Origin of the sequence: Xanthomonas nasturtii (genome assembly GCF_001660815.1) — a bacterium.
Classification (GTDB): domain Bacteria; phylum Pseudomonadota; class Gammaproteobacteria; order Xanthomonadales; family Xanthomonadaceae; genus Xanthomonas; species Xanthomonas nasturtii.
The window spans coordinates 1-188,665 of the sequence record NZ_LYMI01000034.1 but is presented as its reverse complement, the minus strand read 5'-3'; the positions used below and the strand labels follow the sequence as shown (position 1 = coordinate 188,665).

The window sequence follows — 188,665 nt, the reverse complement described above, 5'->3', positions numbered from 1 at the left end:
GGGGAGGACGCGCCTGCGTGCGGCAAGTGCTGTACATGGCGGCGCTGGTGGCGGTGCGCTTCAACCCGGCCCTGCGCGAGTTTTACCAGCGGCTACGCACGCAGGGCAAAGCGGGCAAGGTCGCCCTCGTGGCGGCGATGCGCAAATTATTGGTCATCCTCAACGCCAAGATGCGAGATCAACTGGCGGCTAGCGCCGCCAGTTGATCAAGACAGTTGCTCTCCCGACGGGAGAGGGGCTTGGAAGCGCATGACGTTTTGTTGAGTCTCGCTGGGTGCGTTGCTCAAGACTCCAACGCAGCGTTCGATGGCGTTGCCTTCGGCACATCACGCGCACGTCGCACCAGCGCTGCTGCGCCGTTGCTCATGTCATCAAGAATGGCGTAGATCGTCGGCAGGAACAGCAGGCTCACCACGGTCGAAAACGCCAGGCCGCCGGCGATGGCGCGCGCCATCGGGAAGTACGGTGGGCCGTCGCTGAACATGGTGGTACTGGTCAGCGAGATAGGCACCATCGCCAGGATCGCGGTGCCCATGGTCATCATGATCGGCCGCAAGCGCTCGCGTGAGCCTTCCACCAGCGCCTGCGTGCGCCCCATGCCGCGGCGGCGCAGGTTGTTGATGTGCTCGATCATCACGATGCCGTTGTTCACCACCACGCCCATCAACACCAGGATGCCGATGAAGGACATGATCCCGAACGAGGTACCGGTGATCCAGAACAGCCAGAACACACCGAAGATCGAAAACAGCACCCCGCTCATGATCGCCGCCGGGAACAGCAACGACTCGAACACCGCCGCCATCACCACGTAGATCATCACCAGCGCGATCACCAGGTTGAACACCATCTGGCCCATCGCCTCGCCATCGTTCTGGTAATCGCCGCCGTCGAAGGTGTAGCTGTAGCCGGCCGGGAAACTCATCGCCTTGAGCGGTTTTTCCATCGCGGCGCGCGCCTCGGGCACGGTGACTTTTTCGGCGAGATTGGCCTTGATGCTCAACGTGGTCTGCCGATTGGTGCGCCCGATCTGGGTAGCGGCCGGACGGATCTGCACCTCCACCAGGCTCAGCAACGGCACGCTGCGGCCATCCTTGGTGCGCACCGTGAAGCTGGCCAGGTCTTCGGGTTTGCTCTGCTCGGCGCCGGCAAAACGCACCCACACCGGCACCTCGTTGTCGCCGCGTCGGAACTCGCGCAGCGGCGTCCCGCGCAACGCCAACCCGACGAAACTGGCCACTTGCTCGGCACTGAAACCGAAGGCGGCTGCGCGTTCGCGGTCGACGCGAATTGCCAGCTCGCTGGTCCGGTCGCCGGTATCCACATGCACGTCGCGCAGCTCCTTGCGCTGTGCCAGCAGTGGAATCACATCGTCGGCGAGTGCCTTCAACGCATCGGTCGAATCGCCGACCAACTGCACCTGCACGCCTTGATTGCCATTGCCACCATCGCCCTGGTTGCCGATGCTGTAATCGGCACGCGCAGACCGCGGCAGTTCCTTGCGGATTTTTTCCAGCAACGGCGGCAGATCCTTGACCTTGCTCGCATCGAAGGTCACCACCGTATTGCTGCCTTCCACCTCGCTGAACCACGAGTAGATCTGCGTGATGTGGTATTTGGCGCGGTTGGCTTCGAGATAATTTTCGACCCGGCCGATCTCTTCGCCCAACTGCTCGCGCGTGTACGAGCCCTTCCACTGGTGCTGAATGAAGGCCTCGTTGCCACCGTCGCCACCGAACATGTCGATCTTGGTCAGCTTCATCGGCACCAGGCTGATCGCGCTCACCAGAATGATGCCGGCCACGCTCCAGCCGCGATGCGCCAACGTCCACGCCAGTATCTTCGCGTAACGGCGCTGCAGCCGCGCGATCACGCCGCGCTCGGAGGTCACCATCGGTGGTGTCTTCATGCGCGCCGACAACATCGGAATCAGGCTGATCGCCACCAACCACGATGCCAGCAACGACACCGAAATGGTGATCGCAATCTGCGCCATGAAGATGGAGATGTTGTTGGTTTCGCCGAACAGGTTCGGCACGAACACGATGCAGTGGCACAACGTGCCGGCACTGAGCGCGATGGCCACACTACGTGTGCCCAGCAGCGCTGCCAGCTGCGGTTGGCCGGGCATGCGCTCGCGTTCCTGGTAGATGCTTTCCACCACCACCACCGCGTTGTCCACCAGCATGCCCACTGCCAGCAGCAAGCCCATCATGGTCAGGATGTTGAGCGTGACGCCGACGAAATACATGAAACCCAGGGTGATGGCGAAGCAGATCGGGATCGCCAGCGTCACCATCAACGTCGATGGCCAATGCCGCAGGAAGAAAAACAACACCGTGATCGACAACAGCAGACCTACCGCCCCGGCCTCAGCCAGTTCGGCCAGCGACGAGGTCACCGCCTTGCCCTGGTTGTCGATCACCTTGACCTGCACATCGCGCATCGCCGGCTGGGCGCGGATGTCTTCGACCTCTTTCAACGCCGCTTTCGATACCTCCACCAGGTTGGCGCTGCGCTCCTTGTAGACGTCCAGACCGATCGCCGGGCGCCCATCCAGGCGCCGCCCGTAGTTCATGCGTGTCGGCTTGAGCCGCACCTCGGCGATGTCGCCCAGGCGCACGCCTTTGGCATTGAGCACCAGCTCGCGCAGTTCCTGCAGATCGCGCAGTTCGCCGATCGGCTGCACACGGATGCGCTGGCCGTTGTCGTCGATCTGGCCCGCAGACACCGAGAAATTGAGCTTGCTCAACCGCTCGCTCAGGTCGTTGAGGCTGAGGTCGTGCGCGGTGAGCCGGTCCGGGGCGATTGCGATCTCGACCTCGTTCGGCGGCGCGCCGGAAATCTCCACCTTGGCCACGCCGGGGATGCGCTCGATGCGCCGCTTGAACTCGCGGTCGAGCATGTCATACGCGCCAGTCAGATCGGTCTGGCTGGCCAGGCGCACCTTGAGCACCGGCTCGTCGCTGCTGGACCATTTGAAAACATGGAAACGCTGCAGATCCTCCGGAAAATCGTCGCGCACCGCATCCAGCCGCTCGCGCGCATCGGATGCAGCAATGGCGATGTCGCGGTCCCAGTCGGAGAATTCGATGAAGATGTTCGCACCGTCGGCAGTAGCGGTGGAGCGCATGCGCTTGATGCCGGTCATCGTCGCCAACGCTTCTTCGGCCGGACGCACCAGGTTGCGTTCCACCTCATCCGGCGTGGAGCCGGTGTACGGCAATTGCACGAACAGGAATGGCGCAGAAATATCCGGCAGCGCCTCCAACGGCAGCCGGAACGCGGCGATCAAGCCCACCACCACCAGCGACACGAAACACATGATGGTGGTGACCGGCCGGCGGATGCTGAAGGCGGCAACGCTCATAGCGCCTCCAGTCCGTCGGCAGTGCCCGCCGCCTGCGCGCGTTGCCCGGCCATGCGCCGGCCGCGTTCCAGGTAGTACGCATCGGCGCGGCGATCCAGCAGGTCGTACACCACCGGGATCACCAGCAAGGTCAGCAACGTCGAGACCAGCAATCCGCCGATCACGGTGATCGCCATCGGCGCGCGCACTTCAGCGCCTTCGCCCATCGCCACCGCCAGCGGCAGGAACCCGAACAAGGTGCACAAGGTGGTCATGATGATCGGCCGCAAGCGCGAGCGTGCGCCTTCGATCAAGGCCTCGCGCTTGGGCACGCCGTCTTCGCGCAGCTGGTTGACCTTGTCGATCAGGATGATCGCGTTCTTGGTCACCAGCCCCACCAGCAAGATCAAACCGATGAACACCACCACCGAGACCGGCTTGCCGGTCATCAGCAAGGCCAGCACTGCACCCACCATCGCCAGCGGAATGGTGAACAGGATGACGAACGGATGCAGCAGCGATTCGAACTGCGAGGCCATCACCAGATAGACCAGAAAGATCGCCAGCCCGAACGCGAACAGCAGCGACTTGACCGACTGCGCCAGCTCCTCGCCCTGCCCACCGATATGCATGCCCACGCCTGCAGCGAGCGGATCCTTGCGCACCATCGTCTCCACTTCGCGCACCGCACCGCCCAGGTCGATGTCCTTCAGGCTGGCCGACACGATCGCCACACGGGTCTGATCGGCGCGATGGATCTCGCTCGGTCCGGTGGTCGCCAGCACCTCGGCCACTGCCGCCAGGCGCACCGGCCGGCTGCTGCCCGGGTTGACGATCAGCTGGCGGATCGCATCCACGCTGGCGCGGTCGCTGTGCTGCGCACGCACCAGCACGTCGATCTTGCGATCGCGGAAGCTGTAGCGCGTGGCCACATCGCCGCGCACCTTCTTGACGATGACATCGGCGATCTGCCGCGTGGTGAGTCCCAGGGCACCGGCGCGCTCCTGGTCGAAGCGGATCTGGATTTCCGGAAAGCCCTCTTCCACCGTCGATTTGACGTCGGCGTAGTGGCCGTTTGCGCGCAGCATCGCCGCCAACTTTTGCCCGGCGCGTTCCAGCTCGCCCAGATCCTGACCGCGCAGTTCCACTTCCAGCGGCGTGGAAAAACTGAACAACGCCGGGCGTGCGAAATCCACCTGCGCACCCGGGTGGCCGACCATGCTGCTGCGCAGCCGCTGCGTCGCCGCCGCCTCCACCGCCGGGCTACCGCCACCGACCATCACCACGGTGAGCTTGCCGATGTTCTCGCCGCTCTCGGTGGGGTTGGCGTCCAGACGCGTGCCGCTGCCGCTGACGCCATACAGCGAGGCGATGCCCGGGTCCTTGTCGTGCGCCAGCTGCAGCTCGCGCACCAGCGTATCGGTCTGCGCCAGCGGCGTGCCCGAGGGCAGCTTGACCGTCATTTCGAAGCGATCCTGCGCCAGCTGCGGAATCAGATCCGCACCCAGCATCGGCACCAGAAACAGCGTGCCGATAAACGCGGCCGCTGCCAGACCCAGCACCAGGCCAGGACGCCTCAAGGCCGCCGGCAACATCGCCAGATAACCACGCTCGGCACGCCCATACGGCGCCATCGCCAGGTCGCTGGCCTTGCGCATCACCGGCCCCACCACCCGCGCAATGCCACGCCACAGTTTGACCACCGCCCACGCCGCGCCGAAGAACGCGTAACGCACGCTTGCCCCCGCGCCGCGCCGCCCGGCGGCCACCGGCTTGAGCCAGCGTTGCTCCGGCTGCCACTGCGGGTGGCTCGGCTCCTCCGGGAACGCCATCGGTGGCGCGCCCTTGAGCGAACTCAGCATCGGGATCAACGTCATCGACACCACCAGCGAGATCGCGATCGCAATCGCCACCGTCAACGCCTGGTCACGGAACAACTGCCCGGCAATGCCTTCCACGAACACCAGCGGCAGGAACACCGCAATGGTGGTCAGCGTGGAGGCCATCACCGCCATGCTGACTTCGCGGGTACCGGCGATGGCCGCGTCCAGCACGCTCAAGCCGCGTTCGCGCGCCTTGGCAATGCTCTCCAGCACCACGATCGAGTCGTCCACCACCAGGCCGGTAGCCAACGCCAGCCCGCCCAGCGACATCACGTTGAGGCTCAGTCCCAACTGGCCCATGAAGAAAAACGTGGTGATGATCGACACCGGCAACGACAGGCTGATCACGAAGGTGCTCCAGCCATCGCGCAGGAACAGGAAGATGATCAGGATCGCCAGCACGCCGCCGATCACCGCATCTTTTTTGACATCGCTGATCGCGTGTTCGATGAAGTGCGACTGGTCTTCGATGGTGGTGATCTCCACATCGCCCGGCACCGTCGCCTTGAGTTGCTCCAGGCGCTTGCGCAGCGCGGCGGCGGTGGACACGGTATTGGCGTCGCCTTCCTTGTAGATCGCCAGCTCCACCGCTTCCTTGCCGCCCAGGCGGATGATCGCCTCGCGCTCCTTGTAGCCCTGTCGCACCTGCGCCACGTCCTTGAGCCGCACCGGCATGCCGCCGGCAATGCTGCTGCTGGACGCCGACGAGGTGCTCTGCACTTCGGCTGCAGCTGCAAGCGCGGCCTGCGAGCCGGTGGACGCTGCAATGGCATACATTTGCTGCATCGCCGCTTCGGCTGCGCTGCCGCTGCTGCTCTGCGTGGTCACCAGCATGTTGCGGATCTCGTCCAGATCCACGAACTGGTTGACCGTGCGCACCAGATAACGTTGCGAGCCTTCTTCCAGCCGGCCGCCGGAGATATTGACGTTCTCCTCCTTGAGCCGGGTGATCACGTTGTCGATCGGCAGGTTGAGCTGTGCGAGTTTTTGCTGATCGATATCGACCTGGATCTCGTCTTCCAGCCCGCCACCGACCTTGACCGCGGCCACGCCCGCCACGGGTTCAAGTTTCTTCTTCAGATCTTCATCGGCGTAACGACGCAGCCCGGTGAGCTGGCGGATCGCATCGGCGTCCGAGGCCGGCGCCTGTTTGGGCGACAACGCCAGCCGCATGATCGGCTCGGTGGAAGGATTGAAGCGCAGCAACACCGGCGGCTTGGTTTCCAGCGGCAGCGACAAGGCTTCCATCTTGTCGCGCACTTCCAGGCTGGCCTGGTCCATGTTGGTGCCCCAGGCGAATTCCAGCACCACGTCGCTCTGCCCGGTGCGCGAGATCGACTTGAGCTTGCGCAGGTTCTTGACCACACCGACGGCTTCTTCCACCGGCTCGGTCACCAGCGTTTCGATTTCCGCCGGCGCCGCACCGGTATATTCGCTGCGCACGGTGAGCGTTGGATAGCTCAGGTCCGGCAGCAGATTGACCTTGAGGCTGCGCAGTGCGATCAGGCCGAACAACAGCATGGTCACGGTGATCATCGCGATGGTCACCCGCCGTCGTGTGGCGAAGACCACCAGCCCGCCACCGCCGGGCAATGGCGCATGCGGGTCGTGCACGGGTCCGTGCGGGTTGCCGTGATCGCTCATGAGCGCTTCCCGTCGCTGCCGGTTGCCGGCGCCGCAGCCGCCACCGGCTTGCGGTCGGGCTGGCCGATGACCTGCACCGCAGTGCCATCGCGCAGCGCCACCTTGCCGGCGGTCACCACCTGGTCGCCTTCCTTCAGCCCTTGCCGCACTTCCAGCCACGGGCCTTCGGCATAGCCGAGTTTCACCGGCACCCGGCTGGCCTTGCCGTTACGCACCACGAACACTGCCGGCTCGCCATCGTCCAGCAGCGCCAGGCGCGGGATCACCAACGCGTCCTTGCGCTGGTCGTAGTCGATACGGATGCGCCCGAACATGCCCGGCTGCAGCGCTTCGGCGCCCTGGCCGAACGCACAGATCACCCGGAAGGTACCGCTGCCCGAATCCACCACCGGCGCAATGCGGTCGACCTTGCCGATGAACTGCTGACCGGGCAAGGCATCGGCCAGCAAGGTCACCGGCTGACCGGATTTGAGTGTGGCCAGTTCGCGCTCGGGCACATTGAGCGTGGCTTCCAGCTGCGCATCGTCGACGATGCGAAAGATCGGCGTGTTGATCTGCACGAAGTTGCCGGTCTTGATCGAACGCGATGCGATCACGCCGGAAATCGGCGCCTGCACCGTGGTGTACGAAAGTTCCAGCGACGCAAGCCGATGCTGCGCACGGCTGTTCTCGACATCGAACTTGAGCTGGTCCACATCCGCTGCGCTCACCAGTTGCTGGCCGACCAATTGCGTGGCGCGGCGATAGCTGTTTTCCAGCTTGCGCAGTTGCGCCTCGCTCTGTGCCACCGCCAGATGCGCGCGATCGGGATCCAGCCGCACCAGTGCCTGGCCTGCCGAGACTTTTTGACCTTCTTCCACCATCACCGACAGCGCAACGCCCGAGGTCTTGGCCACCACCTGCGCTTCGGCGCGCGGCTCCAGCGCTGCGGTGCCGGTGTAACTGGCGGCCACCGCGCGGCGCGCCGCCTTGGCGATTTCCACCGGCACCGCATCCACCGCCTTCTTTTCTTCGGCGGCCGTGGCCTCGCCATCTCCTGCCTTGCAACCGCCCAGCAGCAGGCTCGTGGTGATCAACAATGCGGCGGCGCAGGTTCCGCTGCAGCCCGGCAAAAAGGAGAGTGGCGACATCGTTGTGTCCTAGTGGATGCGTGAACAGGTGTTGTAGGCAAGTAGACCACCTAGAAAGGCATGGGGCCAATGCGCCAAAGGTCATGGTCCGTTCAAGTTCGCCTATTCACCCCGTTTGCGCCGCGCCAAATCGCAGGCATACTCGTTCCGGTCCCGTCACGCCCCCACGTGCGGACGCTCAATCAGTCTCCCGGATACGAAACCATGCGCCCGCAGCCGCTCGCCGCTTGTCTCGCTCTGGTCGTCTTCCTGCCGTTTGGGGGCGCATCAGCAACACCGTCAGTCACGCCAGCAGTCCCGGCCACTCCTACGCCTGCGGGCGCCGCACCTGCTGCCACAGCACCGGCAGCACCGACTGGTAATCCCTCCAATGGCCGCTTGCTGGCGTATACCTGCCAGGGCTGCCACGGCGTGACCGGCTACAAGAACGCCTATCCCAGTTACCGCGTGCCCAAGATCGGCGGCCAGTCCAGTCAGTACCTGACCCAGGCGCTGACCGAATACCGCCAGGGCAAGCGTAAACACCCCACCATGCAGGCGCAGGCGCAGAGTTTCTCCGAGCAGGACATCGCCGACATCTCCGCCTTCCTGTCCACCCTCAAGTAAGCGCCCACATGCCGAACGCCCTGCACGCTCCGCGTCTAGCCATCGCCCTGGTCGCTGCCCTGATGATGGCGGCCTGTTCCCAATCCCAGGTCGAGTCCACCGATCACTCCGCTGGCGATGCCGGGCATGCGAGCGGCGAACACGGCTCCGGCTCTTCTGCCGGGCTGCCCACCGGTCGCGCCGACGCCGGCGACAAGCTCGCGCACGCCAAAGGCAAGGCCACCGGCCAGAGCTGCGTGGATTGCCATGGCGCCGACGGCAATGCGCCGATCGATCCCAGCTACCCGAAACTGGGCGGCCAGTACGGCGACTACCTGGCGCATGCACTGCAGGCGTACCGCAGCGGCGATCGTCAGCACCCGCTGATGACCGCGCAGGCCACTGCGCTAAGCGACCAGGACATTGCCGACCTGGCGGCATACTTCGGTGCACGGCAGACGCAGTTGCGCGATCTGCATGGTGTCAATTGAGCCGCCGGCACACACCGCGCCGGTCTAATTCGGAATGAAAAAGCGCTTGCGCGAACATTAATAGGCCGCTATGATTTCGTTCTCAGTTTCGTGGGGCCATAGCTCAGCTGGGAGAGCGCCTGCATGGCATGCAGGAGGTCGGCGGTTCGATCCCGCCTGGCTCCACCACTTCAGACACTAGGCCGTCTGAATTGACAACTCGGGTTTTGATCTGCGTCCCCATCGTCTAGAGGCCTAGGACACCACCCTTTCACGGTGGACACCGGGGTTCGAATCCCCGTGGGGACGCCAATCATCTGAAAGCCCTGGCGTCGCCGGGGCTTTTTTTTGCCTGTTTTCAGGCCGAAATCGACTGTGTCGAATGTACGGGGGTCAGACTTCCTGGCCGCCTGGCGTGACGCGTTTTGCAACCACCTCAACATCTCTTTGCGAATCCCTGAGCTGACATTGGCTCGCGTACGCAGACGCGGCGCCGGAGTTGCTGGTGCCAGCCACGCGCCATGAGCGCGATGCGCTTTGCAGGGTCATGCACGCTCGCGGCCTACCAAGCTTTTCGACGCGAGAAGCCTCATTGGTAATGCCATCGCGGCTACTGGCGTGCGGCCGCCGATCACACATCGGTTGCACTCTGTAAGCACGACGCGTGCGACGACCGTGCTGCACGAACACGCCGATTGGAGAGCTCGCAAAACGCGACGCACTCACGGACCAACGTGCCGCAAACGTAGCGGCAACCTGATGGACCGATGCAGGCGCTCGACATCGAGCAGACATCGATGCACGCAGGCAATCGACGGTGAAGCATTCGATGCATCTAGCCGGTCGCCGCCGGATGCAAGTTGTAGCCGGCGCGCATAGGCCTACGGTTGACCGATGCGCTCCAGACGCGCCGCATGACGGTTTGCCCACGGATAAATCGCCGCGCACAACTTTTTCGCGCAGACCACTTCCCATGACCGGAAGATGTCGCTATGATTACCGGCTCGCAGCAACGCGGGGCCATAGCTCAGCTGGGAGAGCGCCTGCATGGCATGCAGGAGGTCGGCGGTTCGATCCCGCCTGGCTCCACCACTTCAGACATTAGGCCGTCTGAAATGGTCAACGAGGTTTTGAGACGCGTCCCCATCGTCTAGAGGCCTAGGACACCACCCTTTCACGGTGGACACCGGGGTTCGAATCCCCGTGGGGACGCCAATCATCTGAAAGCCCCGGCACTGCCGGGGCTTTTTTTTTGCCTGCGCTTCAGCCTTGGATGCGTTATGTGGCGATTGCATGCTGGAGTCGCACGCGTGCAACAAGCGCTGTATCGAAGGCACCGTTGGCTCGCATTGCACTGCCAACCAGGCAGCACTCTGGCGTCGCCCGCGCGCAGGCAGTAAGCGACATGACGCACAAGCGGCGGCGCAGTCAATGCCCTCCGCTCACAGCCAAGACCTACCCGATTCGCGCAGCCGCGCCTTGGCGCGCGCCGCGCGCAATCTCAGGCTTGTCCGCTATCCAGCGCCTTGCGGCCTTCATGCGTCAGGTCGATGTCGCCATCTTCGGCCTGCGTTGCGTAGCCGGCACGGACAGCCCAATTGCCTTCTTCGTCCGCCACCGGCTTGGTGTCGTGGATGTCGCGCAGGATGCGCAGCTGCTGCGAAGAATCGAAATCCATGGTGGCCACCTGCTGAAAAGAGAACTCCAAGGTACGCACGCGACGTGATGGTTGCGTGCCTGCAACGTCATCCGTTGCCTGCGCACTGCGTGGCGTCCGCGTAAAGAGCCATCCGCGTAACTGCATGTCGATAGAGAAAGCTGAGCACGCATGCATTCGCTCCATGCAGACGGGTTTCGCGGAGCGATCCAATCTTGACGCAAGCGCGCAAGGCACTCACCGCAGACCAGCGCCCTGCCCTGACCACTGCCAAACGGCAACCGCTCACGGATGTACTGCGACCGTGCATCGCGACGGTGCCAACCGAGACCCAGCTTCTTCCTGCCAAAGCGATACACAGCAAAAAGCCCCACCGGATGTCTCCAGAAGGGCTTTCGCTGGTACTGCAACAACTTGGTGCCGAAGGTGGGACTCGAACCCACACGCTTTTAAGGGCGGCGGATTTTGAGTCCGCTGCGTCTACCGATTCCGCCACTTCGGCGTGGCCGCGCAGTATAGCGACTTGTTGTTGAAACGAACAGTGTCAGTAAGCGCCTGACGAATTCAGGTACAAGCGGGGTCGGCAGCGCTGCGTCCGGACAGTCCCGATATACTGGCCGACTTGGTGAAGGAGTAAGCAATGTCGGTGTTGCGTGGAGTTCGGGTACTCGTGGTCGAAAACGATGACATGAATGCCATGCTGCTCGACTTGCAGCTTGTCCAGGCGGGTGCGGCCGTCGTGGGCCCGGTCGGCGAAGTGCAGGACGCCCTGCAGTTGATCAACGCCGACGCACCGGATATTGCAGTACTGGACTACCGCCTGGGCAATGGCGAAACCAGCGAACCGGTTGCGCGCCTGTTGTCGGAACGCGGCATTCCGTTTGTGCTGGCCACCGGCGTCGCCAGTGGCAGCATCCCCAGCGGTTTCGAACGCGGTGTGATCCTGACCAAGCCCTACCTGTCCGAAGAACTGGTCGGTGCATTGTCCAGGGCGCGACAGTTGAGCGGCGCCGCCAGCTAGGCACACGTCACCTGTTCAGTGGCCGCCCACTGATGCGGCGGCTCGCCGAGCCGACATGTCCGTTCTCTCGTCGCGACTCTGTCGCCGGCTCTCGACCCACAGCGATCGCCTGCGCGGGCAGCCTGTTGGCTGAATCGCCAGTCACTCGAGGCCGCCGTTGCCTGCACGGTGCTACTAGAATCGACTATCGAACAATGACGGTCGGGGCGCTGGATGGATATCGCCGTGTCGCCGCTGGCCGGTTTGTTACCGGAGACGAGCGAAACTGCAGCTTTACTGCTCGCGTGCGCGCATGCGGACGCACTGCTGCGCCAGAGCACCGCACTGCGCACCACACTGTCGGTTTGCCTGCATGCGCAGGCCCCCATGCTGCTGGTGTGGGGTAGCGAGGCTCGCTGCGTTTACAACGACGCCTGCATTGCGCTGCTGGGGCAGCGTCACCCGGCCGCCTTCGGGCAGCCGCTGGCAGCCTTGACCGATGCGTCCACGGGCAATGGAACGCCTGCCGACAGCGCGGCGCTGGACCTGACGACCTGGTCGTCCAGCCCGGTGCTGCAGGATGGCGAACGGTTGGGCGCGTTGTATGTGGCCACTGCGGCGTCAATCTGCGATGTCAGTGAGCAACGCCGTCACGCAGGTCGCGACAGTTTCCTGTTGATGCTGGAAGACGAACTGCAGCATGTTTCCGATCCGCGGCAAATCATCGACGCCAGCGTGCGACTGCTCGGCGAGCACCTGCGCGCCAACCGCTGCGCGTTCGGCCTGGTCGCTGCCGATGGCAGCACCATGCATGTGATCAGCGACCATGTACAGGACATGCCGAGCCTGCAAGGCGATTTCCCGCTGGAAGCGGCGCAGGGCCTGCGCGACGCGCTGCTGGAAAACCGGCCCTGGTTCACTTCCGACGCGATGGCGCCGGGTGCGCCGGACTATGTGGCCGAGCAGTATCGCCGCTCCGGCTTGCGTGCCTCGCTGGCCATTCCGTTGCACAAGCACGGCCGCCTGGTGGCAGCGATCGGCGTGCATCAGCGTGCACCACGGCGTTGGCTGTCTACCGAGATCGAACTGGTGCGGTTGGTGGCGGCGCGTTGCTGGGAGTCGATGCAACGCGCCAAGGCACAGCAGCAACTGGCAGCCAACGAAGCGCGCCTGCGTCGCCTTGCCAATACGCTGCCGCAGATCATCTTCATTGCCGATCCGGACGGACGGCCGCACTACTTCAACCAGCGCTGGTACGAGTACACCGGTCTGGATCCTTCCAACAACGAAGACGCCGCCTGGCACCGGGCGCACACCGCCGATGGGCTGCGCCTGTCCGCGCAGGCGTGGGCACTGGCATTGAATGGCGAGCGTGCGTTCGAAGTGGAATGCGAGCTGCTGCGTCACGACAGCCAGTCGCGCTGGCACCTGGCGCGCGCGCTGCCGGTGCGTGGTGACGACGGCAGCATCAGCGAGTGGATCGGCACCTACACCGATATCCACGACCGGCGCACGTTCGAGCAGCAGTTGCGCGAGAGTGAGGCGCGCTTCCGTGCGCTCTGCGAAACGGTGCCGGCGATGATCTGGATGGCCGATGCGCAGGGCGATTGCGTGTACTGGAATCCGCGTTGGTACCACTTCACCGGCCAGGGCGAAGACCAGGCCCTGGATCAGGGCTGGTGGGATGTGATGCATCCCGACGATGCAGCACGCGTCCGGCAGGCCTTCGAACAGGCGCTCAATCAACGCGGCGAATTTCTTGCCGAATACCGTGTGCGCCGGCACGACGGGCAGTATCGCTGGTGCATCGACACCGCGTCGCCACACTTCGCCAGCGACGGCCGTTTTCTGGGACACATCGGCTCGCTCACCGACATCTCCGAACGCAAGCACATCGAAGATGCCACTGCCTCCGACCGCGCGATCCTGAGCCTGATCACCACCGGTGCGCCGCTGCCGGTGGTGCTGGATGCGATTGCATTGAGCGTGGAGGCGCGCGGGGAAATCCCGTTGTGCTGCTCGGTGATGGTGCGCGATGAGGTCCGTCATACCTTGAGCTTCGGCTCGGCCCCGCACTTTCCGAACGGATACCGCGGGCATTTCGAGCCATCGCCGATCGGACTCGACGGCCCGCCGTGCGCGCGCTCGGCGCATCTTGGCCGCCAGGTGATCTGTGCGGATATCCAGGCCGATGCGAGTTTCAGCAGCCACCACGCGATTTCGGCGGCGATGGGCATTGCGGCGTGCTGCGTCACCCCGATCCTGGCCAGCAATGGGCAGGTGCTTGGCACGCTCAACATCTACTACGACCGCCCTCACCTGCCATCGTTACGCGAACAGGCAATGGCGCGCTCGGCCTCGCATCTGGCCGGCATCGTGATCGAGCGCACCCGCGTGGATGCCAAGCTCAAGTTGTCGTTACAGGCAGAAACTGCCGCCCGCGCGCAAGCCGAGCATGCCAGCCGGGTCAAGGACGAATTCCTGGCAACGCTGAGCCACGAATTGCGCACGCCGCTCAACGCGATTCTGGGTTGGTCGCGGTTGATGCAATCGGACGTGGCCGAACCGGCCAATCTGGGCCGAGGCCTGGTGATCATCGAACGCAGTGCGCGCGCGCAAACGCAGATCATCGACGACCTGCTGGACATGAGCGCGATCCTGTCGGGCAAGATCCGGCTGCAAGCCGAGCATTTCGACATCGCCGGCTTGGTGCGCAGCACGCTGGAACTGATGCAACCGACCGCGTTGGCGCGCGAGATTGCGCTGGAGCTGGACGCGCCGTGCGACGGCGAGTTGTGGTTCTTCGGCGATGCCGGGCGACTGCAACAGGTGCTGACCAACCTGCTCAGCAATGCGCTCAAGTTCACTGCCGCCGGCGGGACGGTGCGCGTTGCGATGGATATCGAAGACGAGCGTTTGCGCCTGTGCGTCCAGGACACCGGCATCGGCATCGCGGCCGATTTCCTGCCGCATGTCTTCGACCGTTTCCGGCAGGCCGATGCCGGCACCACCCGCCGTGTCGGCGGCCTGGGGTTGGGCTTGTCGATCTCGCGTCAGTTGGTGGACCTGCATGGCGGCAGCCTGGGTGCGTCCAGCGCAGGCGAAGGCCAGGGTGCGACGTTCACCATCGTGTTGCCGTTCCAGCACGGGGTCAGCGAGCTGCGTCCTTCATCGGCAGACACCGCGCACGTGGGGCTGTTGCCGGACAATTGCCATGGCCGCCTGGATGGCGTGCGCCTGTTGCTGGTCGACGACGATCAGGATTCACGCGAAGCGGTGATGCATTTCCTGACGCTCGCCGGGGCAAAGGTGCAGGCTGCCGGGTCGGTGGACGCGGCCGAGCAGTGTCTGGCGGATGCGCACTTCGATGTATTGGTTAGTGACATCGCCATGCCATCGCGCGATGGCTATGACTTGATTCGCACCGTACGTTCGGGCCGCGCCGATCTGCCGCGGCATATTCCCGCCATCGCACTCACCGCCTATGTCCGCGAAGAAGACCGCGACCGCGCGGTGGTGGCCGGGTTCGATGCGCACATGGGCAAACCGGTGGAACCACCCGGCCTGGTCGATCTGATCGAACGCTTGATCCTGCCGACGCGCACGCCACGGACTACGGTGGAATAGCGCTGGCGCGTGGCTTGGCGGATAACTTCGCCACTGATCTGCGCACCGACGATGTCTGGCTGCATCGGGAGCGTGTCTCGGCTTGCCGGTTGCTCGTTGAAAACCATGCACGCCGACCACCTCGATTGGTGCTTGCGCGCCCACCGTCGCGGGACCTTGAGCGGCATGGATGCCACGCCAGAGCTACAAGGACGTACTTGCAGCGTGTCCCGCGATGGTGGGCGCGCAAGGGCCCTGCAGCAAACGCAAAGACGTCGAGTGCGCGGTGCCCTCACCGCTCGCGGGACACGCCGTTAACCCGTCCATGGGGGCTCGATGGCGGCATCCATGCCGCCAACGGTCCCGCAATCGGCAAGGACACCGCACCTGACAGTTTGCCGGTGGTTTTATTGATGAACTGAGGACGCCGCGCTACTAGGTTGCCGGTTGCCTGTCGCTTGTTGAAAACCTTGCGCACCGACCATCACAACTGGTCCTTGCCCGCTCACCGTCGCGGGACCTTGAGCGGCATGGATGCCGCGCCAGAGCCTCCAGGGACGGATTCACGGCGTGTCCCGCGATGGTGGGCGGGCAAGGGCCCTGCGGAAACTCGCAGATCATCCCAGGACGCTGGCCGACATGCGCAATCAAACAATCCGGCCAGAGTTACTCGCCAGGCGCGCCGTCACAAGCGGCCGTCAACGACATCGCACTCAAGCCACAGACACTCCCAGCGCGAAGATCTATCCAACCGACCCAGCCACACCGACCAATCCAACAACGTCACTCAACTACGCTTGGCACGCGCGAACGCTGCGGCCAATGCGTTGTCGGCCGGCGGTGCGGCGATCCGCGGCTTGGCGTTTGCTTGCGCCGGAGCACGCCCGCCACCGTCGCGCCGGCCCTGGCCCATACCGCCGTTGCCGCGGGCCTCGCGCGGCTGCGCTGAGCCATCGGCCGGTGGCGGCGTGTCGGACAGGCGGCAGGTCAGCGCGATGCGTTTGCGCGCCACGTCCACTTCCAGCACCTTGACCTTGACGATGTCGCCGGCCTTGACCACATCGCGCGGATCCTTGACGAAGGTCTCCGACAACGCCGAGATGTGCACCAGGCCATCCTGATGCACGCCGATATCGACGAACGCACCGAACGCGGCCACATTACTGACCACACCCTCGAGCACCATGCCTGGCTTGAGGTGCTTGATGTCTTCGATGCCTTCGGCGAACTGCGCTGCCTTGAACTCGGGACGCGGATCGCGGCCGGGTTTTTCCAGTTCCTTGAGGATGTCGCGCACGGTCGGCACGCCAAATTGGTCGTCGGTGAACAACTCCGGTTTCAGGCCACGCAGAAAACTGCCGTCGCCCAGCAATGCCTTGATCGGCTTGCCAGTGCTACCGACAATGCGCTCGACCACCGGATACGCTTCCGGATGCACCGCCGACACGTCCAGCGGCTCGTCGCCATCGGCGATACGCAGAAAGCCGGCGCATTGTTCGAAGGTTTTGTCGCCCAGCCGCGGCACCTTGAGCAAGTCCTTGCGACGCTTGAACGGACCATTGTCGTCGCGGTGACGCACGATGTTTTCCGCAACCGTGCTCGACAGCCCGGACACGCGCGACAGCAACGCCGCCGATGCGGTATTGACGTACACACCCACTGCATTAACGCAGTCCTCAACGCGCGCTTCCAGCGCTTTGGCCAGGCGGTATTGATCCACATCGTGCTGGTACTGGCCCACGCCGATCGCCTTGGGCTCGATCTTCACCAACTCGGCCAGCGGATCTTGCAGGCGCCGCGCGATCGACACTGCACCGCGTAGCGACACGTCCAGATTCGGGAATTCCTTGGCCGCAAATTCGGATGCCGAATACACCGACGCGCCCGCCTCGCTCACCACCACCTTCTGCAGCTTGGTCGCGCCGCACAGCGCAATCGCCTCGCCGGCCAGTTTGTCGGTCTCGCGGCTGGCAGTGCCATTGCCGATCGCGATCAGCTCCACGTTGTGCTGCATGCACAATTTCTTGATCGTCTGCAGCGACTGCTCCCACTGCCGCTTGGGCTCGTGCGGATAGATCGTCTCGGTGGCCACCAGCTTGCCGGTGGCATCGACCACGGCGATCTTGCAACCGGTACGGATGCCAGGATCCAGCCCGAGCACCACACGCGGGCCGGCCGGCGCGGCCAGCATCAGGTCCTTGAGGTTGTCGCCGAATACCGCAATCGCCTCGGCCTCTGCCTTTTCGCGCGCCTGGTTGAACAGGTCCAGCAACAGATGCATGTGCAGTTTGGCGCGCCAGGTCAGCCGGCAGGCATCGAGCAACCAGCGGTCGGCCGGGCGGCCTTCGTTGGAAATGCCGGCATTGCGCGCGACGCGACCTTCGGCGTACTGATGCCCGGCTTCGGCATCGCTGCCCGGGTCCAGGTCCAGGTACAGAATTTCCTCGCGGCGTGCGCGAAACAGCGCCAGCAGACGGTGCGACGGAATCTTCGCCAGCGTTTCGGCGTGATCGAAGTAGTCGCGGTACTTGGCACCGGCCTCTTCCTTGCCCTCGGCAACGCGCGCGCGAATCACCCCGGTGTCGTTCAACCAGCCGCGCAGCTCGCCGACCAGCGCCGCATCTTCGCCCCAGCGCTCCATCAGGATGGCGCGCGCGCCTTCCAGCGCTGCCTTGATGTCGGCAACGCCCTTCTCTGCATCGATAAACGCCGCAGCAGCGATCTCCGGGGCCTGGCTAGGGTCGGCCAGCAAACCGTCGGCGAGCGGCTCCAACCCGGCCTCGCGCGCGATCTGCGCGCGGGTGCGCCGCTTGGGCTTGTACGGCAGGTACAGATCTTCCAGCCGCGACTTGGTGTCGGCCGCCACGATTTCGTCGCGCAGTTCGTCGCTGAGCTTGCCCTGCTCGCCAATGCTGGACAGGATCGCCGCGCGGCGTTCTTCCAGCTCGCGCAGGTAAGTCAGGCGCGTTTCCAGGTTACGCAGCTGTGTGTCGTCCAGGCCGCCGGTGACTTCCTTGCGGTAGCGCGCAATGAACGGGACGCTGGCGCCTTCGTCGAGAAGGGCAATGGCGGCGCGCGCCTGGGCGGGTTGGGCACCGATCTCGTCGGCGATGGTGCGAGCAATCTGCTGGGCAAGCTGGCTATCGTGCATGACGGCGCGGGGTGAACCGCTTCACTGAAAAAAGCATTTTCGCAGTGCGGGCCCGCTACGGAAACCCGTTGACAGCGCCGTCGTAAACCTATTCCGGCGTGCTCAGCTGACGCGGCGTGCGTAATGGGTCGCGGCGCTTTCGACCAGAATGCTCTCCTGCAGCGATTCCAGTGCCATGACACGGATCTTGCCGACGTCCTTCAGCTGCACCATGCGCTCGACATACACCTCCGGGCCGGCGTCGGTCATTGCACGCGACTTGCTGAACCCGTAAGGCACGACGCCCGTGTCGCCATCTTTGCTGCCACCGACGTACAGAACGATCGACATACCCACACCCTCGTTAACAACTGTTACGACGTTAGTGGCGCGAGCATAACGACCGTGCCGTGAGGAGCTTTCGACGTACGTTAACCCCGCCTGTTTGCGGTTTGGTGACGGCGGCAAGGCCGGGCCCGCCTCACGGCCGCTTCACCCCGCTTGGCCGTCAATCGCGATCCGCCCACTCTCTGACGTCACCGCATGGACCTGAAAAGCGGCTACCCGTTCTGGTCGATCCGCAATGGATTGATGCGCGCCTACCCGCGCCTGGAGCAAGACACCCGGTGTGAGGTCGCCATCGTCGGTGGCGGCGTCACCGCCGCGCTGATTGCGCACGAACTGTTGCGCCACGGCCACGACGTGGTGGTGATCGAGCAGCGCGACATCGGCTGGGGCAGCACCTCGGCCAGCACCGCGCTGCTGCAATACGAAATCGATACGCCGATGATCGACCTGGCCAGACACTACGGCATGCCGGCGGCAGCGCTGGCCTATGGCGCGTGTGCGCAGGCCATCCTCGACCTGCAGGGCCTGTGCAACACCCTCGGCGGCACCGACTTCACACGCCAGGACAGCCTCTATTACGCCAGCCGCGCACGCGACCTGAAGGATCTACGTAGCGAGCTAGATACCCGCAAGACGCACAAGCTGCCGGTGGAATGGGTGGAGCGCGAGGCGCTGTGGCACAACTACGGCGTGCATTCGGAAGGCGCGATCCTCAGCCGCCTGGCCGCCAGCGTGGACCCCTACCGGCTGTGCTACCGCCTGTTTGCCGAGTGCGAGCAATACGGCGCACGCATCTACGACCGCACCACCATTGCCACAATCGCCCCCCACGACCAGCATGTCCAATTGCGCACCGAAGACGGCGTCAACGTGCGCGCGCAGCACGTGATCCTGGCGGCCGGCTATGGCAACCAGCGCTGGTTGTCGCAGCGGGTGGCACGCAACCGCAGCAGCTATGCCTTCGTCACCGACCCCTTGCACGACAGCGAGATGGGGGCGCTCAAGCACACCATGATGTGGGAGACCGCGCGCCCGTATCTGTACGTGCGCAGCACGCCGGACGGCCGCGTGGTGGCCGGTGGCGAAGACGACGCCATCGACATCCCTGCGCGCCGCGATGCGCGGGTGGAGAACAAGCTCAAGATATTGCTGAAGAAAATCGCCAAGAGCATGCCCGATGTTCGCCTGCGCCCGGCGTTTGCGTGGGCCGGCACCTTCGCCGAGACCGCAGATGGGCTGCCGTTCTTCGGGCCGCACGACGAACTCGGGCCACGCGTGTCGCTTGCGATGGCCTACGGCGGCAATGGCATCACCTACAGCGCCATCGGCGCAGGGTTATTACGCGCGCAGCTGGAAGGCACCCCTCACCCGCTGTCCGAGTTGTTCGGCTTCTCGCGTCTGGGTTGAAACCGCCACGGCCACCAGCCGTGGCCGTGCATCGCATAGGCGTCGGCAGCCCGCTCCAGCGGGTTGCGCACGTGGATACCGCCGCACAGCAGGTATACCGGCAAAAACAGCGGCCCCAGCACCATGTATTGATACACATGCGCGCGCTCGTGGTCGCCCAGGCGCACCGGCGGATGCGCACAACGGCCAGCAGCGTGCGCGTAGGTACTGCACTGCAGATCCAGCGAGGCACCTTTCAACAGGATGACGTTGCCCAAGGTCATCGCCCCGCCCGGCCCCCATGGCCAGGCATGGAAGACCACCGCGAGCTCCTGGCCAGACCAGCGTGGGCGTGCACCGAAACAGCATCCGACCAGGCCGATCGCAACCCCGATCATGCTGTTGGGCAAGGTCCACAACGCGCCAAGCGCCTGCATGGCAAACCGCCCGCGCATTGCCGGGCTCAGTCGGGCTGGTTTGGGATCAGCAGCCACAGGATCAGGTAGACCAGGATGCCGGGAAACGCGGCCGAGGCGATCGACACGATCACGAACAACACGCGCAGCAACGTGGAGCTCCAGCCAAGACGACGCGCGATGCCGCCGACGACACCGGCGATCATGCGGTCGTTGAGGGAGCGGGACAGTGTGGTGGTGGACATGGCAAGACTCCTGCAAACGTAGCCAACAGTCTAAAAAGCGCCACGGCTGCATCCCGTGACGACATCACGGCCTGCTCGGCGCGGCGTACCCCGCGCATCTGCCGGCAGCCCGGTCAGGCGTTGCCGCCGCGCTCCTGCAGCCAGCGATGGATGGCCACCGGCACTTCGCGCTGCGCGCGGCCGGAGACATAGATGCCGATATGCCCGCCGCGGAAGTTCAGCTCGCTGTAATCGTCGCTGCCCACCAGCCCACGCAAGGCACGCGACGCATCCGGCGGCACCAGATGGTCGTGTTCGGCGTAGATGTTCAGCACCGGCATATCGAGGGCCTGCAGATCCACCACCTGCCCGCCGATGCTCACCTGCCCGGTAACCAGCCCGTTGCGTTGATAGAACAAGGTGACGAATTCGCGGAAGGCTTCGCCGGCCAGGTCCGGCGAATCGAAGATCCACTTTTCCATGCGCAAAAAATCTTCCAGCGCCTGCTTGTCGTCGAGGATGTCGAGCAGGCCCACGTATTTCTGCAGATTCAGCCGGAACGGCTTGAGCATCAGGTAACTGGCGTTCATCAGATCTGCCGGCACGTTGCCCATGGTGTCCACGAACAGATCCACATCGACCATGCGTGCCCAGTTGGAGAGCATGTTGTCGGGCGTGTGGAAATCCACCGGCGTCACCATGGTGATCAGGTTACGCACCTTGTCGCGCTGCAGCGCGGCGTAGCACAGCGAAAACGTACCGCCCTGACAAATGCCCAGCACATCGACCGCCTCCAGCCCGGACTGTGCACGCAGGTGATCCACCGCGCCATCGATGTAGCGCAGCAGATAATCTTCCAGCGTGAGGTAGCGCTCGGAGCGGTCCGGGTAGCCCCAATCCAGCACGTAGACGTCCCGGCCGTGACTCAGCAGCCCTTTGACCAGCGAGCGATCGGCCTGCAGATCGACCATGTACGGGCGATTGACCAGCGCATACACAATCAATAGCGGTGTTTTGGCCACCGGCGCCTGCTCGCCGACGAAGCGATACAGCACCACCTTGCCGTCGCGCCAGATCTCTTCGCGCTCGGTAACGCCGTAATCCACGTCTTCCACGCCCGGCAGCAGCTTGAGCCCTTCGCGCAACTTGCGTTGCATCGACAGGGTTTCCTGCATCAGGTCTTCGGCACTGAATCCCAATGGCCCTTTCATGCCTGCGCTCCACGGCTTTTACGCGCTGCGGGTTTGCCCGCCGCAGGCGTGGCCGAGGTTTTCGAGCCACCACTCCTGCGGGCTGAGGGCTTTTTGGCCGCTGTACGGGTGGCTGTTGCGGTGTCGGCCGCTGCCTTATTTGCGGTGGTCTTTTTGACAGACGCGCGTGTCGATGCGCCCGTCTTGTCCGCACGCGCGGCAGCTGTGGGCCGGGACGCGTCGCCTGCCTTGCTGGCCGCCGCACGCATGCCTGCAACCGGCGCGACCGGATCAGGCTGGGGCGCCGCGGGCTTGCTCGCCGGTGACGTTGCAGTGCGCAGCATCCGCCTGACCAGGCGTTCCAGTTCGGCGATGCGGCGGTGCGCAGCGTCCATCTCCGAGCGCGTCGGCATACCGAAACGTTCGCTGAGCTGCTCGACTTCTTCCTGCAGCGCAGCGCGCAGGCGCATGTGCGCGTTGGCGAAACCGCCGTACACCTCGCGGAACTGGTCCGACAAGGCGACGTCGGCATAGGATTCTTCGGCCGCTTCGATCCACAGATCGAACAAGGCGCGTGCGCTGGTCAACTGGCTGCCGCTGCTCTCGTGCTCGCCCAGCTTGGCCGCAAAGCTCGTAAATGCCTGCTCGATCGCGGCCTTGAGTTGCTCGCCATACGCTTGCGATTGGGCCTGGAAGTCCTGCTGCGCACGGGCCAGTTTCTGCAGGCGCGCCTGGTGATTGCGGTTCAATCCGAATGCCGGCATGTCCAGCCATGGGGCATTCTCTTCGCGCCACTTTTGCAGCGCCTGCGCCGCGTCCTGCAGCCAGGGGTCGAACCCGCCCGGGCTGCCGCCCCGCAACGACCCCAGCGTCCACTGCATCAGTTGTTCGCCCTGCCCTTGCACCGCCCGGCGCCAGGCGTCGGATACTTCATTGGCCGAGGTGTCGCGCCCGGCAAATTGGCCGGCCACCTGTTGCATGGTGCCGAACCAGCCACCGGCTTGTGTGCGGAAGCGGTCGATCGCCTCCTGCGCCTGCGGGGCGGCCTGGGTGGGCAGCAACTGCGACCACCAGTCCACGGCCTTGCGCCAATCCTGCGGGGCGTCGCCACCGGACGCGGGCGGCGGTTGCTGCGCAGCGGCGCCGGCCTGGCCGTGGCGCATGGCATCTCCCCAGGCAGCCCAGTACTGGCGCGCCTTGTCGTCGAAGTTGCCGTTGTCCGAACCGCTGCTTGCCATCATCCCCTCCCGTGACCGTTCACCCAGCCATCCTACCGCGTGCGTGCCGGCATGCTGCTCAGGGCTTGGGGATGCGCAGCGTCTTGCTGATCATCAGCGAGCCGGAGACCGCAAACAGCAGCACCAGCGGGTGGAACTGCCACGGCCCCAGCTGCCACTGGCCCCACCACAGGGTGTCGCCGATATGGCCGCTGCTGGCAGCGACCGCAAGCAGGATCACCAGCAGCAGGCTGGTCGGAATGGGGGTACCTTCGAAGTACGGTACCTTGTCGGCCTCGCCGGCGATCTCTTCGGCGGTGACGTTGTAGCGGGCCAGCCGGCTGACCCCGCAGCAGACGAAGTAGCTCAGCACCAGCCAGTCCCAGCCGCCGCGCATGCCGCAGGCGTAACCCAGCGCCGCCGGTGCCACGCCGAACGAAATGACATCCGCCAGCGAATCCAGTTCGCGGCCCAGTGTGGAAGAGGCCTTGCGCCAGCGCGCCACGTGTCCGTCCAGCGCATCGAACACGAACGCCAGCGGGATCAGCGCCATGCCCAGCAACAGATCGCCGCGATGGCCCTCCTGCAGGAAGCGCATTGCCGCAAACACCGCGCCGGTGCCGCAGAAGGCGTTGGCCAAGGTGAACCAATCCGCGAGTTGAAAATCGCGCAGCATCGAGAAATGGCGTTTCATGCGGAGCCTGAGGTGAGCAAGGCGCAAAGGGTAACGCGCGCGCGCCATGCAGGCGACCGTTTCGCCGCACTCGGCTAGGCTGGCGACCCGCGCAACCGCTCCAGGCTGCGCACCACTGTGTGAGGACACCCAATGCGCAGCATCCTGATCACCGGCGCAGGCAGCGGCATCGGCGCCGGTATCGCCGCCCAACTGGCGGCCGACGGCCATCACCTGATCGTCAGCGACATGCAACTGGCGGCAGCCGAGCGCACGGCGCACGCCCTGCGCCAGGCCGGCGGCTCGGCCGAGGCGTTGGCGCTGGACGTGACCGACGACCACAGCATTGCGCAGGCACTGGCCAGTGCGTCACGCGCACCGCAGGTGCTGGTCAACAATGCCGGCCTGCAGCATGTGGCCGCACTGGAAGACTTCCCGATGCAGCAATGGGCGCTGTTGGTGGATGTGATGCTCACCGGCGCCGCGCGCCTCAGTCGCGCCGTGCTGCCCGGCATGCGCGCGGCCGGCTATGGCCGCATCGTCAACATCGGCAGCATCCACTCGCTGGTGGCCAGCCCCTACAAGAGCGCGTACGTCGCCGCCAAGCATGGCCTGGTCGGCCTGGCCAAGGTGATCGCACTGGAAACGGCCGATTGCGACATCACCATCAACACCCTGTGCCCGAGCTATGTGCGCACGCCGCTGGTGGAACGGCAGATTGCGGACCAGGCACGCACCCGCGGGATTGCCGAGGACGCGGTGATCCGCGATGTGATGCTCAAGCCGATGCCCAAGGGCGCCTTCATCGCCTACGACGAACTGGCCGGCACCGTGGCGTTTCTGATGTCGCACGCTGCGCGCAACATCACCGGGCAATCCATCGCGATCGACGGCGGCTGGACGGCGCAATAACCGTACTGGCGAAATTTTGATCAGCCATCGCACGCGCCAGGTGGCGCAAGGGCCGCGCGGACTTGTCCACAGACTTGCGCAGCGTCCATCCACAGGGGATGTGGAAAACTGCGCAGCGTCCACTGGCCGCGCCGACGGCCGGCATCCTGTGCCGATGGCCGAGGCCGGCAGCGCAATGGTGGAGCCTGCTAGCGGCGCACGCCCGCGCCCAAGACCGGGATCCTGCCGAGGGCTTGATTGACAACGCGAGGTTCGAATCCGACGACCGCCGGCGCTATGTCAGCGCCCGGATCGCGGTGCCGCGCAAGGCGCTCGGCAGCCGAGCCGATCAGATCCGTGAATACGTCCACGACTGCATGTGCCCGTCGCGATACGGCATGACGCCGTGGAATGGGCGCGGGTCGCCGTCGAACACCAGCGGCAGGAAGTTGCGGTCGCCTTCCCACATCGGCACCTGGTCCATCCGATCGATCGCGATCCATTCCAGTGTGCCCTCCGGGTTGGAGGTCTGCGGCGTACCTTCGAAGCTGCGGATCAGGAACACGAAGCCCAGCCAGTCTTCGCCCTGCTTGCCGAAGCCCGGCCAGCTGATGGTGCCGCGCAGTTGCATCTGGCCGCAGTCCACGCCGGCTTCCTCACGAATCTCGCGGCGCATGCAGGCCAGCACGTCTTCGTCCGGTTCCAGCTTGCCGCCCAGGCCGTTGTATTTGCCCAGATGCTGGTCGCCGGGACGGGCATTGCGGTGGATCATCAGCACCTGGGTGCCGTCCGGCGACAACAGGTAGCCAAGCGTGGCGACAATCGGGGTATAGGGCATGGCACGCGATCTGACACGAAGCGCATCAGTATGACCGAAGCGGTAAGGCCGAAGCGACGCACCGCGCGTGGCGGCAACGCTGGGTCAGCCGACCGCGGCCTGCGGGTTCGGACGCGGCGGTGCGACGTCATCGGTATCCAGGCGCAAGGTCGCCACACCGTGGCCACGTTCGGCCAGGTACTCCAGCCACTTGCCCAGGAACGTGTTCATGCGCATGCGGTGGCTGATCAGCTCGGCCGGCGGCGGGAACATGCCCATCACGTCCTGCCAGCGACGGCCGACATAGCAATGCGTGGTCTCGGCCTGGCGCGCATCGCGGTACAGGCGCACATACGCCGACGGGTCCGGCTCGCCGGTGACCGGGTCGCACAGGTCGTAGGTCAAGCGCAATTCCACCGTGTAGCGATGGCATTCGATCACGTCCAACCGCAAGTTCAGGCCGTCGCCGATCGAAGACACATAGGAGCCGGGTGCCAGGTCGGCCGGGGCAAACAGCCGGGTCAGATGCTGGAAGTTTTCTGCGTACAACCCCATCAGCCAGCCGAAGCGGCTCAGTTTGGGGATGCGTTCGAGTTTGCTCAGTGCTTGCGCCATGGACCGATCCTACACGCTGCGCCGCCGCACGGGCAGCATTGACGAGGGCCCAACCGCAGGCCTACCTTGGCGGAGCACTGCCCCGCCCGCTTCGTATCCCCGAGCTGCCTGCACAACTGCCGCAGGCAACGTTCCAGCGCTGACAAGCGCATGCGCCCAGACGCGCGCGGCGCTCACCAATCCCGAATGGCCAATCCCCACTCCCCGCTCAAAACATCTCGCGCTGCAGCCCCAACGTGGACAACACCTTGCTCGAGATTTCTTCGATCGATGTGTTGGTGGTGCTGAGCGAGGGAATGCGCTCCATCTGGAACATGCGCTCGGCAATGGCCACCTCGCGCCGGCACGTTTCGGCCGCGCTGTAGCGCGAATTGGCGCGACGTTCCTGACGGATCTGCTGCAGCCGCTCCGGGTCGATGGTCAGACCGAACAACTTGCTGCGGTAGTTGCGTAAGCGCGGCGGCAGCTGTTCGTTTTCCAGGTCTTCGTCGGTGAGCGGATAGTTGGCGGCGCGGATGCCGTAATGCAAGGCCAGGTAGATGCAGGTCGGCGTTTTGCCAGCGCGCGACACCGCTACCAGGATCACATCGGCCTCGTCGTAATTCAGCGCGATGCCATCGTCGTGACTCAGCGCGAAGTTCATCGCGTTGATGCGGCGGTGATAGGTTTCGAAGTCCACCATGCCGTGCGCGCGGCCCACACGCGAATGACGCGGCGCGTTGAGCTCGCGCTCCAGCGGCTCGATGAAAGGCGCGAACACATCCAGCATCAGCGCGCCGCTTTCGGCCAGGATCATGCTCAATTGTGGATCGACGCATGAATTGACCACCACCGGGCGCACTTGGTACCGCTCGCCTGCGGCGCGCACCCGCATCGCGGCGTCGCGCGCTTTATCTGCATCATCAATGAACGACATGCGGTCGGTGACGAAGTTGAATCCGCTGAACTGGGTGAGCAGGCTATGCCCAATCGTTTCAGCGGTGATACCGGTTCCATCGGAGACGTAAAACACCGGCCGAATTGTTGACATCAAGACCACCTCTTTGAACTGGTGTCCAAAACTTACGGGTTCATGCTTGTGCAGATTCCGCTGTGCACTGCATCATAGCGGCTTCTTCCTACGGTCGCGGCCATTCAGCCCGCTCGGGCGATGGCCTTACGGAGCATCGCGCTTGAACGAGAATATCCTGTGGTTGCATGAGCTACGCCTGGCCGACCTGGCCCGCGTAGGTGGTAAAAATTCCTCACTTGGCGAGATGATCGGCAACCTGGCCGGGTTGGGCGTCTCGGTTCCCGGTGGATATGCGACCACCTCGGAAGCTTTCAAGGACTTCATCGCCCACAACGATCTGTCCAAGCGCATCTTCGACAAGCTGGCAACGCTGGATGTCGAAGACGTCAACGCACTCACCGTGGCCGGCAAGGAGATCCGCGGCTGGGTGATTGATGCACCGCTGCAGCCGGAACTGGACCGCGACATCCGCACCGCCTACGCGCAGTTGTGCGCCGAAAACGGCGGCGGCGACGTTGCCGTGGCGGTGCGCTCCTCGGCAACCGCCGAGGATCTGCCGGACGCATCGTTCGCCGGCCAGCAGGAAACCTTCCTCAACGTGACCGGCGCCGACGATGTGGTGCACAAGGTCAAAGAAGTGTTCGCCAGCCTCTACAACGATCGCGCGATCGCCTACCGTGTGCACCACGGCTTCAAACACGAAGACGTATTCCTGTCGGCCGGCGTGCAGTTGATGGTGCGTTCGGGCGTGGGCGCGGCCGGCGTGTTGTTCACGCTGGACACCGAATCGGGTTTTCGCGATGTGGTGTTCGTCACCTCCAGCTTCGGTCTGGGCGAAATGGTCGTGCAGGGTGCGGTCAACCCGGACGAGTTCTACGTCTACAAGCCCACCCTCACTGCCGGCAAGCCGGCCATCCTGCGCCGCTCGCTGGGCAGCAAGGCCATTCGCATGGTGTATTCGGACGTGCCCGGCGAGCGCGTGCGCACCGAAGACACGCCGGTGGAACTGCGCAGCACCTTCTCGATCAGCGACGAAGACGTGCAGGAGCTTTCCAAGCAGGCACTGGTGATCGAAAAGCATTACGGCCGCCCGATGGATATCGAGTGGGCCAAGGACGGTGTCAGCGGCAAGCTGTTCATCGTGCAGGCGCGCCCGGAGACCGTGAAGTCGCGCAGCCACGCCACCCAGATCGAGCGTTTCTCGCTGGAAGCCAAGGACGCCAGGATCCTGGTCGAAGGCCGCGCGGTGGGTGCCAAAATCGGCAGCGGCGTCGCACGTGTGGTGCGCTCGCTGGACGACATGAGCCGCGTGCAGGCCGGCGACGTATTGATCGCCGACATGACCGACCCCGATTGGGAGCCGGTGATGAAGCGTGCGTCGGCAATCGTTACCAACCGTGGCGGCCGCACCTGCCACGCCGCGATCATCGCGCGCGAGCTCGGCGTGCCGGCAGTGGTCGGTTCGGGCAATGCCACCGACGTGCTCAGCGACGGCCAGGAAGTCACCGTGAGCTGCGCCGAAGGCGATACCGGCTTCATCTACGACGGCCTGCTGCCGTTCGAGCGCACCACCACCGATCTGGGCAACATGCCGCCTGCCCCGCTGAAGATCATGATGAACGTGGCCAACCCGGAGCGTGCATTCGACTTCGGTCAGTTGCCCAACGCAGGCATCGGTCTGGCGCGTCTTGAAATGATCATTGCCGCGCATATCGGCATTCATCCCAACGCGCTGCTGGAATACGACAAGCAGGACGCCGATGTCCGCAAGAAGATCGACGCCAAGATTGCCGGTTACGGCGACCCGGTGAGCTTCTACGTCAACCGCCTGGCCGAAGGCATCGCCACGTTGACTGCCTCGGTGGCACCGAACACGGTGATCGTGCGCCTGTCGGACTTCAAGTCCAACGAGTACGCCAACCTGATAGGCGGTTCGCGTTACGAACCGCATGAAGAAAACCCGATGATCGGCTTCCGTGGCGCCAGCCGCTACGTCGATCCGTCCTTCACCAAGGCGTTCGCGCTGGAGTGCAAGGCGGTGCTGAAGGTGCGCAACGAGATGGGCCTGGACAACCTCTGGGTGATGATCCCGTTCGTGCGTACGCTGGAAGAAGGCCGCAAGGTGATCGAGGTGCTGGAGCAGAACGGGCTCAAGCAGGGCGCCGGTGCCGATGGAAAGCCGGGCCTCAAGATCATCATGATGTGCGAGTTGCCCTCCAACGCGCTGCTGGCCGACGAGTTCCTGGAGATCTTCGACGGCTTCTCGATCGGCTCCAACGACCTGACCCAGCTGACCCTGGGCCTGGATCGCGACTCGTCGATCGTGGCGCACCTGTTCGACGAGCGGAACCCGGCGGTGAAGAAGCTGCTGTCGATGGCGATCAAGTCGGCGCGCGCCAAGGGCAAGTACGTCGGCATCTGCGGCCAGGGGCCGTCGGATCACCCGGAACTGGCCGAGTGGCTGATGCAGGAAGGCATCGAGTCGGTGTCGCTGAACCCTGACACCGTGGTCGATACCTGGCTGCGTCTGGCCAAGCTCAAGAGCGAGAGCTGATGGGACTGTTGGGTGCGGTGTGGGCGGCAGCTGCGGGAGCAGCTGCTGCGAAGCCAGCGGCGTCAGGAGCCGCAGCAGCTGCCAAGCCGGCGGCCGGCAGCGAGCCTGCGTTCAATTGGGCAACCATTCCATGGGCGCAGTACGCGGTCAATTGGGGCGTCGCGTTGCTGATTGTCGTGGTCGGCATGTGGCTGGCCAGGCAGCTTAGCCAATGGCTGCATCGCGCCCTCACCCGCGCGCGCGTCGAGATCACACTGACCAACTTTCTGCGTAACGTGATGTATGCGTTGTTGCTGGTGCTGGTGTTCGTCAGTGCGCTGAGTCAGATCGGGGTCCCACCGACCTCGCTGATCGCAGTGCTCGGCGCGGCAGGCCTGGCAGTCGGTCTTGCGTTGAAGGATTCCTTGTCCAACATCGCCGCTGGCGTGATGTTGATCGTGCTGCGACCGATGCGCGATGGCGACCATGTGCTGATTGCAGGCCAGGAAGGCATCGTGGACGAGATCCGGATCTTCCAGACCCGGATCCGCTCGTTCGACGAACGCATGATCACGCTGCCCAACAGCACGATTACCACCGCACCGATCATCAACTACAGCACCCTGCCCAACCGCCGCCTGGAAGTGACCGTGGGCGTGGGCTACGAAGACGATCTGAAGAAGGCCCAGCAGCTGTTGCTGCAGATTGCCAAGGACAACCCGAACATCCTGGAGTCGCCGGCACCGTTCGTGCAGGTCACCAACCTGGGCGAAAGTACGGTGGATCTGATGTTGTTCGCGTATGCGACCAACGGCAACTTCGGCGCGGCCAAGAGCACCACGCTGGAGCAGATCCGCAACCAGTTGCTGGAAAACGGGCTCAACATCCCCTACCCGCAACGCGACCTGCACGTGTATCACCACGATGCCGACGGCAAGCCGATCTCCGATCTATTGCTGAAAGGCATCACCGACGATGGCGACCTGAGCAAAGGGCCTTCGTTGGCGCGTTGATAGGTCGACACCCGCACTAGTGCAGCGGAAAAACGAAAAGGCCGCATCTCACGATGCGGCCTTTTTTGTCAGCGATTACGGCTCGGAGTCGCGTTGACCGGATAGGCGCAGAAGCGCTGTTGAGAAGCGCTTCAACTGCGCGCTGCATCGCTCTTCTGCCTGCCCGCCTTGCACCGCTACCGCTGCACGCCACAGCGCGCCCACGGATGCTCAGCCTTCCACACCCGCCGCGGTGTCGCCACCGAGCGCGCCCATGAACTGCCGGTAGTGACGCAGCTCGTCGATCGAATCGCGTACATCGCTCAGCGCGGTGTGCGCCGAGCTCTTGGCAAACCCATTGGCCACCGTCGGCGCCCAACGCCGCGCCAGTTCCTTGATGGTGGATACGTCCAGGTTGCGGTAGTGGAAATAGCGCTCCAGGCGCGACATCTGCCGGTGCAGGAAGCGGCGGTCCTGGCAGATCGAGTTTCCGCACATCGGCGAGGCGCCGGCGCGGATCCATTCGCCCAAAAATGCCACGGTCTGCGCTTCGGCCTGGGCGTGGGTGACCTGGCTGTCGAGCACGCGCTGCCAAAGACCCGAGCGGCGATGCTGATTGCGGTTCCACTCGTCCATTGCTTCCAGGGTTGCCAGCGGATGCGCGATGGCCAGTTCCGGCCCCTCGGCAAGCACGTTCAACTGCGCATCGGTCACGATGGTGGCGATCTCGATGATGGAATCGCGATCGGTATCCAGGCCGGTCATTTCCAGATCGATCCAGATCAGTCGGTCGTTGCCTGCAAGGTTCTCTGCCATATCACCGTCCTGTAGAGCCGTTGCCGGCCGGATGCTGGAAAGGGCGCGCATCATACCGCGGCCGCGTCGCTCAGGGCGCAAGTGGCGGCTTGCCGCGCTTGGCCCTGAAGTAATTGGTCAGCCGCACGCTCGCCTCGGCCGCGAGCACGCCGCCGCAGACCTGCACGCGATGATTGTGGCGCGGGTCGGCCAGCAGGTCGAACACGCTGCCGCAGGCACCGGTCTTGGGGTCGCTGGCGGCGAACACCACCCGCGCGATTCGCGCGTGGATCATCGCCATGGCGCACATCGCGCACGGCTCCAGCGTGACGTACAGCGTGCAGCCGATCAGGCGGTGATTGGCCAGCCGGCGCCCGGCTTCGCGCATGGCCATGATTTCGGCATGCGCGCTGGGGTCGTGGCTGGCGATGTTGAAGTTCCAGCCCTCCCCCAACACCTTGCCATCGGCATCGACCAGCAATGCGCCGACCGGGATTTCGTCGTAGTCGCGCTCGGCACGCTCGGCCAGGTGCAAGGCCTGCTGCATCCAATGCGTGTCGATTGCCGTGTGCGGTGCATCGTCCGTTGCTTTGATCGGCGCATTGGTCGGCACGTCGGCAGGCACGCTCACGTGGCCGAGCCGCCCTGGCGGTCCAGAAACGCGGCGAACGCGGCAACCGTGGCCTCGCTGACATGGTGCTCGATGCCCTCTGCGTCGCGGCGCGCCGTGGCCTCGTCGATACCAAGCGCAAGCAGGAAGCGCTCCACGATCTGATGCCGCTGCCGGCTGGAGGCAGCCAACGCTTCGCCGGCCGGCGTCAGGAACACGCCACGGTACGGCCGCTGCACCACCCAGCCATCGCGCACCAGCCGCTTGAGCATCTTGGCCACGGTGGGCTGCGCTACGCCCAGGCGCGCGGCGATATCGACCTGCCGCGCCTCGCCGCCGTCGACCAGCAGATCGGAGATCAGCTCCACGTAGTCCTCGACCAGCTCGGCACGGCGCGCTTCGCGCACCTGACGGAAGCTTTCCATGTGCACCTGCGCATCGATCAGGACCGGCGCGGCCGCTTCCACCTTTTCGCTCTTGCCCACCCTCATCCTCGTCATGGTCGCCGGCGTCGGTGCCGGGATGCGTAGTTTGAAGCACGCGGCCGATCAATACGATTGAGTTTGCCAATGCTCAATAGCATAGCACTTGCTATATCATCCCTGTCGTCCCGTTTCGATCCACTCGTATGTCCGCCGACAACGTCATCTCAACGCCGTCGTCAGCCACCGCCGCTGGCGGGCTGGGCGACCACCACGCCAGTGTTGCCGTGCCCAAGGGCGGCCATTGGTGGTTTCGCTTGCTGGCATTTCTGGGGCCGGGCTACATGGTGTCGGTGGGCTACATGGACCCGGGCAACTGGGCCACCGATCTGGCCGGCGGTTCGCAGTTCGGCTACCTGTTGTTGTCGGTGATCCTGTTGTCGAACCTGATGGCGATCGTGCTGCAGGGCCTGTCGGCGCGGTTGGGCATCGCAACCGGGATGGATCTGGCGCAGGCCTGCCGTGCGCGCTACCCGCGCGCAGTCAATCTGGCGCTGTGGGGCATTTGCGAACTGGCGATCATCGCCTGCGACCTGGCCGAAGTGATCGGTACCGCGATTGCGTTGAAGCTGTTGTTCGGCATCCCGCTGACCGTCGGCGCGATCATCACCGCGGTGGACGTAGTGCTGGTGTTGTTGCTGATGAACCGCGGTTTCCGCGCGTTGGAAGCCTTTGTGATCGCGTTGCTGCTGATCATCTTCGTGTGCTTCGGCATCCAGATCGCACTGGCCGCGCCACCGATTGCGGCAGTGCTGGGCGGTTTCATTCCACGTGCGCAGGTGGTCACCGACCCGCAGGCGCTGTATCTGGCGATCGGCATCATCGGTGCGACGGTGATGCCGCATAACCTGTATCTGCATTCGTCGATCGTGCAGACGCGCGCATATCCGCGCACCGATGTCGGCCGCAAATCGGCGCTGCGCTGGGCGGTCACCGACAGCACCGTGGCACTGATGTTCGCGTTGTTCATCAATGCCTCGATCCTGATCCTGGCGGCGGCGGTGTTCCATGCGCAGGGCCGCACCGACGTGCAGGAGATCGAACAGGCGCATGCGTTGCTGGCGCCGATGCTCGGCGTCGGCCTGGCCTCGACCCTGTTTGCGGTGGCGCTGCTTGCCTCCGGCATCAACTCCACCGTGACCGCTACGCTGGCCGGTCAGATCGTGATGGAAGGCTTCCTGCAATTGCGCCTGCCGCCGTGGATGCGGCGCCTGCTGACCCGCGGCATCGCCATCGTGCCGGTGGTCATCGTGATCTGGCTGTATGGCGAAGCCGGTACTGCGCGCCTATTGGTGCTCAGCCAGGTGGTGTTGTCGATGCAGCTGCCGTTTGCGGTGATTCCGCTGGTGCGCTTCGTGTCGGACCGCAAGTTGATGGGCGCGCTGGTGGCGCCGGCATGGTTGGTGCGCATCGCCTGGGTGATTGCTGCCGTCATCGTGGGCTTGAACCTGAAGCTGCTCTGGGACACCGCGCTGCACTGAACGGCGGCATCCGCCAAGAACGCTGCGCTTGCGTTCGATTGCATGCGTTGCGCTGGCAGAGGGGCACGAAGAGAACAAGCCGCGCGCCCTTCGCTTGCAGACCGAGCCGCGTCTTGTGGATTTGCGCGCGGATGCACCGTCGTCACCGCACGCCTGCGGCCAACGCGTTGACTGCGGCTTGCCATCACGCTCAGCGAAGCGCGCAGTGCACTGCGCACGCGCATGCAATCTGCCTGCATGCCTCACACGCTCTACTTGCCGCATGCACCGGTTTGTCCGTTGCCTGCGGTGGCCTTGCGCTGCGTGGGCACGCCCGCACCACGCGCTGACGCGTCTGAGACCGCCGGGCTGCATGCCCTCGCCCACAGGAGTGTTTATGGATCCGTTCGAGGCGCATCCGGCCGATGCCGGACGCCGCAACTTTCTCATTTCCGGCACTGTCGCCGTGGCAGCGTTGTCGCTGCCAGGCCTTGCCGGTGCCGCAGCCAACCGCGCACATCCCACCTCACCACCCCACTCGTCCACCCACGGAGTCACCCCGATGTCCAATTTCATCAAACGTCCCGACGGCGCCAACATTTTTTACAAGGACTGGGGCAAGGGCCAGCCAGTCGTGTTCGCACACGGTTGGCCGCTCAGCGGCGATGCCTGGGACCCGCAGATGCTGTTCATGGGGCAACACGGTTATCGCGTGATTGCGCATGACCGTCGCAGCCACGGCCGTTCGTCGCAGACCTGGGACGGCAACGACATGGACACCTACGCCGACGACCTGGCCGGCGTGATCGAAGCGCTGGATCTGAAAGACGCGATCCTGGTCGGCCATTCCACCGGCGGTGGCGAAGTGGCGCATTACGTTGGCCGCCACGGCAGCAAGCGCGTGGCCAAGGTCGTGCTGGTGGGTGCGGTGCCGCCGCAGATGGTCAAGAGCCCGACCAATCCGGGCGGCTTGCCGCTGAGCGTGTTCGACGGCATCCGCGATGGCGTTGCCAAGGACCGTTCGCAGTTCTACCAGGACCTGACCACTCCGTTCTTCGGCGCCAACCGCGACGGCAACAAGGTCACGCAAGGCATGCGCGATTCGTTCTGGCTGCAGGGCATGCTGGGTGGACACAAGGGCCAGTACGACTGCATCAAGGAATTCTCCGAAGTCGATTACACCCCCGACCTGAAGAAGATCGATGTGCCGGCGCTGGTCGTGCACGGCGACGACGACCAGATCGTGCCCATCGATGCGTCCGGCAAGCTGTCGGCCAAGATCATCAAGAACGCCGAGCTGAAGATTTACGCCGGCGCGCCGCATGGCTTGACCATTACCCATGCCGATCAGTTCAACAAGGATCTGCTGGCGTTTGCCAAAGCCTGATCCGGTTTGACTGGATTGGAAAAGGCCGACTCGTGAGGGTCGGCCTTTTTTATGATTTCGGCGGTAGTGATGTTTGATAGCAGACGCCGAAAACATAGCGAGCAGTCATCCGGCGGGTGTGGACGGCGCGCTTGGCATTGCAGTCTATGCGTGGTGCATGCGCCTCGAACGCTGGCCGAAAACATCGCCGCCCACGTGCTCGACGATGCCCTGTCCGCACGCGAGACCGAAGTGTTGAACCTGGTCGCCACGGGCTGCTCCAACAAGCAGATCGGCAGCGCCTTGAGCATCTCCGAAGAAACGGTCAAGGCGCATATGAAGAACATCCTAGCCAAGCTGGGCGTGCGCGATCGCACCCATGCGGTGACGGTGGCGCTACGGCGCGGCATCCTGTCGCTGGAAACCTGAGCGGCGCAGGCGAACGCTCGATTGCACAGCCTGCGCCTGCACGCCGCTGGGTGTCCTCATAAGGCGCATCGCAACGCCGTGCCCGCGCATGGGCCCATCCGGGGTCGCGCCGAAGACCGGCCTCGCTGATCTTCGAGTCGGGAACGGAGCGGCATAACGAGCGATCTGGATGCGCGCCGCCACCAGGCCTGCCCTGCCCGATTCAGCCCGCAACTTTGCAACGCGGTCGACCATTCTTGAACGCGAGGCCACGCAGGCGATAGCCCCGCGCGCTCAAACCGATCGGCTTACGCTATCGTATGCACCGCCTGGCGGCATGGGGGCCGCTTCAGCATCTTGTTCGGCAGCCGATATTGGCTACGTCCGACCGCCGCACTCGCTGCGGCGGCATTCGATTCAATCACTAAACGCGTTCAGGGGAATTGCGATGCTTCGTCACTCTTTGCGGGTGCGCCTGCTGTTGCCGGTGCTGGCCTTGGTGCTGGTCGTGGTGGTGGCACTGACGGTCATTCTGGCCATTACCGAAGCGAACCGGGTCAAGTTCGAAGCCGGCAACTCGATCGAGCGCCAGTCGGTGTCCTTGCAGACCTTGTTCGCAGTCACCCGCTCGATGATGCTCGACCGTGTCAATTCCTCCATGCGCCAGCTGCGCAAGGAAGCCAACGCCCAGGGCGCACCGAGCATTGGCGGCGAAATCCGCGTCGCCGACCGCAGCGCCAATGACCTGTTGCTGGGCCAGCGCCCGCAGGCCAACCTCTTCACCATGCTGGACGACGTCACCGCCATCCACGAAGGCACCGCCACGCTGTTCTCGCGCACCGGCGACGACTTCGTGCGCATCTCCACCAACGTCAAGAAGGACGACGGCAGCCGCGCCATCGGCACCGTGCTCGACCCCAATGGCCAGGCCGCCGCCAAGCTGCGTAATGGCGAAAGCTTCTACGGCGTGGTCGACATCCTCGGCAACCCGTACGTCACCGGCTACGAGCCGATCTTTGCCGGCAACGACAAGCGCGTCATCGGCGCCTGGTACGTCGGTTACAAGGCCGACACGCAGGCGCTGGAAAACGTGGTCAGCAGCCGCCGCGTGCTCGACTCCGGTTTCATCGCCGTGTTCGACAGCAAGAACACGCTGCGCTTCCAGTCCACCACCGGTGCCACCACCGACACCGCCACCATCGAACGCATCGTCAAGGACAGCCCCAACGACTGGGTCGTGACCAAGCAGGAAGTGCCCGATTGGGGCTTCACCCTGGTCTCGGCGTATCCCAAGAGCGACGTCAATGGCGTGATCGTGCGCCAGTCGCTGTGGATCGCCGGCATCGGCCTGTTGGTGTGCGCCCTGTTGCTTGGCTTGCAGTGGGCCCTGATCTGGAGCCGCGTCTTGCGCCCCATCCAGCACCTGACCACCGTGGCCGAAGAACTGAGCCTGGGCAAGTGGAACCACACCATCGAAGAGGTCAATCTCAAGGATGAAATTGGTACCCTGGCACGTGCCATTTCCCGCCTGTCCAACAGTGTCCGGTTGGCCATGGAGCGCCTCGGCAAACGCTGAGGCGCTGTCACCCATTCCGTACCTGATGCTGCAAGGAAGACGCCATGTCCACTGAATTCCGTCCGCTGATCGAGATCCTGCGCGAGCTCAAGGCGCTGGCATTGAAGAAGGCGTCCGGCTTTCTGTTCATCGTCACCGAGGAAAACCATTCCTGCATCGTCCGCATCAATGCCGGGCAGATCGAAGAAGTGGTATTCCGCATGCTGCGCAATGATGAGGCGGTACAGCGCCTCACCATGGTCAACGCGGCCAAGGCGCGCTTCCAGGCCGACCCCGGTGCCGGCCTGGGCAAGCCCTCGCTGTTGAGCGATGACTCGCGGCAATGGTTGATGGGCGGTTTCGAACAGGATCTGGGTGGTGCGCCCGCGCCGGTACGTGCGCCGGTCGCCACTACCCCGCTGCCGACACCTGCCGCAGCCAGCGCAGCACCGACAGCGTCCGCACCGGTCTCTACCGGCAACGGCGCAGCGCCGGACGAAGCGGTTCGCCAGGCGCTGGAGAAAGTTGCATTGAATTACCTCGGCCCGATCGCCGGCATGCTCTGCGACGAAGCCTGGGGAGCATCGAGCGACATCGAACAGGTGCTCAGCCAACTCGGCGCCAACCTGGCCACACCCCAGGAAGCGCAGAAGTTCATGGCCGATGCGCACGTGGCCTTGGCCAAGGTGCGTTGACACGTTATCGCCACACGAACGAAACCCAAGCCGCGCTCTGCGCGGTTTTTTTCTGGAATTCTTAGGGCGCATTCCCACTTTTCGGCTTTGCCCGCGATGAGCCGCCGGCTCGGTTCTCGGTGTGATAGACACGCACTGTATTCAATCGCCCTGCACTACACCTCACAAAATTTACACCAATATGGTGTACGCTATTCCGTACACTACTAGCTCTCAGGACCACACCATGGCGATTTCTTCAGCCGACGTGATTCCGCTATCGCACGCCAGGGCGCATCTTTCCGAGCTAGCAGACCAGGTAAAGGCCGGGGCTGAAAAAATCGTAACGAAAAATGGCGAAAGCTATATCGCCATCATCGATGCCAAGCGGTTGGACTACTACCACCAGCTTGAGCGCGAGCGCATTCATTTATTACTGATTGACGATGCACGCAAAGGCCTGGAGGACGTTGCTGCTGGCAACATCAAAGATGCACGCAGCACGCTGTCTGCGATCAAACGCCGCCGTGCAGCCGGCACTGCAGGTTGACGAGGCATCGCTCAGTGACAACGCGTCATCAGGTGAAACTCACCGCCCACTTCGAGAGCAACCTCGCAGCGATCGAGGCATTCCTACGCGAGATCTACGCTCTTCAGGCCTTCGATGCGTTAGTGGACACATTGATGGACACCGTCATTCCCAATCTGGAACGTTTTCCAGACATGGGACGTCTGTTGCTGGAACGGCCAATTCACTCGGTCGAGGTGGCCAATGGTGTTGCCCGCTTACGCAAGCAACTCGACTTCATCGTCAAAGACGCCGAACTACGCGAGTATGTGATGGCGGACTATCTGATGCTCTATGTACAGATCACCGGCACCGTGTATCTTCTCTCCATTCGCCATCAACGGCAGCTCTCATTCGACTTGGCGAGCCACTGGCCGGATTGATGGATTGCGTGCAGTCGCTGCTGACATCTGCATGCAATCACGTACGCCATCCAGCACGCAGCGCAGGTAGCCATGCATTGAACAAAGAGAGAGAACGTAGTCAGTTCATTGCTTGCGATAACGATAAAGGCGCCTCTCGGCGCCTTTATCGTTCAACTCACTCCCACTCGATCGTCGCAGGCGGCTTGCCGGAGATGTCGTAGACCACGCGCGAGACGCCGCGCAGTTCGTTGATGATGCGATTGCTGACCGTGCCGAGGAAGTCGTATGGCAGGTGCGCCCAATGCGCGGTCATGAAATCGATGGTCTCCACCGCACGCAGCGCGATGACCCATTCGTAGGCGCGTGCATCGCCAACCACGCCCACCGACTTGACCGGCAGGAACACCGCGAACGCCTGGCTGGTCTTGTCGTACAGATCGGCCTTGCGCAGTTCGTCGATGAAGATCGCATCGGCCTTGGCCAGCAGTTCGGCGTACTCGCGCTTCACTTCGCCCAGGATGCGCACGCCCAGGCCCGGGCCCGGGAACGGATGGCGATACACCATCGTGCGTGGCAGGCCGAGTTCGACGCCCAGGCGACGCACTTCGTCCTTGAACAGTTCGCGCAGCGGCTCGACCAAGCCCAGCTTCATGTGCTCGGGCAAGCCACCGACGTTGTGGTGGCTCTTGATCACGTGCGCCTTGCCGGTCTTGCTGCCGGCCGACTCGATCACGTCCGGATAGATCGTGCCCTGCGCCAGCCACTTCGCATTGGCCAGTTTGTTGGATTCTTCGTCGAAGATATCCACGAACAGGTTGCCAATGATCTTGCGCTTGGCTTCCGGGTCGCTGACGCCTTCGAGCTTGGCAAAGTAGCGATCGGCCGCGTTGACGCGGATCACCTTGACGCCCATGTGCTCGGCGAACATCGCCATCACCTGGTCGCCTTCCTGCCAGCGCAGCAGGCCGGTATCGACGAACACGCAGGTCAGCTTGTCGCCGATCGCCTTGTGCAACAGCGCCGCGACCACCGACGAATCGACGCCGCCGGACAAACCCAAGATGACTTCGTCGTCGCCCACTTGTGCGCGCACGCGGGCGATCTGGTCGTCGATGATGTTGGCCGCGGTCCACAACGTCTGGCAGCCGCAGACATCCACCACGAAGCGGCGCAGCAAGGTCTGGCCCTGCAGCGTGTGCGTCACTTCGGGATGGAACTGCACGCCGTACCAACGCTTGTCTTCGTTGGACATCGCTGCCACCGGAATGCGGTCGGTCACAGCGGTAATGGTGAAGCCCGGCGGCACCTGCGACACATGGTCGCCATGGCTCATCCAGACATTCAGGCGCGCCGCGCCGGCATGATCGGTCAGACCAGCGAACAGCGCATCGGCCGCAACCACGTCCACTTCGGCATGGCCGAATTCGCGTTGATCGGCAGCTTCCGTTGCACCGCCCAACTGCGCGGCCAAGGTCTGCATGCCGTAGCAGATGCCGAACACTGGCAAACCGCTGTCGAACACTTCCTGCGGCGCGACCGGCGCACCCGGCAAGGTGGTCGACTCGGGCCCACCGGACAGGATGATGCCCTTGGCACCAAAACCGGCAATCTCCGACGGATCATGATCCCACGCCCAGATTTCGCAGTAGACCCCGATCTCGCGAATACGCCGCGCAATCAGCTGGGTGTACTGCGCGCCGAAATCGAGGATGAGGATCTTGTCGGTATGGATGTTGGTCATCGAGAGCCGGGAATCGGGAATCGGGAGTGGGGAATGGCAACAGCAAACGCGGTGACAATCGCTACAGGACGAGGAAGCAGCGGGCTCTTACGATTCCCGATTCCCCATTCTCAATCAGCCGGCGCGATAGTTCGGCGGCTCTTTGGTGATCTGCACGTCATGCACGTGACTTTCGCGCTGGCCCGCGCCGGTGATCTTGACGAACTTGGGCTTGGTGCGCATGTCTTCGATCGTTGCGCAACCGACATAGCCCATGGTCGCGCGCAGGCCACCGATGAGCTGGTGGATGATGCCGCCAACCGAACCGCGGTACGGCACGCGCCCTTCGATGCCTTCCGGCACCAGCTTGTCGGCGTCGCTGGAATCCTGGAAATAGCGATCCTTGGACCCCTTTTCCATGGCGCCCAGGCTGCCCATGCCGCGGTAGCTCTTGTAGCTACGGCCCTGGAACAACTCGACCTCGCCCGGGGCTTCTTCGGTACCGGCCAGCAGGCCGCCGACCATCACCGTGGACGCGCCGGCCACCAGCGCCTTGCCGATGTCGCCGGAATAGCGGATGCCGCCATCGGCAATCAGCGGGATACGGTCCTGCAACGCTTCGGCCACCATGTCCACCGCGGTGATCTGCGGCACGCCCACGCCTGCAACCACACGCGTGGTGCAGATCGAGCCCGGGCCCACGCCGACCTTGACCGCATCGGCGCCGGCATCCATCAGCGCCAGCGCGGCATCGCCGGTGACGATGTTGCCGCCGATCACCTGCAGCTGCGGGTAGGTCTTCTTGACCCACGCCACGCGATCGATCACGCCCTGCGAGTGGCCGTGCGCGGTGTCGACAATCACCACGTCCACGCCGGCTGCGGCAAGCAGTTCGATGCGCTGCTCGGTATCGCCACCCACACCCACCGCCGCGCCCACCAACAAGCGCTTGGCGCTGTCCTTTGCGGCATTCGGGTTATCGGTCTTCTTCTGGATGTCCTTGACCGTGATCAGCCCACGCAGCTCGAAGCTGTCGTTGACCACCAGGATCTTTTCGATGCGGTTGCGATGCAGCAGCTCCAGCACTTCCTCATCGCTGGCGCCTTCGCGCACGGTGATCAGGCGGTCCTTCTTGGTCATGATGTGGCGGACCGGATCGTCCAGCCGCTTTTCGAAACGCATGTCGCGGCTGGTGACGATGCCGACCAGTTCGCTGCCATCCACCACCGGCACACCGGAGATGTTGCGTGCGCGGGTCAGCGCCAGCACTTCACCGATGGTGGTGTCCGGGCTGACCGTGAACGGCTCGGTGATCACACCGGACTCGAACTTCTTGACCCGCGCCACTTCGCCGGCCTGCTGCGCCGGGGTCAGGTTCTTGTGGATGATGCCGATGCCGCCCAGCTGGGCCATGGCCACCGCCAGGCGGTGTTCGGTCACTGTGTCCATTGCGGCCGAGAGAATCGGCAGTTTCAGGCGCAGATCGCGGGTCAGCCGGGTTTCCAGGCTGACATCCTTGGGCAGGACGATCGAATGAGCGGGGACGAGCGAGACGTCGTCGTAGGTAAGAGCTTCAGCCTGGATGCGGAGCATCGGCGGACCCGAGTTTGGGGAAGCGCGGCATTTTAACGCATTGGGGCCGGGATTGGGGATTCGGGATTTGCGATTCGCAACGGCGTCACCTTGCACCACCCCGTCGTTTGCCTGTTTGTCCGGATGACGAGGGCCGGCCGATCTCGGACGCAATCCGGATCGGCCGATGCATGCGCTTCGCCGTTGCCTTCAACGAATCTCCAATCCCGAATCCCCACTCCCGGCCGCATCAGCGGCCTCGATGGTGTTCTGCATCAGCGTGGCGACCGTCATCGGCCCTACCCCACCCGGCACCGGCGTGATCCAGGCCGCGCGTTGCACCGCTGCGTCGAAACCGACATCGCCCACCAGCCGCCCGTCTTCCAGGCGATTGATGCCCACATCGATGACCACCGCGCCTGGCTTGACCCATTCGCCCGGAATCAGCCCTGGCCGGCCCACCGCCACCACCAGGATGTCGGCGTTGCGCACGCTGGCTTCCAGCACATCGGGCGGGGTGAATTTGTGGCAACTGGTGACCGTACAGCCGGCGATCAGCAACTCCAGCCCCATCGGCCGGCCGACATGGTTGCTCACCCCCACGATGGTGGCGTTGCGGCCACGCACCGGCTGGTCGGTGTGACCGAGCAAGGTCACGATGCCGCGCGGCGTGCACGGGCGCAGGCCGAATTCGCGCAAGGCCAGATGCCCGACATTCTGCGGATGGAACCCGTCCACGTCCTTGCGCGGGTCGATACGCTGGATCAGCCGGTTGGCATCGGGGATGCCCGGGAGCGGCAGCTGGATCAGGATGCCGTGGATCTTGGGGTCGGCGTTGAGCTCATCGATCAGCGATGCCAACTCGGCTTCGCTGGTGCCCTGTGGCAGGTCGTAATCGAAGGCCGCGATGCCGACTTTTTCCGCCGCGCGACGCTTGTTGCGCACATACACCGACGAAGCCGGATCGCCGCCGACCAGCACCACGGCCAGCCCGGGGCGCGCCTTGCCGGCTGCCACGCGCGCATCCACCCGCAGCTTCAACCCGTCGAGCAATTCCTCGGCAATGCGGCGACCATCGAGAAGGCGGGCCGAAGCGGAGGCAGCTGGCGCGGAAGCGGTCATGGGGCGTCAGGTGTAGAGTCGAAGGTCGTCTATTGTCCCCGATTCCGTCATGACCGACACCACCTCAACGTCCGATTCAATCACCACATCCATCGAAGCGGCCGCATTTCGCCGCCTCTTGCAGCATCTCAATCAGGACCGCACCGATGTGCAGAACATCGACTTGATGATCCTGGCCGGCTTCTGCCGCAACTGCCTGGGCGACTGGTACCGCGAAGCGGCCGAAGCACACGGCCAGACCATGAGCAAGGAGCAGGCGCGCGAAACGGTCTACGGCATGCCATTTGCCGACTGGAAGCAACAGCATCAAAAAGACGCCACGCCCGCGCAGTTGGAAGCCTTCGCCGCGGCCCAGCGCAAGCATGGCTGAGGCAGGCATCGCTTGGTGCAGTTATCAAACCGTCGCGGGCGGTTGTGAGGTGCACATGGATGGCGCAAAGAAGTCGAGCTATTGAGTGGTCCATGCCCCACCGAGCGCGGATGCTCGATCGGCGGCCGGGCCGTCGTTCCGTTCGCACGTCATATAGCGGCTAGAAACCTAGCGAGCAGCTGGCCGTGGGCGCTGACCGGCCCAGAACCGGAGCGTACGAGTGATGCATGTCGCATCCGAGCGCCGGCCGCGCCCGCCTGACGGCTGCATAGTCGTTCTGCCGGCTGCGCTTAATCGCGGGTCGCCGTCTCGGCTTGCTCGGCCAGCGGCACCGCATCGGGATTGAGCGTGCGGCTTTCGCGACGCGGTGGAGTGAACGGCGTGGGCTTGGGCACGGTCGGCGCGATGTTGCCGTACATCAGCCCTGCCACGGCACCGGCACGGGTGTCGCCAGCCGCAATTTCCGGTTTGAAACGCTCCGCATCGCGGCGTCGGATCTCGCGCGCAATCGTGACGGCTTCGTCCGCGTCCACACCCAGCTCCACCAGTGCCGCCTTGCCGAAGACCACCGCCGACTCGAAGGTCTCGCGGATCTGGTAATCCCGGCAGCGACCAGTTGTGCCGAATGCTCACGATCGTACGAACGCACCAGCAGCTTGGCATGCGGAAATTCGCGCGTTGCCAGTTCGACGATGCGATTGGCCGCCTCACGGTTATCGACGCACACCGCAATCGCGCGTGCGCTGTGTGCGCCGGAGGCGTGCAGCGCCATCGACAGCACCACGATGGCGGTCACGCTGGCATTGACCTGCGCATCGATGACGCCCGATGCCGACGCGGCAGCAAACAGCACAAACGCGAACGCGCCGCCCTGCGCCATCAGCACCCCACGCTCCAGTGCCTGGCGATGGTCGTTGCGCATCAACCGCGCTACCGCATAGATGCACACGCCCTTGCCTACCATCAAGGCCGGTACGCCGGTCACGATCAGGCGCCAGTCGGCCGCGACCACCCGCAGGTCCAGGCTCCTGCCAACGCCTAGAAAACAGCCCCAGCAGGATGCCGCGAATGGCTCGATATCCGCTTCGATCTGATGCCGGAACGTGGATTCGGACAACAACACGCCGGCCAGGAACGCGCCCATCGCCATCGACAGCCCGCCCACCTGCATCAACAGTGCCGCGCCCAACACAACCAGCAATGCCGCAGCCGTCATCACCTCGCGCGCCTTGGACGCAGCCAGGATGCGGAACAACGGGCGGCACGCGTACCACGCCGGCCTGCACCAGGGTGCGCATCTGCGCAGCCGGTCGTTGCGGTGCCGAGTTCGGCCGGCGCAGCGATGCCGTACAACGCGTCTCCAAACGACGAACGACGCCAAGTGGCGTCGTTCGTGGAAACAGCGATACGGCAGCAATCAGCCGCGTGCGTCGACCTGGGCCAATGCGTTGCGCAGAATTTCCCTGGCCGGCCCGCCATGCTTTTCGTGCTCGAGCGCGAAATGCACCGTGGCTTCGATCAGGCCGATATGCGCGCCGCAATCGAAACGGCGGCCTTCGAAACGGAAGGCATCGACCTGCTCTTTCTTCAGCAGCTCGGCAATCGCGTCGGTCAGCTGAATCTCGCCACCCGCGCCGGCGCCGGTGGCTTCGAGCAATTCGAAGATCTTGGGGCTGAGCACGTAACGCCCGACCACGGCCAGGTTGCTCGGTGCCACTTCCGGCTTGGGCTTTTCGACGATCGCATTGATGCGGCCCTTCCGGCCATCGAATGCGTCGGTGGACACGATGCCGTAGCTGGCCGTCTTGTCGTGCGGTACGTCTTCCACGGCAATGACGCTGCCGCCGGAAGCCTCGGCAACATCGGCCATCTGGGCCAGCGCGGCATCGCCGCGGTTCCACATCAAATCGTCCGGCAGCAGCACCGCGAACGGCTCGTCACCGACCACGGCCTTGGCGCACAGCACCGCATGGCCCAGGCCCAGCGCTTCCGCCTGCGTCACAAAAATGGCGCGAACGCCTTCTGGCAATGCGTGGCGCACCAGCTCCAGCTGCTCCAGCTTGCCGGCGCGCTCGAGCTTTTGCTCCAGCTCGTAGGCCTTGTCGAAGTAGTCGGCAATGGAGTGCTTGTAGCGGTTGGTCACGAAGATCAGCGTATCGCAACCAGCCTGGATGGCTTCGTCGACGGCGTACTGAATCAATGGCTTGTCGATGATTGGCAGCATTTCTTTCGGCACTGTCTTGGTTGCCGGAAGAAAGCGGGTCCCAAGACCTGCGACGGGGAATACGGCCTTGCGAATACGCTGGCTCATTAAAGTCTTCTGACCTCACGTGCGGGGAATGGAACGACCGTATCAGATCGCGCGTCGACTTTCCGTCGAGCAGCCGCGAAATCCGGCATCAGACTGCCCAGCACAGTCTCCATTGCCTTGATGTCATAACGATTGACCGCTTCGCGCAGACGCGTCACCAGTTGCAGCACCTGCTCATGCGAGAACTCGCGCACACCGGCTTCCAGGATCTTGGGATGCGCGGTGGGGCGATAGTCTTCGTCGGAATAGAACAAGGTCTCGTGCAGCTTCTCGCCCGGACGCAGGCCGGTGTAGAGGATCGCCACGTCCTTGCCCGGCTGCTTGCCGGCAAGACGGATCATCTGTTCGGCCAGCAAGCGAATCGGCACCGGCTCGCCCATGTCCAGCGTATAGATCGCACCGTGCGATGCGGATGCCGCCGCCTGGATCACCAGCTGGCAGGCTTCGGGGATGGTCATGAAGTACCGCGTCACATCCGGGTGCGTCACCGTGACCGGGCCGCCCTGACGGATCTGTTCGCGGAACAACGGCACCACGCTGCCGGCCGAATCCAGCACGTTGCCGAAGCGCACGGTGATGAAGCGCGTCGGCGCATCGCGCGCGTCCAGGCTCTGGCAGATCATCTCCGCATAGCGCTTGCTCGCGCCCAGCACATTGACCGGCTCGACCGCCTTGTCGGTGGAAATGAAGACGAAGGTTTCGATGCGTGCGCGCTGACACGCGCGGGCCACATTCTCGGTCGCCAGCACATTGTTGCGCACCGCCTCGCGCAACTGCTCTTCCAGCAGCGGCACCTGCTTGTAGGCGGCCGCATGAAACACCGCATCCGGGGTCGTGGTGTTCAAGGCATGGGCCACCACTGCAGGGTCGCCGCAATCGCCGAGCACACGCACGACTTCGATGTCCGGGAACAAGCGGCGCAGATCCGAATCGATGGTCAGCAGCGCCAATTCGTCGATTTCCAGCAGCACGATCCGGCGCGCGCCGTGACGGGCGCACTGGCGGCAGACTTCCGAGCCGATCGAGCCGCCGGCGCCGGTCACCATCACGGTCTTGTTGGTCAGCCAGTCGCGGATCAAGCGCCAATCGGGGGTGACCGGCTTGCGGTTGAGCAGGTCCTCGATCGCAACTTCCTTCAACTCGCCCGGCAACGAGCGCCCTTCCAGCACGTTGATCAGCTTAGGCACCATGCGGAACGGCAGACCGGTGCTTTCGCAGATCGCCACCACGCGCTGCATGCCGGAGGCATCCAGCGAGGGAATCGCGATCACCAGCAACTTGGCGGCGGCTTCCTTGGCAATCGCCGCGGCCTCGTCCAGATTGCCCAACACATTGAGACCCTGGATCTTGGCGCCATGCAGATTGTTGGCGTCATCCAGATAGCCGACCGGCACGAAGGCACCGGTGCGACGCAGATCGCGCACCAGGCCTTCGGCGGCACGGCCGGCACCCAGAATCAGCACCCGCTGCGCAGCATCGCCGGAATGCGCGATCTGGTAATCCTTCCAGGCGCGGTACAACAGCCGCGGGGTTCCCAGCAGCGCAGACAAGGCGAAGGGATAGACCACCAATACCGACAGCGGCACACCGTCCAGCCGGTCGTACGACAGCGCCAGCACGATCGCGACCAAGCCGAGGAAACTCGACTTGAAGATGTTCCACAGGTCCGGCACCGAGGCGAAGCGCCACAGCCCGCGGTACAGACCCATCTTCCAGAACACCAACCCCTGCGCCACCAGAACCACCGCAGTGCGCCAGTCCCACAGCGGTAGATCCGGCGCCTCGCGCAGCATGGAGTAGCGGCCGGCGTGCAGCAGCTGCCAGCACACCCACACCATCAGCAGGTCGTGTACCACAACCGCCATCTGCGGTAGGGCCTTGGTCAAACGGTCACGCCAGGAAATCATAAAAGTCCATTACTCAGAATTGCGCAGTCCATCGCGCAGAAAAAGCCAGATCGCGGTAGCGCCCACGCCCCATACCAGAGCTCCGGACACCTGCAGCCAAAACGAATCATGACGAATTAACACAAACAAGCAGACAGCAGCGAGGCTGAAAGCGAAATAAATGCCGGTTACCGGAACGTGTGCCCCAACCCGACGTGCCAGCCGTTGGTAGACATGCTGGGCGTGCGGTTCCCACCAACGTTGCCGGCCGAGCATGCGAGCAAGCAGCGTGAAGCCGGCGTCTACAAGAAACGCCGTCAGCGGCAGCCAGCTGATCCACCAACTCACCTGGTCGCTGGCCACGTTCAGTGCCAGCAACGCCGCCAGCACATAGCCAAGCGCGCCGCTGCCGCCATCGCCCATGAAGATGCGCGCGCGCGGAAAATTGAACGGGACGAAGCCCACGCACGCTGCCGCAACGGCCAGCCCCGCCCAGGACAACGCAGGCGGCGCCACCAGTGCGAATGCCAGGGCCGCCAATGCCGCCTGGCTGCTGGCAAGCCCGTTGATGCCGTCCATGAAATTCCAGACATTGATCAACACCACGGACGCGGCAGCAGCCAGCACCCCATCCCACACATTCCCGGTGTAATGGCAAACCAACCCGCCCAACGCCGCAGATGCGGCCAGATGGATCGCAAAGCGCAGCCTGGCAGAGAGCGGCCGATGGTCGTCCCACCAGCCCACGCCAGCCACTGCGACCAACCCTGCTGCGAACCAGCCGATCGTCAGGCGCGCCATCGGCCACAGCACGCTTACCGCAACGCAGCCCAGCAGGATCGCCGCGACAATCGCCATGCCGCCGCCGCGCGGCGTGGCCACCGCGTGGCTGCGCCGTTCGCCTGGTTGATCGAGCAGGCGGCGATGCAAGGCATAGCGCCGCAACACCCAGGTCCCCAGTGCTGCGACCAGCAGGTGCAGCACGCACCACAGCCACACCATCAGACCACCGCGTAGTTCAACAGCGGTTTGACCGTACCCCATTCCTTGCAGCTCGGGCATTGCCAGTGGTGCGTCTTGGCACCGAAGCCACAGCGCGTGCAGCGATAGCTCGGGTTACGCACCAGCAACTGGTCGGTGATGTGCTTGAGGTCCTGCAACGTCCCGACCGGGTCGCTTCCCTCGGCCAGGGTGAGGTCGATCAAGGCCGACTCGCCACGCACCGACGGGCGATCCTTGAGCTGGCGGCCAAGATAGGCCAGCGCGGGCGCCACGCCATCCTGGGCTTCCATCAGCTGGGTCAATGCCAGCACCGGAGCAATACCGCGGTAGTGCTCGGTCATCTCCGACAGGAAGTTACGCGCCCCCGCAATATCGCCAACCCGCAAATACGCGGCCATCAATGCCGGAATGATCTCCGGCAGGTATTCCGGATCATGCCGGGCCGCACGTTCGAACGCGCGCACCGCCGCTTCGTCGTGGCCGCGTTCGGCTTCGATGCGCCCTTCCAGGATGCCGGCACGCACCGAGGTGCCATCGGCCTGATAGGCGCGTGCAATGGCCTGCAGCGCATCGTCGGTCTTGCCCAGGCCGCGGTAGCGGTCGGCCAATTCGCATTCGAATTGCGAGATCAGCTTGCCCATCGGCTCGCCGGTCACTTCTTCGTAGCGGGTGGCGTTGTCGATCGCCTTTTCCCAATCGCGCTCGGCCTGGTAGATGCCGATCAGATGACGCAGCGCCTGCGGCGCACGCTGGTCCAATTGCGCCAATTCGGTGAAGACCGTTTCGGCGCGGTCCAGCAGGCCGGACTTCATGTAGTCCTCGCCAAGCGCCAGCAATGCCTGGACGCGCTGCTGGTCGGTCAGGTCGGCGCGCTGCACCAGGCCCTGGTGCAGACGGATCGCACGGTCGACTTCACCGCGGCGACGGAACAAATGCCCTAGCGCGACCTGGGTCTCGAAGGTTTCCTTGTCCAGTTCTGCGATATGCAGAAACAGCTCGATCGCCTTGTCCGGTTGCTCGTTGAGCAGGTAGTTCAGACCGCGGAAATAGGTGCTGGAAAGCCGACTGACCTGGGTATCGCCATGGCGTTGCCCGCCGCGACGACCGACGATCCAGCCGCCCAGCGCAGCCAGCGGCACAAACAGGAAAAACCAGATCCACTCGGTCAGAAAGTCCATACGTCCTTATAGTCCATCGATGGGGCGCGGCTCGACTGCGGCAGGCGTGGCAGGCCTGGCATCGGCGCGGTTGACCGCAACAGCCTTGTTGGCCTGGCGCAGTTTGGAATAGAGGGGAATGACCACACTGACCAGCACCATGCCGGCCCCGATCAACACACCGACCAGCAGCGCGACGATGATCGCCACACCCGAACTGGTATGCACACTGGAAAAAAGGAAATCGAGAGTGATGTCCTGGGAATTGACCGCACCGATGATCAAACCGACCAGCAGGAAGGCCAACATCACCAGCAAGCGAAGCACCTTCATGGGCGAGACTCCGTCGGGAAGCGCGCTAGCTTAACCGAGACGACATCAACACAGCGCCAGAACAGACCTCAGTCCGCCGTATCGGCCACATCGACAGGCACCACGGAGCTGACACGCTCACGCAATTCCTTGCCTGGCTTGAAATGGGGAACATGCTTGCCCGGCAGCGCGACCGATTCGCCGGTCTTGGGATTACGCCCCAGACGTGGCGGACGGTAATGCAAGGAGAAACTGCCGAACCCACGGATTTCGATCCGATCACCATCGGAGAGCGCCTGCCCCATCATCTCCAGCAGCGACTTGACTGCCAGATCCACGTCGTCCGCCTTCAGATGCGCTTGGCGTCGCGCCAGGATTTCAATCAATTCGGACTTGGTCATGGGAAAACTTGCTTTTTTCGACTGACACATCGGGATCGGCCCGGGCAAGCCCGGGCCGATCCATCACGCTCTTGCGAGCGCTACGCGCTTACTCGGACTTGTTGTTGTTCAACTGTGCACGCAGCAGCGCGCCCAGCTGAGTCATGCCGCCCGACGCTGCGGAGGAAGACTGGTAGTCCTCCAGAGTTTCGCGCATTTCGGCATCGTCCTTGGCCTTGATCGACAGCTGCAGGGTGCGGCCCTTACGGTCCATGCCCACGAACTTGGCTTCGATCTTGTCGCCGACCTTCAGGTGCTGGGTCGCATCGTCGACGCGCTCGTTGGCGATGTCGCGTGCAGCGACGTAGCCCTCGATGCCGTCGGCCAGGTCGATCGTGGCGCCCTTGGCATCCACTTCACGCACCACGCCTTCGACCTTCGAACCCTTCGGGTTGGACGCCATGTACTGACCGAACGGATCCTGCTCCAGCTGCTTGACGCCCAGGCTGATGCGCTCGCGTTCCGGGTCCACTGCCAGCACGACGGCTTCCAGCGTGTCGCCCTTCTTGTAGTTGCGCACGACATCTTCGCCGGTGGTGTTCCAGCTGATGTCGGACAGGTGCACCAGACCGTCGATGCCGCCGTCCAGACCGATGAAGATGCCGAAGTCGGTGATCGACTTGATCTGGCCGGACACCTTGTCGTTCTTCTTGTGGGTGGCAGCGAAGGTTTCCCACGGATTGGCGGCAACCTGCTTCATGCCCAGCGAGATGCGGCGACGCTCCTCGTCGACATCCAGCACCATCACTTCGACTTCGTCACCAACCTGCACAACCTTGGACGGGTTGACGTTCTTGTTGGTCCAATCCATCTCGGAGACGTGCACCAGACCTTCGACGCCCGGCTCGATTTCGACGAATGCGCCGTAATCGGTGACGTTGGAGACCTTGCCGAACACGCGGCTGTTGGCCGGGTAACGACGGGCGATGTTGTCCCACGGATCTTCGCCCAGCTGCTTCAGGCCGAGGCTGACGCGGTTACGCTCGCGATCGAACTTCAGCACGCGCACGTCCAGCTCGTCGCCGACGTTGACGACTTCGGACGGATGGCGCACGCGCTTCCAGGCCATGTCGGTGATGTGCAGCAGGCCGTCGATACCGCCCAGGTCCACGAATGCGCCGTAGTCGGTCAGGTTCTTGACGACACCCTTCAGGATCGCGCCTTCCTGCAGCTTGTCCATCAGCTGCTCGCGCTCTTCCGAGTGCTCGCTCTCGACCACGGCACGACGCGACACCACCACGTTGTTGCGCTTGCGGTCCAGCTTGATCAGCTTGAACTCGAGTTCCTTGCCTTCCAGGTAGGCCGGGTCGCGCACCGGGCGCACATCCACCAGCGAACCAGGCAGGAACGCGCGAACATCCTTGATGTCCACGGTGAAACCACCCTTGACCTTGCCGCTGATGCGGCCGGTGATGGTTTCGTTCTTTTCCAACGCCTCTTCCAGCTCGTCCCACACCATTGCGCGCTTGGCCTTCTCGCGCGACAGCACGGTTTCGCCGAAGCCGTTCTCGATGGAATCGAGGGCAACCTTGACCTGGTCGCCTACGCCGACATCGATCTCGCCAGCGTCGTTACGGAACTGCTCGATCGGCACGATGCCTTCGGACTTCAGGCCAGCGTTGATCACCACCACGTCGCCGCGGACTTCCACGACGGTACCTGTGACGATCGAGCCCGGCTTCAGCTTCGCCAGATTGGCTTGACTGGCTTCGAACAGTTCAGCAAAAGATTCTGTCATTTGAATTTTACTCAGTTGAACACACGGGCGCCGATCGTCGGGATGCGACAGATGCGAACCGCCCAGCCTGTTGGTCGACTCCGGACAGCGAGTCGGTTTAGAAGTAGTAGAACCGCCACGCGGGATGCGCGACAGAGCTTTGGAACGCCTTACGGTCGGCGGGACAGGCCCGCTTGCGGAACGCTTACGACGGCATGCGGTCTGCGAGCAACCCGACCACACGCTGGACGACATCCTCGATCCCTATTCCGCTGGTATCGATCAGCACGGCGTCTTCGGCCGGCCGTAACGGCGCCACCACCCGCTGCGCATCACGGGCATCACGGGCCATGATCTCGCGCAGCAGGTCGTCAAAGATAACCGAAACACCCTTTTCCATCAACTGTTTATGCCGACGGCCCGCACGTTCTTCGGCACTGGCGGTCAGAAAGACCTTGAAGGCGGCATCGGGGAAGATCACCGTGCCCATGTCGCGCCCATCGGCAACCAGGCCAGGCGCTCGCCTGAATGCGCGTTGGCGCTCTTTCAGGGCACTGCGCACCTCGGGAATGGCTGCAATGGCCGAGGCCAGTGCGCCGGTGGTTTCAAGGCGTAGCTCGCCGGTGGCATCCACGCCATTGACCAGCACCCGCAGCCCTGCCTCGCCTGCGTCATCGAATTCCACCTTGGTGTCGAAGGTGCAACGCACCAGCGCCGCCGCGTCGGAGACGTCCAGATCGGCCCAGCTCGCAGCAACACCGACGGCGCGATACAGCGCACCCGAATCGAGGTAATGCCAGCCCAGCCGGGCGGCCACGATCCGGCTTACGGTGCCCTTGCCGGCACCGGAGGGGCCATCGATGGTGAGAACGGGCGAAAGGTCGGTCATTCAGGTTTCCGGAAGGTCATCAGGCGGTAGTGTAGCGCCGCTTATGGCGATTGCGATGCAAGCACTTGAAAGCACGACGAAAAGCCGGTTAGAATTACCGGCTTAATTCCGGGTGCACCCTCGACCGTGGGCACTCTTCCATCGAATCCAACCGTTTACGCCGAGGTGTGCCATGAAAGTCCTGTCCTCCCTGAAGTCTGCGAAGACCCGTCACCGCGACTGCAAGGTGGTCCGCCGCCGCGGCAAGGTCTTCGTGATCTGCAAGTCGAACCCGCGTTTCAAGGCGCGTCAGCGCTAAGCTTTCGCCGCGTGCAAGAGCCGAGAAAGCCGCCTCCGGGCGGTTTTTTCTTGGCCGCTGCTTCACACCGGCTGGTGCCACGTGCAGCTGCTGCGGGCCTCAGCCAGTCAAGCCATCGCCGACGTTGAATGGGCGCGCGGCCTGCCCCCGCTGCGCTGCCGCTCGGACCAACCCGTCCCCGCAGCAACGGCCGTCCTGGTTTTTTGCTGTAATCACCATCTGAAAACTTGTCCACTGGGGAGTAGATGACATGCGCAACCGTTTGTTTGTGATGCCGCCGATCATGCTGACAATCGCGCTGATGGGGATCAGTGCCGCCGCTTCGGCCGATACGCTGCTGGTCGACCGTGCCCAGCAGAAGCCGGCCGCTGCCCTGCCCTTGCGCGGCGACAGCATGAGCCAGGTCGAAGGCCGCTATGGCACGCCGCAGGAAAAGCTCGACCCGCGCGGCGGGCAGAAACGCCAGTGGCCGACCATCCATCGCTGGGTGTATCCGGCGTTCACCGTGTACTTCGAAAAAAGCAAGGTGATCGACGTGGTTGCCAATAAGGCCGATGCCAACGAGATCGGGCCGAAGCCGCCGATCCGGTGATGCCTGGACGACACTCGGCCGGACGTGCTGGCGCCCGTGCGCTGCACCTTCGGCCATCGCGTTTCGCGGCGTGAGGCGAGTTGCGTTCGTCAGCAGCCGGACATGCGTTGCTGCGACTCTGTACCAACGCCAGGCGCGTCGATGCGCCCGGATCGCAAGAGCCCGCATGTGTGTGCGGGATATCGATGAACGTGCAGGCGTTGCCCGCACACCAAGATGAGTATTTGCCTGGCATGACCGACCGTCTTCGCTTTCCCGCCGAATGGGAACCCCAATCCGCCGTATTGCTTGCATGGCCGCATGCAGGCACCGACTGGGCCGAACGCCTGGCCGATGTGGAAGAGACCTACATCGCGCTGGTCACGGCGATCTCCCGCTTCGAACCGGTGGTCATCTGTGCGGCCGATGACGATCTGCAGATCTACGCCGAGGCACGGCTGCGTTCGGCGCGGGTGGACATGACGCGCGTGCGTTTCGTGATCGCCGCCTACAACGACACCTGGCTGCGCGACTCGGGCCCGATCACGCTGCGCCAGGAGGGCGGCTTCCGGCTGATGGATTTCCGCTTCACCGGCTGGGGCGGCAAGTTCGAAGCCAGCCTGGACGATCAATTGGTGAGTTCGCTGGATGCGGCGCAGGTGTTCGTGACGGCGCAGGTGGAGACGGTGGACTTTGCGCTGGAAGGCGGTGCGATCGAGACCGATGGCGCCGGCACCTTGTTGACCACCTGGAAGTGCCTGCATGAGCGCCACCCGCAGCGCACGCGCGAATCGCTGAGCGGCGATCTTGCGACGTGGTTGGCGCAGGAGCGCGTGCTGTGGCTGGACCACGGCTACCTGGAAGGCGACGACACCGACGCGCATATCGATACGTTGGCGCGCTTTGCCGGCCCGGATGCGATCGTCTACCAGGGCTGCGATGTACCCGGCGATTCGCATTACACCGAGCTGCAGGCCATGGGCGCCGAATTGGCTGCGCTGCGCAAGGCCGACGGGCAGCCGTATCGCCTGTTCGTGCTGCCGTGGGCAGAGCCCATTCTCGACCAGGGCCGCCGGCTGGCGGCGTCGTATGCCAATTTCCTGATCGTCAACGGTGCGGTGTTGATGCCGGCCTATGGCGATGCGGCCGATGTGAGCGCGCAGGCGGTGCTGGCGCAGGCATTCCCGCAGCACGAGATCGTGCCGGTGCCGTGCCGCGCGCTGATCTGGCAGAACGGCAGCCTGCATTGCCTGACCATGCAGTTGCCGGCCGGCCTGCTCGCCGCCTGAGCGCAGCTCCAGATTCGCCTGCGTCGCGGCCGCACATGCCGCGCGTTGTTCCTGTTCCGGCCGTCAGGCCGGTGTTACGCCATGGCGCGCTACCTTAGTGCGCCACTTACGTTGGATGCTGCCATGACCCGTCATCTCCTACCCGTCGCGCTGATCCAGGAGCGCAACCACGGCGACGCCGAGGCCAATCTGGCCGTCATCGCATCGCGTGTGGCCGAAGCCGCCGCGCAGGGCGCCAAGCTGGTGCTGCTGCAGGAGCTGCACAACGGTGCGTATTTCTGCCAGCACGAATCGGTGGACGAATTCGACCTGGCCGAGCCGATTCCCGGCCCCAGCACCGAACGTCTGGGCGCGCTGGCCAAGCAGCACGGCGTGGTGCTGGTGGCCTCGCTGTTCGAGCGCCGCGCGGCTGGCCTGTACCACAACACTGCGGTGGTGTTCGAAACCGACGGCCAACTGCTCGGCAAGTACCGCAAGATGCACATCCCCGACGACCCGGGCTTCTACGAGAAGTTTTATTTCACCCCGGGCGATCTGGGTTTTACGCCGATCGACACGTCGGTGGGCCGCCTGGGTGTGCTGGTGTGCTGGGATCAGTGGTACCCCGAAGCGGCGCGTTTGATGGCGCTGGCCGGTGCGGAACTACTGCTCTATCCCACCGCGATCGGCTGGGATCCGGACGACCAGCAGCCCGAGCAGGAGCGCCAGCGCGACGCCTGGGTGCTTAGCCATCGCGGCCATGCCGTGGCCAATGGCGTGCCGGTGCTGTCGTGCAACCGTGTCGGCCATGAGCCTTCGCCGTTGGGCGCATCGGGCATCCAGTTCTGGGGCAATAGCCACGTGCTGGGGCCGCAGGGCGAGTTCATTGCCGAAGCCGGCCAGGACCCGACCGTGCTGATCTGCGATGTCGACCTGCAACGCAGCGAGCACGTGCGCCGCATCTGGCCATTCCTGCGTGACCGCCGCATCGATGCGTACGGCGACCTGCTCAAGCGCTACATCGACTGACCGCATGCCCGTCCAGCTGCGTGCCGTCCGCGATGCGGACATCCCGGCAATCACTGCGATCTATGCGGAGCAGATCGCCGGGGTGAATACCTACGAATACAGCGCGCCATCGCTCGAAGAGATGCACGCGCGGGTCAGCGCGATCGTGGATGCCGGTTACCCCTACCTGGTTGCCGAGATTGATGGCGTGGTCGCCGGCTATGCCTACGCCAGCGCATTTCGGGCGCGCGCAGGCTATCGCTGGACGGTAGAGAACTCGATCTATCTGGCTACCGCGATGCAGGGCCGCGGCATCGGCAAAGCCCTGCTGGGCGAGCTGATCGCGCTGTGCGAGCAGCGCGGGTTCCGGCAGATGATTGCGGTGATCGGCGACGCCGGCAACCTGGCATCGCGACACTTGCATGAACGTTTTGGATTTCGCACGGTCGGAGTGTTCACCGGAATCGGCCGCAAACACGGTCGCTGGTTGGACGGCGTGCAGATGCAACGCGCGCTCGGCTCCGGCGACACCGCCCCTCCTTCTGATGAATACCCCCATGACTGAGCAGACCACCCACGTTCTGGACGATGCGCTGTCCGGCCAGCCGCACCGCATCGTCGAACGCGATGGCGTGCGCTATACCTTGCTGGGCACCGCGCATGTGTCGCTGGCGAGTGTGGCCGCCGTGCAACGTGCGATCGGCAGCGGACGTTACGACGCGGTGGCGGTGGAGCTGGATGCGCAGCGCCTGCAGGCGCTCAGCGACCCGGACGCCCTCGCCCGCCTGGACCTGGTGCAGGTGATCCGCAAGGGACGCGTGGCCTTGTTCGCGGCAAACCTGGCATTGGCGGCCTATCAACGCCGCCTGGCCAAACAACTCGGCATCGAGCCGGGCGCGGAATTGAAGGAGGCGGTGAACCTGGCACGCGCACAGGGCTTGCCGGTGCACCTGATCGATCGTGAAGTCGGCCTGACCTTCAAGCGTGCGTCCGGGCGGCTGGGGTTCTTCGGCAAGATGAAACTGGCCGGCGGATTGCTTGGGGGCCTTTTCGCTGCCGACGAGGTGGGCGAAGAGGAAATCGAAAAGCTCAAGCAAGGCGACATGCTGGAGGCGAGCTTCGGCGATTTCGCCAGTGAAAGCCCGGAGTTGTACGAGACGGTGATTGCCGAGCGCGATCAGTACATGGCCACGCGTCTACGCGAAGAAGTCAGCGCAGATCAGCGCGAGATCTTGGCGGTGGTCGGCGCCGGGCATCTGGCCGGGCTTGCGCGGCACCTGGAACAGGACACCGCGGCGCCCGGTCCGCTGCGCGAATCGCTGGAATACGTGCAGCAGCGCAAGCGCGTTCCGTGGATCACGTTGGGCATCCTGGCAGTCATCATCACCGGCATCGGCATCGGGTTCTGGCGTGGTGGCCTGAGCATGGGCGCCGACCTGTTGCTGCAGTGGGCGATGTACACCGGCGGCCTGGCGGCGCTGGGCTGCTTGCTAGCCGGCAGCCACCCGTTGAGCATTCTCACCGCCGCAGTCGTGGCACCGTTCAAGCCGTTCCGTCTGAGCGTACCGACCGGCGCATTCGCGGCGCTGGTGGAAGTGCATATGCGCAAGCCGGCCTATGGCGATTTCTTGTCCTTGCGCGACGACGCGCAAACGCTGCGCGGCTGGTACCGCAATCGCGTTTCGCGCGTGGTGCTGACGTTCTTGCTGACCAATTTTGGCAGCATGGCCGGGGTGTGGCTGGCGGGTGTGCAGATCTTCAATCGCTTGCATGGGTGATTGCGACGGCGCTGCATTGCACTGCACTTCGCGAAAAATCCAATGCATTTCGTAGAAGCGCCCTTGGGCGTGATCGGGCTTTAGAGGTAACACCCCGTCGCGCCCAAGGGCGCTCCCAGGCCATCCGGTGGCTGAGCGGTACTGCGCTGGAGCTAAGACTCTGGCGCGAGCTGCAGGCGCACCCAGACGCCGTAGTGGTCCGATGCCCAGCGGCCTTCGGCATAAGGTGTGTCGAACAGGATGCGGGCTTCGCGGGCGAGCAGGCGGCTCTGCTGGAAGAACACGTGATCGATGCGCGCCGGCTTGTCGAAGACGTGCATGTTCAAGGTGCTGACCGTGGCATCGCTATTGCGATGCACGCTGCCGTAGCTGTCGCCATAGCCTTTGCGTAGCGCCTCCAGATCGAGGGTGTCGGCGGCGGTGTTGAAGTCGCCGGCAATCACCACCGGTGCCTGCGCGCTCGTGGACGCGATGAACTCCAGCAGGTCGGCGACCTGGCGCGTGCGCGTGGCGGTGCCGCGCGCATCGGCGCGTTCGTTGAGATGAGTGACGTAGACATTGAGCGGTTGGCCGTCGACATCCACCTGCAGATGCGCGGCAACACGATAGTCGTCCAGCGGCTGCAGCAGGCGCTCATGGCGTGCGAGCACCTTGCGCCGGCTGAGCAACGCATTGCCATAACGCTTGGGCGCACCCACGGGATCGACCGAGACGAAGATGACCGCGTAGCCCAACTTGCGTGCCAGCCACGCGGCCTGATTGTCGACGCTGCCGCGCCGCTCGATGACTTCCTGCAACGCGATCACATCTGGCGCCAGCTGCCTGAGCTGCTTGGCGATAAAGGCGCGACGAGCCGGCCAGTCTTCGCGGTCGTGATGCAGGTTGAGCGTGACCAGGGTGATTTCGCGCGCGGGCACGCCAGGGCCAGCAGCGGTTTGCTTGGCAGCTGCAAGTGCAGGGGTCTGGCTGCTGTCATTGTCTGGGCGCGCCTTGGCATGCTGCGGTGCCGGGTCTGCCTGCACAGCCACACACCACGCCATCAGTAGCGCGACCGCGGTGCACTGGTAGGCACGACGGCACCACTGCCCTGCCCGTCCCTGACAAGGCGTGCGGATCATTGCGCGGCCTTCTCGGCCCGCCGCACCGCGCTGGGCACATCGATCTGCACCGTGGCCGGTAGTTGCTGGATGCGCAGCTCGCCGTTCTGCCACTCGACCGATTCGCCGTTGACGCTGGCCTTGCCCGGTTCGCCCTGGTAAGGCCACGCAAACACCACACCACCCGGCGGCATCAGCAAGCCCGGTTGCAGCTGCAGTTGCAGCTGTTTCTCGCTGCGCTGCAAGCTGTAGTTGAGACGGCCATACGGCGTGCGCAGTTCGGCAATACCGATACCCTTGCCCTCGAACCAGCGCGTCGGCGTGCCGGCGGCAATCACGATGCTCTGGTCGGATTCGCGGGTGTAGGCAAACATGTCCAGCACCGAGCGGACGAAGTCCGAGGCCACCCAGGCGTGCGGCAGGTCACCGACGAAGAACGGCGTGCGCGGGGTGCGCGAAACCACTTCGGCCCACTGGTTCCAGGGCTGCGGCGCGCGGTCCTTGAAGAAGAACGCAGTCGCGTCCCAGGCACGCTCGCGCCAGCCCAGCCGGACGAAGGCAGCCACGTTGCGCCACTCGTACGGCGTGTAGTCCTTCCATTCGCGCTTGCCGTCGCGGCGGTCGGAAAACTCCTTCCAGTAGCGCTCGAAGGTGTTGGTCAGCAACTCCTGCGGCAGGCGCTGCTGCTCGCCCCCCGGGGTCAGCGCGATGGTGGTGGAGGTGGCGTCGAAATCGCCCAGCTCGGCCGAGCCTGGCAGGAAATCGAGGTTGTGCTGACGCACCGCTGCACCGAGCGAGGCGATCAGGTCGCCACTGAACTCATCGCGTGCGGCACCGAACCGAGCGACCTCATCGGGCTTGTCGAGCACGCCGGCCAGCATGGTGGCGTCCTTGTAGCCGCGCAGCGCCCAGAAGTTGTCCCAGTACGAATGCACCGGCTTGGCCGAATAGCCCTCATGGCTGATCGACACCGGCATCATTCCGTAGAAGGCCGGATTACGCATGAAGTTGTCTTCGGTGCGTTCGCTGGCGCGCAGCTTTTCCATGTAGTCGTAGGCGCCGGTGACGTGCGGCCACATCTTTTCCAGGAAAGGCCTGTCGCCGGTATAGCGGTAGTACTCGGCGATGTTGTAGATCAGCTCGCCATGGCTATCGTTTTCCGGCACCGGGTCGCTACCGCGGTCGTCCACGCAGCACGGCACCATGCCGTCGGCGAACTGGAACGGCGCAAACCAGTCGACATAGTCGCGCACGACATCTTCGCGACCCAGCCGCAGCAGCCCTTCGGAAATCATCGCGCCGTCGCGGATCCAGCTGCGCGAGTACGAGCGCGTGCCCGGCTGCAGACGCGGGCCGATGCGCGAAATCAACATGTGCGCCAGTGCCGTACGCAAGGTATCGACTACCGGCTTGCCTTCGGCCGGCACGCTGATGCGCACGCGATCGAGCTTGCCGCGCCATTGCTGCGCCACTTTTTGTTGCGCCGTATCGGCATCGAAACCGGCGGGCAGTTCCGCGGCGCCGGTCTGCGGGATCACCAGCGCCACGTCTCGCGTCTGCCCGGGCTCCAGCGTCCAGCGATACAGCAGCACGCCCGAGGCCAGGCCGGTTTCGTCCTTGACCTGGGTGACGGTGGGCGGCGTGGCGGCGGTGAGATGGCTGACATCCATGCCGCTGTCGAAGGCGCTGGCAAAGCCGGCATCCGGCCGCTGCACGGCGAACACACGCGGCTTGCCGTTGACGCTGACCTGAGCGCCGTCCACCCCCAGTTGTTCGATACGACTGACGCCCCCCAGGGTGTTGAGGAACTGCGACGGCGGGTTGACCTGGAACGGACGCACCGCCAGGGCCAGGGTGAAATCACGCGCCTGCTTGCCGGTGTTATGCAGCTGATAGCGCGCGACCAGTTGCGCCTGATCCGGCGTGCCCTGTACGAAGGCGGTGACGCGCAGATTCATCAGGTCGTGATGCCAGTCGACGCTGGGGATTGGCAGGTAGTCGTCCTGCAGGCTCTGCTCGCTGCTGACGTCTGACCAATGCAGCACTTTGCCGCCGGTGACCACGAACGGTTCGATGCTGAAACCGCCCTTGCCCACTTCCACTGCACCGTCTTCGCCGATCAGGCCCTGCTCGGTACCGCCGTCCAGACCGATGATGGTCCAGTACGGCTGCTCGCCGGAGAACCCGCGCGGGTAGCTGCCGCGCGGCAGCTGTGCGGCGAGCGACTTGATGAAATCATTCGGCGTTGCCGCAAATGCCAACGGCTGCAGCTGCACTTCCTTGATGCCATAGCGCCAGTTGGGGCCGTCCTTGAGGTCCAAGCGCAGGTAGCGCGCCTCGGTATCGGGCAACGCCAGCCAATCGGTACCACCCGCACCGGCGCTGACGGTGCGCAGATCGCGCCAACTGCGGCCATCGGCCGATGCACGCACCGCGTATTGCGAGGCCTGCAGGCCGGGCACCCACTGCACCACCGCGCCACCGAATTCGCGTAGCTTGCCCAGATCCAGGGTGACGGTCTGTTGCTTGACCGCCCCGCTGAGCCAGAAGGTGTCGGGCTTGCCATCGGCCAGGCGCTGCTCCAAGGCCGGCGCAGTATCGGTGATCGCTTCGGCCTTGAGCGGCGAGGTGTCTTCCGGCGGCAGCGGGGTCAGCGTCAGGCGGTCGAAGCACACCGAGCCCTTGCCACCCACCTTGTTGTAGACGGTGAACTCGACGTCCGCGCTGCTGCGCAGTTGCTTGTCCGCACCAGGCCCCCAGGCCTTTTCGATATTGCGCTTGCGGTAGTTGAAGGTGGTCCAGTTCTTCGGGAAATTGAAGCCCGGCCGGTTGACCCACCACACGTTGTCGCCGCTGGCATCGATCAGCTTGAGCTGCAGATCGTTGGACGGCGATTCGCCCCGCAGCGAAAACCCGATGCGGTAGTTCTCGGGGTAGTCGAGCGGCAGCGTGCGGCGGATGCCGACATAGCCGGAGACGCCGTTGAAGTTGTAGTCCAGGCACAAGGCACGCCCACCGGAAGGCGTCGCCACCGTGCGCAGCGAGCCGCTGACCTGGTTGGACACCACCAGGCGCCAGGCGCCGATGTCGTTGAAGCCGTCGAGCACACGCTCCTGCGCCTGCGCCACGCCCGCACCACTGGCAACGGCGGCCATGGCAAGCACTGCCCGAACGATCGGTTTCACCCCTTCACACTCCCCAGCAGAAGACCTTGAATGTAGTAACGCTGCAGCGCCAGGAACAATAGCAGCACCGGAATCACCGTCACCACCGCACCTGCCATCATCAGCTCCACATCCATGATGTGCTCGCGCGACAGCGCCGCCAGCGCCACCGGCAAGGTGTACTGCTCCTGGTCGGTCAGCACGATCAGCGGCCACATGAAGTCGTTCCACGAACCCATGAAAGTGAAGATGGTCAAGGTGACCAACACCGGCTTGAGCATCGGCAGCACGATCTGGAAGAAGATGCGCATTTCGCTGGCGCCATCGATGCGTGCGGCTTCGATCAATTCATCGGGAATGCTGCGCGCGTACTGGCGCACCAGGAAGATGCCGAACACCGTGGCCAGCGCCGGCACCACCACCCCGCCGATGTTGTTGACCAGATGCAGCTGCTTCATCAACAGGAACAGCGGCAGCATCGCCACCTGCGCCGGGATCACCAGCGCGGCCATCAGGATTTTGAAGATGCGCTCGCGGCCGACGAACTGCAGCTTGGCGAACGCGTAGCCGGCCATGGTGTTGATCAGCAGCGAGCCCAGCGTGATCAGCCCGGAGACCAGCAGGCTGTTGGCGAAGTTGCGCGCCATGCCGGTGCGTGCGAACAGCTCGTGGTAATTGGCGGTGGTAAACGCCGAGGGCAGCATCGGCGGCGGAAACCGGCTGGCCTCGCCGGTGGGCATGAACGACACCGACAGCATCCACAGCAGCGGCGCCAGGCTGATCAGGGCCAGCACCAGCAGGCCGCCGTTGACCAGCACGGCATTCCAGCGCGACTCGCCGACATCACGGCTCATATCAGGTCCTTCTTGCGGCCAAAGCGCAACATCACGGTGGTCACCGCCAGAATGATCAGGAACAACAGGAACGCCACCGCCGATGCACGGCCGAGGTTCCACCATTTGAAGCCTTCTTCGAACATGAAATACAGCACGCTGACGGTGCTTTGCAGCGGGTCGCCGCGGGTCATCACGTAGGGTTCGGCAAACAGCTGGAAATAGCCGGAAATGGTGATCACCCCGACCACCATCAACACCGGGCCGAGCATCGGCAAGGTGATGTGCAGGAACTGCTTCCAGCGCGAGGCGCCGTCGATGCGCGCGGCCTCGTACAGGTCTTGCGGGATCGCCTGCAGCCCGGCCAGGAAGATCACCATGTTGTAGCCGAAGTTCTTCCACACCGCGAACAGCATGATGGTGGGCATTGCCCAGCGCGGGTCGCCCAGCCAGTCGATCGGAGCGATGCCCAGATGGCTGAGGCCGAAGTTCACCAGGCCATATTTGATGTGGAACAGGTAACGCCAGATCACCGCGACCGCCACCAGCGTGGTCACCACCGGGGCGAACAGGGCGGTGCGGAACAGCGCCTTGAAGCGCGAGGCCTTGGCGTTGAGCAGCAGGGCCGCGCCCAGCGACAAACCGATCGACATCGGCACGCCCAGCAGCACGAAATACGTGGTGTTCCACAACGACTTCCAGAACAGCGGCGTCTGCAGCAGCTCGATGTAATTGCCCAGACCGACGAAGCGCAGATGGCTGCTGTCGGCCAGTGCGTACAGGTCGAAGTCGGTGACACTGAGCACCAGCGCGGCAAACACCGGCACGCCGAAGAACATGCCGAGCACCATGATCGACGGCGCGGCGAACACCCAGCCGGCGACGGAATTGCGCTTCATCATCGTGCGGCTCCCCGGCCCGCGGCGGCGGCTGGCGTGACGGTTTCTGCAGCAGACGGCGTCACTGCGGGTGTGGCCGATCCACCGGCCGGGCCGACATGCCCGCCTTCCTGTTCAAAAATCCAGCGGCGCTTGGCCAGGATGTCGTCCACGCGTTGATCCAGCTCCTGCACGGCGGCTTCGTGCGATTGACCGCCGCGCACCACGCGTTCGGTCACCAGGCGCATTTCCTGCACGATGCGCTCCCACTCCAGCACCTTGGGCGTGGCCTTGACCCGCTCGAGCTGGTCACCGAAGGCATGCGCCAGTTCGTCGTTGGCCAACGACGGCAGCTTCCAGGTACTGCGGCGCGGCGGCAGGTCGCCGATGATGGCGTGGAAGCGCGCCTGTACCTGCGGCTGCGACAGGTATTCGATCAGCTTCCAGCTGGCGTCCTTGTGCTGGGACGACTTGAAGATCACCAGGCTGGAGCCGCCGGCAATGCCCGCGCCCAGGCCATTGGGACCCGGCAACGGCGCGGTGCCCCACTTGCCTTCCATGCCCGGCGGCTGGCGCAGCTTGAACTCGCGCACGTTCCAGGGGCCGGACAGATAGAACGCGTAGTAACCGTTGAAGAATTCGTACCAGACGTTGGACACCTGGGTCTCGGACACCTTCGGCGCCCAGCCCTTCTGGTACATGCCGTCGTAGAACGCCAGCGCCTTGCGGAAGCCGGCGCCGCGGAAGTTGCCGTAATTGTCGTGGTCGCGCAGCAGGCGGTCGTCCTGTTGTAACGCAAACGAGAGCTGCTGCTCGAATTCGTTGAGCGGCATCAGGATGGCGAAGCGGTCCGGGCCGACCTTGCGCTTGATCGCGGCCATCACCTGTTCCATCTCGGCCCAGGTCTTGGGCATTTCGCTGTAGCCGGCCTCGCGCAGCAGGTCCTTGCGGTAGAACAGCAGGCGCGTATCCACATACCACGGCACCCCGTACAAGGTGCCATCGACCACATTGGTGTCCCACACACCGGGGAAATAGTCGGCTTGGTCAACAATCTTCGAGCGCGCCACGAACGGCTGCATCGGCTCCAGCGTATCCAGCAAGGCGAATTCCGGCAGCCAGGTGTTGCCGAGCTGGCATACATCCGGCAGGCCGTCCGCGGCGAAGGCGGTCAGCAGCTTTTCGTGTGCCGCGGTCATCGGGATGTTCTGCACATCGACCTGGATGTCCGGGTTCTGCTTCTCGAAGTCGGCCACCAGCTCGGCCACCACTTCGGCCTCCTTGCCCATCGCCCAGAAGCGCACGGTGGTCTTGGCCGGATCGGAGCGGTCACATCCCGCCGCACCTGCACACAGGGCGGCGGCCAACATCAACAGTTTCAAAAGGCGCACGGATTACTCGGGTTTGGGGCGTTGCGTGGAGTTTTGGCGTTGCGAGGGGTCTTGCTGGGCCTGGGCGGCGGCGGCGCGCGATTCGGCCATGCCCAGCGCGCGTGCGGCGGCTTTTTGCTCATCTTTTTGCGGCGCCTGCTGCGGCTCGCCTTCCGGCGTCAACCAGCCACCGGTGAAGCCGGCGCGTTCCAGGCCGGCGCGGATGTAGGCGTTCTTCTTCATCACGTTCCAGACGAATTCGTTCTGGTAGTTGGCGATCATCGCCAGGATCGGGCCCTGGTCGATGGCGATGTAGTCGCTGGCCACCCAGCCGCGGTCCGGCACCATGCGCCCGGTCTTGAGCGGGATGTCGTAGTTGAAGCTGGGGTTGAACGAATCCAGGAAGCCATAGCTGGAATACAGGAAGTCGCCGTAGCGTTTGTGCATTTCCTCGGTGGCCGGGATCACCACTTCCGGGGCGAACACGATCGAGGAGATGGCCGCGGTCGGTGCGATGGTGCCGTCGTCGAAGTTCTCGCGCAGGCCGGCGCCGCGCGAGGAGTAATGGCGGAACTGGCGCTGCTCGCCACGGTATTCCTGGCTGGTGTTCTGCGGGCCGTCGCCGGCGGTCAGGCCCCAGACGTTTTCTCCGTAGTCCTTCCACTTCATCGGGTTGTCGATGGCGTAGTCGCGCTGCGCCAGGGTGGCGCGGCGGCTGTTGAGGAAATAGTCGATGCCGCGTTCGCGCATGTACTGGTCCTGGATATCGCGGAAATCGATCCAGACATGGCTGTATTGGTGGCCGAACAAGGGGCCGAAGGACAGGTATTCCTGGCCCTGGTAGACGCCCCAGTCGTTGTTGTAGGTGCGGGTCCAGCTGGTCCACGCTTCCGGGTCGACGCCGTGGGTGGGCGAGCCCAGCGCAAGGATGTACAGCATCATCGCCTCGTTGTAGCCCATCCAGTCGTGGTCGATGAAGCCGCTTTCGGGGAACCAGCCCATCGAGATCAGCGGCGCACGCTGTTGCAGCCAGCGCCAGTCCACGCGCTTGTAGAGCGTGTCGGCAATCTGGCGGATCTCCTTTTCGCGCGGGTCGTCGCCGTCGTAATACGACTGGGTGAACAACACGCCCATCATCAGCAGCGCGGTGTCCACGCTCGATAGCTCGACCCAGCTGTCGTAACGGTTGCCCTGCTGCATGTCCAGAAAGTGGTAGTAGAAACCTTTGTAGCCTGCGCGACCGGTCTTCTGCGGCCCCATCGGCGCGTCGCGGAAGAATTTCAGCGTGGTCAGGGTGCGGTCGATCGCCTGATTGCGACTGACCCAACCGTTTTCGATGCCGATCGGATACGCGGTGAGCGCAAAGCCGACCGAGGCGATGCTGGCGAACGGGCGCGACGGAAACCGATCCGGCGCCAGTCCGTTGAGTTCGTTGGTGGTGTCCCAGAAAAACTGGAAGGTACGGCGCTCGATATCCGAAAACAGCGGCGGCAGCGGCGGCTTGACCGGCTTGGGCGGCAGTTGCGCTTCCACCAGAATGACTTTTACCGGCGCCTTCTTTTCGGCCACCTTGGGTTCCTCGGCCTGCTTGCAGGACGCCAGTACCAGCGCACCCAGCAAGAGTGAAATCATCAACCAATGCGACGTGTTGCCCCTGTCCATCCGCCCCCCACTTGTGTAATCGATTACATCTCGCACGCCAACCTACCCTATCCAAGCGCCGAGTTCGACCGCCCTGGCATCTGCCAGAGCGGTCGAGCACCTCACCAGTTCAGGCCGAAGGCCAGACGGAAGGTGCGCATCGGCGACGCCAGCACACCGGTCGGTGTGCCGTAAGCCGTGTTCAAGTCTCCGAGTGTCCCGGTCTCGCCGTTAAAGTTGGCGTAGTTCACCCAATTGAACACGTTGAGGATATCCGCACGCACGTTGAATTTGACACCGCCGCCGGTATCCCATTCTTTATTGGCGGCGATGCTGAATTCCTTGTAGCCCAGCGTGCCATCCGGCTTGAACTGGATGATGTCGCATTGGTCGTTGCCGGCAAGGCAATTCTGGCCATAGCGCGCGGTCTGGCTGGCCAGCGACAGCTTGCCGGACAGCTTGATCTCGTACGGCAGCTCGTAGATACCGGTCACCACCAGGCGGTTCTTGGCGATGCCGCCGGCCTCACGCCAGCCATAGTCTTCGACGCGTTCGCGGTCCAGCGCGTAATGCTCGCCGAACTGGCGGTTCTCCTTGGCATCGGAATAGGTGTAGGCCACGGTCAGGCCCCAGCCGGATGCTTCATCGAAGGGCTTTTCGATCTGCAGGGCGAGCTGGTTGTTGCGGGTTTCCACGCCATTGGTGCCCAGCACGATGGCGCTGTAGCCGTCCGGGCCGTCGGTCGGCACGCCCGAGGTGGTGCCCGGCTGGAAGAAGGTGCCGTCCGGCAGGCGGTTGCCGCGCACGAAGGCAAAGCCGTCGTGGCTCTCGATGCGGCTCAGGGTTACGTCGGTGAACCAGTCCTGGCCCCACAGCGGCACCATGTTGCGCATGCCGATGCTGAATTGGTCGGAGTACGGCGTCTTGATGTTGTTGTCGATCAGATAGATCTCGCGCCCACCGCCGCCAGCGCTGGTCGCCGCCAGTGCATCGAGCCCGTCCTGGGTGTTGTAGGCCGGATTCCACGCCGTGCACGGGTCGCCCAGGCACGCGCCGTTGTTGGCGCTGGTGAAGTAATAGCTATACGACTTGAAGGAGTTGTTGAGCTGTTCCAGGGCCAGGTAATCGAAGATGTTGCGATCGTAGGCACGGCCGGCGCCGCCATAGATCACATGCGCCTGGTCGCCGAACAGGTCGTACGAGGCGCCCAGACGCGGCTGCCAGGCATTCTTGAATGCCTTGCGGTTGTTGCCGGTGCTGATGAAGTTGTTGATGTTGTAGTTGGCGTTTTGCAGGTTGGGCCAGTTCTGCAGTGCACCGGCCACGTCCGACGGGGTCACGAAGTCCAGGAATGCCGGGGTTTCTTCGTAGTCGTAGCGCACGCCCAGGTTCAGGGTCCAGTGCTCGTTGACCTCCCAGTCGTCCTGCAGGTAGATGCCGTACTGCTTGTTCTTGGACACCACCGAGCCGCCACCTTCCACCAGCGGCGCGCCGAAGCGCACGCGGTACGGCGTTTCCACGTCGGTGAGGATGTTGTAGTAGTACTGCGGGTTGGCCGGGTTGAACTGGGTCGAATCCAGATCGATGCTCTTGAACTTCACGCCCATCTTGACGGTGTGCGCGCCATGCCATTCCAGGCTGTTCAAGGTCAGGTCGTCCTGGAAGGTCCAGCCCTTCTGCCCCTTGCGCTGGAAGCTGCTGCCCGCGCCCGCCGCCAGCACGTCGGTCTCGTTGCCGCGCACCGGTGCGTAGCTGAGGATGTAGCCGTTGCCGTTGTTGATCGGCGCCTGGTTCCAGAACGCGCTCTCGTAGCTCAGGTTGGCTTCGTTGAGGAAGTTGGCGCCGCTGTACTGCCAGCGCAGGTTGGCGCGCTTTTCTTCCTGCCCGTTGATGCTGCCGTGTTCGTAGGTCGAGGTGCTGCCGACGTCGTTGAGTTCGTCTTCCTTGCGGTACTTGCCGGTCAGCTCGAACAGGTGATTGTCGCCGATGGTCCAGTCGATCTTGCCGAAGTACAGGTCTTCCTTGAACGGCGTGCTGGAGGTGACCACCAGCGGCTGCAGCTGCGCAGGCAGCTGGTCGACGCGGTCGGAATAGATCGAGCCGGGGATCACCACGTTCGGGGTGGTGTATTCCTTGGCTTCATAGGCGATGAAGAAATGCGCCTTGTCCTTGAGGATCGGGCCGCTGAAGGTGGCGCCGTACTGGGTTTCCTCGAAGTCGTCGCGCACGCCGGCCTTCTGCTCCAGCGGGCTCTCTTCGCGCCAGCCGTCGTTGCTGGTGTCCCAGAAGAAGCTACCGTGGAAATCGTTGGTACCGGACTTGGACGAGGCCACGATGGCCGCGCCGCTGACCTGGTCGAACTCGGCCTTGTAGTTGGAGGTGATGACCTTGTATTCGCCGATCGCCGACTGCGGGAACGGGTTGCCGCGGCTGGAATCCTGGCCGCTGACGCCACCGGTCAGCACGTAGTTCTTCTGGCTCACGCCGTCGATATAGACATTGGTGCCTTCTGCCGAAGTGGCGCCCGAGCGTACCTTGGTGGTGCCGTTGGCGTCGCGAGTGAACTGCACGTTCGGCACGGTGTCGGCCAGTTCCAGGAAGTTGCGCGTGGCACGCGGCAGGTTCTGGATCTGCACGTTGGAGATGTAGGTGGCGTTTTCGGAGGTGCGCGTTTCCACCAGCACCGGCGGCGCCTTCACCTGCACTGCGTCCAGCGTGGTGGCGTTACCACCGTCGGCCGTGGCCGGTGTGCCACCGACACCCAGGTTCAGGGTCGCCGTCTGGCCGACCTGCACGGTGACGTTCTGCGAACTGGTCTGGCCGTCGGCGGTGACATCGATACGGTACGAACCCGGCGGCAGGCCGCCAACCGAATAGCCGCCGTTGCTGACCTGCACGGTGCGGGTCAGGCCGGTGGCCAGATTGGTGGCAGTGACCTGCGCCTGCGCGGCAGGTGCCGCATCAACGGTGACCTGGCCGCGGATGGTCGCAGCGGTGCTCTGCGCGAAGGCCGGTGCGGCGCCGAGCAGCAGGCAACTGGCCAGCGCGCAGCTGAGCAGTTTGCGTGCCGGACGGGCGGAATGGGGGTGGTGGTGGCGCATGGTCGTCCCTCCAGGGATCGGTACAGATTGTTGTTGTGGCAGTGCAGTGGTGCAGGAACAGCCGCTGGGAGGCAGCGGAAGCGGACAGAACGCCCGCGAAAGGGTCGGCGGCCCGACAACGCAGGGCCGGCAAGGTCAGGGACCAGGCTCGCCGGCGCCGCAGGAGGCGCGGATCACCAGTTCGGGGGTGAGCAGCTGGCGGATGCCGTCATCGCGGCCCGGTGTCTCGACCAGGCGCATCAGCCGGGTCATCGCCTGCTCGCCCAGCCGGGCAATGCTGACCCGCATCGTGGTCAGCGCCGGGTGGACGAAACGGGCCAACGGAATATCGTCGAAACCAGCCAGCGCCACGTCGCCGGGCACCGACACCTCGGCCTGGGCGAAGGCGTACAGGCAGCCCAGCGCGGTCATGTCGTTGGCGGCGAACACCGCATCCGGCAGCGTGCCCTTCGCCAGCATCGCCAGCCCGGCGCGATGGCCGGAGGCTTCGTCGAAGTCGCCCGGGTACTCCACGCCCTGCGCCTGCGCGCCGTGCGCCGCGAGCGCATCGCGGAAGCCGCGCAGTCGTTCGCGCGCATCGAAGTTCAGCGCCGGGCCACCGATGAAGGCGATGCGGCGGTGCCCCGCACGCAGCAGATGCTCGGTCATGGCCATGGCACCGGCATGGTCGTCGATACTCAATACCGGGTAGTCGGCACCCGGCAGGTGCGCATTGATCAACACCGTCGGCAGCGACTGCGGCAGGTTGTCGGTAAGGAAGCCCGGCTGCTCGGCATAGGGCGACAGCACCAGCAAGCCATCCACGCGCCCACGCATCGAGCGCAGCGCCCTGCCCTGGGCTTCCGGGTCGCCGTGGTAGCTGGACACCAGCAAGTGCTGGCCGGCCGCACGCGCCGCACCGTCGATGCCGCGGATCAATTCGGAAAAGAACTCGCCATACAGATCCGGCAGCACCACGCCCAGGGTCTGCGAGCGTCGGCTGCTCAGGCTGCGCGCGGCCGCGTGCGGGCTGTAACGCAGCCGCTCGGCCACTTTCAGCACCTGCTGGCGCACCGGCGCGGCGACGTTGTCGTGCCCGTTGAGCGCACGCGACACCGTTGCAACGGAGACCTGCGCTTCCCGAGCGACATCTTTGATGGTGACCGCACCCTTGGCCATTCCTGTCGCCCTCCGCGACCGAGTTCCCCAAACTGGCGCGGACTGTAAGCGTTTTCATAAGCGGGCGTAAACCCCTGTCTTCACATCATTGAAAACGCTTACAGATCAAATAGCTGCAGGTGATGAAGGCGTGAAGCAATGTGCTGCGGCGCAACAAATGCGCGCCCATGGATCCACACGCGAAGTAGAACGGCGATCACGCTTGGGTTGGGCCGATACCTTGATTAGGAGCGACGGATGGCTTACCGGTGAGGCAGTCGAGCTCAGGGGCGCCCTAGTTTGTAGTGCTCATGACCTGGACGAGCGCGGGGCGCAACGGGCTTTACCGGTAAGGCCCGTCGCGCCCCAGGGCACTCCCACGACGGTGTTTGGTCTTCTCGATTCGGCTTAAACCGCCTCGTCAGGCGCAATTGCCTCGATCGACAAGGCATGGATATCGGTCTGCATCATCTCGCCCACTGCCGCATAGACCGCACGGTGCCGGGCCAATGGCGGCTTGCCGGTAAAGGCGGCGCTGACCACGCGCACATTGAAATGCCCACGCCCGTCGCGCGCGCCGGCATGGCCGGCATGCCGGGCGCTGTCGTCCACGACCTCCAGCTCGGTGGGGGCCAATGCCGCCTGCAATGCCGCGCGGATCTGCTCGACCCGGCTCATGGCAGTACCCGGCGGAACGGACGGACCTCGGTGCGCGTATACACGCCCGCTTCCACATACGGGTCGGCATCGGCCCAGGCGCGTGCATCCTCCAGCACGTCGAATTCGGCGATCACCACGCTGCCACTGAAACCGGCCGGGCCCGGATCTTCGGCATCGATGGCCGGGCACGGGCCCGCCACCAGCAGCCGGCCCGCGGCCGCAAGCGCCTGCAAACGCGCCAGATGCGCCGGCCGCGCCTGCTGCCGCGCGGCCAATGCGTCGGCCCGGTCATACCCTTCGATTACGTACCACACACGCCACCTCATCCAAGACTTGAAGATCACTCTCGCGATTCTAGCCGCGTCGGCGCTGGACACCGCCCCCGCGCACGCATTACCCTTGGCACCACTGCACACGCAACCGGACGCAGCGGCCCGTCGGCCCAGGCTCAACGCCCTTCTCGACGACCGATTCGCTGCCCACCGCCGGCCCGCGTAGACGACCTCCTCGCTGTTCCGTCGCCGCATGCCACGCGGCGCCTGCTTGCATGTCGATTGGCGTATGTAAATTTGTTGGATCGTGCCGGCACGGGCACGACATTGATCGCAATAACTCAAGGCAAAGCCCTGCAGGCGCGGCTTAAGACCGCGGCCGGCGACCGTAAGACCCGATGTCGACCTGATGAATTCCGAACTCGCGCACGTCGCGACTCCGCCAGCCACGAGCGCGCCGCCACAGCAGCAGGAAATGCCGCTGGCGGTCGTGCATGGGCAACCGGTGCTGCAGATCCCGCAGGATCTGTATATCCCGCCGGACGCGCTGGAAGTCATCCTGGATGCCTTCGAAGGCCCGCTGGACCTATTGCTGTACCTGATCCGCCGTCAGAACCTGGACATCCTGGATATTCCCGTCGCCGAGATCACCCGGCAATACGTGGACTACATCAATGTGATGCAGGAGCTGCGTTTCGAACTGGCCGCCGAATACCTGGTGATGGCCGCGATCCTGGCCGAGATCAAATCGCGCATGTTGTTGCCGCGCCCTCCCAGCCAGGAAGGCGAAGAGGACGACCCGCGTGCCGAGCTGGTCCGCCGGTTGCAGGAATACGAACGCTTCAAGCAGGCGGCCGAGGATCTGGACACCCTGCCCCGCATGGGCCGCGACAGCGCGCCGGTGCAGGTGCATTTGCCGGAGCGCGCTGCGGTCAAGCTGCCGCCGCCGGTGGAACTGAAAGAAATGCTGATGGCGCTGTACGACGTGCTAAAGCGCGCCGAACTGTTCACCGGCCATGCGATCAAGCGCGAGGCGCTGAGCGTGCGCCAGCGCATGGGCGATGTGCTGAGCCGCCTGGACGATGGCAAGTTTTACCGTTTCGAGTCGCTGTTCACTGCCGAAGAAGGCAAGCTCGGCGTGCTGGTCACCTTCCTGGCGCTGCTCGAATTGGCCAAGGAGCAGTTGCTGGACATCGTGCAGGAAGCGCCGCTGGCGCCGATCTACGTGAAGTCGCTGGCGTTGGGCAATACCAATGCGCCGTTGCAATTCTCCAGCGAATTCGACGACAGCGATGCCGCCAACGAACCCCTCTGAAGCCGATCACCGAATGGATCAAGCGCTGATCACCCGCATTATCGAAGCCGCCCTGTTGGCGAGCAGCCAGCCGTTGACGCTGGCGCAGCTGCAGGGCTTGTTTCCGGAAGAAGAACCCGCGCCGCCCGGCAGCGTGGAGCGCGCGCTGGAACTGCTGCGCGAGGGCTGCGCCGAGCGCGGTGTGGAACTGGTCGAGGTGGCCTCGGGCTTCCGCTTCCAGGTCAAGGCCGATGTGCATGGCTGGGTCGCCCGGCTGTGGACCGAGCGACGCACCAAGTACACCCGCGCCACGCTGGAAACGTTGGCCTTGATTGCCTACCGCCAGCCGATCACCCGCGGCGAGATCGAGCAGGTGCGCGGCGTGGCGGTCAGCAGCAACATCATCCAGGCCCTGGAAGAACGCGAGTGGATCCGCGTGGTGGGCCACCGCGATGTGCCCGGCAAGCCGGCGCTGTTCGGCACCACCAAGGGCTTTCTGGATTACTTCGGGCTCAAGCGATTGGACGAGCTGCCGCCATTGTCTGAATTGAAAGACATTGCCGAGCTGGAACCGCAGCTGCCGCTGGACCGCGACGGCCAGCTGGATGGCGTGGTGCCGGCGTCGGCAGCGGTGGATGCGGCGCAGGATCAGGCAGATGCCGATGCGGCTGGCGCTGCAGGCGCCGATGCGGATGCAACTGCCGACGGTGCTGATGTTGGTGATGCGGAAGCGGATGCGTATGCAGAAGCCGCCGCTGACGCCAAGGCCGAAGACAGCGACACCAGCGATTTGCAGGATGGTTCGGAAGCACCCAAGGCTCACGCCATGGCGAACCCGGACAGCAACACCGAAGCGGCAAACGATCACCAGGCCAACACCGGGCGCGATGCCGCCATCGACACCGATGCCGACCAGCACGCGCCCGAACCCGCCAGCGATGCCGGGTTGGACCAGCAACACCACGCTCTCGACGCTGCGATCGACACGGAAGCGACCGATGCCGTGAGTGCGCAGATACCGCAGCACCCCGAGCATGGCTCGGCGCACGACCAGCACAACCAACACCCAGATAACGCCCGTGAGGGCGACCCCGACACCGCGCCGGGCACGCGCGCGGATGCAGTGAACGAAGACGAAGACAACGCCGTCGCGACGACGACCGTGGCTGTTGACGAAGCCGATTCCGACCCAGAGGCCGACCCAGAACAAGTCGGCCGGAGCCAGACACATGAGTGACACCCCACGCAAGCTGTCGTTGAACAAGCTCTCCCTCAAGCGCGACAGCGCGCCCGAAGCGCCCAAGCTGGAAGAGCGCCTGCACAAGGTGCTGGCCCAGGCCGGCCTGGGCTCGCGCCGCGCGCTGGAACAGCGCATTGCCGATGGCCTGATCAAGGTCAATGGCACCGTCGCGCAGACCGGCATGTCGGTGCGCAGCGGCGACAAGATCGAACTGGACGGCCGCAGCTTCGTGGCCAGTGCGCTGACCGAGCCCTCGCGCGTGTTGATCTACAACAAGCCCGAAGGCGAAGTGACCACGCGCGAAGATCCCGAAGGCCGCCCGACCGTGTTCGAGTCGCTGCCGGCATTGAAGGGTTCGCGCTGGATCGCCATCGGCCGCCTGGACATCAACACCACCGGCCTGTTGCTGCTGACCACCGACGGTGAGTTGGCCAACGCGATGATGCACCCCTCCTACGAGGTCGAGCGCGAATACGTGGTGCGCGTACGCGCCCCGGAAGGCGAAGAAAAGGTCTCCGACGCCATCATCGAGCGGCTGTCGCGCGGCGTGCTGCTGGAAGACGGCGGCGCCAAGTTCGACGAGATCGAACGTATCGGCGGTACCGATTCGCACGACTGGTTCCGCGTGGTGGTCAAGGAAGGCCGCAACCGCGAAGTGCGCCGCCTGTGGGAATCGCAGGGCTGCCAGGTCAGCCGCCTCAAGCGCAGCCGCTACGGCAAGATCTCGCTGCCGCGCGAACTGCTGCGCGGGCAATCGGTGGAAGTGGCGCAGGAGAAGGTGGAGACCCTGCGCGCCGAACTCAAGCTGGAAGAAGGCGCGCCGTCGGCACTGACGCTGCAGCCGGTGATCGGCCAGCGCCGCGCCGCCAAGTCCACCGTGCATGTCTCGCGCGATGGCCGCAGCAATGCCTACGTCAATGGCCAGACCTCCGGTGCCGACGAAGGCCGTGAGCTGCGTCGCTTCGACAACCTGCGCGAAGATCGCGGCCGCGGCGGTCGCGGCAAGCCGGGCGGTTTCAAGGGTGGCCTGACGGTCAGCGGCGAAGCCGCCGCCCGCCAGTCGCAGCAGCGCCCGTTCAAGCAGCGTGGCCCGGCCAAGGGCGACCGCGGCGCGTTGCCGGACGGCAATCCGGCCGCGTTCCGCAGCTGGTATGTGCCCGATGGCGTGAGCACCGGCCCGAGCGGCCACCGCAATGCCGGCCCGAGCGGCCCGGGCACCGGTCAGGCACGCCCGTATGCGAAGAAGGGCCCGGGCGGTGCGCGTCCGGGTGCTGGCGGTCCGGGTGGCACACGGCCGGGCGGTCCAGGACGTGGCGGCCCCGGTGGTGGCGGGCAAGGTCAGTCGCAGGGTCAAGGCCAGGGGCAGCGCAAGCACCCGTACGGCCACCCGGGCAATGCACCGAGCTTCCCCTCCGATCACGCCAACCCGGGGTTCAGCCCGTACGGTGCGGCACGTCCTGCCGGCCGTCCGAGCGGCGCGCGTCCGGGTCCGGGCGGTAACCGTGGGCCGGCCTCAGCCAATCGTGGCCCTGGTGGTCCCGGCGGCGGCGCACGCGGTCCCGGCGGCCCGGGTGGCGCACCGCGCGGCCCGGGCGGCCGTCCATCAGGCGGCGGCAATCGTCGCCCCCCGGGTGGCGGCAATCGCGGTCGCTGAGTTGCGCCACGCGCATTAAAAAAACGGCCCTGCGAAGGGCCGTCTTTTGTGGTGCTCAGTGCGGATATTCGGGACTGCAACAGCATCGGCAACGGCGTCTTGCGCCAGGCCTGTCTTCGCGAGCCTCACACCCTGCAGCCGATCGCCGGCAGCAGCGCTCGATAGTGAGCGCTGCTGCCGGATCACGTGCTTACTTGCGGCGTTCGATCACGAAGTTGCCGACCGCCACACCCAGGTCCACACCTTCACCGGTGCCAGCCAACGCCAGCGAGATGTCGCCCTTGGTGACCACCTGAGCGGTGCTGGACTTCACCACGCCGGCATGCGCTTCGGCGGCCGCGTAGGTGCCGAACAGGTCGTTGAGACTGTAAGCACCGGAGAAACTGCCGCGGCCGCCGACGATCTTGGACTTGCCGACCGTCAAGCCGCCGCCCTTGCTGGAAATCTTGACCGGAATGACCGCACCGTTGTCGCACTTGATGGTGCCGGTGCCGCTGGCGGTCTTGTAGAACACCGACCAACCGGACAAGTTGAACGACAGCTGGCAATCGATGTTGCCGGCGGCCTGCGCCTGCGGAGCCAGCGTGGCGGCGCCGAGCAGCGCGAAGAGCGAAAGTGACTTGATCATGTGAGCAGTGCCAGTGGTGGACGTGGCGCGAGACTAGCAGCGCCGATGTGGCAGCCGTGACAAGGCGCCAGTGCTGCGCGTGCATTTGTTCAGCGAAGTATTACCTCCCTCCACGTGGCGGCAGTGCTGCCGCCTGCAGCCGCGACGTGGGATGATCGCGGCATGCCACGTACCATTTACAACCTGCTCTTCAGCGCCTTGCTGCTGCCCTCCCTCGCCCACTGCGGCGAGACGATTCCGACCCAGGGCTACACCGTGGTCAGGACCTATCCACACGACAGCGCCGCCTTTACCGAAGGCCTGTTTTATCTGGACGGGCATCTGTACGAGAGCACTGGCGAGTTGGGCCAATCCAGCGTGCGCAAGGTGGAGCTGGAGACCGGCAAGGTCCTGCAGCAGGCCAACACGCCGCCGCCTTTTTATGGCGAAGGCATCGTGGCCTGGAAGGACCGCCTGATCCAGCTGACCTGGCGTAACCAGCGCGGCTTTGTCTACGATCTGTCCACGCTGGCGCCGCGCACGCAGTTCAGCTATTCCGGCGAGGGCTGGGCGCTGACCAGCGACGACCACCAGCTCTACATGAGCGACGGCTCCGCCAGCATCCGCCGGCTGGATCCGCACAGCCTGAAGCAGATCGGCAGCATCAAGGTCACCGCACGCGGCAAGCCGCTGGACAACCTCAACGAGCTGGAATGGGTCAGGGGCGAGCTGCTGGCCAATGTCTGGCTGACCACGCGTATCGCACGGATCGACCCGGCCAGCGGCAAGGTGGTCGCCTGGATCGACCTCAAGGCGCTGGTGCCGGACGCCGACACCTTGACCGATCCGACCAACGATGTGCTCAACGGCATCGCCTACGACGCCGCGCACGATCGGCTGTTCGTCACCGGGAAGCGCTGGCCGAAGATCTACGAGATCACGCTGGATCAGTAGCCGGGATTGGGGATTGGAGATTTGGGATTGGCAAAAGCGGGCGCGCTGGCACCTGCGCGGCAGTGGCTTGCGCCAATACCGAATCACTCATCCCTAATTTCGAACTGATCGGCATCCAGCATCGCAGGGAAACGGGCGCGGTGCTCGGCCAGTGCGGCTGCACTGATGGTGGTGGTGATTACCTGTTCGCGTTCGCGGACTTCCACCTGCGGTTGGCCGAGGAAATCGATCACCGCGCTGTCGCCGGCGTAATGCAGCTGGTTGCCGTCGACACCGACACGGTTGACCGCCGCCACGAAGCACAGGTTTTCGATCGCACGGGCGCGCAGCAGCGTCTTCCACGCGTAGGCGCGCGCGGACGGCCAGTTGGCCACGAACAGTTGCAGATCGAAATCCAGCTGCCCCGGGCGTTCCACATCGAAACGGTTGCGACAGAACACCGGAAAACGCAGGTCGTAGCAAACCTGCGGATTGATCCGCCAGCCCTTCCATTCCACCGTCAACCGCTCGCGCCCGGCCGCATAACGCAGGTGCTCGTTGCCGAAGCGGAACAGGTGGCGCTTGTCGTAATACTGCAGCGCGCCATCGGGCGTGGCCCACAGCAGCCGATTGAACACCCCAGCATCGGTGCGCAATTGCACGCTACCGGTGACCGCAGCATTCAACCGTGCCGCCTGTGCGCGCACCCAGGCCACGGTCGGCCCGTCCATGCCTTCGGCCTTGTCGATGGCGTCGTTGGAAAACCCGCTGGTGAAGGTCTCCGGCAGAATCACCACATCGGTCTGCCCCGCCAACGGCTCCAGCAACGCGCCGTAATAGTCGCGATTGCCGGCCGGGTCATGCCAGCGGGTGCTGCCTTGGATCAGGGAGATGCGCAGATCGTTCATAGGAGGCGGGGATTTGGGAGTCGGGATTGGGGATTCGAAACAGCGGGCGTCGGGCGGCTTGGTGCTATCGGTTTCGTATGGATTCGGAGCGACAAGCGGCGCACAGCCGTTGCCAACCCCCAGTCCCGACTCCCGAATCCCAGCTCGTCAGAGCTTCTGCAAACGCTCGATTGCGGCGTCCAACGTTGCATCGTTCTTGGCGAAGCACAGCCTTGCCAGTCGCTGTCCTTCCGGCGCGGTCTCGTAGAACGGCGACAGCGGAATCGCGGCCACGCCCTTCTCCACCGTCAACCACGTCACGAATTCGGTATCGGGCAGATCGCTGATGGCCGAATAGTCCACCAGCTGGAAGTAGCCACCGGGCACCGGCAGCGGCCTCAGCCGCGTGGTCAGCAGTTGCTCGCGGAAACGGTCGCGCTTGGCCTGATAGAAGGCGCCCAGTTGCTCGTCGTGTTCGGGTTCGTCGCGGATCATCGCGGCAAACGCGTGCTGGGCCGGGCCGAAACTGGTGAAGGTGTTGTACTGGTGCACCTTGCGGAATTCGGCCGTGAGCGCCGGCGGTGCGATGGCGTAGCCGATCTTCCAGCCAGTGCAGTGATAGGTCTTGCCGAAACTGGAAATCACGAACGCGCGCTCGCGCAATTCCGGCCAGCGCAGCACCGATTCATGACGACGGCCGTCGAATACGATGTGCTCGTACACCTCGTCCGACAGCAGAAAGATCTCGGTGCCGCGCAGCAGCTCGGTCAGCGTTTGCATGTCGTCGGCCGAGAGCATCGCGCCGGAGGGGTTGTGCGGCGAGTTGATCATCAACAGGCGCGTCTTCGGCGTGATCGCGGCGCGTAGCGCATCCCAGTCGACCGCGAAGGTCTGCGGGTGCAGCGCGACGTGCACCGCACGCGCGCCGGCCAGATCGATCGCCGGTTCGTAGCAGTCGTAGGCCGGGTCCAGCACGATGACCTCTTCGCCGGCCCGCACCACCGCGTGGATGGCGTTGAAGATCGCCTCGGTGGCACCGCTGGTGACGGTGATCTCGGTGTCGGCATCGACCTGCGCGCCGTAGCAACGCTGCGCCTTGCCGGCGATGGCCTGGCGCAGCGCCGCCACGCCGGTCATCGGCGGGTACTGGTTGTGGCCGGCGCGCATGGCGCGTTCGAGTTCTTCGACCAGACGCTGCGGCACCGCAAAATCGGGAAAGCCCTGGCCCAGATTGACCGCCCCGTGCTCAGCCGCCAGCTGCGACATGACGGTAAAGATGGTGGTGCCCACCTTGGGCAGCTTGGTCGTGGGGAGCATGGCGCCTGTCCGGGCAAGAAACGGGGGACCGCGAGTGTACGCAAAGCCGCCAGGCGGGTGCGCCCGGACGCTGCGAAACAGCGTTCCCCGACCCATCGCGGCGCCTGCGACGCTGCCTTCTACGTCCCCGGCGTGCCACCATCGTCGCTACAATGCGCGCCCGGTCTGGTGCGCCCTCGCCCCGGTCCTTCCCCATGCCGTCCTGCGACGGGAGCCCGCTGCACCGATGATCGAACCGCTGCACACCGCGCCACCGCTGCTGGCGGCGCACGCCCTGGCCTTCAGCCGCAACGAGGAGCCGGTGTTCGGCCCGCTGGATTTCCAAGTCGATGCCGGCGAAGCGTTGCTGGTGCAAGGCGACAACGGCGCCGGCAAGACCACGCTGCTGCGCGTGCTGGCCGGTCTGCTGCATGTGGAACGTGGGCAGATCCAGATCGATGGCAAGACCGCCAGGCGTGGCGACCGCAGCCGCTTCATGGCCTACCTGGGCCACCTGCCCGGCCTGAAAGCCGACCTCAGCACCCTGGAAAACCTGCACTTCCTGTGCGGCCTGCATGGCCGCCGTGCCAAGCAGATGCCGGGCAGCGCGCTGGCCATCGTCGGCCTGGCCGGGTATGAAGATGCGTTGGTGCGGCAGTTGTCAGCCGGGCAACGCAAACGGCTGGCGCTGGCGCGTCTGTGGCTGTCGCCGGCGCCGCTGTGGCTGCTGGATGAGCCCTACGCCAACCTGGATCTTGACGGCATCACCCTGGTCAACCGGATGATCTCCGCACACTTGCGCGGCGGTGGCGCAGCGCTGGTCACCACCCACGGTGCCTATGCAGCGCCACCGGTGCGCACCCGCATGCTCACCCTGGAGGCGGCGGCATGAGCACGCATTCGCCGCAACCCTCGCTGTGGCAGGCGGCACGCGCGTTGCTTGGTCGCGACCTGCAACTGCTGTGGCGCCGCCGCAGCGATGCGCTGCAGCCGGCCCTGTTCGCGCTGCTGATCGTGGTGCTGTTTGCGCTGGGCCTGGGCGGGCGGCCGGACCTGCTGGCGCAGGCCGCGCCCGCAGTGCTGTGGTTGTCGGTGCTGCTGGCCGGGCTGCTGTCGCTGGATGCGCTGTTCCGCAGCGATGTGGAAGACGGCTCGATGGAGCAATGGTTGCTGGCGCCAGTGCCGCTGGCCTGGTTGATCGCGGTGCGCGTGCTGCTGCATTGGGCCACCAGTGCGTTGCCGCTGATTGCAGTGACGCCGCTGCTGGGCGAATTGCTGCACCTGCCGCATGACCAACTGCCGGTGCTGCTGGCATCGTTGGCGCTGGGTACACCGCTTTTGAGCCTGCTCGGCGCCGTGGTTGCGGCGCTGACGGTGACGATGAAACGCTCTGGTATTCTCGTGGCGTTGCTGGCGTTACCGCTGTATGTGCCGGTGCTGGTGTTCGGTGCAGGCAGCGTGGCGGCAAGCGGACAAGGGCAGGATGCGGTGGGTGCGTTGTTGTTGTTGGGCGCCGGACTGGTGATCGGCGTGGTCCTGGCACCGCTGGCTGCGGCGGCCGCGATCCGCATTTCGTTGAGCTGAGTGCTGCAGTCGATGCATTGTCGATAGCACGCCCCGCACAACGTGTTGTTGCTGTTTCGAGAGCCAATGCCACTCCAAAGGCTACTGCCATTGCATGAACGTCGTCGTCCGCTGGTTCCACCAACTCGCATCGCCCCCGATCTTCGACCGTTTTACTGCGCGCTGGGCGCCCTGGTGCTACGCGTTGGCCGCGTTGCTGCTGGGCGTGGGCATCTGGCAGGCCTTGTTCGCGGTGCCGGCGGATTACCAGCAGGGCGACAGCTTTCGCATTCTCTATATCCATGTGCCTAGTGCGTGGATGAGCCTGTTCGTGTTCGGGCTGATGGCGCTGTATGCAGCAATCGCGCTGATCTGGCGCATCAAGGTGTGCGAGATTTTGGCCATGGCGTGCGCGCCGATCGGCGCGGCGTTTACCGTGATCACGCTGCTGACCGGCAGTATCTGGGGCAAGCCGATGTGGGGCGCCTGGTGGGATTGGGACCCGCGCCTGACCACTGAGTTGATTCTGCTGTTTTTGTATCTGGGCGTGATCGGCCTGTACCACGCCATCGACGACCGCCGCCAGGCTGCACGCGCGGCAGCGCTGCTGGCGATCGTCGGGGTGGCGTTGCTGCCGGTGATCCGTTATTCGGTGGTGTGGTGGAATTCGCTGCATCAGGGCCAGAGCATCCGCCTGCTCGGCCCCTCGACCATCGATGCGAGCATGCTGCTGCCGCTGTGGCTGATGGTGATCGGCACCAAGTTCTGGTTTGCCGGTTCGCTGTTGACGCGCGCGCGCGCCGACAACCTGCGCCGCGAGGCCGGCAAGGCCTGGATCGTGCGCGATGCCGAGGGCGCGGCATGAGCTATCTGCCCTACGTCATCGCCGCCTATGCGGTGTTCGTGCTGGTGCTGCTGTGGGACCTGATCGCCGGCCGCTGGCAGGTGCGTCGCGCCTTGAAGGTTGCCCAGGCGCGCCGCCTGCGTGAGCGCAAGCGCGCGGTGCCCAGCGATGCGGAGCTGACCCGATGAACCCGCAACGTCGCCGCCGCCTGTGGCTGGTGCTGGCACTGGTGCTGGCCGGCGGGCTGGCAACCACGCTGGTGGCGATGGCCTTGCAGCGCAACGTGGCCTATCTGTACACGCCATCGGAAGTGCTGCGCGGCGATGCTGGCGCGCACGCGCGCTTTCGGCTGGGCGGCATGGTCGAAAAAGGCTCGTTCACACGTGCCTCCGGCTCGTTGGAGGCGCAGTTCCGCGTCACCGATGGCGATGCGCAACTACCGGTACGTTACGACCGCATCCTGCCGGACCTGTTTCGCGAAGGTCAGGCGGTGGTCGCCACCGGCCGCATGCAGCAAGGCGTGTTCGTGGCCGAAGATGTGCTGGCCAAACACGACGAAACCTATATGCCCAAAGAAGTGGCCGACAAGATGGGCAGCGCACATCGCAAGCATCAGGTGGAGCCGGGCAAGGTGATGCAGTGAGTGGCAACACCATGGATGTCGGGACCGGGGAACCGGAAACGGGGAACCGGGAAAAGCGCGATCCCGGCCACGCAGACGTGTTCTTGCGCGTGCGTCGCGGAAATCCCGGCTTGGCGGATGTCGGGACCGGGGACCGGGGAACCGGGACCCGGCAAAAGTGCTTTAGCGCCGACAGAGACCTGACGGCCGTAGCTCCTCGCATGCGTCTCAACCGCGCCGGAAGCCCTGCTCCTCCCGGTTCCCCGGTCCCCGGTCCCCAGTCCCGGCTCTCGCTTTTCTCCCATGCTTCCTGAGCTCGGTACTTTCCTGCTGGTGCTCGCCTTGCTGGTGGCACTGGTGCAAGCCGTGGTGCCGTTGGCCGGTGCACAGCGCGGGCGCAGCAGCTGGATGGCGGTGGCGCGACCGGCGGCATTGGTGCAGCTGGCGTTGATCGCCGCGGCCTTCGCGGTGTTGACGCATGCGTTCCTGGTGCAGGATTTTTCGGTGCGCTATGTCGCCGAGAATTCCAACAGCCTGCTGCCGGTGATGTATCGCTACTCGGCGGTGTGGGGCGCGCACGAAGGCTCGCTGCTGCTGTGGACGCTGGTGCTGGCGTTGTGGAGCGGCGCGGTGGCGATCTGGTCGCGGCAGCTGCCCGCGCATGTCATCGCGCGCGTGCTCGGGGTGATGGCGCTGGTGAGCATTGGTTTCCTGGCGTTTCTGCTGTTTACCTCCAATCCGTTTGCGCGGCTGTTTCCGGTGCCGCTGGAAGGTGGCGACCTCAATCCGCTGCTGCAGGACCCGGGGCTGATCATCCACCCGCCGATGCTGTATTGCGGCTACGTCGGCTTTGCGGTGCCGTTCGCATTCGCCATCGCGGCGCTGCTGGAAGGCCGCATGGACGCACGCTGGCTGCGTTGGACGCGGCCATGGACCAATATCGCCTGGTCGATGCTCACCGTCGGGATCGCGCTCGGTAGCTGGTGGGCGTATTACGAGCTGGGCTGGGGTGGCTGGTGGTTCTGGGACCCGGTGGAAAACGCCAGTTTCATGCCGTGGCTGGTGGGTACCGCATTGCTGCATTCGCAGGCGGTGACCGAAAAGCGCGGCAGCTTCGCCAGCTGGACCTTGCTGCTGGCCATCGCCGCTTTCGCGCTGTCGTTGCTGGGTACCTTCCTGGTGCGCTCGGGCGTGCTGACCAGCGTGCATTCGTTCGCCGCCGACCCGGCGCGCGGGCTGTTCATCCTGGTGTTTCTGCTGGCGGTGGTCGGCGGCTCGTTGCTGCTGTATGCGCTGCGCGCGCCGCGCCTGTCGCTCAATGACGACCCGCGCCGCGCGTTTGCCGGCAGCTCGCGCGAAACCTTGTTGCTGTTGAACAACCTGTTGCTCACCTGTGCCTGCGCAATGGTGCTGCTGGGCACGTTGTATCCGCTGCTGGCCGATGCGTTGGGGCTGGGCAAGTTGTCGGTTGGCCCGCCCTACTTCGGCACCTTGTTCGTGGTGTTGATGGCGCCGCTGGTGGCACTGCTGCCGTTCGGCCCGCTCACCCGCTGGCAGCGCGAACAGGTCTCGCGGCCGTTGGCGCTGCTGGCGCCGTGGGCAGCTCTGGCGCTGGCAGCGGGCGTGCTGGCCTGGTTCGTCGCGCCGCAGGGGCAATGGAAAGCCGCGTTCGGTGTTGCCGGTGCAGCCTGGGTGCTGCTTGGCACCGTGCGATTCTTGTGGACGCGGCGCGCGGCCAAGGGGCGCAAGCTCACCGCCGAAATGCTGGGCATGGTGCTGGCGCATCTGGGCGTTGCGGTATTCCTGTCTGGTGCCTTGCTGGTGGAGGCACTGAGCCTGCAGCGCGAAGTTGCGTTGGCGCCCGGGCAGCAGGTGCAGATCGGCCGCTACGCGCTGCACTTCGATACCGTCGAAGAACTCCGCGGGCCCAATTACGTTTCCGACCGTGCCAACCTGCAGGTGTTCAAGGACGATGCGCCAGTGGGCGTGCTGCATGCGGAAAAACGCCGCTACGCCAGCGGCGGACAGACACTCACCGAGGCGGCGATCCGCCCCGGCCCGTTCGGCGACCTGTATGTCGCCCTTGGCGAACCGCTGGGCAATCAGGCCTGGGCGGTGCGCGTGCACCTCAAACCGTTCGTCCGCTGGATCTGGCTGGGGGCGCTGCTGATGGCGCTCGGTGGCCTGGTGACTGCGGCCGACCGGCGTTTTCGTCGTTCTCCGGAGATCCAAGATGGTTGAGTCACGTTCGCCCCGCCTGCCCACTGCGGTTCTCGTGGGCGCCATCGTGCTGCTGCTCGCCCTGGCAGCGCTGCTGGTCTATGCGGTGGTGCGCTCCGGTCACGACGATCGCGATGCCCTGCCCTCGGCACTGATCGGCAAGCCGGCGCCGGAGTTCGCGCTGCCGCTGCTGCACGACCCCAACATCGTGGTGCATGCGCGCGAACTGCGCGGTGCGCCGTACATCATCAATGTGTGGGGCAGCTGGTGCCCGGCCTGCCGCGAAGAGCACCCGGTACTAAGCCGCTTCGCGCTGACCAAGCGCGTGCGCGTGATCGGCTACAACTGGAAGGACGAGCGCGCCGATGCGCTGCGCTGGCTGGAACAACTCGGCAATCCGTATCTGCTGGTGGTGGCCGACAAGGATGGGCGTACCGCAATCGACTTCGGTATTGCGGCGGCGCCGGAAACCTTTCTGGTGGACGGGCGCGGCGTGGTGCGCTGGAAGTACAGCGGCATGCTCACCCAATCCATCATCGATACCCAGCTGATCCCGGCGTTGAGCAAGATCGAACGCTCGCCCACCGCCGCACCGGACCTGCACGCCAAGCAATGACGCGCGCCTGGCTGCTATTGCTGCTGTTGTTGCCCTGGCTGGCATTGGCCCAGCCGGCTGGCGACCCGGCGCCGCTGCGCTATGCATCGGCCGACGAAGAGGCGCGTTTCCACGCGCTCACTGCCGAGCTACGTTGCGTGCAGTGCCAGAACCAGTCGCTGGCCGATTCCAACGCGCAGATCGCCCAGGACCTGCGTCGCGAAGTGCTGGCACTGATGCACGAAGGCCGCAGCGATGCGCAGATCCGTCAGTTCCTGGTCGCGCGCTACGGCGAATTCGTGCTCTACCGCCCGCGCGTGGAATCGCGTACCTGGCTATTGTGGTTCGGCCCGCTGCTGGTATTGCTGCTGGGCGCAGGCGCGGTGGTGCTGGTGGTGCGCAGACGCAGCGTGGCTGCGCCCGCATTGCCGGCCGATGAGCAGGAGTGGTGATGGCCGGCTTTGTCATCGCGCTGATCGTGGTTGCGCTGCTTGCCTTCGGGGTGGTGTTGCGCCCGCTGTGGCGCGAGGCACGCGGGCTGGCCGCAAGCGTGGCGGTGCTGCTGCTGGCTGCAAGCGCAGCGTTGTACTGGTTGGTCGGCACGCCGGGCGCGGTCGAGCAGCCAACCAATCGCCCTGCCACGCCACGCTCGCTGGATGAAGCCATCGTGCAACTGCGCGCCGCACTGGCAAGCAATCCCGAGCAGGCCGAAGGCTGGGTGTTGCTGGGGCGCTCACTGTCCAGCCAGCAGAAATTCGCCGAGGCACGCGATGCCTTCGCACGCGCGGTTGCCTTGCGCCCTGACGAGCCGGACGTGCTGGTCGCCGCGGCACAGGCGCGCATGCTCGCCGACGATAGCGGCCGCCCCGATCCGCAGGCCATGCGCCTGCTCGAACATGCGCTGGTGGTGCAGCCGGACCATCAACGCGCACGCTGGTTCCTGGGGGTGGTGCAACGCCAGGCCGGTCAACCGGCGCAGGCCAGCGCAACCTGGGAGCCGCTGCTGAGCGTGGTCGACTCCGATACCCGCCCCGGCCTGCTCGAACAGATCAACGCCGCGCGACAGGAAGCCAAGCTTGCGCCGATCCAGGCACCGGTAGCCTCTGCCGCCGATGCAGCAAATGCCGCCAGCGCCAAACGCATCCAGGTGCGCGTGACGTTGGACGCCGAATTCGCCAAGCGCGCGGGGTTACCCGGCGATACGAGTGTCTTCGTGATTGCGCGCGCGGCCCACACACCGATGCCGGTCGCGGTGGAAAAACACACGCTCAGCGAGCTGCCATTGACCATCACCCTGGACGATGGCGACAGCCCGATGCCGACCCGCACGCTGTCGTCGCTGGACAAGGTGCAGGTGCTGGCCCGGCTGTCACGCAGTGGCAACGCAATGCGCCAGGCGGATGACGTCGAGAGCATGCCGGCAGTGGTTGAACTGCCAGCGGGCGCGCCGGTAGAGCTGGTGATCGGTCGCTGATGGCTCACCAACGTTTCTTGGCGCGTTGGCTAGAGTCAAAGGCTTAGTCATCTCGCGTGCGCGGTGCCCTCACCGCTCGCGGGACACGCCGTTAACCCGTCCATGGTGGCTCGTTGGCGGCATCCATGCCGCCAACGGTCCCGCAAGCGGCAAGGGCACCGCACCAGACAGTTGGCTGGTGGTTTATTGAAGAACGAATCAACGCACCAGACAGTTGGCTGGCGGTTTTATTGAAAGCTCTGCGCAACGACCATCGTGACTGGCCCTTGCCCGCTCACCGTCGCGGGACCTTGAGCGGCATGGATGCCGCGCCAGAGCCTCCAGGGACGGATTCACGGCGTGTCCTGCGATGGTGGGCGGGCAACGGCCCTGCAACCAAGCCGCAATCCAAGGGTTTGAAGAGAACATCTCCAAGGCTTTGAAGAGAACATCACACAACACAAGGGCTCAAATCGATTCCCGATTCCCCCCAGCTTCCCACTCCCCTCCTGCACCCGGCGCCGGCCATGGCAGATAGAATTGCAACATGACTGAATTCATTCCTCCCGGCACGCTCTACCACGCACTGCCTTCGCCGTTTCGGATGAAACGCGGTGGCGTGCTGCATCAGGCACGCGTGGCGTACGAGACATGGGGCACGCTCGCCGCAGATTGCAGCAACGCGGTGCTGATCGTCACCGGCCTGTCGCCGAACGCGCACGCTGCTGCCAACCAGGCCAATCCCGAGCCGGGTTGGTGGGACGCGATGGTGGGGCCGGGCAAGCCGATCGATACCACGCGCTGGTTCGTGGTCTGCGTCAATTCACTGGGCAGTTGCAAGGGTTCGACCGGCCCGGCATCGATCGACCCTGCCACCGGCGCGCCGTATCGCCTGAGCTTCCCGGAATTGTCGATCGAAGATGTAGCCGATGCCGCCGCGGACGTGGTGCGCGCGTTGGGCATCGCGCAACTGGCCTGCCTGATCGGTAATTCGATGGGCGGCATGACCGCGTTGGCGTTGCTGCTGCGGCACCCGGGTCTCGCGCGCAGCCATATCAATATCTCCGGCAGTGCGCAGGCATTGCCGTTTTCCATCGCGATCCGCTCGCTGCAGCGCGAGGCGATCCGGCTGGATCCGCACTGGAACAGCGGCCAGTACGACGACGCGCACTACCCGGAATCGGGCATGCGCATGGCGCGCAAGCTCGGCGTGATCACCTATCGTTCGGCGTTGGAATGGGACGGCCGCTTCGGCCGCGTGCGGCTGGATTCCGAGCAGGCCGTCGACGACCCGTTCGGGCTGGAATTCCAGGTGGAAAGCTATCTGGAAGGCCATGCGCGCCGGTTCGTGCGCTTCTTCGACCCCAACTGCTATCTGTATCTGAGCCGCTCGATGGACTGGTTCGATCTGGCCGAATATGTCGACCACGGTTCGACTCGCCACGGCAGCAGCGACAGCACCCAGACAGCCGCCCTGCCCGCCGCCGTCAAACCGGAGGCCGGTGTCTCGACCGAGGCCACCGTACTCGCCGGTCTGGCGCAGATCCGCATCGCGCGTGCGCTGGCCATCGGTGCCAATACCGACATCCTGTTCCCGGTGCAGCAGCAGGAACAGATCGCCGACGGCCTGCGTGCCGGCGGCGCGGATGCACACTTCATCGGCCTGGATTCGCCACAAGGCCACGATGCGTTCCTGGTCGACTTCGCTCGCTTTGGCCCGGCGGTGCGTCATTTTCTGCAGGGCTGTTGAGCGCGTTCGGTGTGACTTGCGTTGCTGATATCGGCGAGTTTCACCGAACTATGCCGATACTCACAGCCGGCTTGCGAGCTGCTGCCATCGACCATCTGCACGTGTAGCCACATCAACTACCCGCACCATTTACCAGAAGAATGCGAATGCGCTATCAGGGACGTCTCAGCGACTGGAATGATCACAAGGGCTTTGGCTTCGTCACGCCCAATGGCGGCGGCGACCGCGCGTTCGTGCACATCAGCGCGTTTGCGCAGCAGGCACGGCGCCCGCGCGAAGGCGAGATCATCACTTACGCGACCGAGCGCGATGCACAAAAACGTCTGAACGCAACCCAAGTGCGGTGGGCAGACCGCACCACGGCCGCCAGAACCGAGCAGCGTCGCAGCGGGTTGCCGCGCAAAACGCTGGCTGCGTTGTCGATGCTGGCGTTGGCGGCCGCCACTGTACTGCACGTGGTACCGGTTATCGTGCCGCTCTGGTACGCGGCGGCCAGCCTGGTCACGCTGCTGATCTATGCGATGGACAAGTCGGCCGCGCAACGCGATCAACGGCGCACACCGGAAGCCCGCCTGCATCTTTTGGGTCTGCTCGGTGGCTGGCCGGGTGCGTTGCTGGCACAGGAAATCTTCCGCCACAAATGCAGCAAGGCTGCGTTTCAAATGACGTTCTGGATCACGGTCGTGCTGAATGTCAGTGCGTTGGTGCTGGCGGTAACCGAAACCGATGTGATGGCCTGGCTCCCGGTGTTATTCGATTGGGAGCGCTGACAACGCGCCGCCAAGCATTCGGCACGATTTTTTCGGGCGCGCCTCGAATGGACGCAGGGGTTCGCTACGCATTCTGATTCGGTAATTCCAAGCTCCCCGCACGCATCCGGTAATGCCGCTGCACCACGCCGGGCGGTAGCGCGTCGTGGGTGATCAGCACCAGGCTGCGTTCGCCGAGTGCGGCGGCAAGGTCCAGCAGCAGCGCGTGGGCGGTGTCCACGTCCAGGCCGTCGGTGGGCTCATCGAGCAGCAAAATCGGGGCATTACGCAACAACGCGCGTGCGAGTGCGAGGCGGCGCGCCTGGCCGGCAGACAGCGTGGCGCCGTTTTCGCCAACCCAGGTATCCAGGCCTTCGTGTGTGCTGGCCCATGCGCTTAGCCGCACCTGTTCCAGCACCTGCCACAGTGCGGCATCGTCGGCAGCGGCATCGCCGATGATGAGGTTCTCGCGCACGCTGCCGGCGAACACCGGCGCGTTCTGCGGCAGCCAGGCGATGCGCTGATGCCACTGGGTCTGCGCGACGTTGCGCAGGTCGGTACCCGCGTAGCTCACCTGCCCGGCTTGCGGGTCCCACAGCCGCAGCAACAGCGCAGACAGCGTACTTTTGCCGCTGCCGCTGTCGCCGCTGATGGCGATGCGCTCGCCCGGCACCACTGTCAGATCGAGCGCATGCAGCACCGGGCGCACGCTACCGGGCCAGGCAAACGACACCTGCTGCAATTGCAGCGTGCCAGTGCGCGGCACATCGATCGCGCGCGCCGGATCGCTGACCGACGGCGCTTGGTCGACGATGGCCTGCAGGCGCCTGGCCGCAACGCGTGCGCTTTGCAGCCACTGCAGTGCCAGCCCGGCACCGGCCCAGACCTCCAGCAGTGCCATGGTCAGGAACACAAGGCCTGCCGCCAGCTCGGCGGCGATCAGCCCGCGCTCGGCAGCACCGAGGGCGAGCCACAGCATGCCGGCCAGCCCCATTCCGCCACACACCGCATGCAGCAGGTTGCCGGCGATCAGCCGTCTGCGCTGGATGCGATCGCCGTCGACTACTGCAGCGGCGGCAACGTCGATCTGCTGCAACCAGGCGCCTTGCGCATCCACCGCAGCAAGATCGGCCGCGCCTTCCAGGCCTTCGAACGCCTGTGTGCGCAGTGCGGTGCGTTGCTGCGCGCGCAACTGTTCGCGCTGCGCGCCGCCGCGTGCCACCTGCCACGGCACCAACCCGCCGATCAGCACGCCGAGCACCAGCAACAACCACGCAGCGGGCAGATAGATCAGTGCAGCGGCGGCGACACCGGCCAGCCAGATGCCGAGCAAGGCGGACAGCGGTGCCAACGCGCGCACACTGAGGCCATCCACCTCGGCGATATCGGACATCAACCGCGCCAGCAGGTCGCCGGTCCGGGTGGCCGACAATCGCCCCGGCGCCAGCGGCAAGGCGCGCCGGAAGAACCACACCCGCAGATCGCGGGCAATGCGCAGGGTGGCATCGTGCCCGATCAATTTTTCGCCGTAGCGCGAGGCGATACGCGCGAAGGTCAGGGCGCGGATGCCGGCCGACGGCGAGAAGAAATTGAAGCCGGTGCCCATGCCGGCCACGCCTGCCAGGGCCGCTGCGGTCAGAAAGCTGCCGGACAGCCCCAGCAGGCCGACGCCCGCCAGCATGGTGAGCAGCACCAACACCGCCGACAACAGCAGCCGCCAGGCATGCCGACGAAACACATCGCGCAGACGATCGTGGCGTGCGTCGTTCATGGCATGCCCGCCGTCACGGTCGCGCCGCGCAGATCGATCACCGTGTCGGCCCAACGCATCACCGCAGCACTGTGGGTGGCCAGCATCACCGCGCGTCCGCGTGCGAACACGCCTAGCGTGCGCAGCAAGTCCGCTTCGGTGTCCGGGTCGAGAAAGGCAGTGGGCTCGTCCAGCAGCAACAGGTCCGGCTGGCGCAACAACAGCCGCGCCAGGGCCACACGGCGCGCTTCGCCACCGGAGAGGCCAAATCCGCGCTCGCCGATCACCGTGTCCAGCCCAGCCGGCAGCTGCGCGGCAAAGCGCAGCACCTGCGCCGCCTCGGCCACCGCGTGCAGGCGCGCGTCGCTGGCCTGCGGGTCGGCCAGGCGCAGGTTGTCGGCAATGCTGCCGTGAAACAGGTACGGCCGCTGCGTGGCATAGCCGATGCGCGCCCCCGGGCGCAGCACCACACTGCCCGTCTCCGGTGCGAGCCAACCGGCCAGCCCTTCCAGCAGCGTGCTCTTGCCACTGCCGCTGGCGCCGATCACTGCAACGCGCTGCCCGGGCTCCAGCGTCACCGCAAAATTCTCCACCACCACCTGCGGCGCGCCGGCAGGACGCAGTGCCAGTCCACGCGCCTGTAGCAGGGGCGCGTGCGCTTGTGCCGGTTCCAGCGCGCGCGAAGGGGGCGCAGCGGCGGGCGCAGCGGCAGGTGGCTCGAAACCTTGCAGCAGCCGCTCGGCCTCGGCCACCGCAGCCAGGGCGTTTGCGCGGTCGTGGTAATGCGCGGCCAGGCGCCGCAGCGGCGCGAAGAATTCCGGTGCCAACAGCAGGCAGAACATGCCCGCACCCAGTGACGGCAAACCATGCACATTGAGCATGCCCAGGTAACTCAGGCCGAAGTACAGCGCCACGATCGCCACGCTCACCGAGGCGAAGAATTCCAGCACGGTCGACGAGAGGAACGCGATGCGCAAAACCTTCAGCGAGCGCTCGCGCACGCCTTCGGCGGCGGCGGCAATGCCCTGCAATTCGGCCTGGCCGCGGCCGTATACGCGGAGCAGGCCCAGGCCTTTGAGGCGGTCGGCAAAATGCCCGCCCATGCGTGCCAGCTCGCCCAATTGTTCGCGGCCTGCGGCCTCGGCGCCCCACCCCACCAGCATCATGAAGAACGGAATGAGCGGTGCGGTCAGCAACAACACCAGCCCGACCACCCAATCGACCGAAAATACCGCGAACAGGATCAGTGGCGGCACCAACAGCATTTCGGTACGTGCGAGCTGATAGCCGACGAAATAGCCTTCCAGCGCGTCGGTGTGCGCCAGGCTCAGTTCGCCCAGCTCGCCGCTGCGTTGCCGGCGCAGCCATAACGGCCCGTGCTGCACCAGCCGTCGTGCGATGCGTGCGCGCACTGCGCGCCTGGCCACATCGGCCACTTCACCGGTCAGTGCTTGCGCCCAGGCATTGAGCATCGCCCGCCCCAGCAGTGCGATCAGCAGCCCCACGCCCACGTGACGCAACTGCGCCACTGCCAGGTGCTGCACCAGTACTGCCTCCACCAGCCAGGCAATCGCCGCCGATTGCACGAGCAGCAACACCCCCGATAACGCCACCGCCACGCCCGCAAGCCGCCGCGCACGCGTGGCCGGTGCGGCAAGCGCATCCAGCCATTGGCTGCGTTGACGGCGCTCGGCGGGCGTTTCGCTGGCTTGCACGTTGGGCTGGCTCACGTCGCTCTTTTGGAGGCTGCGCATTACAGGCGATTGTAAGTCGTCGCCTCGCGGTGGGGGATGGACAGTGTGACGCACCCGTTCAGGGCCGCATTGATTTGGATCAACGCGCGCGGCGCGGCAACGGCAGATGATCGCCACGTTCCTTACCGACACTCAACCAGGCCCACCCGCCATGATCGACTCGACAGTTGTCGACCTGTCGCGGCTGCAGTTCGCAGTCACCGCGATGTACCACTTCATCTTTCCACCGCTGACCATGGGCCTGTCGTTCCTGCTCGGCATCATGGAAAGCGTCTACGTCATGACCGGCAAGCAGATCTGGCGGCGCATGACCATGTTCTGGGGCGTGCTGTTCGGCATCAACTTCGCCATGGGTGTCGGCACCGGCATCGTGATGGAGTTCGAGTTCGGCATGAACTGGTCGTACTACAGCCATTACGTAGGCGACATTTTCGGCGCGCCGCTGGCGATCGAAGGGCTGATGGCGTTCTTTCTGGAAGCCACGTTCCTGGGCCTGTTTTTCCTTGGCTGGAACCGCCTGAGCAAGGTGCAGCACCTGGTCACCACCTGGCTGGTGGCGCTGGGCAGCAACTTCTCGGCGCTATGGATCCTGATCGCCAACGGCTGGATGCAGAACCCGGCCGGCGCGGTGTTCAACCCGGACACCATGCGCATGGAAGTGGTGGATTTCGTGGCGGTGCTGTTCAACCCGGTGGCACAGGCCAAGTTCGTGCACACCGTCAGCGCCGGCTACGTGCTGGGCGCGGTGTTCGTGATGTCGATCAGCGCGTGCTACCTGCTGCGCGGCAAGCATGTGGAGATGGCGCGGCGCTCGTTCGCGGTGGCCGCCGCGTTCGGTCTATTGTCGTCGCTGTCGGTGGTGGTGCTGGGCGACGAGAGCGGCTACGCCGCCAACGAACACCAGAAGATGAAGCTGGCGGCAATCGAAGCCATGTGGGAGACCGAAGCCGCACCGGCCGACTTCACCGCGTTCGGCATTCCCAACCAGACCACCCATCGCAATGACTACGCCATCAAGATTCCGTACCTGATGGGCCTGATCGCCACCCGTTCGCTGGATGAGCCGATTCCAGGGATTCTCGAATTGGTGGGCCGTGCCGAACACCGCATCCGCGGTGGCCAGATCGCCTACGGCGCACTGCAACGCATTCGCGCCGACAAAGACGATACCGAAGCGCGCAAGGTCTTCGATGCGCATTGGCAGGATCTGGGCCACGGCCTGCTGCTCAAGCGCTACCGCGACGACATCGGCAACGCCACGCCGGAGCAGATCGCCCAGGCCGCGATGGACACGGTGCCGCGTGTGCTGCCGTTGTTCTGGACCTTCCGCATCATGGCCGCCATCGGCATCTATCTCATCGTGTTCTTCGCCGTTGCCTTCTGGTTTGCATGCAAGCACAACTTCCAGGAAAAACGCTGGTTCCTGACCTTGGCACTGTGGACGCTGCCGCTGCCGTGGATTGCGATCGAATGCGGGTGGTTCGTGGCCGAATACGGCCGCCAGCCGTGGGCGGTGGAAGGCGTGTTGCCCACCTTCTACGCCGCCTCCGGCCTGGATCTGTACGAGATCGTGCTGACGCTGGTGGGCTTCACCGCGCTGTACACGACGCTGCTGGTGATCGCGATCAAGTTGTCGCTGAAGACCATCAACAAGGGCCCGGAGGCGTTGTTCCCGCCAACCCCACCCAGCACGTCGCCCAGCACCTCACAAGCGCCCGCCCCGTCGAGTCACGCACCGTTGAGTTCGGGTGCCGTGGCCGGCAGCGCACCGTAAGCGAAGGAGAGACATCATGGATTTCGTATTGCTCGATTACACCACCCTGCGCGTGATCTGGTGGCTGCTGCTCGGCGTGCTGCTGTCTGGCTACGCGGTGATGGGCGGCTTCGATCTGGGCGTGGGCACATTGCTGCCGTTCGTGGCCAACACCGATGCCGAGCGCCGGCTGGTGATCAACACCGTCGGCCCGGTCTGGGAAGGCAACCAGGTGTGGTTGATCCTGGGCGGCGGCGCGATCTTCGCCGCATTCCCGCCGTTATATGCGGTGAGCTTCTCCGGGTTCTATCTGGCGATGTTCCTGATTTTGTTCGCGCTGATCCTGCGCCCGGTGGGCTTCAAGTTCCGCGGCAAACTGGTGAGCCCGCGCTGGCGCAGCAATTGGGACTGGGCGCTGTTCGTCGGTGGTTTCATTCCGGCGCTGATCATGGGCGTGGCGGTCGGCAACGTGCTGCTCGGTGTGCCGTTCCACTTCGACGACAGCATGCGCACGTTCTACACCGGCAACCTGTTCGGGCTGCTGACACCATTTGCCTTGCTCGCCGGTTTGCTGAGCGTGGCGATGTTGCTCGCACATGGCGCCGCGATGCTGGTGCTCAGGACCGATGGTCCGGTGGCCGAGCGCGCGGCGCGTTTTGGCAGCATCGCCGCGGTGTGTGCGGTGGCGTTGTTTGCCGCGGGCGGTGCATGGGTAACGCTTGGCCTGCCCGGCTATGCGGTGACCTCGGTACTGGCGAGCGATGCGGCAACCAACCCGCTCGGCAAGACCGCCGCACTCACCGCTGCCGGCGGCTGGTTGCACAACTACAACAGCATGCCGGCCACGCTGATTGCGCCGCTGGTGGGCCTGATCGGGCTTGCGATGAGCGCGGTGTTGTTACGCGTGCGACGTGGCGGCCTGGCCTTCATTGCCTCCGGCAGCGCCATCGTCGGCATCGTGTTCACCGTGGGCTTTGCGTTGTTCCCGTTCCTGCTGCCCTCCTCCACTGCACCGAGCATGAGCCTGACCCTGTGGGATGCCTCCAGCAGCCGTCTCACCTTGTGGATCATGTTGTTGGCCACCGCCGTGTTCATGCCCATCGTGCTGGCGTACACCAGCTGGGTCTATCGCGTGCTCAGGGGCAAGGTCAGCGACGATGAGGTCACTGCCAATCCCAACGCCTACTGAGCGCAGCGGCCGCAACGGCAACGCATGCAATGGCGTTGCCGCAGCGCTTCACCCTGACCTTGTTCAACGATTTGAGGAGCACACCGATGTGGTATTTCGCATGGATCCTGGGCACCGGCCTGGCCGCACTGGCTGCAGTGCTCAACGGCATGTGGTTCGAAGCGCGCGAGCCCGAGCGCGACGAACCGCCGCAGTAAAATAATTTCAACAGATGCTTGCCGATTCGGCATTCCCTATGTAACATACGCGGCTCCTTCGGGGTGTAGCTCAGTCTGGTAGAGCGCTACGTTCGGGACGTAGAGGTCGCAGGTTCGAATCCTGTCTCCCCGACCAGTTTCAAAACACAAAACCGGCCTCGTGCCGGTTTTGTGTTTTCAGGCGTCGCCGCACACACGTGCGCGGCGCGGATGGTCTGTCATGTCTGTTGTCACTGCCGCGTCTTCTCCGTCCGCCCAGTTGCGTGGTCGCGGTCTGGTGCTGGCTGCGATTTTGCTCTCCGCCTTCAACCTGCGCACCGCGGTGACGTCGTTGACGCCGCTGCTGGAACGCATCGCCGACGAGTACGCCTTCGGCGCGCCCACGATGGGTGCGCTCGGCATGTTGCCAACTGCAGCGTTCGCACTCACCGGCGTGGCCACGCCGGCATTGCTGCGCCGCTTCGGCTTGCTGCGCGTGGCGCTGTTGTCGATGGCGTTGGCCACGCTTGGCCTGGTGTTGCGCCCGCTGTTGCCGGGCACCGCCGGGCTGCTGGTCGGCTCGCTGGTGGCGCTGGCCGGCATGGGCATGGGCAACGTGGTGTTGCCGCCGCTGGTGAAGCGCTACTTCGGCGACCGCGTGGGCCGCGTCAGCACGCTGTACATCACCGTCCTGCAGGTGGGCACGCTGTTGCCGGCGCTGCTGGCAGTGCCGGTGGCCGATGCATTGGGGTGGCGCAGCTCGATGGTGGTGTGGGTGCTGCCGGCGCTGCTGGCCTTGGCGGCCTGGGCACTGGTGCACACCAACCACCGCCGCATCCGCGCCACCGGCCCGGCACCGGTCACGCCGACGCCCGAAGCCGAAGGCCGCGTTGCACGGACCGCACTGGGCTGGAGCATGGCGATCACCTTCGGCATGACCTCGCTGGTGACCTATTCGATGTTCACCTGGCTGCCGACACTGCTGCGCGAAGCCGGCGCATCGCCCGCATTCGGCGGCACCATGGTGGCGTTGTTCGCGGCGCTGGGCATGGTGGGGGCGCTGACGATGCCGGCACTGGCAGTGCGCATGCGCAACCCGTTCCCGATCGTGCTGCTGTGCGCGGCCTGTCATCTGGTGGCATTCGCCGGGCTGTGGTGGGCGCCGCTGGCCGCACCGATCCTGTGGGTGACCCTGCTCGGCCTGGGGCCGAGCACGTTTCCGCTGGCGCTGGTGCTGGTGAACCAGCGCAGCCGCACTGCAGCCGGTTCGGCAGCGCTGTCCGGTTTCTCGCAAGGCGTGGGCTATGCGGTGAGCTGCCTGGGACCGTTCCTGTTCGGCTGGCTGCACGCACATAGCGGCGGCTGGACCTCCCCGTTCGTGTTCCTGGTCATCTGCATCCTGGTGCAGCTGGCCGCCGCCTGGGTGGTCTGCCGCCCGCAGTTGCTGGAAGACGTGTGGGCGCCGCCGGCACGCGGCGCCCGCGTGGTCAACGTACCGGCAGACTGATGTAACTGGGCTGCTCCGGGCTCACGTACACCCGCTGCGTGGCCTTTTGATAATCGCCGGGCTTGGCGAAGAAGATATTGGGCACGTAGGTCTGCGGGTTGCGGTCGTACAGCGGGAACAGGCTGGATTGCACCTGCACCATCACCCGATGGCCCGGCTGGAACGTGTGGTTGGCGGTCGGCAAGCCGAACTGGAACGCCAGCGGTTGATTGGACGCCAATGGCTTGGGCGCGCTGAAACTCTCGCGGTAGCGGCCGCGGAAGATCGCCAGCGACACCGGCAACTCATAGCCGCCCATCTTCGGGTCCGATGCCATCTCGTCCGGATACACGTCGATCAGCTTCACCACCCAATCGCTGTCGCTGCCGCTGGTGGACGCCTGCAGATGTACTTCCGGTGCGCCGGCGATCTGCAGCGGTTCGGTCAGCGGCTCGGTGACGAAGGTCAGCACATCCGGGCGGCCGTCGACAAAACGCTGGTCGTGTACCAGCCAGGTGGTCCACATGCTGCGGTCGGCAAAATCCACCGGGCGCGGCACGAACGGCACCGGCTTGGCCGGGTCGGACACGTATTCCTCAACGCCCACCTGCCCGGCAGCCGGCTGCTGGAACGACAGCTTGCCACCGGCCTGCAGATACAGCGGCTTGCTGGTGGAAGCGCACCCCTTGTCGCAGCTGCGCGGCCAGGCCTGCAGGCGGTCCCAATGGTTCTCGCCGGTGTTGTAGATAAACACCGGCGGCGTGCTCGCCTTGGGCGCGCCATCGACCAGGTATTGATCGAAGAACGGGCGCAGCACATCGCGCCGGAACTGGCGCGCGGTATCGCCATCGAAATTCAATGCGCCCAGCGAACTGGCCTCGCTGTTGACCTGGCTGTGCCGCCACGGGCCCATCACCAGATAGTTGAGCGTGTTGCCCTTGTCGCGCGGTTCCATTGCCGCATAGCTATGGATGGCGCCCCACATGTCTTCCTGATCCCACAGGCCTTGCAGCCACATCGTGGGCACCTTCAGCGGCGTGCGCGCCATCACCTTGTCCAGCGCCTGCTCCTGCCAGAAGCTGTCGTAGGCGGCGTGTTCGGTGAGCTTGTGCCACCACGGCAGTTGCTCCAGACCGGCGGCCTTTGCGAACTCGCCGGCCGAGCCGGCCCGCAGGAAATTGCTGTAATCGTCGTGCCCCTGACGTGCGATGCCGCTGCCCTTGCCGCGCTTGCTGAGCTGGCCGGTGAAGTAGTCGAAATTGACCTGACGGAACGCACCGTAATTGAACCAGTCGTCGCCCATCCAGCCATCGACCATCGGGCTCTCCGGCGCGGCTACCTTCAATGCGGGGTGCGGGTTGGTCAGTGCCATCACCACGGTAAAGCCTTCGTAGGACGAGCCGATCATGCCGACCTTGCCGTTGGATTCCTTAAGGTTCTTCACCAGCCAATCGATGGTGTCCCAGGCATCGGTGGCGTGGTCGACCTCGCTGGGGTTGAGCGCCCCACGCAGCGGCCGGGTCATCACGTAATCGCCTTCCGAGCCGTACTTGCCGCGTACATCCTGAAATACGCGGATGTAGCCGCCTTCCACGAACACGTCGTCGCCGGCAGACAGCAGGTCTTTCATATGCGGCGAGGCGAGCCGTTCGGTGCGGCCGCTGGCATCGTACGGCGTGCGCGTGAGCACGATTGGCGCGTGCTTGGCGCCCTTGGGCAGCACGATCACCGTATGCAACTTGACCCCATCGCGCATCGGGATCATCACTTCGCGCTTGATGTAGTCGTTGGCGGCGTCGCCTGCCACGAACGGCTTGCCGGTGATATCCGGCGTCATCGGCGAGGTTTGCGCCAGTGCGCTACCGGTGGCGGCAACAATGGCGGTGGCAAGCAGGCAGGCGGCAAAATGGCGCATCGACGACTCCGAAACGTGCGGGGGCAGTCGTCGACTGTAGGCAGTCGGCGGCCTGCGGGGGGAGTGTCAAAGGTCGTGGTTGCCGGGTTGGGAACACGGAGACTGATCGCAAGGCGCCGTCCAGGCATCTGAACCACCAGAGTCCATGTATCGCTCAGTATTCCATTGGTCGCGCATCGCGTGCTGGAGGCGATGCTGATGCCCACGATTCGCGCATAAGTCAGTCGCTTCGCGCTTCCATTTTTCGAAAGTGATGTTCTTGCACATGATGAAGCGGCCTTCAACAATCAGGTGCTCATTCATGGGTCTTTGCGGTTCCGTCGATCGTGTCAATTCGGGAAGACTCACATATACCGAAAGTTCTCCGGCCCAGCAGCCGCCAGCGGGTAACACGCAGCAGCAGCATGTCAACAGCCCCGACCAGACAAGTGGCGTGCTGGCAGGACTGAGCAGCGTGAGCCCTAGCAGGAGTGCGAGCAGATCGTCTTTACGACAGCTCCCGCTCTCGCCGAGCCTCAGGGCTGTCAGCGAGGTCATGCGGTCCGTCAGGGCCCAGTACTACAAAGCGCCCCGCTTGAAATCGAGCAACAAAAACAAAAACACTGGCTTCGAGGAGGCCGTTCGAATCCACATGGCGACTGCAGAGATCGACCGGATGCGACAGCAGGTGGATGACCTGGAAGAGGATGTGGTGTCGGCGGCCATGGATGGAAACGCGCACAACTGCGGTGAACTGGCGACCCTGGCCGTCCACTATTTGCAGCAAGATCACAACCAGATCGCACGCCTTGCCTTCTTCAATGGAACAGCGCACACCGCCGCGATCGTCGGCCCAGTGCCAGGCGCAGGCACCTTGCCTGCAGACATGACAGATTGGGACGCGGACATCTATGTCTGCGACCCCTGGTGCAATATCGCCTGCAGGGCAAACGACTATCCCACCCAATTCAAAGAAAAGATGGAAAAGTGGGACCGCGCCGGGAAACAGGTGTGGCTGTCAGGAACTGGCTTCGTTACCCCAACAAGCGATGATTGGATAAGCACGGTGCTTGGAGGAGAAAAGAAGGCCACATGATCGAGTCGATGTCGGCAAGTGGCGCTGCACTGCACAGCGCCACACGACTGCACCGGCAACGCATGCCATTTCAGTGGCGCACCTGCCCCTCTCCACGCACAACAAAGCGCTCCACCGTGAGCGCTTCCAGGCCCATCGGGCCATAGGAATGCAGACGCGTAGTGGAGATGCCGATTTCGGCGCCTAGCCCAAGCTCGCCGCCGTCGGAAAACCGCGAGGACGCGTTGACCATCACCACGGCCGAGCGCAGCGATTGCACGAAGTGTTCGGCATTGGCGGTGCTCTGCGTGGCGATCACTTCGGTGTGGTCCGAGCCGTATTGGCGGATATGCGCCAGCGCGGTGTCCAGATCCGGCACCACGCGGATCGCCAGGATCAGATCGAGGAATTCGGCGGCATAGTCGTCATCGCTGGCAGGCGCGACATCGGGCAGCAGCGCACGCGTTGCCGCATCGCCACGCAGCTCCACCTTGCGCTCGCGCAGCGCTTGCGCAGCGGCCGGCAGAAAACGCTCGGCGATGTCTGCATGCACAAGCAAGGTCTCCAGCGAATTGCAGGCCGACGGTCGGCTGGTCTTGCCATCGACCAGCAAACGCACCGCCAGTTCGACGTCGGCCGATGCATCCACAAACAGATGGCACACGCCCTTGTAGTGCTTGATCACCGGCACGCGCGCGTGTTCGGCCACGAAGCGGATCAAGCCTTCGCCACCACGCGGAATCGCCAGATCGACGATGTCGCTGAGCTGCAACAGCTCCAGCATGGTTTCGCGGCGCAGATCCTCCACCAGCGTCAGCGCCGCTTCCGGCACGTTGGCCTCGCGCAAGGCGCGCTGCAGTGCACGGGCAATGGCGGTGTTGGAATGGATCGCCTCCGAGCCGCCGCGCAGGATCACGCCATTGCCGGCCTTGATGCACAGGGCCGCCGCATCGGCGGTCACGTTGGGGCGCGCTTCGTAAATCATCGCAATCACGCCCAGCGGCACGCGCACCTTCTGCACGCGGATGCCGTTGGGGCGGATGTCGTCGCGGGTGACCTGACCCACCGGGTCCGGCAGCTGCGCCACTTCGCGCAAGGCGGCAGCGATACCGGCCAGGCGGGTGTGGTCCAGTGCCAGCCGGTCGAACATGGCCGTGCCGGTGCCCTTGGCGCGGGCAGCTTCAAGATCGCGTGCGTTTGCGGCAAGGATCAACGCCGAATCGGCATCCAGCGCGGCAGCCATCGCCTCGAGCAGGTCCTGCTTGGCTTGCGCGGAAAGTTGCGAGAGCACTTGCGCGGCATCACGGCACTGCAGGGCCAGCGTTTTGATATCGGACATGGTGGAAGCGTTCGGCGGGCAAGAATGCAGCAGAAAGTAGCGCAAAGCGCGGCAGAGAGCCAAAGCGGTCGCGCTTGCAACGATTGATGCTGTGCGGCCGTGCGTACTGATGGACCAACGCGTGGTGGAGCGCGCGCCGATACCGCCGCGAGCGCTCCACGCGCCGCGCCGATGCAGCGCTACAACACCACCAGGTCGTCACGATGCACCACATTCTCGCCGTAGCTATACCCAAGCACGCTGTCGATCTCGCGCGAATGGCGGCGTGCGATGCGGCGGATATCCACCGCCGAATACTGGCTGACGCCGCGCGCCAGGCAACGTTCGCCCTCGTGATCGCGCAGGCGGATCTCCACCATGTCGCCGCGACGGAAATCGCCCTCGGCGCCGGCCACACCGCCCGGCAGCAGCGAGGCGCCCTTCTGGCTCAGCGCGGTGGCAGCGCCGGCATCGATCAGGATTGCACCCGCCTCCACCGGTGCATGCCGCAGCCAGTACTTGCGCGCGGCGATGCGGGTGCGTGCGGCGTGGATACGCGTGCCACGCAGGCGGTCCTGCGCCAGGGCGCGCACCACCTCGCCGCTGCGGCCGTTGAACAGATAGGTTTCGATACCGGCCGCGCCGGCCTTTGCGGCGGCTTCCAGCTTGGTGCGCATGCCGCCGGTGCCCACGCTGCTGCCGCTGCCGCCGGCCATGGCCAGCACCTGCGGGGTCAATTCGGGCACATCGTCCAGCGGCCGCGCCAGCGGATTGCCGCGCGGGTCGGCGCTGTACAAACCGTCGATATCGGTGGCGATGAACAGCGCATCGGCATCGACCAGTGCGGCGACGATCGCCGCCAGGTTGTCGTTGTCGCCCAGCTTGAGCTCGTCCACCGAGACGGTGTCGTTTTCGTTGATCACCGGCAGCGCGCCCAGCCGCAGCAATTCGCCCAAGGTGGCGCGCGCATTGAGATACCGCCGGCGATTGCGCAAGTCGTCATGGGTGAGCAGCACCTGCGCCACCGGACGCTCGAAAAAGCGCTGCCACAACGCAATCAACTGTGCCTGACCAAGCGCGGCCAACGCCTGACGTGCCGCAATCGGTGCGCCGACATCCGCCGCTTTCGGCAGGATGGCACGGCCCGCCGCCACTGCGCCCGAGGACACAATCACCAGCTCGCGCCCCGCCGCCAGGTTGGCCGAGACGAACTGCGCCAGCCCCAGTGCGAAGCGCGGCGACAGGCCACCACCATCGGCGGCGAGCAGGCTGCTGCCGACCTTGAGCACGGCGCGGCGCCACGGCGGCAGCACCTGCTCGGTAAACGGCGACAACGGGCTGGCAGGTGTACTCATGGTGGCGGCGTGCTCAGTGCGTGTTCCACTCATACACGGTCAGCGCAGAAGCACCGCGCAACGCCAACGGGTCGCGCGCGACGATCTGCTGCGCCGCTTCCAGGCTGGCGACATTGACCAGCACATACGCCCCGCCGCTGCGATCACTGAAACCACCGGTCAATTCAAGTTGCCCGGCCGCCCGCAGCGCGTCGAGAAAGGCACGATGCGGCTCCACCACATCGGCAGGAAACTGCGGATTGCGCATCGCCAGCACCAGATAACGTGTGGACATCAGCCTGCCTCGCTTTCGCCAGCGGGCGTAGGCTCGTTGCGACCGAACGGCGTGGAAATCACCAGAAAGCGCGCTTCCACGTCCGCAAGATTGTGCATCTGATGGGTAGAACCGGGTGGCACGTGCAGGCTCTGGCCGGCGCGCAGCACATGCTGCTCCCCGTCCAGCTGCAGCATCACCTCGCCGGACAACACATAGAAAAAATGCCGCGCGCGACTATGCCGGTGGCGCAACTCCGCAGCGCCCGGCGGCATGTGCTCTTCCAGCACGCTCAGGTTCGGGTCGCGCAACAGATGCCAGCCTTCGCAGGCCTCGCCCCAGGGATAATGCTCTGCGGTCTCGGTACTGATCATGGTCATCAGCGCAGCGCCTCCCAACGGGCATGCAACACGTCCAGTTGCAAATCTGCGGCGGCGCCCGGCGACACCCGCGCCGCCAGGCTGCCTTCCGGCGTGCGCCCCTGCCCGGCAGTGTCGGATGCTTCGGCTGCGGCCTTGTAGGCCTCGCGGAACGGAACCCCCGCCACCGCCGCTTCCACCGCTACATCGGTGGCGTACATGCCCGAATCGATGGCTGCGCGTAGCTTGTCCGGGCGCCATTCCAGATTGGCCAGCAACGCCGGCAGCAGCTCCAGCGCCGCAAGCCCGCGGCCGAACCCGTGCACGATCGCGCCCTTGCTGCTCTGCAGGTCGCGGTGGTAACCGGAGGGCAGCGACAGCAGCTGTTCTATCTCGGTGCGCGCGGCGGCCACGCTGGCGTGGGTGGCGCGCATCAGTTCGATCACGTCCGGGTTGCGCTTGTTCGGCATGATCGAACTGCCGGTGGTGTACTGCGCCGGCAACGCAACGAAGGCGAACTCGCCGCTGGTGAACAGCGACAGATCCCAGGCGATGCGACGCAGATCCAGCGTGGCGCTGCCCAGCGCTTCGAGGGCGGCCAGCTCGTACTTGCCGCGCGAGAGCTGCGCGTAGATCGGCGAGACCTGCAGGCGCGCAAACCCCAGCTCGGCGGTGGTATGCGCGCGATCCAGCGGCAGGTTCACGCCGTATCCGGCGGCGGTGCCGAGCGGATTGCTGTCCACCAGCTGCAAGGTGTCGGTGGCGCGCACTGCATTGTCGATAAAGGCTTCCGCCCAGCCCGCCCACCACATGCCGGCCGACGACACCACCGCACGCTGGATGTGCGTGTAACCGGGCACCGGCAGATCGGCCTCGGCCTGCGCGCGGTCCAACGCCACCTTGGCGATCTCCGCGCCAAGCGTGGCCACACGCTGCAGCTTGTCCTTCAACCACAGCCGCGTGGCGACCAGGATCTGATCGTTGCGGCTGCGCCCGGTGTGGATCTTGCGGCCGGCATCGCCCAGGCGCTCGGTCAGGCGCGCCTCGATCGCCGAATGGCAATCTTCGTATTGCGCATCGAGCACGAACGCGCCGCTGCGGAAGTCGTCGGCCAGCAGATCGAGCTGCTCGCTCAGCCCGCCCAGTTCCTGCAACGACAGGATGCCGATGTGCTGCAGCCCTTGCGCATGCGCCTTGCTGGCAGCGATGTCGTGCAGGAAGAATTCGCGGTCCAGGATGACGTCGTCGCCGGCCAGAAAGCTCTGGATCTTGGCATCCACTGCCACGCCGGGTTTTTGCCACAACAGATTGGTCATTGGAGAGCGTCTCGAAATAAATCCGGTTCAAATCCCCGTACACGGATGTGCGGGCTCTTGCGAAGGACTCGCATCAACGAATTGCCATCAATTCGTCCCAGCCAAACGCCAGGTTGAGATTCTGCATCGCCTGCGTCGCCGCGCCCTTGAGCAGGTTGTCCAGCGTCGCTACCACCACCACGCGCTTGTTGCCCGGCGCCAGCGTCACGCCGCCGATCTGCACGCCATGCCTGCCGGCGATGCGGCTGACCCACGGCGCTTCATCGACGATCTCGATCAGCGGTTCATCGGCATAACGCTGCGTGTAACGCGCCTGGATCTGCTCACGTGTGAGCGGTTGCTGCAGCCACAGGTTGACGGTCATGGTGATGCCACGGAAATGCGGCGCCACGTGCGGCATGAACTCCACCGGCACGCCGAGCTGCGCAGACACTTCGCGCTCGTGCATATGGTTGGTCAGCGCATACGGCATCAGGTTATCCGCCAGCAACGCGGGGTTGTTCTTGTCCGAGGGCGTGGTGCCCGCACCGGAATAGCCGGACACGCCGAAACACTGCGGCGGGCCGGCCAGTTGATCGAGCAACGGCGCGATGGTCAGTTGCATGGCGGTGGCATAGCAGCCCGGGTTGCTGATGCGCTTCTGCCCGGTGTACATGGCGCGCGTCAGCTCCGGCAGCCCGTAGTACCAGGCCGGATCGAAGCGGTAATCGGCGGACAGATCGACCAACAACGTCTGCGGCCTGGCCGCGTCGATCGCTGCGACGAAAGGCTCGGCCTTGCCGTTCGGCAAGGCCAGAATCACCACGTCGGCGGCCTTGGCAGCCACCGCCTCGGCATCCAGGCTTTCGTAATGCAACTCGCCCTCATAGGACTGGTTATGCTCGGCCACGCGCTGGCCGGCCAGTTCACGCGAGGACACAAAAACCAGTTGCAGATGCGGGTGCGCCTGCACCAGCTTGATCAATTCCGAACCGGTATGCCCGCGGGCGCCGACAATCCCGATCGTTGTCGTTGTTTGAGCAGTCATGCGTTTGCTTCCAGGCGGAACTGCAGGTGGCGTTTCACCGCGGCCCATTCCGTATCGATGATGGAGAACACCACGGTATCGCGCGGCGTGCCGTCGGCGTGGCGGGTGTGATTGCGCAGCACGCCGTCCTGCCTTGCGCCCAGCCGCGCAATCGCCGCGCGTGAGGTGTGATTGAACCAACTGGTCTCGAACACCACGCTCAGACATTCCAGCGTTTCGAAGGCGTGGTGCAGCAACATCAGCTTGGCTTCGGTATTGACGCCGCTGCGCTGCACGCGCGGTGCGTACCAGGTGTAGCCGATCGACAGCCTGGGCACCGCTGTATCGAGGCCGTAATAGCGTGTGCAACCGACAATATCGCCGGCCGCGTCGCGCACCACGAACGGCAAAGCCGCACCATCTGCGCGCGCTTCCAACGCGGCAGCGATGTACGCGTCGGCCTGCTCCGGCGCGGGCACGTTGGTGTACCACAGCCGCGACAGCGCACCGTCGCCCAACGCCTTGCGCAAACCATCGGCATGCGCGGCCTGCAGCGGCTCCAGGGTCGCGTGCTGCCCGCGCAAGGTGGGCAGTTCGCGCCAGAGCGATGGCAACGCCGTGGTGGTCATCGCACTCAGCCCAGCAGGGTCGGCTGACGCGTCGCGCAATGCGCCACGCAATGCTGGATCTGCTCGAAGTTCTCCAGCCCGTACCAGAACACTTTCCATTTCTCCTGCTTGATGCAGCCGTCGGATTCGGCGTAATAGAAGATATTGACCTGGTTGTTGTGACGCGAACGCCAGAACAGCTGCGGCGTTTCTTCGCGCATCACGTTCCACACCGCGCGGCCCAGGCCCTCGCCTTGCGCATCGTCGAGCACCGCGAACTTGTCCAGATACGTGAGCCTGCCCGCACCGAACTGGCCTTCGTCGGTAAGAATCACCGCCGCGCGGTAGTTCTCGCTCACATAGGCACGCAGCAGCTTGGTCGTGCTGAAATAGTCCGGCAGCAGGGTGCGGCCAAAGCTGGATTCGATCAGCGAGGTCAGCCGCGGCAGATCCAGTTCGTCCCACGCAGTGGCACGCAGTACGCGCTCGCCGCGCCGCACCAGCGTGCCCGAGCCCTTGTGCGTGAACAGCTCCTTGGCCAGATCTGCGGGCCGGGTGATCGACACCGACGATTCCAGCGGCAGCCGGTCGAGCAAGTCCTTGATCTGCTCGATCTTCACCCGCATGCCGCCGTTGATCCACGGCTGCTGCATCAGATGATCGAACTCGGTGGACAGGTTGATCGAATCGATCAGCTTGCCATCGGCGTCCAGCAGGCCGCCGGTACCGGTGAGAAAAATGATCTTGTACGGCTGCAGTTCCTGGACCAGCTCGCTGGCGGCGAAATCCGCGTTGACGTTGAGGATCTGCCCGCTGGGCGTTTCGCCCAGGCTGGTGATCACCGGGATGGAGCCGGCCTGCAAGCTGGCTTCGATCGGCGCCAGATTCACCGCCTTGACCTCACCGACCAAGCCATACATATCGCGATCCAGATACTGCGCCTCGAATACGCCACCGGTGATCGAGGTCGCACGCGCGCCGTTCTGCTGCAGCGCCTCCACCAACTTGAGGTTGGAGGCCTGGAATACCTTGCGCACGATCGCCAATGCTTCCGGCGAAGTCACCCGCAGGCCGTTGACGGTCTGTTTTTCGATGCCTGCCGCAGACAGCTCCGCGTCCAGCTGCGGGCCGGCGCCGTGCAGCACGATCGGGGTCAGCCCCACTTCCTGCAGGAACGACAGCGACGAGGTCAGTGCGTCCAGGTCGTCGCGCAACACCGCGCCGCCCACCTTGACCACTGCAAAGCGCTTGGCATCCAGCTGCGAAAAACGCTTCAGGTACTGGCTGATCTCCTTCGCGCTGGCCATGCTCGAGAGCAGGCGCACGATGGTCTGGCGGGTCTGTTTGTGGGGCTGTGTTGGGAGGGACATTGCCGTGATCGAAAGAGGAAAGAAAGGCGCCCGGCGCGGGGGCGGTTACGGGAAACCGTTGATGATGCGGTGCACCGACTCGGCGTAACGCTGCAACTGCGCCAGCGTGACGAACTCATCGGCGGTATGCGCCTGCGCGATATCGCCCGGGCCGTAGACCAGCGCGGTGTAGCCGCCTGCCGAAAACAGCGAGGCCTCGGTCCAGAAGTCCACTGCGTTGCCGATCGGCAACTCCAGCGCATCGGCCACGTCGCGTGCGGCCAGGCGACGTTCTTCTGCACGCGCGATGTCGCCGGAGGGCAGACTCGGTCCGCGAAAGGTTTCTTCGAAATGCGCCGCTGCCGGGTCGGCAAACCCGGCAAAGGTCGCCAGCAAGCCATCCACGTCCATCGACGGCAACGGGCGAAATCCGAACCGCAGCTCGGCCGCCGGCGCAATCATGTTGGCCTTGATGCCGCCATCGACACGGCCGATGTTGAAGCGCAATCCGGTCAATCCGCCGAAGCGTGCATGCGCCAGCGACTCGACATGATCCAGCGCCTTGCCGCCCCAGCGCATGGCCTGGTGCAAGGCGCTTGCAGACGGATCCTGCTTGCCGGATGCATGCCCGGCACGGCCGGCAAACCGCATCAGTACCGAACTGATGCCACGGTGTGCCAGCACCGCTTCGCTCATGGTGGGCTCGGCCACCAGCACCGCCTCATACGGCAGGCCGCGCGCCAGAAACGCCGCGATACAGCGCGGGTCGTTGGCTTCTTCGTCGGACGAAAACAGAAACGCCGCGTCGCCATCGCCGGCATTGGCCGCCGCCACCAATGCCGCTGCCGCGCCCTTGATGTCGCACACGCCCAGACCGATCACGCGGTCGTCGGTGCGCCGCATCACGTGCGGGTCGGCACTCCAGTGCGGCGAATCCGGCACGGTGTCCAGATGCACATTGAACAGGTAGTTGGGCTTTCCACGCACCGCATACAAGCTCACCGCGCCGGCACCGTGGTCGATCACCTCGACCTGGAAACCGGGCAGCTGCGCACGCAAGTAATCGAAGATGCCGCCCTCGGCAGCGATCGCACGCGGCGGATTACGGGTGTCGAAGGACACCAGCGTTTCCAGGTGCGTCAGGGTGGATGCGAGTAGATCGGTCATATCGGTTCGATCAAAGGTCCGAAGCAGCGGCTAAACGGAAGTAAGGAAGGTGCGCAAACAGCTCATCTCATCGAAGCTATTCCTTCTCCCCTCGGGAGAAGGTGCCCCGAAGGGGCGGATGAGGGTGCGGGCGAAGCCTAGTGCACTGAACATCTCGAGAGCTTCGCTCCGTACCCTCACCCCAACCCCTCTCCCGAGGGGAGAGGGGCTTTAGAACCTCAGCGATTCACCTGCGCATACAGCGTGGAGCTCATCCCGAACAGCTTGATGAAGCCTTCGGCTTCTTCCACACCCCAGTCGGCCGACTGCGCATACGTCGCGCCCTTGGTGTTGAGCAGGTGCGGCGAACGCACCGCCACCGCATCGACGCGGCCGCCGCGGGTTTCCAGCACGACTTCGCCGTTGACCTTGGACTGCGAGGACTTCAAAAACGCCTCGATATCGGTCTTGAGCGGGTCGTGATAGAAGCCTTCGTACACCAGCTCCACCCACTTGCGCGCCACGTCCGGCTTGAAGCGATTCTGCTGTTTGGTCAGCACCGCATCTTCCAGCGCACGGTGCGCGGTGAGCAGCGAAATCAAGCCCGGTGCTTCGAACACGATGCGGCCCTTCAGGCCGATCACGGTGTCGCCGGTGTACACGCCACGGCCCACGCCGTACTGCGCGAACAAGGTGTTGAGCTTGGCCAGAATCTTCGCGCCCGGCAGCGGCTTGCCATCCAGTTCCACCGCTTCGCCTTCGACGAACTTCAGCGTCACCGTCAGTGCCTCGGTCGGCCACGCGCTGCGCGGCGCGCACCAGCCGCGTGCACCTTCGCCCGGCGCTTCCCAACGGTCGATCTCGCCGCCGGACATGGTCAGGCCCAGCAGATTCTCGTTGATGGTGTAGGCCTGCTGCTTGGCACGCACGCCGAAACCGCGCGCTTCCAGATACTTCTGCTCATATGCACGCGTCTGCGTATGTTCCTTCTGGATTTCACGAATCGGCGCCACGATCTGGTAATCGCCCAAGGCCTTCACCGCCAGGTCGAAGCGCACCTGATCGTTGCCCATGCCGGTGCAACCGTGCGCAATGATGCGCGTGCCCAGTTCTTCGGCGCGCTTGAGCGCGGCATCCACGATCAGGTAACGGTCCGACACCAGCAACGGATACTGGCCCTGGTAGCCCTCGCCCGCCCACACGAACGGCTTGACGAAGCCTTCCCAGATCGCCGGGCCGCCGTCGACGGTGACATGGCTGGCCGCGCCCAGTTCGGCGGCACGCTTCTCGATGAACTCACGCTCTTCGGCATCCACCCCGCCGGTGTCGGCGAACACGGTGTGCACCGCATAGCCGCGTTCCTGCAGATACGGAATGCAGAAGCTCGTGTCGAGACCACCGGAAAAAGCGAGGACGATATCTTTGCTGCTCATGACGAAGTTCCTGGGGGCAAGGGAAAAAGTTAGTCCGCAACCACGATGCGCGGTTCGCAGCGCACCGGGAAATTGACCGAATTTGCAATGAAACAGGCCTGATGGGCGAGATGATGCAATGCCTCGGCGGTTGCCGGGTCGCCGGCAGAAATCGTCACCGTGGGCTTGAGCACCACTTCGCTGAAGCGGCCGCTGTCGGCATTGGTCAGCATGCAGCCCAGCGCATCGTCCACATAGCCGCGCACCACGATGCCGGACTCGGCAGCCAGATGCAGGTACCACAGCATGTGGCAGGCCGACAGCGACGACACCAGCAGATCTTCGGGATTGTGCAGCCCCGCATCGCCGCGAAACAGCGGGTCCGAGGACCCGACGATCGGCGGCTTGCCGGCAATGGCAATCTCGTGTTCGCGGCCATAGCTGCGATAGTTGTGCGTACCCTGCCCGCGGTCACCGGTCCAGGTGACACGGGCGGCATAGCGATGCGTGTGGTGGCTCACGGGCGGCTCTGGCCCACCAGCGCGGCCATGATCGCCTTCTGCACATGCAGACGGTTCTCGGCTTCATCGATGGCGATGCAGTTGGGCGAATCCATCACCGCGTCGGTGGCCTTGACGTTGCGACGCAGCGGCAGACAATGCGAGAACACGCCGTTGTTGGTCAGCGCCATCTTGCGTTCGTCGACGATGAAGTGCTGGTACTGGTCGCGGATCGGCTTTTCCGGTTCCCAGTTGCCGAAGAACGGCAACGCGCCCCAGCTCTTGGCATACACCACATCGGCGCCGGCATAGGCGCTGTCGATATCGTGACTGACCTGCAGCGAGCCGCCGCTTTCGGCCACGTTCTGCGCCGCCCAGTCCATGTAGCGCTGATCCAGGATGTAGTCCGGCGTCGGGCACAGCAGGGTCACGTCCATGCCCATGCGGGTGGCGATCGTCAGCGCGGAATTGGCCACCGCGGTGTTCAGCGGCTTGGGGTGATAGGTCCAGGTCAGCACGTACTTCTTGCCGCGCAGATCCTGCGTGCCGAAGTGCTCCTGCAGCGCCAGCGCATGCGCCAGCTCCTGACACGGGTGGGTGATGGTCTCCATGTTGATCACCGGCACCGGCGAATACCTGGCAAAGCTCTTGAGCACCTGGTCCTCGCGGTCCTTGGACCAGTCGACGAACTTCGGAAACGCGCGCACGCCGATCAGGTCGACATAGCGGCCCAGCACGCGCGCCACTTCGGCGATGTGCTCTTCGGTGTCGCCGTCCATCACCGTGCCCAGGTTGAACTCGATCGGCCACGCATCCTTGCCCGGCTGCAGCACCACCGCATGCCCACCCAACTGGAACGCGCCCAGCTCGAAACTGGTGCGGGTGCGCATCGAGGGGTTGAAGAACACCAGCGCGATCGACCTGCCCTTCAGCTCGCTTCCCAGCTTGTTGCGCTTGAACAGCGCGGCCTGGGTCAACAGCGCGTCCAGCTCGGCCCGGCTCCAGTCCTGCGTGTTCAAGAAGTGCTTCAGTGACATCGATCGATCCTTGTGCTGCGTGCTGCTGCGTGGTCCGCCAGGAGCGACGGGTGCGCGACATGCGCGTTTCTTGCGGTTGAAACTTTTATGACGACCAAACGAAAAAACCCAGCCTGGGGGCTGGGTTTTCAACGTCGGAACAGCGAAACGCCCCGGCTCACCCAGCGAACATGTGGGATTCCGGTCGGCGGGCACGCGAGGTCATGCCGGAGGCCATCCGGGCGGCGCTGGTGTCGTGCTGAAAGGCGTTTGCTTGCATAGGGCGCGAATCCTCGCACGCATGCGGGTGCGGCGCAACCGCCGTGCGTGTCAGCGCGGCGGTGCGACAATGGCGTCGGGAATGTACGGGGTCACCGAGACCCGGATGCGCAGCCGGTTGCCCGGATCTTCCGGCAACCGCGAACGGTATTTGGTGCCCTTGTAGACATAGTCCACGTCGAAGGCGATCGGCCGCCGGAACTCGCGTGGTACCTCCACCACCTTGCAATTGCGGCGCGTACTGGTCGGCGGAACTGCCGCCGGCGCGGCGGGTTCGGGGCGACGCGAAAACATCTCCTTGACCGAATCCACCATGCGGTTGATGCGGCCCTCATCGTCGGCCAGCGCAACGGCAGGCACGGTCTGCTCGGCCTCGCACTGTTCTTCGATACGGGTCGCGCGCAGGGTCTGGTAGACCGGCTCGACGTTGAGCACCTGCGCGTAGTCCAGCTTCACGTTCTCGATCACCACCACCCGGTTCTTGGGATCGGGCTCTGCCGCATGCACCGGAATTGCCTGCCAGGCAAACGCACACAGCAGCATGAAGAACAGGGAAGGTCGCATCAGTACCAGGAGGGCGCAGCCAGGCAATACGTAAGTGTATGGAGCTTGCGGCAGCCTGGGCTGAACGCAGCCCATCCGGTTGCCATCGCGTGGCTAGCGATTCGCCATCGCGCCGCAACGGGCTAGAATCGCGCGGTTATCCTTTTTTAGATGCCGATGAGCCTGCGCCTGCACAACAATCTGACGCGGCGGGTCGAGCCGTTCGCGCCGCTCGATCCGTCCAGCCCCACGCTGTATGTGTGCGGCCCCACCGTCTACAACTACGCGCATATCGGCAACGCCCGTGGCCCGGTGGTGTTCGACGTACTGGCCGCGCTGCTGCGGCGCCGCTACGGGGCGCTGCGCTACGCACGCAACATCACCGACGTGGACGACAAGATCAACGCCGCCGCGCAGGCACAGGGCGTGCCGATCTCCACGATCACCGACCGCTTTGCCGCGATCTACCGGCAGGACATGGCCGCGCTCGGCGTGGCGCCGCCAGACATCGAACCGGAGGCCACCGCACATATACCGCAGATCGTGGCGATGATCGAACAGTTGATCGCCAGTGGACATGCCTACGCCGCCGAAGGCCACGTGCTGTTTGCGGTCGCCAGCTTCGAGGGCTACGGCAAGCTGTCGCGCCGCGACCCGGACGAAATGCTGGCCGGCGCGCGCGTGGACGTGGCGCCTTACAAGCGCGACCCCGGCGACTTCGTGCTGTGGAAGCCCTCCAGCGACGACCTGCCCGGCTGGGACTCGCCCTGGGGCCGTGGCCGCCCCGGCTGGCATATCGAATGCTCGGCGATGGCCGCCGCGCACCTGGGTCCGACCATCGACATCCATGCCGGTGGCGTGGACCTGCAGTTCCCGCACCACGAAAACGAGATTGCGCAAAGCGAGTGCGCCCACGGCGGGGCGACGTTTGCGCGCGTCTGGCTGCACAACGGCATGCTCAATTTCAGCGGCGCGAAGATGAGCAAGTCGCTGGGCAACATCGAAACCGTGCACGACCTCATTGCCAGGCACCCGCCCGAAGCGCTGCGTCTTGCGCTGCTGAGCGCGCATTACCGGCAGCCGCTGGATTGGTCCGAGGCGTTGATCGAGGATCAAGTCAAGCGGCTGGATGGCTTGTACGGGACATTGCGGGGCCTGCAAGCGATCGAAGCGGAGCCTGCGATTCCGCAGCCGATAGAAGACGCGCTCGACGACGATCTCAACACGCCTCTGGCGCTTGCGGTGCTGGCAAAGCTTGCGAAGGATGCGAACCGGGCGCTGCTTGAACTGGCGCGCGCCGGTGGCCAGACCGATGCATCCAGCACGGAGCGTCTTGCCGCATTGCAACGTGCCAAGGCCGAACTACTGGGTGCCGGGCTGGCCCTGGGGCTGCTGCAGCAGGACCCGTCCGCCTGGTTCTCGCGCGGCACCGACGCCGACGACGATGCGCGCATCACCGCGCTGGTGGAACAACGCAGTGCCGCGAAGAAGGCCAAGGATTTCGCCCGCGCCGACGCCATCCGCACGCAGCTGGCCGACGAAGGCATCGTGCTCGAAGACACCCCGCAAGGCGTACGCTGGAAGCGCGCATGACCCTGCCTTCTCCCACCGGGAGAAGGTGGCGCGCAGCGCCGGATGAGGGTACGGGCGAAGCCACGTGTATCGATTTTTCAGAGATGAGCGAAGCACCCGCAGCGAATTCCAGCGGGCTTCGCACGTACCCTCACCCCAACCCCTCTCCCGGCGGGAGAGGGGCTGGTTCATGGCAATGCCCGATCCCACGACGCACTCCTTTGACGTACTTATTTTTGAAACCGCACCTGCATACCCCTCTTTCCGACGCACACGCCTGTCACTTCTCCCACCGGGAGAAGGTGGCGCGCAGCGCCGGATGAGGGTACGGGCGACGCCACGTGTATCGATTTTTCAGAGATGAGCGAAGCACCCGCACCGAATTCCAGCGGGCTTCGCACGTACCCTCACCCCAACTCCTCTCCCGGCAGGAGAGGGGCTGGTTCATGGCAATGTCCGATCCCACGACGCACTCCTTTGACGTACTTATTTTTGAAACCGCACGTGCATACCCCTCTTTCCGACGCACACGCCTGTCACTTCTCCCACCGGGAGAAGGTGGCGCGCAGCGCCGGATGAGGGTACGGGCGACGCCACGTGTATCGATTTTTCAGAGATGAGCGAAGCACCCGCACCGAATTCCAGCGGGCTTCGCACGTACCCTCACCCCAACTCCTCTCCCGGCAGGAGAGGGGCTGGTTCATGGCAATGTCCGATCCCACGACGCACTCCTTTGACGTACTTATTTTTGAAACCGCACGTGCATACCCCTCTTTCCGACGCACACGCCTGTCACTTCTCCCACCGGGAGAAGGTGGCGCGCAGCGCCGGATGAGGGTACGGGCGACGCCACGTGTATCGATTTTTCAGAGATGAGCGAAGCACCCGCACCGAATTCCAGCGGGCTTCGTCCATACCATCACCCCGCTCCGCGCCCCGGCCCGCGCTGGCGGCGCGGGCGCTCCAACGCACGCACGCCAGTGGCGCGCAGACCGCGCCTTCTCCCCAATGGGAGCTGCGCACCCTTCCGATTTCGCCGGCAGGGCTATCACCGAACGATTCTGGATTTTTAATGACCACCTCCCCCTTCCCGCTAGAACCCACGGCCCTCCAAGCGCAGGCCACCATCGCCGAGGAGTTCTCCTTCTTCGGCGACTGGTCCGAGCGCTACCAGTACCTGATCGACCTGGGCCGCAAACTGCCCACCTTCCCCGAACAGTGGAAGACCGAAGAACACCGCCTGCACGGCTGCCAGTCGATGGTATGGATCGTGCCGGAGGGCAGTGCCGAGCGGCTGGACTTCCATGCCGTCAGCGATTCGGCCATCGTCTCCGGGCTCATCTATCTGGCATTGCGCGTGTATTCCGGGCGTAGCGCGCAGGAGATTCTGGCCACCGAGCCGGACTACATCGCCGGCATTGGGTTGGCCAAGCACCTGTCGCCGACCCGCAGCAACGGCGTGGCCGCGATGCTGGCCTTCATCCGCGACACCGCGCGCGCGCAGCAGTGAGCACGCCCGCCCCCTCGCCTGCCGATTCGCTGCGCACGCTGTTCGCCCATCCAGGGTTTGGCCTGGTGCTGCTGTACCGCGTGGCGGCGATGCTGTCGTACCAGATCGTCGCGGTCACGGTCGGTTGGCATATCTACGAAATCACCGGCAACCCGCTCTCGCTGGGGTTGATCGGTCTGGCCGAAATCCTGCCGTTCTTCTGCATCGCCCCGTTTGCCGGCTACCTGGTCGATCACCTGCCGCGTCGCCGGCTGGGCATGGTCGCGGTGCTGGGCCTGGTGGCGACCGCACTGCTGCTGTTGGCGATCACGCAAGGCTGGCTGCCGGTCAACGGCGTGTGGCCGATCTATGCCGCCATTGCGCTGACCGGCGCGGCGCGTTCGTTCCTGTCGCCGGTCTACAACGCCTTGTTCGCACGTGCACTGCCGCGCGAAGCGTTCGCGCGCGGTGCCAGCATCGGCAGCGTCACCTTCCAGGCCGGCATGGTGATCGGCCCGGCGCTGGGCGGCGTGCTGGTCGGCTGGGGCGGCAAGGGCCTGTCCTACGGCGTGGCCGCCAGCGTGGCGATGCTGGCGATCCTGGCATTGGCGCTGTTGCGCGTCAGCGAGCCGGTCAGCGAAGGCCCACGTGCGCCGATCTTCCGCAGCATCGCCGAAGGCGCGCAGTTCGTGCTGTCCAACCAGATCATGCTCGGCGCAATGGCGCTGGACATGTTCTCGGTGTTGCTGGGCGGCGCGGTGTCGATGCTGCCGGCCTTCATCCACGACATCCTGCATTACGGCCCGGAAGGCCTGGGCATCCTGCGTGGCGCGCCTGCGCTGGGCTCGATCGTGGTCGGCGTATGGCTGGCGCGGCACCCGCTGCAGCGCAATGCCGGGCGCGTGCTGTTGCTGTCGGTGGCAGGGTTCGGGCTATGCACCATCGCCTTCGGGCTGTCGCGCCATTTCTGGCTGTCGGCGGCGATCCTGCTGGTGTACGGGATGTGCGACGGAGTGTCGGTGGTGGTGCGTCAGACCATCCTGCAGCTGGCCACGCCCGATGCGATGCGCGGCCGGGTCTCTTCGATCAACGGCATCTTCATCGGCTCTTCCAACGAGCTGGGCGCGTTCTACGACGGGGTGATGGCGCGCCTGGTCGGCCTGGTGCCGGCGGTGGTGATCGGCGGCTGCGTCACGCTGGGCGTGGTCGCCACCACAGCGTGGAAGGCGCCGAAGCTACGCAAGCTGGATCTGCGCGACTTGCAATGACGTGCGCAATGCTGATGTGCCGGTAGCGAACGCAGCCGGCATCGCTATTGCCTTGACGCATCAAAAACCCCGCACATGGCGGGGTTTTTTTAGTCGACCAATGAGGCTTCGACGCTTGCTGAACGATCAATCCTGACGATCAATCGCCCTGCTGCTTCTGCAGATGCTCCCAACGCTCCTGGGCGTCGATGGTGCGCTCGGCGGTCAGACGCGCTTCCAGGCGGTCCAGGCCGATCTCTTCGCCGGTGTCCACGCAATAGCCGTAGTCGCCATCTTCAAGACGCTTGAGCGTGCTGTCGATCTTGGAGATCAGCTTGCGTGCACGGTCGCGGGCTCGCAGTTCCAGCGAGTTCTCGGTCTCGCGGGTGGCACGCTCGGCTTCGTCGCCGATATCGCGCACTTCTTCGCGCAGGTTCTCGATGGTCTGCTTGGATTCCTCGACCATCTCGTTGCGCCACCGCTGCAGACGCTGACGGAAGTACTCCTGCTGCAGCTTGCTCATGTACTCCTCGTCCGCGGCAGGCTTGTAGCCCTGCGGCAGGATCGGGCGACCGGTGGTCTCGTCGATCTTGTAGTCGACCACTTTGTACTTGGTCTTGGGCGTCGGGCTGGACGACTTGGCAGTCACGGCCACGGCCACCTTACCGACCGGACGGGTCGCGGCGGGCTTGGCGGGGGCTTCGGTTTTGGTTGGTGTTTTTGCGGAAGATTTCGAAACGGGCACGGGATTCTTAACTGACGGGGTCGCAGGCTTTGCCGGCTTCGCAGGGACGGCCTTGGGGGCCGGTGCGGGCGCGGGCTTTTCAGCCTTGACCGGGACTGACTTGGCCGGAGCCGGCTTGGTGGCCGGCTTCGGTACGGACTTGGACGCCACCGGCGTGGCGGCCGGTTTGGCGGCAGCCGGAGCTGCCTTGTTCGCCGCCGGCTTGGCAGCAGGCTTGGCGACGGGTTTCACTGGCTTGGGGGCTGCGGACGCGGGGGTCTTGGAGGCCGGCGCCGGCTTGGCAGCGGCCTTTGCCGCAGGTGCCTTCTTGGCAGCCGGCTGCTTGGTCGCCGGTTTGGAGGCCGGTTTCGCAGCGACAGGCGCCGCTGCCTTTTTCGCAACGGGTTTGGCGGACTTCTTGGCGGCCTCTACGGCCTTTTTTGCAGGTTTTTTAGCAGCCACGAAACGCTCATCCTTGGTTCCCCCGGGGCCCGGGAAAGCGGGCCTTTATAACGTACCCCGCGGACCTCCGGCAACCACCCATTAATGCAAGTGGCATATCATTGGCAAGTGATCTCACGCCTGCTCATCGCGCTGCTGCGCTTCTACAAGCTGTTCATCAGCCCCTTGCTCGGGCCGCGCTGCCGTTTTGCGCCAAGCTGCTCGGAGTACGCGATGACCGCCATCGGCCGCTTCGGCCCGCTGCGCGGAAGTTGGCTTGCCGCATGCAGGCTCGGCCGCTGCCACCCCTTCCACCCCGGCGGGTTCGATCCGGTGCCCGATGCGCCTGCATCCGCCTCCCCGCCCCCGTCTTCTTCCTGTCGCTGCAAAGGACCCCATCCATGAGCCGAACCGTCATCGTCAATGCCCGCCTGGTCAATGAAGGCAAGGAGTTCGACGCCGATCTCCTGATCGAGGGTGGCCGCATCGCCAAGATCGACAGCAAGATCACCTCCGCTCCCGGCGATACCGTGGTGGACGCTGCCGGACGCTGGGTGCTGCCCGGCATGATCGACGACCAGGTGCACTTCCGTGAGCCCGGACTGACCCACAAGGGCGATATCGCGACCGAATCCGGCGCTGCCGTGGCTGGCGGCCTGACCAGCTTCATGGACATGCCCAACACCAATCCGCCGACCCTGGATGCGGCTGCGCTGCAGTCCAAGTACGACGCTGCTGCCGGGCGCGCCTGGGCCAACTATGGCTTCTACATGGGCGCCAGCAACGACAACCTGGCTCACATCCAGTCGCTCGACCCCAAGACCGCGCCGGGCATCAAGGTGTTCATGGGCGCCTCCACCGGCAACATGCTGGTCGATAACCCGCAGACGCTGGACGCGATCTTCCGCGACGCGCCCACGCCGATCATCACCCACTGCGAAGACACCCCGACCATCGATGCGACGATGGCGCAGTACAAAGACAAATACGGCGATGCGCTGACCCCGGAGATGCACCCGGACATCCGTTCGCGGCAGGCCTGTCTGAAATCCTCGCAGCTGGCCGTGTCGCTGGCGCGCAAGCACAACACCCGCCTGCATGTGCTGCACATCTCCACCGCCGACGAGCTGTCGCTGTTCGACGCCGGCCCGCTGGTCGATGCCGACGGCAAGCTGCGCAAGCGCATCACTGCCGAGACCTGCATCCATTTCCTGCGCTTCGACCGCAGCGACTACGCGCGGCTGGGCAACCTGATCAAGTGCAACCCCGCGATCAAGGACCCCGAGGACCGCCTGGCGCTGATCGAGGCGTTGGCCGAAGACGTCATCGACGTGCTCGCCACCGACCACGCGCCGCACACCTGGGAAGAAAAGCAGAAGCCCTATGCGCAGGCACCCTCGGGCCTGCCGCTGGTGCAGTACGCGCTGGTCGCGGCACTGGAGCTGGTGCACGAAGGCAAGCTGCCGATCACCCGCATCGTGCAGAAGTTCGCGCATGCGCCTGCGCAATTGTTCGACGTGGAAGAGCGCGGCTTCCTGCGCGAAGGCTATTTCGCCGACCTGGTGATGATCGACAACACCCCGTTCACCGTGAAGCGCGAGCAGGTGCTGTCCAAGTGCGGCTGGTCGCCCTTCGAAGGCACCACCTTCCGCTCGCGCATTGCCGCAACCTGGGTCAACGGCCAGCAGGTGTGGGACGGCGAGCAGCTGGTCGGCAGCGCTGGCGGCCAGCGCCTGACCTTCGACCGCTGATGCGCGCAGCCCTGTTTGGTGCATGGCTGGCGTTGGTGCCGGCCTTGTTGAATGCGGCGTCAGTCCAGGCGCAGGCCACCAGCGAGGCTGGCGTGGTGTTCCCCGCCAGCGCCTCGCAGGGGGCGATGGTGATCGGCAAAGTGCCGGCCGGCAGCACGGTGCAGTACGCAGGGCGCACATTGCGCGTGAGCGGCTACGGCAGCGTGGTATTCGGCATCGGCCGCGACGCCGCAGGCCCGTTGCAGGTGCAGGTCACCCTACCCGACGGCACGCAGCGCAGCGTCCGCATCGCGGTGACACCGCGCGACTGGCCGACCGAACACGTCAATGGCGTGCCGCCCAAGACAGTGAACCCGCCTGCGGCGATTGCCGAGCGCATCAAGCGCGAGCAGGCACAGGTCACCGCGGCGCGCGACCGTGACGATGCGCGCACTGATTTCGCCCAGCCCTTCATCTGGCCGGTGCAGGGCCGCATCAGCGGGCGCTTCGGCAATGCGCGCGTCTACAACGGCCAGCCCGGTGCGGGCCATTCGGGCATGGACATCGCCGTGCCCACCGGCACACCGGTGAAAGCACCCGCCGCCGGCGTGGTGACGTTCGCGGCGCCGGATCTGTATCTGACCGGCGGCACGGTGCTGCTGGATCATGGCTTCGGGGTGAGTTCCAACTTTCTGCATCTGTCGCGCATTGACGTCAAGGTGGGCGATCGGGTGGAGCAGGGTCAGGTGATTGCGGCAGTGGGCGCGACCGGACGTGCGACCGGGCCGCATCTGCATTGGGGGATGAATTGGTTCGACGTGCGGATCGATCCACTGCTGGTGCTTGAGCGCGGGAAATAGTTTTTTGGGTGGTTTCCTTCTCCCGTCGGGAGAAGGTGCCCCGAAGGGGCGGATGAAGGTACGGGCGAAGCCTCATGGAGTTGCGAACGCAACTCGGCTTCGCCCCGTACCCTCACCCCAACCCCTCTCCCGGGGGAGAGGGGCTCTGGCTGTGTCGACCTGAGCGTTGACAGGCTTGGAACACTGCAGATACCCGGTCAGCCGCCACCTACCCGTCGTGCTCGTGTTCGTCAACGGGCTTTGGGATATAACCGGAGCGACCGTCGAATGTCGTTGCAGGCGAACGCTCGGCTGCTGACGGTTGGTCCGTCGCCTTGGTGCCGGGCGTGCTTCATCTCCCCTCCCCCGATTGCAGGAGATGTGCGACATGCGCAACGAGCAACTCAAACCGACCCTGGGCACCTGGCAACTGTGGGGAATCGCCGTGGGCCTGGTGATCTCCGGCGAGTATTTCGGCTGGAGTTACGGCTGGGGCACCGCCGGCACGCTCGGCTTTCTGGTGACCACGTTGCTGGTCGCAGCGATGTACACCTGCTTCATCTTCAGCTTTACCGAATTGACCACCGCCATCCCCAATGCGGGCGGGCCGTTCGCCTACAGCCTGCGCGCGTTCGGCACCTATGGCGGCATGCTCGCGGGCCTGGCCACGTTGATCGAATTCGTGTTCGCACCGCCCGCCATCGCGATGGCCATCGGCGCCTATCTGAATGTGCAATACCCCACGCTTGACCCGCGCGTCGCAGCCATCGGCGCGTATGTGATCTTCATGAGCTTGAACATTGTCGGCGTGGCGATCGCGGCCACCTTCGAGCTGATCGTCACCTTGCTGGCGGTGATCGAACTGCTGGTGTTCATGGGCGTGGTGGCCCCGGGTTTCAGCGTGGCGCGTTTCGCTGCCAATGGCTGGGCCGGCAGCGATGTGTTCGGGCCGGCCGCCATTTCCGGCATCTTTGCGGCCATTCCGTTTGCGATCTGGTTCTTCCTGGCGATCGAAGGCGCCGCGATGGCAGCCGAAGAAGCCAAGGACCCCAAGCGCACGATCCCGCGCGCCTACATCGCCGGCATTCTCACCTTGGTGGTGCTGGCACTGGGGGTGATGGTGTTTGCCGGTGGCGTTGGCGACTGGCGCCAACTCTCCAACATCAACGACCCACTGCCGCAGGCGATGAAGGCGGTGGTCGGCAATAGCTCCACCTGGTTGCACATGCTGGTGTGGATCGGCTTGTTCGGCCTGGTGGCAAGTTTCCACGGCATCATCCTGGGCTACTCGCGGCAGTTCTTCGCGCTGGCGCGCGCCGGGTTCCTGCCGCATGGGCTGGCCAAGCTGTCGCGTTTTCGCACGCCGCATCGCGCCATTCTGGCCGGCGGCGTCATCGGTATCGCCGCGATCTGCAGCGACAGTGTGGTCAAGATCCAGGGCATGTCGCTGACCGCAGCGATGATCACCATGTCGGTGTTCGGCGCGATCGTGATGTATCTGATGAGCATGCTCAGCCTGTTCAAGTTGCGCCGCGCCGAACCGGGGTTGGAGCGCAGTTTCCGCGCGCCGGGTTACCCGGTGGTACCGGCCATCGCGCTGCTGCTGGCACTGGTGTGCCTGGTGGCCATGGTGTGGTTCAACCCGATCGTGGCGTTGATCTTCCTGGGCCTGCTGCTGTTCGGCGCGGCGTGTTGCGTACTCAGCCTGCGCACGCAACACACGCCTGCGACCAGCGCCAGATGAGCGGCTTTGCCTTCACCGCGGGCGGTGAGCGATTTCAGTTCGCCGATCTGAAACAGCTGCTGGCCAAGGCGACGCCGGCACGTTCGGGCGACCAATTGGCCGGGCTTGCCGCCGACTCCGGCCTGCAGCGCGTGGCCGCGCAGATGGCGCTTGCCGATCTGCCGCTGCGGCATTTCCTGCAGGAAGCGGTGGTGCCCTACGAAGCGGACGAAGTGACGCGCCTGATCATCGACCAGCACGACGACAGTGCGTTTGCCGCTGTGGCGCACCTCACCGTGGGCGGCTTTCGCGATTGGCTACTGAGTGCGCAGGCCGATGAAGCCGCATTGGCCGCATTGGCACCCGGATTGACGCCGGAGATGGTGGCGGCGGTATCCAAGTTGATGCGCGTGCAGGACCTGATCCTGGTGGCGCAGAAGACCCGCGTGATCACGCGCTTTCGCAATACGCTGGGCTTGCGTGGGCGCCTGTCCACACGCCTGCAACCCAACCACCCCACCGACGATGCCACCGGCATTGCCGCCAGCGTGGTAGATGGTCTGTTGTACGGCAACGGCGATGCGGTGATCGGCATCAACCCGGCCAGCGACAGTCTGGCTGCAACCACCGCCCTGTTGCGCATGCTCGATGCGGTAATCACCGGCTATCAGATCCCGACGCAATCGTGCGTGCTTGCGCATATCACCACCACCATCGACGCCATCAACCGCGGCGTGCCGGTGGATCTGGTGTTTCAGTCTATCGCCGGCACCGAAGCGGCCAATGCCAGCTTCGGCATCAACCTGGCCTTGCTGCAGGAAGGCTATGACGCGGGTGTGTCGCTGCGCCGCGGCAGCGTGGGCGACAACGTGATGTATTTCGAAACCGGCCAGGGCAGCGCGCTGTCGGCCAATGCGCACCACGGCGTGGACCAACAGACCTGCGAGGTGCGCGCGTATGCCGTGGCGCGCCACTACAAACCGCTGCTGGTGAACACCGTGGTCGGCTTTATCGGCCCGGAATATCTCTACGACGGCAAGCAGATCATCCGTGCCGGGCTGGAGGATCATTTCTGCGGCAAATTGCTCGGCGTGCCGATGGGCTGCGACATCTGCTACACCAACCATGCCGAGGCCGATCAGGACGACATGGACACGTTGCTTACCCTGCTCGGCACAGCCGGCATCAATTTCATCATGGGCATTCCCGGCTCTGACGATGTGATGCTGAACTACCAGACCACCTCGTTTCACGATGCGCTGTTTGCACGCCAGGCACTCGGTCTGCGCGCCGCGCCCGAGTTCGAGCAGTGGCTGGAACAGCACGACATCCTGCGGCTGCACGATGGTCGCTTCGAACTTGGCAGCGAAGTACCGCCGCCGTTCCGGCGCGCATTGGCGCAGGCCAGCGGCGGCGCTGCGCCATGAGCGTGCCAACCAAACCGTCGCGCGATGCCTGGGCGCACCTGCGCCAGCTCACCCCGGCGCGCATCGCGTTGGGCCGCGTGGGCACCAGCCTGCCCACGGGCGCGCACCTGGATTTCCAGCTGGCGCATGCGCAGGCCCGCGACGCGGTGCATCTGGCATTCGACCCGGCACCGCTGCAGGCCGAACTGGAGCAACGCGGGCGCAGCAGCATCCTGCTGCAAAGCGCTGCGGTGGATCGTCATACGTATCTGCAGCGGCCCGATCTGGGACGGCGTCTGGCCGAAGACGCCGCCACGCAGCTGCGCGGCCTCACCGCCGTGCACGGCGGCGGACAGGACGTTGCGGTGGTGGTTGCCGATGGACTTTCCGCGCTGGCGGTGCATCGGCATGCCGCGCGCATGCTCGAGCATATCGATGCCCTGGCCGCGCAGGAAAACTGGTCACTGGCGCCAGTGGTGCTGGTGGCGCAAGGCCGGGTGGCGATCGGCGATGAAATCGGCGAGCTGCTCAATGCACGCGCGGTGATCGTCCTGATCGGGGAGCGCCCGGGCTTGAGTTCGCCGGACAGCCTGGGCCTGTATCTCACCTACACGCCACGTCTCGGCCTGACAGATGCTGCGCGCAACTGCATTTCCAATATCCGCGCCGAAGGATTGAGCTACGCGGAGGCGACCCACAAGCTGGCGTACCTATTGCGCGAGGCATTCCGCCGCCAGCTTTCCGGCGTGCAGCTCAAGGATGAAGCCGAACAACCTGTCTTGCTGTCGGCAGGGCCTGCAGACGCTGCACCGCGCACCTTCCTGTTGCCGGACACCTGATTCAGCGGCTTGTGGGCTCGAACCCTATCCTGGGTTGGACTGGCCGACTGCAGTGACCGATCTCCCGAGAAGGCGACCTCCCCAGGCAAACGCAAAAGCCGCCGCAACCTCTGCCAGCTTGGAGCGGCTAAAGACGTTCGCAACGCGCCACGCATGAACAACAGAGACTGGCCAACAAATGGAGCGACCAGCCGCCAGATGGGCGTGGACGGCGCGCCTGGAACCGGAGTGTACGCGCGGTACCTGCCGGTTCGGGGCGCCGACCGCGCCTGCCCGGCGGCTGCGCCGTAGTCTTGTTCGCTGCTCTGGTTACTTCAGCGCGCCATCCTGCGGATTACTCGCGGCATAGGTGCTGGTCTGCAACTCGTTGTCATGCGGATGGCGCAGGGCATTACGCACCTCATCGGGAAGTTGGTCCACATCCAGCATCACCTTGCCCGAGTGCACATCGCGCACCACTGACGCCGGCAGCACAAAGTCGCCGCCATTTTCGATATTGATGACCAGTTCTGCGCCGTCGTTGCGGATGTCGCGGACCGCGCCCACGCCGACTTCGCCATCGCGCAAAAACACCATCTGGCCGATTTCGATCTGTTGCATGTTGAATCTCCTGAGGTGGCACCGCCGCTTGCGCACGTGCCGATGGCAAATCATCGCGCAGCGACGCGTTGGCAGGCGGTGAAGCGCAGATCACTGCGGCGTGGGCGCGTGCGGCAACGCGCAGTCGGCACGCGGCCCTGCAGCCAGACAACACGCTCGACCGTCCAATTACGACGAATCAAACGCATCCAGTCGGTGGATAGGGCGTTGTCACCCCATGCGCGGTACCGCCAATCAGAACTCGTGCGGCCCGGCTTGATCCGTCATCCACGCGCTTCCCGGCAGCGCTCAAGTACCGCACGCACACGCGCCCCTTGAAGGCCGCGTGTGCGTGCAGGCCAGGCCAGGCACCTCAGCGCAGCGGGACGTCCGCCACCTTGTCCTGGTAATCCTTCTTGGGGTCCACACCGAACAGCACCTTGATCCCGGCAAGCAGGCTTGACCCATTGAGCCAGATCTGTGCGTGGTCGGCATCCAGGCGCAGCAGCGCCAGTTTCGGGTCATCCTTGCCGCCTTCGTACCAGGCAGCGACGTACGGATTCCACAACCGCTCGACCACGGCCGGGTCGGTATCTTCACGCAAGGAACCGCTGATGCTGGCGAACAGATCGTGGCCCTTGCTGCTGAAGGCGCCGATGACACGGCGGCCCTGCCCCAGCATCGCGATCAGCGCGTTGTCCTTGGAGGTGAAGAACCAGATCGGGCCACCACTGTCGCCTTCGATCTGCGCGGTCATCGGACGCGCGTGGCCGTCTTCGACGCCATCCAGCCCCAGCATCACGGTGCGATCGGATTTGAGCGCCTTCCAGAATTTTTCCTGCAACTCTTTGGGGTCTGCCATTTCGATTCCTGACATGCGTTGTACGCGGGTAAGCCAGTCTGGGAGGCTGCGTGCCCACGGCATGTGAGGACATGTGCTGCTTGCAAACACAGTTGCGTCGACCGTTGTTGCACTTGCGCTGCATTGCCCGGCAACCGGAAACGGCCGACCACCTTATTGCAAGCGCCTGTCTGGCAACTGCGCAGAAGGTTTCTGCGTCGCTACTGACCTGTCTGGCATCTGCCGCGTAGTGCGTTTGCGCACGCATCCCTTTTGAGAGAGTGCCGCCACATGTCTGCATCGCATCTTCGTACGACCTGCATCGCCGCTGCATTGCTGGGCCTTGTCAGCGCAAGTGCACTGGCATTGACCGGCACTGCCACGCGACCACAACTCACCAGCAGCGAAGCAAGCACTTACACGATCGCCAAGGCCTTGGCCAAGGCCGGGCCGATCGCCGCGCTGGTGACCGACAACTGGAACCCCACTGCAGGGCTCGCCTTGCTCAGCGCCGACTACGCAGTCGCTGCCGACAGTTCCACCCGCTATCGCAGCGTGCAAGCGGCCATCGATGCGGCCGTCGCCGCAGGCGGCACGACGCGTCGCTATATCAGCCTCAAGGCGGGCACCTACACCGAGCTGGTCTGCGTGCCGAGCAATGGGCCACCGCTGACGCTGTTCGGGCTGGGCGCAGGAAATGGCGACACCATCATCCGCTTCAACAACGCCAACCCCACCCCCAAGCCGGCCGGTACCGCAAGCCATGCGTGCGCCAGCAATGCATCGGCGACCACGGTGGGCACCTCCAACAGCGCAACGCTCACGGTGCGCGCGGCAAACTTCGAGGCGCGCCACTTGCGCGTGGACAACAACTCTATCGAAGGCACTTATGCCGGCAACAATCAATCCGCGGTGGCGCTGGCAGTGCGCGGCGACAGGGCCAACTTCGAAGATGTCGTGATCACCGGCAACCAGGACACCTTGCTGATCAGCGCGACCAATGCGGCCAATGTGATTCGCGCATAGTTCAAGAGCAGCACCATCGAAGGCGATGTCGATTTCATCTTCGGGTCCGGTATCGGCGTGTTCGATCGTGCCACCATCCGCTCCACCGGCGCACGCCTGGGCAACAGCCGCGGCGGCTACATCTTTGCGCCCAGCACACGCCCTGGCAGTAGTTACGGCTTTCTGGCGATCAACAGCAGCTTCACCAGCGTCTCCGGCTCTCTGGACAACAACACCTAGCTTGGGCGTGCCCGGGACGAAGGCGTCAGCGGTCTGAGCGCCTACGTCAACGGCACCTCGCCCAATGGCCAGGTAACGGTGCGCGACTCAAGCCTGGGCAGCCATATCCGCAGGCCGCCCTCTGGGATGCGTCCACGGCCAGCCGCCCATATTGCAGCAGCAACTGCCGCAATTCGGCGAACCGTTTTTACGAGTACACCAACAGCGGTACCGGCGCGGCCAACTAACGCGGTGCAGTGCAGCGATGGCGTAGCAAGCCGGGTGTGAACCGCGCTTGCTGCATGGAATGCCTTACATGGAAAGCCATCTCTGCAATGGTCTCGTGTGTTTCACAGGACGCGAATAATGAATTGCTCGTTCGCGCATGTAGTCGTTCGCTGACAACGCACGACAACATGCGCGCACTGCGCGACCGCGCCAGCTTGCAACGACCGTAGTGATGCGCACGCATCGCACCACGTGCGCATCCGGTTGACTGCACACCAGGCGTGGCTTCCTACGTCAAGATTTTTTCAACGCCAGGTCATCCAGCCCTGTTCCCGCCGCAGACGGCATGCGATTCGATCCGGCGCACAGTTCGCTACCGCCAGCAGTTGCAGCACGCCGGAACACGGCAGATTGCCTGCACTGCCTTCGGCACTGCGGTGCTGATTTCGCGCTGACGCAATCGAACTTCGGCATGGCGCGCCACGCTTGCATCCCGCTATCGCCGATCGACACAGCACCGCCGAGACCACGCATGTGCAGGGCGCAGATATTCGCAGCGCAGCGTACAGGCCGCATCTGGTTGTGCTCGTTGATCTGGCGCGCCTGCCACATTTCACCGGAGCATCTGCCCATGCCGTCCCATCGTTTCGTTCCCACCGTTGCGCCACTGACCCTTGCCCTGCTCGGCCTGACCACGTTTGACGCCAGCGCGGCGCGACCGCACGGGCAGGATGCACCCGATACCGCGCACAGCATTTCCACCAGCTGGGGGGTGATTCAGCAGCCCGCATTGCCGACCCAGGTGTGCGCCACGCTCAAGGCTGCGCTGAGGCCGGTGGGTGGCTCGGTGGATACGCTCGACCAGAACCCGGCGCAGTCCAAGCGCGATACCGCACGCTTGCAGGCGGCCATCGACGATTGCCCTGCCGGCAGCGCAGTGCGCCTGGTCCGCGGCGACGCCGGAGAGTCCGGATTGTTGACCGGTCCGCTGACCATCAAAAGCGGTGTCACGCTGTGGATCGATCGTGGCGTAACCTTGTTCGGCTCGCGCAATCCGCTCGATTACGACAACGGCCTGGGCACCTGCGGCACCGCCACCAGCGACAAGGCAAAGTCGTGCAACCCGTTGATCCACGTTGCCGATACCGCAAACAGCGCCATTGTCGGTGCGGGCAAGATCGATGGACGCGGCGGCAGCACGCTGACCGCCGGTCCCAATGCCGGCACGGCCAGCTGGTGGGATCTGGCCTATCTCAACGTCAGCAAAGGTTTGAGCCAACACGTGCCGCGGCTGCTGCAGATCGACGACAGCAGCGACTTCACGCTGTACGACATCACCCTGGAAAACTCGCCCAACTTCCACGTCATCAGCGACAACGTGGTGGGCCTGACCGCTTGGGGCATCAAGATTCTGGCACCCAGCCTGGTCTATTCGCGGCCCGGTTACCGTTGCCCGGCCGGCAGCACGCCCGACGTCAATCCGCATGCGACCTGCTTCACGCCGGAAACCGCCAAGAACACCGATGGCTTCGACCCCGGCCAGTCGAAGAATGTCCTGCTGGCGTATTCTTACATCGGCACCGGCGACGACGGCGTTGCGATCAAGGCGCATGCCAACAGCAAGCGCAGCATCGCCTCGGAAAACATGCTGTTCGCCTACAACCAGTTCTATTACACACACGGCTTTTCGCTCGGCAGCGAAACCGACTCGGGCATGCGCCATATCGCTGTGCGCGGGCTGAGCATCGACGGCTTCAATGCCAACGATGTGCAGCGAGATCCCTATTCGGCCAATGGGCTGCGCATCAAGTCCGACGCCTCACGCGGCGGCCAGGTGTACGACATCAGTTTCGACCACATCTGCATGCGCGGAGTTGCGCGCCCGCTGGTCTTCGACGCCAATTACGCCAATGCGGCAATACGCGACAAGATCCCGCAGTTCCACGGCATCTCGCTCAGCAACGTGCATTCGCTGGGTTCGACCACCCTGGGCGGCGGCGAATTGAGTTTCTACGGATACCGCGATGCCAGCACCACCAGGCCGATCACCATCTCGCTGGACAATGTCGTGCTGGAAGGTGGCAAGGTCAGCTTCGCGCAACCGCATTTCGGTGGGCCTGCGAGCAACCCGGGCGCGGTGCATTTCACCTTCAAGGGCGGCCCGGTGAGCTTTTACGACCAGCTGACCGAATCGGTGCCCAACGATGTGCAACTGCAGGGCAAGCCCGGCCCCGGCGCGCCGTTGCAATGCAATGACGCCTTCATTGCCTATCACTCGGTGCTGGCGGATTCGCCGATCTGAGTACAGCCGACTGAGTCACCGCTTGTATAACCGCGCAGACGGGCGCAGCTGGCATACCGGCTGCGCTCAGTCCGTGCCGCTTGCCGCGCGCCAGCTATGCCACAGCTGCTGCACCGGCGGCGGATACGCGGCCTTGCCGCTCAGCTCGCGCTGCAGCCGCAACCGTGCCAGACGCGACCACACCCGATGCGGTCGCGCCAACGCGACTTTGCGCGGCCACGCATGCAGCAACTGCGTGCGCCAGGCGGCCGTGGCGACGCCGCCGGGGGCTGCACTGTCGCCGGCCACGCGTTGACGTGCATCCAGCCATTGCACTGCCACCGCCGTGGCATCGCCGGGCCGCGTGCGTCCAAACAGCGCCGCTTCCACCGCAACCACGGCCTCGGCAAACGTGCGCAAGGTGTCCAGCGCGTGCTGCAGCGATTGCGGCTGCGCGCGCGCGGCCTGCATCGCCGGCAAGGTGTCGGCCAGCTGTGCCCATGGCGCACGCACCGGCTCCAGCACACGCCCCAGCGGATGCCGCGAGCGTTGGTTCGACCAGTCGCGCAGTTCCTGCTGCCACCACGCCAGCTTGGCATCGGCCGGCAACGGGTCGCCGGCGATGTTCATGATGTCTTCCCATTCCTGCAGCAAGGCAAACCACGCGGCAGCCAGCGGGCGTTGCGGTTGCGGAATAAAAGGCTCGGCAACCGACCATTCCGGCCAGCGCGTGCGCCACTTGTCGAGAAAACTGTCGAGAGCGCTGGATTGGCTCATGGCGGGTCCAGAAAAAAACGAGGAAAGGTCAGATCTGCGGCCACGTTGCCGGGTTCCAAAGCGCCTGCGGCTGTTCAACCAGCACGTCGGCCTGCCAGCGCGCGGGCACGTCGTCGGCCAGACGATAGCCCCACAACACCGCCACCGATGGCATCGCCGCCGCGCGCGCGGCAAGGATGTCGCGCTCATCGTCGCCGACGTAGACACATTGCGCAGGCGCAATGCCGATGCGTTCGGCAGCCGCCAGCAACGGCAACGGGTGCGGCTTGCGCTCGGCCAGCGTATCGCCGCCGATCAACACCGCGCAGCGCTGTTCCCAGCCCAGTTGCGGCAGGATCAGCCGCGCCAGATATTCGGGCTTGTTGGTGACGATCCCCCACGCGCAACCGGCGCGCTCCAGCCGCAGCAGCAGTTCTTCGACACCCTCGAACACCTGCGACTGCGTGCCGATCAAGGCTTCATAACGGCGCAGAAACTCAGGTACCAAGGCATCGCGCGCATCAGGATCGAGTTCGGAAAACGCAACCGCCAGCATCGCGCGCGACCCTTTCGATACCACGGGGCGCAGCTGATCCAACGCGATCGGCACACGCCCCCGCGCGGTCAGCATCGCGTTGACGGTCGCCAGCATGTCCGGCGCGCTGTCCAGCAAGGTGCCATCCAGATCGAACAACACCGCCCGCGGAAACGTCACAGCCGCACCTGCGTCTTGTCGTTGCGTGCCCTTATCTGAAACTGGGGATGCATCGGATGTCACCAAAGCCCACCTCTGCTGTTGCGATTCCCGAATCCCGATTCCCGATTCGTCACGGCTTGACCGCATAGGCCAGGTAATTCACTTCCGTACGCGAAGACAGGCGCGCACGATTGCGCCACGGCTCGTACAGCATGCCGCTGACGTCTTCCAGCTGCAGCTCGGCGCTGCGCAACCACGCGGCAAGTTCCGCCGGCTTGATGAAATCCTTGTAGTGATGGGTGCCCTTGGGCAGCAGCCGCGCGATGTATTCGGCACCCACCACGGCCAGCGCGAATGCGGCCGGGGTGCGATTGAGCGTGGACAGGAACAGCTTGCCGCCCGGCTTGAGCAGGCTGGCGCAGGCGCGGATGATCGCGGTCGGGTCCGGCACGTGCTCGAGCATTTCCATGCAGGTCACCGCATCGAAACTGCCCGGCTGTTCGGCAGCCAGGTCTTCCACCGATTGCACGCGATAGTCGACCTGCACGCCCGATTCCAGGCTGTGCAGGCGCGCCACCTTGACCAGCTCCGGTGCCAGGTCGATCGCGGTCACCTGCGCGCCCAGGCGCGCCATCGACTCGCTGAGCAGGCCGCCGCCGCAGCCGACATCGAGCATCCGCGTACCGGCCAGGTCCAGCCGCGCGGACACATAGTCCAGACGCACCGGATTGAGCGCATGCAGCGGCTTCTGCGGGCCGTCGGCATCCCACCAGCGGTTGGCCAGCGCGGCGAACTTATCCAGCTCGCTCTGATGGAAATTACCGGACGTGGAGTGAGTATTCGAATTCATGCGGAGGCTCCGTGATGCGGTGACGCGCGCTCAGGCGCGGACGGTGCGGATGCGTTCGCGCCACTGCCGCGCGTTGGCGACCAGGGCGGCGGTATCCATGTCGATCAGCTCGCGCTGCACCAGCTTGGGCTTGCCGGCGATCCACACATCGGTGACCTGATGGCGGCCGGCCGAGTAGATCAGCTGCGACAGCACATGATGCAGCGGTTGGGTTTCCAGTGCGGCCAGATCCACGCAGATCAGGTCGGCCTGCTTGCCGATTTCGATCGAGCCGATGGTGTCGCCGAAGCCCAATGCGCGCGCGCCGCCCAGGGTGGCCGCGCGCAAGGTGGTGGCCGCGTCCAGCGCGGTGGCATCGTTGGCCACGGCCTTGGCCAGGATCGCGGCGGTGCGGTTCTCGCTGAACATGTCCAGGTCGTTGTTGCTGGCGCAGCCGTCGGTGCCGATGGCCAGGTTCACGCCGGCACGCTGCAGCGCGCACGCCGGGCAGAAACCCGAGGCCAGCTTGAGATTGGATTCGGGGCAGTGCACCACGCTGACGCCACGTTCGGCGCACAGATGGATTTCCGCCTCGGTGAGCTGGGTCATGTGCACCGCGATCAGGCGGTCGTTGACCAGGCCCAGGCGATCCAGCCGCGCCAGCGGGCGCTGGCCGTATTGCTTGATCGAATCTGCCACTTCCTGCGCGGTTTCGTGCGTATGCAGATGCACCGGAATGTCGAGCTGGTCGGCCAGCATGCGCACGCGTTCGAAGTTGGCATCGTTCACGGTGTACGGCGCATGCGGCGCGAACGCCGTGCTGATCAACGGATCGTCGCGCCATTGGTCGTGCAGCTCACCGGCCCGCGCAAAGTACTCGTCGTCCGACGATGCCCAGGCGGTGGGGAAATCGATGATCACCGCGCCGACCAGCGCACGGAAACCGTGCTGCTTGTACACCGCCGCCTGCACATCGGCGAAGAAGTAGTTCTCGTTGACGCAGGTGGTGCCGCCGCGCAGCATTTCGGCGATCGCCAGCGTGGTGCCGTCGGCGACGAACTCCGGCCCGATCACCGCCGCTTCCACCGGCCAGATGTGCTGCTGCAGCCACACCATCAGCGGCAGATCGTCGGCAATGCCGCGCAGCAGCGTCATCGGGTTGTGCGTATGCGCGTTGACCAAGCCCGGCATGAGTGCCGCCTCCGGGCGCGAGACGGTCTGCTTCGGCGCAAACCGTGCGCGTGCTTCGGCAACCGGCAGGATCGCCACGATGGCGCCATCGCTCACCGCCACGGCGTGGTCTTCCAGTACCACCGCATGCGGTTCGATCGGCACCACGTAACCGGCTTCGATCAACAGGTCGCACGTCTCGGGAGGGGCATTGGTCATGAGCGGATCCAAAAAAGGTTAGTTATCGAACGGCCAGCCGGTTTCGCCACCGGCCACAGGCACATAGCGTTTGCCGTCGTAGCGCAGCACCTGGCGGACGCGACGGGTACGTTCGGTATCGGTGTCGCTGCCCGGCGCGGTCTCCGTGGTGACGACGTTGGCGGCCAGCACAATATCTGCATGGCCGGCATGTGCCTGCGATGCCATGCCCACAACCACCTTGGCGGTTTCAGTGACCACGCCGCCCTTCCCCAAACTACACGGCTCGCCTTTTACACGTTGCCACGCATGGAGATCGCGTTGCAGCACCGGGCGCAAGCTGCGCCCCTCGCGCATCAGCAAGGTCAATGCCTGATTGCTGTAAAAATCCGGGCAGCTGGGCCCACGCGCAGCGCTATGCACCACCACGCCGACCGCGCGCACGCCCTTGGCCAGGTCGTAGCGCGCGGTATCCAGACGCAAACTGTCTGCATCCAGTTCGAAGGCGGCATCCTCACCCATGTCCTGCGCGTAGAACGCCAGCACCTTGCCGCTGGAGGCATCGAGCATGGCCACGCGCAGTTCCAGCTGGCGCTCGCCAGGGGCCGTGTCGGCGTCGTCAGAAAACGCAATCGCCGCCAGCCGGATCGCCGGATCGTACGGCCACGGCTTGCAGGTCTGTGCCACCGCATGCTCGACCGGCACCGCAGCTGCAACGCCGCCGACCACGCCGGCCGTTGCAATTCCCGCAACGGCCGCCACGTCACCCGCCTCGCAGGTTGCGCCTGCCGATTGCGCAAACGCCGGGCACGCTGCGAGCGCCGCCCACAGCCCCACCAGGACACCGGCACTGCGTACCGCTCGAACAGACAGGCGTCCCGGGCGCATCCGGCTTACTTGACGCGCGCCGAGTACTCGCCCGAGCGGGTGTCGACCTTGATGATTTCGTCCTGGTTGACGAACAACGGCACGCGCACCACCGCGCCGGTTTCCAGCGTGGCCGGCTTGCCGCCACCGCCGGAGGTATCGCCGCGTACGCCCGGGTCGGTTTCGGTGATCTTGAGCTCGACGAAGTTCGGCGGCTGCACCCAGATCGGGCTGCCGTTCCACAGCGTCACGATGCAATCTTCCTCGCCCTTGAGCCACTTGTCGGCGCCGCCCATGCCGGCCTTGTCGGTCTGCACCTGCTCGAAGGTTTCCGGGTCCATGAAGTGCCAGTACTCGCCATCGCTGTACAGATAGCGCATATCGGTATCGACCACGTCGGCCACTTCCACATCGTCGGTCGCCTTCATGGTCATTTCGACCACGCGCCCGGATTTGATGAAGCGGTACTTCATGCGGGTGAAGGCCTGGCCCTTGCCCGGCTTGACGTATTCGGTCTCGGTGATGACCGCCGGCTCGTTGTTGACCAGGATCTTCATGCCGTTCTTGACGTCGTTCATGCCAACAGTGGCCATGGTGCAGCTCCTCGATAAGACCACGACCCGCCACATGGAGGCAGGTCGGATTAGAATGGGGCGCCCGCCATAACCGGCGGGCATTGGTTTTGTGACCGCACATGATAACCGCAGCCCCCCTCGCCTTACAGCCATCTCCGCCCCCTGCCCTGCAGCCCTCGCGCTGGCAGCAGCAGTGGCGCGACGCCGTGCGCGACCCGCGCGTACTGCTGGCGCTGCTGGGCCTGGATGCGCAGGCTGCGGCAATCAGCGATGCCGCCGCTGCACAGTTTCCGTTGCGGGTGCCGCGCGCGTTCGTGGCGCGGATGCGCCGTGGCGACCTGCACGACCCGTTGCTGCGTCAGGTGCTGCCGCTGGATGCGGAACTGCAGCCGGTGCCGGGCTTCGGGCTGGACGCGGTGGGCGATGCCGCCGCCAGGACCGCCGCCGGGGTGATCCAGAAATACCGCGGCCGCGCCCTGCTGATCGCCACCGGCAGCTGTGCAGTGCATTGCCGCTACTGCTTCCGCCGGCACTTCCCGTATGCAGAAGAAACCGCTGCGCGCGATGGCTGGCGCGAGGCGGTGGCCGCGATCGCGGCCGACCCCGGCATCGACGAAGTGCTGCTCTCCGGTGGCGACCCGCTCTCGCTGGCCACGCCCAAGCTGGCCGAACTCACCGACGCGCTGGCAGCGATCCCGCATCTCAAACGCCTGCGCATCCACAGCCGCCTGCCGATCGTGCTGCCCGAGCGGGTGGATGCGCTGCTGCTGGCCTGGCTGCGCAGCCTGCCCTGGCCGGTGGCCTTCGTGCTGCACGCCAACCATGCCAACGAATTCGACGCCGCCGTGGACGCAGCCATGCGCGCGCTACGCGACACCGGTGCGCACCTGCTCAACCAGGCCGTGCTGCTGCGCGGCGTCAACGACAGCGTGGACGCACTGGCGGCATTGAGCGAGCGCAGCTTTGCTGCCGGCGTGCTGCCGTATTACCTGCATCAGCTCGACCGCGTGGCCGGCGTGGCGCATTTCGAAGTGGACGATGCCCGCGCACGCGCCCTGCATACCGAACTGGCCACACGCCTGTCCGGCTATCTGGTCCCACGCCTGGTGCGCGAAATCCCCGGCGATACCGGCAAGCGGCCGCTGTAATCGTCACTGCCATCGGCGCTCACGTGCACTGTAGGAGCGCCCTTGGGAGTGATGCAGCCTTACCGGTAATGCTCCATCGCGCCCGAGGGCGCTCCTACGCGCAGCGGTGCGGCACGTTAAAGCGACGTATGCACGCACTCACCCCGCCGCGATCAGCTTGACCATGTCCGCCGGGCTCAACGGGCGGCTGAACCAGTAGCCCTGCCCCAGGTCGCAGCCGCGCTCGCGCAGCAGGTTGAACTGCGCTTCCTGCTCGATGCCCTCGGCCACGACCGTGATTCCCAACGAATGGGCCATGTTGATGATCGCAGTGGTCAGCGCCAGATCGTCGGGGTCGCGCTGCAGGTCGGCAATGAAACTCTTGTCGATCTTGACCCCGTCCACTGGCACCTGGCGCAGGTGGCTCAGGCCGGAGAAACCGGTACCGAAGTCGTCCAGCCACACCTTTACGCCGGTGCGGTGCAGCTGGTCGAGCAGGCTGGCGGCCATCATTTCGTCGCCGATCACTGCCGTCTCCGTGAGCTCCAGATGCAGCCGCGCGGCCGGCAGGCCGGACTCGGCCAGGCATTCGGCCACGGTGTCGATCAGGTCGCCGCTGCGCAGTTGCCGCGGCGACACGTTGACCGAAATGAACAGGCCTTCGCCCACCGCCGGCCACTGCGCCGCTTCCAGGCAGGCCGCGCGTAGCACCTTGGGGCCAATCACTTCGATCAACCCGCTCTGCTCGGCAATATCGATGAAGGTGGATGGCGCAATCGTGCCCAGCGCCGGATGCTGCCAGCGCAGCAGCACCTCCACGCCCACCAGCACGCGGTCGCTGGTGCGGTAGATCGGCTGATAGACCAGGCGCAGCTCGTCGCGCTCCCAGGCACCGCGCAACTCGTGTTCCATATGCACGCGACGTTCGACCGCATGGTCGGCGGCGCGGCTGTAGAAGCGGTGGCAATTCTTGCCGGCGACCTTGGCCTGGTACATCGCGATGTCGCCGTTCTTCAGCAGCGCGGTGGCGTCGCGCGCATCGTCGGGGAACAGCGTGATGCCGATCGAGGTGCCCAGGAACACCTCGCGGCCCTGCACGTTCAACGGCCGGCTCAGTTCGTGCACCAGGCGGTCGGCCAGCTGCGCAGCCAGCAGGCTGACATCGCCGCTTTGCAACAGGATCACGAACTCATCGCCGCCGAAGCGCGCCAGGATCGCATCGTCGCCGCCCAGCGCCGCAACCGCGCGGCTGATGCGGCTGGCGAACTGCAGCAAGGCTTCGTCGCCGGCTTCGTGGCCAAGGGTGTCGTTGACGCGTTTGAAGTCGTCGATATCGGCGAACAGCAAGGCCAGCTTGCTGTCGGTGCTGCGCGCGGTGTTGAGCAGGTGATCCAACCCTTCGCGGAAGCCGAGCCGGTTGGTCAGCCCGGTCAAGGCATCGGTGTAGGCCATATGCCGCACTTCGCGGTCGTGCCGGGCGATGCTTTCGCTCATCCGCCCGAATGCGGAAATCAGCTCGCCGATTTCGTCGTTGCGCGGATGCGGTGGCAATCGTACGGCGTAGTCGCCGCGCTCGATTTGCCGCGCCGCAGCCGCCAGCAGCCGCACCGGCGCCACCAGCGTGCGCTGCACGTAGATCGCCAGCAGAACGCCCAGCGCCAACAACGCGGCCAGCAGCACCAGCAACCAGCCCAGATCGCGCTTGCCGATCGCATTGAGGTTCTGCACCAGGGTCAGATTGGCGCTGGACTCGATCTTGCGCACCCGCTCGCGCGACATGCCCACGCGCACGCCGCCGATGCGTTGGTCGCCGATCGTGATCGGCACCGTGACATCCAGCACCTCGGGCGAGGATTGCAGCAGCAAGGCCTGCGCGTTCACCGCCTTGGCCGCCAGCGGGTCGGTCATGGCCTGGCCGTAACGCCGCAAGGTGGGCGTGCCGTCGTGCACCAGCCGGCCGCGGCGGTCGAACACCAGCACATAGCTCACCACCTGCTGGCGCGAGGCATTGCGCACCAGCGCGCCTACCGCGCCCAGGTCCGAGTAGTACAGCGGATTGGCCAGCCCGGAGGCCAGCTCGGTTGCCAGGGTCTCGCCACGCGTGCGCAGGCTGCGATCGAACAATTCGTGCAGGATCTGCGCGCTCAAGCCGCGCACTTCGCGCTGCATTGCGCTCTGCCGCTGCAGCAGCGAGGCCAGAATCGCGCCGACCAGCAGCAGCGTCAGCGTCATCACCAACAAAAAGCGTGCCTGCAAGCCGAAGCGCACCTGAGTCATTCCACATGATCCCTGACGCGTTGCACGCCCGCGCTCAACTCCTGCAGACGCCGGCGGCTCGTCGCATCCAGCGCATGGAACCCGGTGGTGTCGAAGAAACGTTTCAATGCCGGGCCTGCCTTGGGATCGGAAGCCGCCTGCAGCAGCACCACGCGCAACCGCTGCTCCACCGCCGGTTCCATCCCCGCACGCACCATTTCCACCGCGCGCGGCACCGGCGCGGTGCGGTGCACGATGCGGAAGTCGCGCTTGAACACCGGCGGCAGATGCCGCTCGTCGTCCCAATCCACGTTGCTGAGCGCGCCCACATCGATCAGCTGCTTGTGCACGAACGCCGCAACATTCAATTTGGATCCGACCATCAGATAGCCGACCGAACCGCTCACCGGGGTGTCGTCCGCCGACAGCAGCACATCGCACGCGATGCCATTGCGCAGCAGCTCGAGCATCGGCAACAGATAGCCGCTGGTGGACGAGGCGTTCTGCAGCGCCAGGGTGTGGCCGCGCAACTGCCCAAACGACTGGATCGGGCTGTCGCGGCGCACGAAGAACAGCGTATGGAAGTCGCGCAGGCCGCCACGTTCGGTCATCAGCAGCGGGTGGGCGCTGCCGCGCTGCCCCAGCAGCATCGCCGCCCCGGTGGTTTCGCTGACCCAGTCGACCCTGCCACGCCGAAGATAGCTGGACATCTGGCCCGCATCCGGCGCCATCAGGATCTCGCCACGACGGATGCCCACCTCGTGCATGCGCGGCACCACATAGTCCAGCAGCGGTTTGAGTTGATTGTAATGTGTGGCGGGGTCATCGCTGATCCGCCCAAGTACCAACACCGAGGAGGGCGCTGCCGCAGCCGTCACGGCCAAGCCTGCCCCGGCCAACAACCAGCAGGCAATCAGACACCATCGTAGACCGCGCAAAACGGACACTCCCCTAGAGCCGCGGACAGCCTAGCCGAATCTGTGAAGATGTGACAGACGTCAGTTTCCGGCCTGCCTGGCGAGCATGGCCATGCGCTGCGCGTCCGACAGGATGCCGCGGATCAGGCGTACCTCCTGCTCGGTCATGTCCGCGCGCAGCAATAGCCGGCGCAACTTGCGCATCGCCGACTCCGGCGCACGGCCCTTGTGGAAGTCGATCTCGTCCAGGGTGTCGCCCAACTGGCCGAACATGCCTTCCAGTTGCGCATGGCTGGCCGGGCCATCGCGCAAGCCGGCACTGGCCGCCGCAGGTGCCGGTTCGGCCTCGCCTGCGGCCAACTGCGCCAGCCGCACTTCGTACGCCAATACCTGCACGGCGGCGGCCAGATTGAGTGAACTGAACTGCGGGTCGGACGGGATATGTACCGCGGCATGGCAAAGCTGCAATTCGTCGTTGGTCAGCCCGGTGCGCTCGCGGCCGAATACGAAGGCCACTTCGGCCGGCTCGCTCGCCTTGGTCAGGGCGCGCTCCGCGCCTTCGTCCGGCAGCAATTCTTCCAGCGCCACCCGCCGCGCACGCGCGGTGCAGCCAATGACCAACCTGCAATCGGCCACCGCCTCGCCCAGCGTCGCGAAGATCGGCGCATCACCAAGCACGTCTTCGGCGCCGGCCGAGCGCCGGTAGGCGTCTTCGTCCAGCGCGCGCTCGGGCGCCACCAGCACCAGACGCGAGACACCCATGGTCTTCATCGCACGCGCGGCGGCGCCGATGTTGCCTGGATGCTGGGTACCGACAAGAACAAAACGGATGCGCTGACTGACGGACATGAACGGAGATTGGGGAGCTGGTCGGCCGTAGATGGTAAACTGCGCGGCCGGCTTTCGCGCCGGACCGCTCTTTTACCTTCGCCATTGTCCGTTCTGCCTTCACGGGAGCTTTAACCATGCAGAAACCCGCCGTCACCGTCATGGTCAAAGCCGCCCGCCTCGCCGGCAATGTGCTGTTGCGCGGCATCAACAAGCTCGATGCGCTCAACGTGGTGCAGAAAGGCCGCATGGACTACGCCAGCGAAGTCGATGCCGATGCCGAGAAGGTCATCATCAAGGAACTCAAGCGCGGCTACCCCGAGTACGCCGTGTTCGGCGAAGAAGGCGGCGTGCAGGGCGGCAAGAGTGGCCGCTACACCTGGGTGATCGATCCGCTCGACGGCACCAGCAACTATCTGCGCGGCTTCCCGCATTACTGCGTGTCGATCGCACTGGTGGAAAACGGCGAACCCACCGATGCGGTGATCTTCGACCCGCTGCGCAATGAGCTGTTCACTGCCAGCCGCGGTGCCGGCGCGGTGCTCAACGACCGCCGCATCCGTATTGCAGAACGCAAGGATCTGGAAGGCGCCATGGTCCACACCGGCTTCCCGCCGCGCGAACGTGCGCGCGCCAGTGCGCAGCTCAAGTGCGTGGATGCGTTGCTGGTGCAGGCCGAAGACGTGCGCCGCACCGGCTCGGCGGCGCTGGACCTGGCCTATGTGGCCTGCGGCCGTGCCGATGCCTACTTCGAAGCCGGCGTCAAAGCCTGGGACATCGCCGCCGGTGTGTTGCTGGTGCGCGAGGCCGGTGGCCGGGTCTGCGACTACAAGGGCGCCACCCCGCCGCGCATGGACAACATGGGCCCGGAAACCCAGCAGATCGTCGCCGGCAACATCAAGATCAGCGACGCGCTGCAGAAGGTCATCGTCAACACCGGCTACGCGCGCGAGTTCGACGCCAAGTTCTGATCGACGCCGCTTCGGTTGCGGTAGGAGCGCGTTTGCGCGCGATGGCGCTTTCCACGGCAATACCCATCGCGACCGAGGTCGCTGCTACGACGTAGACCGCACACACGAAGAAGGCCGGGATCGCTCCCGGCCTTCTTGCGTTACCGCATTAACTCAGAACGTCAGGCGATCGCGGCGTGGTAGCGGCGCTCGACTTCTTCCCAGTTCACGGCGTTGTAGAACGCGCCGATGTATTCCGGGCGACGGTTCTGGTACTTCAGGTAGTACGCGTGTTCCCACACGTCCAGGCCCAGGATCGGGGTGTTGCCTTCGAACAGCGGGCTGTCCTGGTTGGCGGTGCTTTCCACCACCAGCTTCTTGTCCGGGGTCACGCTCAACCATGCCCAGCCCGAGCCGAAACGGCTGACGGCCGCCTTGGTGAAGGCTTCCTTGAACTTCTCGAACCCACCGATGTCCTTGTCGATCGCCTTGGCGACCTCGCCCTTGGGCTCGCCGCCACCGTTGGGCGACAGCACCGTCCAGAACAACGAATGGTTGGCGTGGCCGCCGCCGTTATTGCGCACCGGGCCCTGCAGGTTTTCCGGCAGGCTCTTCAGTTTGGACACCAGCTCTTCGATCGGCAGGTCGGCGTACTCAGTCCCTTCCAGCGCCGCATTGACGTTGTTGATGTAGGTCTGATGATGCTTGGTGTGATGGATTTCCATCGTCTGCGCATCGATGTTCGGTTCCAGCGCGTCGTAGGCGTAGGGCAGCTGCGGAAGGGTATAAGCCATGCGTGTCTCCTGGACTTGCCGCCCGGCGAAGACCGGGCGTTGCGGGGTAGATGGTAAGGACGGCGGCGGCGCTTACCAAGGGTGCTGGCAGGGAAACTTCATCCCATCGCATGCCGCGCTGTTGGCTGCACACCTTGCACCATGCCCCGGTTACTTGGGCGTGAACCGCGCCAGCACCTGGCCGCGTTCAAAGTCGACACAGTCGCGCACCGGCATACTTGCTCTGCCGCACATATTCTTCGGACCGTCTTCATGCGCAAGCCCGCTTTGCTGATCGTTGCCATCGTGTTGCTGGTTGCCGGCTTATGGGGCATGCGCGCGATGCAGACGCCCAAGCCGCAGTTCGCGCCGCAACTCAACGCACCGATCGCCGCAACCGCACCGACGCGTGAGGTGCCGCGCCTGCCGGCGTTTCTGCCGATCGAGGCGATGGCGACCATCGTGCTGATCCAGCGCAGCGGCCCGTTTCCACATGCGCAGGACGGCAGCGTGTTCGGCAACCGCGAGCATCGCTTGCCCGAGCGCCCGCGCGGCTATTACCGCGAATACACCGTCGATACGCCCGGCAGCCAGGATCGCGGCGCGCGCCGCATCGTTACCGGCGGCACTCCGCCCGACGCCTGGTACTACAGCGACGATCATTATCAGAGCTTCAAAGCCTTCGATGGCCCGACCCCGGACCAGGCACCATGAGCGCGGGCGACTTCGCACTGGACCTGTCCGACCCGCAGCAGTCGGGCGTGTATCAAGCCGATACCGACGACCTGGACACCATGGCGGCGCTGGCGCGCGACGCCGGCTTGCGCATTCTGCGTGTGGATCTGGCCAGCTGCAGCGATAAACGCATGTTGCTGATGCGTCTGGCCACGCAACTGGATTTCCCTGCCAGCTTCGGCCGCAACTGGGATGCGCTCAGCGATGCATTGCGCGATCTGGCATGGCTGCCCTCGCCGCGCGGCTACGCATTACTGATCGACGGTGCCGAGGCATTGGCGCAGGCGGCACCGAATGACCGCGACAGTTTGCTGGATATTCTCGACGAGGCCGCAACCAGCTGGGCAACGCGCGGGCTCACCTTTGCGGCCTTCGTGGCACCGGCCAGCGCCTGCGACTGAGTAGGCCGACTCGGCGTTGCTACGTGGGCCTGGCCATCGCGTCGTGTAAACGCGCGTCATCCAACAGCGCCCCCACTTCACACGCTGAGGCCTGCGCGAACCAACTGCTCGCCACCTTGCGTTAGCCGCCCACTGGCCAGCACGCAACAGCGTGCCGGCATACGGGCCGGCTATTCCAGCTCGCTCCAGCGCGCATACGCCGCATCCAGCTGCTTCTGCGCATCGCCCAACGCTGCGGTGTGGGTGGCCATCGCCGCACTGTCGCGCTGATAAAAGCTCGGCTCGTTCATCGCCGCGGTGAGCGCGGCCACCTGCTGTTCCAGCGTCTCGATCAGGGCCGGCAGCTGTTCCAGCTCGCGGGCATCCTTGTAGCTGAGCTTGCGCTTGGGCGCCTCCGCCGGCGTCGCTGCGGCTGCCACGGGCGTGGCCACTGCAGCCGTCGCCGAGGCCTTGGCCACGGCCATCGCATTGCTGGCCGGCGTGCGGCGCTGACGCAACGAATCGCTGTAGCCGCCGACATAATCGCCAATCAGGCCATCGCCTTCCATCACCAGCGTGGAGGTCACCACGTTGTCGAGGAAGTCGCGGTCATGGCTGACCAGCAACAAGGTGCCGGTGTAGTCGCCCAGCAATTCTTCCAGCAACTCCAGCGTTTCCACATCCAGGTCGTTGGTCGGTTCGTCCATCACCAGCAGGTTGGAGGGCTGAGCGAACAGCCGCGCCAGCAGCAGGCGATTGCGCTCGCCGCCGGACAGCCGCGTGATCGGTGCGCGCGCACGCTCGGGCGTGAACAGAAAATCCTGCAGATAGGCATGTACATGCTTGCGCTTGCCATTGATTTCGAGGAAATCGCGGCCTTCGGCCACGTTCTCGATCGCGCTCCAGTCTTCGCGCAGCGTCGAGCGGTATTGGTCGAAATACGCAATCTGCAGATTGGTGCCGATGCGGATCTCGCCCTGCTGCGCCTGCAGGTCGCCCAGCAACAGCTTGAGCAAGGTGGTCTTGCCGCTGCCGTTGGGGCCGATCAGCCCGATGCGGTCGCCCCGCTGGATGATGGTGGAAAAACCCTTGACCATCGTGCGTGCGCCAAACGCAAAGCCGACGTCCTTGGCTTCGATCACCTTCTTGCCGGACGACTCGCCCTGCGAGACTTCCATGCGCACGTTGCCGGTCAGGTCGCGGCGCTGCACGCGCTCGTTGCGCATCGACTCCAGACGTCGCACACGGCCTTCGTCGCGGGTACGCCGCGCCTTGATGCCCTGGCGGATCCAGACCTCTTCCTGCGCCAGCATCTTGTCGAAGCGCGCATTTTCCTGCGCCTGCGCATTGAGCCGCTCTTCGCGACGCCGCTCGTAATTGGCCCAGTCGCCCGGCCAGCTGGTGACCTGGCCGCGGTCGATTTCGACGATGCGCGTCGCCAACGCACGCAGGAAGCGCCGGTCATGGGTGACGAACAGCACGCTGCCGCTCCAGCCTTTCAGGAACGACTCCAGCCAGTCGATCGCTTCGATATCCAGGTGATTGGTCGGTTCGTCCAGCAGCAGCACATCCGGCGAAGACACCAGCGAGCGCGCCAGCAATACGCGCCGCTTCATACCGCCGGACAGTCGCGAAAACTCCGCATCGCCGTCCAGTTCCAGCTTGGTCAGCGTCTCGGTGACGCGCTGATCCAGTGCCCACCCATCGGCCGCGTCGATCTTGGCCTGCACCTTGCCGAACGCTTCGCCATCGAACACCTCGGCATGGCTGAGCTGATGGAATTCGGCCAGCCAATGGCCCAACTCGCCCAGGCCGTCGGCCACCACGTCGAACACGCTGCCGCCGGTGCCCTGCGGTACCTCCTGCTCCAGCCGCGCGATGCGCACGCCTTGCTGCACGCGCACTTCGCCGTCGTCGGGCTTGAGCTCGCCGGCGATCAGTTTCATCAAGGTCGATTTGCCGGCGCCGTTGCGGCCGATCAGGGCGATACGCTCGCCCGGCTCGATCGTGAGGTCGGTTTTTTCCAGCAACAAGGGGCCGCCGACGCTGTAGTCGACGCTTTGCAGAGTGATTAAAGGCATGGCGCAATTGTACGGGATTGGTGATTGGGGATTCGGGATTGGCAGCAGGGCGCGCCGTTGCCGTGACCAATCCCGAATCACCAATTGCCAATCCCGGGCTAAAATGCGCCATGAACGAATTTTCCGCGCTGCCGCTGTCGCCGGCCCTGGCCCCCGGCATCGACGCCCTTGGCTACACCGTCCTTACTCCCATCCAGGCGCAGAGCCTGCCGCCGATCCTGCAGGGACTCGATGTTATCGCCCAGGCGCCGACCGGTAGCGGCAAGACCGCCGCGTTCGGGCTGGGCCTGCTGCAGAAGCTCGACCCGGCGCTGACCCGCGCGCAGGCGCTGGTGCTCTGCCCCACCCGCGAGCTTGCCGACCAGGTCGGCAAGCAGCTGCGCAAACTGGCCACCGGCATCCCCAACATGAAGCTGGTGGTGCTCACCGGCGGCATGCCGCTGGGCCCGCAACTGGCCTCGCTGGAAGCGCACGACCCGCAAGTGGTGGTCGGTACGCCCGGCCGCATCCAGGAACTGGCGCGCAAGCGCGCCCTGCACCTGGGCGGCGTGCGCACGCTGGTGCTGGACGAAGCCGACCGCATGCTCGACATGGGCTTCGAAGAACCCATCCGCGAGATCGCCAGCCGCTGCGACAAGCATCGCCAGAGCCTGCTGTTTTCGGCCACCTTCCCCGACATCATCCGCACGCTGGCGCGCGAGATCCTGAAAGACCCGGTCGAAATCACCGTCGAAGGCGCCGACAACGCGCCGGAAATCGACCAGCAGTTCTTCGAAGTCGACCCGACCTATCGGCAGAAAGCCGTCGCCGGCCTGCTGCTGCGCTTCAATCCCGAATCCAGCGTGGTGTTCTGCAATACCCGCAAGGAAGTGGACGAGGTGGCCGGCTCGCTGCAGGAGTTCGGCTTTTCCGCGCTCGCGCTGCATGGCGACATGGAGCAGCGCGACCGCGACGAAGTGCTGGTGCGCTTCGTCAATCGCAGCTGCAATGTGCTGGTGGCCAGCGATGTGGCCGCACGCGGGCTGGACGTGGAAGACCTGTCGGCAGTGGTCAATTACGAGTTGCCTACCGACACCGAAACCTATCGTCATCGCATCGGCCGTACCGCGCGGGCAGGCAAGCGCGGTTTGGCGCTCAGCCTGGTGGCCTCACGCGAGACCGGGCGCGCGCAGGCATTGGAAGCCGAACAAGGCCAGCCGTTGAAATGGTCGCGTGCGCCGTTGGCCACTGCGCGCCCGGCGCAGCTGCCGCAGGCGGCGATGACCACCTTGCGCATCGACGGCGGCAAGACCGACAAGCTGCGTGCCGGCGACATCCTCGGTGCATTGACCGGCGAGGCCGGGCTGTCGGGCGCGGCGATTGGCAAGATTGCCATCTACCCCACCCGCTCCTATGTCGCCATCGCTAACGCTCAGGTCGCCAAGGCGCTGGCGCATCTGCACGCAGGCAAGATCAAGGGACGCCGGTTCCGGGTCGGCAGGCTCTGAACACAACGCGGCCGGCATACCGCCGGCCGCATGCGTCTCGGCAGGAGCGCTCCTGGACGCGCGCACTTCCATGCGCCCGGGCTCGCCGCAAGACGCGACTCAGTAAGACAGCGTCGCCAGCAGCGGCACGTCGTCGGCCCATTTCTGGCGGCCCTGCAGTGCCTGCAACTCCACCAGCACCGCTGCACCGACAATTTCCAGTTCCAGCTGGGCAGCCAGGCCCAGCGCCGCACGCAGCGTGCCGCCGGTGGCCAGCACGTCGTCGACGATCAGCACGCGCGCGCCACGCGGCAACGCGTCTTCGTGCATTTCGATGCGGTCGGTCCCGTATTCCAACGCATATTCCTGGATCAGCGTGCGCCCCGGCAGCTTGCCCGGCTTGCGCACCGGCACGAAGCCGGTCCGCAATTCGCGCGCCAGCGCGGCACCCAGAATGAAACCACGCGCCTCGATCCCGAGCACCGCGTCCAGCGGCGTGGTCCGCCACGGCTGCGCCATCTCATCCAGCGCGGAAGCGAAATCCGGTCCATCGGACAGCAGCGGCGTGATGTCCTTGAAGACGATGCCCGGCTTGGGGAAATCGACAATGTCGCGGATCCGCTCCGACCAATGGTTGGGTCCGGAAGCGTTGGTGCCGGCGCAGCGGCTGCAGTCAGTCATGGTGGTTGTGGCGTTGTGGCCGGTGGGGACAGGCCTATTCTAGGCTGCGCAAGCCGTTGACGTCGCCTTTACGGCATACCTGCATCTGAGCGCGTCAGGAACTGCACGACAGCATCGAACACCCGGCGCGGTCGCGCGCCCACTCCGGTCGCCGCGCAGCGAATGCGTCACGCCCGGGCTGATCTTCGTACGGGCGGCGCATGACCTCCAGCAACTCCTGCACTCCGGACGGGTCGCCCTGCTCGGCCTGGTCGATTGCCTGCTGCGCCAGATAATTGCGCAACACATAGCGCGGATTGGCCAGGCGCATCCGCGCGCGGCGCTCGTCCGGCGTCAGCGCATCCTGTTGCAGGCGTGCGGCATAGCGCTGCAACCAGTCCCGCAATTGCGGCGCATCCGCCACGCGCTTGTCTTCGTCGTAGAACGCATCGCGCAGCTGCGCCGGGTCTGGATGTTCGGGCGACAGGTCGATCAGGCCGCGGAAGGTCAGCGTCATGTCCATCTCGGATTCGCGCATCAGCGCACGCAGCGCATCGATCAGCTGCAAATCCTCGTCGCGGCACTCGGCCAGCCCCAGCTTGGCGGCGGTGTCGCGCCGGTCGCACGCCAGATAAGTGTCACGGAAGCGATCCAGCCCCAGCCCCAGCTGCAGCGGCGCCTGGTCGGCGAACAACGGCGCCAGAGACTGGGCAAGCCGGCCCAGGTTCCAGTACGCCACCTGCGGCTGGGTCCCGAAACGGTAGCGACGTCCCTGCGCGTCGGTGGTGTTGGGCGTCCAGTCCGGGTCGTAGTCGTCCACCCACCCATACGGGCCGTAATCGATGGTCAACCCCAGGATCGACATGTTGTCGGTATTCATCACCCCATGCACAAAGCCGACCCGCATCCAGTGCGCCACCATCACCGCGGTGCGCTCGCACACCTGCGCGAACCAGTTGGCGTAGAGCGCCTCGCCGGCGCCGTCCAGCTCCGGGAAATCGCGTGCAATGGTGAAATCCACCCACTGCTGCAGCAGTGCCGTATCGCCGCGCGCGCTGGGCAATTCGAAGTTGCCGAAGCGAACAAACGAGGGCGCAACCCGACACACGATCGCGCCCGGCTCGCGCTGCGGCCGGCCGTCGTAGAACATGTCGCGCACCACCGCGTCGCCGGTGCCGACCAGACTCAAGGCGCGCGTCGTCGGCACGCCCAGATGATGCATCGCCTCGCTGCACAGAAATTCACGGATCGACGAACGCAAGACGGCACGCCCATCGGAGCCGCGCGAGTAAGGCGTGGGGCCGGCACCCTTGAGCTGCAATTCGTAGCGCCCGCCATCGATGCCGATCGCCTCGCCCAGCGAAATCGCCCGCCCGTCGCCAAGCTGGCCGGCCCAATGCCCGAACTGGTGCCCACCATAGTTGACCGCCCAGGGCTGCATGCCCGGATCCAGCACATTGCCACCGAAGACCTCGGCAAAGTGCGCACTGGCGATCTCAGCGTCGTCCAGGCCCAGCACGTGCGCCATCTCGGCCGAATACGCAATCAGGTACGGGGCGGCGACTGGCGTCGGCAGTACTGCCGACCAGGCGGCGCGCACCTCGCGCCGGCGCGCCCCCTCTTCCGGATCGCCAGGCAGCTGCTGGCGCAGGCGGTTATCAAAATGCAGTTGTGTCATCCGGCAAGCCTAGGCCACCGGCAGTGAACCCGGCATGGGCAGGTGCGCATCCAGCGCTGCCTGCGCACCGTATCTTCACTTGCTTGGCTCGCACCAAGCAGGCTCGTCCTGCACATGCTTGCGACGTGCAATAGCTGCTAATGGCCGCCGGCCGCAGATGGTGCGGGTGCGATACAGGCGGTCACGGCAAATCTGTGCTGCCGGGCCGCCACCGGACCGGTTCGCGCTTGTTTGCCAGTTACGTTCGTTCCTTGTACCAACCGCCCTTCCTGCCCTCCTGTCGATATCGTCCATGCCTTCGCGCGCCTCCCGCTGGTTCCGCCCCGCCATCCTGCTGCTCGGTTCGTTGACCATGACGGCCTGCAGTAGCGTCTTCTTTGGCGGCATCAATGCAGCATCTAGCCGCACAGGCATCGTCGAGCATCGCGACCAGGTCTTCGACCCCACGCACGGCCTGGCACTGGATGTGTACCAACCGCGCGGCGCGGTCGATGCGCCCGTGGTGGTGTTTTTCTATGGCGGCACCTGGAAGCGCGGTTCACGCGCCAACTACCGCTGGGTTGGCCGCGCGCTCGCGCGCCAGGGCGTGGTGGCGATGGTGGCCGACTACCGCAAATATCCGCAGGTCGGGCTGCAAGGCTTCATGTCCGACGCCGCTGGCGCTACCGCCTGGAGCTACCGGCACGCACACGAGTACGGCGGCGACCCGAAACGGCTCGCGGTGATGGGCCACTCGGCCGGCGCGCACATGGCCGCCTTACTCGGCACCGACGCACGCTGGCTGCAGGAGCAGAACCTCAAACCCCGTCAGCTGTGCGGCGTGGTGGGCCTGGCCGGACCCTACGACTTCCTGCCGATGACCGACCCGGAGCTGGTCGAGATTTTCGGCGACACGCCGGCAGCACAACGGCAATCGCAGCCGGTGCGCTACGTCGGCGGCGACGAACCGCCCATGCTGTTGCTGCATGGGGATGCCGACCACGTGGTCGAACTGCAGAACAGTCTCTCGCTGCAGCAGGTGCTAACACGCGAGGGCGGCACCGCCGAACTGAAGGTCTATCCCGGCATGGGCCACCTCGGCATCCTTCTGGGACTGCACAAAGCGCCCGAGCGCTCGCAGGTGCTGCGCGACACGCTGCAGTTCGTTCGCCAGTGCCGGGCACCCTGATCGTACTGCGGTGCCTTGCAGCCGTGCCTAGACAGGTAGTTATCGGCATCGCGCCCCGGCGAGCCACGATGCCGACCTAGGTCTTGATGATTGGCGCCAGTGGACGGCGGACGGATGCCTTTCGCCCGCCCTGACCTGCATCCCAAGACGCTGTGACGATCACTTTACCGGCTTGCTTCCCATCAACTCGAACGGGCCGCCCTTCTTGAGCGCGGCCTGATACGCAGGACGCGCCTCGATCCGCTCCACAAACGCGCGCAAGCGTGGATAGTTCTCCAGCCCGCCGCCGCGTGCAGCCGCCGCCTGCACCGGGAAGCTCATCTGGATATCGGCGGCAGTAAAGCGTTCGCCGGCGAACCAGCTGCTTGACTGCAGCGACTGCTCCATCCAGTCCAGGTGCAACCTGAGCTGCGGCCCGACGAATCCCGACATCGCCTTGTCCACGATTGCACGCGCGATGGGCTTGGCGAAGAACGGCATCGGCGCGCTGCGGATGCGCCCGAAGATCAGCGTCATCAACAACGGCGGCATCGCCGAGCCTTCGGCGTAGTGCATCCAATAGCGAAACTGCAGGCGCTCCGGCGACTCCAGTGGCCGCGGCGACGGCGACAGCGCACATTCGGTGTCGTAGCGCTCGGTCAGGTAGTCCAGAATCACGCCGGATTCGGCCACCACCAGATCACCATCGACAAGCACCGGCGATTTGCCGAGCGGGTGGATCGCGCGCAACGCCGGCGGCGCAAGCATGGTCTTGGGGTCGCGCTCGTGGCGCACGATCTGGTACGGCAGCGCCAGTTCCTCCAGCAGCCACAGCACGCGCTGGGAACGGGAGTTGTTGAGGTGGTGAACAGTGATCATGGGAAGGCTGCGCGCGGAAAGCGCACATGCTACCCAGCTGCGCGTCATCGCTGTGCGGAAGGAGCGCCCGGCAGACGCTTGAACGAGACTGGGCCCATTCCTGCAAACAATAAAAAACGCCGGGCGCTTGCGCGACCGGCGTTTTTGGCAACCTTACGGTCGCAGACGGATTAGACCGCCTGCACCTGGTCAGCCTGCATGCCCTTCTGGCCCTGCACGGCGACGAAGGTGACCTTCTGGCCTTCCTGCAGCGACTTGAAGCCGGTGCCCTGAATGGCGCGGAAGTGCACGAACAGGTCCGGGCCGCTTTCCGGGGTGATGAAGCCGAAGCCCTTGGCGTCGTTGAACCACTTCACGATACCGTTCATACGTGCTTCTGATGACATTTTACTAACTCCTGAACTATAGATGGATAAATCGCAGCGTCCGAAAAGCCGGAGCTGAGACTGAGTTGCAGGCGTTGGTAAAGCGGAACGATGAAGCGAGATCTGTAACGATCCGGCTGCACCAGGCCACGATTCACGGTGACCCTTGCAAACACAGTACGTGCACAGTACTCGTGTTTTCGGCAAAAAGCGACACCTTGCGTCAAATCTTTTGCAGTCAGGCCAAATCCGACTGTCTGTCAGGGCCCTCCCCATCCACAATTGCGCGATGAAAACCCCTGATACCCTCACCCGTGCGCAGATCTGGGTGGATGCCGACGCCTGCCCCGCCGTGATCCGCGACATCCTGTTCCGTGCCGCCGCGCGCACCGGCACCGCCGTGACCCTGGTCGCCAACCACTATCTCAGCACGCCCAGCCTGCCCCATGTTCGTGCCATCCAAGTGCCGGGCGGCCCAGACGCGGCCGACGACGCGATCGCAGAACGGGTGGCTGCCGGCGACCTGGTCGTCACCCAGGACATCCCGCTGGCGGCACGCGTGCTGGAGGCCGGCGCCAGTGCGGTCGGCCCACGCGGCGAACCGTTCACCAGCAATACCATCGCCGAGCGCCTGTCGGTGCGTGGCTTCATGGAAGAGTTGCGCGGTGCAGGCGTCGCCACCGGCGGGCCACCGGCGCTGCATGCGCGCGACCGTCAGGCCTTTGCCGCGCAGCTGGATCGCTGGCTGGCCGCGCAACCGCGCCCGCCGCGGTGACGCTGGCGACGTGACGCACGGCCGCGGAACCGGGTGCGTATCATAGGCGCCCTTTGCAATTGGCATCCTGATGGCCCTCACCGCCACCGTCCGCAGGGCGGAACTCCAGATCAGCGACATGGACCGCGGCTACTACGCCAACCATTCACTGACCCTGGCCCAGCATCCTTCCGAGACCGACGAGCGCCTGATGGTGCGGCTGCTCGCGTTCGCGCTGTTCGCCGACGACCGGCTGGAATTCGGCCGCGGCCTCAGCAACGACGACGAGCCCGACCTGTGGCGGCGCGACTACACCGGCGACCCGGACCTGTGGATCGACCTCGGCCAGCCCGACGAGAGCCGCGTGCGCAAGGCCTGCAACCGCTCGCGCGAGGCGGTGGTGATCGGCTATGGCGGCCAGGCCACCGAAACCTGGTGGAAGAAGCACGCCAACGCCATGGGCCGGCATCGCAACCTGCGCGTGATCGAACTCGAATCGCAGGCCACCGAAGCGCTGGGCGCGCTGATCCAGCGCGGCATGCGCTTTGACGTGATCATCCAGGACGGCGAAGTGCAGATGCTGGCCGACCACGGCAGCGTCACCCTGACCCCGATGGTGCGACAAGCGCCGGCCGAATGAACGTGCGTTGCGACGTATTGGTCATCGGTGCCGGTGCGGCCGGCCTGATGAGCGCCTTCACTGCCGGCCGGCGCGGCCGCCAGGTCCTGGTGATCGACCATGCCAACAAGGTCGGCAAGAAGATCCTGATGTCCGGCGGCGGGCGCTGCAATTTCACCAATACCGGTACAGCGCCTGGCAATTTCATTTCGGCCAATCGGCACTTCTGCAAATCCGCGCTGGCGCGCTACAGCCCGGGCGATTTCGTGGAAATGGTCGAGCGTCATGCCATTGCCTACCACGAGAAAGAGCTGGGCCAGTTGTTCTGCGACATCTCATCCAGGCAGATCGTGCGCATGCTGCTGGACGAATGCGACGCGGCTGGCGTGCAGATCCGTACCCAGTGCGAGGTGCTGTCGGTCCAGCGCGGCAGCGACGGCTTCGAGGTCCAGACCAGCCAGGGACGCGTGCAGGCGCAATCGTTGATCGTGGCAACCGGCGGGCTGTCGATCCCCAGCATGGGCGCCAGCGGCTTTGGCTACAGCTTGGCCAAACAGTTTGGCCATGCACTGCTGCCCACGCGTGCCGGACTGGTACCGATGACCCTGAGCGGCAAGCATCAGGAACGCCTGCAGGAGTTGTCCGGCCTCGCCTTCCCAGTGGAAGCGCACTGCAATGGGGTCAGCTTTCGCAACTTCATGCTGCTCACCCACCGTGGCGTCAGCGGTCCGGCGATCCTGCAGGTCTCTTCGTATTGGCAACCCGGCGACGACTTGCGACTCGACCTGTTGCCGGGACACGACGCGGGCGCATGGCTGCGCGAGCAAAAGCAGCAACGCGGCGCCACCGAGCTGCGCAACGTGCTGGCCGACGTGCTGCCGAAGCGCTTTGCGCAACGCCTGTGCGAGGTCTGGCTGCCGGACAAGCCGGTGCGTCAGCTGGATCCACCGCAACTGCAGGCCGCCGCCGAGCTGCTCGGCAGCTTCCCGCTGATCGCCAGCGGCACCGAAGGTTATCGGACGGCTGAAGTCACGCTAGGCGGGGTCGATACCCATCAGGTCTCGAGTGCGAGCATGGAGTCGCGCCTGGTGGCAGGCCTGTATTTCGTCGGCGAGGTGCTGGATGTCAGCGGCTGGCTGGGCGGTTACAACTTTCAGTGGGCGTGGGCGTCAGGCCATGCCGCGGGTAGCGTGGCGTAACGACGACGCTCAGGACGACCGCTTGCGGCCGATCACCGCTTAGGCACCGTGCAGGAGTTGCCCCGGCTCTGGACGGCACACACCGGATCCGGTCGATGCCCTGCCGAGGCGCTCGGCAGCGCAATACCTGCTCTACGTCTCACACTCGATGCGGCATGCTCCACACACATGGACGTGCCAGACCCCTTCGTGTATTAAAGCCCGTCTCTAGGGAGCTGCGCATGCAAAAAGGCAAAGATCTCACCCTCCGCCTGATGATCGTCGACGACAGCGTGGAGAGTGCCGAGACCATCGTCACCGCACTGCGCAACGGCGGCATTGCAGTGCGTCCGTCGCGCCCGCAAAACCAGGAGGAACTGGCCAGCATGCTGTCGGGCCAGATCGATCTGGCCATCCAGGGTCAGGCGCAGCAAGTGCCCATGAACGCCCTGCAGGCGCAGATCGCCGGCAGCGGCAAGGACATCCCGATCATCCTGCTGGCCGACCGGATCGAAGAAAACGCGCTGGTCGAGGCCGCTTCGCATGGCGTGCGCGCCATTGCATTGCGTCACCGCCCCGCACACCTGCTGGCATTGGTGCGCTCGGAGTGGGACGACCTGCAGGCCCGCCGTGGGTTGCGCCGCATCGAAGCGCAGATGCGCGAGACCGAGCGCCGCTGCGACGCACTCATTGCCTCCTCGCGTGACCCGATCGCCTACGTGCATGAAGGCATGCACATCCGCGCCAATGAGGCGTATCTGGAAATGTTCGGCTTCGAGTCGTTCGACGACGTCGAAGGCGTCTCGCTGCTGGACATGATCGCCGCGCAGTACGTCGACGATTTCAAACAGCTGCTCAAGGCCATGTCCAAGGGCGAGCCGCCGCCGGCGCAATACAAGCTCGACGCGCGCCGGGTGGAAGGCGACACCTTCCCGGCCACGATGGAATTTGCCACCGCCACCTACGAAGGCGAGCCATGCATCCAGGTGGTCTTCCGGCGCCGCGAGGAATTCGACCCGGAGCTGGCACGCGAGGTCGAAGACCTGCGCCAGCGCGACCAGGTCACCGGCCTGCTCAACCGCCCGACCTTCATGGTGGCGCTGGAAAAGGCAGTGGCGCAGGCTGGACGCAGCGAAGGCCAGTCGGGTTTCCTGCTGATCGAGCCGGATCACTACGCACGCATACTGCCGGAATTCGGCCTGGATTCGGCCGATGCATTGATTGCCGCGCTGGCCGCGCATGTGGCCAGCGTACTGGACGACAGCGTGGCGGCGGCGCGCTTCGGCGAACACAGTTTTGCCCTACTGACGAACGGCAATTACGCGCGCACGCATGCGCTGGCCGAGACGGTGCGCGATGCATTCGCGCAGTATGTCTTCAGCCTTGGCACGCGCTCGGCCACGGTGACGGTCAGCATCGGCGGTGTGCAGATCGGCGAAAAGATCGCCAGCATCGGCCAGGTGCTCAATCGCGGCACCGAAGGGGTACGCACCACCGCCGAGCTCGGTGGCAATGCGGTCAGCATCTACGACCCGGCAGCGTCCGACCGGGCGGAAGAAGAACGGATCGAACGTTGGGTCGAGCAGTTGCGCGAGGCGCTGGTTGGCGACGGCTTCCTGTTGCATTACCAGCCGGTACTCAACCTGCAGGGCGAGCCGCTGGAGCTGTACCAGGCCTTCCTGCGCCTGGAACGCAATGGCGAAATGATGTCGCCGAATGCGTTCATGGCGATAGCCGAAGAGCACGACCTCATCACCGAAATCGACCGCTGGGTGGTGGCGCGGGCGATCCGGCAACTGGGCGAACGGCAACGCGCCGGGCACAAGACGCACCTGCTGGTCCGCATCGGGCCGAACTCGTTCTCCGACCCGCAGATGATCGATACCATCCGTGAACAGCTGGCGGTCTACGGCGTGCCCGGTGAGCGGCTGTGGCTGCAGACCCCCGAATCGAAGGTGTTTACGCATCTACGCAATGCGCAGCAATTCCTGGCCGCGGTCTCGGCGATGGGCTGCAAGGTCGGGCTGGAACAGTTCGGCTCGGGCCTGGATTCGTTCCAGTTGCTGGCGCATTTCCAGCCGGCCTTCCTCAAGCTGGATCGCGGCATCACCGGCGACGCCGCGTCGGCGCGCGAAAGCCAGGAGAAGATCCGCGAGATCACCTCGCGCGCGCAGCCGGCAGGCATCCTGACGGTGGCCGAGTTCGTGGCCGATGCGCAATCGATGAGCAACTTCTTCAGTGCCGGGGTGGACTATGTGCAAGGCGACTTCGTCGCACCGACCGGACCGTTGATGAACTACGAGTTCGGCTGAGCCAACCGAGCGCCGGCAACGCAGCACAACAAAAGGCCCGCACTGCGCGGGCCTTTTGCTGTCTTTGGCAATGATCCTGACTGGGCCACTGGCCAACCAGACCATGCAGCGGACCGGATCGGTGAGCATGGATAACTGACGTACCGTAGCAACCGTCAGAGGTGGCACAAACCGCAGCGCCTTCCGCATGGCACAGCGCCGCAGCGATCCCGGTGACCGCTGCTTACAGCGCCGCACCATTGGCGGCCCGCAGCGCGGCGATACGCTCGGTCAGCGGCGGGTGGCTCAGGAACAGGCGACGCAGCCCATCGCCCACACCACCGGAAATGCCGAACGCCTGCACCTGCGAAGGCAAGGTGTTCTGGCCATGATTGAGCGACAGCCGCTCCAGCGCAGCGATCATCTTGCTGCGCCCGGCCAGCTGGGCGCCGCCGGCGTCGGCGCGGAATTCGCGGCGTCGCGAGAACCACATCGCGATCATGGTCGCGAACAGGCCGAACACCATTTCCAGCGCGAACACGATGATGTAGTACGCAAAGCCGCGGCCAGTGTCACGGTTGCCCGACACCGCGCTGTCGATGATGCCGCCGACCACCCGTGCCAGCACGATCACGAAGGTATTGAGCACGCCCTGCAGCAGCGCCATGGTCACCATGTCGCCATTGGCGATATGGGCGACTTCATGACCGAGCACCGCTTCAGCCTCGTCCTGCTGCATGTTGTGCAACAGGCCCGTGGACACGGCCACCAGCGCATTGTTGCGGTTGGCCCCCGTGGCGAAGGCATTGATTTCCGGCCCGTCGTACACCGCCACTTCCGGCATGCCGATGCCGGCGGCCTGCGCCTGACGGCGCACGGTCTCCAGCAACCAGCGCTCGGTTGGCGTGCGCGGCTCGGTGATCACCTGCGCACCGGTACTGCGCTTGGCCATGAACTTGGACAGCAACAATGAAAGGAACGAGCCGCCGAAACCGAAGATCGCGGCCATCACCAACAAGCCGCTCATCTGCGCGGAGTTGACGCCCAGCACCGACATGACGATGCCGGCGAGTATCAACACCGCCAGGTTGGTCAGCAGGAACAGGACAATGCGGTTGAACATGGCACGGTGGCTCCACTGATGCGGGGGTGAACTGTTGCGGATCTGCGGGTGTTGCGGCTTGAAATCAAGCAAGCACCTGACCGACGATTCAGTTGCCCATGCCATCGCCCACCTATCTCGGCCGCTTCGCGCCCTCCCCCACTGGCCCCCTGCACTTCGGCTCCCTGCTCGCTGCCTTCGGCAGCTGGCTGCTGGCCCGGCATGCCGGTGGGCAGTGGTGCGTGCGCATCGAAGACATCGACCCGCCGCGCGCCGATCCTGGCGCCTCCGAACGACAGCTGCGCACCCTGGCCGCGTTCGGACTGCACTCGGACCTGCCGGTGATCCGGCAGTCCGAGCGCGATGCAACCTACATCGCGGCAATCACCCACTTGCTGGAGACCGGCCAGGCATTTGAATGCAGCTGCAGCCGCGCCGACCTGGCCGGCATGGGCGGTGTCCACCACGCCTGCATTGCGCCGTTGGGCGAGCGCCGTGCAGTACGCCTGCGGGTGCCACCGCAGCCGCCGGTGGGCTTCGACGACGCGCTGCAAGGCCATCTGCTGCAGGACGTCTACGCAGATGTAGGCGATGTGGTGCTGCGCCGCGCCGATGGCTATTGGGCGTACCAACTGGCGGTGGTGGTGGACGATGCGGCGCAGGGCATCACCAATGTGGTGCGCGGCGCCGACCTGCTCGACTCCACCCCTCGGCAGATGTTGTTGCAGCGCGCACTGGGCCTGCCGCAACCGCGCTATCTGCACCTGCCGCTGATCCTGGATGGCGATGGGCGCAAGCTGTCCAAGTCGCACGACGCGCCCGCGCTGGACGATGCAGATCCACTGCCGGCCCTGCACGCAGCCTGGGCCGCACTGGGACAACGTCCTGCTGCGCTACCGCGGCATGCGGACGTGGCGACCTTGCTGCAGCATGCCGTGCAGCATTTCTCGCCACCGTTGCTGCCGCGCCAGCGCCAGCAGGATCTGGATAAGCGCGCATCCGGGCGCCAGCGTGACTAGAATTGCGCCCCAGCACCGGCATCCGGGCGCGGCAGCGTCGCCACGCTTCCGAGATCGCCTCGGCCTTACTTGTTGAATGGAGTCTTCATGACATCTCGCGTCGCATTGGTCACCGGCGGCACCGGCGGCATCGGTACTGCCATCTGCAAGCGCCTGGCCGACCAGGGCCACCGGGTCGCCAGCAACTTCCGCAACGAAGAAAAGGCGCGCGACTGGCAGCAGCGCATGCAGGCGCAGGGCTATGAGGTTGCGCTGTTTCGCGGCGATGTGGCCTCGTCCGAGCATGCACGCGCATTGGTGGAAGAGGTCGAAGCCTCGCTGGGGCCGATCGAGGTGCTGGTCAACAATGCCGGCATCACCCGCGATACGACCTTCCACCGCATGACTGCCGAGCAGTGGCACGAGGTCATCAACACCAACCTCAATTCGGTCTTCAACGTGACCCGCCCGGTGATCGAGGGCATGCGCAAGCGCGGCTGGGGCCGGGTGATCCAGATCAGCTCGATCAACGGGCTCAAGGGCCAGTACGGGCAGGCCAACTATGCAGCAGCCAAGGCCGGCATGCATGGCTTCACCATTTCGCTGGCACGCGAAAACGCGGCGTTCGGGGTCACCGTCAACACGGTCTCGCCCGGCTACGTGGCCACCGACATGGTGATGGCGGTGCCGGAGGAAGTGCGCGCCAAGATCGTGGCCGACATCCCCACCGGGCGCCTGGGCCGCCCGGAAGAGATCGCCTATGCAGTGGCGTTTCTTGTTGCAGAAGAGGCCGCCTGGATCACCGGTTCCAATCTGGACATCAACGGCGGCCACCACATGGGTTGGTAGCGTTTGCTGCAACTTTGCGGTGCAGCATGGATTTACCTCAAAAACCATGCTGCGCAACATTTTTAATGTGTCCGCTTAAGCAAATAAGGCGTTCTGGCTGTTGCAACCGCTGCTGCGGTGCGCCATCCTGCGCGCACTATCAGTGTGAGTGAACGTTCCATGGCCGGACTTCGCATCATCAAGAAGTATCCCAATCGCCGTCTCTACGACACGGAAATCTCCAGCTACATCACCATCGAAGATGTGCGCCAACTGATCATCGATGGCGAAGAATTCGAGGTACGCGACGCCAAGAGCGGCGAAGACCTCAGCCGCGCGGTGTTGCTGCAAATCATCGCCGACCGCGAACAGGACGGCGAGCCGATGCTCTCCACCCAGTTGCTGAGCCAGATCATCCGCTTCTACGGCGACTCGCTGCAGGGCTTCATGGGCAATTACCTGGAGCGCAGCATGCAGGTGTTCCTGGACCAGCAGCAGCAGTTCCGCCAGCAGATGGGCAACCTGCTCGGGCAGACCCCGTGGGCGATGATGAACCAGCTGACCGAGCGCAACCTGGAGTTGTGGCAGGAATTCCAGCGCAATTTCGGCGCCGGCTTCGGTCGTCCGGGTGGCCCGGGCACGCCGCCGAACCCGCCCGGCGCAGGCGGCCTGGGCAGCGGCCCGATGGGGACCGGTACGCACGGCACGGCCGGCAGCAATCATGGCACCACCGGCAAGGCCCGCAATCGCGGCTAAGAGCGACTCACAAAACGACGATGCGGCCGCCAAGCGGCCGCGGCAAGCGCTCGGTGCGGCATGTACCACGCGTACACTCCGGCTCCGAGCCCGCCGTCCGCCGTCCGCACCCACCTGACGACCGCTCGCTACGTTCCATTAGCCGCTCCAGGACGAACGCCGCGCGTGGAGCGTGACGCTCCCAGGCGCCACCGATCAGCGGCGGGCCTGCCCTGCGCAGGCCGAGCAGATCCGCTCCACGTGGTAGCCACGTGCACGCAACCGCTCCACCACCCCATCGTTTCCCAACAAGTGCAGCGCACCGACCACCACCAGCGTGGTTCCGCTGCCTTTGCCAAGCCGCTGTTCCAGCCGCGGTACCCAGCGCGCATTGCGCTCGACGTTGATGTCCTGATACAGCGCCGGATAGTGGCGGCGCATGTCCTCGGCCATCTGCGTGGACAGCGTATGCACGTCGCCATTGCGCCAGGCCGCGTGCAGCTGCTGCAGTTGATCGCTGGTCTCTGCCTCGTCCAGCGCTTCTTCCAGCAACTGATGCTGCTCGGTCGGCGACATGCCGTCGAGCAAGGCGATCTGTTCCGCGGCACGCTCCAGACCATCGGCCGGCTTGCCACGTGTCTGCGCCTGTTGCATCAGGTAATGGTCCAGACCCGCGTTCGGGTCCATGCCCTGCCGGGTCATCTCGGCCAGGCTGATCGTCAGCGCCACAAACCACGGTTCCATCGGCTGCAGGCTCTCCAGCGATATGCCGTACTTGCGCGCGTAGGCACGCAACGCCTGCCAGGTCTTCGCATCCAGCGTGTTTTGCAGCGTGCGCCCGTCGGTGCGCCGCGCTGCCTGCAGCATGCGGCTGCCCAGCTCGGGCGATTGCGCATCGGCAGGCGGCAACTCGAACAGCAGCCGGTCGGCCTTGGCGAAAGCCTGCAGCACATCCGGCGACAACGGGTAGTCGCTGGGCTTGAGCACATGGAACGAGCCCAGCAGATACAGCGTACCGCCCTTGCCATCGACCTTCCACAGCAGCGGCACCGGCGGGCCGGTCGGCACATCACTGGCGCCACGCGCCCACACCGGCACCAGCGCCCCGCTCCACAACATCAGGCCGAGCAGCGCGCCGCTGCACCAGGCGGCGACGCGTCGGCGCGTTGAGGTTGCCGCTTTCATCTTCATCGTGCTGCTCCGCGCATGTCAGCGTCGCACATGTCAGTGCGGCACCTTGTAGGTCTTCTCGCCTGCCGACACCGCCAGGTCGATCCGGTTTTCCGGGGGCGGCAACGGGCAGGTGGCGAACGGGGTGAACGCGCACGGCGGGTTGTAGGCGCGATTGAAATCGACCACCACCTGCCCGGAAGCATCCGGCACATCCAGGTCCAGAAAACGCCCGGCCGGATAGCTGCCATGGCCGCTGGTGCGGTCGGCGAACACCACGAACATCGGCCGCCCCGGCTCGCCGATGGTTTCCAACCGGTAGGCCTTGCCGTCGCGCTCGAACTCGATCGCACCGGCATTGGGCTGCTCGCTACTGATGCCGACGATATCCACGATCGCAATGGTCTTGCCGACATCGTTGGGCACATAGCGCGCGCTGATGCGCCAGGACGGATCGACCGGCCAGTAGTCCAGGCCTGCGAAGTGGCTGCGCGATGGCGCGTCGGCATGCTTGACCCGCAGCGCGTTGCGGTCGCCGCGATGGATCAGGCTCAACACGCCCTTGCCGCCATCGAAATGGATGAAGGTCGGCTGCGGGTCGCGATCGGACTGGAAGCGGATCCGGCCGGTCAGTGGCTTGCCGTCCAGGTTCAGCGCTGCGCCACGCTCGGGCACGAACCAGACCATGTCGTTCTCGGTGGACACCATGCCCATCTTCGGCGGGCCCACCGCGAGTTTGATGCCACTGTCGGCGCTGCTGCCGATGTAGTGCGCCTTCAGCGAGAGCCAGTGCAGGCCAACCAGGCTGGTCCAGCCATCGGGGGCGCGCAGCTCTTTCAGACGTGCTTCGCGCCAGGCGGCGGTGTCGGCCAGAAACGTCTTGTCGAGTGCGACCGGCGCGGCGGGCGCTGGCGCATCGCGCCCGCAACCGGGCAACGCTACTGCCACCAGCATGCCGAGCAGCCAGCCCTTCCCCCTGTGCACTGCCATCAACGTCCCCTGAGAAACCAACGATCGATATCGCTCAGCGTAAACCGAGCCCAGGTCGGTCGGCCATGGTTGCATTGACCCGAGCGCTCTGTAGCTTCCATATCGCGCAGCAGCGCGTTCATTTCGGGCACGGTGAGGCGGCGATTGGCGCGCACCGCGCCATGGCAGGCCATCGTGGAGAGCAGCTCGTCGCGTGCGCTGGCGATGCGGCGGCTTTGCCCATGTTCGCGCAGATCGCCAAGCACATCGCGCAGCAGCGCCTCCGGCTCGGCATTGGCCAGCAGTGCAGGAATGCTGCGCACATGCAGCGATTGCGGGCCGGCGCGGGTGATCTCGAAACCGAGCGTGGCCAGCGTCTCGGCTTCGCGCTCGGCGGTGTCGGCTTCGCGCTCGCCCACCGCCAGCGTCATCGGCACCAGCAAGGGCTGCGCATGCAGGCCGATACTGTCGTGCGCAGCTTTGAGCCGCTCATAGCCGATGCGCTCGTGCGCCGCGTGCATGTCGACCACGATCAAGCCTTCGGCGTTTTCGGCCAGGATGTAGATGCCGTGCAACTGCGCCACCGCATACCCCAGTGGCGGCACCCCGCTGTCTGCTGCAGTTGCCGGCAACCCGGTGCCGGCCATCGCCGGCATGCCTGCCGATTGCTGCGCGCTGCTCGGTGGCGGCGCATACAGCGCGCTGTATGCGGCGCGCGTTTCGTCCACGCGCAGACCCAACGGCGTCTGCGAAGGCGTCCAGCTTGCGTAGCTGTACGCGCTGTTGCCGCTACCGGATGTGCCACCGTGGTTTGCAACGCCGCCGCTGGCAATGCCGCCCATTCCGCCGGAGGTGGCACCCGCGTGGCCATCGCTGCCGATGCTGTTGGGCGTCGCACCAGCGCGGGTGTGCGCCAACGCGTCCTGCAAGGTGCGATAGACGAAATCGTGGATCAGCCGCGCTTCGCGGAAGCGCACCTCGTGCTTGGCCGGGTGCACGTTGACGTCCACGCGCGCCGGGTCCAGTTCCAGGAACAACACGTACGCCGGCTGGCGGCCATGGAACAGCACATCGCCATAGGCCATCTTTACCGCGTGCGCCACGCTGCGGTCGCGTACCGACCGGCCGTTGACGTAGAGGTATTGCTGGTCGGTGCTGGCACGCGAGTAATGCGGCTGCGCGACCCAGCCATGCAGGCGCAGACCGGCACCGCTGTGGTCCACGCGCAAGGCCTGGCGCGCGAAATCCTCGCCCAGGGTTTCGCCCAGCCGCGCATCCGAATACAGATCGCCCGGCTTGTAGCGCCGCGACGGTTTGCCGTTGTGCGAGACGCGCAATTCCACATCCGGGCGCGCCAGCGCCAACGAGCGCAGCCACTCTTCGATGTGCCCGAGTTCGGTACGTTCGGCACGCAGGAACTTGCGCCGCGCCGGCACGTTGAAGAACAGCTCGCGCACTTCGACCGTGGTACCCGGCGCATGCGCGCGCGGCAGCACCTCACCCAGGCGCCCGCCGTCGATTTCCAGTGCCGAGCCGTGTTCGGCGTCGTGGCGGCGCGAGGTCAGGGTGAAGCGGCTGACCGAGGCGATGGACGGCAAGGCTTCGCCGCGGAAGCCGAGCGTGGCCACGGTTTCCAGGTCGTCCAGCGAGGCAATCTTGCTGGTGGCATGCCGCGACACCGCCAGCGGCAGTTCGTCCGGGGGGATGCCGCCGCCGTTGTCGCGGATGCGGATCAGCCGGACGCCGCCTTCTTCGAGCTCGATATCCACGCGCGTGGCGCCGGCATCGAGCGCATTCTCGACCAGTTCCTTGACCACCGAAGCGGGCCGCTCGACGACTTCGCCGGCAGCGATCTGGTTGATCAGAATCTCGGGCAACTGACGGATCGCCATCAGCGCGCGCTCCACTGCTGGAAGCGCAAAACACGGTGCGTCGGGAATGTGGCAGGCAAGACAAACGTCGGCACGGCAATCCGGCGGCGCGCAGGCGCCGTCATCAAGGAATCAGTGCGCAATGATAGCCGAGCGGGTCAGCGGCTGCCGCCGGCCACGGTGCCGACCGCATCGGCCTCGGCCTGCGCGCGCGCTGCGAACAAGGTGCCGGGCGGCGGCTGGCGGGTGAAAAAGGTATCGATGCCGTCGAGCACGGCTGCCGCGATCTTGCGCTGGTAAGCCGGGTCGATCAGGCGACGCTCTTCGTCCGGATTGGAGATGAAGGCAGTTTCCACCAGCATGGCCGGCATGTCGGAGGTGCGCAGCACCGCAAAATTGGCGCGTTCCAGCTGCGGCTTGTGGTTGTTGCCGATGCGCTTCAACCCACCCAGCACATGACCGGCGGCGTCTTCGGAGGCTTTCATGTGGCCGCTCTGGGCCAGGTCCAGTAACACGTTGGCAAGCGTGCTTTCGGTCTGCTGCAGGCGTACGCCACCGACCAGATCGGCGGCATTTTCCTTGTCGGCCAGCCAGCGCGCACGTTGCGAGGAGGCGCCCTTGGTCGACAACACGTAAACGGACGAGCCGGTGGCGCTGCGGTTTTCGGCAGCGTCGGCGTGGATCGAAATGAAGATGTCGGCCTTGGCAGCACGCGCTTTTTGCGCGCGCATCGGCAACGGAATGAACACGTCGGTATCGCGGGTGAGATAGGCCTTCATGCCCGGCGTGGCGTTGATCTGGCGTGCCAGTTCGCGGCCAACCGCCAGCGTGACATCCTTCTCGCGCTTGCCGGTGGGGCCCATGGCGCCCGGATCCTGGCCGCCGTGGCCCGGGTCGATCGCCACGATCAACGGACGCATGCCCGGTGCCATCTTGACGCGCGCAGCTTCGCTGGGCAGCACCGGACGCGGCGGAATGTCGTCGTCGCTCGCGCCAGCAACGGCATTGGGCCCGCTGTTGGGCATGGGTGCTGCGGCGCTGCCCGGCATGGCAGCTGCCGGCGCTCTACCGCCGTTCAAGATTGCTGCGGCGGATGCGCTGCTGCCGGCCACTGCTGCGCCAGCCGATGAATTGCCGGTAGCGACAGCGGCACGGTTAGGTGTGTTGCCGGCAACGCCGGCCGGCGCTGCGGTGCCGGTAGCTGCGGTGGTGCCAGGGCGCGGCGTCGGCACGCCGGTAGCCACCGTGGTCGGTACCGGTGCTTGCGTGACGGTGGGCATTGCCGATGCCGGCACGTACGCTGCAGGCGGTGGAATCGACGGTTGGGGTGGCGGCACCGAGGAGGCACGTTGCGCAGAGGCGGCCAGCGCGGCGGTTGCACGTGCGGCTTCGGTTTGCGCATTGAGCGGACGCGGCGCCGGCACGGCAGCAGGCATCGCCGCAGCGGCAACGACCGAGGTCGCGGCCGGGGCGGGATCGCCTGGCCACTCGATCACCAAAGTCGACGCACTGCCCAGCGTCTGCATCTGCGGCTTGAGCGGCGTCACCGGCGTTGCCAGCTCGAACACCACCCGGAACGTCCCCGGCACCGGCTGCCCGGTGCGCACCGAGGTCACCAACCCGGCAGCGGGCGGCAGCTTGAGGCCGCGCATACCGGACGAATCGGGAAAATCCACCACCAGGCGATTCGGATTCGCCAGCGACAGGGTTTTGAAGCCGCCGCTGCCGGCCAACTGAATTTCTGCGCGCGTGCCGGTGGCGCCAGTGCTGACACCGACCCCCTTGATTTCGCCGGCCCACGCAGCAAAAACCGCCAGGCTGAGGCTGGCGGTCAGGGCGGAAGCACAGAACTGGCGGATCCCCGGTGTCATGGCGCTGGATTCAATCACCCAACTGCGTGAATTGCAAGGTGATTTCCCTTAATAATCCACAACCTGGCGTTCATTCTTCTTGTGCGGCGGCAAAAAGAGCCCGCAACTGGGGCTGCTGCGAGAGGCGCTCCAGCCAACCGCGTCCGGTCGCGCTACGGCCCAGCAGCCGGACGCTGCGGCCTTCGCCGGCCACGGCCAGTTCCACATCCAGATCGACCGGCGGCAGGACGCCTGCACCGCGCTCCGGCCATTCGATCAGCCACAGGCTTGCACTGCCTTCGTCGAGCCCGAGAAAGTCCAGCTCTCCGGCATGCCCGATGCGATACAGATCCAGATGCCAGGCTTCATCGCCGGTACGCAGCGGGTAGCGTTCGACCAGTGTGTAGGTGGGGCTGCGGATCGGCCCGGTGACGCCGAGTGCGCGCAACAGCGTGCGTGCGAGCGTGGATTTGCCGGCGCCCAGGTCGCCATGCAACTGCACCACGGCGCTGGCAGGCCGTACCGCGGCCAGCGCCTGGCCCAGGATTTCGGTGGCCTGGGGGTCGTCCAATTGTCCGTTGAGCTCGCTCATGCACTGGCTCCGGCGTTGGCAAGGCGGCGCAGTTCGGGAAGCAGGTCTGTCGGCAACAGGCCACGTTCGCCTGCGCGCGCGGCCGCATCGCCGGCGCAGGCGTGCAGCAAGGCGCCGAGACTGGCGGCATCGAACGGCGACCAGCCCTGCCCCAGCAGCGCGGCGATGACGCCGGTCAACAGGTCGCCCATGCCGCCGACCGCCATGCCCGCATTCCCCGCATCGATGATGCGCGGCAAGGCATCGGGCGTGGCGACCACGGTGCCGGCGCCCTTGAGCACCACCACTGCGTCGTAGCGTGTTGCCAATGCTGCAGCAGCGGCCAGACGATCGCGCTGGATTTCCCCGGTCGAACACCCCAGCAGACGACCGGCTTCGCCTGGATGTGGGGTCAACACGCGCCGGCCACGCGCCGGCACATCGGTGCCAGCCAACAGATTCAGGCCATCGGCATCGATCACCAGCGCCGTGTCCGAGCCCAGCGCCGCGCGCCACAAGGTCTGCGCCCAGGCGTCCTGCCCTAGCCCGGGCCCGAGCGCGACCGCATCGGCGGCGCCGGCCAGTGCGGCGATGTCGTCATCGGCCTGCACGGCACGCACCATCGCCTCGGGGCAGCGCGCCAGCAGCGGGGTCACATGCTCGGCACGCGTTGCCACCTGCACCAACCCGGCGCCACTGCGCAAGGCCGCTTCGGCGGTCAGCATGATCGCGCCACCGCTGCCCAGGTTGCCGCCCACGCACAGCACCCGCCCGGATTCGCCCTTGTGCGTATTGCGGCGACGCGGGCGCAGCTGCGCTGCCAGCGCATCGCGATTCCAACTGTGTGCGGCTGGCGTTAGTCCGTCGAATGCAGACGCAGGTACCTCCAGCGACGCGACTGCGCGCTCGCCGGCGTACTCCAGCGCATCGCCGGTGTAGAGCCCCAGATGCGGCACGATGAATTGCAAGGTCAGCGACGCGCGGACCGCGGCGCCGAAGGCCACCCCGTGATCTGCATCGATGCCGCTGGGAACATCCAGCGCGAACACCGGTACCCCGGCCGTGTTGATGGCGTCCATCAACGCAGCGGTCGCCTCGTCCGGCGCGCGGTTCAGGCCGATGCCGAACAGCGCATCGACAATCACATCGGCCTGCGCTAGCGCATACGGAAACAACTCGATCGCGCCGCCAACGGCCAGATAGTCGGTGCAGGCACGCTGCGCCAGTTCCGAGGCCGGGCCATGCTCGGGCAGATGTACCACGCGCACATGGCGCCCTGCGCGCTGCGCCAGGCGCGCCAGCACATAGCCATCGCCGCCGTTGTTGCCGGTACCGCAGACCACCACGATGCGGCGCGCCTGCGGCCAGCGCTCCAGCAAGCATTGCCAGGCAGCCTGCCCGGCGCGTTGCATCAGCAGGTAGCCATCGCCACCCAGCAGCATGGTGGCCTGCGCATCGAGCGTGCGTGCGGCAGCGGTGTCGTAAAGAGCGAGCGGTGCGTACATGCCGGGAATTCTATACTTGTCGCCATGTCTGCCGTCCTCGCCCGCCCCGACCCTACCGATGCCGCCGCGCGTATCCGTGCGCTTGCGCGCGAAGCCGGCTTTCAACGCTGCGGCATCACCGGCATCGAGCTGGGCGAAGACGAGGCGCATCTGCGCAGCTGGCTGGCAGAAGGCCTGTACGGCACCATGCACTGGATGGCCCAGCATGGCGACAAGCGCTCGCGCCCGCAGGAGCTGGTGCCTGGCACCTTGCGGGTGTTGTCGGTGGGCATGGATTACGGCCGCAAGGACGACACCGAGGCCTGGAACACCTTGCACGACGGCAACCGTGCGTACGTGGCGCGCTATGCGCTGGGGCGCGATTACCACAAGCTGATGCGCAACCGGCTGCAGAAACTGGCAGAGCGCATCCAGGGCGAGATCGGCGCGTTCGGCTTCCGCGTGTTCGTCGATTCGGCGCCGGTGCTGGAGCGTGCTTTGGCGCGCAACGCCGGGCTGGGCTGGATCGGCAAACACACCTGCCTGATCGATCGCAACGGCGGCTCGTGGTTTTTCCTGGGCGAGATCTACCTGGATCTGCCGCTGCCCATCGACACGCCCGCCACCGCGCATTGCGGCACCTGCACGCGCTGCATCGACATCTGCCCGACCCAGGCCATCATCGCGCCGTACCGGCTGGATGCGCGCCGCTGCATTGCCTACCTCACCATCGAACACGACGGCGCCATTCCGGAAGAGATGCGCAAGCCAATCGGCAACCGCATCTTCGGCTGCGACGATTGCCAGCTGATCTGCCCCTGGAACAAGTTCGCCAAACGCACCGACGAGGCCGACTTCCGCGCCCGCAACGATCTGGATGTGGCAACGCTGCCGCAGCTGTTTGCCTGGGACGAAGCCGAATTCCTGCGCCGCACCGAGGGCAGCCCGATCCGCCGCAGCGGACACGAACGCTGGCTACGCAATATCGCAGTGGGGCTGGGCAATGCACCGGGCACGCCGGAAGTCCTGGCCGCACTGCAAGCGCGTCGCCACGACGACTCGGAGCTGGTGCGCGAACACGTGGGCTGGGCGCTGGCGCAGCACGGTCTCTGAGCCGCGAGCGTTTGCCATGCGTTCCGCTGGCGCCACAGCCATCGGCGCCACACGCGCGGCAGGCGATGGCCCACGATCAGCCACCGGGCTCATGAGCTTCGGGCAACCGATCACCCACGACCGGCGCCGCTACGGGATAATGCGGCGATGGCCGACCGCAACGAACATATCCTCACTCCCAGCCAGCTCAATACGCTGGCGCGCGACCTGCTGGAAGGCAGCTTCCCGCTGGTGTGGGTGGAAGCAGAGCTGAGCAGCGTCACCCGCCCGTCCTCGGGCCATCTGTACTTCACGCTGAAGGACGCACGCGCACAGATCCGCTGCGCGATGTTCAAACCCAAGAGCACATGGCTGAAGTTCCAGCCGCGCGAAGGCTTGCGCGTGCTCGCGCGTGGACGCCTGACCCTGTACGAAGCGCGCGGCGACTACCAACTGGTGCTCGACCACATGGAAGAAGCCGGCGAAGGCGCGCTGCGACGTGCCTTCGACGAACTGCGTGCGCGCCTGGCGGCCGAAGGCTTGTTCGATGCCGAGCGCAAGCAACCGTTGCCTGCGCATGTGCGCCGTCTGGCGGTGATCACCTCGCCCAGCGGCGCGGCGGTGCGCGATGTGCTCAGCGTGCTGGCACGGCGCTTTCCGCTGTTGGAAGTGGACCTGCTGCCGTCGCTGGTGCAGGGCGACAGCGCCGCCGCGCAGGTCACCTCGCTGCTGCAGCGCGCCGATGCCTCCGGGCGTTACGACGTCATCCTGATCACCCGCGGTGGCGGCTCGCTGGAAGATCTGTGGGCCTTCAACGACGAACGCCTGGCGCGCGCGATCGCTGCCGCGCAGACGCCGGTAGTGTCGGCGGTGGGCCACGAGACCGACTTCAGCCTCAGCGATTTCGTGGCCGACGTGCGTGCACCCACGCCCTCGGTAGCGGCCGAATTGCTGGTGCCCGATCAACGCGAGCTGGTCGCACGCGTGCAGCGTGCTCGGGCACGCATGGCACAGCTGCAGCAGCATGCCCTGGGCACTGCCATGCAACGCGCCGACCGGCTTGCACTGCGCCTGCGTGCGCACAGCCCGCAGGCGCGCCTGCAACTGCTGCACCGCCGCCAGGAAGAGGCCGGCCGCCAGCTGCGCACACGCATGACCCAGGTGCTGGAACGCCTGCAATCGCGGATGCAACGCGGGCAGGCGCAGCTGCAATCGCACAACCCGCGACGCCATCTGGCCAGCCTGCAGCAACGTCTGCGGGCATTGCACCCGCAGGCGGCGATGCAACGCCGCCTGCAGCACGATCAACTGCAACTGCGCAGCGTTGCGCGCTCGCTGGAAGCGGTCAGCCCGCTGGCCACGGTGGCGCGTGGCTATGCCATCGTGACCCGCCCCGCCGATGGCAGCGTGGTGCGCAGCGCGGCCGACGTGGTCGCAGGCGAGCGCCTGCGTGCGCAGCTGGCCGATGGCAGCATCGAGGTGCGGGTGGACTCTGGCGAAGGCTGAAAGCAAGCGACGCATGACAGCGCCGGTTTCAGCGCTGAGCAACGTCAGGAGCCGCTAGGCGCCTGCACTGCATGCTGCCAGCCCTGCATCAGCAGCCCGGCCAACACCGCCGGATCATGATCGAAGTGGTGCCCGCCGTGGCGTGCGAGCACCTGCACGCCACGTGCGCGCAGTTCCGGACACAGCGTGTCCTTTTCTTCTTCGCCATAAATGCAGTGCAGACGATGCGCATCCAGCGACTGGATGGCCGGCTCCACATCGCGTTCGGCATCAGTAGCGCAGGCTGTTCCAACCCACCACCGACACGCCCTGCTGCTGCAGTTGCGCGGCGATGCCCTTGCCCAGTTCGCGCCAGCCGCCATCGCCGGCCAGCATGACCACCAGACGGTCGCTGCCGGGCGCATGCAGTTCCACCAGCGGCAAGTCGCCCAGGCCTTGTGCCTGCGCGGCCAGGAAGTGGCCGCGGGTGGCCGCGGCGATCTGCATCGGGCTGGCGTCGTCGACCAGATCGTCGAGAACGCCTTGATTGGCATCGGGCATGTCGCACGAACAGGCCAGGCCTGGATCCTTGCTACCGGCGTCGGCGACCACCGCACCGCCCAGCACGTCGGGCGCCGCCGCAGCGGCCAGTGCTTGACGCGCCAGCACCGCACCGTCGCCCTGCCCGACCAGTACCGGCGGCAGGAAGGCATCGACATGGTCGGCGCGCAACAATTTCTTGCCCAGCCGCTCGGCATCGTCGGCCAGCGAGCTGCAGGCGGCATGATGCGAGCGCACGCGTTCGCGGTAAGTGGCGGTATCCACCACGGCCACGCCGGCGCTATGCATTGCATCCGGCCCCTGCAATGCACATGAAAAGGCCGGGAACTCTCTGCATCGAGAATTCCAGGCTGTAGTCGCTCGCCTTGAACGCTGTTTGGTGGAGGTGAGCGGATTGGTGGAGACGGGCGGAATCGAACCGCCGTCCCGAAGCGCCCCTCCCCTCAACTCTAGATTCCGCGCGCCAGCCGGAAGCCGATGCGTGCGCTGGTGGTGTCCGAATCCTGCGACTGTCGCCAGGCCGCGCGCGTCTGTTGCGGCGAATTGGCCCAGCTGCCGCCGCGGATCATGCGCTGCCGGCAGCCCGGGTTGTACCAGGCGGCGCCGTCGGCCGGCGCACGGCGGTAGCTGGCATGCCAGCAATCGGCCACCCATTCGCTCAGATTGCCGCCCATGTCGTGCAGGCCCCAGGCGTTGGCGCGGAAGCTGGCCACCGGCGCCGGACCCCAGAAGCCGTCGCCGTAGCCGACAAAGCCGTTGTTCCAGTGCCGGCCGCTGCGCGAGACGTCGTTGCCGCCGGTGAAGTTGCCCGCATCGACCGGGGGCGAGCCGGCATTGCCCCATGGGTAACGCCCGGTGGTGCCGGCGCGCACCGCATATTCGAATTCGGCCTCGCTGGGCACGTGATAGTGGCGACCGGTCTGTTCCGAGAGCCAGGACGCGTACGCTTCGGCATCGCGGATGCTGATGTGCATCACCGGGCTATTGGGCGCGGCCTGGGCGCCGTTGTAGTCGGACTGCCAATCCACGCCGCTGCGGCGGATGAAGTTGCCGCTGCGCTCGTCGTACACCACCGAATGCCCGCGCCGGGTGGCGCGCGGGCGCGCGCCGGTGGCTTCGACGAACTGACGGAACTCGGCCACCGTCACCTCGGTGATCGAGAGCGCAAAGCCGCGCGCGAAACGCACGTAATGCGCGGGGCGCTCGTTGTCCGATGCCCCGGGCTCGGCATCGCCCGCCCCCATCTGGAAGGCGCCATGCGGCACCACGATCATCTGCGGCCCGCGCCCGCCCACCTTGAGCCCATCGGTGAACACCTGCCCGGGGCGGAAGCTGCCGTAATGCGTGGCCAATTCCAGGCGGCGGCGCAGGTCGCCGGCCACCGGGTCGCCGGGGTCGGCGATGCGCAGCACCTCGGCAAGTTTTCCCCCGGCCGGCTTGAGCCCACGTGGCGAGGTCAGATCGTGCAGACCGGCATCGTGCAAGGCGGCGATCTGCGCGCGGCGCATGCGTTCCACCCGCGCGCGTGCATCGGCGATGGTGGGCGCGCGTTCGCGCACCTGCCCTGCCATCTGCAGCCAGTAGCGGGCACCGACGAAATCGCTCGCCTGCGCGGCCCGTTCCGCACGCTCCAGCAGGCCGCTTTCGACGGCGGCCAAGCCCTGCCGGGTACGCGGATTGTCCGGGTCCAGTTGCGCGGCATCGCGAAAATTCGCCAGCGCGCCATTGCCGTCTTCACCCAGCCGTCCACCGCGCAGGTCTTCTTCGCCGGCGCGATTGAACGCGAGCACACGCTGCGCGGTTTCCACCTCGCGCTGCAGTGCGCGCACCTTGGGGTCCTGCGGCGCGAGCGCAAGTGCGACGATGGCCAACTCGCGTGCCTGCTCCAGCGCATCGTCCTGGCGCTCGGTCTGTTCGATCAACGCCGCGCCGCGCTCGAGCAGGCGGGCACGTGCCTGCGCCAGGCCGCGCAGGCTCTCAGCGTCCTTGCCTTCGGTGCGCTGCTGGATCGCCAGGTACAACGGGATCGCATCGTCGGCATCGCGATACAGGCGGTCTTCCTGCAATGCCTGATCGGCGCGCTTGCGCACCTGCGCCAACGGCGCATCGCCCAGATCCACCGCGGGCGGTTGCCACTGTGCGACGGTTTCGGCGGATTCTTCGCCGCCGATGGAAACATTCGGCTTGCTTGGTGCGGCGGCAGGCGCAGGCTGCGGCGCAACCGCAGGGGCTGGCGTGGGTGTTCGCGTACACGCGCACACACTCAGAGCGATCAGTGCCCACGCTGCCACCCGGTTGCCGCACTCATCCACCACCTGCTCCTTCCAGTGCTCTGCCGCACGACAGGCGATCGCGACGTTAGGCTATTCTGCGCGTTCTGCGCAAACCCTTGCTGTCGACGGAAATCACGTGCCCCATTGGATCACCCACCCCTCCGAGCTGACCGAACGTCTACAGGCAGCGCGCCCGTCGCGCATCGGCCTGGATACCGAATTCATTCGCGAACGCACCTACTGGCCGCAGCTGGCGCTGGTGCAGATGGCCATCGGCGAGGAGATCCTGCTGATCGACCCGCTGATTCCCGGCATGAACGCGGCGCTCAAGGAGTGGCTGACCGCCACCGACATCGTCAAGGTGATGCATAGCGCCAGCGAAGACCTGGTCACGTTCAAATGCGCGTGCGGCGTCTTGCCGCGGCCGCTGTTCGACACCCAGATCGCCGCGGCGCTGGCCGGTGTCGGCGGCGGCATGGGCTATCAGAAACTGGTGCAGGAAGTGACCGGCACCTTGTTGACCAAGGGCGAGACGCGTTCGGACTGGATGCGTCGCCCGCTATCGCCGTCGCAGCTGGAATACGCCGCCGACGACGTGCGCTACCTGTTCGCCATCCACGACGAACTCACCCGCCGTCTTACCGAGCAGGACCGCCTGGGCTGGCTGGACGAAGATGCGCAGCGCCTGCTCGCCACGGTGGAGCACGACGATGGCGAACGCTGGCCGCACGTGAGCCTGCGCACCGCGCAATTCCTGGAGCCGGCGGCGCAACGTCGGCTGCTGCGGCTGCTGCGTTGGCGCGACCTGCAGGCACGTCAGAGCGATCGCCCGCGCAGCTGGATCCTGGACAACGAACTGGCCAGCCAGCTGGCGCGGTTTCCACCCGCCGATCTGGACGCGTTGCTGCGCCAGTTCGACAAATTCCCCAAGGCGCCGCGTAAGCTCGCCACTGCGGTGTGGGACGCGCTCAATACGCCGCTGCCCGACGAAGAGCATGCGCCGCTGGCGCAAGCCGCCACCGACGGCAACAAGGCCGTGCTCAAGCGACTGCAGGACACCGTGGCGCAGCGCAGCCGCGAACTCGGTCTGCCGGATGGCCTGCTGGCCTCGCGCCGACATCTGGAAACCCTGATCGAGCAGCGCAGCTGGCCCGCGGCGCTGGGCCAATGGCGCCGCGCAGTGCTGGAAGCGCAGGTGATGCCGTTGCTGGAAGAGACTGCGGCCTAGTGCGACTGCGCCTCCCGCACCTCAAGGCCGCAGCGATGCGGGCTTTCGTGGCGTGTCGGTGAGCTGGCACCAAGGCCGCTGACAGCAACCAGGCGACAGCGCTCGGATGGGCGTGAACGACGCCGAATGCTTGACCCAACCACGTCGATGCCCAGCATCGTCACACATGGCTGGCGGCGCATTGGCCTGATCAACGGCACGCGGCGTCAATCTTCATCCTGCTCCGCCCAGCGCGCCAGGTTCTGCTGGATACGGTCCATGTCCGCCCACGGGTCCTTGCGACGGCGGCGCAGCTTCTCGGGGACATCGCGCAAGGTGAAGGCATCGGCGCGCTGCAACTTGGACAGGTCCGACCATGGCAGCGGCAACGCGACCGGCGCCCCCGTTCGGCCACGCAACGAGTAGGACGCCACCGCGGTGGCACCGCGGCCGTTGCGCAGATAGTCGACGAAGATGCGTTTGTTGCGCAGGCGCTTGGTGGCTGTGGCAACGAACCGGTCCGGCTCGGCCTGCGCCAATGCGTCGGCAAAGCTCTTGGCAAAGCGCTTGGTCACCTCCCAATCGCAGCCCGGGTTCAATGGCACCACCACATGTAGCCCCTTGCCGCCGGAAACACGCAAGAACGATTCCAGCTCCAGCTGCGCCAGCAGCTTGCGGATATCGTTCGCCGCCCGTTTGACTTCGGAAAACGGCACATCCGGGCCCGGATCCAGATCGAACACCACACGGTCGGCAACATCCGGGCGGTCGGCATGCGAGCCCCAGGGATGGAATTCCAGCGCGTTGAATTGCACCAGTTCCAGCAGGCCGGGCGCATCTTCCACCACAAGGTAGTACGCGTTGTTGCCGGTCTCTTCGGTCAGCTTCACCGAGCTCACGCGCTCGAGCCCGGCAGTGTGGTGCTTCTGGAAGAAGCACGGTTTTTCCGCGCCACTTGGGCAGCGGATGATCGATAACGGCCGGCCGACGATCTGCGACAACACGTGATCCATCACCGCATGATAGTAGTCCCACACATCGCGTTTGGTCGCGCGGATATCCGGGTAGATCAGCTTGGTCGGGCTGGACAGTGCCGGCATCTCGGCCGATGCAGCTGCAGCCACCGCCGATGTGCGCGTGGCCGCTGCCGCACGCGTGGTCGCTCGCTTTGGCGCCTGCATGGTTGCACCCCCTTCATTTTTCGCAACACGTGGTGCCGGGCGCTTGCTGGCACACGTTGCGGCCGCGCCATCTGCCGCATCGCTGTCGGAAAGATCGGCAATGCGCTTGTCCGGGCGCAGCGCCTTGAACGATGCCTGGCGCAACAGCTGCTGCCCACCGATGCCGCGATAGAACACTTCCACGACAAAGCGTGGCGCAAACCAGGTGGCGCTGCGTAGATCGGTATCCTCGGTGGGGATATGCGCCGTCGGCTTGCGCCCGCCGCCCTCCAGCTGCCGGGCGACCTCGTGCATCAGCGCATCGGAGAAGCCGGAGCCCACACGGCCCACGTACAGCCAGCCGTGCACCGGGTCCGGGGTGGCCAGCAGCAACGAGCCGAAGCCGCTGCGGCTGCCCTTGGGCGCGGTGTAACCCACAACCGCGTATTCCTGGCTGGCCAGTTGCTTGGTCTTGCGCCAATCGTCGCTGCGCCCGTCGTGGTAAGGGCGGTCTGCGCGTTTGGAAATGATGCCTTCGAAGTGCTGCTCGCCGGCCACCCGAAACGCCTCGCTGCCATCGCCGTCCACATGCGAGCTGTAGGCCAGATGCGTATTGGGTGCGGCCGCGAGCACCTGCTGCAACAGCTGCTTGCGCTCGCGCAGCGGCGCCTGGCTGATGTCCACGCCGTCCAAATGCAACAGGTCGAATACCGCCAGCGCCAGCGGCATCTGGCGTTCGCCGGACAAGGTGGCCTGCAGCAGATTGAAATCTTGCTTGGTGCCGCGTCCGGCAATCAGCTCGCCATCGATCTGCGCGCTGCGCAGGCCCAGCGACTGGATGGCGTCGGCAATCTCCGGCGTCTTGGCGGTCCACTCCAGCGCATTGCGCGACCACAAGCGCACCTTGCCTGCGGTGACGGTGGCCAGGATGCGGTAACCGTCCCATTTGATTTCATGCAGCCACTGCGCGCCTGCGGGCGGGGACTGGCCCAGCTTGGCCAGCTGCGGCGCGAACGGTGCATCTTCCATCTCGACGGGCCGTGCATTGGTCAGCGCCAGCGCCTGCTTGGCCCGGGTTCCGCGCTTCTTTGCGGCCTGCGGCGGCGGCACGCGCGTCAGCGCTTTGCGAACGGCCTTGCCCGCGCCTGCGCGGCGCACATCGTCGGCAGGCGCGGCAGCGACATCGGCCAGCAGATCGTCGGCCTCCAACGTACCGGCATAGGCGTCGTCCTCCTTGAACAGCAGCCACTGCGGCTGCCGTGCCGGCTTGCTGGACCGCACCAGATGCCAGCCGCCCTTGAGCTTGTTGCCGAATAACTCGAAACGCAGATGCCCCTTGGCCAACTGCGCCTCCGGGTCGCCTGCGGTGGCCCACACGCCGTGGTCGAACTGCGCCACATGCCCACCGCCGTATTCGCCCCTGGGAATCTCGCCCTCGAAGCCGGCGTAGTCGACCGGGTGGTCCTCGACCTCCACCGCCATACGCTTGACCTTGGGGTCGTAACTCGGCCCCTTCGGTACCGCCCAGCTCTTGAGCGCATCGCCTACCTGCAGGCGAAAATCGTAATGGCGACGGCTGGCGTGATGCAGCTGCACCACGAAGATCGCGCGCTGGCCTCGTGGCAGGGCTTTGCCCGGCTCGGGCTCGCGGGTTTTGTCGAAACTGCGCTTGCGGCGGTATTCGCTCAGGCTCATGGCAGACCTTTTCGCTTGGAGCGGCCAAGAAAACGGTGCGAGCAGCACTCATTACCCGCTCCTGTATCGTCATGGTCGGGCCTGCTGCCCATAGAATCGGGTCAAGCAGTGCCCGTAGCGACAATGCGAAAGCGCCTGAACAGGCGTTGTGAAAAGCCTGTTCACGCCGCGTGCAAGCCCCTGTTCCCTAACGGCCGCCCCCCAGGCCACATGGCATAATGCCGCGCGCCCTCCGGGCAGCGTGTCCACTCTTTATTCCGAGGCCATACCTCTGTGAGCAATACCTCTTCAAAACTGGATTCCATCGCGCAAGCCAAAGCCAAGCTGCTGGACGAGCTGCAGAAGCTGGAAGAGCAGGAGAAAACCGAGCGCGCCAGCGAGGCATCCTCCGCGCATGCCACCATCGTCTCGCTGCTCGAGCAGTTTGCCGGCCACTTCAATACCAAGCAGCGCAACGACATTGCCGCCTACCTCGGCACCACCGCTGCGCGCAAGGAAGTGGTCAAGAGCGGCCGCAGCGAAGTGAAGCCGAAGTACGAACTGCCGCATACCGGTGAGACCTGGTCCGGCCGTGGCCGCACCCCGAAGGCCTTCGCTGCCTGGGAAGGCTCGGTGTCGTACAAGGAATGGAAGGCCAAGAACCCGGACCTGAAATTTCCGCTGATCCGCGAGTGATCGCATTCGGGCGCGCCAGTGCGGCGCGCTCTGCCGCTGCCGGCCAGCCCTTGGCGAACCGCGCGGCATGTGGTTAGAATCGAAGTACGTGGGGCGGTAGCTCAGCTGGGAGAGCGTCGCGTTCGCATCGCGAAGGTCGAGGGTTCGATCCCCTTCCGCTCCACCATCGAATCAAACGTACAGGCCCTGGAAACGTCATGTTTCCGGGGCTTGTGCGTTCTGGAAGACGCTGCCGCGCGGAACAGCGTGGGCACGCCGGCCGTCGCCGTGGCGCAGGGATCACACCGTGCGCGCTAACGTCCAGGCTTCTCTCCATAGCGGACGCAAGCCATGAACCACAAGGACCAACAGCCCGATACCGTCGCCGACGATGCGCACGGGGTGACCGAGAGTCAGCAGGACCGCAAGCACGACGATGCCGCCAAGCAGCGCCCGGGCCAGGAAGACCTCAAGGTGCATGACGAGCAGAGCCGTCGCCCCACCCGCAATGCGGGTCAGTAAGGAGCGATGCAGCCAACGCCGCAGCCGATGTGAGGACACCTCCCGCGGCTGCTGGCTGTGGCGCGCTTGCGCGCTTCATCGCCGGCGCTGATGTCTTGCACCGTCCCGCTCATCGGGCAAGATGGCGCCTGCAAAGACTGGAATGGGTCAGCGATACGCGCGGGCAGTCTTGTGGCAAGATCCGGACAGGTGTTTCGCTGTTGTTCCGATGCTGATCGCTGTCGTGCGACCGCTTCGACCAGTGCCAACCCGCTCCTCTTTCATCGCCTTGATGGCGCCTTGTTCCGGTGGTGCTTTGCATGCAGATACCCGACGCGCCTGCGTTGAACCTGATCCCGGTCACGCTGCTGCCAGGTGGCGTCAACGCCAATTTCGGCGCGCGCTTGCCGGCCAACGAGGATGAGCGTGTGGTGGCGCTGCACGCGTACGATTTGCTGGACACCCCACCGGAGCCAAGCTACGACGCGTTCACCGCAATTGCAGCTGCGGTCTGCCGCGCGCCGATGGCGCTGATTTCGCTGGTCGATACCCACCGCCAGTGGTTCAAATCCAGGATTGGCATGCAGCCGGCCGAAACGCCGCGCGAACTGTCGTTCTGCGCGCACGCCATCCTCGAACCCGATCAGGTGATGGAAGTCGGCGGCACCCATCTGGACGCGCGCTTCGTAAGCAATGCGCTGGTGACCGGGGAGCCGCAGATCCGGTTCTACGCGGGCGCGCCCTTGCTGACCTCCGACGGCATCGCGCTGGGCACGCTGTGCGTGCTGGATCGCAGCCCGCGTCGTTTGTCGGTGGCCGAACGCGACGCGCTGCAGGCGCTCGCCAGGCAAGTGGTCAGCACCCTCGAACTGCAGCAGGCCGCCCGGCTGGTAGAGCTGGACGCGCTGCGCGACGCGCTCACCGGGCGATGGAATCGCGCCGGGTTGGAGCATGCCTTGCAGGCGCTTGCAGATGCGCCCAGCGCAACGCCGGATGCCGCACTTGGTTTCATGTTGATCGAACTGGACGGCTTCAAACGGCAAAAACTGCAGGCTGGCGCGGCTGCCGCGGACGCCAGCTTGCTGCAGGCCGCCGGCGTTCTCGAAGCGCAGCTGCCGTCAGATGCGATCGTGGCGCGTCTGGCCTGCGATCAATTCTGCGTGGCGCTACCGGCAACCTCGGCGCCTGCGGCACTGGAGGCTGCCGAAGGCTTACGCAAGGCCATGGAAGAGGCGAGCTGGCCCACCGGCCCGTTGACCATCAGCGCAGGGCTGGTGGATGTTGCCGCACCCACGGCATTCGACAGCAACACCTTGCTGGCGCGCGCCCGCCACGCGCTGCAGCAGGCGCGTGGCGAAGGCCGCAATCGCGTGCACCGCTTCAACGGGTGGCACCCGCAGGGGTGATCGGCGCGCCCGGCGCTGCGCACCCAGTTGTAGTGCTAGCGCTCAGGCCGCCAGCGCGTCGGTATTTCCGGCGATCTCGTCTACCTGCAGCACCTGCTCCATGTCCAGCAGCACCACGAAGCGCTCGCCCACCTTGCCCATGCCGCGCAACAGGTCGCGACGGATATGCGTGCCGAACGAAGGTGCCGCCTCGATGTCCTGATCGGCCAGTTCGATCACTGCATTGACCGCGTCCACCAGCACGCCGATCACCTGCGTTGCTTGCGCCTGCTCGGTAGCCAGAATCACGATGCAGCTGCGTTTGCCGATCGCACTGTCCGCACGCCCCAACCGCGACTGCAGGTCTACCACCGGCACCACTGCGCCACGCAGATTGATGACCCCGCGCACGCAATCCGGCATCGACGGCACCGGCGTGGGCGTGCGGTATTGAATGATTTCACGAATGCCGAGAATGCTGGTGGCGAAGGTTTCGCCATCCAGTTGAAAGGTCAGATATTGCGCGGCGGCATCGGCGTCGCCGGGCATCACATCAAGCGTCGGTGCGGTCATCGGTCGATCTCTCAGAAACGCGCGAACTGGCCTTCGTCCGGGCCCTCGGACATCGCATACGCAGGCGCTGCATTGCTGCGCCAGCCACGCGCCCCTGCGGCACGCGCCGGGCGTGCGGCAACCTGCTTGCCGCGCTTGGGCGGCGCAGTGGTCGCGCCCTGCCCGCCCAGCCGGAAGAACGCCATGCTCTGCTGCAGCTGTTCGGCCTGCGCGCTCATCTCTTCGGCAGTGGCGGCCAGCTCTTCGGACGCGCTGGCGTTTTGCTGGGTGGTCTGGCTCAGCTGCACGACTGCCGAATTGATCTGGCTGACGCCGGAGGACTGTTCTTCGGACGCCGCAGAAATCTCCTGCACCAGATCGGAGGTGCGCTTGATGCTGGGCACGATCGAATCCAGCAAACGGCCGGCGCGGTCGGCCAATTCCACGCTGGAACTGGCCACCTCGCCGATCTCCTGCGCGGCCACCTGGCTGCGTTCGGCCAGCTTGCGCACCTCGGCGGCGACCACCGCAAAGCCCTTGCCATGCTCGCCGGCGCGTGCCGCTTCGATCGCGGCATTGAGCGCGAGCAGATTGGTCTGATACGCGATGTCGTCGATGATGCCGATCTTCTGCGCGATCTGCTTCATCGCCTGGGTGGTGGCGACCACCGCTTCGCCACCTTCCACGGTTTCCCTTGCGGCCTGGGTGGCCATGCCATCGGTGATGCGCGCGTTCTCGGTGTTCTGGCTGATCGAGGCGGTCATCTGCTCCAGCGAAGCGCTGGTTTCTTCCACGCCGGCGGCCTGTTCGCTGGCCGCCTGCGACAACGACTGCGCAGTGGCGCTGACTTCTTCCGAGGCACTGGCCAGGGTTTCGGCACTGGTATTGACCTCGCCGACCACCTGCGACAGCTTCTGCACCATGGTGCGCATCGCTTCGAGCAGTTGCGCGGTTTCGTCGCGGCCATGCACATCGATCTGCATGGTGAGATCGCCTTTCGACAAGCCATTGGCCACCGCCACCGCGCGGCGGATCGGTCCGGTGACGCTGCGGCTGATCACCACACCAAGCAGTGCGCCGAGCAAGACGCCGCCGCAGATGATGGCGATCAATATCCTGGAACTGCGCGTGTGGATGGCGTCGGTTTCCGCGTTGGCCGAAGCGGCGCTGCGCTCGCGCAGGCCACTCAGATCGGTCATCAAGGTATCCACCTCGTCCGAGCTGGCACGTACCGCGCGTGAGAGCTCGGCCAGTTCCGGATTGGCTTCGCGCAGCGCTTCGCGGTTGGCTGCCTCGATGAAACGCCCGCGCTCGTCCAGATACGTTTGCCAGGCGCGATCGAATTGCGCCAGCTTGTTCTTGCCTTCTTCGGTTTCGAAACTGCCGCGTGCGCGACTCATGTGATCGACCACCTTGGCGGTGTATTTGTCGATGTTCTGCACGTGCGACTGGCGCTCTTCCGCGCTGCCGGCCAGCAACAGGTTGGCGCGTGCGCGGCCCGCGTAGATCAGGTTGATGTTGGCTTCCTTGACATTGGACAAGCCGAGCAATTCGCGCTCATACAGCGAACTCGACAGCGCGCTGATGCGGCCGGAGTTGGAATAGCCCACCCACCCGATGCATGCGCCGATCGCCGAGACGATCAGGAATGCCACGATCAGCCGGGTTCCGATTTTGAAGTTGCCTAACATTGGGGAGTTCTCTCAAGAATGATGCGTGGGCGACATGCGCTGCATGACGGCGATGGCGCTGCGCGTGCCGCGCGCTGCGATGCGGCGTGTCTAACCAATCGCTAATGGCTATCGGCGACGACAAAACACGCTTGAGATGCAGGCATCGCCACATTGCGTATTCATGCAAACGGATCTGCGCTTTTGTGACAGGTCATGCGCTCGCAACAGCCTCTGTTCGGAAAAACCCTACCCCTCAATGGCGGGCTGTCCGGGACAGTCCGCAGGGACATCACACTCCTGCGGCTAGGCTTGGCCACATGCCGTCCACACCCCTGCCCCGTACGTTTTACGCGCTCGACGCGCGCCAGGTTGCGCCGCAGCTGATCAACAAGGTACTGGTCAGCGCGGACGGGCGCCGTGGGCGCATCACCGAAGTGGAAGCCTATTGCGGCAGCGAAGATGCGGCCGCGCATTCGTTTCGTGGCATGACGCCGCGCACGCGGGTGATGTTTGGCGCGCCAGGGCACCTGTATGTGTATTTCATCTACGGCATGCACTGGGCGATCAACGCAGTGTGCGGCGGCGCGCCCGGGCATGCGGTCCTGATCCGCGCATTGGAGCCGCTCGACGGCATCGACAGCATGCAGACCGCACGCGGCGGCGCGGCGGTCAAATTGCTGACCACCGGCCCAGGCCGCCTGGCGCAGGCCTTCGGCGTGACCGCCACCGACAACGGGCTGGATCTCACCACCGCTGCCGCGCGTCTGTGGATCGAAGACGACGGCCTGCCCTCGCCCTCCAACCCACTGACAACGCCACGCATCGGCATCCGCAAGGCAGTGGATGCGCCATGGCGCTGGGTGGTTGCGGACAGCCGCTATGTGTCGCGGCCGCTTCCGCGCGTGGCTGGCAACGCCGCCACGCTGCCAGGCGCCTGAGCCAGCCAGCGCTCCATCGGCGACTGCTCGGCGGCACCCGGGCCGCGCTGTAGCAGGCGCAACGCCTGCTCGGCCTGCTCGGGAGTGAGTTCCTGCAAGGCCTGGAAGCGGTCTGCCGCCCATACCGCCATCGGCAGGCCATCCAGCGAGGCGACGCGATTGCCCGGCACACGTGCAACCCGCTCGCCCGGCAGCACGCTTCCGAGCAGATTGCTCGAGTCGCTCGCACTCACGCAGATCCACTGTTGCGGCAACGCCCGCGCACGCACGCGGCGCAAGGCGGCAATCGTCTCCGGCAACGCGAACTGCTCGCCGGACAGCCCGGCGATGAAACGGCCACCGCGAATTTCGCCACGCGCTTCCAGGCGCTGGTACATGCGCAACAACTCGCGCCACGGCGGCAGCCACGCGGCTTCGCGTTCGAGCAGCCGCCAGCACACCACGCCATAGCGACGCAGCAGCGTGCGGGCGACGTGTTCGAGCGTGTCCTGATGGCGTTCGCCGGCTTCGGCTAACGGCAAGTCGGGCAACGCACGCACCGGCGCCCAGCGTCCGGCATCGCGAATGCCCAAGGCGCTTGCGCGGCGCCGATGGCGCGACAGCGCCGACGGGCGCTTGGACGCCGGCACCAGCAGCGCGCGCAGCCCGGCATAGCTGTCGCACTGCGCACGGCCGCGCATCACCAGCTCGCTCAATGCGTCTTCCAGCTCGGTGTTCATCAAGTGCGCCGCATCGGCGATTTCGTCGAAGAACAATGCGCCCTGCTCCTGCAGCACTGTCATGACCCGTTGCGCGCGCGACCCCAGCGGTCCGTCGTCGGCATCGCGCGCCAGGCTGCGCCAGCGCTGCGCTTCGCGCCGCGGCAGCAACACGATTGGCGTGCTGCGCAACGCGGCACCGCTGCGCCCGCCACCGGGCCGCAGGCGCGCCCACAGCGTGCGCCCGGCGGTGCACAACTCGTCCAGCCAGGCCGGTTGATAGTCGCGCACACGCGCCGGCAACAGCTCGCTTTCCCACAGCACCGCAGACGCTTCGTAGCCTTCCAGCTGCCCGATCACGCCGGCCAGTGCGTCCGGCCCGGCCACGCGGCTGGTGCCGTCGACATGCTGCCACTCGAATAGAAAGCGCGCGTAATCGCGCTGCGACACCGGCTCGATCTCGCGCCGCAATCGCCCCAGCGTGTAGCGATGGATGCGCGCCAGCAGGTGACGTTCGCACCACTCCTGCGCCTGCGCGTGCGCAGTGAACTGCCCCGCCATGACATAGCCTTCGCGTTGCAATGCCGCCAGCGCAACCGCGATCTCCGCTTCGGCCACCTGCAACGCCGAGGACAACGCCGACACCTGCGCCGGGCCGATCGCCGACAGGCGCCCACGCAGCAGTTCGCGCACGGCCCAGTCGCGTTCCCACGCGGCAATACGGCAATCCTCCGGCGCCTGCAACGGTGGATGCGCGCAGGCGTCCGGATACAACGGCAAAAACCAGTCGATGCGCTCGGCACTGATCCACAGCGCCGCACTGCCGTGCAAGGCAACGCAGGTAGCGCGACCATCGGCAGCGAGCGCCGCCAACCAGGCCTGCCAATGCGCATCGCTGGCTTCGTCGAGCGGCAGCACGCCGAGCCCCACCAGCGCCTCGTGCATTTCTTCGGCATCGCGTGGCTGCGGCCAGGCTTCCTCGCGCACCGCATCGATGGCCTGCGGGTCGAGCTGGCCCGGATCGTCGCTGGTCTGCGGCGTGTAGCGGCGACTCTGCACGGCCTGGGTGCGGCGTTCTTCCAACGGCGCATCGTCGAGAAATGCGTACGGACGCGCATTCAAGGCTTCGGCCGCCAGCGGCGACGGTGCCGCCAGATCGCGCGCAATCAGCGTGATTGCGCCCGATTCCAGCCCCCGCAGCACCTGCAACCAGCCCTCGCTGTCCATGGAGTGATGCAGGCAATCTTCCAGCGTCTGCGCCACCAGCGGGTGGTCCGGCACCTCGCGTTCGCCGACCAGATTCTCTGCGCAGGCCACCTGGTCCGGGAACACCGTGGCCAGCAGATCCTCCGACTTCATCCGCTGCAACTGCGGCGCGACCTTGTTGCCGCCGCTGAAGCGCGGCAGCGCCATCGCATTGGTCGCATTCCAGCGCCAGCGCACGCCGAACAATGGGGCATCCAGCAAGGCCTGGATCAACACATGCTCGGCCGATGACGAATGCAGATAGCGGCCGACCTCTTCCAGCGCAAAACTGTGACTGGTGGACAGCGACAACACGATCGCATCTTCGGTGGCCGCAGCCTGCAATTCGAAATTGAAGGTGCGGCAGAAGCGTTTGCGCAACGCCAGTCCCCACGCCCGATTGATCCGGCTGCCGTAAGGCGAATGGATCACCAGCTGAGTGCCGCCACTGGCATCGAAGAAGCGCTCCATCACCAGGCACTGCTGGGTGGGCAGCGCGCCCAGTGCGGCGCACGCACTGGCCAGATAGTCCAGCAGTTGCCGCGCCGCTTCGGCGGACATGCCCAACGCGTTCTGCAGCCAATCGCAGGCCGCCACATGTGGCGTGGTGTCCAGCCGCGCGGCCAGGTCGCCACGCAGGCGCGACACCGCCGCCGACAATTCGTCGCTGCGGCCCGGCGCCTCGCCCAGCCAGAACGGAAGGTTCGGCGGCGCGCCCTTGGCATCTTCCACGCGCACGCGCCCGGCATCCACGCGCAGGATGCGGTAGCTGGCGTTGCCGAGCTGAAACACGTCGCCGGTGAGACTTTCCACAGCGAAATCTTCGTTGACCGTGCCGATCTTTTCCGCCTGCGGCTCCAGCACCACGCTGTAGTCGCCGGTTTCGGGAATGGTGCCGCCGGAGGTCAGCGCCGTCATGCGCGCGCCACGCCGTGCATGCAGGCGCCGATGCACCGCGTCGCGATGCAGGTAGCCCGCGCGCGGGCCGAGCCGGGTGCTGAAGCCCTCGCACAACATGCGCACCACGCTGTCGAAGCTGGCGCGGCTCAACTCGGCGAACGGCCATGCGCGGCGCACCAGCGCGAACAGCGCATCTTCATCCCAGTCTTCGCATGCCGCTTCGGCCACGATCTGCTGCGCCAGCACGTCCACCGGCGCCAGCGGGATGCGCAAGGCATCCAGTTCGCCGCGGCGGATGCTGTCCAGCAGCGCGGCGCATTCGACCAGCTCGTCGCGGGTCTGCGGGAACAGGCGCGCCTTCGGCGTGCCGCCAACCTTGTGCCCGGAACGCCCGGCGCGTTGCAGGAAGGTGGCGATCGAGCGCGGCGAACCAAGCTGGCAGACCAGATCGACATCGCCGATATCCAGTCCCAGCTCCAGCGATGCGGTCGCCACCAGCACGGTGAGATCGCCGGCCTTGAGCCGTTGCTCGGCCAATAAACGCGTCTCGCGCGACAGGCTGCCGTGATGCGCTGCCACGCGCTGCTTGCCGAGTAGATCGCCCAGATGCCGCGCCGCGCGCTCGGCCATGCGTCGCGTATTGACGAACACCAGCGTGGTGCGATGCTGCTGCGCAAGCGCGGCCACGTCGGCATACACCTGCAGCCATTGGTCGTTGGACATCGCCACGCTCAGTGGCGTGGGCGGCAACGCCAGAGCCAGGTCGCGCGTGCGGGTGTAGCCGATATCGACGATCTCGCACGGCGGCGGCAACCCGTCTGCGCCGACACCGACCAGAAACTGCGCCACTGTTTCGATGGGCTTCTGCGTTGCCGACAGCCCCACCCGCGTGATCGGCTGCGTGGCCAGCCGCTGCAAGCGCTCCAGGGTCAGGCTCAGGTGGCTGCCGCGCTTGTCGGCCGCTACCGCATGGATTTCATCGACGATGACGGTGCGCACATGCCGTAGTGCAGTGCGTCCGGATACCGAACCCAACAGCACATACAACGACTCCGGCGTGGTCACCAGAATATGCGGCGGCGTGCGGCGCGCTTGTGCCCGCTCGCGCTGCGGCGTGTCGCCGGTACGCACCGCGGTGCGCACCGCAACGTCCGGCAATCCGCGCGCCACCAGCGCCGCGCGGATGCCTTGCAGCGGCGCGTCCAGGTTGAGGTGGATGTCGTTGGATAAGGCCTTCAACGGCGAGACGTAGACCACGCGGGTTTCGTCGGGCAGCGCACCGCCATTGGCCAGCCCGTCGCGGATCAACCCGTCGATGGCGGCGAAGAACGCGGTCAGTGTTTTACCCGACCCCGTTGGCGCAGCCACCAGCGTGTGGCGCCCGGCCTGGATCGCCGGCCACGCGGCAATCTGCGCCGGCGTTGGCGCAGCGAAGGTCTGCGCGAACCACGCAGCGACCACGGGATGGAACTGTTGCAGGACAGGATGCATTGGCGATGCCCGACACCGGACCCTCATCTTGAGGGCGCGGCGCGCGGATGTAACTTGGCGGGAGCTCGATGGATGGGGTTGCGCGGTGACCCAGACAAGCCGGCCTCCGCAGCGCCGATGAACGATTTAGAGCGGCTAAGACAACGTAGCAATTGGCAGGTGGGTGCGGGCAGCGCTAAGAGCGTGCTTAGAACCTGTTCACGATCTTCGCAGATCAGTGCAGACTATGCGGATGCGCCAAAAGACCTATCCGAGTGACATGAGCCGGGAGCAGTTCGCACACGTGCTGCCGATCCTGGAACAAGCGCGCAAGCGCACCAAGCCACGCCGTGTGGATTTATATGAGGTGTGGTGCGCAGTGTTGTACGT

161 protein-coding genes, 7 tRNA genes, 2 other RNA genes and 6 pseudogenes are annotated in these 188,665 nt (G+C 65.2%); 82 read left to right on the top strand and 94 right to left on the bottom strand.

Annotated features, from left to right (window positions below; translation table 11 throughout):
* Nucleotides 1-206: transposase (locus A7D16_RS13775; protein ID WP_153043120.1), on the top strand; the 206-nt coding region annotated here is incomplete at its 5' end.
* A 77-nt stretch (nucleotides 207-283) separates the two neighbouring features.
* Here the strand turns inward: A7D16_RS13775 and A7D16_RS13770 are convergent.
* The 3 genes from A7D16_RS13770 to A7D16_RS13760 are packed head-to-tail and all read right to left on the bottom strand — an operon-like array spanning nucleotide 284 to nucleotide 8,006.
* Nucleotides 284-3,370 (bottom strand): efflux RND transporter permease subunit, encoded by a 3,087-nt coding sequence (locus A7D16_RS13770; RefSeq protein WP_064633612.1) that lies wholly within the window; start codon nucleotides 3,368-3,370, stop codon nucleotides 284-286.
* Nucleotides 3,367-6,876 (bottom strand): efflux RND transporter permease subunit, encoded by a 3,510-nt coding sequence (locus tag A7D16_RS13765; protein WP_064633610.1) that lies wholly within the window; start codon nucleotides 6,874-6,876, stop codon nucleotides 3,367-3,369. Before A7D16_RS13765 ends, A7D16_RS13770 begins: the two co-directional genes overlap by 4 nt.
* Nucleotides 6,873-8,006, bottom strand: a complete 1,134-nt coding sequence (locus A7D16_RS13760) for an efflux RND transporter periplasmic adaptor subunit (protein WP_064633608.1) — start codon at nucleotides 8,004-8,006, stop codon at nucleotides 6,873-6,875. The genes A7D16_RS13765 and A7D16_RS13760 overlap by 4 nt, the downstream gene beginning before the upstream one ends.
* Before the next feature lie 204 nt (nucleotides 8,007-8,210).
* Between A7D16_RS13760 and A7D16_RS13755 the strand changes: the two genes are divergently transcribed.
* The 6 genes from A7D16_RS13755 to A7D16_RS13730 all read left to right on the top strand — a co-directional run bounded on the left by A7D16_RS13755 (nucleotide 8,211) and on the right by A7D16_RS13730 (nucleotide 10,276).
* Complete coding sequence (locus A7D16_RS13755; protein ID WP_064633606.1) at nucleotides 8,211-8,612, top strand: c-type cytochrome; 402 nt, start codon at nucleotides 8,211-8,213, stop codon at nucleotides 8,610-8,612.
* 8 nt (nucleotides 8,613-8,620) lie between these two features.
* A complete protein-coding gene (locus tag A7D16_RS13750; protein ID WP_064633603.1) occupies nucleotides 8,621-9,082 on the top strand; it encodes a c-type cytochrome in 462 nt (153 codons plus the stop codon).
* 92 nt (nucleotides 9,083-9,174) lie between these two features.
* Nucleotides 9,175-9,250 (top strand) — tRNA-Ala (locus A7D16_RS13745).
* 47 nt (nucleotides 9,251-9,297) lie between these two features.
* A tRNA-Glu gene (locus A7D16_RS13740) sits at nucleotides 9,298-9,373 on the top strand.
* 704 nt (nucleotides 9,374-10,077) lie between these two features.
* A tRNA-Ala gene (locus A7D16_RS13735) sits at nucleotides 10,078-10,153 on the top strand.
* 47 nt (nucleotides 10,154-10,200) lie between these two features.
* Nucleotides 10,201-10,276 (top strand) — tRNA-Glu (locus tag A7D16_RS13730).
* Nucleotides 10,277-10,562: 286 nt separating this feature from the next.
* Here A7D16_RS13730 and A7D16_RS23755 read toward each other — a convergent pair.
* A complete protein-coding gene (locus A7D16_RS23755; RefSeq protein ID WP_064633628.1) occupies nucleotides 10,563-10,739 on the bottom strand; it encodes a hypothetical protein in 177 nt (58 codons plus the stop codon).
* 394 nt (nucleotides 10,740-11,133) lie between these two features.
* A tRNA-Leu gene (locus A7D16_RS13720) sits at nucleotides 11,134-11,220 on the bottom strand.
* A gap of 138 nt (nucleotides 11,221-11,358) precedes the next feature.
* Between A7D16_RS13720 and A7D16_RS13715 the strand changes: the two genes are divergently transcribed.
* Together A7D16_RS13715 and A7D16_RS13710 are read left to right on the top strand one after the other, a co-directional pair.
* On the top strand, nucleotides 11,359-11,739 hold the full coding sequence (locus tag A7D16_RS13715) for a response regulator (RefSeq protein ID WP_064633601.1): 381 nt from the start codon (nucleotides 11,359-11,361) through the stop codon (nucleotides 11,737-11,739).
* Nucleotides 11,740-11,952: 213 nt separating this feature from the next.
* On the top strand, nucleotides 11,953-15,345 hold the full coding sequence (locus A7D16_RS13710; protein ID WP_064633599.1) for a PAS domain S-box protein: 3,393 nt from the start codon (nucleotides 11,953-11,955) through the stop codon (nucleotides 15,343-15,345).
* A gap of 271 nt (nucleotides 15,346-15,616) precedes the next feature.
* Here the strand turns inward: A7D16_RS13710 and A7D16_RS24335 are convergent.
* The 3 genes and pseudogenes from A7D16_RS24335 to A7D16_RS13700 form a co-directional block, all read right to left on the bottom strand.
* Nucleotides 15,617-15,887: pseudogene (locus A7D16_RS24335) on the bottom strand (hypothetical protein).
* 224 nt (nucleotides 15,888-16,111) lie between these two features.
* Complete coding sequence (locus A7D16_RS13705; RefSeq protein ID WP_064633597.1) at nucleotides 16,112-18,475, bottom strand: Tex family protein; 2,364 nt, start codon at nucleotides 18,473-18,475, stop codon at nucleotides 16,112-16,114.
* A gap of 102 nt (nucleotides 18,476-18,577) precedes the next feature.
* Nucleotides 18,578-18,805, bottom strand: coding sequence for a hypothetical protein (locus A7D16_RS13700; protein WP_064633595.1), 228 nt, complete (start codon nucleotides 18,803-18,805; stop codon nucleotides 18,578-18,580).
* Nucleotides 18,806-18,997: 192 nt separating this feature from the next.
* Here A7D16_RS13700 and A7D16_RS13695 point away from each other — a divergent pair, with 192 nt between their 5' ends.
* The gene (locus A7D16_RS13695; RefSeq protein ID WP_064633593.1) at nucleotides 18,998-20,209 is read left to right on the top strand and encodes an NAD(P)/FAD-dependent oxidoreductase; all 1,212 of its coding nucleotides are present in this window, start codon (nucleotides 18,998-19,000) and stop codon (nucleotides 20,207-20,209) included.
* Here A7D16_RS13695 and A7D16_RS13690 read toward each other — a convergent pair.
* The 5 genes from A7D16_RS13690 to A7D16_RS13670 all read right to left on the bottom strand — a co-directional run bounded on the left by A7D16_RS13690 (nucleotide 20,167) and on the right by A7D16_RS13670 (nucleotide 23,977).
* Nucleotides 20,167-20,643, bottom strand: coding sequence for a hypothetical protein (locus A7D16_RS13690; protein ID WP_064633591.1), 477 nt, complete (start codon nucleotides 20,641-20,643; stop codon nucleotides 20,167-20,169). The two genes, A7D16_RS13695 and A7D16_RS13690, sit on opposite strands and share 43 nt — an antisense overlap.
* A gap of 8 nt (nucleotides 20,644-20,651) precedes the next feature.
* Nucleotides 20,652-20,849 carry a PspC domain-containing protein gene (locus A7D16_RS13685; RefSeq protein ID WP_064633588.1) on the bottom strand — a complete coding sequence of 66 codons (198 nt, stop codon included), beginning with the start codon at nucleotides 20,847-20,849 and terminating at the stop codon, nucleotides 20,652-20,654.
* Nucleotides 20,850-20,962: 113 nt separating this feature from the next.
* The gene (locus A7D16_RS13680; RefSeq protein WP_064633586.1) at nucleotides 20,963-22,039 is read right to left on the bottom strand and encodes a class III poly(R)-hydroxyalkanoic acid synthase subunit PhaC; all 1,077 of its coding nucleotides are present in this window, start codon (nucleotides 22,037-22,039) and stop codon (nucleotides 20,963-20,965) included.
* On the bottom strand, nucleotides 22,036-23,259 hold the full coding sequence (gene phaE, locus A7D16_RS13675) for a class III poly(R)-hydroxyalkanoic acid synthase subunit PhaE (RefSeq protein ID WP_064633584.1): 1,224 nt from the start codon (nucleotides 23,257-23,259) through the stop codon (nucleotides 22,036-22,038). The genes A7D16_RS13680 and phaE overlap by 4 nt, the downstream gene beginning before the upstream one ends.
* 55 nt (nucleotides 23,260-23,314) lie before the next feature.
* The gene (locus A7D16_RS13670; RefSeq protein WP_193395468.1) at nucleotides 23,315-23,977 is read right to left on the bottom strand and encodes a CDP-alcohol phosphatidyltransferase family protein; all 663 of its coding nucleotides are present in this window, start codon (nucleotides 23,975-23,977) and stop codon (nucleotides 23,315-23,317) included.
* An 84-nt stretch (nucleotides 23,978-24,061) separates the two neighbouring features.
* On the opposite strand from A7D16_RS13670, the gene A7D16_RS13665 reads away from it, so the two are divergent.
* Complete coding sequence (locus A7D16_RS13665; RefSeq protein WP_064633580.1) at nucleotides 24,062-24,820, top strand: 3-hydroxybutyrate dehydrogenase; 759 nt, start codon at nucleotides 24,062-24,064, stop codon at nucleotides 24,818-24,820.
* Nucleotides 24,821-25,148: 328 nt separating this feature from the next.
* Here A7D16_RS13665 and A7D16_RS13660 read toward each other — a convergent pair whose 3' ends face one another.
* From A7D16_RS13660 to ppsR, 3 genes are all read right to left on the bottom strand, one after another.
* The gene (locus tag A7D16_RS13660; protein WP_064633577.1) at nucleotides 25,149-25,637 is read right to left on the bottom strand and encodes an NUDIX hydrolase; all 489 of its coding nucleotides are present in this window, start codon (nucleotides 25,635-25,637) and stop codon (nucleotides 25,149-25,151) included.
* 84 nt (nucleotides 25,638-25,721) lie between these two features.
* A complete protein-coding gene (locus tag A7D16_RS13655; RefSeq protein ID WP_064633575.1) occupies nucleotides 25,722-26,231 on the bottom strand; it encodes a DUF1249 domain-containing protein in 510 nt (169 codons plus the stop codon).
* Between the two features lie 208 nt (nucleotides 26,232-26,439).
* Nucleotides 26,440-27,261 (bottom strand): posphoenolpyruvate synthetase regulatory kinase/phosphorylase PpsR, encoded by an 822-nt coding sequence (gene ppsR / locus A7D16_RS13650; protein WP_003482830.1) that lies wholly within the window; start codon nucleotides 27,259-27,261, stop codon nucleotides 26,440-26,442.
* A 142-nt stretch (nucleotides 27,262-27,403) separates the two neighbouring features.
* On the opposite strand from ppsR, the gene ppsA reads away from it, so the two are divergent.
* Together ppsA and A7D16_RS13640 are read left to right on the top strand one after the other, a co-directional pair.
* Nucleotides 27,404-29,797 (top strand): phosphoenolpyruvate synthase, encoded by a 2,394-nt coding sequence (gene ppsA / locus A7D16_RS13645; protein WP_064633573.1) that lies wholly within the window; start codon nucleotides 27,404-27,406, stop codon nucleotides 29,795-29,797.
* Nucleotides 29,797-30,789 carry a mechanosensitive ion channel family protein gene (locus tag A7D16_RS13640; protein ID WP_064633571.1) on the top strand — a complete coding sequence of 331 codons (993 nt, stop codon included), beginning with the start codon at nucleotides 29,797-29,799 and terminating at the stop codon, nucleotides 30,787-30,789. Before ppsA ends, A7D16_RS13640 begins: the two co-directional genes overlap by 1 nt.
* Before the next feature lie 210 nt (nucleotides 30,790-30,999).
* Here A7D16_RS13640 and orn read toward each other — a convergent pair whose 3' ends face one another.
* The 3 genes from orn to mntR form a co-directional block, all read right to left on the bottom strand.
* A complete protein-coding gene (gene orn, locus A7D16_RS13635) occupies nucleotides 31,000-31,584 on the bottom strand; it encodes an oligoribonuclease (RefSeq protein WP_064633569.1) in 585 nt (194 codons plus the stop codon).
* Between the two features lie 70 nt (nucleotides 31,585-31,654).
* Nucleotides 31,655-32,194, bottom strand: coding sequence for a tRNA adenosine(34) deaminase TadA (gene tadA / locus A7D16_RS13630; RefSeq protein ID WP_064633567.1), 540 nt, complete (start codon nucleotides 32,192-32,194; stop codon nucleotides 31,655-31,657).
* Nucleotides 32,191-32,658: a manganese-binding transcriptional regulator MntR gene (gene mntR / locus A7D16_RS13625; RefSeq protein WP_003482839.1), complete on the bottom strand. Its 468-nt coding sequence runs from the start codon at nucleotides 32,656-32,658 to the stop codon at nucleotides 32,191-32,193. Before mntR ends, tadA begins: the two co-directional genes overlap by 4 nt.
* Before the next feature lie 143 nt (nucleotides 32,659-32,801).
* On the opposite strand from mntR, the gene A7D16_RS13620 reads away from it, so the two are divergent.
* The 7 genes and pseudogenes from A7D16_RS13620 (at nucleotide 32,802) to A7D16_RS13590 (ending at nucleotide 39,069) form a co-directional block, all read left to right on the top strand.
* Nucleotides 32,802-34,136, top strand: coding sequence for an Nramp family divalent metal transporter (locus A7D16_RS13620; protein ID WP_064633564.1), 1,335 nt, complete (start codon nucleotides 32,802-32,804; stop codon nucleotides 34,134-34,136).
* A 541-nt stretch (nucleotides 34,137-34,677) separates the two neighbouring features.
* Nucleotides 34,678-35,502: an alpha/beta fold hydrolase gene (locus tag A7D16_RS13615; protein WP_064633626.1), complete on the top strand. Its 825-nt coding sequence runs from the start codon at nucleotides 34,678-34,680 to the stop codon at nucleotides 35,500-35,502.
* A gap of 156 nt (nucleotides 35,503-35,658) precedes the next feature.
* Nucleotides 35,659-35,910, top strand: a pseudogene (locus tag A7D16_RS13610) (response regulator transcription factor); the annotation flags it as partial.
* A 427-nt stretch (nucleotides 35,911-36,337) separates the two neighbouring features.
* A complete protein-coding gene (locus A7D16_RS13605; RefSeq protein ID WP_064633563.1) occupies nucleotides 36,338-37,465 on the top strand; it encodes a Cache 3/Cache 2 fusion domain-containing protein in 1,128 nt (375 codons plus the stop codon).
* Between the two features lie 44 nt (nucleotides 37,466-37,509).
* A complete protein-coding gene (locus A7D16_RS13600) occupies nucleotides 37,510-38,139 on the top strand; it encodes a hypothetical protein (RefSeq protein ID WP_064633560.1) in 630 nt (209 codons plus the stop codon).
* A gap of 226 nt (nucleotides 38,140-38,365) precedes the next feature.
* Nucleotides 38,366-38,668, top strand: coding sequence for a type II toxin-antitoxin system Phd/YefM family antitoxin (locus A7D16_RS13595; protein ID WP_064633558.1), 303 nt, complete (start codon nucleotides 38,366-38,368; stop codon nucleotides 38,666-38,668).
* Nucleotides 38,669-38,700: 32 nt separating this feature from the next.
* Nucleotides 38,701-39,069 carry a type II toxin-antitoxin system RelE/ParE family toxin gene (locus A7D16_RS13590; protein WP_239687005.1) on the top strand — a complete coding sequence of 123 codons (369 nt, stop codon included), beginning with the start codon at nucleotides 38,701-38,703 and terminating at the stop codon, nucleotides 39,067-39,069.
* A gap of 157 nt (nucleotides 39,070-39,226) precedes the next feature.
* On the opposite strand, the gene guaA is transcribed toward A7D16_RS13590, so the two are convergent.
* From guaA to folD, 3 genes are all read right to left on the bottom strand, one after another.
* Nucleotides 39,227-40,792, bottom strand: a complete 1,566-nt coding sequence (guaA, locus tag A7D16_RS13585) for a glutamine-hydrolyzing GMP synthase (RefSeq protein WP_006451190.1) — start codon at nucleotides 40,790-40,792, stop codon at nucleotides 39,227-39,229.
* Between the two features lie 114 nt (nucleotides 40,793-40,906).
* Nucleotides 40,907-42,364 carry an IMP dehydrogenase gene (gene guaB / locus A7D16_RS13580; protein WP_064633552.1) on the bottom strand — a complete coding sequence of 486 codons (1,458 nt, stop codon included), beginning with the start codon at nucleotides 42,362-42,364 and terminating at the stop codon, nucleotides 40,907-40,909.
* A 189-nt stretch (nucleotides 42,365-42,553) separates the two neighbouring features.
* Complete coding sequence (gene folD / locus A7D16_RS13575; RefSeq protein ID WP_064633550.1) at nucleotides 42,554-43,465, bottom strand: bifunctional methylenetetrahydrofolate dehydrogenase/methenyltetrahydrofolate cyclohydrolase FolD; 912 nt, start codon at nucleotides 43,463-43,465, stop codon at nucleotides 42,554-42,556.
* A gap of 49 nt (nucleotides 43,466-43,514) precedes the next feature.
* On the opposite strand from folD, the gene A7D16_RS13570 reads away from it, so the two are divergent.
* On the top strand, nucleotides 43,515-43,835 hold the full coding sequence (locus A7D16_RS13570) for a DUF1244 domain-containing protein (protein WP_064633548.1): 321 nt from the start codon (nucleotides 43,515-43,517) through the stop codon (nucleotides 43,833-43,835).
* 290 nt (nucleotides 43,836-44,125) lie between these two features.
* Here A7D16_RS13570 and A7D16_RS21670 read toward each other — a convergent pair.
* From A7D16_RS21670 to cmk, 9 genes and pseudogenes are all read right to left on the bottom strand, one after another.
* A pseudogene (locus tag A7D16_RS21670) lies at nucleotides 44,126-45,093 on the bottom strand (cation:proton antiporter domain-containing protein); the annotation flags it as partial.
* 159 nt (nucleotides 45,094-45,252) lie between these two features.
* Nucleotides 45,253-46,146: a UTP--glucose-1-phosphate uridylyltransferase GalU gene (gene galU / locus A7D16_RS13560; RefSeq protein ID WP_064633543.1), complete on the bottom strand. Its 894-nt coding sequence runs from the start codon at nucleotides 46,144-46,146 to the stop codon at nucleotides 45,253-45,255.
* Nucleotides 46,146-48,053 (bottom strand): polysaccharide biosynthesis protein, encoded by a 1,908-nt coding sequence (locus A7D16_RS13555; RefSeq protein ID WP_064633542.1) that lies wholly within the window; start codon nucleotides 48,051-48,053, stop codon nucleotides 46,146-46,148. The genes galU and A7D16_RS13555 overlap by 1 nt, the downstream gene beginning before the upstream one ends.
* 9 nt (nucleotides 48,054-48,062) lie before the next feature.
* Entirely contained in the window at nucleotides 48,063-49,034 is a 972-nt protein-coding gene (locus tag A7D16_RS13550) for an MraY family glycosyltransferase (protein ID WP_064633539.1), read from the bottom strand.
* Complete coding sequence (gene lapB / locus A7D16_RS13545; RefSeq protein WP_064633536.1) at nucleotides 49,034-50,212, bottom strand: lipopolysaccharide assembly protein LapB; 1,179 nt, start codon at nucleotides 50,210-50,212, stop codon at nucleotides 49,034-49,036. The genes A7D16_RS13550 and lapB overlap by 1 nt, the downstream gene beginning before the upstream one ends.
* A gap of 6 nt (nucleotides 50,213-50,218) precedes the next feature.
* Complete coding sequence (locus A7D16_RS13540) at nucleotides 50,219-50,524, bottom strand: lipopolysaccharide assembly protein LapA domain-containing protein (RefSeq protein WP_064633534.1); 306 nt, start codon at nucleotides 50,522-50,524, stop codon at nucleotides 50,219-50,221.
* A gap of 68 nt (nucleotides 50,525-50,592) precedes the next feature.
* Nucleotides 50,593-50,904, bottom strand: a complete 312-nt coding sequence (locus tag A7D16_RS13535) for an integration host factor subunit beta (RefSeq protein WP_064633532.1) — start codon at nucleotides 50,902-50,904, stop codon at nucleotides 50,593-50,595.
* Between the two features lie 88 nt (nucleotides 50,905-50,992).
* A complete protein-coding gene (rpsA, locus tag A7D16_RS13530; RefSeq protein ID WP_039420263.1) occupies nucleotides 50,993-52,681 on the bottom strand; it encodes a 30S ribosomal protein S1 in 1,689 nt (562 codons plus the stop codon).
* A gap of 184 nt (nucleotides 52,682-52,865) precedes the next feature.
* Complete coding sequence (cmk, locus tag A7D16_RS13525; protein WP_064633530.1) at nucleotides 52,866-53,549, bottom strand: (d)CMP kinase; 684 nt, start codon at nucleotides 53,547-53,549, stop codon at nucleotides 52,866-52,868.
* A 172-nt stretch (nucleotides 53,550-53,721) separates the two neighbouring features.
* On the opposite strand from cmk, the gene ykgO reads away from it, so the two are divergent.
* From ykgO to A7D16_RS13495, 6 genes are all read left to right on the top strand, one after another.
* Entirely contained in the window at nucleotides 53,722-53,847 is a 126-nt protein-coding gene (gene ykgO / locus A7D16_RS13520; protein ID WP_005913193.1) for a type B 50S ribosomal protein L36, read from the top strand.
* 250 nt (nucleotides 53,848-54,097) lie between these two features.
* Nucleotides 54,098-54,439, top strand: coding sequence for a hypothetical protein (locus tag A7D16_RS13515; RefSeq protein ID WP_064633528.1), 342 nt, complete (start codon nucleotides 54,098-54,100; stop codon nucleotides 54,437-54,439).
* Nucleotides 54,440-54,672: 233 nt separating this feature from the next.
* The gene (locus A7D16_RS13510) at nucleotides 54,673-55,707 is read left to right on the top strand and encodes an agmatine deiminase family protein (RefSeq protein ID WP_064633624.1); all 1,035 of its coding nucleotides are present in this window, start codon (nucleotides 54,673-54,675) and stop codon (nucleotides 55,705-55,707) included.
* 123 nt (nucleotides 55,708-55,830) lie between these two features.
* Nucleotides 55,831-56,715 carry a carbon-nitrogen hydrolase gene (locus A7D16_RS13505; RefSeq protein WP_064633525.1) on the top strand — a complete coding sequence of 295 codons (885 nt, stop codon included), beginning with the start codon at nucleotides 55,831-55,833 and terminating at the stop codon, nucleotides 56,713-56,715.
* Nucleotides 56,716-56,719: 4 nt separating this feature from the next.
* Nucleotides 56,720-57,259: a GNAT family N-acetyltransferase gene (locus tag A7D16_RS13500; RefSeq protein WP_064633522.1), complete on the top strand. Its 540-nt coding sequence runs from the start codon at nucleotides 56,720-56,722 to the stop codon at nucleotides 57,257-57,259.
* Nucleotides 57,240-58,472 carry a TraB/GumN family protein gene (locus A7D16_RS13495; RefSeq protein ID WP_064633520.1) on the top strand — a complete coding sequence of 411 codons (1,233 nt, stop codon included), beginning with the start codon at nucleotides 57,240-57,242 and terminating at the stop codon, nucleotides 58,470-58,472. The genes A7D16_RS13500 and A7D16_RS13495 overlap by 20 nt, the downstream gene beginning before the upstream one ends.
* Before the next feature lie 152 nt (nucleotides 58,473-58,624).
* On the opposite strand, the gene A7D16_RS13490 is transcribed toward A7D16_RS13495, so the two are convergent.
* From A7D16_RS13490 to A7D16_RS13445, 10 genes are all read right to left on the bottom strand, one after another.
* Nucleotides 58,625-59,500 (bottom strand): endonuclease/exonuclease/phosphatase family protein, encoded by an 876-nt coding sequence (locus A7D16_RS13490; protein WP_095522387.1) that lies wholly within the window; start codon nucleotides 59,498-59,500, stop codon nucleotides 58,625-58,627.
* Between the two features lie 86 nt (nucleotides 59,501-59,586).
* Nucleotides 59,587-62,724, bottom strand: coding sequence for a discoidin domain-containing protein (locus A7D16_RS13485; RefSeq protein WP_064633515.1), 3,138 nt, complete (start codon nucleotides 62,722-62,724; stop codon nucleotides 59,587-59,589).
* 26 nt (nucleotides 62,725-62,750) lie between these two features.
* Complete coding sequence (locus A7D16_RS13480; protein WP_047694944.1) at nucleotides 62,751-63,587, bottom strand: carbohydrate ABC transporter permease; 837 nt, start codon at nucleotides 63,585-63,587, stop codon at nucleotides 62,751-62,753.
* The gene (locus A7D16_RS13475; RefSeq protein WP_095522379.1) at nucleotides 63,584-64,468 is read right to left on the bottom strand and encodes a carbohydrate ABC transporter permease; all 885 of its coding nucleotides are present in this window, start codon (nucleotides 64,466-64,468) and stop codon (nucleotides 63,584-63,586) included. Before A7D16_RS13475 ends, A7D16_RS13480 begins: the two co-directional genes overlap by 4 nt.
* Nucleotides 64,465-65,835 carry a sugar ABC transporter substrate-binding protein gene (locus A7D16_RS13470; protein WP_064633509.1) on the bottom strand — a complete coding sequence of 457 codons (1,371 nt, stop codon included), beginning with the start codon at nucleotides 65,833-65,835 and terminating at the stop codon, nucleotides 64,465-64,467. The genes A7D16_RS13475 and A7D16_RS13470 overlap by 4 nt, the downstream gene beginning before the upstream one ends.
* A 3-nt stretch (nucleotides 65,836-65,838) precedes the next feature.
* The gene (locus tag A7D16_RS13465) at nucleotides 65,839-67,476 is read right to left on the bottom strand and encodes a glucoamylase family protein (protein ID WP_064633506.1); all 1,638 of its coding nucleotides are present in this window, start codon (nucleotides 67,474-67,476) and stop codon (nucleotides 65,839-65,841) included.
* A 101-nt stretch (nucleotides 67,477-67,577) separates the two neighbouring features.
* Nucleotides 67,578-70,556, bottom strand: a complete 2,979-nt coding sequence (locus A7D16_RS13460) for a TonB-dependent receptor (RefSeq protein ID WP_064633501.1) — start codon at nucleotides 70,554-70,556, stop codon at nucleotides 67,578-67,580.
* A gap of 135 nt (nucleotides 70,557-70,691) precedes the next feature.
* Nucleotides 70,692-71,714 (bottom strand): LacI family DNA-binding transcriptional regulator, encoded by a 1,023-nt coding sequence (locus A7D16_RS13455; protein ID WP_064633498.1) that lies wholly within the window; start codon nucleotides 71,712-71,714, stop codon nucleotides 70,692-70,694.
* A gap of 387 nt (nucleotides 71,715-72,101) precedes the next feature.
* The gene (locus A7D16_RS13450) at nucleotides 72,102-72,371 is read right to left on the bottom strand and encodes a BolA family protein (protein ID WP_064633495.1); all 270 of its coding nucleotides are present in this window, start codon (nucleotides 72,369-72,371) and stop codon (nucleotides 72,102-72,104) included.
* Entirely contained in the window at nucleotides 72,368-72,667 is a 300-nt protein-coding gene (locus A7D16_RS13445; RefSeq protein WP_064633493.1) for a YciI family protein, read from the bottom strand. Before A7D16_RS13445 ends, A7D16_RS13450 begins: the two co-directional genes overlap by 4 nt.
* Nucleotides 72,668-73,034: 367 nt before the next feature.
* On the opposite strand from A7D16_RS13445, the gene A7D16_RS13440 reads away from it, so the two are divergent.
* The 3 genes from A7D16_RS13440 to A7D16_RS13430 are packed head-to-tail and all read left to right on the top strand — an operon-like array spanning nucleotide 73,035 to nucleotide 76,813.
* Complete coding sequence (locus tag A7D16_RS13440; RefSeq protein WP_064633490.1) at nucleotides 73,035-73,940, top strand: segregation and condensation protein A; 906 nt, start codon at nucleotides 73,035-73,037, stop codon at nucleotides 73,938-73,940.
* 13 nt (nucleotides 73,941-73,953) lie between these two features.
* Entirely contained in the window at nucleotides 73,954-75,156 is a 1,203-nt protein-coding gene (gene scpB / locus A7D16_RS13435; protein WP_064633486.1) for an SMC-Scp complex subunit ScpB, read from the top strand.
* Complete coding sequence (locus A7D16_RS13430) at nucleotides 75,149-76,813, top strand: pseudouridine synthase (protein WP_064633483.1); 1,665 nt, start codon at nucleotides 75,149-75,151, stop codon at nucleotides 76,811-76,813. Before scpB ends, A7D16_RS13430 begins: the two co-directional genes overlap by 8 nt.
* Before the next feature lie 190 nt (nucleotides 76,814-77,003).
* Here the strand turns inward: A7D16_RS13430 and A7D16_RS13425 are convergent, their stop codons facing one another.
* Nucleotides 77,004-77,441, bottom strand: a complete 438-nt coding sequence (locus tag A7D16_RS13425; protein WP_064633481.1) for a hypothetical protein — start codon at nucleotides 77,439-77,441, stop codon at nucleotides 77,004-77,006.
* A 162-nt stretch (nucleotides 77,442-77,603) separates the two neighbouring features.
* On the opposite strand from A7D16_RS13425, the gene A7D16_RS13420 reads away from it, so the two are divergent.
* The gene (locus A7D16_RS13420) at nucleotides 77,604-78,374 is read left to right on the top strand and encodes a glutaminyl-peptide cyclotransferase (RefSeq protein WP_239687004.1); all 771 of its coding nucleotides are present in this window, start codon (nucleotides 77,604-77,606) and stop codon (nucleotides 78,372-78,374) included.
* An 83-nt stretch (nucleotides 78,375-78,457) separates the two neighbouring features.
* On the opposite strand, the gene A7D16_RS13415 is transcribed toward A7D16_RS13420, so the two are convergent.
* The gene (locus A7D16_RS13415; RefSeq protein ID WP_064633474.1) at nucleotides 78,458-79,261 is read right to left on the bottom strand and encodes an amidohydrolase; all 804 of its coding nucleotides are present in this window, start codon (nucleotides 79,259-79,261) and stop codon (nucleotides 78,458-78,460) included.
* Between the two features lie 147 nt (nucleotides 79,262-79,408).
* Nucleotides 79,409-80,557, bottom strand: coding sequence for a pyridoxal phosphate-dependent aminotransferase (locus A7D16_RS13410; protein WP_064633471.1), 1,149 nt, complete (start codon nucleotides 80,555-80,557; stop codon nucleotides 79,409-79,411).
* 226 nt (nucleotides 80,558-80,783) lie between these two features.
* Between A7D16_RS13410 and ccmA the strand changes: the two genes are divergently transcribed.
* From ccmA to A7D16_RS13355, 11 genes are all read left to right on the top strand, one after another.
* A complete protein-coding gene (ccmA, locus tag A7D16_RS13405; RefSeq protein ID WP_064633469.1) occupies nucleotides 80,784-81,428 on the top strand; it encodes a heme ABC exporter ATP-binding protein CcmA in 645 nt (214 codons plus the stop codon).
* On the top strand, nucleotides 81,425-82,120 hold the full coding sequence (gene ccmB / locus A7D16_RS13400; RefSeq protein ID WP_064633467.1) for a heme exporter protein CcmB: 696 nt from the start codon (nucleotides 81,425-81,427) through the stop codon (nucleotides 82,118-82,120). Before ccmA ends, ccmB begins: the two co-directional genes overlap by 4 nt.
* A gap of 94 nt (nucleotides 82,121-82,214) precedes the next feature.
* Entirely contained in the window at nucleotides 82,215-82,964 is a 750-nt protein-coding gene (gene ccmC / locus A7D16_RS13395) for a heme ABC transporter permease CcmC (RefSeq protein ID WP_064633464.1), read from the top strand.
* Nucleotides 82,961-83,131, top strand: coding sequence for a heme exporter protein CcmD (locus A7D16_RS13390; protein ID WP_064633460.1), 171 nt, complete (start codon nucleotides 82,961-82,963; stop codon nucleotides 83,129-83,131). The genes ccmC and A7D16_RS13390 overlap by 4 nt, the downstream gene beginning before the upstream one ends.
* Nucleotides 83,128-83,586 (top strand): cytochrome c maturation protein CcmE, encoded by a 459-nt coding sequence (gene ccmE / locus A7D16_RS13385; protein ID WP_064633457.1) that lies wholly within the window; start codon nucleotides 83,128-83,130, stop codon nucleotides 83,584-83,586. The genes A7D16_RS13390 and ccmE overlap by 4 nt, the downstream gene beginning before the upstream one ends.
* Nucleotides 83,587-83,868: 282 nt before the next feature.
* Entirely contained in the window at nucleotides 83,869-85,806 is a 1,938-nt protein-coding gene (locus A7D16_RS13380) for a heme lyase CcmF/NrfE family subunit (RefSeq protein WP_064633453.1), read from the top strand.
* The gene (locus A7D16_RS13375; protein ID WP_064633450.1) at nucleotides 85,799-86,401 is read left to right on the top strand and encodes a DsbE family thiol:disulfide interchange protein; all 603 of its coding nucleotides are present in this window, start codon (nucleotides 85,799-85,801) and stop codon (nucleotides 86,399-86,401) included. Before A7D16_RS13380 ends, A7D16_RS13375 begins: the two co-directional genes overlap by 8 nt.
* Complete coding sequence (locus A7D16_RS13370) at nucleotides 86,398-86,832, top strand: cytochrome c-type biogenesis protein (RefSeq protein ID WP_064633445.1); 435 nt, start codon at nucleotides 86,398-86,400, stop codon at nucleotides 86,830-86,832. The genes A7D16_RS13375 and A7D16_RS13370 overlap by 4 nt, the downstream gene beginning before the upstream one ends.
* Nucleotides 86,832-87,854 carry a tetratricopeptide repeat protein gene (locus A7D16_RS13365; protein ID WP_064633441.1) on the top strand — a complete coding sequence of 341 codons (1,023 nt, stop codon included), beginning with the start codon at nucleotides 86,832-86,834 and terminating at the stop codon, nucleotides 87,852-87,854. Before A7D16_RS13370 ends, A7D16_RS13365 begins: the two co-directional genes overlap by 1 nt.
* A gap of 526 nt (nucleotides 87,855-88,380) precedes the next feature.
* On the top strand, nucleotides 88,381-89,583 hold the full coding sequence (metX, locus tag A7D16_RS13360; RefSeq protein ID WP_064633437.1) for a homoserine O-acetyltransferase MetX: 1,203 nt from the start codon (nucleotides 88,381-88,383) through the stop codon (nucleotides 89,581-89,583).
* A 146-nt stretch (nucleotides 89,584-89,729) separates the two neighbouring features.
* Nucleotides 89,730-90,353, top strand: coding sequence for a DUF1294 domain-containing protein (locus A7D16_RS13355; protein WP_064633434.1), 624 nt, complete (start codon nucleotides 89,730-89,732; stop codon nucleotides 90,351-90,353).
* A 64-nt stretch (nucleotides 90,354-90,417) separates the two neighbouring features.
* Here A7D16_RS13355 and cydC read toward each other — a convergent pair whose 3' ends face one another.
* Nucleotides 90,418-92,103: a thiol reductant ABC exporter subunit CydC gene (gene cydC / locus A7D16_RS13350; protein ID WP_064633430.1), complete on the bottom strand. Its 1,686-nt coding sequence runs from the start codon at nucleotides 92,101-92,103 to the stop codon at nucleotides 90,418-90,420.
* The gene (gene cydD / locus A7D16_RS13345; RefSeq protein WP_064633428.1) at nucleotides 92,100-93,836 is read right to left on the bottom strand and encodes a thiol reductant ABC exporter subunit CydD; all 1,737 of its coding nucleotides are present in this window, start codon (nucleotides 93,834-93,836) and stop codon (nucleotides 92,100-92,102) included. Before cydD ends, cydC begins: the two co-directional genes overlap by 4 nt.
* A 151-nt stretch (nucleotides 93,837-93,987) precedes the next feature.
* Here cydD and A7D16_RS13340 point away from each other — a divergent pair, with 151 nt between their 5' ends.
* From A7D16_RS13340 to A7D16_RS13320, 5 genes are all read left to right on the top strand, one after another.
* The gene (locus A7D16_RS13340; RefSeq protein WP_064633425.1) at nucleotides 93,988-95,610 is read left to right on the top strand and encodes a cytochrome ubiquinol oxidase subunit I; all 1,623 of its coding nucleotides are present in this window, start codon (nucleotides 93,988-93,990) and stop codon (nucleotides 95,608-95,610) included.
* Nucleotides 95,611-95,626: 16 nt separating this feature from the next.
* Nucleotides 95,627-96,778, top strand: a complete 1,152-nt coding sequence (gene cydB, locus A7D16_RS13335; protein WP_064633423.1) for a cytochrome d ubiquinol oxidase subunit II — start codon at nucleotides 95,627-95,629, stop codon at nucleotides 96,776-96,778.
* 86 nt (nucleotides 96,779-96,864) lie between these two features.
* Nucleotides 96,865-96,975, top strand: a complete 111-nt coding sequence (gene cydX / locus A7D16_RS13330; RefSeq protein ID WP_064633622.1) for a cytochrome bd-I oxidase subunit CydX — start codon at nucleotides 96,865-96,867, stop codon at nucleotides 96,973-96,975.
* 59 nt (nucleotides 96,976-97,034) lie between these two features.
* A tRNA-Pro gene (locus A7D16_RS13325) sits at nucleotides 97,035-97,111 on the top strand.
* A gap of 123 nt (nucleotides 97,112-97,234) precedes the next feature.
* Nucleotides 97,235-98,461, top strand: coding sequence for a CynX/NimT family MFS transporter (locus tag A7D16_RS13320; protein ID WP_064633421.1), 1,227 nt, complete (start codon nucleotides 97,235-97,237; stop codon nucleotides 98,459-98,461).
* Here A7D16_RS13320 and A7D16_RS13315 read toward each other — a convergent pair.
* A complete protein-coding gene (locus A7D16_RS13315) occupies nucleotides 98,442-100,355 on the bottom strand; it encodes a CocE/NonD family hydrolase (RefSeq protein WP_064633419.1) in 1,914 nt (637 codons plus the stop codon). The two genes, A7D16_RS13320 and A7D16_RS13315, sit on opposite strands and share 20 nt — an antisense overlap.
* A 66-nt stretch (nucleotides 100,356-100,421) precedes the next feature.
* Nucleotides 100,422-100,658, bottom strand: a complete 237-nt coding sequence (locus tag A7D16_RS23155; protein WP_147308429.1) for a hypothetical protein — start codon at nucleotides 100,656-100,658, stop codon at nucleotides 100,422-100,424.
* A gap of 271 nt (nucleotides 100,659-100,929) precedes the next feature.
* Between A7D16_RS23155 and A7D16_RS13310 the strand changes: the two genes are divergently transcribed.
* The gene (locus A7D16_RS13310) at nucleotides 100,930-101,430 is read left to right on the top strand and encodes a hypothetical protein (protein ID WP_239687003.1); all 501 of its coding nucleotides are present in this window, start codon (nucleotides 100,930-100,932) and stop codon (nucleotides 101,428-101,430) included.
* A gap of 70 nt (nucleotides 101,431-101,500) precedes the next feature.
* Here A7D16_RS13310 and A7D16_RS13305 read toward each other — a convergent pair whose 3' ends face one another.
* From A7D16_RS13305 to A7D16_RS13245, 13 genes are all read right to left on the bottom strand, one after another.
* Nucleotides 101,501-102,748, bottom strand: coding sequence for a glutamate-5-semialdehyde dehydrogenase (locus A7D16_RS13305; RefSeq protein WP_064633417.1), 1,248 nt, complete (start codon nucleotides 102,746-102,748; stop codon nucleotides 101,501-101,503).
* 179 nt (nucleotides 102,749-102,927) lie between these two features.
* Nucleotides 102,928-104,082 carry a glutamate 5-kinase gene (gene proB / locus A7D16_RS13300; RefSeq protein ID WP_064633415.1) on the bottom strand — a complete coding sequence of 385 codons (1,155 nt, stop codon included), beginning with the start codon at nucleotides 104,080-104,082 and terminating at the stop codon, nucleotides 102,928-102,930.
* 13 nt (nucleotides 104,083-104,095) lie between these two features.
* On the bottom strand, nucleotides 104,096-104,356 hold the full coding sequence (locus A7D16_RS13295; RefSeq protein ID WP_064633413.1) for a YciI family protein: 261 nt from the start codon (nucleotides 104,354-104,356) through the stop codon (nucleotides 104,096-104,098).
* On the bottom strand, nucleotides 104,356-104,715 hold the full coding sequence (locus A7D16_RS13290; RefSeq protein ID WP_064633411.1) for a cupin domain-containing protein: 360 nt from the start codon (nucleotides 104,713-104,715) through the stop codon (nucleotides 104,356-104,358). Before A7D16_RS13290 ends, A7D16_RS13295 begins: the two co-directional genes overlap by 1 nt.
* Nucleotides 104,715-106,010, bottom strand: a complete 1,296-nt coding sequence (locus A7D16_RS13285; protein WP_064633409.1) for an argininosuccinate lyase — start codon at nucleotides 106,008-106,010, stop codon at nucleotides 104,715-104,717. The genes A7D16_RS13290 and A7D16_RS13285 overlap by 1 nt, the downstream gene beginning before the upstream one ends.
* A 73-nt stretch (nucleotides 106,011-106,083) precedes the next feature.
* Nucleotides 106,084-107,037 carry an N-acetyl-gamma-glutamyl-phosphate reductase gene (argC, locus tag A7D16_RS13280; RefSeq protein WP_064633406.1) on the bottom strand — a complete coding sequence of 318 codons (954 nt, stop codon included), beginning with the start codon at nucleotides 107,035-107,037 and terminating at the stop codon, nucleotides 106,084-106,086.
* Entirely contained in the window at nucleotides 107,034-107,645 is a 612-nt protein-coding gene (locus A7D16_RS13275) for a GNAT family N-acetyltransferase (RefSeq protein ID WP_064633404.1), read from the bottom strand. Before A7D16_RS13275 ends, argC begins: the two co-directional genes overlap by 4 nt.
* 5 nt (nucleotides 107,646-107,650) lie before the next feature.
* Nucleotides 107,651-108,994, bottom strand: a complete 1,344-nt coding sequence (locus A7D16_RS13270; RefSeq protein WP_064633402.1) for an acetylglutamate kinase — start codon at nucleotides 108,992-108,994, stop codon at nucleotides 107,651-107,653.
* Between the two features lie 45 nt (nucleotides 108,995-109,039).
* Nucleotides 109,040-110,140: an acetylornithine deacetylase gene (locus A7D16_RS13265; RefSeq protein ID WP_064633399.1), complete on the bottom strand. Its 1,101-nt coding sequence runs from the start codon at nucleotides 110,138-110,140 to the stop codon at nucleotides 109,040-109,042.
* A 218-nt stretch (nucleotides 110,141-110,358) separates the two neighbouring features.
* Nucleotides 110,359-111,552: an argininosuccinate synthase gene (locus tag A7D16_RS13260; RefSeq protein ID WP_064633397.1), complete on the bottom strand. Its 1,194-nt coding sequence runs from the start codon at nucleotides 111,550-111,552 to the stop codon at nucleotides 110,359-110,361.
* Between the two features lie 29 nt (nucleotides 111,553-111,581).
* Entirely contained in the window at nucleotides 111,582-112,052 is a 471-nt protein-coding gene (locus A7D16_RS13255) for an OsmC family protein (RefSeq protein WP_064633395.1), read from the bottom strand.
* Entirely contained in the window at nucleotides 112,049-113,068 is a 1,020-nt protein-coding gene (locus A7D16_RS13250) for an N-acetylornithine carbamoyltransferase (RefSeq protein ID WP_064633393.1), read from the bottom strand. The genes A7D16_RS13255 and A7D16_RS13250 overlap by 4 nt, the downstream gene beginning before the upstream one ends.
* 309 nt (nucleotides 113,069-113,377) lie before the next feature.
* A complete protein-coding gene (locus A7D16_RS13245; RefSeq protein WP_064633391.1) occupies nucleotides 113,378-113,869 on the bottom strand; it encodes a hypothetical protein in 492 nt (163 codons plus the stop codon).
* Nucleotides 113,870-114,046: 177 nt separating this feature from the next.
* On the opposite strand from A7D16_RS13245, the gene cysS reads away from it, so the two are divergent.
* From cysS to A7D16_RS13230, 3 genes are all read left to right on the top strand, one after another.
* A complete protein-coding gene (cysS, locus tag A7D16_RS13240; protein WP_064633389.1) occupies nucleotides 114,047-115,462 on the top strand; it encodes a cysteine--tRNA ligase in 1,416 nt (471 codons plus the stop codon).
* 1,051 nt (nucleotides 115,463-116,513) lie between these two features.
* Nucleotides 116,514-116,951, top strand: coding sequence for a SufE family protein (locus A7D16_RS13235; protein ID WP_064633387.1), 438 nt, complete (start codon nucleotides 116,514-116,516; stop codon nucleotides 116,949-116,951).
* Nucleotides 116,948-118,198, top strand: a complete 1,251-nt coding sequence (locus tag A7D16_RS13230) for an MFS transporter (RefSeq protein WP_064633385.1) — start codon at nucleotides 116,948-116,950, stop codon at nucleotides 118,196-118,198. Before A7D16_RS13235 ends, A7D16_RS13230 begins: the two co-directional genes overlap by 4 nt.
* A 139-nt stretch (nucleotides 118,199-118,337) precedes the next feature.
* Here the strand turns inward: A7D16_RS13230 and dksA are convergent, their stop codons facing one another.
* Entirely contained in the window at nucleotides 118,338-119,363 is a 1,026-nt protein-coding gene (gene dksA / locus A7D16_RS13225; RefSeq protein WP_064633383.1) for an RNA polymerase-binding protein DksA, read from the bottom strand.
* 84 nt (nucleotides 119,364-119,447) lie between these two features.
* Between dksA and yidD the strand changes: the two genes are divergently transcribed.
* The 6 genes from yidD to eutC all read left to right on the top strand — a co-directional run bounded on the left by yidD (nucleotide 119,448) and on the right by eutC (nucleotide 125,879).
* The gene (gene yidD, locus A7D16_RS13220; protein WP_082925806.1) at nucleotides 119,448-119,747 is read left to right on the top strand and encodes a membrane protein insertion efficiency factor YidD; all 300 of its coding nucleotides are present in this window, start codon (nucleotides 119,448-119,450) and stop codon (nucleotides 119,745-119,747) included.
* A complete protein-coding gene (locus tag A7D16_RS13215) occupies nucleotides 119,744-121,093 on the top strand; it encodes a dihydroorotase (RefSeq protein WP_064633378.1) in 1,350 nt (449 codons plus the stop codon). The genes yidD and A7D16_RS13215 overlap by 4 nt, the downstream gene beginning before the upstream one ends.
* On the top strand, nucleotides 121,093-121,932 hold the full coding sequence (locus tag A7D16_RS13210) for a M23 family metallopeptidase (RefSeq protein WP_064633376.1): 840 nt from the start codon (nucleotides 121,093-121,095) through the stop codon (nucleotides 121,930-121,932). The genes A7D16_RS13215 and A7D16_RS13210 overlap by 1 nt, the downstream gene beginning before the upstream one ends.
* A 358-nt stretch (nucleotides 121,933-122,290) precedes the next feature.
* Entirely contained in the window at nucleotides 122,291-123,655 is a 1,365-nt protein-coding gene (gene eat / locus A7D16_RS13205) for an ethanolamine permease (protein ID WP_064633374.1), read from the top strand.
* Nucleotides 123,652-125,061, top strand: coding sequence for an ethanolamine ammonia-lyase subunit EutB (locus tag A7D16_RS13200; protein ID WP_064633371.1), 1,410 nt, complete (start codon nucleotides 123,652-123,654; stop codon nucleotides 125,059-125,061). Before eat ends, A7D16_RS13200 begins: the two co-directional genes overlap by 4 nt.
* Nucleotides 125,058-125,879, top strand: a complete 822-nt coding sequence (gene eutC, locus A7D16_RS13195; protein ID WP_064633369.1) for an ethanolamine ammonia-lyase subunit EutC — start codon at nucleotides 125,058-125,060, stop codon at nucleotides 125,877-125,879. The genes A7D16_RS13200 and eutC overlap by 4 nt, the downstream gene beginning before the upstream one ends.
* A 169-nt stretch (nucleotides 125,880-126,048) precedes the next feature.
* Here eutC and A7D16_RS13190 read toward each other — a convergent pair.
* The 3 genes from A7D16_RS13190 to A7D16_RS13180 form a co-directional block, all read right to left on the bottom strand.
* Nucleotides 126,049-126,124: non-coding RNA, sX9 sRNA (locus tag A7D16_RS13190), on the bottom strand.
* Nucleotides 126,125-126,188: 64 nt separating this feature from the next.
* Nucleotides 126,189-126,479 carry a hypothetical protein gene (locus tag A7D16_RS13185; protein WP_064633367.1) on the bottom strand — a complete coding sequence of 97 codons (291 nt, stop codon included), beginning with the start codon at nucleotides 126,477-126,479 and terminating at the stop codon, nucleotides 126,189-126,191.
* A 352-nt stretch (nucleotides 126,480-126,831) separates the two neighbouring features.
* Nucleotides 126,832-127,335, bottom strand: a complete 504-nt coding sequence (locus tag A7D16_RS13180) for a pyridoxamine 5'-phosphate oxidase family protein (protein WP_181920433.1) — start codon at nucleotides 127,333-127,335, stop codon at nucleotides 126,832-126,834.
* A 297-nt stretch (nucleotides 127,336-127,632) separates the two neighbouring features.
* Here A7D16_RS13180 and A7D16_RS13175 point away from each other — a divergent pair.
* Nucleotides 127,633-128,771 (top strand): annotated as a pseudogene (locus A7D16_RS13175) (putative acyl-CoA thioester hydrolase).
* Nucleotides 128,772-129,045: 274 nt separating this feature from the next.
* Here A7D16_RS13175 and A7D16_RS23150 read toward each other — a convergent pair.
* Nucleotides 129,046-129,384 carry a hypothetical protein gene (locus A7D16_RS23150; protein ID WP_153043167.1) on the bottom strand — a complete coding sequence of 113 codons (339 nt, stop codon included), beginning with the start codon at nucleotides 129,382-129,384 and terminating at the stop codon, nucleotides 129,046-129,048.
* On the opposite strand from A7D16_RS23150, the gene A7D16_RS13170 reads away from it, so the two are divergent.
* The gene (locus tag A7D16_RS13170; RefSeq protein WP_064633362.1) at nucleotides 129,383-131,053 is read left to right on the top strand and encodes a diffusible signal factor-reguated family 28 glycoside hydrolase; all 1,671 of its coding nucleotides are present in this window, start codon (nucleotides 129,383-129,385) and stop codon (nucleotides 131,051-131,053) included. The genes A7D16_RS23150 and A7D16_RS13170 overlap by 2 nt on opposite strands.
* A gap of 66 nt (nucleotides 131,054-131,119) precedes the next feature.
* Here A7D16_RS13170 and A7D16_RS13165 read toward each other — a convergent pair whose 3' ends face one another.
* The 6 genes from A7D16_RS13165 to efp form a co-directional block, all read right to left on the bottom strand.
* Complete coding sequence (locus A7D16_RS13165) at nucleotides 131,120-131,809, bottom strand: isoprenoid biosynthesis enzyme family protein (protein WP_064633360.1); 690 nt, start codon at nucleotides 131,807-131,809, stop codon at nucleotides 131,120-131,122.
* 28 nt (nucleotides 131,810-131,837) lie between these two features.
* On the bottom strand, nucleotides 131,838-132,503 hold the full coding sequence (locus tag A7D16_RS13160) for a phosphoglycolate phosphatase (RefSeq protein ID WP_239687002.1): 666 nt from the start codon (nucleotides 132,501-132,503) through the stop codon (nucleotides 131,838-131,840).
* Between the two features lie 112 nt (nucleotides 132,504-132,615).
* On the bottom strand, nucleotides 132,616-133,335 hold the full coding sequence (gene ubiG, locus A7D16_RS13155; RefSeq protein WP_064633359.1) for a bifunctional 2-polyprenyl-6-hydroxyphenol methylase/3-demethylubiquinol 3-O-methyltransferase UbiG: 720 nt from the start codon (nucleotides 133,333-133,335) through the stop codon (nucleotides 132,616-132,618).
* A 30-nt stretch (nucleotides 133,336-133,365) separates the two neighbouring features.
* The gene (locus A7D16_RS13150) at nucleotides 133,366-134,703 is read right to left on the bottom strand and encodes a TRZ/ATZ family hydrolase (protein ID WP_064633357.1); all 1,338 of its coding nucleotides are present in this window, start codon (nucleotides 134,701-134,703) and stop codon (nucleotides 133,366-133,368) included.
* 18 nt (nucleotides 134,704-134,721) lie between these two features.
* On the bottom strand, nucleotides 134,722-135,444 hold the full coding sequence (locus A7D16_RS13145; protein WP_457853256.1) for a PA3715 family protein: 723 nt from the start codon (nucleotides 135,442-135,444) through the stop codon (nucleotides 134,722-134,724).
* A gap of 131 nt (nucleotides 135,445-135,575) precedes the next feature.
* The gene (gene efp / locus A7D16_RS13140) at nucleotides 135,576-136,142 is read right to left on the bottom strand and encodes an elongation factor P (protein ID WP_064633353.1); all 567 of its coding nucleotides are present in this window, start codon (nucleotides 136,140-136,142) and stop codon (nucleotides 135,576-135,578) included.
* Between the two features lie 101 nt (nucleotides 136,143-136,243).
* On the opposite strand from efp, the gene epmB reads away from it, so the two are divergent.
* Nucleotides 136,244-137,272, top strand: coding sequence for an EF-P beta-lysylation protein EpmB (epmB, locus tag A7D16_RS13135; RefSeq protein WP_064633351.1), 1,029 nt, complete (start codon nucleotides 136,244-136,246; stop codon nucleotides 137,270-137,272).
* Between the two features lie 138 nt (nucleotides 137,273-137,410).
* Here the strand turns inward: epmB and A7D16_RS13130 are convergent, their stop codons facing one another.
* The 3 genes from A7D16_RS13130 to A7D16_RS13120 are packed head-to-tail and all read right to left on the bottom strand — an operon-like array spanning nucleotide 137,411 to nucleotide 141,273.
* Nucleotides 137,411-139,528, bottom strand: a complete 2,118-nt coding sequence (locus A7D16_RS13130; protein WP_064633349.1) for a putative bifunctional diguanylate cyclase/phosphodiesterase — start codon at nucleotides 139,526-139,528, stop codon at nucleotides 137,411-137,413.
* Nucleotides 139,525-140,454 carry a phosphate/phosphite/phosphonate ABC transporter substrate-binding protein gene (locus A7D16_RS13125; RefSeq protein WP_064633347.1) on the bottom strand — a complete coding sequence of 310 codons (930 nt, stop codon included), beginning with the start codon at nucleotides 140,452-140,454 and terminating at the stop codon, nucleotides 139,525-139,527. Before A7D16_RS13125 ends, A7D16_RS13130 begins: the two co-directional genes overlap by 4 nt.
* Before the next feature lie 51 nt (nucleotides 140,455-140,505).
* Entirely contained in the window at nucleotides 140,506-141,273 is a 768-nt protein-coding gene (locus A7D16_RS13120) for an RNA methyltransferase (protein WP_064633345.1), read from the bottom strand.
* A 116-nt stretch (nucleotides 141,274-141,389) separates the two neighbouring features.
* On the opposite strand from A7D16_RS13120, the gene A7D16_RS13115 reads away from it, so the two are divergent.
* The gene (locus A7D16_RS13115) at nucleotides 141,390-142,223 is read left to right on the top strand and encodes an inositol monophosphatase family protein (protein ID WP_005913068.1); all 834 of its coding nucleotides are present in this window, start codon (nucleotides 141,390-141,392) and stop codon (nucleotides 142,221-142,223) included.
* 161 nt (nucleotides 142,224-142,384) lie between these two features.
* On the opposite strand, the gene A7D16_RS13110 is transcribed toward A7D16_RS13115, so the two are convergent.
* Nucleotides 142,385-142,996: a superoxide dismutase gene (locus A7D16_RS13110; protein WP_011259314.1), complete on the bottom strand. Its 612-nt coding sequence runs from the start codon at nucleotides 142,994-142,996 to the stop codon at nucleotides 142,385-142,387.
* A 252-nt stretch (nucleotides 142,997-143,248) separates the two neighbouring features.
* Here A7D16_RS13110 and A7D16_RS13105 point away from each other — a divergent pair, with 252 nt between their 5' ends.
* Both A7D16_RS13105 and A7D16_RS13100 read left to right on the top strand, forming a co-directional pair.
* Nucleotides 143,249-143,689, top strand: a complete 441-nt coding sequence (locus tag A7D16_RS13105) for a guanyl-specific ribonuclease (RefSeq protein ID WP_064633343.1) — start codon at nucleotides 143,249-143,251, stop codon at nucleotides 143,687-143,689.
* The gene (locus A7D16_RS13100) at nucleotides 143,686-144,111 is read left to right on the top strand and encodes a barstar family protein (protein ID WP_064633341.1); all 426 of its coding nucleotides are present in this window, start codon (nucleotides 143,686-143,688) and stop codon (nucleotides 144,109-144,111) included. The genes A7D16_RS13105 and A7D16_RS13100 overlap by 4 nt, the downstream gene beginning before the upstream one ends.
* Nucleotides 144,112-144,281: 170 nt before the next feature.
* Here A7D16_RS13100 and A7D16_RS13095 read toward each other — a convergent pair whose 3' ends face one another.
* The gene (locus A7D16_RS13095) at nucleotides 144,282-146,171 is read right to left on the bottom strand and encodes an ATP-binding cassette domain-containing protein (RefSeq protein WP_064633338.1); all 1,890 of its coding nucleotides are present in this window, start codon (nucleotides 146,169-146,171) and stop codon (nucleotides 144,282-144,284) included.
* Nucleotides 146,172-146,281: 110 nt separating this feature from the next.
* On the opposite strand from A7D16_RS13095, the gene dbpA reads away from it, so the two are divergent.
* A complete protein-coding gene (dbpA, locus tag A7D16_RS13090; protein WP_064633334.1) occupies nucleotides 146,282-147,658 on the top strand; it encodes an ATP-dependent RNA helicase DbpA in 1,377 nt (458 codons plus the stop codon).
* 99 nt (nucleotides 147,659-147,757) lie between these two features.
* Here the strand turns inward: dbpA and A7D16_RS13085 are convergent, their stop codons facing one another.
* Complete coding sequence (locus tag A7D16_RS13085; RefSeq protein WP_010372726.1) at nucleotides 147,758-148,318, bottom strand: adenine phosphoribosyltransferase; 561 nt, start codon at nucleotides 148,316-148,318, stop codon at nucleotides 147,758-147,760.
* A gap of 94 nt (nucleotides 148,319-148,412) precedes the next feature.
* Complete coding sequence (locus tag A7D16_RS13080; RefSeq protein ID WP_064633331.1) at nucleotides 148,413-149,975, bottom strand: protein adenylyltransferase SelO; 1,563 nt, start codon at nucleotides 149,973-149,975, stop codon at nucleotides 148,413-148,415.
* Nucleotides 149,976-150,267: 292 nt separating this feature from the next.
* Between A7D16_RS13080 and A7D16_RS13075 the strand changes: the two genes are divergently transcribed.
* A complete protein-coding gene (locus A7D16_RS13075) occupies nucleotides 150,268-151,143 on the top strand; it encodes an alpha/beta hydrolase (RefSeq protein ID WP_064633329.1) in 876 nt (291 codons plus the stop codon).
* Between the two features lie 159 nt (nucleotides 151,144-151,302).
* On the opposite strand, the gene A7D16_RS13070 is transcribed toward A7D16_RS13075, so the two are convergent.
* Both A7D16_RS13070 and A7D16_RS13065 read right to left on the bottom strand, forming a co-directional pair.
* A complete protein-coding gene (locus A7D16_RS13070; RefSeq protein ID WP_064633327.1) occupies nucleotides 151,303-152,001 on the bottom strand; it encodes a glutathione S-transferase in 699 nt (232 codons plus the stop codon).
* 170 nt (nucleotides 152,002-152,171) lie between these two features.
* Nucleotides 152,172-152,369, bottom strand: a complete 198-nt coding sequence (locus tag A7D16_RS13065) for a cold-shock protein (RefSeq protein WP_082925804.1) — start codon at nucleotides 152,367-152,369, stop codon at nucleotides 152,172-152,174.
* 286 nt (nucleotides 152,370-152,655) lie between these two features.
* Here A7D16_RS13065 and A7D16_RS13060 point away from each other — a divergent pair, with 286 nt between their 5' ends.
* From A7D16_RS13060 to A7D16_RS13045, 4 genes are all read left to right on the top strand, one after another.
* Entirely contained in the window at nucleotides 152,656-153,141 is a 486-nt protein-coding gene (locus A7D16_RS13060; protein ID WP_064633323.1) for a YaiI/YqxD family protein, read from the top strand.
* Between the two features lie 70 nt (nucleotides 153,142-153,211).
* Nucleotides 153,212-153,760, top strand: a complete 549-nt coding sequence (locus A7D16_RS13055) for a YaeQ family protein (RefSeq protein ID WP_064633322.1) — start codon at nucleotides 153,212-153,214, stop codon at nucleotides 153,758-153,760.
* Nucleotides 153,757-154,938, top strand: a complete 1,182-nt coding sequence (locus A7D16_RS13050; protein WP_064633320.1) for a BaiN/RdsA family NAD(P)/FAD-dependent oxidoreductase — start codon at nucleotides 153,757-153,759, stop codon at nucleotides 154,936-154,938. Before A7D16_RS13055 ends, A7D16_RS13050 begins: the two co-directional genes overlap by 4 nt.
* Before the next feature lie 221 nt (nucleotides 154,939-155,159).
* The gene (locus tag A7D16_RS13045; RefSeq protein ID WP_064633317.1) at nucleotides 155,160-157,229 is read left to right on the top strand and encodes an EAL domain-containing protein; all 2,070 of its coding nucleotides are present in this window, start codon (nucleotides 155,160-155,162) and stop codon (nucleotides 157,227-157,229) included.
* Nucleotides 157,230-157,452: 223 nt separating this feature from the next.
* Here A7D16_RS13045 and htpX read toward each other — a convergent pair whose 3' ends face one another.
* Entirely contained in the window at nucleotides 157,453-158,331 is an 879-nt protein-coding gene (gene htpX, locus A7D16_RS13040) for a protease HtpX (RefSeq protein WP_064633315.1), read from the bottom strand.
* A gap of 98 nt (nucleotides 158,332-158,429) precedes the next feature.
* Here htpX and gluQRS point away from each other — a divergent pair, with 98 nt between their 5' ends.
* The 4 genes from gluQRS (at nucleotide 158,430) to A7D16_RS13020 (ending at nucleotide 161,036) form a co-directional block, all read left to right on the top strand.
* Complete coding sequence (gene gluQRS, locus A7D16_RS13035; RefSeq protein ID WP_064633313.1) at nucleotides 158,430-159,329, top strand: tRNA glutamyl-Q(34) synthetase GluQRS; 900 nt, start codon at nucleotides 158,430-158,432, stop codon at nucleotides 159,327-159,329.
* 87 nt (nucleotides 159,330-159,416) lie between these two features.
* Complete coding sequence (phbB, locus tag A7D16_RS13030) at nucleotides 159,417-160,157, top strand: beta-ketoacyl-ACP reductase (protein ID WP_064633311.1); 741 nt, start codon at nucleotides 159,417-159,419, stop codon at nucleotides 160,155-160,157.
* Between the two features lie 159 nt (nucleotides 160,158-160,316).
* Entirely contained in the window at nucleotides 160,317-160,892 is a 576-nt protein-coding gene (phaR, locus tag A7D16_RS13025; RefSeq protein ID WP_064633309.1) for a polyhydroxyalkanoate synthesis repressor PhaR, read from the top strand.
* Between the two features lie 60 nt (nucleotides 160,893-160,952).
* Nucleotides 160,953-161,036: non-coding RNA, sX9 sRNA (locus A7D16_RS13020), on the top strand.
* A 51-nt stretch (nucleotides 161,037-161,087) separates the two neighbouring features.
* Here the strand turns inward: A7D16_RS13020 and A7D16_RS13015 are convergent.
* The 6 genes from A7D16_RS13015 to A7D16_RS12990 form a co-directional block, all read right to left on the bottom strand.
* The gene (locus tag A7D16_RS13015) at nucleotides 161,088-162,062 is read right to left on the bottom strand and encodes a TraB/GumN family protein (protein ID WP_064633307.1); all 975 of its coding nucleotides are present in this window, start codon (nucleotides 162,060-162,062) and stop codon (nucleotides 161,088-161,090) included.
* Between the two features lie 33 nt (nucleotides 162,063-162,095).
* Complete coding sequence (locus A7D16_RS13010) at nucleotides 162,096-163,031, bottom strand: DUF1684 domain-containing protein (RefSeq protein ID WP_064633305.1); 936 nt, start codon at nucleotides 163,029-163,031, stop codon at nucleotides 162,096-162,098.
* The gene (gene mutL, locus A7D16_RS13005; RefSeq protein WP_064633616.1) at nucleotides 163,031-164,902 is read right to left on the bottom strand and encodes a DNA mismatch repair endonuclease MutL; all 1,872 of its coding nucleotides are present in this window, start codon (nucleotides 164,900-164,902) and stop codon (nucleotides 163,031-163,033) included. Before mutL ends, A7D16_RS13010 begins: the two co-directional genes overlap by 1 nt.
* A gap of 137 nt (nucleotides 164,903-165,039) precedes the next feature.
* Nucleotides 165,040-166,752 (bottom strand): N-acetylmuramoyl-L-alanine amidase, encoded by a 1,713-nt coding sequence (locus A7D16_RS13000; protein ID WP_064633303.1) that lies wholly within the window; start codon nucleotides 166,750-166,752, stop codon nucleotides 165,040-165,042.
* A 70-nt stretch (nucleotides 166,753-166,822) separates the two neighbouring features.
* On the bottom strand, nucleotides 166,823-167,323 hold the full coding sequence (gene tsaE / locus A7D16_RS12995; RefSeq protein WP_064633301.1) for a tRNA (adenosine(37)-N6)-threonylcarbamoyltransferase complex ATPase subunit type 1 TsaE: 501 nt from the start codon (nucleotides 167,321-167,323) through the stop codon (nucleotides 166,823-166,825).
* Complete coding sequence (locus A7D16_RS12990; protein ID WP_064633299.1) at nucleotides 167,320-168,807, bottom strand: bifunctional ADP-dependent NAD(P)H-hydrate dehydratase/NAD(P)H-hydrate epimerase; 1,488 nt, start codon at nucleotides 168,805-168,807, stop codon at nucleotides 167,320-167,322. The genes tsaE and A7D16_RS12990 overlap by 4 nt, the downstream gene beginning before the upstream one ends.
* A gap of 24 nt (nucleotides 168,808-168,831) precedes the next feature.
* On the opposite strand from A7D16_RS12990, the gene queG reads away from it, so the two are divergent.
* A complete protein-coding gene (queG, locus tag A7D16_RS12985) occupies nucleotides 168,832-169,899 on the top strand; it encodes a tRNA epoxyqueuosine(34) reductase QueG (protein ID WP_064633296.1) in 1,068 nt (355 codons plus the stop codon).
* 147 nt (nucleotides 169,900-170,046) lie between these two features.
* The gene (gene xseA / locus A7D16_RS12980; RefSeq protein WP_064633294.1) at nucleotides 170,047-171,384 is read left to right on the top strand and encodes an exodeoxyribonuclease VII large subunit; all 1,338 of its coding nucleotides are present in this window, start codon (nucleotides 170,047-170,049) and stop codon (nucleotides 171,382-171,384) included.
* A 44-nt stretch (nucleotides 171,385-171,428) separates the two neighbouring features.
* Here xseA and A7D16_RS21660 read toward each other — a convergent pair.
* Nucleotides 171,429-172,197 (bottom strand): annotated as a pseudogene (locus A7D16_RS21660) (AcvB/VirJ family lysyl-phosphatidylglycerol hydrolase); the annotation flags it as partial.
* A 176-nt stretch (nucleotides 172,198-172,373) separates the two neighbouring features.
* Complete coding sequence (locus A7D16_RS12965; protein ID WP_064633614.1) at nucleotides 172,374-174,236, bottom strand: formylglycine-generating enzyme family protein; 1,863 nt, start codon at nucleotides 174,234-174,236, stop codon at nucleotides 172,374-172,376.
* Between the two features lie 97 nt (nucleotides 174,237-174,333).
* Here A7D16_RS12965 and rnd point away from each other — a divergent pair, with 97 nt between their 5' ends.
* Nucleotides 174,334-175,425, top strand: a complete 1,092-nt coding sequence (gene rnd, locus A7D16_RS12960) for a ribonuclease D (protein ID WP_064633288.1) — start codon at nucleotides 174,334-174,336, stop codon at nucleotides 175,423-175,425.
* A 206-nt stretch (nucleotides 175,426-175,631) separates the two neighbouring features.
* Here the strand turns inward: rnd and ligD are convergent, their stop codons facing one another.
* Entirely contained in the window at nucleotides 175,632-178,259 is a 2,628-nt protein-coding gene (gene ligD, locus A7D16_RS12955; protein ID WP_064633286.1) for a DNA ligase D, read from the bottom strand.
* 273 nt (nucleotides 178,260-178,532) lie between these two features.
* Between ligD and A7D16_RS12950 the strand changes: the two genes are divergently transcribed.
* The 4 genes from A7D16_RS12950 to A7D16_RS12935 all read left to right on the top strand — a co-directional run bounded on the left by A7D16_RS12950 (nucleotide 178,533) and on the right by A7D16_RS12935 (nucleotide 180,820).
* A complete protein-coding gene (locus tag A7D16_RS12950) occupies nucleotides 178,533-178,934 on the top strand; it encodes an H-NS histone family protein (protein WP_064633285.1) in 402 nt (133 codons plus the stop codon).
* 90 nt (nucleotides 178,935-179,024) lie between these two features.
* Nucleotides 179,025-179,100: transfer RNA gene (locus A7D16_RS12945), tRNA-Ala, on the top strand.
* A gap of 164 nt (nucleotides 179,101-179,264) precedes the next feature.
* On the top strand, nucleotides 179,265-179,435 hold the full coding sequence (locus A7D16_RS23750) for a hypothetical protein (protein WP_064633283.1): 171 nt from the start codon (nucleotides 179,265-179,267) through the stop codon (nucleotides 179,433-179,435).
* A gap of 299 nt (nucleotides 179,436-179,734) precedes the next feature.
* Nucleotides 179,735-180,820: a sensor domain-containing diguanylate cyclase gene (locus A7D16_RS12935; protein WP_064633281.1), complete on the top strand. Its 1,086-nt coding sequence runs from the start codon at nucleotides 179,735-179,737 to the stop codon at nucleotides 180,818-180,820.
* Nucleotides 180,821-180,862: 42 nt separating this feature from the next.
* On the opposite strand, the gene A7D16_RS12930 is transcribed toward A7D16_RS12935, so the two are convergent.
* Together A7D16_RS12930 and A7D16_RS12925 are read right to left on the bottom strand one after the other, a co-directional pair.
* Complete coding sequence (locus A7D16_RS12930) at nucleotides 180,863-181,372, bottom strand: chemotaxis protein CheW (RefSeq protein ID WP_064633279.1); 510 nt, start codon at nucleotides 181,370-181,372, stop codon at nucleotides 180,863-180,865.
* Between the two features lie 11 nt (nucleotides 181,373-181,383).
* Nucleotides 181,384-183,042, bottom strand: a complete 1,659-nt coding sequence (locus A7D16_RS12925; protein WP_064633277.1) for a methyl-accepting chemotaxis protein — start codon at nucleotides 183,040-183,042, stop codon at nucleotides 181,384-181,386.
* A gap of 299 nt (nucleotides 183,043-183,341) precedes the next feature.
* On the opposite strand from A7D16_RS12925, the gene A7D16_RS12920 reads away from it, so the two are divergent.
* Complete coding sequence (locus A7D16_RS12920) at nucleotides 183,342-183,962, top strand: DNA-3-methyladenine glycosylase (RefSeq protein ID WP_064633275.1); 621 nt, start codon at nucleotides 183,342-183,344, stop codon at nucleotides 183,960-183,962.
* Here A7D16_RS12920 and A7D16_RS12915 read toward each other — a convergent pair.
* Nucleotides 183,902-188,296, bottom strand: a complete 4,395-nt coding sequence (locus tag A7D16_RS12915) for a DEAD/DEAH box helicase (RefSeq protein WP_064633273.1) — start codon at nucleotides 188,294-188,296, stop codon at nucleotides 183,902-183,904. The two genes, A7D16_RS12920 and A7D16_RS12915, sit on opposite strands and share 61 nt — an antisense overlap.
* Before the next feature lie 232 nt (nucleotides 188,297-188,528).
* Between A7D16_RS12915 and A7D16_RS22555 the strand changes: the two are divergent.
* Nucleotides 188,529-188,665 (top strand): annotated as a pseudogene (locus A7D16_RS22555) (IS5/IS1182 family transposase); the annotation flags it as partial.

Bases quoted from the DNA above. Each gene is read 5' to 3' on its own strand.
- A7D16_RS13770 (WP_064633612.1), bottom strand. From the start codon at position 3,370: ATGAGCGTTGCCGCCTTCAGCATCCGCCGGCCGGTCACCACCATCATG.
- A7D16_RS13765 (WP_064633610.1), bottom strand. From the start codon at position 6,876: ATGAGCGATCACGGCAACCCGCACGGACCCGTGCACGACCCGCATGCG.
- A7D16_RS13760 (WP_064633608.1), bottom strand. From the start codon at position 8,006: ATGTCGCCACTCTCCTTTTTGCCGGGCTGCAGCGGAACCTGCGCCGCC.
- A7D16_RS13755 (WP_064633606.1), top strand. From the start codon at position 8,211: ATGCGCCCGCAGCCGCTCGCCGCTTGTCTCGCTCTGGTCGTCTTCCTG.
- A7D16_RS13750 (WP_064633603.1), top strand. From the start codon at position 8,621: ATGCCGAACGCCCTGCACGCTCCGCGTCTAGCCATCGCCCTGGTCGCT.
- A7D16_RS23755 (WP_064633628.1), bottom strand. From the start codon at position 10,739: ATGGATTTCGATTCTTCGCAGCAGCTGCGCATCCTGCGCGACATCCAC.
- A7D16_RS13715 (WP_064633601.1), top strand. From the start codon at position 11,359: ATGTCGGTGTTGCGTGGAGTTCGGGTACTCGTGGTCGAAAACGATGAC.
- A7D16_RS13710 (WP_064633599.1), top strand. From the start codon at position 11,953: ATGGATATCGCCGTGTCGCCGCTGGCCGGTTTGTTACCGGAGACGAGC.
- A7D16_RS13705 (WP_064633597.1), bottom strand. From the start codon at position 18,475: ATGCACGATAGCCAGCTTGCCCAGCAGATTGCTCGCACCATCGCCGAC.
- A7D16_RS13700 (WP_064633595.1), bottom strand. From the start codon at position 18,805: ATGTCGATCGTTCTGTACGTCGGTGGCAGCAAAGATGGCGACACGGGC.
- A7D16_RS13695 (WP_064633593.1), top strand. From the start codon at position 18,998: ATGGACCTGAAAAGCGGCTACCCGTTCTGGTCGATCCGCAATGGATTG.
- A7D16_RS13690 (WP_064633591.1), bottom strand. From the start codon at position 20,643: ATGCGCGGGCGGTTTGCCATGCAGGCGCTTGGCGCGTTGTGGACCTTG.
- A7D16_RS13685 (WP_064633588.1), bottom strand. From the start codon at position 20,849: ATGTCCACCACCACACTGTCCCGCTCCCTCAACGACCGCATGATCGCC.
- A7D16_RS13680 (WP_064633586.1), bottom strand. From the start codon at position 22,039: ATGAAAGGGCCATTGGGATTCAGTGCCGAAGACCTGATGCAGGAAACC.
- phaE (WP_064633584.1), bottom strand. From the start codon at position 23,259: ATGATGGCAAGCAGCGGTTCGGACAACGGCAACTTCGACGACAAGGCG.
- A7D16_RS13670 (WP_193395468.1), bottom strand. From the start codon at position 23,977: ATGGCGCGCGCGCGTTACCCTTTGCGCCTTGCTCACCTCAGGCTCCGC.
- A7D16_RS13665 (WP_064633580.1), top strand. From the start codon at position 24,062: ATGCGCAGCATCCTGATCACCGGCGCAGGCAGCGGCATCGGCGCCGGT.
- A7D16_RS13660 (WP_064633577.1), bottom strand. From the start codon at position 25,637: ATGCCCTATACCCCGATTGTCGCCACGCTTGGCTACCTGTTGTCGCCG.
- A7D16_RS13655 (WP_064633575.1), bottom strand. From the start codon at position 26,231: ATGGCGCAAGCACTGAGCAAACTCGAACGCATCCCCAAACTGAGCCGC.
- ppsR (WP_003482830.1), bottom strand. From the start codon at position 27,261: ATGTCAACAATTCGGCCGGTGTTTTACGTCTCCGATGGAACCGGTATC.
- A7D16_RS13640 (WP_064633571.1), top strand. From the start codon at position 29,797: ATGGGACTGTTGGGTGCGGTGTGGGCGGCAGCTGCGGGAGCAGCTGCT.
- orn (WP_064633569.1), bottom strand. From the start codon at position 31,584: ATGGCAGAGAACCTTGCAGGCAACGACCGACTGATCTGGATCGATCTG.
- A7D16_RS13620 (WP_064633564.1), top strand. From the start codon at position 32,802: ATGTCCGCCGACAACGTCATCTCAACGCCGTCGTCAGCCACCGCCGCT.
- A7D16_RS13615 (WP_064633626.1), top strand. From the start codon at position 34,678: ATGTCCAATTTCATCAAACGTCCCGACGGCGCCAACATTTTTTACAAG.
- A7D16_RS13605 (WP_064633563.1), top strand. From the start codon at position 36,338: ATGCTTCGTCACTCTTTGCGGGTGCGCCTGCTGTTGCCGGTGCTGGCC.
- A7D16_RS13600 (WP_064633560.1), top strand. From the start codon at position 37,510: ATGTCCACTGAATTCCGTCCGCTGATCGAGATCCTGCGCGAGCTCAAG.
- A7D16_RS13595 (WP_064633558.1), top strand. From the start codon at position 38,366: ATGGCGATTTCTTCAGCCGACGTGATTCCGCTATCGCACGCCAGGGCG.
- guaA (WP_006451190.1), bottom strand. From the start codon at position 40,792: ATGACCAACATCCATACCGACAAGATCCTCATCCTCGATTTCGGCGCG.
- guaB (WP_064633552.1), bottom strand. From the start codon at position 42,364: ATGCTCCGCATCCAGGCTGAAGCTCTTACCTACGACGACGTCTCGCTC.
- folD (WP_064633550.1), bottom strand. From the start codon at position 43,465: ATGACCGCTTCCGCGCCAGCTGCCTCCGCTTCGGCCCGCCTTCTCGAT.
- A7D16_RS13570 (WP_064633548.1), top strand. From the start codon at position 43,515: ATGACCGACACCACCTCAACGTCCGATTCAATCACCACATCCATCGAA.
- galU (WP_064633543.1), bottom strand. From the start codon at position 46,146: ATGAGCCAGCGTATTCGCAAGGCCGTATTCCCCGTCGCAGGTCTTGGG.
- A7D16_RS13555 (WP_064633542.1), bottom strand. From the start codon at position 48,053: ATGATTTCCTGGCGTGACCGTTTGACCAAGGCCCTACCGCAGATGGCG.
- A7D16_RS13550 (WP_064633539.1), bottom strand. From the start codon at position 49,034: ATGGTGTGGCTGTGGTGCGTGCTGCACCTGCTGGTCGCAGCACTGGGG.
- lapB (WP_064633536.1), bottom strand. From the start codon at position 50,212: ATGGACTTTCTGACCGAGTGGATCTGGTTTTTCCTGTTTGTGCCGCTG.
- A7D16_RS13540 (WP_064633534.1), bottom strand. From the start codon at position 50,524: ATGAAGGTGCTTCGCTTGCTGGTGATGTTGGCCTTCCTGCTGGTCGGT.
- A7D16_RS13535 (WP_064633532.1), bottom strand. From the start codon at position 50,904: ATGACCAAGTCCGAATTGATTGAAATCCTGGCGCGACGCCAAGCGCAT.
- rpsA (WP_039420263.1), bottom strand. From the start codon at position 52,681: ATGACAGAATCTTTTGCTGAACTGTTCGAAGCCAGTCAAGCCAATCTG.
- cmk (WP_064633530.1), bottom strand. From the start codon at position 53,549: ATGACCGACCTTTCGCCCGTTCTCACCATCGATGGCCCCTCCGGTGCC.
- ykgO (WP_005913193.1), top strand. From the start codon at position 53,722: ATGAAAGTCCTGTCCTCCCTGAAGTCTGCGAAGACCCGTCACCGCGAC.
- A7D16_RS13515 (WP_064633528.1), top strand. From the start codon at position 54,098: ATGCGCAACCGTTTGTTTGTGATGCCGCCGATCATGCTGACAATCGCG.
- A7D16_RS13510 (WP_064633624.1), top strand. From the start codon at position 54,673: ATGACCGACCGTCTTCGCTTTCCCGCCGAATGGGAACCCCAATCCGCC.
- A7D16_RS13505 (WP_064633525.1), top strand. From the start codon at position 55,831: ATGACCCGTCATCTCCTACCCGTCGCGCTGATCCAGGAGCGCAACCAC.
- A7D16_RS13500 (WP_064633522.1), top strand. From the start codon at position 56,720: ATGCCCGTCCAGCTGCGTGCCGTCCGCGATGCGGACATCCCGGCAATC.
- A7D16_RS13495 (WP_064633520.1), top strand. From the start codon at position 57,240: ATGAATACCCCCATGACTGAGCAGACCACCCACGTTCTGGACGATGCG.
- A7D16_RS13485 (WP_064633515.1), bottom strand. From the start codon at position 62,724: ATGGCCGCCGTTGCCAGTGGTGCGGGCGTGGCGCAGGCGCAGGAGCGT.
- A7D16_RS13480 (WP_047694944.1), bottom strand. From the start codon at position 63,587: ATGAGCCGTGATGTCGGCGAGTCGCGCTGGAATGCCGTGCTGGTCAAC.
- A7D16_RS13475 (WP_095522379.1), bottom strand. From the start codon at position 64,468: ATGATGAAGCGCAATTCCGTCGCCGGCTGGGTGTTCGCCGCGCCGTCG.
- A7D16_RS13465 (WP_064633506.1), bottom strand. From the start codon at position 67,476: ATGGACAGGGGCAACACGTCGCATTGGTTGATGATTTCACTCTTGCTG.
- A7D16_RS13460 (WP_064633501.1), bottom strand. From the start codon at position 70,556: ATGCGCCACCACCACCCCCATTCCGCCCGTCCGGCACGCAAACTGCTC.
- A7D16_RS13455 (WP_064633498.1), bottom strand. From the start codon at position 71,714: ATGGCCAAGGGTGCGGTCACCATCAAAGATGTCGCTCGGGAAGCGCAG.
- A7D16_RS13450 (WP_064633495.1), bottom strand. From the start codon at position 72,371: ATGAGCCGGGTCGAGCAGATCCGCGCGGCATTGCAGGCGGCATTGGCC.
- A7D16_RS13440 (WP_064633490.1), top strand. From the start codon at position 73,035: ATGAATTCCGAACTCGCGCACGTCGCGACTCCGCCAGCCACGAGCGCG.
- scpB (WP_064633486.1), top strand. From the start codon at position 73,954: ATGGATCAAGCGCTGATCACCCGCATTATCGAAGCCGCCCTGTTGGCG.
- A7D16_RS13430 (WP_064633483.1), top strand. From the start codon at position 75,149: ATGAGTGACACCCCACGCAAGCTGTCGTTGAACAAGCTCTCCCTCAAG.
- A7D16_RS13425 (WP_064633481.1), bottom strand. From the start codon at position 77,441: ATGATCAAGTCACTTTCGCTCTTCGCGCTGCTCGGCGCCGCCACGCTG.
- A7D16_RS13420 (WP_239687004.1), top strand. From the start codon at position 77,604: ATGCCACGTACCATTTACAACCTGCTCTTCAGCGCCTTGCTGCTGCCC.
- A7D16_RS13415 (WP_064633474.1), bottom strand. From the start codon at position 79,261: ATGAACGATCTGCGCATCTCCCTGATCCAAGGCAGCACCCGCTGGCAT.
- A7D16_RS13410 (WP_064633471.1), bottom strand. From the start codon at position 80,557: ATGCTCCCCACGACCAAGCTGCCCAAGGTGGGCACCACCATCTTTACC.
- ccmA (WP_064633469.1), top strand. From the start codon at position 80,784: ATGATCGAACCGCTGCACACCGCGCCACCGCTGCTGGCGGCGCACGCC.
- ccmB (WP_064633467.1), top strand. From the start codon at position 81,425: ATGAGCACGCATTCGCCGCAACCCTCGCTGTGGCAGGCGGCACGCGCG.
- ccmC (WP_064633464.1), top strand. From the start codon at position 82,215: ATGAACGTCGTCGTCCGCTGGTTCCACCAACTCGCATCGCCCCCGATC.
- A7D16_RS13390 (WP_064633460.1), top strand. From the start codon at position 82,961: ATGAGCTATCTGCCCTACGTCATCGCCGCCTATGCGGTGTTCGTGCTG.
- ccmE (WP_064633457.1), top strand. From the start codon at position 83,128: ATGAACCCGCAACGTCGCCGCCGCCTGTGGCTGGTGCTGGCACTGGTG.
- A7D16_RS13380 (WP_064633453.1), top strand. From the start codon at position 83,869: ATGCTTCCTGAGCTCGGTACTTTCCTGCTGGTGCTCGCCTTGCTGGTG.
- A7D16_RS13375 (WP_064633450.1), top strand. From the start codon at position 85,799: ATGGTTGAGTCACGTTCGCCCCGCCTGCCCACTGCGGTTCTCGTGGGC.
- A7D16_RS13370 (WP_064633445.1), top strand. From the start codon at position 86,398: ATGACGCGCGCCTGGCTGCTATTGCTGCTGTTGTTGCCCTGGCTGGCA.
- A7D16_RS13365 (WP_064633441.1), top strand. From the start codon at position 86,832: ATGGCCGGCTTTGTCATCGCGCTGATCGTGGTTGCGCTGCTTGCCTTC.
- metX (WP_064633437.1), top strand. From the start codon at position 88,381: ATGACTGAATTCATTCCTCCCGGCACGCTCTACCACGCACTGCCTTCG.
- A7D16_RS13355 (WP_064633434.1), top strand. From the start codon at position 89,730: ATGCGCTATCAGGGACGTCTCAGCGACTGGAATGATCACAAGGGCTTT.
- cydC (WP_064633430.1), bottom strand. From the start codon at position 92,103: ATGAACGACGCACGCCACGATCGTCTGCGCGATGTGTTTCGTCGGCAT.
- cydD (WP_064633428.1), bottom strand. From the start codon at position 93,836: ATGCGCAGCCTCCAAAAGAGCGACGTGAGCCAGCCCAACGTGCAAGCC.
- A7D16_RS13340 (WP_064633425.1), top strand. From the start codon at position 93,988: ATGATCGACTCGACAGTTGTCGACCTGTCGCGGCTGCAGTTCGCAGTC.
- cydB (WP_064633423.1), top strand. From the start codon at position 95,627: ATGGATTTCGTATTGCTCGATTACACCACCCTGCGCGTGATCTGGTGG.
- cydX (WP_064633622.1), top strand. From the start codon at position 96,865: ATGTGGTATTTCGCATGGATCCTGGGCACCGGCCTGGCCGCACTGGCT.
- A7D16_RS13315 (WP_064633419.1), bottom strand. From the start codon at position 100,355: ATGCGCCATTTTGCCGCCTGCCTGCTTGCCACCGCCATTGTTGCCGCC.
- A7D16_RS23155 (WP_147308429.1), bottom strand. From the start codon at position 100,658: ATGAATGAGCACCTGATTGTTGAAGGCCGCTTCATCATGTGCAAGAAC.
- A7D16_RS13305 (WP_064633417.1), bottom strand. From the start codon at position 102,748: ATGTCCGATATCAAAACGCTGGCCCTGCAGTGCCGTGATGCCGCGCAA.
- proB (WP_064633415.1), bottom strand. From the start codon at position 104,082: ATGAGTACACCTGCCAGCCCGTTGTCGCCGTTTACCGAGCAGGTGCTG.
- A7D16_RS13295 (WP_064633413.1), bottom strand. From the start codon at position 104,356: ATGTCCACACGTTATCTGGTGCTGGCGATGCGCAATCCGCAGTTTCCT.
- A7D16_RS13290 (WP_064633411.1), bottom strand. From the start codon at position 104,715: ATGACCATGATCAGTACCGAGACCGCAGAGCATTATCCCTGGGGCGAG.
- A7D16_RS13285 (WP_064633409.1), bottom strand. From the start codon at position 106,010: ATGACCAATCTGTTGTGGCAAAAACCCGGCGTGGCAGTGGATGCCAAG.
- argC (WP_064633406.1), bottom strand. From the start codon at position 107,037: ATGACTGCTCAAACAACGACAACGATCGGGATTGTCGGCGCCCGCGGG.
- A7D16_RS13275 (WP_064633404.1), bottom strand. From the start codon at position 107,645: ATGACCACCACGGCGTTGCCATCGCTCTGGCGCGAACTGCCCACCTTG.
- A7D16_RS13270 (WP_064633402.1), bottom strand. From the start codon at position 108,994: ATGTCCCTCCCAACACAGCCCCACAAACAGACCCGCCAGACCATCGTG.
- A7D16_RS13265 (WP_064633399.1), bottom strand. From the start codon at position 110,140: ATGACCGATCTACTCGCATCCACCCTGACGCACCTGGAAACGCTGGTG.
- A7D16_RS13260 (WP_064633397.1), bottom strand. From the start codon at position 111,552: ATGAGCAGCAAAGATATCGTCCTCGCTTTTTCCGGTGGTCTCGACACG.
- A7D16_RS13250 (WP_064633393.1), bottom strand. From the start codon at position 113,068: ATGTCACTGAAGCACTTCTTGAACACGCAGGACTGGAGCCGGGCCGAG.
- A7D16_RS13245 (WP_064633391.1), bottom strand. From the start codon at position 113,869: ATGCTGCTGTGTGCGTTTGCCTGGCAGGCAATTCCGGTGCATGCGGCA.
- cysS (WP_064633389.1), top strand. From the start codon at position 114,047: ATGAGCCTGCGCCTGCACAACAATCTGACGCGGCGGGTCGAGCCGTTC.
- A7D16_RS13235 (WP_064633387.1), top strand. From the start codon at position 116,514: ATGACCACCTCCCCCTTCCCGCTAGAACCCACGGCCCTCCAAGCGCAG.
- yidD (WP_082925806.1), top strand. From the start codon at position 119,448: ATGCAAGTGGCATATCATTGGCAAGTGATCTCACGCCTGCTCATCGCG.
- A7D16_RS13215 (WP_064633378.1), top strand. From the start codon at position 119,744: ATGAGCCGAACCGTCATCGTCAATGCCCGCCTGGTCAATGAAGGCAAG.
- A7D16_RS13210 (WP_064633376.1), top strand. From the start codon at position 121,093: ATGCGCGCAGCCCTGTTTGGTGCATGGCTGGCGTTGGTGCCGGCCTTG.
- eat (WP_064633374.1), top strand. From the start codon at position 122,291: ATGTGCGACATGCGCAACGAGCAACTCAAACCGACCCTGGGCACCTGG.
- A7D16_RS13200 (WP_064633371.1), top strand. From the start codon at position 123,652: ATGAGCGGCTTTGCCTTCACCGCGGGCGGTGAGCGATTTCAGTTCGCC.
- eutC (WP_064633369.1), top strand. From the start codon at position 125,058: ATGAGCGTGCCAACCAAACCGTCGCGCGATGCCTGGGCGCACCTGCGC.
- A7D16_RS13185 (WP_064633367.1), bottom strand. From the start codon at position 126,479: ATGCAACAGATCGAAATCGGCCAGATGGTGTTTTTGCGCGATGGCGAA.
- A7D16_RS13180 (WP_181920433.1), bottom strand. From the start codon at position 127,335: ATGTCAGGAATCGAAATGGCAGACCCCAAAGAGTTGCAGGAAAAATTC.
- A7D16_RS13170 (WP_064633362.1), top strand. From the start codon at position 129,383: ATGCCGTCCCATCGTTTCGTTCCCACCGTTGCGCCACTGACCCTTGCC.
- A7D16_RS23150 (WP_153043167.1), bottom strand. From the start codon at position 129,384: ATGGGCAGATGCTCCGGTGAAATGTGGCAGGCGCGCCAGATCAACGAG.
- A7D16_RS13165 (WP_064633360.1), bottom strand. From the start codon at position 131,809: ATGAGCCAATCCAGCGCTCTCGACAGTTTTCTCGACAAGTGGCGCACG.
- ubiG (WP_064633359.1), bottom strand. From the start codon at position 133,335: ATGAATTCGAATACTCACTCCACGTCCGGTAATTTCCATCAGAGCGAG.
- A7D16_RS13150 (WP_064633357.1), bottom strand. From the start codon at position 134,703: ATGACCAATGCCCCTCCCGAGACGTGCGACCTGTTGATCGAAGCCGGT.
- efp (WP_064633353.1), bottom strand. From the start codon at position 136,142: ATGGCCACTGTTGGCATGAACGACGTCAAGAACGGCATGAAGATCCTG.
- epmB (WP_064633351.1), top strand. From the start codon at position 136,244: ATGATAACCGCAGCCCCCCTCGCCTTACAGCCATCTCCGCCCCCTGCC.
- A7D16_RS13130 (WP_064633349.1), bottom strand. From the start codon at position 139,528: ATGACTCAGGTGCGCTTCGGCTTGCAGGCACGCTTTTTGTTGGTGATG.
- A7D16_RS13120 (WP_064633345.1), bottom strand. From the start codon at position 141,273: ATGTCCGTCAGTCAGCGCATCCGTTTTGTTCTTGTCGGTACCCAGCAT.
- A7D16_RS13115 (WP_005913068.1), top strand. From the start codon at position 141,390: ATGCAGAAACCCGCCGTCACCGTCATGGTCAAAGCCGCCCGCCTCGCC.
- A7D16_RS13110 (WP_011259314.1), bottom strand. From the start codon at position 142,996: ATGGCTTATACCCTTCCGCAGCTGCCCTACGCCTACGACGCGCTGGAA.
- A7D16_RS13105 (WP_064633343.1), top strand. From the start codon at position 143,249: ATGCGCAAGCCCGCTTTGCTGATCGTTGCCATCGTGTTGCTGGTTGCC.
- A7D16_RS13100 (WP_064633341.1), top strand. From the start codon at position 143,686: ATGAGCGCGGGCGACTTCGCACTGGACCTGTCCGACCCGCAGCAGTCG.
- A7D16_RS13095 (WP_064633338.1), bottom strand. From the start codon at position 146,171: ATGCCTTTAATCACTCTGCAAAGCGTCGACTACAGCGTCGGCGGCCCC.
- dbpA (WP_064633334.1), top strand. From the start codon at position 146,282: ATGAACGAATTTTCCGCGCTGCCGCTGTCGCCGGCCCTGGCCCCCGGC.
- A7D16_RS13085 (WP_010372726.1), bottom strand. From the start codon at position 148,318: ATGACTGACTGCAGCCGCTGCGCCGGCACCAACGCTTCCGGACCCAAC.
- A7D16_RS13080 (WP_064633331.1), bottom strand. From the start codon at position 149,975: ATGACACAACTGCATTTTGATAACCGCCTGCGCCAGCAGCTGCCTGGC.
- A7D16_RS13075 (WP_064633329.1), top strand. From the start codon at position 150,268: ATGCCTTCGCGCGCCTCCCGCTGGTTCCGCCCCGCCATCCTGCTGCTC.
- A7D16_RS13070 (WP_064633327.1), bottom strand. From the start codon at position 152,001: ATGATCACTGTTCACCACCTCAACAACTCCCGTTCCCAGCGCGTGCTG.
- A7D16_RS13065 (WP_082925804.1), bottom strand. From the start codon at position 152,369: ATGAACGGTATCGTGAAGTGGTTCAACGACGCCAAGGGCTTCGGCTTC.
- A7D16_RS13060 (WP_064633323.1), top strand. From the start codon at position 152,656: ATGAAAACCCCTGATACCCTCACCCGTGCGCAGATCTGGGTGGATGCC.
- A7D16_RS13055 (WP_064633322.1), top strand. From the start codon at position 153,212: ATGGCCCTCACCGCCACCGTCCGCAGGGCGGAACTCCAGATCAGCGAC.
- A7D16_RS13050 (WP_064633320.1), top strand. From the start codon at position 153,757: ATGAACGTGCGTTGCGACGTATTGGTCATCGGTGCCGGTGCGGCCGGC.
- A7D16_RS13045 (WP_064633317.1), top strand. From the start codon at position 155,160: ATGCAAAAAGGCAAAGATCTCACCCTCCGCCTGATGATCGTCGACGAC.
- htpX (WP_064633315.1), bottom strand. From the start codon at position 158,331: ATGTTCAACCGCATTGTCCTGTTCCTGCTGACCAACCTGGCGGTGTTG.
- gluQRS (WP_064633313.1), top strand. From the start codon at position 158,430: ATGCCATCGCCCACCTATCTCGGCCGCTTCGCGCCCTCCCCCACTGGC.
- phbB (WP_064633311.1), top strand. From the start codon at position 159,417: ATGACATCTCGCGTCGCATTGGTCACCGGCGGCACCGGCGGCATCGGT.
- phaR (WP_064633309.1), top strand. From the start codon at position 160,317: ATGGCCGGACTTCGCATCATCAAGAAGTATCCCAATCGCCGTCTCTAC.
- A7D16_RS13015 (WP_064633307.1), bottom strand. From the start codon at position 162,062: ATGAAGATGAAAGCGGCAACCTCAACGCGCCGACGCGTCGCCGCCTGG.
- A7D16_RS13010 (WP_064633305.1), bottom strand. From the start codon at position 163,031: ATGGCAGTGCACAGGGGGAAGGGCTGGCTGCTCGGCATGCTGGTGGCA.
- mutL (WP_064633616.1), bottom strand. From the start codon at position 164,902: ATGGCGATCCGTCAGTTGCCCGAGATTCTGATCAACCAGATCGCTGCC.
- A7D16_RS13000 (WP_064633303.1), bottom strand. From the start codon at position 166,752: ATGACACCGGGGATCCGCCAGTTCTGTGCTTCCGCCCTGACCGCCAGC.
- tsaE (WP_064633301.1), bottom strand. From the start codon at position 167,323: ATGAGCGAGCTCAACGGACAATTGGACGACCCCCAGGCCACCGAAATC.
- A7D16_RS12990 (WP_064633299.1), bottom strand. From the start codon at position 168,807: ATGTACGCACCGCTCGCTCTTTACGACACCGCTGCCGCACGCACGCTC.
- queG (WP_064633296.1), top strand. From the start codon at position 168,832: ATGTCTGCCGTCCTCGCCCGCCCCGACCCTACCGATGCCGCCGCGCGT.
- xseA (WP_064633294.1), top strand. From the start codon at position 170,047: ATGGCCGACCGCAACGAACATATCCTCACTCCCAGCCAGCTCAATACG.
- ligD (WP_064633286.1), bottom strand. From the start codon at position 178,259: ATGAGCCTGAGCGAATACCGCCGCAAGCGCAGTTTCGACAAAACCCGC.
- A7D16_RS23750 (WP_064633283.1), top strand. From the start codon at position 179,265: ATGAACCACAAGGACCAACAGCCCGATACCGTCGCCGACGATGCGCAC.
- A7D16_RS12935 (WP_064633281.1), top strand. From the start codon at position 179,735: ATGCAGATACCCGACGCGCCTGCGTTGAACCTGATCCCGGTCACGCTG.
- A7D16_RS12930 (WP_064633279.1), bottom strand. From the start codon at position 181,372: ATGACCGCACCGACGCTTGATGTGATGCCCGGCGACGCCGATGCCGCC.
- A7D16_RS12925 (WP_064633277.1), bottom strand. From the start codon at position 183,042: ATGTTAGGCAACTTCAAAATCGGAACCCGGCTGATCGTGGCATTCCTG.
- A7D16_RS12920 (WP_064633275.1), top strand. From the start codon at position 183,342: ATGCCGTCCACACCCCTGCCCCGTACGTTTTACGCGCTCGACGCGCGC.
- A7D16_RS12915 (WP_064633273.1), bottom strand. From the start codon at position 188,296: ATGCATCCTGTCCTGCAACAGTTCCATCCCGTGGTCGCTGCGTGGTTC.